This is a genomic window from Streptomyces sp. 1331.2, assembly GCF_900199205.1.
GTDB lineage: Bacteria > Actinomycetota > Actinomycetes > Streptomycetales > Streptomycetaceae > Kitasatospora.
The window spans coordinates 3663078-3893763 of record NZ_OBMJ01000001.1 but is presented as its reverse complement, the minus strand read 5'-3'; the positions used below and the strand labels follow the sequence as shown (position 1 = coordinate 3893763).

Below are 230686 nucleotides of genomic sequence, written 5' to 3'. Positions count from 1 at the left end.
GCGCTGCACGGGCTCGCCGGCATCGAGCTGCCAGGCGGCGCGTGGCTCGTGCTGTGCGTCGCGCAGCAGACCCCCTACCCGCTCGGCGTCGACACCACGGGCCGGCACGAGCACACCACGAACTACCGCCTCGACATCGAGGGACCCAACCGACCTACCTAGGAGGTGACTTGTGGCCACCACTGCCCGCCCCATCGACGCACGAGGCTGGATCTTCGAGGCGCAGGACATCACTGCTGCCACCGAGACGTGGCTGCGCATCGGCATGTTGACCTCGTTCACCCACAACCCCGGTGAGAACGAGGAGACCGAAGAGACGACCTCGTTCGACGATGAGGGCTACTACAACCAGGACGTCATGCAGCGCGGCGCGACGATCGAGCTTGAGAGCAAGTTCGCCGCCGACAAGACCGGCGTACAGGACCCCGGGCAGCACTACATCGACGCGGTGTGGGCGAACCGGCTCGGCGTCGACTCGCACAACCCCGTGCGCTGGCGCCACCGGACACAGACGACATGGGTTGTGTGGGATGCCACTGTGACCCCCGGCGAGCAGGGCGGCGGCGTCAACGAGAAGACGAGTTGGTCGGCGACCATCACCCGGTGCGGCAAGCCCACCACGGCAGCCGTGAGCGGGGGTGGCTCGTGAACCACCCCGACGAGCAGCTCGACCTCGACGAGCACGACCAGGTCGAGCGCGTCGACGTCGCGGACTTCGACGCGTTCTTCGCCGAGCAGACCCGCCAGGCCGGCGCCGTCCTGCGCCTGTACGGGCGCGAGTACCGCCTGCCCGACTCGCTGCCGATCATGTTCGCGCTGCAGATGGAACGGCTCCAGCACTCGGAGAACCCGGACGACGTCCGCACCATGCTGCGCACGCTGGTGGGCGAGGACGCCCTCGACTTCTGGGCCGAGCGCGGCATGACCGACCGGCAGCTCGGCATCGTGCTGATCTGGACCGCGGCCAACGTCCGCCGACCCGGCTCGCTGTCCATGGAACGCGCGGCCGAGCTGCACGACGAGCAGTCCGCGGCCAAGGCCGAGGGAAAAGCCCCGGCGCCGACCCCGAACCGGGCAGCTCGGCGCGGGAAGGGCAAGGGTCGGGCGGGCTCTGGTCGGCGGTCCTGACGCACTGGGCCGCGGTCGAGTCCGATCTCGCACGCACCTACCACCTGACCGCCGAGCAGATCGCGCAGCTGACCGAGCGTCGGTTCGTCGTGCTGCTCGGCGGACTCGACGAACACTCGCGGTTCCGGGAGCTATGGGCCCGCACGCCCCGAGTCGTCGACGACCCCGCGGACATCGCAGCGATAACCGGACTACCGGGCGCCGAGTAGACATCACCGGCTGCATCAGACCGAACACCACGCGGTCCCTGGTTTGAGTCATCCGGCGCAGGTTGCGCTCGGCGAGGGGGTGAGCAGCCGTGGCACTGACCGTGGGCGAGCTGCTCGCCGTGATCGACGTCGACGACTCCGGGGCCGAACAGGGCCTGCACCGCGTCGAGGCCGGCATCCGCCGTACCGCGCAGGTCGTCGAGGACGAGGCCCGGCGCGGCGGCCGGCAGGCCGGGCGCGAACTTGCCGAGGGAATCGCCGACGAGGCCGAGCACGGCGCCGACAAGGCCGGCGCCGGCATCGCCGACGCGCTCGGCAAGGTCAAGGGCGCGCTGATCGGTGGCGCGATCGGCGCCGCCGTCATGGCCGGCCTGCACGAGGCGATCGACCAGGACAAGCAGAACGACCTACTCGCCGCCAAGGTCGGCGCCTCACCCCAGCAGGCCGCCGAGCTCGGCAAGGCGGCCGGCGCCCTCTACTCCAAGGGCTACACGGACAGCGTCGAGGCCGCCAACGACGCGTTGAAGGGGCTTTGGCAGCAGGGACTCGTACCGGCCGATGCAACGTCCGAGCAGCTGACCAAGGTTGGCGGCCGGCTGCAGCAGGTCGCCGACATCATGGGCGAGGACGTCGGCCCGACCGCGAACGCTGTCGGCCAGATGCTCAAAACGGGAATGGCGAAGAATGCCGACGAGGCATTCGACATTCTCGTACGCGGCACGCAGCTCGGCGCCAACAAAGCCGAGGATCTACTCGACACGCTAAACGAATACCCGACCCAATTCCGGGATCTCGGCATCGATGGCAAGCAAGCCATGGGCCTTATCCAGCAGGGTTTGCAGGCCGGCGCGCGCGATGCGGATATCGTCGCCGACGCCTTCAAGGAACTCAACATCCGAGTTAAGGATGGGAGCGCCGCCGACGGACTCAAGTCGCTTGGACTGAATGCCGATGCGATGGCCGCAGCTTTCAACAAGGGCGGGCCGGCGGCGAACGCTGCGCTTGACCAGATCATGGATCGGCTGCGGCAGGTCAAAGACCCGACGGAACGCTCGAAGCTGTCTTTCGCACTTCTGGGAACTCAGGCCGAGGACCTATCGAAAGCTCTTTTCTCGATGGACCCGTCGGCCGCGGTCGCCGGTCTGGGCGCCGTCGACGGGGCAGCCGCGAAGGCCGGCGACACGATGCGCGACAACGCGAGCACCCGCCTTACCGAGTTCACTCGCGGACTGCAGCAGGGCCTCGTCGAGGTGCTCGGCTCCAAGGTTGTGCCCGCGCTGCTCGCCGCCGCGGATTGGGTCGGCACGCTCGGCAGCAAGATCGGCACGGCAACGGCGTTTGTGCGCGAGCACAGCACGGCGTTCTCAATCGCGGCCGGCGTCATCACGGCTGTCATGCTGCCGACCCTGGTATCGCTGGCGGTGCAGGCCGCGACCACGACCGCGACCACCGTCACGGGCTGGGCTGCTCAGTCGGCCGCCGCGGTCCGCTCTGGCGCTACCTTCCTCGCGACCAACGTCGGCATCTTGGCCGGTTGGGTGTCGCAGGGGGTCGCGGCCGGCGCCGCCGCGGTGCGAGTCGTCGCGTCGTGGGTCCTCATGGGCACACAGAGCCTGCTGCAGGCCGCCCGGATGGCTGCCGCCTGGGTGCTCGCTATGGGCCCGGTCGGCTGGATCATCGCCGCCGTGGTCGCCCTGGTCGCGCTCGTCGTGGCCAACTGGGACACGATCCGCAACGCGACGGCCGCAGCCTGGGATTGGATCTGGTCCAAGATTAAGGCCGTCGCCGGATTCCTCGTCGACATCTTCATGAATTTCACGCTCCCCGGACTCCTGATCAAACACTGGGATTCCATCAAGTCGGGAGCAGTGACCGCCTGGAATGCCGTCATCGATTTCGTAAAGGCGATCCCGCAGCAGCTCGTCAACTTCTTTCTCAACTGGACTTTGGTCGGCCTGATCATCAAGCACTGGGACTCGATCAAATCCGGAGTCGTCGATAAGGCAACGGGCCTGATCGACTATGTGCGTGGGCTTCCGGGCCGCATAGCGGACGGAATCGGAAACCTGGGCTCTCTCCTGCTCGACAAGGGGCGCGACGTCGTGCGCGGCCTGTGGGAGGGAATCAAGTCCATGGGCTCATGGCTGAAAGACACCCTGATGGGCTGGGCCAAGAATTTGATTCCCGGGCCGATCGCTAAGGCGCTCGGCATCCATTCGCCGTCGCGCGTCATGGCGCGCGATATCGGCCGCTGGATTCCCGCCGGCATCGTGAGCGGCATCGAGGGCGGGCAGCCCGCACTCGCCCGCACCATGCGCGATCTCGTCGACGTCCCCGACACCCCGGCACTGACGGCCGCGGTGCGCGTCGCCCCGGCGCCCGTGCCGGCCACCGCCGGCGCCTACGGGACCGCCGGCGCAGGGCAGTTCGGCCCGGCCGGGCCGCTGCTGCACATCGACAACTTCCACGCCGGCGGCATGTCACCGGACCAGACGGCCGCGGCACTCGGCTGGGAGCTCAAGCGAAGGGGGTGACCATGGCGGCCGGCGACCGCGTCACCCTCCCCGGGCACATCCAGTTCGGCGAGCAGCTGCTGCTCGGCCCGGGCACCGCCTACCGGTGGCGCTCGCTCACCGGGTGGGAAGACTCACCGCCGCTCGACTCCGGCACGGTCAACCGGCCGGCCGGGCACGGCGCTTACCCCGGTGAGCTCTGGGCGCAGCCTCGAACGATCACCGTCGAGGGCATCACCATCCGGGCACCCGTTTCTCAACTCGGCGAGACCGTACGGCGGTTCGGCGCGGGCACGTCGTCGATGGACGCCGAGCAGCCGCTCGTCGTCCACCTCGACGACCGCGGGCCGCTCGTGGTGTGGGCGCGGTGTCTGCGTCGAGCTGTCCCGGTCGGGAAGGGATACCGCACGGGGACGATCGCGGGTGCTGCGCTGTTGTTCGAAGCGTCCGACCCTCGCAGGTACTCGCTCGCCGAGCAGAGCGCCGAGAGTGGCCTGCCGCGGGATGAGGCCGGCCTCGACTGGCACGTGAACCCATCCGCCCCGGTGCAGGTGCTGCCACAGGCGCAGGCCACCGGACAGCCGCCGCTCACCGCATGGTGGGCACTGCAGGGGCTCACCCTGGGCACCGCGGCCGGCGCCGCCACGGCGACAGTGACCGCAGCGAGCAGCAACGACCCGGCACAGGTCGCGTGGGTCGGTCCGGCCGGCGGAAACACTGCCTTCCCCGTCCGGCCCGGCGACGCCGTGACCTTCCGGGCGCTGCAGCTACCGGCCGGCGCCACGGTCAATGTTGAGTGGGCGAACGCTGCCGGGGACTACCTGTCGACGTCGTACGGCCAGAGCAGCAGTCAGGTAGCAGCGACCGCCCCGGCCGGCTCCGCGTACGTTCGGCCGATCATGGAATGGGAGGCCATCCCGACGCCGGCGACAGTCCCGATTGGTGGCTCGACTCTGACCGTGCCGAGCCCGTACGGCGAGAGTCTGCTCGCGCTGGACTGGGGCACGGCCGGCTCGACCGGCACCCTTACCGCCGTCAACGCCGGAGACGCGCCGGCCCCCGCCGTCCTGGCCATCCGTGGGCCCGTAGTGAGCCCATCGGTTACCTGCGTGCGCACTGGTCGTACCTGGGCCTACGACATCGAGCTCGCCGTCGGCGACGAGCTGCTCGTCGACGCCGCGGCCGGCACGGTCACCCTGGCCGGCGCCTCCCGGATCTATACCGCGACGCCGCTCTCGGCGCCCGAGCAGCTGCTCGTCATCCCGCCAGGCGAGAGCTCGTTCGCGTTCCGCGGCGCTGCCGAGTCCGTACCCGATCCCGCCGCCCGCGCCGTCCTGCGCTGGCGACACGCCTACTGGTAGGAGGAGAGAACCGCATGACCGTGCGCGCCGCCTGGCTCCCGCCGGCCGGACAGACCAGGGCGGACACCCGTGCCGCTCCCATCGGCACCATGACCCCCGCCGGCCCGGCCAACACCGCCCCCGGCGTCATCCCTGGCGGCGACCCGCTCAGCCTCACCGGCGCCGCCGCCATGCAGGCGCAGCTCGGCATCGGCCGCGCTGTCGTGCAGGGCAGCACCCTGCAGGGTGCCTATCCGGTCGCGGTGACGGCCCCCGAGTCGCTCACCTTCGCACCCGGGCACACGCAGTACGACCGGATCGACCTTGTCGTGCTCCGGGTCTATGACCAGCTGTTCGACACGTCCGGCCAGACGCTGGCCGCGGTTGAGATCATCCCGGGCACCCCGGCGTCGGCACCGGTCGCGCCCGCGGCGCCGGCCTGCTCGCTGCCGCTGTGGCAGGTGCGCGTGCCGGTCGGCGCGTCTGCCGGAACGGGCGGCATCACCTGGGCGACCGCCGTTACCGACCTGCGGACCTTCACCGTGTCCGCCGGTGGCATCCGCCCGGACAAGTCCACCGATCCGGGCGCCTACATCGGGCAGTGGCGCGACAACAACGGCCGCTTGGAGCGGTGGAGCGGCTCGAAGTGGGTCGATTACCCGTCCGGCATCGGGGGCATCGCGCCGGCGCTCTCGTTCACTGGCGGGTACATCGGTCAGTGGCGCGACAGCGCGACAGGGCTCGACCGCTGGGACGGCTCGGCGTGGATTCCGCTTGGCGGCTGGAAGTCGTATACCCCCACGTGGAGCGGCCTGGATGTGCTTGGCGCGTCCACCTTTGGCGGCCGGTACTGCCGGATTGGTAAGCGGGTCGACGTCGTCGCGTGGCTGAACTGGGGCACGGGCGGCTCGCTCGGCACCGGCAGCATCACCGTGTCGCTACCGTTCACCGCGGCCAACCCGAGTAGCGCCCCCTGGGGGTGGCAGGGAACCGGCCGATACATCGACGGTGGCGGGAACGCGTGGAAGTCGCTCGTCCCCGTGGTTGAGCGCTCCGGCACCGCGGCGACAGTCTTCGCCTACCGGCAGTCTGATCTCGGATGGGTCAGCCCTGGCGGCGCCGGCTACTACTGGGGCAGCAGCAACTCGACCATGCGCGTGCAGCTCTCGTACGAGTCCATATGAGCGCGCACACCCCGTACCGGGTGCTGATCTGCGATCTGCGGTCCGACCAGCTGCTCGACGTCCTGCCGCTGTGGGGCGTGAGCCTCGACGACTACATCGGCAAAACCGGCGCCCTGCAGGGCACGGTGCGGATCGTCACGGCTGAGCTCGCCGCCCGGGCCCGCGCGTCCCTCGTACCGGGGCGCACCGCGCTGTGGGTGGAGCGCGGCGGCGACATCTGGTGGGGCGGCATCCTGTGGACAACCAGCCTGGCGAGCGATGCCCGCGGGTATCTCGCGCTCAGCCTGCAGGCCGCCACCTGGGACAGCTACCTCAACCGCCGGATGCTCTACGACAGCCAACAGGCCGCCGGCGTCGATCAGTTCGACATCGTGCGGAACCTGCTCGCCTACGTGGCCGAGCAGCCCGGCGGCGACATCGGCATCGAGGCCGGCACCGATGTCTCGGGCGTGACCCGTGACCGGTTCTACTCCCGGTTCGATCTCCCGTACGTCCGGGACATCATCGACGCCCTGTCCAGGGTCGAGAACGGGTTCGAGTGGCGCATCGGCTCGTACCGTGACTCGGACACCGGCCGGCGAATCAAGCAGTTGCAGCTCGGATACCCCCGCATCACCGCGGGCGCCCGCGACATCGTCCTCACCCGGCCCGGCCCGATCGAGTCCTACTCGTGGGCCGTCGACGCCACCGGGCAGGCGAACAGTTGGCAGTCGAGGGGCGCCTCGACCAACCGCAACCAGACCGCGAACTCGTCACCGCTCATGTCCGAGCACATCACCAACACAGCGGACATCGAGGCCGGCTGGCCGCGCCTCGACGGAAGCTCGGACTATCAGACCGTCGAGCAGCAGACCACCCTCGACGCGCACGCCCGGGCGGACGCCGCCGCCCGCCTCCGGCCGCTCACCATCCCCGAGATCACGGTGCGGCTCGACGGACAGATCAGCCCCGCCATGCTCGGCGCCGCCGTGCGTCTGCGGATCACCGATCTGTGGTGGCCCGAAGGCATGACCGCGCGATACCGCATCGTCGGCATCGCCATCTCACCGCCCGAACGCGGCCGACCCGAAACCGCAAAACTCACCCTGGAGGCCGCCTGATGGCAGCGATCCCGCAGGACCTGCTCGACCGAATCCGCACGCTCGAACGCCAGGTGCGCGAGCTATCCGGCCGCGCACAGACCCGGCCGGCACTCGACAAGATCCAGCACGGACAGGTCGTCATCGGAGAGGGCGGAACCCTCACCGTTCAGACCCCTTCGGGAAAAGACCTCGTGTACATCGGCGGTATCTCCCCCGCGCACGCCGACGGTAGCGGCCAGTACGGCGTACTGATCAGCCGCGAGGATGGGTCACTGGCCCTGTCGATGGCATCCGATGGCACCATGCCGCAAGGCATCACCATCGACGACAGCCGCGGCAACACCATCTTCACCGAGGACCGGGTCGCCGGCGGCCTGGCCGTCCCTTACCTGCACTCGCCGTTCTACCCCGCCTACAAGCTCGACCGGTACGCCACGACCGACAGCGGCAGCCCCGACAGCATGTGGACCGCCGCACACATCCGGTATCACCCGAAGCTCGTCGTATCCGGCTTCGCCGCGGCCGACCAGGGCACGACCGGCGTCGTACAGGTCTACGTCAACGGCTCGCCGTGGGGGGAAGCCCACAACATCGGCGACGGCGCGTGGTTCCACTGGAGCGACGGCGCCGCCCCCTGCCCGGGCGATTACGCCAGCGTGGCGACGGTCGAGATCAAGGCATGGCGCACCGGTGGCGGCGGCACCGTATACGCCTGCCCGGTCGGGGCCGTTGGCGTTCAGTCCTAACCCACCACCACAGCAACCACGTTCACGCCCCGCGGCCGGCCGGCCCCGGGGCTTTCGCATGCCCGGAGGAAACCCCTTGTCCTGGTACCCCGCAGCACAGCGCATGGAGCTGCAGCCCGAATCGGACGCGCAACCGGCTATCTCCCCAACGCAGTTCATCGTGCACTCGATCGCCGCCCCCTGGTCCCCGGGCCGCGTGTTCGAGTACTGGCGCGACTCGACCAACCTCGAAAGTCACTTCGCGGTCGGCTTCGACGGCTCGCTCGCGCAGTTCATCGGCACGCAGACCCGAGCCGACGCCAACGCCGCGGCCAACCGGCGCAGCGACGGCACCGGCGCCGTGTCGCTGGAGTCCGCGAGCAACACCGACCACTCCGACCCGTGGACGCCGGCGCAGGTCGAGCAGATCGTGCAGCTCGGCGTCTGGCTCCACCACGAGCACGGCATCCCGCTGCGCATCTGCCGCACCCCGGATGACCCCGGGTACGGGTATCACGGCCTGTTCCGGGCGTGGTCGACGTCCGGCACCGCCTGCCCCGGGCCGGCCCGGATCGAGCAGTGGCGGGACGTCGTGTTTCCCGCGATCGTGGCCCGGGCCACCGGCACCGAACCCGCCCCGGACCCGCAGCCGGCCCCCGCGCCGGAGCAGCCGGCGACCCCGGCCCGGCATCGCGTGACGATCGCCGGCCTTGAGTACGGCTACGGCGCGCACGGGCCGCACGTGCGGCAGGTCGGCGAGGCACTCATCGCGGCCGGCCACGGCTCGCACTACGCGGTCGGGCCGGATGAGGACTGGCGCGACCCCGACACCCTCAACTACGCCGAGTGGCAGCGGCAGCTCGGCTACACCGGCAGCGACGCCGATGGCGTGCCCGGTGAGCAGTCGCTGCGGCGCCTGCTCGGCGGCACCCTGCCGGGCGAGCAGCAGGTCGTCGACCTCGACGAGCTGATCGCCGCCGCCCGCCGCGATCCCGACCTGCCGCAGGGCGGCACCACCTACCCGGCCGCGGTGCGCCCGGTCGAGGCCGCGCTCGCCGCCGAGGGGCTGCTCGACAGCTACGCCGGCGACGGCTCGTTCGGCTCCCGCACCGTCGCGGCCTACGCCGCGTGGCAGCGCCAGCTCGGCTACTCCGGGCCCGGCGCCGACGGCATCCCCGGCCTCGCGTCCCTGGCCGAGCTCGCCCGCCGGCACGGCTTCACCGTCCGGTAAGCCACCCCGCCCCACCTTCCGCCGCCCCGTGCCGATCCGGCCGGGGCTTTCGCATGTCTGGAGACAACCACCGTGGCACGCATGCCCGGCGCCGTCTGGCGCCCCGTCCGCAACTACACCCCGCACGGCCGCACCGAGCAGCGCGGGCTCGTCCTGCACGTACAGGCCGGCAACAACTCGCCGTACGGCTGGTTCGACGACGAGGAATCCGAGGCATCGTCCGACTTCTGGGTGAGCAAGTCGGGCCGCATCGAGCAGTACGTCGACACCGGCAACGACCGCGCGTGGGCGCAGGGCGCCGGCAACCGCGCGTACGCGTCCGTCGAGACTGAGGGACACCCCGACGAGCCGCTCACCCCGGAGCAGATCGAGGGAGTCGCCCGCATCTACGCGTGGGGCGCCGGCCTGTGGGCCTGGCCCCTGCAGGTCATCGACTCCACCACCGAGCGCGGCCTCACCTTCCACGGCGCCGGCGGCGCCGCATGGGGCGGACACCCGGACTGCCCCGGCGAGATCCGCAAGGCGCAGCGCGGCGCGATCCTCGCTCGCGCCGCCGAGCTGCTCGGCGCCCCCGCCCAGCCGACCCCGCCGGCCGTGCCGAGCTACCCCTCGTGGCCCGGCCGGTACATCTCGCTGCGCTCCCCGTACATGCGCGGCGACGACGTCCGCCAGTGGCAGCAGCGAATGCGCGCCCGCGGCTGGTCGATCGACGTCGACGGGATTTTCGGCCCACAGTCCGCCGGCGTCGCCCACGCCTTCCAGTCCGAGAAGGGGCTCGACACGGACTCGATCATCGGGCCCGCCACTTGGGCCGCGGCATGGACCGCGCCCCTCACCTGATCACCACCGAGAGGACTCTCACCATGACCGACGCCACCCGGCGCACCATCCGCACCGGCCTGCAGACCCTGCTCGGCCTGCTCGCCGCTCTCCCCCTGCTCGTCGACACCGCCGGCATCCCGCACGCCCTGCCCGGCGTCGCCGTCGCGCTCACCGTCGCCGGCGCGATCACTCGACTGATGGCGCTTCCCGTCGTCGAGCGGCTGCTGCCCGCGTGGCTGCGCACCCCGACGGACGAGGGCACCATCGAGTGAGCGACCCGACGACCGGCGCCGCCAGCCTCGACGCCATCCTGCTGTGGTGCGGCGCCGTCGTCACCGTCGCCGGCGCGGCCGGCCTGCTCTGGCGCACTACCCGTTCCGCTCGCCGGCTCGCGCAACGCGTCGAGGACTTCGTCGACGACTGGCAAGGCACCGCCGACCGCCCGGGCGTCCCCGGGCGGGCCGGCGTCATGACCCGACTCGACCAGATCGAGCACAAGCTCGCCGCCGTGCAGCACGAGCTACACCCCAACTCGGGCGGAAGCCTGCGCGACGCCGTCGACCGCGTCGACCAACGAACCGCCCGCCACCTCGACCCCCCGTAGACAAAACTGCGCCCCCGTACCGGCCTGTGGCCGGTACGGGGGCGCCTTCGTCGTTAACCAGCCCGCAGGCTTACGGCAGGTTGCGAAGCATCGCAATCAGGGGCGGCGCTTCTGGTGACGGCCGTACCTCGTTGATCGCCTCGTACCCCCACGACTCGTACAGGGCCAACACCTTGCCGTCACCGGCAGCAGGGTTGACCATCAACGTCACGTGCTTCTCTGTGCGGCCGGCGACCAGGCAATCATGTATGCGGCGAGCGAGACCGGTACCGCGCCACGGGATGCGGACACCAATCTCCTTCAACGCGAGCGCAGGGGTAGCGGTGATCTCAGCGGGCAGCGGTTTGGCCATGCGAGTCCACCAGCGGTCGCCGCCTTCGATGGTGTTGCCGTAGGCGTATCCGGCTGGCTGGTCCTGGTCATAGGCGACTACGACCTCGAAACCTGGCTCGCTCGCGTGTCGGTCGAGGCGCTCGGCGAACGTGGCCACGGCGTAGTTCGGCAGGTGGAGAAGCGGCGCGCGAACATCGGCATACAAGTCGATGAGCGTCTGTCGCGCCGGCTGATCCAACTTGCGGTAACGGCGCAGCTCGATTTCGGTCATGCGGTGGTCCTCCGAGCATCGCGGGAGTAGTCCTCCCACACTTGTGTGTGCCCGCTTTCCGGGGCAAGGGCGTGGAGCTGGGTGCCGAACCGTTCGAGCATCCCTGCAACACGAGGGTGGACAGTCAGGTTGGCCGGGATGCCCACGGCGGTGGCAACCGCCGGTTCAACGTCCCCTTGGCCAAGCTGAGCCCGAGCAAGTCGTGCGCTGGTAATTGCGCGGCTGCGCTGCATGTGAGGCCGGAGCAGGGCCAAGCTTCGATGTGCGTGCGCCTCAGCATCGGCGTGTCGGCCGAGCGCCAGATGCGCGGCAAGAGCGAGCGATTCCAGCTCGGCTTGGTCGTAGTGTGCGGTTATCCAGACTGGCCGTGACGTCTGCGGGTCTGCACGGTCTAGCGCGTCCTGGGCACGGCCGACGAGACGCTGAACAGCGTTAGCGTCGCCAGTCAGGCCGAGGATGGCCGCATGCCTCGCATGTCCGAGAGAGGCGAACAGCGGATCTCGGCGGCTAATTGGCAACCCGCGGGCCACATCGTTCGCGGCGAGGGCATCGGCGGGACGGCCCATGTGGCGATACAGGCTGCCCGCATGGGACCAAATTCTGAACTGGATGGCCGAGTCACCAGACATGGCCGCCAGTGCGGCGGCTTTCTGGTGATGCAGCAGTGCGGCGTCAAAGCGACGTCCGTCGATCGCTGCCCACATCGCACTGGACATGAACGCCGCTGCGCAGGCGTAGAGGCCGGAACGGACCCGCTGGCCCACCGAACCGCTCTGTTGGAGATCCAAGGCTTCATCGGCGAGCACCGCGGCTTGAGCTTCAATGCTGGCCCGCCCGCCGTGACGGTGGTCACTGGCGACCACGTCAGCGAAGCGGGTATTGAGCCGCTCAATATCAGCGGTGCCGACCCGGTGCCGCGCGGCTGCGGGGAGGGCCGTGGTGGCAAGGGCTGTGCCGCCAAGGGCGGTGATGAAGCTGCGGCGCTTCACAGGCATCTCCGGGGGTGTGGGGCTGGCCTTGGCCGGCGGGATGAATCCGAGGTCTGGACCTGTACACCCGAATACTGCCCGGAGCGCCGCGCGGATCTTTGCTGGCGGCCAACGGGTCTTGCCTGTCAGCCAGTTATAGACCGTTCGCTCTGATACCGTGCCCGGCTTCCCCGTGAGCTCCTGGATCGCATCGTTCACCAATCGCACTAACTCGGCCTGCGTGAGGCCGAGATCGTCCATGTGACGGCGGAGTGCGGCATTGTCACCCATGAGCCGACCGTAGCCCCGCGATCACCTGCCGTGCAGGGGGTTGTGCAATGAGATGGTCAAGTTTTCTGGTGGTCGACGAGTACACGAGGGCGAACTCTTCCTGACACAACCATCCCTGACAGTCGTTCACTGGTCGAGCCGCCCGGACGAAGGGCCGTTGAACCGGTGCTGTCGGGAGCCACCGGGCGGCACGTTGGATGCCGCGCCGCCCTGTACCCCCCGTCAGGACGGCGCGGCCTACCCCGTCGATGCCGGAGGATCCATGACCGTCACTCGCGCAACGCCACAACGGCACCCGCGAACCCCCGCGGCGGCACGGTTCCCTCACCCTGTGCGAGCGACGACAGCAACCGCCGTTGCAGAGCCAACCACCCCGGCCTCGGCGACGGCATTCCTGCCTTACAAGCCCGAATCCGTGAGTGAGGCACGGCGCCTCGTCCGTGACAAGCTCACGGAATGGGGCCTGTCTAGCCTGGTCGACTCAGCCGAGCTGATTGTGTCCGAGCTTGCGACGAACGCAGTCAAGACCGGCTGTCAGCTCCGGATGGGTGTAGCGGTTCGCCTGATGACCGACGAGGTCGTTCGCATCCTGGTCCGGGATGGCTCGCGATCACTGCCGGTCCTGATCACCGCTGGCTCGGATGCTCCCTCCGGACGCGGCATACACCTGGTTCACAGCCTCACTGGCGGCCACTGGGGCGTGACGCCAGAACCGCTCGGCAAGACCGTTCACGCCGATCTGCGGATACGGCCCAGACGCGATCGCCCCACCCCTAAGACTCCGCCCGACGTCACCCTGTAGGCACAGCGACGGGCGGACCGGTGTCGACTGCGACCTCTCCGAAAGCGCACCGGCACCACCTCGCACCACCGGACCGGCCACCGGCCGGACGGCACCACTACCCCGGTCAGCGGGCGTACCTGCACGCGACCAGATCACGAACGGAGAGAACAGATGACCGCTGTTTCCGTCCCGAACTACAACCCCGAGTCGCTGCCCGGGCTCGACTGGATCAAGTCGAGCCGCTCCAACAAGCAGCAGCTGGACGACAGCATCGGGCTCGCCGTCACCCCCGAGGGGCGGATCGCGATCGGCATCACCACCGACCCGGCGCAGGTGCCGCTGATCGCCACGCGGACCAAGCTGCAGGCATTCGTCGAGGGCGCCAAGGCCGGCGAGTTCGACCACCTGATCGCCTGATAGCCCGGTAACCTCCCGGCTCCCCGCGGCGGCGCGCAGCCGCGGGGAGCCGGCCGCCCGACACGTCTGGAGAACGAATGTCCGTCCTGAGTAGGCTTGTTGAGGACCCGTCGCGTTTCCTCGCCCAATGGCCCGATGCGCCCACCACTTACGCGGTCGACCGCGACAGGCTCGCGGAGATGTTCAACCGCGACGATGCTCGGCGCATCGTCGCGGACACCACACTGCGGCCGATTGAACTCGGCATGGTGCGGCAGGGTGCGCCCACTCCCACGCAACCGGACGCCGACCACCCCACTGACACACTCGTGCTGAACGGCCTACACCTCACTTGGCCGCCACTTCGCGAAGCTTCCCGCCAGCTCGCGTCCGAGCTCGGCCACCCGATCACTGCGAACGTGTACCTGACGCCGCCCGACTCCACCGGCTACGGCCCCCACTGGGACACGCATCACGTACTGCTCGCTCAAGTCGAGGGCTCGAAGACATGGCGACTGCACCCACCCATCGTCGAGGACCCCCTCGACCGCCACCGGTGGACCGCCGTCGGATTCACCTCGGAGCAGCTCGACCAGGTCCGCAACAACGCCGACACGATCACTCTCAGCGCCGGCCACGTGCTCTACATCCCCCGAGGTTGGGTCCACTTCGGCGCCACCGGGCGCGACGAGCACTCCCTGCACATCACCTTCGGCGTGCAGCTACTCACTCGGCATTGGGTGCTGCAGCAACTCGTCGACCAGGCCGCCGAATGGTCCGAACTGCGCGCGGCGCTTCCACCTGCGCTGAGCTCACACCCGATCGAGCGGATCGTCGAGGACGCCCGGACCACACTCCGCGCATTCCTCGACTCTCTCGACACCGAGCAGGCCGGCGCACCGATCCACATGCACCAGCAGCTCGCAGTGCTGGGAGTGCGACGCTGACCGACAACCCGTCGTCCGTCGCCCGCGGCCGGCACCGTCGAGCCTGCCATCGGTGCGGCGCCGAGGGCCCGCGCTTCTACGATCGTGAGAGCCGGCAGGACTGGTGTACCGAATGTCTCGCCGCGACCCTGCTCGTTGGCAAGTGCTTCTGGTGCAAGCGAGCCAAGCCAGCAATCCGGGACCTCGACACCAGCAAGGAATGGTGCGCCGGCTGCGCCGCGGACACGGTGTACAAGGGGGACCCGATCGCCTACTACGACGAGCTCACGCCCGAAGCAGCCGAGTACACCCGGCTGCTGCTGAGCCGTTCCTACCAGCGCCGGGAACGTCCGGACGACTCCTGACGCAACTGCCCTGACCGGGAACGCCCCTACCGGGCACAGCACCGCCGGTAGGGGCTACTCCTGCTCCGTGCGTGGGGCTACGAAACTGCCCATCCCAGGCGTCGTAATGATCAGCTTCTCGTCCCGCAGTTTGGCGGTTGCCTTACGGATCGTCGTGCGGGCCACGCCGAACTCTCGTTCGAGCTTGACCTCAGAAATCAGCGCGCTCTCGGCGAGCTCACCGCTTTCGATCTGCTTCCGCAGCTCGTCGGCGATCTGCTGCCACTTGGGCCGAGTGGGGTCGTACTCAATCACGCAGGAACCGTACACAGCAGCACCGGACCACACATAGAGCCTCTTGTACACAGCTAGGTATAGACAGGGGTATACAGGGTCGCTACCGTCACAGATGAGAAGACCCCGGCGACGCGCCAACGTCCCGGGGCATGGCCCTAGCTTCTGGAGAGCTACGACGTGATCGAGCTTATCGCCCGCATCCTGACCCGACTCCGACTGTTCCTCGCCCCAGGTAACGGCCGCCGGGCAAAGCCTTCGGCTTGGTCCCCGGTCCGCCGGCGGACCCTCACACTGATCAGCCCCTCGCCAAAGCCCAAGCCCGAGCCGATCCGCCCCGTCCTGGTGGGACAGCGCCGAGCGCCGTGGGACCGGGACGAGTGCACTCCGCAGCGTCCCGCGAACACCCTGCCTCTGTGCTCCGGCATCCGGCAGCCGATCCCCCCGCACGTGGTCGCACGGACGCTCATGCCCAAGTGGGAGCCAGTCCGACCCCACGTCATCGCCTACACCCGGCAGGCCGCCGACGAGGCAGCCCGCCAGCGGAACCGTCGAGCAGCAGCGTTCGCCACGGCGCTAGACCTGCCGGACCCGCTTCACTGGCTCGACACCGTAACGAGCGGCGTACCGCATACCCTCGCGGGAGCAGTGGCCTGATGAACAACCCCGCGCCCGAAGCTGCAAGCATCCCCCCGGCCTGCTGCATGTGCCACACCACCGGCCCGGCCGTGACCGTCGTCGGCGCCATCGAGCGGGCCAGCGGGCCCGGATGGTCCGTGTTCGCCTGCCCCAACTGCGCATCTGCTGTGCAACAGCTGCTCCAGGTTCCATCCCGGCCGCGCTAAGACTTCGCCCGACCGCACCCCGCCCGGCCCGACCAAACAGAAGCCCCCACCCGATCGGGCGGGGGCTTCTCCGTCTGCCTACCGAGTATCGCCCGGCCTTGATACCGCAGGTCAGGGGACCAAGGCCGGGCGAGTGGTTTAGAGGCGTTGTTCCAGGACTGGTATCAGCTGCTTGCGCTGTACCGCTGAACCGCCCCCGACGACGTCTCCGAGATGGTGAGTGCCTGCACCAACCCGTCGTTGGCATCCCGCAGGCGCATGCATCCCTTGATGATCAGCCAGAGCGGCAACACGAGCAGCGCAATCGCTGCCGGGTCATAGCACAGACCGAGCACAAGCACGGGCGCAAGCAGCGCGATACCTGCACTGACTCGAAAGTCGGCCTCAGCGCTGGTCCGTGCAAACTCCTCATACTTCGCCAGAGTGGAGTGTCGAATCCGTAGGACAAGCTGATCACGTTCAGCAGCGATCTCGTTCATGAGACGTGTCGTGTCCGCATCCACATTTCGACCGTCTGCAGCAGCTTGAGCTTTCCCCTTCACCGCGGTGCTCACGTAGTCGCGCAGGTCTGCCGCCGCCGAGTTGCTCACCCACCCAAGGTTGATGAACGGCAGAGAATTGGCGGCCTTGATCACCGAGCCGGCCTGAACCTCCATCACGGCTCCAACGAGGTACGCCCCGAGGCTGACGGCCGCCAGCGCAGCCGGACGGCCGACTGAGTCTGCGAGTGCGTAGACATCCTTGATCAGGCCGCGTGCGCTCTCGCGCGCTGGGATGCGCTCGTGGACTGCAAGCCATACCGCTACGAGCCATATGTAGCCAGCGACAAGAGGTGTTCTGAAGTCTCGGAGACCAGGAAGGAGCTGGGTCAGCACTCCGCTAACAGTAAGGGCCACGGCACCAGCGAGCGACTGAATGATGGTCTTGCCATGAAACCGCGGGGCTGCCCACCTCGAACTAACGCCGCAGTCCCCGAGAGCTGAGCTCTCGGGGACTGCGGCATCCTGTCTGCGCGAGGCGTGGCCGGCGAGATGGCTCTCAGGCCCTGACGCGCGCCGTCCGGGCCGACGGACGCCGGGCCCGCGCCCCGTGGAGAAGCTCCCGACCGCTACTAGCTGTAACGGCCAGCCGCAGCGAGGAGCGTTCAGACTGGCCTGAGGCAATCATGATCATCTGTGCTGACGTGTCAGCACGGCGGCGCACACAGGGGCACGAACGGGCATCGACTGACATGCAGATCCTCCGGCTTTGTCCAAATCTGCCCCATCGTCGCAGGTCAAATCTCGGCAAAAGTCGAGTTCGAATCTCGTATCCTCCGCCTCCGCCCGCCAGGGCAGACGAGGGCCCCGACCGCTCAGCGGCCGGGGCCCTCGTCGTTGCGTGGTCTCAGTTGGGTGAGAAGGTCCGTGGGGCGGCCGGGCCGCCCGCGTCCACTGCCTCGTCGCCGTCAGCGTGAACGCCGAGGGCCGACGCGAGGTCCTGGGTCCACGGGTGTGCCGGTCGACAATCCCGCCGCTGCGAGACGCCCGCCCGAAGTTGCCGGGCATCGGATCGACCACCGCGACCGTGCCGGTCTCGGTCGAACCGGGAGTAGCCTGGACATCACCGAAGGCACTTCGCATGCCGGTACCGGATATTGGCGGCGTCTCCGGCGAACGGCGATGCCGGACCCGGCCCCTCGGCCGGGCCCGGGGACAGGTGCTTGATCATGACCACGGCCCTCGATCGTGCGACGACGCCCCCCACCACGGATTACACGGCACGGCTCTCCCTCACGCCCGGCGGCGTGCGGCAGGGCCGACTGGACGGATCCTGGTGGCCGCGCTCGCGCGATCTTCTTCTCGAACTCCCTGCCCTGGCCGCCGAGATCGACGAGCGATGGGGCCGGATCACCCGGATCACCGTGAACCCCGCGCAGTGGCCCGTCATCCCCCGGCGGATACCGGTCACCGGGCACACCGTCCACGCGGGCTGGTTCACCGTCGAACAGGACCCGCACGTGATGATGGTCTGTTCCTATGCCCCCCGCCGGCTGAACCTGTTGGTCGTCCCGCCCCAGACGGATGCCGTCGAGGCCGCCCGGCTGATGGCCGAGGCCGCCGATCCCGCGAACACGAGGACCGCGAGCGAACTGCTCACTGCGGAACCGAGCGCCGCGGCGACCGGCACGGGCACCCGCTCCGACTTCCTGCCGTCGACCGTCACCCCCTCCACCGGGCTCGGCGAGGCGGAGCGGCGAGCCGACCTCGCCCGGAGCCGGGCCGCCTCCTGGCCGGCATCCGTGTAGGCAGCAGGCATGACGTCCACCCGGGCCGGGTGGACGTCACTCGCGTGACCACTCGGTCTCGGCCTCCGGCTCGCCGTCGACACCGGTCCCTTCCCAGAGTGGGACCCTGACCGCCCTGGGGCCCGGTGCGGGCCGGGAGAGGGTGCGGACGAACACGTCCCTGAGGTGGTTGGCCGCCCGCTGCGGCGGACCGTCGTACTCCAGCGGATTCGGCATCGTCGTGTCGCCCTGCCGGGACCAGTGGCCGTCGTCGTCCTGGGTCTCCAGAATCCACCGGTAGCGCCGCATCGTGGCCTCCTGTGACAACGCTCCTGCCCCGACCACGACCGTACGAGACGGGCGGACGGAGGGCGACCCGGGGATGTCGGCCGGCGGCTCCGGCGCCACGACGGGTCCAGGAGTGGAGGAGGTGGCCGATCTTCGAGGTAGACGACATCCGGGAAGGGTCGTGGCGGACGGCGCGCGGGGTGGCCGGGCTGCAACGACCATTGACGATCCTGGACTCGGGTATCCCAAAACCGGAATCCGGGAGCATACTTGTGCCATGCGGGAAGACGGGCAGGGGCCTCGGACGAGGTGGACGTTCCTGACGCATCACGCGCGTGTACTCGTGGCGATCTCGCGTGACGCGGAAATCCGCCTGCGGGATCTGGCGACGACGTGCGGAGTGACCGAGAGGGCCGTACAGGCGATCGTCACCGATCTGGAGGACGCCGGCTTTCTCACCCGTACACGGCACGGACGTCGCAATCACTACCACGTCGTCGGCGGCACGTACTTCCGCCATCCCGCCGAGGCCCACCACGAGATCGCAGGCCTGCTGGCACTGTTCGGCGGCCCCGGTCTCCGCCCCGGCCCCAGCCCCGGCCCCCACCAGACGCTTCCTACCGGTGATCATCATGGTGAGCATCCGTGAGACCGCGCCCGACCGCCTCCAGCACCTCACACCGCAGCTGCGAACAACCACCACGGTGGTCGATGGAGCGGCAGTGATCGTCCGCCTCGACGGCGCGGTGGACCTGGAGGACCGCCACCCCTTGCAGCAAGCCCTCGCACGGGTGGTGCAGAGCCGCCCGCCCCGGCTGATCGTCGACCTGACCGGCCTGGCCTTCTGCCACTCGGTATGCCTCAACGCCCTCCTCACCGCCCGCCGGCGTGCGAGGGCCGTCGGCGTGGAGATGGTGCTCGCCGCCCCGCCGCCTCAGACCAGACGAGTACTGGAGATCACCGGCGCCGACGAAGTCTTCACCATTTGCTCGGACGTCCGCAGCGCCCTGGCGGACACCTGCCCACCGCACAGTCCCTGACCGGACCCGTCCTGACCCGCGGCGAACCGCTGATCACCACCGACCTGGCCACCGACGAAGGCATCCGCGCCACCGTCTTCGACCTCCAGCGCCCCGGCCCCGGGCCCGGAGGGTCCTGACCTGCGGTGCTCGGGGGCGGTGCCCGGCCGGCACAGGGGGACACCGACGGCTCAGCGCCATTCGATCGCGAACAGGGTGGCATCGTCGCTCGTGCGCCCGCCCCGCTCCTCCTTGAGGACGTGGGAGAGCATGCGAACCGTGGTCCGGAGTCCGGAGTCGGAGCGCTCGACCCGGTTGACCCAGTCGATGAGCTGACGCTCACCGAACTGACCCCCGCCGGGCGCGCGTTCCTCGACCAGGCCGTCGGTGAAGCACAGCAGCCGGTCCCCGTGCCGCAGGAGCCGGTCACTGATCACGGGCTGCTCGCCGCCGAAGCCGACCGGCAGGGTGGTAGCACTCTCCAACCGCTCGACGACGCGACGGCCGCGGATCAGCAATGGCGCCGGATGACCGGCGTTGACCCACTGCAGGTGGCCGGAGACGGTGTCCAGGCGCATCATCTGCGCGGTGACGAAGTGGTCCGGCCCGAACTGTTCGGCGATGGCCCGGTCCATGAAGGCGTAGATCTCCGCCAGTCCGATGTCGGCGCGCCGCGCGTGCCGGTACGCGCCGATGGCCACGGTCGCCATGGTGGCGGCATCCAGTCCGTGGCCCATGGCATCGATGGTCGCCACGTGCAGGAGGTCGTCGTTGAGCGCGTAGTCGAAGCTGTCCCCGGCCACGTGGTAGGCCGGTTCGAGGATGCCCGCCACGGCGACCAGGGGGGCCGTCATCGAGAGCGGTGGCAGGAGCGACCACTGGATCTCCGCGGCCAAGCTCATCGGCTGGAGGCGCCGGGCCTGGAAGATCCGGTCGGTGTAGGCGTTCTTCGTGACCAGCAGATCGGCGACCAGGGCGCAGAAGACGCGCAGCAGCCGGCGGTCCTCGTCGTCGACGGCGTCCAGAGTCAGGGCAAGCACACCCAGCTCGTCACCGCCGTCCGGCAGGGGCAGGTACACCCGCACGCCGTCCTCCTGCGGTTCCTCGACGGGAACACCGTGCAGGAACGCCTCACCCGCGGGAGAGGCGTCGATCGGCACCGGCCCTCCGACCATCAGCCCCCGCCCGTGCAGGGGTGCCAGGACCAGCTGTCCGTAGTCCTGCAGCAGGAGGACCGGGTCGCGACCGCCGAACCGGCGCACCGCGTCGGCGACCAGTGGAGCGATCATCCGGGGCGGCAGTTCCTGGGTCCGGTCCAGCAACGGGCCCCACAGCAGGTCTTCGCCGGTACCGTGCGTCCGGCCGGGATCCGGTGGGGCGGACGGCTGGTCACCGCTCATCCTCGTTCACCGCCGTCTTCCGTCGTCGGGTCGGGTGCCGCTGTTGCCGAGCCGAACGCCCCGCGTCCGTGACACCGAGGCAACTCCTTCCATTACGCCCCGCTGCCGGGCGATGCGCGCTCCAGCGGGTCGACGGTATGCCGAGGGCGTGCGGAGCACGGCGCGGTTCCACCGTGGCTCGGGCTTCGTGGCGTCCGGCCCCGGCCGTTCACCGTACGGAGCCGACGCGGCCGGGCGAATCCGCCGCAGGTCCGGAAGCCCACGGTGCCGCGAGTCCGGGCCGCTCACCCGTCTTCCTCGGCTCCTGCCGCGTGAGCCTCGCCCGACCGGGTAGCCGTCATGGTGCGACGAGACTTCGTCATCCGGGCATGGCCCGAACCGATGGGAAGCGACCACATGTCCGCAGCCGTCCACCACCATCGACACCTGACGTTCGCCGCGGGCAGCGGAGCCTCCCCGGTGCGCGAAGGGCGGGCGTTCACCCGCCAGGCCCTCGCCGATTGGCGCCTGGCTCCCTCCACCACCGGCGACGACGCCCAACTGGTCGCATCAGAGCTGCTCACCAACGCCGTCCGGTACACGGCAGGTCCCCTCGCCATGGACCTGGACGATGACGGCTCACGTCTGCGCATCACCGTCACGGATCCGCGCGCCGACATCCCCCCACCCGATCCCGGCAGTCACCAGCCTGCCCGGATCGGCGGCCACGGACTGTTCATCGTCGACCGCCTGGCCCTGCAGTGGGGCGCCTTCCCTGAAGGCTGCGGCAAGACCGTCTGGGCGGACCTCCTCCTGCCGGGTCGGCCAACCGACCCGGGCGCGGTGAGACCACGGTCGTGATGACGACGGCAGGACGGGACGGACACGACGGTTCAAGCGGAAGGAGCGGCGAGCAGGGCGGCAGCGCGGCCTGCCGTGAGGACACCGAGGAGATAGCCGTCCGCGTCCACGACGGGCCAGACGGCCAGATGCTTGATCCGCATCGCAACCGCGGCCAGGCGCAGGCTCATGCTCGGCCACGTGAACGGGCCCCGTTGATGCGCCGTAGAGCTGATCGCGGTCCGCTCGGTGGACCAGGAACGGCTCAGGAACGGATGGAGCCCGGCCCGGGTGACCAGCCCTTCGCACCGGCCGTCGTAGCCGCGCACCACCAGGTAGTCGACGTGGGCGCTCAGGAAGATGTCGTTGGCCTGGTCGACGGTGCTGTCGTCGGCTATCTGGTAGTCCCACGAATCCATGGCATCGGCAACAGTGAGGCTGCGGCCGGGGCGTGCCGAGTGCGGGGAGGAAATGGTCACGGCGCTCACCGTTACCCGATCTCCGGCTGCCTGCCGACGGCCGGGACAGTGTTCACCCAGAACGAAGCCGGAAGGGGTACCGGGATGCGGAAAGCCCTGGACACTGTGAAGCCTACTCCTGCGTTACCGTCAGACGAGGGCGCCCGCGGAGTACCGTGGGTGGCAACCGAGGACATTCCGCACACCGGCATTCGCGCTCGTGTCGCCCTGGGTCATGACGGGTCCCTCGTGGACCGGACGGGCGGCTCCTGATGATGCCGATCCCCCTTCCCACTCCTTCCTCGTCCGGGTCGTGGTCGGTGCCCGGGGCTCCGCTCCTGCCACGCCTGGTACTGGAGCAGACGATGGCGCGGGAGGGAATCTTCGACGGGGCCTGGTGGCCCCGCTCCGGGCACGTCCTGGACGAGCTGCCGGACCTGATCACCGCGCTCGGTGCCCACCTGGGCCGCATCGTCAGGGTGGGCCTCGACTCCGCGGCCTGGGACGAAGTACCTCGGTCGGTCGTGGTCAACGGCTGCACCGTCAAGATCAACTGGTTCGCCGCGAGCGACGCGACGATCAGCATCACCCGGGGCTTCCAAGATCACTTCCTCCTGCTGGTGGTACCGCCCCGCACCAGCAGGCGGACCGCGGCCTCGGCGATGACGGCGGCCTCGGCAACCGGCAACCACACCCCGGCCGCCGAACTCCTGCTCGGGTGAGCGGTCCGTGACCGCTCACCACCGTGCCGGGTCCGGGCCGGGCCGCGCCGGGTCCGGCCCGGAACCGGACCGGGAGCAGCCTGGACGTACTGGAGGCACCTCGCATGCCGGCACCGGCCACTCGCGTCGTTTCCGGCGAACGGCAATCCCGGACGTGGCACCGCTCAGGTCCGGAGACAGGTCCGTGATCATGACCGTGATCGGCGGCGCGCCCGTTACCGGTCCCGCCGGGCCCGAGCCCGTACTGCGGTTGTACCTGGCACCGTCCGGACCGCGAGCCGGACGGCTGGACGGGGCATGGTGGCCCCGGTCGCAGGACCTTCCTTTCGAACTCCCCGCCCTGGCCGCCGAACTGCACAAGCGGTGGGGCCACGTCGCCAGAATCACCGTGAACCCCGCCCAGTGGTTGCCTCTCCCCCGACGGATCCCGGTCGCGGGCCGCACCGTCCACGTGACCCACACCGTCCACGCGAACGGGTCCACCGCCGTGCAGGACCAGCACACGATCTCGGTCCGCTCACACCTTCCCCGCCGGCTGACCCTGCTGGTCGTCCCACCCCGGACGGGAGCCGTCGCCGCCGCCCGGCTCATGGCCGCGGCCGCCGATCCCGCGAACACCAGGACGGCGAGCGAACTGCTCGCCGACGAGCCGTCCGCGAAGGTGCCCGACCGGCGAGGGATCGTCTGGCCGGTACGCGACCCCTCGGTCCCGGCCTGGGGCTCCGCCCGGTGGGGCGGGCCGTCGTCCTCGCCCGGGCGCTCGGCCTTCGGGCCCGCGGCCGACCAGCGGTGACGCCGACCACCGGTGACGCCGCCGCCCGATCCTTCGCTCTTGTGCTCCCGATGGATCGCCGTCAGTACGCCGTCAGTACGCCGTCAGTACTCGGAGCCGCTTCGCAGGTAGGTGCCCGCGACCTGGAGCCACGCTCCGGGGCTGAAGCACGCCTCGACCCGGTGCGGGGTGTCCTCGAAGACCCGCAGGACACGAAGCGCCCCGCTGGGGTGCAGGTCGTACTCGAAGGTGACGCCGTCCGCGCCGTCCTCGTACTGCAGGTCCAGCGGCCCACCCGACGGCTCCGCCGGTGCCCGGGCCTCGGGCGAGAGTTTCACGTAGACGGACATCCTGCCGACCCTGCCTCTCCTGTCCTTCCGAGCGGCCCGACCTGCGATGCCGGGCCTCTCAGACCGCTTCGACCGGTGGCTCGGAGCCCGCGCCGGTCGAGACGAGGATCTGCCGTGCCGAGCCGGTTCCACCGGCCTCGACCGCACGTGCCATCGCGGCCAGGGCCGCCTCCTGAGCCGCCTGCGGGGGAACGACGAGCAGACTGAAGTGATCGCGGTCTCCCCGTGTGACGATCACCGTGTCGTCGCCGACCGGGTACCGGTCGATGTGCACCGACCGCCCGTCGATGACCAGCCTGGGCGGCACCTCGTCCCAGGCGTCCGCGTCCAGCCCCACGCTCACCACGGGGCCCAGGTGTTCGGTCAACGCCCTGACCAGACCGGGCAACTCGGCACCGACATCCCGTGAACGAGGCCACCAGGCGCCGTCCAGCGGGCCCTCCCTCGACCGCGTGGTCGCCAGGCGCAGCAGGAGCGTTCCAGGCTTCGCGGCCTGCCGCAGCCGCTCCGGAAGAAGACCGTGGTGCGGGGGACCGGATTCATCCGACATGGCACGCCACCCATCCGCGGACGCACGTCCCGTCCGCCACCGCAGAAGCGGTCCTCCGTCGCTGCCGGTCGAGCCGCTCCGACATTCCCACGGTACTCCGCACCCTCGGCCCCGGACCGGTCCGTCCACCGTGGCTCGGGTACCCGCGACGGGGAAGGTCCACGCCCACGGGTGATCCGGATGAGACGTCATCCCCACCGCGCGGGAGAGGCCTGATGCGGCCGGTTCTGGTTGCGGTTCTGGTTGCGTTCTCCTGGGTCCGCCGGCGTTCAGAGCCCAGTCGGCGGATCACTCCACCGCAGGTCGGAACCCCTACGGCCGCCCCGGACAGCCGGAAATCGTGTGGGGAGCAATCCCTCACGAGTTCGAATTTCGTATCCTCCGCCTTCGCCCGCCAGGGCAGACGAGGGCCCCGACCGTACGACGGTCGGGGCCCTCGTCGTTGCGTGGTCTCGGTTCGGGGCCGGACTCACCAGCCGTGCAAGGCGTCGACGTCGTCTCGCACCGCCCGGCACGGTCACCCGCCGTCAGTCGGACCGGGTCCAGGTCGACATCTGGTCCCGGAAGGTCGGGCAGCTGACGATGTCCGTCTTGCCGCACTGGAGGGCGTGGGTCAGGAGCTGGCGGGCGTGGTCGAGATCGACCATGCGCTGCTCGATCTCGGCGATCTTGGTGCGGATCATCGCCTGCCTGCGCGGCTGGTCCTGCTGGAACTCCCTGACCTCGGCCAGGGTCAGCCCGGCTTGCTGGAACTTGCGCAGCAGCACGATCCGGTCCGCAGCCTCCGGCGGATAGCGCCGCTGCCCGCTCTGGCGTTCGGGGGCCGGCAGCAGACCGTGGCGTTCCCAGTACCGGATGGCTGACGCGGGAACGTCGGTGATCTCGGCGAGCTGACCGATCGTCATGAGCATGCTCTGCACCTCGTCTCGTCGTGCCGGCCGGCGCTTGACTTGAACCTTAGTTCAAGTCGCAGAGTGGCCGGCACGTGCAGCGGCGGCGAACCGGCCGCCGCCGACGGAGCATCGGAGACGAAGAGATGACAGACACACCTGAAGTGAAGAGCCGGGCCCACCAACTCGTCGACGCCGCCCGGCAGCTCTTCGTGGCGGGAGTGATGTCGCACTCCGGGCACGCCAACCTGAGCGTCCGGCTCGACGCCGACCGCTTCCTGCTGACCCCGGGGTTCGTCCGCGACCTGGAGCCGCACCAGTTGGCGACCGTCGGTCTCGACGGGCAGGTCCTGGCAGGAGAACTGCGCTCCGTCAGCGCCGAGATCATCACCATGCACAGCGCCGTCTACCGCGCTCGCCCGCACGTGGGCGCGATCATCCATACCCACTCACCCGCCGCGACCGCCTTCGCGGTGGCCCACCGGCCGCTGCCGTGCCGCACCGAACCGATGCTGCGCTTCGGACAGCCCGAAGAGGTGCCGGTGGTGCCGTGGGGGCCGCGCGGGTCGGACGTGTCGGTCCGGGGCATCGCGGACGTCCTGGAGCGGCGCCCGACGACGGCCGCGGTCCTCCTGGCCAACCACGGGCTGCTGGTGTTCGGCCCGGACGCGGCGGCTGCCGGCAACCTCGTGGTGGCGATCGAGGAGAGCGCCGAGGCCGAGATCGCCGCGGCGGCGATCGGCGGGGCCGTGGACTTCCCCGAGGGCGCCCTGGAGGCCGTCCGGGCCTCGATCGCGCGGGTGGCGTCATGACCGACCGCACCTTCGCCGAGCGCGCCGTCGCTGACCACCGCGTCGCCGACCACGCCGTCACCGACCGCACCTTCGCCGAGCGCGCCGAAGCCCTTCGGGACCGCTACCGCACGACCCTCGGAGCCGTCCCGGGCCCGGTGGAGGACCGCCTACGGGTGGCCCAGGCCTACGGGCGGCTCGCCACGGAGGAGGCGTTCACGGCTCTGCGCCACCTCGTGCTGGCCGACAGCCCACTCGGCGGGCGGGTGCAACAGCTGGTCCACTTCGGGCAGTTGCTGGCCCTCGGCCGGGCGGAACCGGCCCGGATCCACGCCCGGGGAGCACGCCACGCGGGCGCCGGAATCGCCGACCTCATCGGAGTCGCCGAAACCGCGCTCATCACCTCGGGCACACCGGCCTACGCACTCGGCATCGAGATCATCGTCGAACTCCTCCAGGACGACGACAAGTCCGGCTGACCACCGATAGCGTCTGCTCCGGGCACGTGAGGCGGGGGCGGCCGGGTCGGGGGCGGCCCGGTCGGGGGCGGCCCGGTCGGGGGCGGCCGGGTCGGGCGTCGAGGGGAGCGTGGGGATGGAGCCGCTGGCGGCGGACGATCCGCGGCAGGTGGGCGAGTACCGCTTGCTGCGGCAGCTCGGGGCGGGCGGGATGGGCCGGGTCTACCTCGGCCGGACCACGGGCGGGCGGACCGTCGCCGTCAAGGTGGTCCGGCGCGACCTGGCCGGGGACCCCGAGTTCCGGGCCCGGTTCCGTCAGGAGGTGGCGGCCGCCCGGCGGGTCGGCGGCACCTGGACGCCACCGGTCCTGGACGCGGACACCGAGGGCGAGCACCCCTGGGTGGCGACCGGCTACGTCGCCGGGCCCGCGCTCACCACCGCCGTACGGGAGTTCGGACCGTTGCCCGAGCCGGCCGTCCGGACCCTCGGCGTCGGCCTCGCCGAGGCGCTCGCCCATGTGCACGGCCTCGGACTGGTGCACCGGGACGTCAAGCCGTCGAACGTGCTGCTGACCCTGGACGGGCCGCGGCTGATCGACTTCGGCATCGCCCGCGCACTGGACTCCACCACCGCGCTCACCCAGTCCGGCCAGGTGTTCGGCTCGCCGGGCTTCATGTCGCCGGAGCAGGCGAACGGGCTGCCCGCCGGGCCGGCCGGCGACGTCTTCGCGCTCGGCGCGGTGCTCGCGTACGCGGCGACGGGCACGCCGCCGTTCGGCGCCGGGGTGAGCGCGCCCGTCCTGCTCTACCGGGTGCTGCACGAGGAGCCGGACCTCTCCGGGCTGACCGGCCCGCTGAACGACCTCGTCCGTGACTGTCTGGCCAAGGACCCGTCCGCCCGCCCGACGCCCGCACGGCTGCGGGAACGGCTGGACGAGGGCAGCGCGGCCGCCGCCCGGCTGGGGCACGGGGACTGGCTGCCGGCGGCGCTGGCGGCGGCGGTCGGGCGCAGTGCCGTCCAGCTGCTGGACCTGGAGGCGGAACGGGAGGGGGAACGGGAGGCCGGGGCTCCGGCACAGTTCGGTCCGCCGGTCGCGGTCCCGGTGCCGCTCCGGACTGCGCTCCCGGTGCCGGGCCCGTTGCCGTCGGTGCCGGGCCACCGGCCGTACCCACCGCGGCCACGCCGCCGGCGGGGCTACGGCGCGCTGGCGGCCGTCCTGGTCGGCGCGCTGCTGCTGGCCGGCGGGGACCTGCTGATCGAGCGGTTCCGGGATGACGACCGGCAGGCCGCCGCGTCGGACCCCGGGCGGACGCCCCCGGCCGAGGACGGGACGACACCCACGGAGCCGGCGTCGAAGCGCCCCGAGCCGACCGGTGACGCCACCGATCCGGCCGACGACGGCCCCACGCCCGGCGCGTCCCCCACCGGCGGCGCGTCCCCCACCGCCATGGGGCCGGGCGTCATCCCGGCGAAGTTCCTCGGCACGTGGGTCGGCGAGCGCAAGGCCACCGACGGAGACGTCACCACCGTCACCCTGACCATCGTCCAGTCGGCGCCGAGCGAGGAGAAGAGCAGGATCCGCGCCGAGACGCCGAGCACCGGCATCTGGTGCGAAGGCGCGTGGACGCTCTCCGAGGCCGACGAGCGCCAGGTCTCCTACGTGTCCCGGGTGACCGGCTCCTCGGCCGGCGAGGAGTGCATCGCCGACCGGTCGATCTACCGCCTGATCGCCATGCAGCCGGACGGCACCCTCCGCTACAGCATGGACCTGCTCGAACCGGACCGGTACATGGTGCTGCGGAAGAAGGCGTGAGGCCCGGGCGGGCCGGAACCGCGCACCCCGCCCGCCCGTCATCCCCACAAGGGCAACACACTCACCCCTTGTGCTCTTCACCATCGAGGTCCGAGGAGACCCATGGCCGACACCGTCCACTCACTGGTCGCCCGCGTTCACGAACTGCTGGTGGCACAACTGACCCATGGTGGCGCCGCGGTGGTGCCGGGCATCCACGACGTCATCGCGCGCGCCACGGCGCTCGGCCCCGACGGCACCTGGCTCGCCGCCGCGGGCCACTCGACCCTCGCCGGCCTGGCTCTCGCCCACGGCCGGCCGGAGGAGGTGATCCACCACCTCGACGCCGCCGTGACGGCCGGCTACAACGACTGCGTGGCACTCCACATGCCCGCCCTGCAACCGCTGCACCACGACCCCCGCTTCCGCGCCCTCTACCAGCGGATGCGCATCACCCTGGCGGATCTCGACGAACTCCTCTGGCTGCACCAGGAGATGCAGACCATGGTGCGGGAGGCCCAGAACGCGACCGTCGACAACATCGGCCGCCTCGACACCGGGGTGTCCCTGCTCCCGCGGGCTCCCCTGCCCACCCGCGAACCGCACACCCCGGGCGTCCTCATCACCCGCATCGACCTCTCCGCGGCCCACACCGCGCTCCAACAGGCCGCCGTGAAGGCCGAGTTCCAGCGCAGCGCCGGCAACACCAGCCTCAGCCTCATCGACGACACCTGGGACCAGCCCCGCGCCATGCGCGACGCCTGGCACGCCGACGACCTGGACACCCGACGGCAACAGGCCGCCGAGGCCCGCGCCTTCGTCGAACGCCCCGGCGCCGGCAGCATGCTCGTCCCCTGCCCGCCCCTGGGCTCCATCCGCTACCCGGCCTGAGGCCCGGCCGGACGGTCCCGACCCTTGCCGCTGTGCAGGGAGCGAGGGCCGAGCCGCGGGCGCGTCAGGACTGGAGGACCTGAGCGAGTTCGGCGGTGCACATCATGTAGCCGTCGGGGGTGGCGAGTCGGGCGAGGTAGTGGGTGAGGTCGGCGCCGAGCGAGAAGACGCGGACGGGGGTGCCGGCGGCGCGGGCCGCCTCGACCACGCGGTGGACGCCGTCGAGGACGGCGGGGTGGCGGGTCTGGTAGGAGTCGGCGACGAGGTGGTTGCCGCGGTCGGCGGCCAGGTAGAACTGGACCAGGTCCTTGACCCCGACGAAGAGTTCGCTGGCGCCGGCGGCGCAGATCTGCGGGGTGGCGTGGACGGCGGCGGGGGTCTCGATGAAGGCGGAGAGCGAGACGTCGGACGGGAGTTCCAGGTGGGAGCGGAGTTGGGCGTACTCGTCGGCGTCGTTGAGGAACGGGACGGAGAGGTGGATCCGCTGCGCCTGGTCGCCGAGCCTGCTGCGCAGTTCGCCGAGCATGATGTGCAGGGCGTCCCGGTAGGCGGCGGAGCCGAGCAGCCAGCGGGCGCCGTGCAGGCCCAGCTCGGGGTTGGGTTCGACGGCGACGGGGGCCTGTTCGGTGACGCTGGCGGCGTGGTCGGAGCGCAGGTCGAGTAGGCGCAGGACGAGACGCTGGCCGGGGAGGAGCTCCTCGACGAAGGCGCAGAGGCGTTCGGCGATCGCCCGCCCGTAGCGGGCGGTCTCCTCGGGCCCGCCGTCGAGGGCGTCGAGCGGGCTGAGGCCGGCAGCGAGGCAGAGGAACTCCTCGCGGATGAAGAACGAGTCGACGCACATCGCGTTCGGCCCGCAGGAGTTGACGGTCCGGATGTCCTGGAAGTCGGCGATCACCGCGCAGGCGGCGCCGAGGTCCTGGACGGTGGGGGTGACGGGGCCGGGCGGGGGGACCGGCCCGGCGGCCGGGTCGGGGCCGAGCAGGATCGATCCGTTCTCCAGGTCGAGGGTGACCTCGCCGTCCAGGGCGGCGAGGTCGGCCTCGTCGACCAGGAGCACCGGGATGCCGCGGCCGCGGCAGAGGGACTGCATGTGGCCGGTCTGTCCGCCTTCGCCGCAGACCACGGCACTGGCGGCGACGATGGCGTCGTACAGGCCGGCCTCCAGGTTGGGGGCGATCAGGATGGATCCCGCCTGCGGGTGTCGGGTGCGGTTGCAGGTGGCGCGCAGGGTGGTCCGGTTGCCACCGGTGAGCAGGGAGCCTTGGATCCGTCGCCCGTTCAACTAGCCCTCCAGGTGCTCGTCGGCCCGGTCGGCCTATTCGACTCCGGCCTTCTCGGCGTCCTCGATGTCCTCGATGTCCTCGGTGTCGTCGGCGTCCGCGATCTCCAGATGGCGCCGTAGTTGACGAGGCGTCATGGAGACGTCGGTGAGTCTCCGGACCGCGGACCGGCTGACCGCCACCTGCAGGCGGCGACGGCCGTCGGTGCCGTCCGGGGCGGTGAGGGAGCCGATCAGGGCGTCCAGGCGGGCGTCGAGCTGCTGCCGTCCGACGCGGGTACGGGTGGCCATTCTCCTCACCTCCAGTTTCACAGCGTGCGCGAAGGAGGGATCGGCTGCTTCCTCGAACGTGCCGTCGGGGGTGCGGGATTCGGCCAAGTCGCGGGACGCCCTTGCGGCGGGGACGACCGGAGGTCGGTCGGAGGCGGACGCCGCCCCGCTTTCGGGCAGCTCCAGTTGCTCGATGACGTGGGCGGCGACCGCGATGGAGTGGTTCTTGATCGCGGCGAGGTTGAAGGCGAAGGCGCCCGTACGGCCGTTGCGGACGATCTCGTCGCCCTCGCGCAGCGGGCCGACGGCGGTGAGCGGGCCGGCGGGCGCGCCGGAGCGGGTGAGCAGGACGCCGCGGTGGTCGACGTCCAGGCCGCGGCCGGTGCGCTCGTGCGGGGTGACGAGGCCGCGGCGCAGCAGGTTGCGCCACAGTTCCCCGTCGACCCGCAGGTAGTCGCTCTCCCGGCCGAAGTTGGAGACCACCAGGTCGGCTTCGACGGCCAGCTTCCCGTCGGCGGTGGCGACGGTGACCTCCAGCCGGCCCGACACGGCGGGGGCGACCGCCTGGACCGCTCCGACCAGCAGGCTTACCGGGCCCGGGTCCATGGAACGCTCGATGACGTCGATGGTGTACTGCACGGCGCCGACCCGTAAGGCGGCGATCGCGGTGCCGAACTCGTCCAGCAGGGCGCGCAGTTCAGGCGACGGGATGCGGTCGAGGGCGGCCGGCAGGTGCGGCTCCCAGGCCTTGGCGACCCGCTCGGCGACCACCTCCGGGGCGATGTCCGGGTACTCGCGGGCCACGATCGCGCAGGCCGCCTCCCACTCGGCCCGGACCCGCCCGAGGAACTCCTCGCGGTCCCGGTACGGCTCCAGCAGCGCGCTGGGGCAGGGCAGGTGCAGGACGCCGTGCTCATGGGTGTCGGGGTAGGCGCGGAACATCGTCCCGGTGCGGGAGACCAGCCGGATGCCGCCGGTGTGGCCCTGGCGCAGCAGCAGGCCGGCCGAGTCGTAGGCGCTGAGCACCGAGCCGACGATCACCACCTCGGCCTCGGGCGGCAGCGCCGCCAACCGCCCTACGCCGTCCGCGGAGTAGGGGTGGCGGAGGAAGCGCGGGTGTTCCAGCACCTCGGTGGCGAAGGGCAGGTCCTTCAGCTCCAGGCCGGTGGCGAGGACCACGTGCGCGGCGGGCAGCACGTACTCGGCGCCGGTCGACTCCGTCCCGGTCGGCTGCGGCCCGGTCGGACGGACCGTCAGCTCGACGCCGAGGCCGTCGGCCGTCGGTACGAGGTCGACGGCCTCGCCGTCGACCTCGCGGAGCAGGACGCCCGGGTAGGCCTCGCGGGCGGCCTCGGCGAGCCGCTGCTCCAGGTAGTCCTGGAATATCCGCCGGGGTGCCGGGCCGGGTTCGGTGAACTCGTACTCGGCCCACTGCGCGGGCCAACCGCCGCGGTCCGCCTCGCGGTTGGCCCAGTGGACGAAGTCGAGGACGTCCTCGCGGAACGCCGACATCCGCCCGGCCTGGATGTTGAACACGTGGTCCCAGGGGTTGCCGTTCCGGTGGTAGGCGACCCCGGCGGAGCGGTAGTCGGTGCGCCGCTCCAGGAGGACGATCTCGACCGGTCGGCGGGCGAAGTGGAGCATCCTGATCGCGGTGGCGGTACCGGCCAGGCCGGCCCCCACCACAACGACCCTGGGACAGCTGACTGTTCGACTCATGCTGAAGCCTTCCGCTCGCGGGATCGGAACCGGGAACCCGGGGCCCGCGGATCAGGCTAGGGGCGCGCGTGTCGGCACAGGCGCCCTTCCTCCGGGTTGTGACAGAAGGGGCCACGGTGGCGGACGGTTCGGCGGCGCGAACCCGTACGGCCGTCGGCATCCGCACACCGGCGGGGCTGCGGGTGCGGACGTCCGAAGCAGGGTGGGGACGGCGTCTTCCTCAGCGGCGTCCGGCTGATCCTGGACGGGATCGAAGCCTCCTGGTCCGCGCGCACCGCCGACCTTCCGGACTGATCTCGCCTCCCCCTCCCCCCGGACTAGCGCTCGTTCAGCGCCTGCACCTCCGCGTACCCGGGCGCCGGCCCCACCGGCTCGCCCGCCGCGACGGCCGCCGCCGTGGCCACCGCCGCCGCCAGCGCCGAGCGGTACAGCAGCGAACCGAGGCTGACCCGGGCCACCCCGAGCCCGGCCAGCTCGGCCAGGCCAGGGCCGGTCGGCGTCAGGAGGATGTTGAGCGGGAGGCCGACCGCGCCGACCAGCCGGGCGATCACCGCCGGCTCGGCCAGCCAGGGAACGAACACGCCGTCCGCGCCCGCCTCCCGGTACGCGGCCAGGCGTCGAAGCGTCTCCGGCTCGGGGTCGTCCTGCCCGGACCGGTAGGTGTCGGTACGGGCGTTCACGAACAGCTCCGGCACCGCCGCCTTCACCGCCGCGACCTTCGCCGCGTGGACCGCGACCGGCGTCAGCGTGCCGTCCGCCCGAGCGTCCTCCAGGTTGATGCCGACCGCTCCGGCCTGCGCCAACTCGACGGCCAGTGCGGAGACTTCGTCCGGGTCATCACTGAAGCCGGACTCCGCGTCGACGGTGAGCAGGAAGTCCCCGCCACCGAGCCGGCGCGCCAGCCGTACGGTCTCCGCACGGGTGGCGGCGGCACCGTCGGGCAACCCGGCGGCAGCCGCCACGCCCAGGCTGGTGGTGCCGATCGCGAGGTGGCCGGCGGCGACGAGGGAGGCGGCCGAGGCGTGGTCCCAGGCGTTGGGGAGCAGCAGCGGGCGGCCGGGGCGGTGGTGCAGGGCGGCGAAGGGGGTCATGACAGGGCCTCCTGGGCGTGGACGGTCGAGGGTTGCGGGGTTCTTACGGCCTACGGGGTTCCTACGGCCTGCGGGGTTCACCTGCGGGGTCATGCGCTTCCCTCGGCCTCGGGCTCCACCGACCCCACCGGCCGCAGGTCCCCCACGGAGTCCGCGTAGTACCCGGACTCGGAGACGTGGCGGACGATCCGCCGGAAGCTCCAGCCCGTGCCCGGCGAGTCGTCCAGGTACGCGTCCGGCAGGGCGGCCACCCGGCGGGCCCAGATCCCGGCCAGCCGGGTGAGGCGGCTGCGCGCCTCGTCGAGGTCGGCGGCGGTGAACGGAGCGAGGTCGGCCGGGGTGGTGACGTTGGAGGCGTGCCAGTGGTCGGGCTCGGTCGGTTCGCCGGCCAGCCGGGCCTCCAACTCCGCCAGATGGTCGAGGAGATGGTCGGCGACACGGCGAACCGCCTTGTGCGGCGTGTAAGTTCGCCCGTCGGCGTTGACGACCGGGCGGCCGTCCCAGTTGGTCCAGGTGGCGGCCAGAGCGAGTACATGCGCGACCATCTCCGGTACCAGCAAGGCGAGTTCGGCCTTGTCGACGTCGGCGCCGCGCCCGGTCGGCGCGTCGGAGTCAGCGGGATCCCGGTCCGCCGTTTCAAGGTCCGCAGGATCGGAGGCCCCGAACAGGATGCCCTCCGCGATGGCCAGGGCATGCGAGCGGCCCGGGCAGAGCCGCGGCGGCGCGCCGAAGGTGAGCGCCACACCGTCCGGCGCTTCCGCCTGCGCGGCCGCGAGGTCCAGCACCACGTGCGTCCCGGCCGGTACGGCGACCCCGCCGACCTCGGTCGCCCGGGCCGCGAGGCGGCGCATCGCCCGCAACGGCGGGTCCTCCCGCAGCACGGCGGCCAGTCCGCCCCCGTTCCCGCGGGCCGCGTCGACCAGTGCGGCGGTGGCGTCGCAGGCCTGGACGAGCAGGCCGATCCGGTTGGCGGCCGTCTCCCCGACCGGCTCCTCGTCCGGTTCCCCGTCCGCCTCTCCGTCCGGGCCTCCCATGGCGGGCAGCAGCCGAGCCACCGCCGCGTCCGCCTCCGGGTCCTCCCGCGCGCCCGACCTGCCCACCCCCTCCGACGCGTCCGCGAAGTACGCCCGGGCGACCGTCGCGACGTCCCGTGCCACGGCCTCCGGGTCGGCCAGGCCGAGCGCCGCGGCGAGCACCCGGACCGCCCGCAGCCGTACGTCGGGGTCGAAGCCGCCCGCCGCGGCCACCCGAAGCGCGGCCGGGTCCAACCGTTCCAGGTCGGCCAGGACCAGCGCCCGGCGCCGGGCATGCGGCTCGCCCGCGGAGAACCGGGCGACGGAGGCCCGCAACCAGGCCACTCCGGCAGCCGCGCCCGCTGCCACCGGCGCCGCCGGCAGCGGGACCAGCGCCGGGTCGGCCAGGGCCGCCGTGACGTCGTCGTATCGGGAGAAAGTCAGGGTTGCGGAGCCGGAGGCAACCGTCGGTTCGCTCATGCCCGCCATCGTGGTCCCGGATCGTTTCGGCCCCCACCGAACTGTGCCGGGGCGACGATGGAGCCATGCCTCCGCAACCCGGCCCCACCCGCCGCCCCACCCCGGCTGCCCGCCACGGCGGCAGTCCGCTCGCCGCCCTCGCCGCCCTGCTCGCCGACCCCACCCGAGCCGCGTTCTGCGACGCACTGCTCGACGGCCGCGCCTGGACGGCCGGTGAGCTGGCCCGGCACGCGCGCGTGGCACCGTCCACGGCCAGCGAGCACCTGTCCCGGCTGATCGCGGGCGGGCTGCTCGCCGAGGAACGACAGGGCCGGCACCGGTACGTCCGGCTGGCCACGCCCGCGGTGGCCACACTGCTGGAAGACCTCACCGCCTTCGCCGAGTCCGGCAACAGCGGCAACGGCGGTCCCAGCGGCAACAGCAGCGGCAGCAGCGGCACCCGCCCGCCCCGCAGCCTGGGCGAGGCCGGTCGGCTGAGCGCCGAGGCCCGCGCCCGCACCTGCTACGACCACCTCGCCGGCCGCCTCGGCGTGGCCGTCGCCGACGCGCTGCTCGCCCGCGGCCTGGTCACCGACGACACCGGGCTCACCGACACCGCCCTCACCGACACCGCCCTCGCCGTCACCGAACGCGGCCACGCCTGGCTGGCCGCCCAAGCGATCGAGCTGCCACCGCGCGCGGGCCACCGCGGCGGTCGCCCCCTGGTGCGCATCTGCCTGGACTGGACGGAACGCCGCAACCACCTCGGCGGCGCACTGGGCGCGGCACTCTGCCGAGCGGCCCTGGACCGCGCCTGGGTGGAGCGGATCGGCTCCGGCCGCGCCCTACGGGTGACCGCGGACGGCGGCCGGGCGCTGCACGAACTCCTCGGCGTGGACGTCCCCTGACGCCACGGCCCGCGCTCCCCCCTCAGCCCATCGACTCAGCCCATCGACTTCGCCCCGTCCAGCGACTCCCGGATGATGTCCGCGTGCCCGGCGTGCTGCGAGGTCTCGGCGATCAGGTGCAGCACCACCCGCCGGGCCGACCAGGCCGTACCCGGCGGGAACCACGGCGCCGGCGGCAGCGGGTGGGCGAGGTCGAGGTCGGGCAGGGTCCGGATCAGTTCGTCCGTGTGGCGCGCCACCCGCTCGAACTCGGCGAGCAGTCCGGCCAGCGTCTCGCCGTCCGCCATCCGGAACTGGGCCGCCCAGGCATCGGGATCACCCGGGTTGCTGTCCCCGGCCCGCATCGCCTCCGCGCCGCCGGTCATGAACCGCGCCCAGCGCGCCTCCACCGCCGCCACGTGCTTGATCAGTCCGCCCAGGCACAGCTCACTGGCCGTGGTGCGCTCGGCCGCCTGCGCGTCGGTGAGGTCGCGCACGGTGCGCCGCAGCAGGCCGCGGTGCTTGTCCAGCGTCTCGACCAGGTCCTCGCGCTCGCCCATCAGCCGCTCCTCATCAGTCGCACCCCGTCACACCCGTCCTCCCCGGCGAACGGCCCCGGCCAAACGGACCCAGCACCCGGCCCCCGTCACACGTCCACCGTCTTCGGCTGCTCGCCGACCGTCCGCCCCAGGTCGATCAGCCCGAACGCCGCGCCCTGCGGGTCGCCGACCGCCGCGAACCGGCCGAACGGGCTGTCCATCGGCCCGAAGTACACCTTGCCGCCGCGCGCCGTCAGCCGCTCGATCGCGGCGTCGGTGTCGTCCACGGCGAAGTAGACGCTGATGTACGAGGGCGCCTCCGGCGGCAGGAAGTCGCCCTCCGCGCCCATCCGGCCCAGCACCGGCCGGTCGCCGATCTGGAACATCCGGTAGTCGAACTCCTCGGAGTCCATCTTCCTCACGCCGTACGGGAAGACCGCCGGGAAGAAGGCGTCGGCCTTGGCCGGCTCCCGGGTGACCAGTTCCGCCCAGCTGTACGCGCCGGGCTCGCCCTGCTTCTCGAAGCCGGTGTGGCGCCCGGCCTGCCAGACGCCGAACACCACGCCGCCCGGGTCCTTGGCGATCACCATCGTGCCGAAGTCCCCGACCTGCATCGGCCCCATGACCACCTCGCCGCCGTTGGCGCGGATCCGCGCGGCGGTGGCGCCGGCGTCGGGCGAGGCGAGGTACAGGCACCAGGCGGACTGCACCTCGTCGCCGGGCACCGGCGGGACGACCGCGGCGACCGCCTTGCCGTCCGAGTACGCCTGCGTGTAGTTGCCGAACTCCGACGAACTCTCGCCGAAGGTCCAGCCCAGCACGTCACCGTAGAAGGCCTTCGCGCCCTCCACGTCGGTGAACATCGCGTCGGCCCAACAGGGTGTGCCCTCAGGTAGCGCAGCCATCTCTCAGCCCTCGTCCGTGGCGAAGTGCGCGCGCCGGGAGGCGCACGCGCGGCCCCCGACTCGCCAGCCTAGCCACGACGCGGCGCACCCGCGCGGGGATGCCGCCCGGGTGCGCCGCGTACTCCTGCCGGGCGCCGGCCACTCAGTGCGTCGGCACCGCCCCACTCACCGGCGGCCGCAGCGAAGCCGTCCCCAGACCGGTCGGACCGAACGGAACCGCCGGACCCCGCGCAGCTGCCGGGCCCGTCGGACCCGCCGCAGGAACTCCCTGTGCCCCCGCCCGCCGGGCCGCCACCGCCGCCGCGAGGTCCCGCTCCACGCCGAAGTTCCGCCGCAGGTCCTCCTCGCCGTACCGGCGGCAGCCCTCGTGCCAGCTCAGGATGCCCGCGAGCCAGTTCTCCAGCTCCTTCACGTACCCGCCGAGCAGCTCCCGAGCCGCCGAATCCAGCCCGAAGTCCTCGTACATGACCGGGAGTTCGTTCGCCGCGACGTGCTGGAACTGGCCCAGCCGCGAGTGCATCAGGTCGTCGACGATCCGGACGGCCGCCGGGTAGTCGCAGCCGAAGAAGTTCTGCACCACCAGGACGACGTTGTGCAGCTCGCCCTCGTACTCGACCTCCTTCTGGTACGAGAAGAGGTCGTTCATCATGGTCGCGTAGTCCGCGGCGGAGTTCTCCAGGGCGCGCATCGAGCCGTGCCGGTACACGTCCTCGGGGACGGTCTGCCCGTGGCCGAGGCGGCAGAGACCCGCGGTGAGGTCGGAGCCGAAGGTGACGCGGCGCATTTCGAGGTAGTCCACCGGGTCCGGGATCCGGTGCTGGATCCGGTTGGCCAGCTCCCAGACCCAGCTCGCCATCATGGACTCCACCGACGTCCGGAACCGGGCCCTGGCCTCGACGGTCATCGGGCCGGCGGTGCGCTCCCAGAGGTCGGCGAGGCCGCGTTCCAGCGCGTTGGCGGGCTCCGGCGCGGGGCTGCCGTCCACCGGCATGAACAGCGACAGCCGCTCGTTTGCGTGCTTGGCGCCGGCCAGGTCGCGGGTACGGCCGAAAGCCGCCGGGTAGTAGTCGTCGGCCCAGGTGCCCCACGCCAACCAGGCGCTGTCCAGGTCGAGTTGGTCGGCGGTGGCGTCCGGGTGGAGGCCGGCGGCGCAGAGCGCGAGGTCGTAGTCGCGCATCGACTCGGCGTCCCAGATGCCGGAGCCGGGCAGGGCCGGGTCCGCCTCCAGCAGGCCCATCCGCCCGGCCCACTCGACCACCCGCTCCCGGGCGCCGTCCAGGTGCGGGCTGAGCGTGAGCTTGAACGGCAGCCGGAACTCGGGCAGTCGGGACGGTCCGACGGCCTGGAACGGCACGTGCGCGTGCGAGCGCACCCGCCGCTCGGTCGGGCCGGCCCCGCGCTTCGCCGCCTTCCCCTCCGCCGCCGCAGCCGCCGCGCCGGCCGTCGCCCCACTGCGCAGGATGTCCAGCGCCGAGGTCCCGATCCCCCCGATCGCATACTGGTCCCACCAGTTGCCGGCACCCGGCAACCCCGGCAGCCCGGTCAGACCCGCCGCCCCCACCTGCTCTCCGCCCGACCCGGGCGCCACCGCACCGCCCGAACCGGCCGCCGCCCCACCGCCGTTCATGTACCGGCTGGACCGCATGTGCCACTCGTGCCCGCCGGCCTGCCAGTCCTGCAGCCCCTTGACGTACGCCATGACCCGCGCCCGGTCCTCCGGGCCGATCCCGGTCTCCGCGAACAGCACCGGCAGCTCGGTGAACACGGTGTTCTCGAACTGCTGGAGCCGCGAGGTGAGCAGGTCGTTGACCGCGTCGGCGGCCTCCTGGGTGCTGCACTCCAGGAAGCGCTCCAGCACCAGGATGCCGTTGCTCAACTCCCCCTCGTCCTCGACCTCCCGCTGGTACGAGAAGATGTCGTTGCGCAGGTGCACGCCGTCGGAGAAGGCGTCCATCAGCACCCGCAACGCGCGCGTGCCGGACACCTCCTTCGGCACCTCGGCGCCCGCCGCGTACTCGACCAGCTGGGCGGACCACGGCGCACCGCCGACCTTGCGGCGCATCTCGATGTACTCGACCGGGTTGGCGACCCGGCCGGCGTCGATGTTGGCGAGCTCCCAGAGCGACTCGTTCAGCAGGTTGCGGGTGCTCTCGGCGAACCGGAGCCGCCAGTCCTCGCCCATCGCCGGCACGGTGCGCCGCCACAGGTCGGCCAGGCCCGCCTCGACCGGGTTCTCCGGCTCGGGCGTCGGGGTGGCCGGGTCGGCCGGCATGAACAGCGGCAGCCGGTCGAGGTGCGCCTTGCCCGCCTCGCGGTCGTTGGTGCGCTTGTACATGTCGAGGAAGTGGTCGTCGAAGAAGAAGACCCAGACGTACCAGTCGGTCACCAGCGACAGCACCTCGGCGGAGGCGTCGGGGTGGGTGTAGGCGCAGAGCAGGCCGTAGTCGTGCGCCTCCAGATCGGCCTGGTCCCAGATCCCGGAGCCTTCCAGCATGCCCATCTCCCGGGCCCAGCCGGTGCTATGGGCCCGCGCCTCCTCCAGATGCGGATTGAGGCGCGCCGGGTGCGGCACGTAGAAGGACGGCAGTTCGAACGGCTGGGTCACGGCGGGCGAGCCTTTCTGGACGCGTCGATTGGACCAAGAATGACCCGCCCCCCGCCCGCCACACCGGCACAACCGAAACAGTCATATGAGATGACCCACCAACCCCACCAAAACCACCCACCCAGCCGAGCGCACCTCGCTCCCCACCCGCCCCTCCCTCATCACGCGCGCCGCCCAGAGCACCAACGCCGCAGGGGCAGGCCGCGATCGGTCCGTCCCTGCGGGGTGGTCGGTGTGCGCCGGCGGTCAGGCTGCCGGGCCGAGGGCCGCGAGGCCGCGACCGGGCGAGGCAGACGAGCGGGAAGCGGGTGTGCCGCGGCCCGCGACGGATGCGACAGCCGCGGGCGGAATGCGGGCGGAATGCGGGCAAAAAATATTCCGCACTGCCCCCTCCGAATCCCCAACAACCGCTCCGCCAACGAACAAAGCAGGCACGGCAAGGCCCGGAACACCAAGAGTTCCCCCGGTACGGGCGTGTTGACCGCCTCCGCCCAGGTCGCGTCCTCCAGACTGGGCGCCGACCCGACGTCAACTCCGAGGAGGGCAAGCCCATGAACGTCACCGTTCGGCTCGCACAGCAGCCCGAGGCCGACGAACTGCTCGGACGGAGTGCACTCGCCGCGCTCGTCGGCATGCTGCTCGACCAACAGGTGCCGATGGAGTGGGCGTTCACCGGCCCGCTGACCATCGCGCAGCGCCTCGGCCGGGACGACCTGGACGCCCACGAGATCGCCACCTACAACCCGGAGGAGTTCGTCGCGCTCCTGTCCGCCAAACCCGCCGTCCACCGCTACCCCGCCGCGATGGCCAAACGGGTCCAGCAGCTCTGCCAGTTCCTCGTCGCGCAGTACGACGGCGACGCCGCCGCGCTGTGGAAGAACGTGCGCACCGGCAAGGAACTGCTGAGCCGTCTCAACGCCCTGCCCGGCTTCGGCAAGCAGAAGTCGCAGATCTTCCTCGCCCTGCTCGGCAAGCAGTACGGCGTACGGCCCGAGGGCTGGCGCGAGGCGGCCGGCGCGTACGGCGAGGAGGGCGCGCACCGCTCGGTCGCCGACATCACCGGCCCCGAATCCCTCATCCTGGTAAGGGAGTTCAAGCAGGAGATGAAGCGCGTTGCGAAGGAGGCCAAGGCGGCCGCCAAGCCGCGCACCGTCGGCCGGGCGACGACCACCCCCGCCGCGACCGGCGCACGCTGAAACGGTTGCCCCCACCCGCGGAGCCCGGCGCACCCGCGCCGAGGACGGCGGCGGCGGCTACCGGCCGGCCCCCGAGCGCCGGTAGGCGTACTGCCCGCGGATCCGCCGGACGAAGTACCGCCCACGGCTCGGCGCCGCCAGCAACTCCCGGTGCACCCGGGCGGGTACGTCCGCGTAGACGTACACCCCTCCGCCGGTGAACTCCAGCTCCAACCGCCGCGCCACCGGGTCGTAGCCGACCGAGCGCAGCACCGAGGAGTCCACCGCCGTACGGTCCACCGCCCCAGTGTGCGACGGCGGCCCCGGCCGCGCACGGCGACCGGGGCCCACACAGAGCGCGCGACGTCAGACCAGGGCGCTCTCCCGCGCCACCGCGGCACCCTCGACGGCGGAACCCTCCGCCACCGCACCGTCCGAGCCGCCCGCACCGACCGCCCCGCGCCGCTTGGGCAGCGCGAGCATCAGCAGGAACACCGCCACCAGCACCCCCACCACCCACCACAGCGCGTGCACGAAGGCCCCGCCGAACGCCGTCCCGACCGCCTCCGGCGCGACCACGTCGTCCATCGCCCCGAAGAAGGCCACCGACACCAGCCCGAGCCCGAGCGCGTTCCCGACCTGCTGAACGGTGTTGATCAGCCCGGACGCCGAACCCGCGTGCTCACGCGGCACCTCCGCCAGCACCGCGTCCGTGATCGGCGCGACGATCAGCCCCATGCCGAGGCCCATCACCACCAGCGGCAGCGCCATCTGCCAAGGCGTGATCGCCGTCCCGTACCGGTCCGCCTCCCAGATGTAGGTGAGCACGCCGGCCGCCATCACCAGGGCGCCCGCCTGCAGCACCTTCCGCCCGAACCGCGGCACCAGCTTCTGCACCGACAGCCCCGCCGCCATGGAGACCGCGATCGAGAACGGGATGCCGGTCGCACCGGCCTTGAGCGGGCTCCAGCCCAGGCCGATCTGCATGTAGAGGGTCCAGACCAGGAAGAAGATGCCGAGCGCGACGCCGAAGGCCAGCTGCACGCAGATCCCGGCCGCGAAGGACTTCACCCGGAACAGCGCCAGTTCCACCAGCGGCGAGCCGTCCCGCCGCGTCTTGACCTTCTCGTACACGACGAAGAGCGCGAACACCGGCAGGCTGCCGGCCATCGACAGGTACCCCCAGAGCGGCCAGCCGGCCTCGCGTCCGTGCGTCAGCGGGTAGATCAGCATCAGCAGGCCGAGGCTGGCGAGGGCCACGCCGACCAGGTCGAGCTTCAGCGCGTGGTCGGCCTTGGACTCGTCGATGAAGCGGCGTCCGAGCAGCAGGCCGGCGATGCCGACCGGCAGGTTGATCAGGAAGATCGGCCGCCAGGCCAGGCCGAACAGGTCCCACTCGGTGAGCAGCGCCCCGATCATCGGACCGGAGACGGCGCCCAGCCCGACCACCGCGCCGAACATGCCGAACACCTTGCCCCGCTCCTCCGCCGGGAAGGTCGCGTGGATGATCGACAGCACCTGCGGCACCATCAGCGCCGCCGTCCCGCCCTGCAGCAGCCGCGTCGCGACCAGCATCTCCGGGCCGGAGGCCAGCCCGCAGAGCGCGGAGGCCGCCGTGAAGCCGCCGATCCCGATCAGGAACAGCCGCTTGCGGCCGTAGATGTCGCCCAGCCGCCCGCCGGTGATCAGGCCGATCGCGAAGGCCAGGGCGTAGCCGCCGGTGACCCACTGCACGGCGCTGAAGGAGGCGCCGGTGTCCGCCTGGATGCTGGGGATGGCGATGTTGACGATGGTGACGTCCACCAGGTCCATGAAGGAGGCCACCATCACGATCGCCAGCGCGATCCACCTCCGCCGGTCGGCTGTCGCCGCGCCCATTCCGTACTCCTCGCTCGTGCCCACCTTGTCCACGAGCCCGACGGTACGGACCATCTAGGTCAGAAGCTGTCCCAGTTCGTCCGGCATGCTGGACGGCATGACCGACACCCCGGCACGGCTGCTGAACCTGCTGTCCCTGCTGCAGACCCCGCGCGAGTGGCCCGGCAGCGAACTCGCCGAACGGCTCGGCGTCAGCCCCCGCACCATCCGGCGCGACATCGACCGGCTGCGCGACCTCGGCTACCCGGTGCAGGCCACCATGGGCGTGGTCGGCGGCTACCGCCTGGTCGCGGGCACCGCGATGCCGCCGCTGCTGCTGGACGACGAGGAGGCGGTGGCCATCGCGGTCGGGCTGCGGGCCGCGGCCGGGCACGCGGTGGTCGGCATCGAGGAGGCCTCGGTACGGGCGCTCGGCAAACTGCTCCAGGTGCTGCCGAGCCGGCTGCGGCACCGGGTCGGGACGCTCAACACCGCCACCGTGCCGCTGCTCACCGGGGACGGCCCGACCGTCGACCCTGAAGAGCTCACCCTGCTCGCGGGCGCCGTCACCAACCACGAACGCCTGCGCTTCGCCTACCGCGCCCGCGACGGCGCCGAGACCCGGCGCAACGTCGAGCCCGAACGCCTGGTCTCCACCGGACGCCGCTGGTACCTGATCGGCTACGACCTGGACCGCGAGGACTGGCGGCTCTTCCGGGTCGACCGGCTGAGCGAACCCTTCGCCACCGGAGCCCGCTTCACCCCGCGCCCGCTCCCCGCCGAGGACGCCGCCGGGTTCGTCGCGAGCAGACTGCGCCGCCGGTCGCAGGTCCACACCATGGTGGCCACCGTCCACCGCTCCGCCGCCGAGGTCGACGGCCGGATGCCCTGGACCAGGGACTTCGAGATCGAGCCGATCGACGACCACCGCTGCCGCCTGCGCTCCCGGGCGGACTCCCTGAAGTGGCTGGCGGCCGGACTGCTCATGCTGGACTGCGAGTTCGAGGTGCACGAGCCCCCGGAGCTGCGCGCACACCTGCGCACCCTCGCCGAACGCGCCGCCCGGGCAGCCGAACGGTCGGGCTGAGCCCCTGCCTGCGCAGCCGAACGGGCCCCCGCCCGAGCGGCCGGGAGCCCTACGCCTCGACCCGGTACCACCCGTTGCCGGACCGGAACCAGAGCACGCCGTCCCGGCCGTACGCGCGCTCCCGGTCCAGCTCCCCGGGCACGTCCACCCGCTGCCGGCCGACCTCCCGCCAGCCCTTGCGGCTCTCCCGTTCGCACCGGATCAGCTCGCCGTCGGGCCGCAGGAACACGGCCCGGTTCCCGGCGATCGCGAAGCCCACCGGCTGCCGGGCCGGCAGCCGCATGGCCGTCGGCTTCCCGGCGGTGAGGTCGATCCCGGTGAGGTGGCTGTTGTCCCCGTACCAGGCCAGCCAGGTCCGCCGCCCCTCGGTGGCGGCGGCCAGGCCCTCCAGCGGGTCGTCGGGCAGTTCCCCGACCGACGGCCGCCAGACCGTCCGCCCGGCGGAGTCCAGCCCGACCAGGCCGAACCGGCCGATCGGGTTGTCGCCGTAGTTGCCCTCGTCCCCGAAGGCCAGCCAGATCCGGCCGTCCCGGTCGGTGATCAACGCCCGGACGTCGTCGCCGAGTTGCAGCTCCCGGCCGGGTCGACCGTCGGGCCCGAACACCAGGCCGTTGCGCTCCCAGCCGTCCGCCGGCTCCTCGGCCCGGCGGCCGGCCAGCAGCACCCGGCCGCCCGGCAGCAGCGCCAGCAGGTCCGGCGAGACGCCGACCCCTTCGAGCGGCACCCGCCGCTCGCCCTGCGGGTCGTGCACCAGCACCTCGCCGTCGAAGGGCAGCACGGCGTACGGCCACGATCCGGCCGGAGCCGCGCACCGCTCCGGTACCACCAGGACGGCCAACTCCCCCTCCGGTCCGACCGTCCAGGTCAGGGCCCGGCTCCCGGCCCGCCACTCCTCCTCGGGCAGCCGCCAGACCTCGACCGGCGAACCAGGAAGGCCGGAACGGCCGGGAAGACCGGATCGGCCGGGACGACCAGGTGCCGACACGTCAGACCCCGTACTCCGCGGTCAGCAGCGCCCGACCGAGGGTGTGGAAGGTGAGGTGGAAGCCCACCTGCGCCGGCGGGGTGTCGGCGCTGACGTCCAGCTTCTCCACGTCCAGGGCGTGCACGGCGAAGACGTAGCGGTGCGGGGCACCGGGCGGCGGGGCGGCACCGTCGTAGCGGTTGCCCGGGAAGTCGTTGCGCCCGTGGAAGGAGGCCGCGCCCGGCAGGTCCTCGTCCGAGGATCCGGCGCCGCGCGGCAGTTCGGCGGTGTCGGCGGGGAGGTTCAGGGCGAGCCAGTGCCACCAGCCGGAGCCGGTGGGCGCGTCCGGGTCGTAGCAGGTGACGGCGATTCCGCGGGTGCCCTCCGGCAGGCCCGACCAGGACAGCTGCGGCGAGAGGTTGCCGCCGGCGTGGATGAACTCCCGGGCCAGCGTGCCGCCTTCGGTGATGTCCTGACTGGTCAGCTCGAAGGACGGCACCGGCGGCAGGAACTCGTACGGCAGCGGCGGGCGAACGGTCATGGGGTGGCCACCTCTCACGTCTCACGGTCGGAATGACACGGGTCACTGTAATGGGGTGCACGCCCGATCCGGCGGCCCCTACAGTCGAGGTCATGGCCTCGAACGACCGCAGCCGGGCGACGACCCCGCTCGACCCCGCCCAGATGATCGCCGACGCCCGCCGGGCGCTGTTCACCATGGTCGGGGTGCTGGCCGTGGTCTGGCTGATCCAACTGGTGAACTGGATGGACGACTACGACCTCGGCCGGCGCTTCGGCGTCGTCGCCCAGGATCCGAGCCGGCTGCCGAACATCGTCACCGCGCCCTTCCTGCACTGGAACTGGGCCCACCTGGAGGCCAACTCCGGCCCGCTGTTCGTCTTCGGCTTCCTGGCGGCCTACCGCGGGGTGAAGAAGTTCCTCGGCCTCACCCTGCTGGTGGCGCTGACCAGCGAGCTGACCGCCTGGGTCTTCGACCCGCCGAACACGGTCGGCGCCGGGGCCAGCGGCGTGGTGTTCGGCTACTTCGGCTACGTGGTGCTGCGCGGGGTCTTCGACCGCAACCTGGTGGACACCCTGATCGGCGTCGTCCTCGGCGCCTCCTTCGCCTACATGGTCACCAGCGCCCTGCCCGGCGTCGCCCCGGGCATCAGCTGGGCCGCCCACCTCGGCGGTCTGGTCGGCGGCCTGGCCGGCGCCTGGATCTTCCGCAACCGGACCCCGCGCACTTCGCGCGCCAAGACCGCCACGGCCGCGGCGGCCCCCGGACCCACCACCACCGCCGCCACCGCCCCGGACAGCCCCAACGCCGCCCTGCTCAAGGAGCTCGACGACCTCGGCCTCTGAGCACGCCGCCCGCCCGGACCGTCAGGTATAGACCATTCCCACCCCTGCGGCTAGCGTGAACAGCGCACCTGCCCCCAGCCCCGGAGCCGCACCGTGGAGTCGTCCGTCCTCGCCTTCGCCACCGACCTGCTCGACGAGGGCGCCGACACCTTCTTCGGCAACCTCACCGACCGCGCCGGAGTCGGCGGCGTCACCCTCGCCGCGGTCTACCACGAGGCCCGCGACGTCTTCCCGCACAACCCCCGCCGGGTGATCCGCCACCTGGAGCCGGGCGCGGCGTACTTCCGCCCCGACCCGGCCGCCTGGCAGGGCCGCCGCCTGGTGCCCACGCCGTCCACCGCCCTCGGCGACCGCGACCCCTTCGCCGAGGCCACCGAGGAGGCCCGCCGCCGCGGCCTGAAGCTGCACGCCTGGACGGTCTTCTGCCACAACGACCGGCTCGGCTTCGTCCACCCGGACTGCGCCCCGGCCAACGCCTTCGGCGACCACCACCTCACCGAGCTCTGCCCGGCGAACGCGGAGGTCCGCGAGTACGCGCTGACCCTGGTCGCCGAGCTGGCCCGGTACGGCGTGGACGCGATCCGCGCCGAGTCGCTGCACTTCCACGGGCTGCGCCACGGCCACCACCACGAGCGCTACTTCGAGGAGCTCGGCCCGATCACCGAGGCCCTGCTCGGCGTCTGCTTCTGCCCGCACTGCCGCGCCGCCGCCACCCGCGCCGGCGTCCCGGCCGAGGAGGCGGCCGAGGCGGTCCGCGCCGAGCTGCGCCGCCGGCTGGCCGACGAGTCCGCCGCTGCCGAGCCCGCCGACCTGAGCGCCCTCGCCGACGGCGCCTTCGCCGCGTACGTGGACGCCTCCGCCGCCACCGTCACCTCGCTGGCCGCCGAGCTGTCCGAGCAGGCCCGCCGCCACGGCATGCGGCTGACCTTCATGGACGGCGAGGGCCCCGGCAAGGGCTGGCTCGCCGGCATCGACCTGCCAGCCCTCGCCAAGGCCACCGACCGGATCGAGACGCTCGGCTACGCCAGGACGCCGGAGGCCGTCCGGGAGAAGATCGCAGCCTTCGCTCTCCACGGCGTCCGCCCGCAGGACCTGGCGGTGATCCTGCGCCCGATGTCGGCCGACTGCGACGGCCCGCAGAACCTCGCCGCCAAGATCGCCACCCTGCGCGAACTCGGCGTCCCCGAGGTCGAGTTCTACCACTACGGCCTGATGCGCCTGTCCTCCCTGGACCGGATCGGCACCGCCCTCGCCGGCTGATCCCCGGGGCGGCGCCCGGTCACCGCCGCCGCTTGGACGTCCCGAACAGGCTGCGCGAGATCTCCTGCCCGAGCTGCCGCCCGGCCGAGCGCGCGAAGGACTTCACCGTCGGATTGCCCAGCAGCGATCCGAGCAGCCCGCCCACGCCCTCCTTCTGGCGCGGAGCCTCACGCGTCTCGGGTCCGGACTGCTCGGGCTCCGCCGACGCCGCCTCCGGCCGGGGCGCCCGCGCGGCGAGCTTCTCGTACGCCGACTCGCGGTCGATCGCGTCCCGGTAGCGCGCCGTCAGCGGCGAGGCGTCCACGGCCGCCCGCAGCTCCCCGTCCCCGACCGGCCCCATCAGCGACTGCGGCGCCCGCAGCCTGGTCGCCGCGACGGGCGTCGGCGCACCCTTCTCGGACAGGACGGTCACCACCGCCTCCCCGGTGCCGAGCGAGGTCAGCACCGCGCCGAGGTCGTACGAGGAGCGCGGGAAGGTGGAGACGGTGGCCTTGAGCGCCTTGGCGTCGTCCGGGGTGAAGGCCCGCAGCGCGTGCTGCACCCGGTTGCCCAACTGCGCCAGCACGTCGGACGGGACGTCCCGCGGGGTCTGGGTCACGAAGAAGATGCCGACACCCTTGGACCGGATCAGCCGCACGGTCTGGGTGATCGCCTCCAGGAAGGCCTTGGAGGCGCCCTTGAACAGCAGGTGCGCCTCGTCGAAGAAGAACACCAGCTTGGGCTTGTCGGGGTCGCCGACCTCGGGCAGCTCCTGGTAGAGGTCGGCGAGCAGCCACATCAGGAAGGTGGAGAACAGCCGCGGCCGGTCCTGGACGGCGGGCAGCTCCAGCACCGAGACCACGCCCCGGCCGTCCGGGGTGGTCCGCAGCAGTTCGGCGGTGTCGAACTCGGGCTCGCCGAAGAACGCCCCGGCGCCCTCGTTCTCCAGCACGGTGAGCGCCCGCAGGATGACCCCGGCGGTGGCCGCCGAGAGGCCGCCGATGGTCCGCAGCTCCTCCTTGCCCTCGGGCGAGGCGAGGAAGGCGATCACCGCGGTGAGGTCCTTGAGGTCGTAGAGCTCCAGGCCCTTGCTGTCGGCGTAGTGGAACACCAGGCTGAGCGAGGACTCCTGGGTCTCGTTCAGGTCGAGCACCTTGGCCAGCAGCAGCGGCCCGAAGCTGGTGACGGTGGCCCGGATCGGGATGCCTGCGCCCTGCCCGCCGAGCGCGTAGAACTCGGCCGGGCAGCCCTGCGGCGCCCACTGCTGCCCCACCTCGGCGGCCCGGGCGCCGGTGCGCTCGCTCGGCACGCCGGGCGCGGCGACGCCGGAGACGTCCCCCTTGATGTCGGCCAGGAACACGGGCACGCCCTGCCCGGAGAGCTGTTCGGCGATCAGCTGGAGGGTCTTGGTCTTGCCGGTGCCGGTGGCCCCGGCGACCAGGCCGTGCCGGTTCAGCACGCCCAGCGGGATGCGCACCGGGGCGTCCGGGTACGCGGTGCCGTCGAGCAGCACCGCGCCGAGGTCGAGGGCGGGCCCGGTGAAGGCGTACCCGTCGGCGATCTCCCGGACGGCCGCAGGGGTGGGGGCGGAGGACATCGGTGCACACTCCCGGACGGATCAGAGCGCTTCGGAACTCTTCAGCACGCTTCGGAACGCTTCGGAACACTTCGACATCGGAACCGGAGCCCGCTCGGCACCGGCCGATGTTCGCGACATTTCCCATCAAACAGCCGCATTCGGCCACCCGCAGTTCACACCGGCACGCGTGGCGGCGCCGCGGCTGCTGCGCCATCCGCCGCCCAAACGGTAGGCTTTCCGTGTGATCTTCAAGCGCATCGGCAATGGGCGGCCGTACCCGGATCACGGCCGGACGAGCACCCGACAGTGGGCTGACGTCGCCCCGCGTCCGGTGCGGCTCGACCAGCTGGTGACCACCAAGGGCCAACTCGACCTCGAAACCCTGCTGGCCGAGGACTCGACCTTCTACGGGGACCTCTTCGCCCACGTGGTGAAGTGGCACGGCGACCTCTACCTGGAGGACGGCCTGCACCGGGCCGTCCGGGCCGCGCTGCAGCAGCGCCAGGTGCTGCACGCCCGCGTCCTCGAAATGGAGTGACGGGCCGCCACCCCAGGGCCCGTCGGACCCGCCCCAGGTTTCCGGACCGCCCCCTCTCCCCCGGGCGGAGGGCGGTCCACTCGTACCCCGGTACCCCCGTTCGGGTACCGGGGTACTCCAGATGATGATCGTTTAGTACCTTCGCAGCCGTACGGCACTACGCTGCTGACTACGGCCGCGACCAGGGGATCCGCCTGCACCGGGGATCCCGCACCCGGCCGACCCGTCATCCCGACCCCGCCCCGGTACGAGGGGGAGACAAACCATGAGCATGTTGACTCCCCAAGGCCTCAAGGGGAAGCAGTACCGCATCACCGGCAACTCCTACCCGCGCCTGGGCCGGCCCCCGAAGCGGAGCCGCAAGGTGATCGCCGCGCTCGCCGGTCTGCTCGCCCTGGCCCTGGTCGCCCTCGGCGGCGTGCAGCTGTACGACATCTTCACGGGCCGGAACAAGAACGCCTCCGCCCAGGCCTGCGCGGCCCCGTCCGGCAAGCCGCTGGCCGCCCCGACCGGCGGCGCCACCCCGGGCGCCCCGGGCGCCCCGGCCGCCTCCGGCGCACCCGCCGCCGCCCAGGGCGACCCGCACGCCATCCCTCAGCCCGCCACGATCACCGTGAACGTCTACAACGCCACCACCAAGGCCGGCCTGGCCGGGCGGACCGCCGAGGAGCTGAAGAAGCGCGGCTTCACCATCGGCAAGGTCGGCAACGCCCCGGCCGAACTGGACAAGAAGGTGCCCGGCACCGCCCAGGTGATCGCCGGCCCGGCGGGCGCCGGGGCCGGCACCCTGGTCGGCTCGCAGATCGCCGGGGCCGCCGTCACCGCCGACGCCCGCACCGACGCCAGCGTGGACTTCGTGATCGGCGACAGCTACAACGCCCTGCTGGACGAGACCCAGGCGGCCGCCGCCCTCGCCCTGGCCACCAAGCCCTCCCCCACCCCGACCGCCCCCGGCAGCTGCTGACACCCGGTAGCGACGACGGAACCAACGACGAAGGACCCTCCGGCACCGTGCCGGAGGGTCCTTCGTCGTTGACTGCCGAGGCTCAGCCCGCGGTCCCGTACAGCCGGTCACCGGCGTCGCCGAGGCCGGGGACGATGTAGCCGTTCTCGTTGAGCCGCTCGTCCAGGGCGGCGGTGACCACGGTGACCGGCAGGCCCGCCAGCTCCCGGTGCATCACCTCGACGCCCTCGGGGGCGGCCAGCAGCACCACGGCGGTGACGTCGGTGGCACCGCGCTCGATCAGCATCCTGATCGCGGCGACCAGCGTGCCGCCGGTGGCCAGCATCGGGTCGAGCACGTAGACCTGGCGGCCGGAGAGGTCGTCCGGCATCCGGGTGGCGTACGTGGAGGCCTCCAGGGTCTCCTCGTTGCGCACCATCCCGAGGAAGCCGACCTCGGCGGTCGGCAGCAGGCGGGTCATCCCGTCCAGCATGCCGAGCCCGGCCCGCAGGATCGGCACCACCAGCGGGCGCGGGTAGCTGAGCCGGGTACCGAGCGTGACCGCCACGGGCGTGGTGATCTCCACCTCGTCGGTGCGGACGTCCCGGGTGGCCTCGTAGGCGAGGAGGGTCACCAGCTCGTCGGTCAGGCGACGGAAGGTCGGCGAGTCGGTGCGCTCGTCGCGCAGGGTGGAGAGCTTGTGGGCGACCAGGGGGTGGTCGACGACGTGGAGACGCATGTACCGAGGTTAGCCCGGGTCTGGACGGGTGTACGACACGCCGTGCCCGACCTGCGCCCCGGACCGGGTGACGCCACCGTGACACGCCGTGACACACCATGAATGTCCGGACGGAAGCGCCTCCTGTGGTATCAACCGGACGGTTCTGGGAATGTCACGTCTTATGACGAGCAACCCGAAGGCCGGGGGCGGCTCGGCGGACGAGCCCGTCGGCGGAGCGGGCCCTCCGCCCGACCACCCGGAGACCGAGGCGGAGCGCCGCAAGCGGCGGGCCGTCTTCCTGCGCGAGCTCACCGAGGCCCGCGAGCTGCGGGAGCGGGTCCAGCCCCGGCGGACCAAGGAGCGGCGGATGCGCGAGGCGATGCGGATGCGGACCTTCCGGATCTGAAACGGCATCCGGTCGGGGCCCGAAAACGGCCCCGACGGGCGTTCGGAGCAAATTTCGACCGGCTTCGGACGGCCCGGACACGGGCACGCCCCCGACCTCCCGGTCCTTCCGACACGACCTGCAAAGACGCGCTGCCGAACACCCCCCGCGAGCGCGGCCTTTCTGTCACGATTCCGATGGGACGGTCCGAACAGCGGACCGCCTCTGGCGCGGGGGCGGCCAGTTTTCCGCATTGCCCGAGCGCGCCGACAGCCGAGACCGATGATCTTGGGAGTGTCCCTGGTGGCGTACTTCGCTGCAGTGCTTGCTCGCACCGAGGACGGGTGGGATGTGAGCGAGACGGAGCTCGACGACGTCGAAACCCTGGCCGATCTGGCCGACCTGGCCCGCGACTCCACCCAGGACGACGACAGCGTCCTGATCTTCATCGAACAGGAGGACGCCTGGTTCGCCATCGTCCGCGTGGACGGTGAGGACGACCCGCGCATCTTCGTGTCGGACGGTGCCGCGGCCGCCCGCAGCTCCTACGGCTCCGTCCTCACCGACGAGCTGGTCGACCAGGCCGGCGAGAGCGAGTTCGGCGACCTCGACCACCTGCTGGAGGACAGCGAGGAGGCCGAGGAGCAGGACGAGGAGGACGCCGACGGCCACGGCGGCGTCCCGGTCGGCCCGCTCGGCGACTCCCACCTGCTCACCGAGTTCGGCCTGGCCTCCGACGCCCTGCTCGCCCTCAGCGGCGAGGGCGCGGTGCCGGGCGACGCCCTGGAGGAGATCGCCGAGGCCCTGGGCTGCGGCGAGGTCCTGGAGGCCGTCCGGTAGCGGGCGGATGCCCGACACTGGATGCCATGCAGTCCGCATCCACCACGCAGCCCGTCCTGTACGTCCCGCCGCTGCCCGCCCCCGTCCGCCCCGACCCGGTCCGCGACCGCTGGTCGGCGCCGATGCGCCTCGCCATGGCCGAGGCCGCCCTGGCGCCGGCCACCGGGGACGTCCCGGTCGGAGCGCTGGTCCTGGGCCCCGACGGCGAGGTGATCGGACGCGGCCACAACGAGCGCGAGGCGGTCGGCGACCCGACCGCGCACGCCGAGGTGGTCGCGATCCGGCAGGCCGCCGAGAATTTGAGAGGTGCCGCGCGCAGCGCGTCGGCCAAGGGTGGCGGTGGGCGACGGGAGGGCGAGTGGCGGCTCTCCGGCTGCACGCTGGTCGTCACGCTGGAGCCCTGCACGATGTGCGCCGGCGCCATCGTGCTCTCCCGGATCGACCGGGTGGTCTACGGCGCCCTCGACGAGAAGGCCGGCGCGGCCGGCTCGCTCTTCGACGTGATGCGCGACCGCCGGCTCAACCACCGTCCCGAGGTGATCTGGGGCGTCCTCGCCGAGGAGTGCGGCGAACAGCTGCGGGCCTTCTTCGACACCCACCGCTGATCTCCTCACGGACGGTCACCCCGATACGGATTTCGTTCCCGCGCCACCCGTCCGGTAGAGTTCCCCTCGGTAGCGTGTCCGAGCGGCCAAAGGAGCACGCCTCGAAAGCGTGTGTGGGGGCAACTCCACCGTGGGTTCGAATCCCACCGCTACCGCCAGCAAGCCCGAGGGCCCGTCCGATCCGGACGGGCCCTCGGCGTTTTCCCGCGCACCCTCGAACGCGGAACGGCTCCGTACCCCGGGCCGATGACCACCGACGCCCGGTCCGTACGGAGCCTGGAGGGGGGAGCGGCTCGGGGGGACTGACCGCTCCCCCGGCGGAGGTCCCACAACCGGCACCGCGTCGGGGGGAAGCCGCGGTGGCCGGTCCCACAGCGGGGAGCTCCGGATCCACGCACCGGGGATTCCTGCCAGATCCCTCGGTACGTCATCCATCCTGCCGCCCGGCCCGCGGCCGGGCACCCGGAGAAAGGCCCCACTCGCGGGGACCTTCGTCCCGGCGGCCGAACGCGTCGCACACTTGATAGCCCGTCCGGGTGGATAAGCTGCCCCCTGCAGGCCGCTCGGGGTCCGGACGACGGCGGCCCACCGCTGGGAGGAAGGTCACCCGATGGCGCAGGCGAAGAAGATCGGCGCAGTCCTCCTGCTCATCTTCGTGCTCTACTCGATCATCACCTCACCGGCCCGGTCCGCCCAGCTCGTCCAACTGGGGTTCGAGGGCATCTCGAACGCGGCCAGGGCAGTCGGCACCTTCATGACCGGGCTGATCAAGTAGTCCGGCTCAGGCCGGTCCGGCGGCCGGCTCGAACAGTCCCGCCCCGGCCCGCGGGCCCCGCCCGGGTGGTGGACGGCCGTTCGGCCGGCCCGGCGCACCGGCTACGGTGGGCAGGACCCTCTACCCCCGTCCGCGAGGAGCGGCAATCGTGATCCGGCACCTGGTCCTGTTCAAGCTCAACGATGGCGTCGGCAAGGACGACGAGCGCGCCCTCGCCGGCGCCAAGGCGTTCGCCGAGCTCGGCGCGGTGATCCCCGAACTGCGCGAGTGGGAGTGCGGCTGGAACACCACCGAGCGCGACATCGCGTACGACTATGCGATCAACAGCCTGGTCGAGGACCGCGACGCGCTCCAGGCCTACCTGACCCACCCGGCCCACCAGGCCGCCGCCGGCCAGTGGCGCGAGTTCGCGACCTGGGTGATCGCCGACATCGAGGTCTGATCCCCCTCCCGTCCCGGCTCCTTCGCCCGGACGGACCGCGGCGCCCCCTCCGACCTCCGGACGGGGCGCCTCGTTCTGCCCCGGAACGACCCTTGCGGCGCCTCGCCGGAGCACCGGGCGAAGGTTGAACGGCCCACCAACACACCTCCACCGGGTGCTTGCCCGACCTGCGCCCACCTTGTGATGCTATGACCGGTTTTGCCGGACATGGCGAGGTGATCGACCAGCCGCGACCCCCGATCCGCAGGGCCCGCCGTTGACGACTTTGGGAGGGGTGACGTGTCCGTGGACGAAGTGCTTGCGGCGATCATCAGCCCGGCCGGCGAGCTCCGCCCGGACGGGCTGCGCGGCCCCGGCGGCAGGCCCGTCGTGGACGTCCGGACGCTGACCCGGGTGCTGTTCGAGCGGCTCGCCGAGCTGCCCCCGGACGCCCCCGAGCGCGAACGGGTCCGGGCCGCCCTGATCGAGGTGAACATCCCGCTGGTCCGCTACGCGGCCACCCGCTTCCGCAGCCGCAGCGAGCCGATGGAGGACGTCGTCCAGGTCGGCACCATCGGCCTGATCAACGCGATCGACCGCTTCGACCCCACCCGCGGCGTCCAGTTCCCCACCTACGCGCTGCCGACCATCCTGGGAGAGATCAAGCGCTACTTCCGCGACAACGTCCGCACCATGCACGTCCCCCGACGGCTCCAGGAGCTCTGGGTCCAGGTGAGCGGCGCGATGGAGGAGCTGACGGTGCTGCACGGACGGGCGCCCAAGGTGCCGGAGATCGCCGCCAGCCTGCGGATCCCCGAGGAGGACGTCCGGGCCTGCCTGGACGCCGGGCGGGCCTACAACGCGGCGTCCCTGGAGGCCGCGCAGGAGCACGAGGGCGGACTCGCCCTGCTCGACCGGCTCGGCTACGAGGACTCCGCGCTGGCCGAGGTCGAGCACCGCGACATGGTCCGCCACCTGCTGGTCCAACTCCCCGAACGGGAACGGCGGATCGTGATGCTGCGGTTCTTCGCCAACCTCACCCAGTCCCAGATCAGCACCGAGCTGGGGATGTCCCAGATGCACGTCTCGCGGCTGCTCTCACGGATCCTCAGCAGGCTTCGGACCGGCAACTCCTGGGAAGAGTGAGATTGCAGCGCGTTACCCCCACGTGACATCTTGCGACGTTCGGGTTTGCCGTGGACCGTGTTCCGGTATGGAGGGGGAGGGCCCCGCCGGGAACCTCCGCGCGACGGCCCCCGTTCAACCGTCAGTCACGAGGGGGTGGGCGCATGTCCGGAGAGCTGGGCGTTGCGGAGATCCACGCTGGTCAGGCCACCGGTACGGCCGTCGCCGACGGCCTGGTCCCGCGACCGCGAGTCGAGCCGGTCGAACCGGTCGAACCGGTCGAACCGCCCGGCACCGGGGCGGCGCCCGGGACTCCACCTGCCGCCGGGCTGGACACCCGGACGCTCTCCCGCTCGCTGTTCCTGCGGCTCGCCGTGCTGGAGCCCGGCAGCGCGGAGCACACCTACGTCCGCGACACCCTGATCGAGCTCAACCTGCCGCTGGTCCGGTACGCCTCGGCGCGCTTCCGCAGCCGCAACGAGCCGATGGAGGACATCGTCCAGGTCGGCACCATCGGCCTGATCAAGGCGATCGACCGCTTCGACCCGGAGCGCGGGGTGGAGTTCCCCACCTTCGCGATGCCCACCGTGGTCGGCGAGATCAAGCGCTTCTTCCGGGACACCAGCTGGTCGGTCCGGGTGCCGCGGCGGCTCCAGGAGCTGCGGCTGGCGCTCACCAAGGCCGGCGACGAGCTGTCCCAGCGGCTGGACCGCTCCCCCACCGTCCCCGAGCTGGCCGTCTGCCTGGGGGTCAGCGAGGAGGACGTGGTCGAGGGCCTCGCGGTGGGCAACGCCTACACCGCCAGCTCGCTGGACTCCGGTTCCGGCGAGGAGGACAGCGACGGGCCGCTGGCCGACCGGCTCGGCTACGAGGACCTCGCGCTGGAGGGCGTCGAGTACCGGGAGTCGCTGAAGCCGCTGCTGGCCAAGCTGCCACCGCGCGAGCGCCGGATCATCATGCTGCGCTTCTTCGGCAACCTCACCCAGTCCCAGATCGGCGAGGAGATCGGCATCTCCCAGATGCACGTCTCCCGGCTGCTCACCCGCACGCTCACCCAGCTCCGCGAGGGGCTGATCAGCGAGGGCTGAGCCACCACCTTCGGCCGGGCTTGCGCCAACTCCCGCTTCAGTCCAGCAGGTTGGCGCGAAGCCCGGCCAGCACGTCCTCGTCCAGCCCGAGCCCGTCCCGCCAGAAGGCGCCGAAGTCGCCCCAGCCGGCCTCGACTTCCGCGAAGGCCGCGTCCAGGTAGCCGCCGTCGGCGTGGAAGACCGGCAGCAGCAGCTCGGGCTCGCTCATCAGGCCGCGGGTGCGGAAGTCGTCCAACACCCTTGCCACGACCGGGGCGGAGCGGGCGTTGGTGAGCAGGTAGTCGGCGAGGACGGTCTCCCGCTCGACCCCGAGGGCGGTCAGCAGCAGCGCGGCCGCCCAACCGGTGCGGTCCTTGCCGGCCGAGCAGTGGAAGAGCAGCGGCGGCCCGTCCGGGGCGGCCAGCAGGCGCAGCAGGGCCGCGTAACGTCCGCGCGCCACCGGATCGGTGACGAACCAGCGGTAGAGGCCGGTCATCATGGCGGCCGCCCGGCCGTCGCCGAGCAGCGCGCGCTGGCGCTGCGGACTCGGGTCCGCCAGGGCGTCCCTGACCATCAGGGCGATGTCGAAGTCCGTCGCCAGCAGCGGCATGTGGTGCAGGGCCACGCCGCCGGGGAGGCGGTCGAGGCCGATCTCGCGGACCTCGTCCATGCTGCGCAGGTCCACCACCCGGCGCAGGCCGAGGGCGCCCAGCGGGCCCAGGTCCTCGGCCGTGACATGGTTCAGGCCATCGCTGCGCAGGGCCACCCCGTGCCTCAGCGCGCGCCCGTCGACCGCCCGGTAGCCGCCCAGGTCGCGGGCGTTCACCGCGCCGCGCAGACCAAGACTGCGCCCTACCAGCGCCGTTCCGCCCGGCTCCGGGACGGCTTTCCGTGCACCACCGATTCTGTCGGACTCGGCCTGCTGATCGACCATGCGGGGCCTCCATTGCATATTCGGACTGTCACATGGCACAGCGGTGCCCGATATTGCATGAACCTGCCCAATGGACCGGCGAGATGTGCGAGAGTGTCATGCGCAACGACGCCAGTGTAGGTGTCCCGCCCGCCCTACAGAGCCACACCGTCGGTAACCGCGCGTAGCACTCAGCTTCCGGTTTTTCATTTTCAATTCATTATTTGCATCGCCGGTCCAGTTCCGGTCACAATCAGCGCCTTCATGGCATCGCCATGAACGTTGGTAACAGGTTCGCTGCACTCTCGCCCTTTTGGTCCCCCGCACTGCCGACCCTCGACCAGGATGGGCGCCGGGCAGCCTGCTGCCCGCGAACAGATACACGGGCAGGTGAGCGCCGAGCAGCGCGGCGCCTGCACCAAGGGGAGGATCACCATGGGTCGAGCGACCCGAAGAGTCGCCGCATGTGCGGCGGCAGTTCTGCTGGCCGGCGGCCTGCAGACCACCCTGGCCTACGGCGACACCACGCCGCCCAGGATCGACCTCACCATCCTGGTCATCGACGACGGAGGCCCCTCGGTCGCGGCCATCACCGCCGAACTGAAGAGCCAGGGCACGCCGTACAAGGTCATCAGCCTCAATGACCCCAACCGTCCCGTCATCAACTCGGCTTTCCTGAGCGACACGGTGAACGGCCAGCCCCGGGGGAAGTTCCAGGGCATCGTGCTACCCAACGAAAACCCCTTCCCCAACAGCGCCGCCGAGATGACGGCCATCGCGAGCTACGAAGCGGCTTTCAACGTCCGCCAGATCGACGCGTACACGTGGGCCAGTCCCGCGGTGGGGCTGAACTACGCGCAGAATCCCGGTTTCGTCGGCACTCTGGACGGATTCCAGGGGGCCACCACCGCCGCCGGAACTTCGGGTTCGTTCGGGTACCTCAAGGGCAGCGTCCCGTTCGAGGACAACGACCCGAACGTCAGCGAGAGCTACGGCTACCTGGCCACGCCGCTCGCCAACCTGCCGGCCGGCGCCTCCTTCGTGCCGCTGGTGGACGCGCCGATACCCAGCACGACCAGCCGCGGGTCGCTGGTCGGTGAGTACACCCACGACGGCCGCAAGGAGCTGGTCGTCACCTTCGTCTACAACCAGTACCAGCAGCAGTACCGGCTGCTGGCCCGCGGCATGGTCGACTGGATCACCCAGGGCGTCCATCTCGGCTACGACCGCAACTACTTCGCGGCGCACGTGGACGACGTCTTCCTGGCCGACGACCGCTGGGACACCGTGCTGAAGTGCACCCCCGGTGACGTCACCTGCCCGCCCGGCACCCCGGACACGGCCAACCCGATCCGGATGACCCAGGCCGACGCGCAGTACCTCAAGCAGTGGCAGACCGCCAACAACTTCACCCTGGACATGGTGTTCAACGGTGGCGGCAGCGAGGACTGGAAGGCCGACCACACGGCGACCGTGGACCCCACGGCGAACCAGATGATCGCCGACCAGACCAGCTACCGCTGGGTCAACCACACCTATACCCACCCGTACCTGGGCTGCGTCCAGGACGTCACGGTGGTGCCCTGGAAGTGCACCAAGGACGCCTCGGGCAACACGGTCTGGACCGACCAGAACACCATCTCCAGCCAGATCAAGAACAACTTCGACTGGGCCACCGCGCACGGCCTGAAGGTCGACCCGCAGGTCCTGGTCACCGGGGAGCACTCCGGCCTGCTGACCGCCCCGCAGGAGACCAGCGACAACCCGTACCTGGCCCCGGCGCTGGCCGCCAACGGCATCAAGTTCACCGGCAGCGACGCCTCCCGCGAGCCCGCCCAGCGCGCCGTCGGCTCCTCCACGCTGACCGTCCCGCGGTACCCGATGAACGTCTTCTACAACGCCGGCACGGCGAAGGAGGAGACCGACGAGTACAACTGGATCTACACCAGCAAGGCCAACGGCGGCAGCGGCGTCTGCGAGAACAACGCCAACTCGACCTGCCTGCCCGCGCCGCTGGACGTCAACACCGGGTACCAGTCGTACATCGTGCCGCTGGAGGCCCGGATCGACCTCGGCCACGTGCTGAGCAACGACCCGCGGCCGCACTTCATCCACCAGTCGAACCTGTCCGAGGACAAGATCCTCTACCCGGTGCTGGAGAAGATCCTCGGCACCTACCGGTCGCTGCACGCCGACAACGCCCCGATCGTGAACCTCGGCGAGCGGGAGATCGGCCAGGAGTTCCAGAAGCGCGCGGCCTGGAACGCGGCCCTCGCCGCCGGCCAGGTCACCGCCTACCGGGTCGGCAACACCGTCACGGTCAACGCGCCGTCCGGTGTTCAGGTCCAGGCCACCATGCCGACCGGAACTTCTCAGAAGCTGGTCATCGGATCGACCGCCTTCGGTTCGTCCTACGCCGGTACGCTCTCCGGCTGGGTGTCCCCGGGCTCCCTGCAGAGCAGCGTCACCCTGACCCTGCCGTCCGCGCCGGCCGCCCCGGCCGCCGTCGCACCGAGCACCGCGGCCAAGTCCGTCCCGGCCCCGGCGCCGGCGGACAAGAAGGTCGTGCCGCAGGGCGTCGCCACCCCGGTCCCGGCGGGCCCGAGCGACACCACCCGCAAGCCCGCCCCGAGCCTGGTCCCTGGCAGTGGAACCCCGGTGCCCGGCAAGGGCGTCGCCGCTGACACCATCGCCCAGGGCGGCAAGGCCACGGCGAAGAACGGCAAGGCCTCTGGGGGGACGGCCACGCCGGGCAGCACCACCGGACGCTCCGGCAACCGGTAACCCGCACCACCCGCCGGCGGGGTCGGACCGGGCTACCGGCCCGGCCCCGCCACGGCTCCCGTTTCCGGCCACCCAGTCCGGACAACCGACGCAAGAACAGGAGGGGGGACAGGAGATGCGCGTCACCCTGCTCACCGAGGGGACGTATCCGCACCAGCACGGCGGCGTGAGTGTCTGGTGCGACCAGCTCGTTCAAGGCATGCCCGATGTCGACTTCGACGTCATCGCCGTCACCGGAACCGGCCACGAAGCACTGGCCTGGGAACTGCCCGCGAACGTACGGTCCGTCACGACCGCTCCGCTGTGGGGCCCGGCCTCCGAGGCCAGGCCGCCCCGCGGCAAGGAGATGCGGCGCTTCCTCAACGCGTACGAGCGCTTCCTGCACTCCATCCTCGACCCGGTCTACACCACGCACTTCGGGACCGAGCTGTACGGCTTCGCCGACCTCGCCCGGCGCGGACTGCTGAGCCCGGCGCTGCGCAGCGAGCGCGCGCTGCGGACCCTCCAGCACGTGTGGACCCGCGACTACCTGCCCACCGCCGCCTCCCGGCCCACCCTGCACGACGCCCTGAACGCGACCGACCTGCTGGAGCACGCCCTGCGGCCGCTCTCGGTCGAACCGCCGAAGGACGGAGTCGCCCACGCGGCCAGCGGCGGCCTCGCCACCCTGCCCGGCCTGATCGCCGCCCAGCAGTACGGCGTACCGTTCCTGCTGACCGAGCACGGCATCTACCTGCGCGAGCGCTACCTCGGCTACCGCACCGGCCCGTACCGCTGGCCGGTCAAGGCACTGCTGCTCGGCTTCTACCGGATGCTCGCCGAGGAGAGCTACCGGCAGGCCGCTCTGGTCACCCCCGGCAACCGGTACAACCGGCGCTGGGAGGAGCGCGGCGGCACGCCGTCCACGCACATCCGCACCGTCTACAACGGGGTGGACCCGGCGGCCTTCCCGCCGGCCGGCCCCGAGCCCGAGACGCCGACCCTCAGCTGGGCCGGCCGGGTCGACCCGATCAAGGACCTGGAGACGCTGATCCGGGCCTTCGCCATCGTGCGAGGCGAGATCCCCGAGGCGCGGCTGCGGCTCTTCGGGGGCACCCCCAAGGGCGGCGAGGCCTACCGGGACGGCTGCATAGCCCTGGCCGCCGAGCTCGGCATAGCCGACTCGGTGGCCTTCGAGGGCCGCGTCGCCGACATCACCGACGCGTACGCGGCGGGCAACGTGGTCATGCTCTCCAGCATCAGCGAGGGCTTCCCGTTCACCCTGATCGAGGCGATGTCCTGCGGCCGCGCGACCGTCTCGACCGACGTCGGCGGCGTCCGCGAGGCCGTCGGCGACACCGGCCTGGTCGTCCCGCCGCGCGAGCCCGAGCCGATGGCGGCCGCCGCGATCGAGCTGCTGCGCGACGCCGAACGGCGCGCCCGGCTCGGCGAACAGGCCCGGCTGCGGGTCATCGAGCAGTTCACGCTCCGCCAGAACATCGACGGCTTCCGCGGCATCTACACCGAGCTCCTGGGCACCGCCCGCTGGATGCCCGGCGGCATGGTGGCCGTCACCGACCAGGTCCCCAGCCCCGACTGGAACCAGCCACTGGCCGCCCGGCCCGAGCCGAGCGAGGTGGGGGCGTGAACGAGCGAAGCGAGAGAACCATCGACAGGTGCGCGTCCCGCGAAGCGGCCGCCGAGCGCAGCGAGGTGGGGGGCGTGAACGAGCGAAGCGAGAGAACCATCGACAGGTGCGCGTCCCGCGAAGCGGCCGCCGAGCGCAGCGAGGTGGGGGCATGAGCGGTCCCCTGCGGTTGGTTCCCGACGAGGGCGGCGCCGAGCGGACGATGCAGCTGCGCACGCTGCCGCTCAAGCTCCGCCGGACCGCCCCGCCGGAGCCCGAGCCCGGCCCCGAGGAGCAGCTCGACCTCTCCGCCGACCCGCTGGACGAACTCGCCGAGCGCCTGCACGACGTCTGTGCCGACGCCGTCCACCCGTACGAGATCGCGGCCTTCCTGGAGTCCGACGGCCTCTCGGACGAGCAGGCCGCCCTGCTGTACGGCCGCCCCGACGCGTTCACCGTCGCCGAGGAGCTGTTCGAGAAGGTCGAGCGCCGCTACCCCGGCCAGAGCTCCGAGTTCGCCAACCCCTGGCGGGCCGACCCCTGGCGCTGCGTCGTGCGCGGCCTGGTGTTCGCCCTGCCCGGGCTCGGCTACCTGCTCGGCGCCAACCTGTTCGCGACCACCCGGATGCGCTTCGGCCTGCCCTCGGGCATGCTCGCGCTGTCGATCGCCACGCTGGTCAGCTGGGGCTTCAACCAGGCGCTGGCGCACCGCTCGTACCGTTGGCTGGGCCGGCTGCGCCGCCGGGAGGCCGCGGTCTGCCTGGCCGTCGGCGCACCGCTCGGCGCGCTGATCGCGGCCGCCGCCGCGTACGTGGTGGGCGGACCGCTCGGGGCGCTGTGCTTCGCCGCCGGGCAGTCCTGCTACCTGGGCGCGGCCACCGTGCTGCTGGTGCTCGGGCGGGAGAAGTTCCTGCTGGTGGCGCTGGCACCGGCCTCGGTCGGCGCGGGCGTGGTGCTGGCGGTGGACGTCCCGGAGACGGTCCGTACGGTCGTGCTGCTCGCCTCGCTGCTGCTGGCGGTCGGGCTGGCCGTCCGGGAGCTGGTGGTCTGCGTCCGCGGGGGCGAACGCGAGTCCGTGGAGCTCAGGCTGCCGTTGCGCCAGGAGGTGCCGCACCTGCTGTTCGGCCTGGCCTGCGGCGCGCTCACGCTGATAGCCGGCCTGGGCGAGACCATCCACCAGGCGGTGCAGGCCGCCTCGCACACCGTGCACGGCGCGGCCGCGGCCCTGCCGCATCACCACCACGTGCGCGAGGTGAAGACCACCCCGACCGGCCCGGCCATGATCGCGCTGACGCTCAGTCTCGGCCTCGCCGAGTGGCTGCTCTTCCGCTACCGGGCGATGGCGGTCGCCGCGCTGCGCACCAGCCACACCAGCGGCCAGTTCACCCGCCGCACCGGCGGGGTCCTGCTCGGCTGCCTGTTCATCTACCTCACGACCGTGGCCGCGCTGGACGCCGCCGCGACAGTGCTGTGGCCCGGCGCCCCCGCGCTCGGTGTGCCGCAGCTCGGCGCGATGCTGCTCCTGGGCGGCTCGCTCTGGCTGGCGCTGCTGCTGAACGCCTTCGGGTTCAGCTGGAGCACCGCCCTCATCTGTCTGGCCGCCGCGGGTGCCGAGAGCGCCGGGCTGCTGACCGGTGCGGATCCGATCGTCCTGCAGCTGATCGGCTGCGGGGCGGCGGCCGTCCTCCTCACCGCCATCGCCGGGCCCGCGCTCGGCCGCACCACCCAGCACCGCTGAGCCGGGGCCGAACCGGCTCCACCGGACACACCCACCAGGCCGCCGGCCGACCACCACAGAGCATCCGGCCGACCCGGCCGATCGAGAAAGAAAGCGAACCCGCATGAGCAGCGTCGCGGTTACCGGAGCCGAAGGCTTCATCGGCTCCCACCTCGTCGAAACCCTGGTCGCCGACGGGCACCACGTCCGCGCGATGGTCCAGTACAACTCCTTCTCCTCCTTCGGGTGGCTGGAGACCCTGTCCCAGGAGGTGCTGGACTCGGTCGAGATCGTCCTCGGCGACGTCCGGGACCCGGGCTCGGTCAACGGCCTGGTCAAGGGCACCGAGGCGGTGTACCACCTGGCCGCCCTGATCGCGATCCCGTACTCCTACCGCGCGCCCCACTCGTACGTGGACACCAACGTCACCGGCACCCTGAACGTGCTGGAGGCGGTGCGTCACTTGGAGATCCCCCGCCTGGTGCACACCTCCACCAGCGAAACCTACGGCACCGCGCAGACCGTGCCGATCACCGAGGACCACCCGATCAACACCCAGTCCCCGTACGCCGCCTCCAAGGCCGGCGGGGACCGGCTGGCCGACAGCTACCACGCCAGCTTCGAGACCCCGGTCGTCACCCTGCGCCCGTTCAACACCTTCGGCCCGCGCCAGTCGATGCGCGCCGTCATCCCGACCGTGATCGCCCAGGTCGCGGCCGGCCAGACCGAGATCACCCTCGGCGACCTGCGCCCGACCCGCGACTTCATGTTCGTCAAGGACACCGCCAACGCCTTCCGCACGGTGGGCACCGCGCCCGCCGAGTCGGTGGTCGGCCGGACCTTCAACGCCGGCACCGGCGGCGAGATCTCGGTCGGCGACCTGGTCACCCTGGTCGGCAAGCTGATGGGCGTCGACCTGGTGGTGAAGGAGGACGAGCAGCGCATCCGTCCGACCAACTCCGAGGTCATGCGCCTGGTCGCGGACGCGACCCGGCTGCGCGAGGCCACCGGCTGGGCCCCGCGGTTCAGCCTGGAGCAGGGCCTGGAGGAGACCATCGAGTTCTTCCGCGACCCGGCCAACCTGGCCCGCTACAAGACCGACATCTACAACGTCTGACCCGCCTCAGCACCATGCTCGTCCTGGTAACCAAGGTTCGTGGCCTGCACATCCTTTCCGTGGGGGAAAAACCATGCATGCAGTGATCCTGGCCGGCGGCAAGGGCGTCCGTCTCCGCCCCTACACCACCGCGCTTCCCAAGCCGCTCGTTCCGATCGGCGACCAGCACGCGATCCTGGAGATCGTGATGCGCCAGCTCGCCGCCGCGGGCTTCCAGTCCGTCACCCTGGCCATCGGCCACCTCGGGCACATCATCCGCGCCTACGTCGGCAACGGCTCCCAGTGGGGCCTGCGGGTGGGCTACGCCGTCGAGGACAGCCCGCTCGGCACCATGGGCCCCCTGCTCACGATGCAGGACCGCCTGCCCGAGCACTTCCTGGTGATGAACGGCGACATTCTCACCGACCTGGACTTCGCCGGGGTGCTCAAGCACCACGAGGCATCCGGCGCACCGCTGACCATCGCCACCTACGCCCGCCAGGTCAAGATCGACTTCGGCGTGCTGACCAGCGAGTCCGGCAGCATCACCGGCTTCCAGGAGAAGCCCAGCATCGACTACCGCGTCTCGATGGGCGTGTACGGCGTCTCGCGCTCGGCGCTCGCCAAGTACACCCCCGGCCTGCCGCTGGGCTTCGACGAGCTGGTGCTGGACCTGCTGGCGGCCAAGACCCCGCCGTCCGCGTACGAGTTCGACGGCTACTGGCTCGACATCGGCCGCCCCGACGACTACGACCGGGCCAACACCGAGTTCTCGACCATCCGCCCGATCCTGATGCCCTTCGAGTCGGCCGGCCTCACCCCGGACGTCGCGGAGCTGCCGCTCGCGGCCGCCCGCGCCGCCGCGGACGACACGACCGACGAGCCCGCCGCCGCGGGCGCCGAGAGCGACGGACGGGCCGCGTGAGAATCCTGCTCCTCGGCGGCGACGGCTTCCTGGGCCGTCACGCCACCGCCGTCCTGCGGTCGCTGCCCGGTGCCACCGTGCTGACCGCGGGCCGGCGGCCCTCCCAAGACCTGCGGCTGGACCTGGCCACCGCCCAGGCCGGCCCGCTCGGCGAGGAACTGGCCGCGCTGGCGCCCGACGTGGTGGTCAACTTCGCCGGCGCGGTGGCCGGCAGCGCGGTCAAGCTCGCCGAGGTGAACGCCCGCGGCCCGGCGGTGCTCTGCGAGGCGCTGCAGCTCGGCACCCCCAAGGCCCGCCTGGTGCACATCGGTTCGGCCGGCGAGTACGGCGTCTGCGAAGCGGGCGGCTCGCTGTCCGAGGACGCCGACGCCCGCCCGGTCGGCGTGTACGGCGCGACCAAGCTGGCCGGCTCCCTCGCGGTGGCCGGCTCGCCGCTGGACGCGGTGGTGCTGCGGGTGTTCAACCCGGTCGGCCCCGGCGCCCCGGCGGGCTCGCTGCCCGGCCGGCTGGCCGCCGAGCTGCGCCGGGTGGCGCCCGAGGGCACGGACGGCGTCGTCACGGTCGGGGACCTCTCCGCCTACCGCGACTTCGTCGACGCCCGCGACATCGCCGAGGCGGTCGGCCTGGCGGTCGCCGCCGAGCGGCCGCTCCCCCGGGTGCTCAACCTCGCCTCCGGGCAGGCCAGGCAGGTCCGGGCGATCGCCGACGGCCTGGTCGCCGCGGCCGGCTTCGCTGGTCGGATCGACGAGAGCGGGGCGGGCTCCGAACGGTCGGCCGCGGTCTCCTGGCAGCAGGCCGACGTCTCGGCCGCCGCCCGGGAGCTCGGCTGGCGCCCGCGGACGGACCTCGCCGACACCCTGCGCGACCTGTGGCTCAGCACCGCCGAGCCCACGTCGACCCCGGTGGTCGCATGACCGCCGGGCACCCCGACGGCCGCCTGCTGGTGCCGCTGTACGTCCACCCCGCGGTGGACCCGGCGGCCTGGCGGGCGGTCGCCGCCGCCGACCCCGACCGGATCGCCGCCGTGGTGCTCAACCTCGCCGACGGTCCGGGCGAGGTCCCGGACGGCGTCTTCGCCGAGGCCGCCGACGAACTCCGTGCGGCGGGGCTGCCGTTGGTCGGCTACACCGACACCGACTACGGCCGCAGGCCGCACGCGGCCGTGGTCGCCGACATCCTGACGTACCGTCAGCGGCACGGCATCACCGGTGTCTACCTCGACCAAGTCTCCACCCAGCCAGGGGCGTTGGCGCACTACCGACGGCTGGCCACGGCAGCCCGCGCGGCCGGCTGCGGCACCGTGATCTTCGGTCACGGCGAGCACCCGGACCCGGGCTACGCCGAGGTCGGCCTGGCCGACCTGCTGGTCACCTTCGAGGGCGACTGGGACACCTACCGAGCGATGACGCAACCGCTGTGGACGGGGCGGCACGCGGCCTCCCGCTTCTGCCACCTGGTCTACGACGTCCCCGCCGAGTACGCCCGGGACGCCACCGCACTGATCGCCGCCCGCCGGGCCGGCGTGGGCTGCGCCGTCCCCGGCGCCGGGGAGAACCCCTGGCGCACCCTGCCGCACGGCCTGACCGCCGCTGAACTCACCTGACCCGATCCGGAGTTCGACTACCGTGAACCGCCGCACCCGGCTGCTGCCGACCGCCCTGGCCCTCGCCACCGCCACCGCCCTGCTGGCCACCTCGTGCAGCAGCTCCGGATCGGAGGACGACGACAACTCAGCGGACGGCTCCCCGAGCACCCCGCCCGCGGCCACCGCCCCGGGCACGCCCGGCACCACGACTCCGGGCACCCCCGACGGCAGCACCCCCGCCACCCCCGGCTCGCCCAGCGCCCCCGCCACGAGCACGGGCCCCGGCACGCCGAACGGCACCACGCCCCCGGGCACGCCCGGCACCGCCGCCCCGCAGCCGTCCGGCGCCCGCTGGCAGCCCACCCCGGGCCTGGCCTGGCAGTGGCAGCTCGGCGGCGGCCCGGTGGACCAGTCGGTGGACGTGCCGGTCTACGACATCGACGGCTTCGAGAACGACGCCTCGGTGGTGGCCGCGCTGCACGCCAAGGGCCGCAAGGTGATCTGCTACATCAACGCCGGCTCCTGGGAGAACTTCCGCCCCGACTCCACAGCCTTCGCCAAGGCTCTGCAGGGCTCGGACACCGGCTGGAAGGGCGAGAAGTGGTTCGACATCCGCAAGCTCGACCAGCTGAAGCCGCTGATGGCCGCCCGCTTCGACATGTGCAGGAGCAAGGGCTTCGACGCCATCGAGCCGGACACCATCGAGGCCTACAACCAGAACAGCGGCTTCCCGCTGAGCCCCGACGACCAGCTCAGGTACAACCGCATGCTGGCCCAGCTCGCGCACGAACGCGGCCTGGCCATCGGCCTGAAGAACGACCTGGACCAGATCCCCGCGCTGCTGCCGGACTTCGACTTCGCGGTCAACGAGGAGTGCTCGCAGTTCGACGAGTGCGACCGCGTCGCGCCCTTCGTCAAGGCGGGCAAGGCGGTCTTCCACGTCGAGTACAAGCTCGACACGGACCAGTTCTGCGCCAAGGCCAAGTCCCTGGGCTTCAGTTCGATGCAGAAGAAGCTCGACCTCAACGCCTGGCGCAAGCCCTGCTGAGGCCGCTTCCGCTGCCTCCCGTCGCGCGGGTGACCCGGACGAGGGTCACCCGCGCGCGGGTCACTTGACCGCCAGCCAGACGACGGCGCCCAGCACGACCAGTGCGACGACCGCGACCAGCGCGATCACACCGGTACGGTTGCCGCCGCCGCTGCGGCCGTAGGTGGAAACGTTGCCCGGCTCCTGGCGAGCCGGAGTCTCGTCGACGAACGCCCGGAACATCTGGGTGCTGCCGGCGGGGTCGTAGTCGTTGTCAGCCATGGCACGGACTCTAACGAATCGGCCCACCTCAGGCACAGCCCGGACCCCCGTCCCGGCCGGCCCACCACCCCGTCGTGCGACGACGGTACGACGGGCTCGTGAAGACCGTGCGGCGAACGGAATGCCCTGCCGCGGAATCCGGTTGACTGCCACCATGACCGGAATCCACAGCCGGGTGAGCCTCGGCACCTCCGACCTGTCCGTCTTCCCGCTCGCCCTCGGCGGCAACGTCTTCGGCTGGACGGCCGACGAGGAGCAGTCCTTCGCCGTCCTGGACGCCTACGCCGCGGCCGGCGGCAACTTCGTCGACACCGCCGACGTCTACTCGGCCTGGGCTCCGGGCAACACCGGCGGCGAGTCCGAGACCGTCCTCGGCAACTGGCTGCGCAGCCGCGGCAACCGCGAGGACGTCGTGATCGCCACCAAGGTCGGCATGCACCCCGAGGCCAGCGGCCTGGGCGCCGCCAACATCAAGGCCTCGGCCGAGGCCTCGCTGCGCCGCCTGGGCGTCGATCGGATCGACCTCTACTACACCCACCGGGACGACGACACCCCGGTCGAGGAGTTCGTCACCGCGCTGGACGAGCTGGTCCGCGAGGGCAAGGTCCGTGCGGTCGCCGCCTCCAACATCGGCGCCGACCGGCTGTCCGAGGCGCTGGCCTTCGCCGAGCGCGAGGGCCTGGCGAAGTACGTCGCCGTCCAGCCGCACTACAACCTGGTCTCGCGCGACACCTTCGAGGGCCCGCTGGCCGACGTGGTCGCCGAGCACGGCCTGGCCACCGTCCCGTACTACGCGCTCGCCTCCGGCTTCCTGACCGGCAAGTACCGCCCGGGCGGCCCGGGTGTCGACAGCGCCCGCGCCGAGGGCGCCGCCCGCTACCTGGCCGAGCCGCGCGGTCCCAAGGTGCTGGAGGCGCTGGACGTGGTCGCCGCCGAGCACGGGGCCGAGCTCGCCGGCGTCGCCCTGGCCTGGCTCGCCGCCCGCCCGACGATCGCCGCCCCGATCGCCAGCGCCCGCACCGTCGAGCAGCTTCCGCCGCTGCTGGCCGGCGCCACGCTGAAGCTCACCCCGGAGCAGACCGCCCTCCTGGACGCCGCCTCCGCCGCCTGAGCACCTCGCCGCGCGCGACCGGGCCCCCGACAGCGGTGTGCTGTCGGGGGCCCAGTGCGTCACCTGCGGCCGACCGGCCCTACGGCCGCCCGAAGTGGGTCGGGTAGTAGCCCGAGTCGAGGGTCGAGATCCGGACGGTCCTGCCCGGCCGCGGCGCCTCCACGAAGGTGTTGCCGCCCAGGTATATCCCCACGTGGTGGATCCCCGAGGCCCGGCCGCTGTCCGACCAGAACACCAGGTCACCGCGGCGCAGCTGCCCCGCGCTGATCGGCGTGGTCGCCGCGTACTGGTCGTCGGCCACCCGCGGCAGGCTTATCCCCGCCCGCCGGTAGGCCTGCTGGACCAGCCCCGAACAGTCGTAGCCGGACGGGCCGTCGCCGCCCCAGACGTACGGCTTGCCCAACTGGGCGAGCGCGAAGTCGACGGCCTCCTCCTTGCTCCCGGCGTCCGGCACGGTGTCCGAGGACGGACGGCCCGCGGGCTGGGCGGGAGCGGGGTCCTCGGCCGAACCGCCCCCGGACTGCCCGGTGCGGTTCAGGTAGATGTCGTAGTGGCTGGTCCAGCGCCACTCGCCGCTGCCGTTCTTGAACCAGTACTTCGAGCCGTCCCACCCCTGGCGCAGCCCGGAGGAGGAGGCCGAACCGTTGGAGACGGCCGTCGAACCCGAGCCGGCGGCGCCGGATCTGCCGGAACGGCCGGTGCGGGCCGTGTAGACGTCGTAGTGGCTGGTCCAACGCCACTCGCCGGCAGCGTTCTTGAACCAGTACCTCGACCCGTCCCAGCCCTGCTTCCCGGCCGCGGCGTGCGCGGATCCGGCCCCGGCCGTCAGACCGACCACGCCGGCGCCCGCCAGCACGGTGGTGGCCAGGCAGGTGCTCCGTACGGCGCGGTGCATTCGGCTGCTGCCGGCTGCCGTCGCACCGCGGGCGGTGCGCGGCCGGGCGGCGCAGTTCGGGCAGCCGCAGCCGGTGATCGCGGGGATGCTGCCCAGGCGCTCCTCGAAGCCGATCAGACCGGGATCCTCGTCGAGTCCGATGCCCGGTTCGGCGTACGCGCCGGTGGCTATCCTCATGCGGGTCGTCCTTCCTTCCGCCCGGCACGCGCGGCCGGGGGCGGTACCGAAGCGGCCAATCCGGCCGGGGCGACGAAGGCGACCAGCAGCTGCTCCATCAGTGCGCTGCGGGCGGCCTCGTCCAGCTCGTGGGCGGTCGCCCGCTCCAGGCGGCGGACGGCGAGCGCCGCCGCCTCCACCGCGTCGTCCACCAGCACCGTCCGCAGGCCGGCGTCCAGGTCGGCCAACCGGCGGCGGCGCATCGACTCGGCGACCTCCGGCGCGTAGTCCAGCGCCAGCGGCTGCACCGAGTAGACCTCCAGGCCCGCCGGAGCGGCCTCGGCCGCCAGCGCCCTGGTCATCTCGTCGGCGAACCACTGCCCGTCGCGCAGCGCCGGCCCCGGCGCCGCGTTGCTGTCGCAGGGCAGCGTGGACGCCGTCCGGGTGAGCACCGCCTGGACCTGCTCGCGCAGGTAGCCCTCGTGGTCCTCGATCGCCAGCAGCGCCCGCGCGGTGTCCTTGACCCGCCAGACGACCAGCAGCCGGACCACGATCGGCGTACCGGTGCGGTCGACCACCTTGACCGGCTCGCTGCGCCAGTGCCGCAGCCGCACGTCCACCCGGCGGCGGCGCAGCAGCGGGTTGACCCAGACCAGGCCGGTCCGGCGGACGGTCCCCCGGTAGCGGCCCCAGCGGGAGAGCACCCGGGTCTCGCCGCCCGCGTTGGCCAGGAGCCCGGCGAGCGCGAGCACCACCAGCAGGCCGGATGCGCTGACCCCGGCGATCGCCCGGGCGTCCACCTCCGCCCGCCCGCTCGCCCGTGCGCCGGCCCCGCGCAGGTCGGGCAGCACCTCCCAGTGCGGGACGACGCCGGTGCGCAGCAGCACGAACAGCGCCCCGGCCAGGCCGAGCAGCAGCACCAGCAGGGCGAGCCAGCCCGGCAGCGTGGTGGCCGCGTGTTCGCGCAGCGCCTGGTCGGCCCGCGGGGGCCGCCGCGAGGTGGCGGCGGTGGATGCCCCGGTCCGGACGGGATCCAGCAGCTCGACGGTCTCCGGGGCGGCGGCCTCCAAGGGGTCGCGCAGGTCCACCGGGCCGACGGACGAGGGGCCGGGGAGGACGGCGAGCGAGGTGGTCGCCGGCCCGCTGTCGGCCGGGGCGGCCTTGACCGCCCTGATCGCCGAAGCCCCGGCCAGCGGGCCCGCATCAGAGGCGAAACGTTCCGGCACGGCCGGTGGGAACGCCTTGGACAGGTTCTCGGGTCGCTGCGAAGAATCGCGGGTGACGTCCATGCACGGATCCTCTGGGGTTGGTGTGTCGCGCAACGGGCGGCCCGGATCTGACGGGCAGTGCCATGGTCAGGCTAAGTTCATACGTCATCAAATGCGACATTTGAGCCGAGGTGTGTCGACATTTGCTGACGAATCGTCCAAGCCGACCCGACGCGCAGGCACATGAACGGGCGAGTGGAACAATCGGCGCAGGTCAGCGCCTGCGAGCACCGGGCCCACGGGCGAACACCCGGCGGGTGATCAGCCCGATCCCGGCGAGCACGAGCAGGACCCCGGCGAGTCCACCGCGCCAGCCGGCCTCCTCGGACCGCCCGGCCCCACTCTGCGCAGCGTCCATCGGCGGCGCGGCCAGCGGCCGGGCCTCCCCCTCCTCGGCCTCGCCGGCCTCGTCGGCTCCGACGGCTTCGGCCCCTCGGGGCCTGGTGACGGTGGGGGTCGGAGTCGACGTCGGAGTCGGCATCGGCGTCAGGGAGAACGTCGCGATGGTCGAGGCCGTCGGAGCGGCAGAGGGAACGACGGACACCGAAGCGGCCGTCGACGGAGCCTCCACCGCCGCCGCGACGGACGGGCTCGGCCTCGAACTCGGGCTCGGGCTCGGGCTCGGGCTCGGGCTCGGGCTCGGCGAGACCGACGGCGAGGGTGACGGCACGGCAGCCACGTGACTCTCGGTCGCCGATGGAGCAGTCACCGGCGGAACGACCACCGGCAGGACTCCCGGTGGGACCGGCACCGTCACCTGCGCCGAAGGCACCGCCACGACGGACGGACTCGGGCTCGGGCTCGGGCTCGGCGAAACCGAGGCGGAGGCGGAGGCGGAGGCGGAGGCCGAGGCGGAGGCCGAGGCGGAGGCGGAGGCGGAGGCGGAGGCCGAGGCGGAGGCGGAGGCGGAGGCCGAGGCGGAGGCCGAAGCCACCGCGGTCGGCGTCACCGACGGCGAAGCCGACGGGCTGGCAGCCACCGGGCCGGCCGCAGCCGATACCGATGCAGAAGCCGACGGGCTCGGCACCACCGACGGCACCACCGGCGTCGGCACCGCCGCTGCGGCGGCGACCCGTACCGGCACCGGGTCCGCCGAGGTCCCGTTCCCGGCCGGGTCCGTGGCCGTGACGGTCAGCCACTGCTCCCCGTCCGCGAGGTCCCGGTTGGCGGTGCAGGTCCAGCTGCCGTCGATCGCCGTCGTCGCGCCGCACAGCACCGTCCGCTGGTTCGGGTCCGCACCGACCCTGGCCGTGACCAGGACGTTCGAGCCCGGCTCCGCCCGCCCGGCGAGCTTCGGCCGGCTGACCCGCACGGTTTCCCCCGAGGCCGGCGCGGTGAGCACCGGCCGGTCCGGCGGGACGGTGTCGACCACGAGCGTGACCGGCTGCCCTGGCGTGCGGTTCCCCGCCGCGTCGACCGCGACCGGGGTGAGCTGGTGCTTCCCGTCCGTCAGGTTCTCGACCGGGAGGCAGGACCACCGGCCGTCCGCGTGCACCGTCGTGCTGCACAGTTCGCCCGCGGTGGAGCGGTCGGCGACCGAGACCGTGCTGTCCACGTCACCGGTGCCGGTGAGCTGCAGCCCGGGGTCGTTGGTGTAGGCGGGAAGGGAGAGGGCGGGCGCGGCCGGCGGCGCGGTCTTCACGGTGACCTTGACCACCTCGCCGCGCAGCACCACGCCGCCGCTGGTGGTCTCCACCGGGGTGAGGCCGTGCGGGCCTGCCGCGAGCGCCGTGGCGGGCCGGCAGGACCAGGTGCCGCCGCGGGCGACCTTGGCCTTGCAGAGCGCGGCGTTGTCCTCGCGGATCTCCACGGTGGCGCCGGCCACCGCGCCCTCGCCGCTGATCTCAGGGCGGCCGTCGGCGAGGACGGTGCCGTCGACGGGCTCGGCGATCTCCGGTCGGGCGGCGCCGACGGTCAGCTTGATCCGCTGGTCGGAGACCTGACCGGAGTCGGCGAAGCCGCCGGAGGGGACGAGCTGGCTGGTGTCGCGCCCGATCCGCAGCCGGGCCCAGGTCTCGCCGGAGGCCGCGCCCGGCGGGACGGTCCACTCCAGGGTGGCGGTGTCGGCGCCGGGCGGGACCTCGGTCTGCACCCGCCCGGCGGCGTCGAACCTGCCGGTGTGCCCGAAGTCGATCCAGCCCGCCAGGGTGGCGGGCTGGTCGCCGACAGCGACGGGGACGGTGACCCGGTAGTAGCGGCCGATCGCGGCGTCGACGGGGAAGCCGATGGACGGGTCGGCGCCCTGGTACTCGCTGCGGCCGGGCTGGAGCTTGGGCGGCGGCGGGTCGGCGAAGGGGCTGCGCAGGGAGGCGCCGTGGTCGAGCCGGATCATCGGCTCGTCCTCCGCCGCGGTGGCGGGGCCGTTCGGGCCGCGCCGCGAGGGGGTGGTGGCGGCGGCGCCGAGGAAGAGGTCGGAGATCACGTGCGAGGCGTTGCCGTAGGCCTGTGGCGCTGTTCCCAGGGCCTCGTCGACGCTGACGGTGTAGGCCTGGCGCAGGACGGGCGGGGCGGTGGTGCTGCCGGCCCGGGCGGTGGAGCGCTGCTCGATCCGGAAGACCGCGGTACGAAAGGTCCCGTCGAGTTCCAGGGAGCCCTCGGCGGCGGAGCCGGGCGCGGCGTCGGAGGTGCCGTCCGGGCCGGCGGGAGCGAGGGTGCTGCCGTCGACCGTCCAGCCGGGCCAGCCGGTGCGCTTGACCAGGGTGGGGGCGGCGGGCGTGCCGCCGGTGAGGGTCAGCCGGGTCGCGGTGCTGGTGGCCCCGGATTTCCCGGTGGCGGTCGCGGCGAGGCCGCTGAGGTGCAATCGGGGATTGCGGACCGGTCGGGAGAAATTCAGCCGGATTGTCCCCAGGGTGTGCCAGGAACCGTCCGCCTGAGGATGGTCCGGGGTGATTCCGAAGGTCTGGGCCGGAGCCCCGGGGCGCATTCCGTCGGTATAGAGGCCGGTGGAATGCCCCCCTCCGGGGTGGTCCGCCAATTCGCCCGGGGTGGCGGTGACGCCCACCCCGGGGGAGGCCTCGACATCGAATCGGACGGATAGCCCGGAGGGCAGCAGCGCCCGCTGGTCGCCCGACCAGGTACCGGGGGACTGCTGGGCCGCCGAGAGCGGGACGTTCCAACCGGTCAGCAGCCCGACCGTGAGGACCGCCAGGGTGGCAGCGGTGCGGTGGAACTGTCGGCTCATCCGGCTCTCCTTCGCGGTCGGCTGCCGAATGGGGCGGGCAGTCCGGGCACAAGATCCGACAAGAAGGAATCACGACGCCGGAACGGCGATCCTGCGACACCTGCGCTTTCGGCCGTGTCCCACCCGTTCGGCGGTCATCCGGGCGGCAGGGCGGGATGTACCCGAAACGGCCGCCTTTCATCCGTTGGGCGACAACGGGTCGATCCGCACGGATACCGGAACGGGAAATCCCGGCCGATCCGGGGGATTCCGGCGGACGGTATCTGACCACTCATCGGGAAGCCCTGTTCGAACGACCCGCCGCGAGCGGCCGGGATGTCCGCTCCTGGGTGATCGCTCCCGGGTGGTCGCTCCGGGGTCGTCACGGAGCCGGGAACGGGAGAAGCCCCCGGCCGACGGCCGGGGGCTTCTCGCTGGTGCGCTCAGCAGGATTCGAACCTGCAACCTCTTGATCCGTAGTCAAGTGCTCTATCCGTTGAGCTATGAGCGCAAGGAACGGGCGAACCCGATCTTGCGGAGTTTGGTGCGCTCAGCAGGATTCGAACCTGCAACCTCTTGATCCGTAGTCAAGTGCTCTATCCGTTGAGCTATGAGCGCTCGCCCCGTGAACGTTGCCCCGGGGCGTTGCGTGGACAACATTACATGACCTGCGACGTGGGGCGAAATCGATTGCCCCGGGCCCCGCCCCCGGGGACGCCCCGGGTCCGCCCAGGGCGGGCGGCCGGCCCGGCCCGACCTGCCGCCGACCGGCTCCGCCCGGCCTCCGGGAACGCGAAGAGCCCCCGCCGACGAGATCGTCGACGGGGGCTCCCGACTGGCGGAGGCTGAGGGATTTGAACCCTCGATCAGGAATAACCCCGAAACCGCATTAGCAGTGCGGCGCCATAGACCGGACTAGGCGAAGCCTCCCCACATGGACCAAGCCCGCGCGAGCGGACCCGTTCCGTGTGTCAGTGATGATGCCACAACCGTGGGGCTCGGCACCAACCACCGCCCACGTTACTAGGCGGGTCGACCCCGCCGCAAAGAAGAATGAGATACTGCCGTCTCCGGAGGAGCTGCCCCGAGCCGAGGAGACCTGTCGACGTGAGCAGCAGGCCGATCCGAGGCGCTGCTCGCCTCGCCGCCATACTCGACGCCCTGCCCGACGCGTTGTTGCTGGTGAACAGCAACGGCACCGTCGTGGACGCCAACAGCGCGGCGGTCCAGGCGCTGCAGGCGCCGGGCACCTCACTGGTCGGCATGGGCGTGCTGGGCCTGCTCCCCGAGTTCGACCCCAGCCGGATCCCGGGCTCGATGCGGCCGGCCACCCGGGACGGCGACGCCCTCGACCGTCCGGTCCGGATGACCGCCCACCGCACCGACGGCACCACCTTCCCGGTCGAGGTCTCCGGCAACGACTTCGCCGACGACGGCAGCGAGGGCCGCGGCTACGCACTCTCCCCGCTCGTCCCGTACGACCCGTACCGCGAGGGCTCGCGCTCGCCGTCCTCCTCCGACCTGCTCCTGCTGCTGGTCCGCGACCTGTCCGGCCGGCTCGGCGTCGAGGCCGAGCTGCGCCGCCAGCACAAGCAGACCGAGATGATCCTGCGCGCCGCCGCCGAGGGCGTGCTCGGGGTCGACCTCGAAGGCCGCTGCGTGCTGGTCAACCCGGCCGCCGCGCACATCCTGGAGTACCGGGCGAGCGAGCTGGGCGGGCGCGAGCTGCACCCGCTGATCCAGCACTCCCGGCCCGACGGCACCCCGCTGGCGCTGGAGGAGTCCGCGCTGCTGGACACCCTGACCTCCGGGCGCAAGCACCGGGTGCGCGGCACCGTGCTGTGGCGCAAGGACGGCCGGCCGGTCACCGTCGACCTCACCACCGCCCCGGTCCGGGACGGCGACCAGCTGGTCGGCGCGGTGATGACCTTCACCGACCGCAGCCGCGAACTCGCCCTGGTCGCCCGCAACGAGCACCTCACCGCCGTCCTGGAGAGCGAGCTGGGCGGCGCGCTGAACGCGCTGAACCAGCGGCTGGACGCGCTCGCCGCGGACCCCGCCGGGCAGCTCTGGCCGGAGGCCAACTGGACGCTGCGCCGGCTCGCCGCCGAGTGCCGCCGCTTCGGGAAGCTGATCGACGGAGTCCTGGACCACCAGCGGTGCGAGGCGGGCGAGAGCGGCGCGGCCGAGGCCAAGGACGGCAAGGACGCCAAGGACCGCAAGGACGACACCGACGGCAAGGGCGGCACCGACGGCGGGGACGGCAAGGGGCGCCGGAAGTCCGCGCCGCGGGTGCCGGTCTCGCTGGACGCGGTGGTGCGCCGGGCCGTCGAGGAGGCCGGCGAGCTGGTCGGCCCGGGCCGGGTGCGCTTCTCGGTGCACGCCGCCGCGGTCGAGGTGATCGCCGACGAGCGGCGGCTCGCCCAGGCGCTGGCCCACCTGGTCGCCGACGTCAGCGGCACCGGCTACGCACTGGACGCCCCCATCGCCCCCTCTCCCGGCCTGGCCGTGCCCGGGCTGAACGGCGGCTCGGTGCCCGTGCTGCCGCCCGCCGTGGAGCTGCCGACCGTCGTCCTGGCCGCCGCCCAGCGCGGCGAGGTCGCCCGGGTCGAGATCCGCGGCCCCGGTGTCGGCGGCAGCCCCGTCCACCTGCCGATAGCCCGCGCGGTGGTCGAGCGGCACGGCGGCGTGCTCCAGCCGCACGAGCTGCCCGGCAAGGCCGGCACCACGTACGTGGTCGAGCTGCCGCTGGACCCGGCCGCCGCGAAGGCCGCCGCCGAGCGCGCGTCCGCCGAGGGCCGCTCCGACCGGCCCAAGGAGACCGACAGCGCCGTCCTGCCCGAGCTCCCGGGCATCCCCCAGCTGCCCAGCAGCGACGGGCCCGCCGAGCCGGCCCCGGCCGCCCAGCCCGCTCAGGCCACTCCGGTCGTCCCGACGGGCGAGCAGCCGGACCGGGCTCCGGCCGAGGAGCCGCCCGCCGCCGAGCGGCGCGGTCGCCGTGGCCGGCCGGCCGCCGAGACCCCGGCGCCCGGCACCCCCGACACCCCCGCCGACCAGTGGCCGAACGCCCCCGCCCGGGTCGAACGGGCCGTCCCCGAGCAGTGGAACGGCACCGGCAACGATCCCGCGTACGGCCGTCAGGGCATGGCCGGCCCGAACGGCGTGCAGAGCGACCCGTGGGGCAAGGACGACGGCCGCTCCGGCCCCGCCTACGCCGTGCCCGTCGAGGGCGAGCGGGCCCAGCAGAACCGGACCGGCGGGCGCGAACCGCTCGCGCTCGGTCCGGCCCCGGCGTCCGCCCCCGCCGCGCCGGCCGGCGCCGAGGGCACCCCGGCGGGCGGCACCCCGACCGCCGAGGCCGCCCCGGAGGAGGCTCCCGGCGAGCCCAAGCCCCGTCGACGCCGCGCCCTGCCCTCCGCCGAGGACTCCTCCGGCGGCTTCGCCCTGCCCGGGATGCCCGAGGCCCCGGTCTACCCCGGCCTGGAGCACGCCCTGCCGGTCGGCCCCGCGCCCGCGCCGCCCGAACCGGCCGCCACACCGACCGGGCGCCGCCGCCGGCTGGCCGTCCCGCCGGGGCCCGGCCCGGACGCGCCGGTGGGCACCGCCGCTCCGTCCGGCCAGGAGCCGGGCACGCCCGGCACCGCGCCGGCGCCCGCCCGGCCCGCACTGCCCGCCGCCGAGGAACCGTCGGGCCCGCGCCCGGTCGGCACCGGCCTGGGCGAACTCGCCCCGCCGCGCCCGCTCGGCACCGCCGCGGTGCCCGCCGGCGCGCCGCAGCCGCCCGTCCCGGCCGAGGCCCGGACCGCGCCGCGCCCGATGGCGGAGCTCGCGGCTGCCGAGGAGCGGCCCGCCGGCGCCCCGCCCTTCCCCGAGCAGGCGTCGGCCACCGGTGGCGAGCTGGCCAACACCCGTCGGCTGCTGGTCTGGCCGGAGCCCGACCCGGCCACCAAGCAGGCCCTCCAGGCCCGCGGCTACCTACCGGTGATCGTCAGCTCCCGCGAGGAGGTGGACGCCCAGGTCTCCGGCTTCCCCGCCGCCCTCTTCGTCGACCCGCTGACCGGCCCGATCACCCGCACCGCGCTGCAGTCGCTGCGCACCGCGGCGCTCAACCGCCGCGTCCCGGTGCTGGTCACCGCCGGCCTCGGCCAGGCCACCCGGGACGCCGCGTACGGCGCCGACCCGGCCGTCCTGCTGCGCGCCCTCGCGCCGCGCGACGGCGAGCACCACGCCCCGCGCGTCCTGCTGGTCGAGGGCGACCCGGACATCGCCGCCGCCATGATCAGCAGCCTGGAGCGGCGCGGCATGCACGTCGAGCACGCGGTGGACGAGAACGACGCCGTGGCCCGGGCCAGCAGCGTGCAGCCCAACCTGGTGGTGATGGACCTGCTGCAGATCCGCCGCCGCCGGGTCGGCCTGCTGGACTGGCTGCGCGCCAACGACCGGCTGCACCGCACCCCGCTGGTGGTCTACACCTCGGTGGACCTCGACCCGCGCGAGCTGCCCCGGCTGCGCACCGGCGAGACGGTGCTGTTCCTGGCCGAGCGCTCGACCAGCGAGGACGTCCAGGGCCGGATCGTGGACCTGCTCGGGCGGATCGGCGCGATGGGCGAGGCGGGCGTGGCCGCCGCGGGCTGAGCCCCCGCACACGTCGAAGGGCCGGTCGCCCCCGTTTCTTTACGGGGCGACCGGCCGCTTCCGTCCCTGCGGCTACTCCTTGCCGAGCACCGTGACGTCCAGCTCGTCCGCCGCGTAGCTGGCCCGGATCACCTTCTTGTCGAACTTGCCGACCGAGGTCTTCGGCACCGACTCCACGATCGACCAGCGCTCCGGCAGCTGCCAGGAGGCGATCCGCCCGGCCAGGAAGGCCCGCAGCTCCTTCAGCCCGACGGTCGCGCCCGGGCGCAGCACCACGGTGGCCAGCGGGCGCTCTCCCCACTTCTCGTCCGGTACGGCGACCACGGCGGCTTCGGCCACCTGGGGGTGGGCCATCAGCTCGTTCTCCAGCTCGACCGAGGAGATCCACTCGCCGCCGGACTTGATGACGTCCTTGGCCCGGTCGGTGAGGGTCAGGTAGCCGTCCGCGGTGATGGTGCCGACGTCGCCGGTGCGCAGCCAGCCGTCCTCGGAGAACTTGTCGTCCGGGCGGAGCGGGTCCTGCCCGGCCCCGCCGTAGTACGCGCCGGCGATCCACGGGCCACGCACCTCCAACTCGCCCGCCGAGACGCCGTCGTGCGGCATCTTCTCGCCGCCCGGGCCGATCAGCCGGGCCTCGACGGAGGCCGGGAAGATGCCCTGGGTGACCCGGTACGGCCACTCCTCCTCCGGGGTCAGGCCGCCGGGCGGCTGGGCGAAGGAGCCGAGCGGGGAGGTCTCGGTCATGCCCCAGGCGTGGATGACCCGGATGCCGTGGCGCTCCTCGAAGCCCTGCATCAGCGACGGCGGGCAGGCGCTGCCGCCGATGACCACCATGCGCAGGCTGGAGGTGTCGTAGTCGCCCGCGTCGAGCTCGTCCAGCAGGCCGCTCCAGATGGTGGGGACGGCGGCGCTGACGGTCGGGCGGACGGCGGCGATCATCTCGGCCATCGGCTTGGGCTGGAGGAAACGATCCGGCATCAGCAGGTTGGCGCCGGACATGAAGGCGGCGTGCGGGATGCCCCAGGCGTTCACGTGGAACATCGGGACCACCGGCAGCGCGGTGTCGCGCGGGGTGAAGGCGAAGTTGTCGCCGGTGTTGACCTGCAGGCAGTGCAGGTAGACCGAGCGGTGGCTGTAGAGCACGCCCTTCGGGTCGCCGGTGGTGCCGGAGGTGTAGCAGAGCACGGCGGCCTCGCGCTCGTCGATGTCGCTGCGCCACGGGAAAGTGGTCGGCCGGCCCGCGATCAGCTCCTCGTAGTCGTGCACGCCGCCCGCGAAGCCCGCCAGCAGCGAGCGGTCGCCGGGGCCGCTCACCACGATGTGCTTGAGCGTGGGCGCCAGGTCCGCCAGGACGGCGGCGAGCAGCGGGAGGACCGTGCCGTTGACGATGATCACGCGGTCGGCGGCGTGGTTGACGATGAACGACAGCTGCTGCGCCGGCAGCCGCAGGTTGAGCGTGTGCAGCACGGCCCCCATCGCGGGGACGGCGAGGTACGCCTCCAGGTGTTCCGAGTTGTTCCACATCAGGGTCGCAACCCGGTCGTCCCCGGTCACCCCGAGCTCGTCGCGCAGCGCGCAGGCGAGCTGCGCGGCGCGGGCGCCGACCTCGGCGTAGCTGCGCACGACCGGACCGGTGCCGTCCCAGGTGGTGACGGTCGAGCGGGCGTGGATCGTGGACCCGTGCTCCAGGATTCGGGCGACGGTGAGCGGGACGTCCTGCATCGTGCTGAACACGGGTCCTCCTTGACCTGGCGGGCACTGGCGGCTGCGCCTGCGGCACCTACCGGGCGGTAATGTGCGCGGACTTGCCCGATTTTGCCGTCTCGCGCCACCCGCTGTCAGCATCCCGACACCGTTGCACGGATCACGGCCCGGCCGTGGCCGGGGCGATCCCGGCCTACCGGACCGTCAGGCCTGCTCGTGGCGGCAGAGGCGGAGGGAGTTGGCGGGGTCCGGGGTGTAGGCCGGGTCGAGGGTCCAGCCCTGTTCGGCGGCGATGCGCAGGGCCTGGTGGGCGCCGGCGCCGCGGTACGTGGCGCGGTTCAGCCGGATGCGGCGCAGCCGGGTGCCGCCGGGACCGGTGGGCGGCCCGTTGCTGCCGTCCTTGCGGGCGGTGTCGCGCGCGAGGATCCGGCGGATGTGGCGGTCCCAGGCCGCCGGGCTGTCGGTGAACTCGGCCCGGAAGGCGCGCGGGCCGACCGTCCAGCGGGCACCCCAGCGCTCCCAGTAGTCCGGCTCCGGGCGGCTCACCCAGAAGGTGAGCAGGCCGTACACCGGGACGTAGAGGATCTGGAGGAGGAAGACGAAGGGCAGCAGCAGCGCCGGGCGGGTCGGCTGCGGGCCCCACGGGGTACCGGGGGCGGCGGGCGGGTCCTGCGGGGACGGGGCGTTCAGGCCGGCCGGGGCGGGGAAGCGGCGGACCAGCCGGACCTGCTCGGCGTCCGTGCCGGACAACGACCCCTGCCAGCCGTGCCGTTCGGCGAGCCGGACCACGCCGTCCGCGCCGAGGCCCCGGTAGAGGCGCACGGCGAGCCCGACCGACACCTCCCGGCCGAGGTCGGCCTGCACCTCGCCGCCGCCGGCCGCGTGCGCGGCCTCGGCGGCCTCGATGCGGCGCCGGAGGATCGGAGTGAGGTAGCGCTCCCAGTCCTCCGGGCGGCCGGTGAGCTCGGCCCGCAGGCGGCGCGGCGGGAGGAAGGTGCGGTTGACCTTCAGCCAGCCGTCGGAGCTGGGGCCACTGCCGCTGTAGTCCGCGAGGAGCAGGACGGCGAAGAGGAGCACCAGGCCGAGGATCCAGAGCGGGGCGTAGATCCACTGGAGGAGGAACTGGAGCAGCACGGCGAGGCGGCCGCGGCGCGGGGCCGGGCCAGGGAAGGCGGCTCCGGGTGCGGGCGGCGCAGGTTGTGCGAGTGGCGCGGCCTGTGCGGACGGTGGGGCGAACTGGGCTTCCGGGTACGGGGGTTGGGCGGCGTACGGCTGCGACGCGGCGTATGGCTGCGGCGCGGCGTACGGGTGCGGCGGCGCGACCGGTTGTGCGTACGGGTTCTGCGGCACGGGCTGTGCGTACGGGTTCTGGGGCGGCGGTGCGCCGTGCCCATAGCCGTACCCGTACCCCTGGCCGTCCGACATGGCGCCCCGCCCCCCGTCTGCTCGATCGGGGGTCACCCTACCGGCGGGGCCGTCAGTCGGCGGTCGGGCCGTCCGTCTGGTTGCGGTCGACGGTGAGGGTGGCGCCGCCGTAGCTCTCCGCGACGTTGCCGTGGTGCTGGTGGACGCGCTGGTGGAGGTTCCAGAGGTCGGGGTCGAGGCCGCCGGAGCCGGCGGTGTCGGCGCGGTCGTCCCAGCGGGCGTACCAGAGCGCATCGGGCAGCGGGGAGCTGCCGGCCCGGGCGGCGGCGGCCAGGTCGGCGATGCCGGAGTCGAGGCTGGAGTAGACGCCGGAGCGGTAGCCGGCGGAGTGCAGGGCCTGGGTCCAGCCGAGGGCGAAGTCGACGACGGCCTGGCCGCAGGCCGGATCGTGCAGCGGGTAGGCCTCGATGTCCAGGTAGACCGGGCTGCCCGGGGCGAAGCCGAGCGAGCGCAGCGCGCGGGCGGCCTCGTCGGCCTCGTCCCGGCCCTGCTGCACGGCCTTCGCCGGGTCGATCCGCTTGGGCTTGCGGCTCGGATCGGCGCACGGCGCCTGCAGTCCGACGTGCACCGGCAGGAACCGCCAGCCCATCGCACGCGCGTGGTGCACCCACTCGGCGGTGAGCCGGGGCTGGCCGCAGCCGCGCTGGGAGCCGCTGGTGTAGATGCCGACCGCCCCGTACGGGGAGGTGCCGCGCCAGGCCCGCAGGGTGTCGAGCGGCGGCGCCGTGCAGACGTCGAAGGCGGGGCCGCTCCAGCTCTCGCGCACCCGGGGCGGGACGGCCCGGTCGGGGAGGGTGACGGCCCGGATGCGGGGGACGGCGACGGGGGCGGCGGCTCCGGCGCTCACGCCCGTCCCGTCGGTGGCCAGCAGGAGCACGAGGGAGGCGGCCAGGAGGGAGGCGGGACGGAGGTAGCGCATCCGGCCTTGTTACTGACGGACCATCGGATGAATCCGGCAGCCACGCCGCGAGGCCTTCCGGAGGCCACCCCTTCGGGCGCACCCGTCCGCATCCGTCCCGATATTGGTAACGAGCTTGCCCGTTCAGCACTCCTTACGGCAAACTCGCCACTATGCCCACCTCCCATACCAGCGAAACCCCCGCCGCCTCGTCGTCGGCCGCCGCCGTCGCCGAGGCCCTTGCCATGCCGCCCGCCCCCAAGGGCGAGCCTGCCGGCGAGCGGGGCAGCTGGCGACGAGGCGGGGCCTCCTCCGGCTCCGGGGCACCACCCGAGGTCCAGCCCGGCCGCTCCACCGGCCGGTTCGGCAAGGTCCTGCGGCGCCCGGAGAGGATCCCGGCGCCGCTTCTCTGTCTGACCGCGATGTTCCTGGTGCAGACCGGCATCGCGCTGTCCAAGCCGCTCTTCGGCCCGCTCGGGGTCAGCGGCACGACCTTCCTGCGGCTCGGCTTCGCCGCCGTCATCCTGCTCGCCGCCACCCGCCCGAAGCTGCGCGACAAGCGCCCGCGCGACCTCGCCGCGGCGGCGCTGCTCGGCATGGCCTCGGCCGGGATGACCTTCCTGTTCGCCGGGGCGATCGACCGGCTGCCGATGGGCACCGCCGCGACCATCGAGTTCCTGGGCCCGCTCGCGGTCGCCCTGGTCTTCGCCCGGCGCGCCAGCCACCTGCTCTGGGCGCTGCTCGCGGCCGCCGGCGTGATGCTGCTGACGCTGCTCGGCGAGGGGGACGGCGGCGGCTCGCTCGACCCGGTCGGCCTGCTCTTCGCCTTCGGGGCGGCCGCCTGCTACGCGCTGTACATCCTGTTCACCGACAAGGTCGGCGCGACCTTCCAGGGGTTCCAGGGCCTGGCGGTGTCGATGACGGTCGGCGCGCTGACGATGGCTCCGTTCGGGCTCGGCCAGGCCTGGGACGGGCTGACCGCGCCCGACGCCTCGCCGCTGGTGCTGCTCGCCTCGGTGGCCGGGGTGTCGCTGCTGCTGCCGGTGATCCCGTACGCGCTGGAGATGACCGCGCTGCGCCGGATGCCGCAGCGGGTGTTCAGCGTGCTGGTCAGCCTGGAGCCGGCGGTCAGCGCGCTGGTCGGCCTGGTGGTGCTGGGCCAGCTGCTGGGCGTGCCGCAGCTGGCCGGGATCGGGTGCGTGGTGGCGGCCAGCGTGGGTGCCACGCTGACCGGGCGCCGGTAGGCGCGGCGCCTCCGTCGGGGGGGTCAGCGCGCGCCGGGGCGTCGGGGCGTCGGGGCTTTACGGCTGAGGACGCCCCGATGCACTACGGCCAGAGCAGGGTGCGCGACCACTCCGGGGAGCTGACCGGGCCGGTGCGGGTGTAGCGCAGCCGGACGTGCCGGCGCTGGGCGTCGCCCTGCCAGAACTCCACCTCGTGCGCCCACAGGGTGTAGACCGCGTGCCCGGGCGCGACCGCGTCCGGGTGCGCCTCCAGGCGGCGACGAGCGACCGCCACCGCCTCGTCGTACTCGGCCGGCGAGGACAGCGGCTCGCTCTGCCGCCCGACCAGCGCGCCGACCCGGGCGGCGGGCGTACGGGTGGCGAACTCGGCGGCGGCGACCACGTCGGCAGCCCGCTCGACGGTGCCGCGCACCCGCACCTGGCGGCCCAGCTGCGGCCAGTAGACGCTCAGCGCCGCGGCCGGGTGGCCGGCGAGCTGACGGCCCTTGGGGCTGTCGGCGGCGGCGGAGAAGTTCCAGCCGGTGCCGGCCGCGTCGACGTCACGCAGCACCAGCACCCGGGCGTCCGGCATGCCGTCCGAGTCGACGGTGGAGAGGGTGAACGCCTGCGGGTCCAGCACCCCGGCGTCCAGCGCGGTGGCGAGCCAGTCCACGAACAGCGGGCCGGGCGCGGCGGGCGCGGCCGTGTGGTCGAAGGACGGCAGCGGGCGGGCCATCGGCGGGCGGCCGAGCAGCAGCTCGGGGACGGACCTGGGCTCGGGCCGGCGCTCACCGGCCGGCTCGACCGTCGGCTCCGGGCGCGACTGCGCCTGCGCCGCGGGATCGGGCTCCGGTGCAGGCCTGGCCTCGTCCGGACCGGTCAGGCCCTCCTCCTCCGCCGCCATCGCGCACCCTTCCTTCCGATTGCCGCGGTCGCCACCCCGGCCGGGCCGGCCCTTCCGGGCCCGGGAACGTGGTGCGCTGTCGGAGCGCAACCGTACCGCCGTGAGCCGACGGCTCCGGGCGCGGGCCCTCGGGTCGGCGGATCGCGGCCGGTCGGCGGGGACGGGGTGGACGGCGGGCGGAGCGGCGCCGGACGCACTCGTGGGCGGTGCCGATGGCGGCACCGCCCACGAAGCCGGTTTCGCGGCGACCCTTTCCGCTGGCCGGTCGATGCGCTGTTCCTCCGTGATGCGCGGATCCCTCTGGTTGTTCCGGTTGTTCCGGTTGTTTCCTGCTGCTCCGTTCGTTCCGGCCCGTTCCGGGCCCGACCGCCGATGCTCGGCCCGCCCGTGGACAGCCACCTCCGGCGCCCCCGCCTTCCGTGGTGCCCGGTGCGGTCATGCGATCACGCGGTCACTCGGCTCCGCGGCCACACAGCCGCTCGGCCGCTCGGCATGGTCAGGGGAAGATCGGGGCGAAGATGACGTTGACGTTCTTGTTGCCCTGGCCGGCCAGGATGGCGCCCGCGTTGTCCTTCGCCGCGAGGGTGTTGCTCTGGTTCGAGGCGCCGGAGCCGGTGGCCGTCTGCTGGTTCGAGACGTAGTTGCCGTCGACCCCGCCGAACACGTTGCCGGTGCCGGTGTTGGACACCACGCCGGCGTTGGAACCGCCCGCGGCGCCCGCGCCGTTGTCGGCGACGGCAGCACCGGCGCCTGCCAGCAGCAGACCGGCCGCGAGCGGCCCGGCGAGCAGGAGTCCGGCCACCCGATGGGAGTGGATGCGAGCCATGAATGCCTCCAAGAAGGTGTTGATCGCATTGATCGAGCATGGTGTGCAAGGTTCGCCGGCCAGACGAACACCTGCGGGCTGCGACGCCGGACGTCAGACTTCCGCAACAAATCGACAAAGCACTAGCCGACGGAGCCGTTTTCGCCCTTTAGCGTGATATCCACCAGGGCCGGGAATAACAGCGAAGCAAAGGGAAACTCGCCGACGCACCCTTGCTGACCTGGGATTTTCACTCGAACGGCGGCACCTCGACGGGCCTCCGGAAACGGCGCTTCGACGCCGGACGAACCACCTGTCGCACCACCCCGGCGCAGACGAACCACGAACGCGCCCCTGAAAAGTTCGGTCACCCTTCCATGTCGACTTTCCAGCCATCTCCCGACCATCAGAAAGTCACATCAATACAGCGGGCGGACGGGCGCGGAGAAACCGCCGATGTGACCTGTCGAAAATCAGACCATCTTGCCCGGGTTGAGGAGGCCCAGCGGATCGAAGACCGCCTTCAGCTGCCGCTGCAGTTCCAGCGCCACCGGGCCCAACTCGCGGGCCAGCCACTCCCGTTTGAGGAGCCCCACCCCGTGCTCCCCGGTGATCGTGCCGCCCAGCTCCAGCCCGAGCGCCATGATCTCGTCGAAGGAGCGCTGGGCACGAACGGCCTGCTCCTCGTCGCCCGCATCGAAGATCACGATCGGGTGGGTGTTGCCGTCCCCGGCATGGCTGACCACCCCGATGGTCAGCCCGTGCCGCTCGGCGATCACCGCGACGCCGTTCAGCATCTCGGCCAGCCGGGAGCGCGGCACCGCCACGTCGTCGATCATCGTGGTGCCCAGCCGGTCCATCGCCGGCAGCGCCATCCGCCGCGCGGCCAACAGCAGGTCGGACTCCGCCTGGTCCTCGGCCGGAACCACCTCGGTCGCCCCGGCCTCCCGGCACAGGCGCGCGACCCGCGCCAGCTCGGCCACCCGGTCCGGCCCATCGAAGGCCACCAGCAGCAGCGCCTGGGTCGACTCCGGCAGCCCCATCTGCCCCATCTCGTTGACGGCCCGCACCGAGACCGCGTCCATCAGCTCCATCAACGACGGGGTCAGGCCGCGCGCCATCACCTCGCAGACCGCCGCACCCGCCGCGTCCGCGCTCGGGAACTCCGCCGCCAGCGCCAACTGCGGGGCGGGCGCGGGCCGTAGCGCCAGAACCGCCCGCACCACCACGCCGAGCGTCCCCTCCGAGCCGACGAACAACCGGGTCAGGTCGTACCCGGCCACGCCCTTGGCCGTCCTGCGGCCGGTGGACAGCAGCCGCCCGTCCGCCAGCACCACGTCCAGGCCGAGCACGTACTCGCTGGTGACGCCGTACTTCACGCAGCAGAGGCCGCCCGCGCCGGTGCCGATGTTGCCGCCGATCGTGCAGGACTCCCAGCTGGACGGGTCCGGCGGGTACGCCAAACCCAACTCCTCGGCGGCGTGCGAGAGTTCGGCGTTCACCACGCCCGGCTCGACGACCGCGATCCGGTTCACCGGGTCGATCTCCAGGATCCGGTTCAGCTTCAGCAGCGACAGCACGATGCAGCCGTCCACCGCGTTCGCCGCACCCGACAGCCCCGTCCGGGCGCCCTGCGGCACCACCGGCACGCGCAGCTCGGTCGCGGTGCGCATCACGTGCTGCACCTGCTCGACCGTCTCCGGGAACACCACCACGGCGGGCACACCGGCCGCACAGAAACCCGCCATGTCGCGGCTGTACGCGGCGGTCACCTCGGGATCCGCCACCACCGCCCCGGCCGGGAGGCCCTGCGCCAGTCGGTCCGTCAGATCACTCATCGCCGCCTCCGCTCACCGCCCGACCGCCTCCACCTCCGCACTCTGCCCGGACGGCAGGTGCCGGGCAAGTGGGCCTCGGGAGGGGCGAGGGACGGATGGGAAACGGAGGACGGGAACCGGGCGGAACAGGGGACGGGTGGGACGGGAGACGGGTGGGGAAGCGGACGGCAGGTGCCACACCGCAGCCGGGTCGGGCGCGGCGGAGGGTGGGGGTGGCCAGGGCGGTGAGGCCTGCGGCAGCGGTGGCGAGGGCGCAGAGGAGGGTGGGGAGTGCGGCTCCCGCCGTGTCGGCGAGCAGGCCCAGCAGGGCGTTCGAGAGCACCAGCGCCACGCTCTGCACCAGCGTCAGCAGCGCCTGCACGCGGGAGAGGTGGGTGTGCGGCGCCCCCGTCAGCACCAGCGGTCCGAGGTGGCAGGCGAAGAGCCCCGAGCCGACGCCCGCCACCGCGCTGCCGGCCACCGCCGGCACCGGCTCCGCGGCCAGGGCCAGCAGCGCGATCCCAGCCGACGCCGTACAGAGCCCGGCCGCCGCCCCGACGCCCGCCCGGGGCAGCGTGCCCCGCCAGGCGACCAGGCCGGCCACCGCGAGCACCCCGGCCGCCTGCCCGCCGCTCACCAGTCCGGCCGGACCCGCAGCCCAGCCGTGCGCCCGGGCGAGCAGCGGGCCGAGGAGCGACACCACCGGCAGCAGCGCCCCGGCGGCCGCGCCGGTGAGCAGTAGCGCGGCCCGCAGCAGCGGGTCGGCCAGGGCCAGCCGGACCCCGGACGCCGCCTCGTGCAGCAGGCCGCGCGAGGCGGCGGGGCTCTGTCCGGCGGCGGCAGAGGATGCCGCCGGGGGCCGGACCCGCAGCAGGACCAGCAGGACGACCCCGAAGCTCACCGCGTCGGCCACCGCCGCACCGGGCAGCCCGGCCACGGCGACCAGCAGACCGCCCAGCGGCGCCCCGAGCAGGACGGCGCCCTGCCCGCCGGCCTGGCGCAGCGCGAGCGCCCGGGGCAGGCCGGCGGCGGGCACCAGGCGGCGCGGCAGCGATCCGCTCGCCGGGAGGTAGAAGGCGTCGACGGTGCCGATCACGGCGGCCGCCGCGACCAGCAGCCACAGCGGCGTCCCCACCCGGCCCGCCAGGAGCGCCAGGGCGAGCGTCGCCACCACCATCACCGCGTCCCCGGCGAGCATCACCCGGCGGGCGCCGAACCGGTCCGCGACCACACCGCCCAGCAGGACCAGGGCCGTTCGCGGCACGGTGACCGCCGTCAGGACGAGCCCGGCCGCCCCGCCGCCGTGCGCGGAAGCGGCCCAGCCGAGGGCGAAGTACAGCGCGGCGTCGCCGAGCAGCCCGGCCTGGGCGCCGGCCAGCCAGAGCAGGTACGGACCGGGGAGCGCGGCGCGCGGCGGGGGCGGGGTGCGGACGGCAGTGGTCATGCCGGGCGACGCTAGGACCCTCGACCTGGTCGAGGGCAAGCGCGCGCCCGGGGCTCGAACGAGCGGCCTACCGGCGGACCACCGGCTCCTGGAGCTCCACCACCCACCGTGCGGGGTCGTCCGGGCACTCCAGGTAGAGCTCGCGGGCGTAGCCGGCCGAACGGTAGCCGTTCTCCTCGATGAAGCGGGCCAGGGCCTGGAAGCTGCCCACCGAGTCGTCCATCGAGCCGCGGTGCACGACGGAGGCGGCCTGCTCGACCGGCGGCAGGTCGAGCAGTTCGACATCGGCCCGGCCGGGCCGCACCGAGCGGGCGATCGGGACGGCGACCAGGATCCGCACCGAGCCGTCGCCCTCCGGCGAGTCCTCGTAGCGGGCGACGGACGGACCGGTCTCCGCGATCCCCGCCGCGGCCAGCCGGCGGCACAGTTCGGTGAACAGCGGGCCGATCACCGGCCCGATCTCCTCGGGCTCGTAACTCGCTGCCACACCGGTCAGTTGGGCCACCCGGACGGACGGCACGGGCTTCACCACGACTTCGTGCTGGGACATCGTCCCCTCGCTCTCGATCGTCCGGAGCCTCGCCTCCACCCGGGCCAGCCGCTGCTCGTCCGCTGCGATCGCCTCGGCGAGTTGGGCCCGTCGCAGCCGCAGCATCCCGCGCAGGGCGGCCGCGTCGACCTCCTCGTCGAGGACGGCCCGCACCTGCTGCAGCGTGAAGCCGAGCTCCTTGAGCGCGATCACCCGGTTGAGCCGGGCGAGTTGGCCCGCCTCGTACGAGCGGTACCCGCTGACCGGGTCCACCCGGGCGGGCCGCAGCAGGCCGATCGCGTCGTAGTGGCGCAGCATCCGCACCGACACCCGGCCGTGGCTGGCGAAGTCTCCGATGTTCAACATGGTGCTTCCACTCCACGGCCTCCCACGGTGTCAGGGTCAACCCCCCTCGCCCCGGACCGCCGAACCGCCCCGGCTCCGGCCCCGGCTCCGGCCCCGCGGAAACACCGAGGGCGGGTGCCGAGGGGTCTCGGCACCCGCCCTGAGCAGGTGGTTCTCCTACCAGCGGAGAGCGTGGGATTCGAACCCACGGTGACGGGTCACGCCACGACAGTTTTCAAGACTGTTCCCTTAGGCCGCTCGGGCAGCTCTCCAGGCGGAGGTCAGCCTAACGGGTCCGGCGGGGTTCGGTGCACACGGTTTCGTGCCGGTGCGGGTCAGTGGGCGGGGGTCACTGGTCGCCGTCGCGCTGGCCGAGGACGACCTTGGTGTTGAAGGTCTGGCCGTTGCGGGTGTACTCGACGTCGACGGTCTCGCCGGGCTTGTGCGTCCAGATCCGGCTGACCAGGGCGGGGCCGTTCTCGATCGGCGCGCCGCCGAGCTTGGTGATGACGTCGCCCGGCTTGAGGCCGGCCTTGTCGGCCGCGCCACCGGGGGTGACGGCGGGCTGGCCCTGGATGTCCTTGGTCTGGATCTGCGCGCCGTCGCCCTTGTAGTCGTCGTTGCGCAGCACGTCGAGCTTGGCGTAGACCGGCTTGCCGGTCTTGATCAGGGTGTCCGCGACCCACTTGGCCTGGTTGATCGGGATGGCGAAGCCGAGGCCGATGCTGCCGGCCCGGCCGTTGGCGGAGGCGTTGGACTGGATCGCCGAGTTGATGCCGATGACGGCGCCGCCGGAGTCGAGCAGCGGGCCGCCGGAGTTGCCGGGGTTGATCGAGGCGTCGGTCTGCAGGGCGTTCATGTAGGAGGCCTGCGAGCCGGTCTCGTCGCCGGAGGCGACCGGGCGGTCCTTGGCGCTGATGATGCCGCTGGTGACGGTGGACTCCAGGCCGTACGGCGCACCGATCGCGACGGTGGCGTCGCCGACGTTGACCTTGTCGGAGTCGGCCAGCGGCAGCGGGGCCAGCTTGCTCTTCGGCGGGTTGTCGATCTTGACCACGGCGACGTCGTAGCCCTCGGCGTGGCCCAGCACCGAGGCCGGGTAGGAGGTGCCGTCGGCGAACTTGACGGTCAGTTTGCCGCCGTTGAGGGTCGGCGCGACCACGTGGTTGTTGGTGAGGATGTGGCCCTCGGTGTCGAAGACGAAGCCGGTGCCGGTGCCCGACTCGCCGTTGCCCTGCGCCTTGATGGTGACGACGCTGGGCAGCGCCTTCTGCGCGATGGCGGCGATCGAGCCGGGGGCGGGCTCGTTCTTCTGGGTGTCGCTGGCCTGGACGGTGGTGCTGCGGTGGTCGTCCGCGGAGCTGCTGCTGCCGTTGCGGTCGGCGACGGTCACGCCGAGCGCGCCGCCCGCCAGGCCGGCGACCACGGCGACGGCCGCGATCAGGGCGACCAGGCCGCCGCGCTTCTTGCGCGGGCCGCCGCCGGTCGGGCCACCGGGGTACTCGGCCGGGTAGCCGAGCGGACCGCCCGGGCCGCCGGGGAAGCCCGCGCCGCCGGAGGTGGCGTCGTGGCTCGGGCCCCAGCCGCCGAGCGGCTGGCCGGCGCCGAAGGGGTGGTGGCCGTGCGCGGCCGGGGCGGCCGGGGCGGCACCGTACGCGTCGTGGGCGCCGGCGGCGGGGACACCGTGGGTCGGGGTGGCGTACGGGTTGCCGGCCGGCGGCAGCGCCGGGGCCGCGGGCGCGGCGGCCGGGGCGGCCGGAGCCGCGGGAGGCAGGACCGGCGGCGGGGCATCGAGGTAGCCGGTGGCCGGGTCGACGGCGGGCGCCTCGGCGACCGGCGCGGCGGGCGCGGCGGCCGGGGCCTCCGGCGCGGGGACCTTGGTGAGCGCGACGGTGGGCTGGTGCCCGCCCTCGGCCTGAACGCTCCCGGCCTGAACGCCCTCGGTCGCCGGAGCCTCGGCGGGCGCCGCCTCGGGCTCGGGGATCCGGCTGAACGCCATGGTCGGCTTGTGCCCGCCGTCGGCCGGGGCCGCGTCGGCCTCCGCGGCCGGAGCGGCCTCGACGGGTGCCGCCTCGACGGTGCCGGCCTCCGGCTCGGGGACCCGCCGGAAGGCCATGGTCGGCTTGTGCCCTCCCTGAGCGGGGCCCTCGGTAGCGGTCTCGGCCGCTCCCTGGCCGGCGGGCTGCTCCCCCTGCGGCCCGGTGGGCCCAACCTCGCGCTCGGTGCTCACGGACGACCTCCATAGCTGACAGAACCAAGGACCATAGTTTTTCGCACCGTCGATTCGATTGCCGTAAGGACCCCTCTGAAGAACTCATAAGAATCCTTAGCCGGCGCCGACGACAGCCCGTCGAAAGCCGACGAGCGCCGACGAGCGCCGGCGGCCGAGGGCTCCCCTCCCCCGCCGGGCGTCCCGCGATGCGGACCGCACTCCGGCCTGGCCTTGGAGTTCGCCCCCGTGCCGGTTAGCCTGTCGCTCCAAACTGACACGCGGGAGCTTGGACCGACCAGGCTGAGAGTGCGCATGTCGAAGGTACGCCACGCGAGCGGGGCGGTCCTTCGAGGGGGCGCTGACCGCCGGAACCTGTCCGGGTAATGCCGGCGTAGGGAGTATCGGCCATGCCGCCTGCTTCGCCATCCTCTTCTTCGGGCGCGTCCGCGTCCAAGGATTTCCCCGAGTCCTCCGCGGCCGCCGCGACGGCCGTCCTGGACCGGCACGAGCGCGTCGAGGCGCCGCTGGTGCTGGACACCGAGCCGCCGCGCACCCTGCGCTTCCGGGACCACTTCGCGCTCTGGATGAACCTGGGCGTCAGCCTGATCGGCTTCTCCACCGCCGCGACCGTGCTCGGCGCGCCCGGCAGCGAGCTGTCGCTGGCCGCCGCGGTGACCGCGATCGCGGTCGGTACGGCGGTCGGCACCGCGATGCTCGGCGTGGCCGCGCTGATCGGCGCCCGGACCGGCGCCCCCGCGATGGCCAACCTGCGCGGGCTGTTCGGCACCCGGCTGTCGTACCTGCCGACGGTGCTGAACATCGTGCAGTGCATCGGCTGGGGCGTGTTCGAGCTGCTGACGATCTCGGCGGGCGCGCAGACCGTCGCCCACACCACCGGCTACCGCTGGCTGTTCGTGCTGCTCGCGGGCGCCCTGACCACCGCGCTGACGATCTGGCCGCTGGGCTCGATCGCGGTGCTGCGCCGCTTCGTGGCCGGGGCGGTCGCCGTCGCGATGGTGTACTTCACCGTCCAGCTGGGCCGCCAGGGCGTGCCGGACCCGGGCGCCGGAAACTGGCACGGCTTCCTCGGCGCGACCGACGCGATGATCGCGGTGTCGGTCTCCTTCGTCCCGCTGGCCGCCGACTACACCCGGCACTCGCGCACCGGGCGCTCGGCGTTCTGGGGCAGCTTCTCCGGCTACACGATCGCCCAGGTCTGGTGCTACGCGCTCGGTCTGATGGCGCTGCTGCAGTCCGACGGCGACCCGAACAAGATCTTCGACTCCTTCCTCGGCGTCTGGGCCGGCTGGCTGTTCCTGCTGGTCCTGGTGCTGCGCGAGACGGACCAGTCCTTCGCCAACGTGTACTCGACCGCGATGTCGGTGCAGAACCTGCTGCCGAAGGTGGACCGCCGGCTGCTGAGCGGCGGCATCGGCGCGCTGATCACCGTGCTGGCGCTGCAGATCGACCAGTTCACCGACACCTACTACAACTTCCTCGGCCTGATCGGCTCGGTGTTCGTGCCGCTGCTGGCGGTGCTGGCGGTGGACTTCTTCCTCGGTGCCGGGCGGCACGGCTGGAACCTCTCCGCCGACGCGCCGTCGCGCTGGACGATGCTGCTGCCGTGGGCGCTGGGCTTCGCGGTCTACCAGTTCATCGCCCCGACCAAGGTGGCCGGCTGGTGGACGGACTTCTGGACCTCCGCCCAGGAGGCGCTGCACTTCACCCCGCAGGAGTGGACCTCCGCCTCGCTGTTCGCCTTCCTGGTGCCCGCCCTGGCCACCTGGGCGCTCACCCCGCTGGCCCGCCGCACCGCCCGCTGAGGCGGGCCGGACGCCCGACAGTGCGCAGACGGCCCCGCAGGTTGGGGCCGTCTTCTCCTCCGCGTCACCTCCGCCGCCTATCGTTGGCGCTGTGACCAGCCCAGACCTGTCCTCGACGGCGGCGCGCACCGCGCCGCCCGTCCAGGTGATCGCCCACCGCGGTTCCTCCCACGCCCTGCCCGAACACACCCTCGCGGCCTACCGCCGCGCGCTCGACGAGGGCGCGGACGCCGTGGAGTGCGACGTCCGGGTGACGGCCGACGGCCACCTGGTGTGCGTGCACGACCGGCGGATCGGCCGGGTCTCCAACGGCCGGGGCACCGTCTCGGCGATGACGCTCGCCGAGCTGGAGGCGTACGACTTCGGTGGCTGGAAGACCGGCCGCCCCAGCACCGACCCGGAGCTGCGCGGCGTCCTGCGGCTGGACCGGCTGCTGGAGCTGGTGGTGGACTGCGGCCGCCCGGTGGACCTCGCGATCGAGACCAAGCACCCGGTGCGCTTCCGCGGCCGGGTGGAGGCCGAGCTGCTGCGGATGCTGGAGCGGTACAAGATCGGCGCGGCCCGGGAGGGCGACCGCCCGTCCGCCCGGATCATGAGCTTCTCCTCGGTCGCGCTGAACCGGGTGGCCGCCGCCGCGCGGGACTACCGGCGGGTGTTCCTGTTCGAGCGGACGCTGCCGCTGCTCGGCCGGCTGCGCGAGGGCTCGCCGCTGCCGGGCGGGGCGCGGATCGCCGGGCCGGGCATCGAGCTGGTGCGGGCCCGCCCGCAGCTGGTGACCAGGCTGCGCGAGCTGGGGCACCAGGTGCACGTGTGGACGGTGGACGAACCGGCCGACGTCGAACTCTGCCTGGAACTCGGGGTGTCCGCGATCATCACCAACCGGCCCGCCGAGGTGCTGGCGCAGCTCGGCCGGTGATCCGCCGACGCACCGACAGCGGTCCCCGTCCGCGGCTGATCACGACCGATCACGACTGATCACTCTGGTCGGCAGCCAAACCTTCGCCGCACGATATTGCCGGAATTCCGGCCCCCGGGCGACAGAGGGTGAGCACGGAATGACCTCCGGTCGACCCTCGGTCGCGACCGTCGAAATGGGCCCGCGGGATCGTCCGGTGCTCGTTTCCGACGCATTACCAAGGGGCATCTCTCCCTCGGCATACGCTGAAGGAGGTCCGGGGGTGGCGTTGATGGTGGCGCGCGAAGTGCCGGCTTCATCGACCATGGCAGTGCCGCACGGCCCAGCGAGTGTCGGGGTCGCACGGCGCCGACTGCGTCGAGATCTGGGTGACCGACAGATACCGGAACCGGTCATCGATGATGCCGTACTGATCCTTTCCGAGCTGTTGAGCAACGCGTGCCGGTACGCCCGCCCGCTCGGCCCGCTGCCGGCGCTCGGCCGCAGCGCCCGGGCCGAGGTGCTCGGCCAGGTGCTGGTCGGGGTCCCGTCCGGGGCGCACCCCGTGCGGGAGGGTCGGGAGCACGGTGACTGCGACGGCCCGGCGCAGCCGGACGGCGGTGTACTGGTCCGCTGGCAGATGCACGCCGACGGCGTGCTCACCCTGGAGGTCACCGACGGCGGCGCGGCCACCCGGCCGCTGCCCGCCGGTCCCTCGCTGACCTCCCGCGGCGGCCGCGGACTGAACATCGTCGACGAACTGGCCAGCGACTGGGGCGTGCGCGACGCGCCCGGCGAGGTCACAGTGTGGGCGGCACTGCCCGCCCGCGCCCGGCACGCCCGGCGCGGCGGCGACGCCCGCAGCGCGTAGCGGGCTCAGGAACGTCAGTAGGCTTCCCGGGACAGAGGACCACCGTTCCCGGGAGAGCCGCACCATGGGCAAGAAGGCCGCCAAGAAGGCGCCGCAGCGTCAGTCCACCACCGCCGTCACGGGCGAGATCCCCGTGGTCGGGGCACGCGAGGACTGCCCCTGCGGCTCGGGCCGCCGGTACAAGGCCTGCCACGGCCGGGAGGCCTCGCACGCGGTGCAGGAGCTGGTGCACCGCCCGTTCGAGGGCCTGCCGGGCGAGGCCGACTGGGTCGCGCTGCGCGAGCTGGTGCCCGCCGCCACGGTGCCGCTGACGCTGGCCGCCGGCGTGGCCGAGGGCGCCACCGGCGACGTCCCGTCGGTGACCCTGGCCACCGTGCTGCCGCTGGCCTGGCCGGCCCTGCGCCGCCAGGACGGCTCGATCCTGCTCGGCCTGCAGACCCAGTCCGCCTCCGGCGACCTCAGCCGCGACCTCGCGGACGCCCTGGAGCTGGCCCTGGCCACCGAGCCGGGCAACCCGGTGCCGGCCCGCCGGACCGTCCCGGGCGGGCGCCGCCTGCAGGACCTGCTGGACACCACGGCCGAGTTCACGCCCGCCGTGCACACCGGCTTCGAGTTCTGGCTGGAGGACGCCGAGACCGCCACCGGCGAGGTCGCCGCCTCCCTGGAGCGCGCCAACGCCTCGGCCATCCCGACCGAGAAGCTGGCCGGCCTGGACGCCGCCTACTGGTGCGGCACCCCGGACAAGAACCACCTGCGCTGGGTCATGACCGTGCCCGAGGAGCAGCTGCTGGACGCGCTGGCCCGGCTGAACGCCGCCGGCGAGGCCTCGCTCGGCCCGGACACCCGCCTGGTCGGCTCGTTCCGCGCGCACGGCCTGACCGTGCCGGTCTGGGACCTGCCGCTCGCGATGACCGCCGCTGACTGCGAGAAGCCGGCCGCCGAGTTCCACCAGCGGCTGGTCGCCACGCTCGCCGACGCGACCCCGCTCACCGCCGAGGAGCGGCGCGCCCGCGCCAACCTGGTGAACCGTCAGGTCACTTTGAACTAAAGGGCGCAGGATCGGCGTGATACGCGTCACATTGTCGCGCTGAACGCGCAATTTCCGGGCGTGGAGGGCGTCTTGGAAATTGGCGCGGGCGCAGATCCTTGTTACTGTCTAAAGAGTCCGGCCGCTGGTGCATCCCCCGTCGCCAGCGGCCGGATCTTTTGTTTTTCCGGCGGGCCGCGCGGATCACCGCGGATCAGGCGCCCGGATCACCGCGGATCGAGCCGCGGTTCGAGCCGCTACCGACCGCCCGGATCACTGCGGATCAGTACGCCGAGCGCCCGCTGTCCAGCCGGACCGTCGCCTCCACCAACTCGCCCAGCAGCGGCCCGACCTGCGGCAGCCAGACCCCACCGCCCTCGCCCGGCCGCGGCGCCAGCACCCAGCGCACCCGCCCGGCCGGCCCGCCGGGCGGCAGCGCCAGGAAGCCGCCCGGCCCGTGGTAGCGCAACGAGCCAGGCACCCAAGGCAGTTGGGCGAGCATCTCGCCGAGCACGTCCAGCGAGTACGGGGCCACCAGCAGCGCGTAGCGGCCCGGCATCGCCAGCACCGGGCCGAGCGGCATCCGCAGCGCGCTCAGGTAGGCCAGCGCCCGGGCCCCGGCCGCCGCGGGCAGGCTGACCGCCGAGACGGTGGTGCCGGTGGCGGCCAGCACCGGTGCGTCCGGGCTCTGCCGCTCCCACCACCAGCGCACCATCCGGGCGTCCGTGGTGGCGGCGAGCAGCGAGGGGTCGTGCGGGTGCGCGGCGGGGACGGTGCAGTCCAGGTCGCCGCAGGAGCAGCGCCCGCCGTCCAGCACCGCGCCCGGCACCACGGGCCAGCGGTGGTCGACGGCGGCCGCCAGGGCCGCTTCGAGCCGGGCGGCACGCTCCTCCGACCGGTCCTTCGGGTTCTCACGCATGGCGCTCGTTCCTTTCCCTGACCGCTCGGTTCGCTCCGCCTCGGTTCGCTCCGCCCGCAGGCATCCGTCGGGACGTCCCGTACGGGCCCGCCGCGGCACGGCCCCGGGCGGCGCGGAGCGGGGCGGGCGAAATGGCGGACGGCGCGGCTACGACGTGGATCACGACATGAGAGGGGCCGCGCACTGGAACAGCCCTTGGAACGAGAATCCCGTATGCGACCGGATGGACGCCGCCCGGGCGCGCTTGGTTCCACCGTACGAGTGAGAGAGTTCCGGCTGACCCGGCTCACGGGCGGCACGGGCATAGCATCCGGACGGCCGCCCGGTCCGTTCCCTCGGTTCTGCCCGCTCGCGGCTCCCTCCATGCCTCCCGGCCCGAGCGGCGCGCACACGAAGCACGCACGCCCCCCGACCGGGTCGCGATGGCTGTGGAACCGGCCCCCGCGTCCTCCCGGATCTGGACATGCCCCGAATGGCCTGTGTAGAAGTGGTGGCATTGCTGTCGATCAATGACGAGTAGTAGCGAATCGAGGCGAAACACGCCCTTTGGCCGTGCTCGCTCCACATTTGGCCGCATCTGGGGGTTTCGCATGGCACGTAGCACCGCGTCAGGAGTGGCGGCATGACCGAGTCCCACCCGTCGACGGCCCTCCCGACGACGACCACCGCCGAGCCTGGCGAACCGGGCTGCGCAGGCGGGCTCACCGTCCTCGACCCGCCGCCGGGCCTCCCCGGCCCCACCGACGCGCCGCAGGGCCCGGCGGCGGACCGCACGGCCCCGTCCGCCGCGGTGCAGGACCGTTTGGCCGGACGCCTGTCCGATATCACCAGCCTGCACGAGCACACCGAGCAGCTCGCCCGGGTCCGCGGCCTCGCCGCCACCCTGGACACCGTGCTCGCCTCCGGCGCCGCCCTGCTCGGCGCCCGCCGCGGCGTCCTGGTCACCAGGCTGCCCGGCGGCGGCCCCGGCCAGCCGATCGGCCTCCACCTCGACCGCTCCAGCCTCGGCGCCCTGGAGACCGTCCCGACCGAACAGAGCCTGCTCGCCCGGCTGCTGCGCGAACAGGACCGGCCCGAGCAGCTGCACTCCCCCGACCTCGCCACCGACCCCGCCACCGGCGCCCGGCTGCGCGAACTCGCCGTCCACCTCGGCCTCGGCGGCGCCTACGGCCTGCCGCTCGCCACCGCCGAGGACGGCCCGCTCGCCGCCGTCCTCTGGTTCTGGGACGAGCCCGCCGAACCGACCCAGGCGCAGCGCGAACTCGCCCGCCACTACTGCGAGATCGCCGCCCCGCTGCTCGCCAAGCAGCTGGAGGCCGACCGCATCCTGCGCACCACCGAGGCGCTGCGCCGCGGTCTGCTTCCCGACCGGCTCCCCCGCACCGACGGCCTGCGGCTGGCCGCCCGGCTCGTCCCGGCCGGGCTCGATCGCTCCTGCGGCAGCGACTGGTACGACGCGATCCCGCTGCCGGACGGCACCGTCGGCCTGACCGTCGGCTCGGTCTCCGGCGACGGGCCCGGCGCCGGCCCCGGCTCCGCCCCCGGCGCGGCCGCCGCGATGGGCCGGGTACGGGCCGCGCTGCGGGCGTACGCGGTGCTGGAGGGCGAGGACCCGGTCTCCGTCCTGGGGGACCTGGAGCTGCTGCTCAAGACCACCGAGCCGACCCGCAGCGCCACCGCCGTCTACGCCTGGGTCGAGCCCGAGGACCGCCGGATCACCCTGGCCGGCGCCGGGCACTGCCCGCCGATCCTGGTCGGCCGGCACGGCGCCGAGTTCGTCGAGACCTCGCTCTCCGCCCCGCTCGGCATGCTGGCCTGCTGGGAGGCGCCCGGCGTGGAGCTCACCGTCGAACGCGGCGACACCCTGCTGCTCTACACCGAGGGACTGGCCCGCCGCTGCGGCCCGACCCTGCACGCCGGGCAGGCCAACCTGCGCCGGGCCGCCGCCGACGCCCCGCGCGACGTGCGGATCGACCCGGACCGGCTCTGCGCCCACCTGCTGGCCGTCTGCCCCACCCCAGAGGCCGCGGCGACGGCCACCGACGACCTGATGCTGCTCGGCGCCCGCTTCGAGTGACGGCGCCGGGCCCATGGGGGTCCCCCGGCCGGAGGCCGGGGGAGGGTGCACCGGGCCCGAACAGGCGAGCGGCCGGGCGTCCGTACCATGGACGCACGGCCGCCCGCGCGTGTCGCGATCCGACACTCCCCCCAGGGGCGGCGGTACCACCCCCAAGGAGGCGTTGCAGTGACCGAGGACCGCACCCCCGCGCTGGCCGAGAACCCCGAGGCCGAGGGCGGCGAGGAGCCGCAGGAGTTCAAGGGCCGCAAGAACGGGCTCTACGGCGAGATCTCCGACGAGCTGGCCGCCTCGATGAAGTCCGGCTGGGCCGACACCGAGCTGCACGGCCTCGCGCCCGTCGCCCAGGCCCCGTACGCCGCCGAGCGCCGCGCCAAGCTGTCCGCCGCCTACCCGGGTGAGCGCCTGGTGGTCCCGGCCGGCAACCTGCGGGTGCGGTCCAACGACACCGACTACGCCTTCCGCGCCGCCAGCGAGTACGTGCACCTCACCGGCGACCAGACCGAGGACGCCGTGCTGGTCGGCGAGCCGACCGGCGGGGCGGGCCACGAGTTCGTCCTCTACCTGCTGCCCCGCTCCGACCGCGAGAACGGCGAGTTCTGGCTGGACGGCCACGGTGAGCTCTGGGTCGGCCGCCGGTACAGCCTGGCCGAGCAGGAGCAGCTGCTGGGCCTGCCCGCGCGCGACGTCCGCAAGGCCGCCGAGGAGCTGGCCGCGAAGGCCGCCGACTCCGCCGTGCCGACCCGGATCGTCCGCGGCTACGACGCCGGCCTGGAGGCCGCGCTCGCCGACGCCCTGGACGCCGACCGGGACGCCGAGCTCAAGGAGTTCCTGAGCGGCCTGCGGCTGGTCAAGGACGACTGGGAGATCGGCGAGCTGCGCGCCGCCTGCGACGCCACCGTCAAGGGCTTCACCGACGTGGTCCGCGAGCTGGGCCAGGCCGTCGCCACCTCGGAGCGCTGGATCGAGGGCACCTTCTGGCGCCGCGCCCGGGTCGAGGGCAACGACGTCGGCTACGGCACCATCGCCGCCGCCGGCCCGCACGCCACCACCCTGCACTGGGTCCGCAACGACGGCGACGTGCGCCCCGGCGAGCTGCTGCTGCTGGACGCGGGCGTGGAGACCCACACCCTCTACACCGCCGACGTCACCCGCAGCCTGCCGATCAACGGCCGCTTCACCGACCTGCAGCGCAAGATCTACGACGCGGTCTACGACGCCCAGGAGGCCGGCATCGCCGCGGTGAAGCCGGGCGCCCGCTTCCGCGACTTCCACGACGCCTCGCAGCGGGTGCTCGCCGAGCGGCTGCTCGCCTGGGGCCTGCTGGACGCCACGGTGTACGACGTCGAGAAGGTCCTGGAGCTGGGCCTGCAGCGCCGCTGGACCCTGCACGGCACCGGCCACATGCTCGGCCTGGACGTCCACGACTGCGCCCACTCGCGCCGCGAGGAGCACGTCGACGCGCTGCTGGTGCCCGGCATGGTCCTCACCGTCGAGCCCGGCCTGTACTTCCAGCAGGACGACCTGACCGTGCCGGAGGAGTACCGCGGCATCGGCGTCCGGATCGAGGACGACATCCTGGTCACCGCCGACGGCAACGAGAACCTGTCGGCCGGGCTTCCCCGCCGCTCGGCGGACGTCGAGGCCTGGATGGCCTCGCTCGCCTGAGCCTGAGCGCTCGCGCGGCTGAGCGCTTGCGCGACCGAGCCCGAGCGCCTGGGCAGCCAAGAGGGCCCGGCCTCCCGAGCAGTGGGAGGCCGGGCCCTCGGTCATGGGGGCGCAGTCATGGGGCCGCCGAACGGCTACCGCCCGCCCAGGGGGGCGAAGGGGTTCCAGCGGGCGGCCTGGTGGCCGTTGGACCGGGCGCCCACCAGGACCTCCACGTCGCCGTGGACCGGGGCCTTCTTCAGCGCGATCCGGAAGGCGTACTCGACCGAGTCGCCCCACCGGTTGACCTCCAGCCCGGTCGGGGCGACCGCGGTCAGGCCCTCGCAGTCCTGCTTCAGCTCGACCGGCTTCCAGGCGCCGCCGACCATGGCCTCCACGGTGACGTCGTCCGCGGCCAGCTCGTCGGCGGCCGAGACGGACACCACGGGGTGCAGGTCCGCGGTGCCCTCCGGGGCGGAGACGACGAAGCCGAACGCGGTGGGGCTCGTCCCGACCTTGACGCTGCCCGCGGACACGCCGGTCACCTCCGGGCCGTGGTGGTCGACGACCGTGGCGTTCACCACGGCCTTCGCCATGCCGCGGTAGTCCGTGGAGCCCGGCACGGGGGCGTCCGCCTCGATCCCGATCCGGCCCGGACGGTTGGCCGGGGACAGCCGCATCCGGTACTCGATGGTCCGGCTCTCGCCGGCGGCGAGCGTGAAGGCCCCGTCGTTGCGGTTGGTCACGTAGTCCATCCCGGTGCCCTGGCTGAGGCTGTCCAGCTTCTTCCAGCCCGAGGCGTCCTTGCGCTCCAGGGTGCCGTCCGCCATCGCGACCACCCGGCTGCAGGGTGCGCCCTCGTACTGCTGGGTCGCCACCACCGGGGCCACGCTGCGGGTGCCGGTGGCGTCGTTGTTCTTCCAGGTGACGGAGAAGGACACCAGGTCGTTCAGCTCGATCTGCCGACCGTCGTCCAGACCGGTGAAGGTGATCCCGATGCCGCTGCCGCTGCCCTTCCCGTTGCCGGTGGACGGGGCGGGCGCGGTGGAGGCCTTCGGCGCGGCGCCGGCCTTCGGGGCGGTGGCGGCCTTGGCGGCAGTGGGCTTGGCGGCCGGCTTGGTCCCAGCCGTCACGGCGGCCGCGGCCTCGGGGGTCTCGGCGGGCGCCGGCGCGGCGGTGGGGGCGGCGGGGTCGGTGGTCGGCGCAGCCGGGAGGGCGGGGACGGCACCGGCGCCGGGCGTCACCGAGACGGCGGCCGGGGTGGAGACGGGGGCCGAGGCGGCGGCCGGGGCGCCGTTGTCCGCCGGACCGCAGGCCGTGACACCGACGGCGGCGATGACGGCCAGCGGAACGATCTTCGCAATACGGGCAATAACGGACGCGCTCATGGGACAGTCCCCCCAAGGACATGGTGATGGTGATGATCGGATGAACGGGCGCCTCGTCGCGCGCCCCGAGGAGCCGGCCCGAGCCCCGGCTCCGCCGGCTCGCTCTCCCCGCCTCTCACCCTGATAGACGTCCATCCCGCCCGGGGGTTGCAGCCGGGTTCGACACTATTTTTCGCGCGTTCCCGCCGGAACGCCGAAAGGCGCCGTGACCAGGGGAAACCCCTCGTCACGGCGCCTCAAGGACGGCCCGCTGCGGGCTACTTCGCGGTCACCCGGACCGGCACGGTGTGCTGGCCGACGGTGACGGCCGGCCCGTCGGCCGGGATCGACAGCGCCTCCGCCGTCACGGGCATCACTCCGGCACCGTCCTCCTTGGTCAGCTTCATCCGGTACTTCAGCGTCACGCTCTGCCCGGGGGCCAGTGCGAAGCTCCCGGCGATGCCGGGCTTGCCCGCGCCCGGCCGGTTGAGGTCCACCGGAGTCCAGACCGCGCCGTCCTGGCGCTCCAGCGTCCCGTGCACGGTCGGCTGGCTGCCCCCGTACGATTCGGCGACCACGTGCGGGGTCACCTGGGCGTAGGCGGTCTTGCCGGTGTTCTTGAAGGTGACCGAGAACGTCGTCGGGCTGCCGTCGTCGGGAATCTGCTGGCCCGTGACCAGGCCGTCCACGGTGATACCGATGTCCGTCCCGCTCGCCGTCGCCGAGGCCGGCGGCTGGTGGCCGCTGACGTCCAGGGTGTCGAGGATCGAGACCAGCGCGGGCTGGTAGTCGCTCTTCAACCCGTTCGCCACCACGAACACCTGGTCCGAACTCAGCCCCCACAGCTGGGCCGTGAAGGTGTCACCGGGCTGGCAGGTCACCTGCCACTGCGTCTTGTCGATCGTCTTCCCGGCCACGATGTCCCTGGTCCGCACGGGGGTGCCGATCGAGGAGTAGCCGTTGGCGGGGACGTAGGGGCGGCCCCAGACCGGGCAGTTCGGCTGGTGGCCCCAGCCGCTCTCCGAGCCCAGGTCGGCCATCGTGGGCCAGGCGCCGCCGTCCAGTTCGTCCGGGCTGTTGTACGCCACGACCAGGACGCCGTACGGCTCGCACTGCGCCGACGTCCAGCCCGGCTGCGGGTCCGTCGGCGCGCCGGGGCTCAGGACGCAGACCCGGCTCGCCGAGAGCTGCACGGCCTTCCAGCCCGCGGGGACCTTGAACTTGACGCCCCGCAGGTTGTACGAGCTCGCCGGGCCGACGGGCAGGGTGTTGGTGGCCGACGGGCCGGAGGACGGGGTGCCGTTGGCCGGCCGGACGTCGGTCTCGGGCTCGCCCGTCGGCGTGCCGGTGTCGGTGGCGGTGGCCGTCGGGCTGGGGGAGGTGGTCGGCTCCGCGGTCGGGCTGGGGGAGGTCGTCACGGTGGCGGCCGGCGGCGGCACCTGGTCGTGGGCGACCGGCTCGCCGTGGAAGGTGAGCACGCCGAGCGCCATCGCGGCGGCCAGGCCGAGCGGCACGGTGACGGCGTACACCGGGCGCAGCCGGCGGATCCGGCTCTTCGGGGGCGCGGCCGGGCGCAGGCTGTCCGCCGTCACCAGGGAGGCGCGGGCACCCATCGCCTCGCGGAGCAGCCGTTCGGTCGGAGTCTCGGCCGGCCCGTCGCCGTCGCCGCCGATCCGGCGGGGGAGCTTGTCGGTCATCGAACCTTCTCCAGGTGCTTTTCCAAGGCGTCCAGGGCGCGACTGGCCGTGGACTTCACGGCACCCCGGGACAGCCCCAGGGTCTCGGCTATCTGCGCCTCCGACATGTCGGACCAGTAGCGCAGCACCAGCACCTCACGCTGGCGGGGGGTCAACTCCTGCAGGGCGACGAGCACCCGTCGGTGTTCGTCGTTGAGCACCGCGTGGTCCTCGGCGGACGGGGCGTCGGCCTCGTGCGGCGGCACGTACTCGCGGGCGGTCTTGCGGCGGCGCAGCATCGACCGGGCGCCGTTGACCACGGAGGTCCGCAGGTAGCCGAGGGCGTTGTCGAGGTCGTCCAGGTCCTCGCCGTACCGCTGGTAGAGCTGGGTGAACGCGTCCTGGACGACGTCCTCGGCCAGGTCCTGGTGGTCGACCAGCAGGACCGCCATCCGGACCAGGCCCAGCCGGTGGGCGTGGTACAGGTCGGTCAGGGTGGGCCGGTCCTCCGCCGGCTTGCGGCCGCCGCGCAGCAGCCGGAATCCGGAACGGCGCTGCTTCGCCTCCTGCTCGGTGACGGGGCCGGCGAGCGGCTCGCCGACCTCCTGCACGCCGAACAGCAGGGCGATCGCGCCGCGGACGGAGAATCCCCGCCTCCCGGCCGGTGCGACGGTCGGCCCGATGGCCATGGACATGTGCGCTTCCGCTTTCCCCCGGGACGGTGACGGCGTTCGCCGGACCGTCAGGACACCTGATCAAGATCGTGATCGGGGGGATCCTCCCAGCTGCACCCGGCCCGGCTCCCTCCGCCCCCGTACCCATGGACGTGTGACGGGAGTGGAGGTTGCAGGTGGGGTCGAAGAAATTTCCGAGCAGGCCGGGGCGGCTACACTCACCGGCATTCCGCCACCCGTGAGCAGGGGGTTCGCATGACCGAGCAGACCGGCACCCGGCCTCGGCCGGTGGACGTCGCCATCGGCCGGCGGCCCGAGCCCGTGCACGACGTCGCGGTGTACGCCTTCGACGGCATGGCCTCGTTCGAACTCGGCGTGGTGGTCGAGGTGTTCGGGCTGGCACGGCCCGAGCTGACCGGGCTGCTGGCGGCCCCCTGGTACGGCCTCAAGGTGTGCGCCGACCGCCCCGGGACGGCGCTGGACACCGTCGGCGGCTTCGCGCTGACCGCCCGGCACGGGCTGGACGAGCTGGCGGCGGCCGACACCGTGGTGGTGCCCGGCGTGCCGAACGCGTTCGGCGGCGACGTCTCCCCCGGGCTGGTCGCGGCACTGCGTACGGCGCACGAGCGCGGCGCCCGGATCGTGTCGATCTGCTCGGGCGCCTTCGCGCTGGCCGCCGCCGGGCTGCTGGACGGCCGGGAGGCGACCACCCACTGGCGGTACGCCGACCTGCTCCAGCAGCGCCACCCGGCGGTGCGGGTCAACCCGGACGTGCTGTACGTGGACAACGGGTCCGTGCTGACCAGCGCGGGCAGCGCCGCCGGGATCGACCTGTGCCTGCACCTCGTGCGGCGCGACCACGGCGCCAGGGTGGCCAACAACGTGGCCCGCCGCTTCGTGGTGGCGCCGCACCGGGACGGCGGGCAGGCCCAGTTCATCGAGGCGGCGGTCCGCCCGGTCGAGGAGGAGGACGACGGGATCGGGCGCAGCATGCAGTGGGCGCTGGACCACCTGTCGTCCCCGCTGACCGTCCCCGTGCTGGCCCGCGCCGCCCGGATGTCCGACCGCTCCTACCTGCGGCACTTCACCGCCCGCAACGGGACCAGCCCGATGCGCTGGGTCGTCACCCAGCGCATCGCGGCCAGCCTGCCGTTGCTGGAGTCCCCGGACGGGACGGTGGAGGAGATCGCCGCGGCGGTCGGCTTCGAGAGCTCGGCGACCTTCCGCCACCACTTCGGCCGGGTGATGCGCACCTCGCCGACCGCGTACCGGCGCTCCTTCGGGCGCGGGGTGGCGTGAGCGTTCCTCAGGCCTCAAGCCTCGGGTTTCAAGCCTCGGGTCTCAGGCCTCGGGTTTCAGGCCTCGGGTCTCAGGCCTGCTCGCGCCGGTCCGCGTTGGCGACGATGGCGTCGTGCAGCCACTGCGCCAGGCCCGGGGCGATGGCCTCGTACGTGTCCGTCCAGCGCTGGTCCGAGACGTACAGGCAGGCCAGGCCGCGGTGGATGGTGAAGGTGCAGTCGTAGAAGTTCCGGCAGATGTGCTGCCGGTGCTCCTCGGCGAGGTCCGTGGCCACCGGGCCGTCGGCGGGCTCGCCGGCGGTGACCGCCTCGGCCAGGCGGGCGTTGAGCTCGGTCATCTCGACCTGGATCCGCTGCCAGTCGGCCTTGGTGTAGCCGCCGGTGCGGCGCTGGGACTCGGCCCAGGCGGTGGTGTCGCCCCAGCGCTGCTCGGCCTCCTGCTCCCACTCCTCGCGGTAGCCCTCGCCGAAGATCTCGAACTTCTCCTCCGGCGTCAGCTGAATGCCCATTCTCCGTGCCTCCATGGCGTGTTCGACGGCTGCGGCGAGCTCCTGGAGGTGGCTGATCCGGTCGGTCAGCAGCCGGTGCTGCCGCCGGAGGTGTTCGGTCGGGCTGACCGAGTCGTCGTCCAGGATCGCCGCGATCTCCTCCAGGGGGAATCCGAGTTCTCGGTAGAAGAGGATCTGCTGCAGCCGGTCGAGGTCGGCGTCCACGTACCGGCGGTAGCCGGACCGGGTACGGCCGGCGGGGGACAACAGGCCGATCTCGTCGTAGTGGTGCAGGGTGCGGACGGTCACCTTGGCGGTCTTGGCCACGGCGCCGACCGAGTAGCCCTCACTGGTCATCGGGGTTCCTCCCTGGTGCTGACCACCAGCCTCGGCTCTCACGTCGCGTGAGGGTCAAGTCGTCAGGAGCGGTCGGGGCGCCGTCCGGGCGACGCGCTCGGCTCCCGGTTGCCGTCAGGACCCGGCGCCGACCAGCACCCGCTCGCGCCGCCGGGCCGACCGGCGCCCGCCGTCGCCCTGCCCGGTGGCCCGCGGACGGCGGGGCTGCTGGGTGGGCCAGAACAGCACGTACGCGGCGGAGACCACCACGAAGGCGAGCCGGGCGAAGCCGCGGGCCGCGTCCGACGGCAGCAACAGCGTGCCGCCGTACAGCGCGGCCAGCGCGATCCAGCTCCACCACGGCACGAGCCGCTTCTGCCCGACCGCGTCCCAGAGCAGGGTGCCGAGCAGGATCGAGGCCGTGTAGTAGGTGTAGACGCTCGGGTCGAGCAGGATCCGGGCGTCCGCGCCGAGCAGCACCACGGCCGGCCAGCGGCCGCGCCACACCGCGATGCTGCCGAGGCCGATGCCGAGCGCGAACTGGGTCGGCCGGTCCCACCAGGGGGTGGCGGGGTCGGTCACTCCGAACCAGCGCAGCGCGGAGGCGGGCTGGTTGGGGATGGTGAACTTGGCGGCCGCCATGGTGTCCAGGTTGCCCAGGTAGAACGGCAGCCAGGCGACCGCCACCAGGAGGGCGAACCAGAGCGCGGTGCGCAGCCAGGCGGGCCGGGGCAGCGCCAGGATCAGCGGGGCGAAGGCGACCGCCCAGGGCTTGGAGTCCACCGCCAGCGCCAGGAAGACCGCGACCTGGACCGGCTTGCCGCGGGCCAGGGCGTGCGCGGCCAGGGTGGTGAAGAACAGCGCGAGGACGTCGTCCAGGTGCGCGAAGCGGACCGACACCTCGACCCACATCGGGATGAAGGCCAGTCCGGCGATCAGCAGGCGCTGCTGGAGCCGGCGGTGGTTGGTGCCGGTGCCCAGGTAGTAGAGGGCCGCGGTGCGGCCGACCACGACCAGCATCACCAGGCCCAGCGCGGCGCTCGCCGCCTCGGCGACCAGCTGGCCGGTGTGCGGCGAGAACGGGGCGGTGAGCCGGGCCGCAGCCAGGCTGACCGGGCCGATCTGCAGCTCGGGGTGGCGGGCGTAGAGCGAGAGGCCGCCGTCGGGCTGACCGCTGAAGAGCAGCTGCTCGCCCTGGCGCAGGTAGTGCCAGGAGAAGCCGCCGCTCGGTTCGACCAGGAAGAACCAGAGCACCGTCCAGGCGACCAGCAGGACGTGGTGTCGGCGGAACGGCAGTCCCGCGATGCGCCCGGTTGCCGCCTCGTAGTCGGTGGTGGCCCGTGCCGTGCGTGCTACCCGCACCTGTCCTCTCCCCGCCGTTCCGCCCCCTCCGGCCGGACATCCTATGTGACGGAGGAGTACCGTCCGTGCCGCCCGCCGGTCCGTCCGGTGGACGGGTGCGGGCGGCACGGGGTACTCGACGAGTCGCCCCCTGGGGCCCTGGGGGCCCCTCTGGGGGTCAGCCCTGCTGGCCGGCCTTGCGGCGGCGCAGCACCACGAGGGTGCCGACACCGGCGACCAGGACGGCACCGCCGGTGGCCGCGATCGCGGTGGTGTGATCGCCGCCACCGGTGGTCGCGAGCGACTTGTCCGCGGCGGCCGCGGAGGTCTTGGCCTTGCTGACGCCGCCCGGGGTGATCGCCGGCGGGGTGACGGTCGGGTTCTGCACCGGGAAGTCGATCGGCTGCGGGGCATCGCTGCTGCTGTCGCCGGACGGGACCGGGGCGGTCGGCGAACCGGAGTCGGACGGCGAGGCGGACGGCGACGCGGTGCCGGTGGCCGGGGTGGTCGGCGCGGTGGTGGGCGTGGTCGGCGCGGTGGTGGGCGTCGACGTGGCCGTCGCGGTCGCCGTCGGGGAGGCGGTCGGCGATGCGCTGGAGGTCGCCGTGTGGGTCGGCGTCGGGGTCGGCTTGCCGGTCTTGGTCGGGGTGGGGGTCGGGCTGGGGTTGCCGCCGCCTGCCTTGATGGTGAAGCCGGCGCCCTTGATCCCGTCGCAGCTGAAGTGGCCGTTGTCGTGGTCGTCGTTGGCGTCGGCCGAGAAGACCACCGGCACCACACCGGCCTTGCCCAGCGGGGCGTCCTTGGTGAAGGAGGCGCGGACCTTGATGTCCAGGGTCTTGCCCTGGGCGACGTAGAGCAGCGCGTCATCGGCGGCGTTGCCGCCGTCGGTGACACCGCCGAGGAACATCAGCACGGCGCTGTCGTCACCGTCGCCGCCGCCGGGGGCGACGACGGCGGTCTTCCAGGTGCCGCCACCGGGGAGCCCGGCCGGCAGCTGGTACTCCAGCTTGAGGTCCTTCGCGGCGAGCGAGCCCGCCTTGTTCTTGAACTTCAGCATCGGGTAGGCGACGAAGTCGGTCTTCGTCGAGTTGTCGATCCGGTAGGTGAACTCGCGGGCGTCGCCACCGGCGAAGAAGGTGCCGGGCACACCGCGCACCGAGAGGTCGAGGGCCTGGTGGCCCGCCTTCTCGGCCGGGGCGGCGGCGGTCGGGGAGCCGGTGGTGCCGACGGCCATGGCGCCCTGGGCGCCGGCCAGCACGAGCGAGGACGCGAGCGCGGCGGCACCGGCGAGGGCAAGACTGCGACGTATGGACAAGGGAGACCTCACGGACGTTTCCGGGCGAGGCCCGGGCGCGAGGGGTGGCCGTGGACGCCGCGTCCCCCCGCGAAGCTGAAAGTGCGACGGAGAGTACCGAACGACGCGGTCGCTCCGGAAGGCGGGTGCCGCACTGTGACAGAGGCTTGGAGGAGGGGCGCCCGGTTCGTCCAACTCCGTCCTTTCGCAAGGCTTTTGTGCTTTGCCAAATGATGACCGGAGGGTGACGGGTACACGCCGGGAGGACCGTACCGCACGCACGGCCGCGCCGACACCTGTCGGGCTGCGGGCGCGGCCGTGGCGGCGGGTGTCAGGCCGCGCGCGGGCGCGGCCGGGCCGGCGGGTGTCAGCCCGCGAAGAAGGACTTGGCCGCGACCAGCGCCCGCTCGTCGCGCAGCACGTCCCCCGGGCGGGTGCCGTTGCCGAGCAGCGCGCCGCCCCAGCGCATGTCCATGTACTCGGCGGTCAGCCGGAGCGTGCCGATCAGCGGGTCGGCCTTCTCGCCGCCGCCGGCGAGGACGGTGACGCCCCAGATGGTGCCGCCGCGCATCCCGGCCCGGAAGTCCACCCCGGGCACCCGGAACCAGGCGGACCAGTAGTCCAGGTAGAGCTTGGCGGTGGTCGGCAGCGAGTACCAGTAGAGCGGTGCCACGAAGACCAGGTCGGTGGCCGCCAGCGTGGCGTCCAAGAGGGTCCGCTCGTGGCCGACCGGCTCGGGGTAGCGGCCGTCACCGGTGTGCCGCAGGTCCTGGAACGGCGGCAGCGGGTGCTCGCTCAGCCGCAGCCAGCGCTGCTCCGCCCCGACGGGCAGGCTGGACTCGGCGGCCAGCCGGGCCAGGCGAGCGGAGTTGCCGTCGACGCGGGCGCTGGCGTCGAGGAACAGGAAGCGCCGCGGCGCCTCGCTCCGGGACTGCGAGTCGGGCTGCGAGTCGGGCTGCAGGTCGACGCGCTGGTCGGACGGCTGCTCGGCGGGCTGCGCGGACGGCTGCTCAGGCATCGGGACTCCCCCGGTCAGGTGCTGCGGACGGAGGTGCGAGCAGCCGCCGCGCGCCGGTTATTCCACGCGCGCGCCCCGGGTGACCGTCAGACGGCCGTCATTCGGGCAGCCCGGCCCGGCGGCGGGCGACGCCCGCGACCGCCGCCCAGTCCTTGTCCCCGTCGCCGTGGGCCAGCGCGTCCAGGAAGGCGTCCCGCAGGATGCTGCCGAACGGCAGCGGGACGTGCCGCGCGGCCCCCGCGTCCAGCGCGAGGCCGACGTCCTTGAGTCCGAGCGGCAGCCGGAACCCGGCCGGCTCGTAGCGCCGTTCGGCCACCATCGCGCCGTAGCCGGAGTAGACCGGCCCGGGGAAGAGCGTGCCGGTGAGCATCTCGATCAGGTCGGTCGGCCGGACACCGTTGGCGTCGGCCAGGCTGCACGCCTCCGCCATCGACTCGATCGCGCAGGCCAGCAGGAAGTTGGTGCTGATCTTGGCGGTGTTGGCCTGCCGCGGGCTCTCTCCGAAGTGCCAGGTGCGCTGGCCCATCGCGGCGAACAGCGGCTCGGCCCGGGCCAGCAGGTCCGCCTGCCCCGCGGCCAGGATGTTCAGCCGGCCCTCCGCGGCGACCGGCGGACGGCCGAGGACGGGCGCGGCGACGTAGCCGATGCCGTGCTCGGCGTGCAGCGCCTCGGCCCGTTCGGCGAGGGCGAGCGAGACGGTGGCCATGTTGACGTGCAGGGTCGCCGTGGCGTCGGCCAGCAGGGCGGGGTCGAGCAGCAGCCGTTCGACGGCGTCGTCGTTCGCGAGCATGGAGACCACCGTGTCGGCGGCGAAGACCTCGTCGAGCGAGCCGGCCGCCTCCGCCCCCTCGGCCACCATCTCGGCCACCGGCTCGGGCGAGCGGTTCCAGACCCGTACGGTGTGACCGGCCCGCAGCAGGCTCCCGGCCATGCCCCGGCCCATCGCGCCCAGCCCCACGAAACCGACCGTCGTTCCGGCCATCGGTGCACTCCCGTCGTCGCCGTCGATCACTGCGGCCGACTGTACGTCAGAACGCGAACGGCCCGGCCCTGCAGGTGCGCGGGGAGCCGGGGGTGCGCGGGCCGGGCCGGATGATCGGGCTGCTCAGACTGCTCAGGCGCAGGCGTGGGCCGGCAACCGGGTGCGGTGCACGGCCGCTCCGCGCTCCAGCTCGGCGACCACCCGGCTGCGCAGCAGCTCGTACTGGGCCTGCAGCCGGCCCGGGCGGGCCGGGCGGGCGACCGGGCGGCCGGGGCCGACCAGCTCGTCGGGCCCGAACTGCTCGCGGGTGAGGTCGATCTCGAAGCCCGTCGCGAAGCGGTTCCACCAGTGGAGGTCCGTCCGGACGCCGTCGACGTGCACCTCGCCCATCATCAGCTCGCCGCCGAGGAGGTCGTGCACCACCATCGCCGTGACCCCGCACTGGCCGCGGGCGGGATTGTCGGGATGCCAGTGGGCCAGGTCCTCGGGCGCACAGGTGTCGACGCCCCAGGAGGAGCGGATCGCACGTTCGATGTCGTTGAGGGTCCACGCCGTCATACCGGGAAGCCTGCCACGCGGCACTGACAGCGGCACCGGCTTTTCGAAGGGTCACCCCGTGTTCTGCGGCGACCCTCCCTGCGTTCACCCGAACGAGTCAACGGCCCGGCCGGCCGGCCGTCCCGGGGCACGGGACGGACCGACCGGTCGGGTACGGCTCACTCGGCCGGGTCCGGCTGACCCGGCCCGGCTACGGCTCACTTGGCCAGGGCGGCGACACCGGCCTGCGCGAACTGCTCGTCCAGGTCCCCACTGGGCGCGCCCGCGACACCGACGGCCGCGACCGGAGCGCCCTTGGACTGCACCGGGGCGCCGCCGGCCAGGAACAGCGTGCCCGGGATGTCCTTGAGGTTCGGGGCCTGGGCCAGGCGCTTGGCCAGCTCCGAGGTCGGCGCGTTCCAGGAGACCGCGGTGAAGGCCTTGCGCTCGGCCGACACCGGGGCCTGCGGGCCGGAACCGTCGCCCTTGAGCAGCACCCGGGTGACACCGTCCCGGTCGACGACCGCGACCGAGACGTGCTGGCCGGCCTTGTTCGCCGCGTCCAGGGCGGCCTGGGCGGCGCGGGTGGCGGCGTCGATGGTCAGGCCGGTGCTTTCGGCGAGGTTCTTGTTCTGGGTGTCGACCTTCACGGCGGCCGGGGCGGCCGGAGTCTCGGAGGTCTCGGCGCTCGCCGAGACCGCTCCCACGGTGGCGGCGGCGAGCGCCGCGGCGGCGACGGTGCCGGTCAGCACCCGGGTGCGCACGGAGGTCTTCTTCATGGTCCAGCTCCTCGACGGTCTACGGGGTCGGTGCGGGGTGGTGCGGGGGATCGGGGCCGCCGGGTCAAAAGGGGGTCGCCCGGCGGCATGCTTCGATCCTCCGGCCGGGGGCGGCGCTGCCACATCGACGGTCCGGCGCGAGCGTCCGGGCACGACGGGGGACGGCGGCGTCAACCGATCGGCTGATGCGACACCGGGCCGGACGGGTCACGATCGAGGGATCGGCGCAGGTCAGTGCGGACGCCCGCCCGCGCACCGCCCGTGCACCGCCCGTCCGAGCAGGAGCCACCCGTGCCACAGCCCCGCCCCGCCGGCCCTGCCGTCGGCCCCGGACCCGGCCGCGACGCCGGGGATCCGGACGCGGGCCGGCTGGCGCTGCTGCTGGACTCCGCCTTCGTGGTGCTGCTCGCGGCCGCGCTCAACCGCTACCTCACCCATCACTCCGGCAGCTCCCAGGCCCCCTGGGTGATCGGGCTGAGCGCCGCCCTGGCCGTCGCCCAGCCCGCCGGCTCCTGGCTCGACCACCACCGGCCGACCCCGACGGGCCGACGCCGACGGTGGCCGCTGGCGCTGGTGGTCGTGCTCTGGGTGGTGCTGGTGCTGCTCGCGCCGAGCTTCGCCTGGTGCGCCGTCCCACTGGTCTATACCGCGCTGCGGGCGCTGCCCGCGAAGGCGGCGATCCCGCTGGTGGGCGCCCTGACCCTGCTGGTGGTGATCGCCGAGGTCCGGCTGCCCGGTGGGGTGGACGCCACTCTCGTGCTGCTGCCCCCGCGGTGGCCGCGCTCGCCACCGGCGTCTTCCTCTTCATGGCCCGGCAGGCCGCCCGGCAGCGCGCGCTGATCACCGACCTGGTCCGCACCCGGCGCGAACTCGCCGCCACCGAGCGGCGGGAGGGCACCCTGGCCGAGCGCGAACGGCTGGCGATGGAGATCCACGACACCCTGGCGCAGGGCCTGTCCAGTCAGCAGATGCTGCTGCAGGCCGCCGAGCGCACCTGGGACGCCGACCCGACGACCGCCCGCAGCCACGTCCGTACGGCCGCCGAGGTGGCCGCCCGGAACCTGGCCGAGGCCCGCCGCTTCGTCCACGACCTCGCGCCGGCCGAGCTGGCCGACGGCCGGGCACTCGACCGGGCGCTGGCGTCGCTGGCCGGGCGGGAGTCCGCCGAGAGCGGGCTGCCGGTCCGCTTCCACCTGGACGGCACGCCCGTACCGCTGCCGGCCGCGGCGCAGTCCGCGCTGCTGCGGATCGCCCAGGGCGCGCTGGCCAACGTCCGCGAGCACGCCGGGGCCTCGGCCGCGGCGATCACGCTGTCCTTCCTGGGCGACCAGGTCGTCCTGGACATCGCCGACGACGGGCGGGGCTTCGACCCGGACGCAGCCGGCCCCGGGGGCGTCCGCGGCCACGGACTGCCCGCGATGCGCGCCCGGCTGCGGCAGCTGGGTGGCACGCTGACCGTGGAGAGCACCCCCGGCGAGGGCACCGTCGTCTCCGCCGCGATCCCCCTGGAGCACCGATGAACACCGCCGCCTCCCCCGTCCGGCTGCTGGTCTGCGATGACCACGCGGTGGTCCGGGCCGGACTGCTGGCCCTGCTCGCCAGCGCGGGCGACATCGAGGTGGTCGGCGAGGCCAGCACCGGGGAGGAGGCCGTCGCCCTGGCCGCCCGGCTGGCGCCGCAGGTCGTGCTGATGGACCTCCAGCTCGGCGACGGCATCGACGGCGTGGAGGCCACTCGGCGGATCACCGCCGCCCCGGGCGGGCCCTACGTCCTGGTGCTCACCACGTACGACACGGACGCCGACATCACCCGGGCGATCGCCGCGGGCGCCACCGGCTACCTGCTGAAGGCCGAACGGCCGGAGGAGCTGTTCGCCGCCGTCCACGCGGCCGCGCAGGGCCGGACGGTGCTCTCACCGCCGGTCGCCTCCCGGGTGATGGCGCAGATGCGGACGCCCGCGCCGCAGCTCACCGAGCGCGAGCTGGACATCCTCGAACAGCTGGGGCAGGGGCTGGGCAACCGGGAGATCGCGCGGGCGCTGTTCATCAGCGAGGCGACGGTGAAGACGCATCTCGGGCGGATCTACGACAAGTTGGGCGTGGACACCCGGGCGGGAGCGGTGGCGGTGGCCAAGGAGCGCCGGCTGCTGCGCTGAGCCGGGGTGGTCCCGCCCGGCACAGGCCGTTCCTCGGCTGCACTGGGCGCTCGCGCGGTGTCACTGTGTGCTGCCATGATGCTGGGAATGTCGGATTCCGGGCCGGTCCGCTACCGGGCGCCCGCCCCGGCCCGGCGTGCGCGGCCCGGCTGCCGGACGCCCTGACGGGCCCACAACTGCCTGGTCCGACGCCTTTCACGGCCGTACCGGACGGTCGTCACAATGTGGATTTTTCGTGGATTTCACTATTGACAAACCAACCACGCGGTTTGTTAGCGTGAGATCAACGACGTCCCCGCGGGTGGGGGCTCGCCGGGGCCTGGTGCGGACCGCTCTCGCCGGAGGGTGTTTGCCAGGGGGGAACGGCTGAGCTTGGCGGGGTGTCGGGGGGAGCGGCAGCGCCGAAGCCGCTCGTGGAGGTGGCGTGGAGCGTGTCCGGGGGGGCTCGCTCCACGCCTCCCCCGGTCCCCTTCCCTCTTCACTGGTGTGCCGTTACGCCAGCGCGCTCCAGTACGGGCAGCACACGTACGGCAGCGGCGCCGAGCCGCGACCACCGTCCCCCGACAGCACCGGAACTTGCTCCGAGCGGGCCACTCCGGGCGAACTCACGGTCAGCCCCGCCTCGCCCAACTCGCCGAACCTGAGCGCCAGTCGGTAGCCGTCCGGAGTGGTCGCGGCGACTCCGTGGCGGTCCCAGTCGGTGTCCAGCGAGGTGATCGTCCAGCCGCGCCGCCGCCAGTGCCGCTCCACCACGCCCACCAGCAGCGCCCGTCGGGGCAGCGAGACGACGGTGAGGATGTCCCGCCCCCGAGTGACGTACCAGAGCACGTCCGACCCGCACCGCGCCGACCCGAGCCCCGGCCGGGGCAGCCGCGCACCCGCCCGGGGAGCGGCCTCCTGCCAGGCCGGCGTCGGGTCGACGGCGTCCAGGGTGTCCTGGAGCAGGGTCTCGCAGCGCTCGGCGGCGTCGAGTTGATCGACCGTCACCCTCGGACCCGCACCCGAAGCCGACCCCGAACACGGCCCGGACTCTGCCCTCGTCTCCGCGCCCGGCTCCGCGTTCGCGCCCGCCTCCGCCTTCGCGCCCGCCTCCGCCTTCGCGCCCGGCTCCGCGTTCGCGACCGGCTCCGACCACCGGGCCGCCGCGGCCGGCGCACGGCCGGGGCGACCACCCGGGCATCCGGCGTTCAGTTCGGCACCACCTGACTGCACAGGGCCCTCCGTACTCCTCCCGGCATTCAACCCGGGCGGGGATTCCGTCACTCCTGGGACGGCGAACGGGTACGGACAGTTCCACCCCCACCACTCCCGCGCCACTCCTTCACCACCAAATTGCACTGCACGGTGCAGTTGAATCACTGACCTGCACGGTGTAGTTTACTTCTCGTGCCCCGGAGCACCACCGCACCCGGGCCTGCCACCACCACGAGAGGACCCCGCCATGCCCACCATCACCGTCGGCACCGCCCGCATCCCCTACCGCGTCGTCGGCAACGGCCCCGACACCCTCGTCCTGGTCCACGGCACCGGCCCCGGCTCCGGCATGTGGGACGGACTGCTGGACGCCTTCACCGATCGCTACACCGTGCTGCTGCCCGACCTCTCCGGCAGCGAGGCCGCCGAGGACGACGGCGCCCCGCTCACCCTGGAAACCCTCGCCGCCCAGGTCAACGCCGTGATCGAGGACGCCGGCCGCGGCCCCGCCGACATCCTCGGCTTCTCGCTCGGCGCCGTCGTCGCCACCGCAGCCGCCGCCCTGCGCCCCGACCAGGTCCGCCGACTGATCGCCGCCGCCGGCTGGATCAGCGCCGAGCAGGACGAGTACCTGCGCCTCTCCATGGCAACCTGGCTCTCGCTCGCCGACCGCCCCGACGCCTTCGGCGGCTACGCCACCCTCACCGCCTTCAGCCGCGGTTTCCTCAACCGGATCGGCCGCGCGGCCGTCGAGGCCAACACCGCCTACATGCAGCCAACTCCCGGCACCCTGCGGCACATCGCCCTCGACCTCAGCCTGGACCTGACCCCGCTGCTCCCCCGTGTCCAGGCCCCGACCCTGGTGATCGGCTGCGCCCAGGACGCCACCGTCCCGGTGGAGAACACCCGCCGCCTGCACGCCGCACTCCCGGGCAGCGCCTACGCCGAGTTCGACACCGGCCACATCGTGCTCGCCGAGGAGACCGAGGCGTTCACCAAGACCGTCCGGGACTTCCTCGCCGCCGCCTGACGCCCGACTGCCGAGCCCGGGACGGCCGCGAGCGGATCACCGACGGCTCGCGGACGGCTCGCAGACGGCTCGCGAGTGGAGCGAGCGTGGAGCACACCAATGGCCCGGTAACAAGTCCCTGCTCAAAAAGGCCGATTACCGCGCCTGGCGACCCCAATCAAATTGACTGAACGTCAACTACGGAGGTGAGACTGCCATGTCAGTGAACTTGGCAAGGAGCAGACATGCGCATACTCTTCGCCGGCCCCGCCGCGGCCGGCCACCTCTTCCCGATGGTCCCGACCGCCCAGGCGCTGCGCGCCGTCGGGCACGAGGTCCTGTTCGCCAGCGGGCAGCCGCTCGACCAGCTCCGGAGCGCCGGCTTCCCCGTCGTCGAGATCGGCGACGGCCGGAGCCTGCGGGAGATCTTCGCGGAGCACCTCGGCGGCGAGATCGCGTACGTCAACCGGGACAAGACGCAGGAAGAGATCTTCGACATGGCGGCCGGGCTCTTCGCCCACGCCTCCCGCCCCGACGTCGACGGCCTGCTGGCGGCCGCCACCGGCTGGGGCGCCGACCTGATCGTCCACGACTCCTTCCACGCCGCTCCCCCGGTGGTGGCGGCCCTGCTCAAGATCCCGTCGGTGGTCCACAACTTCGGGGTCACGCCCGGCCTGGACATGGCCAAGCTGATCGCCTCCCACTTCACCGACGTCTACGAGCAGCACGGCCTGACCGGCCCGGCCGGCGCCACCGCGCTCAACCTCGGCCCGCTCGGCGGCGACCCGGACGGCCTGCCGATGCGCTACATCCCGTACAACGGCGGCGGCATCGTCCCGACCGAGTTCCTCCACCCGGCCGACCGCCCGCGGATCGTCGTCACCCTGGGCACCGTCCTCGCCGAGATCGACGGTGTCCGCGCGGTCGTCCGGCTGGTCGAGTCGGCGGCCGAGGTCGACGCCGACTTCCTGCTCGCCGTCGGCGGCGCCGACCTGGCCCCGCTCGGCACGTTGCCCGCCAACGTCCGCGGCCTGCCGTGGGTCCCGCTCAACGAACTGCTCAGCCGCGCCGACGCGTTGGTCCACCACGGCGGCTCCGGCACCATGCTGACCGCCCTCCAGGCCGGACTGCCCCAGCTGCTCCTCCCGCAGGGCGCGGACCACTTCATCAACGCCGACGCCCTCACCGCCACCGGCGCCGCCCTGCGCTCCGCCTCCGAGGACGTCGACACCGCCCTGCTCGACCGCCTCATCACCGACGCCGACCTGCGCGCCGCCGCCCACCGCCTGCGGACCGACAACGCCGCCCTCCCCACCCCCACCGCCGTCGTCCCCACCCTCGAAGCCCTCACCACCGCTTCCTGACCCCGCTCCCGGGCCAGGGTCGCTCCGACCCCGGCCCGGGGCGCCGCAGGCGTTCGAAGCCCCGGAACGCCCCGGGAAACACGAAAGCCGCAGGTCGCTGACCTGCGGCTTTCGGTATGGAGCGGGCGACGAGAATCGAACTCGCGCTCTAAGCTTGGGAAGCTCATGTTCTACCATTAAACTACGCCCGCCTGATGAGCCGTCAGAGACCGCTCGATCCAGTGCCACTGTACCCCATTCGGGACTGTGGTTGCACAAGGGGTCCGAGGGTGCGGCGGAGCGGGGTGGAGGCGGGTCCGGGGCGTACTGTGTGGGCCGCGTGCGAGTGCTCCGGCGGGTGGGGCCGGGCGGCGAGCCATGGTGAGGAATGTCCGGAGCATCCCCTAATGTGACGCTGTCCCGGGGCCAGGCCGCCGGGGCGTCTGAGTACGGGTGAGTACTGGGTTAGGGATGGGAAGGGGATCGATGGAGCAGCGCGCCGTCGTTCGTTGTGCCGAGGGGCACCTGTTCAGCACCACCACGTTCCCGATGCAGAACCTCGGTCCCGGCCGCCTCGGGCCCGGACGGTTGATCCGCTGTCCGCAGTGCGGACGGCTCCGGAGCTCGGTGCTGGCCGACGTGCGGGAGCTGTCGGAGCCGCAACTGGCGCAGGCGATGCGGCTGGAGGCCGCGGAGTTCCTGGCCTGACGGTCGGCGGACGGTCGACCGGCGGTCGGCGGACGGGCAGGTGGGCCCCGGGCGGATTCGTCCGGGGCCCTTTCTTGCACGTAACCTCGAAGCGTGCTGCTCTCTGACAAGGACATCCGGACCGAAATCGACCTGGGCCGGGTCTCCATCGACCCGTTCGACCCGGCGATGATCCAGCCGTCGAGTATCGACGTGCGCCTCGACCGCTTCTTCCGCGTGTTCGAGAACCACAAGTACCCGCACATCGACCCCTCCGAGGAGCAGCCGGACCTGACCCGGCTGGTCGAGCCGGACGGGGACGAGGCGTTCATCCTGCACCCCGGCGAGTTCGTGCTGGCCTCGACGTACGAGGTCATCACGCTGCCCGAGGACGTGGCCTCCCGGCTGGAGGGCAAGTCGAGCCTGGGCCGGCTGGGCCTGCTCACCCACTCCACCGCGGGCTTCATCGACCCCGGGTTCAGCGGCCACGTGACGCTGGAGCTGTCGAACGTGGCGACGCTGCCGATCAAGCTCTACCCGGGCATGAAGATCGGGCAGCTCTGCCTGTTCCGGCTCTCCTCGCCGTCGGAGCACCCGTACGGCTCGGAGCGCTACGGTTCGCGCTACCAGGGCCAGCGCGGCCCGACGCCGTCACGCTCGTACCTGAACTTCCACCGCACCGAGATCTGAGACCCTCTGGGCACCGAGGTCCGAGAACCGAGGTCCGGGACGGAAAGCCGACGGCCGGACGGGCCGGCGGCACGCGGAGCGCACGCAGACGGGCGGCCACCCCTCACCGCGAGGGGTGGCCGCCCGCGGCGTTTCTCAGGCCCGCTTGGGGCTGGTGACGGCGACCAGCTCGGTGCCGTCCTCGGACAGCCGCAGCTCGGTGCGGAGTTCGGCCAGCTCGCCGAGGTGGTGCAGGTGGGTGCCGCCGCAGAAGATCTGCGCGCCGCCCTCGGGCAGCTCGCAGTGCCACTGCCGGCGGGCGGTGAGCTCGGGGCCGGGCACCTCGATGCGGACCGGGGCGTCGGCGGCGACCCAGGCGGCGAGCCGGGCGTTGACGGCCTCGGTGAGGGCCGGCAGCGCGTCGGCCAGGGCCGGGAACTCCTCGGTGGCGTCCACCGTGAAGCCCTTCTTCTTCAGCGACTTGCCGAGCCGGTAGGTGTCGGTGCTGGCGTCGGTGTCCATCACCGAACTGGCCATGGCGAGGCTGTCGAAGTCCGGGTTGCCGAAGGCGTCCGAGCGGCCCGGGTCCTTGCGCCAGCGCGGGGCGAGCGCGGCGTTGAGGGCGAGGGCGAGCAGGTGGCAGCCGCTGTGCGAGGCGCTGAGGGCGCCCCGGCGGTCGGCGTCGACGGCGAGCGCGGCGGTGCGGCCGACGATGTCGCCGGGGTCGGTGCCCAGGACGTGCAGGACCAGCCAGGACCACTCCTCGTCGCCGCGCCGCACCGGGATGTCGGCGCCGACCAGCAGGGCGTCGCCCTCCGGGCCGACGGCGCCGGTCAGGCAGTCGACCACGGCCAGCTCGGTGCCGTCCACGGTGAGGGTGCCGTGGTCGGCCGGCTGGTCGGGCCAGGTGTGGTCGAGCGGGTGGAACGGGGTCGCCTCGGTGACGACGGCGTAGCGGCCGTCGGCCAGCTGGTGCACCGCGAGCACCGGGGACTCGCCGGTCACCGCCCCGGCCGGGAAGCTGACGTGGGTGGTGGGGAGGGTCATGCCTGGCTCCGGTGCACTCGGGTCGAAGAGGGTCGGCGGGCCGCGGCGCTCGGCTGCGGCCCGCCCCCATTCTGCCCTTCGCCCGTCAGCCCAGGGTCGGCAGCTTGATCAGCACCAGCAGCGCGAGCAGTTGCAGCGCCGAGGCGGCGGCGGCCTTGCCCCAGGGCAGGTCGTGCAGCCGCCGGACCATGGCGGTCAGCAGGAAGGCGCAGAGCATCCAGGTCGCCCAGCCGACGACCTGGACGACCGCGCTGCCGGAGGGCAGCACCAGGTCGAGCAGCAGCCGGGGCGCGTCGGTCAGCCAGCCGATCAGCGCGGCCAGGCCGACGGTGGACTTCCACGGGCCGTCGCCGCCCAGCTGGCGGGCCAGCGCGTAGGTGACCCCGCCGAAGATCGCGCCGGCCACGGTGAAGCCGACGGCGGCGGCGAGGATGCCGGTCAGCGCCACGGTGAAGGTCGAGTTGACGATGTCGTCGTGGGTCAGCCCGATGCCGAGCACCGCGAGCGCGCCGTACAGCAGCGAGACGGTGAGGGCGGGCAGCCAGACCTGGTGGTCGCGGGTGCGGTCGAACATCGCGGTCGGGGTGCGGAAGAGGCCGACGAACAGCTCGCGCCAGTGCGGGCGGGGGCCGGCCACGTGCGGGGCGGACCGGCCGCCGGCGCGGTAGACGGCGACGTTGTCCTGGCCGTACGGCTGCTCCTGGCCGTAAGCCTGGTCGTGACCGTACGGGGGCTCCTGGCCGTAGGCCTGGTCGTAGCCGTAGGCCTGGTCCTGGCCGTACGGCCGCTGCTGCTGCCCGTAGCCGCCGTCGTAGGGGCCGTAGGAGCCGTAGGCGCCGCCCGGGTACGGGTCGCCGACCGGGAAGGCCCTGGTGTTGCCGGGGTGGTCCGCCCCGTACGGGTCGTACTCGGGTCCGGTCCCGGGTCCTGACCCGGGACCTGCCGGGTGCGGGGCCGTGAAGTACTCCGGCCCGTCCGCCTGTCCGTGCCCCCCGGGCGCCCCCGCCGGTGGCGGAGGGGCCGACCACCCGCCGTGCGGGCGGTCGGCGCCCTGACCGCTGTCGTATCGATTACCAGCCACGGTCCGAAGGTACCCGTCCGGCCCAGTCCCCGTCGGCCCCGGACCAAGCCGGGGCCGGTTTGCAGCGAGGCTGAGACGAACGGGGCCGAAAGCCGCCCGGTGGCCGGGCGGGAGCCGCGGTCAGCGCTGGGCGCTGACCGACCGCCCGTGCACCGCTGCCGCCGCGCTGGTGCCGGCCGGGCAGCCGCCAGGGCCGGCCGAGGTGCGGACGGCGCCGACCGGCAGCAGGGTGCCGCAGGCGATCCGGATGCCGTTCGGCAGCTCGTTGTCCGACTCGACGATCGCGCCGTCGCCGATCACGGCGCCGTCCAGCGCCGAGCGGTCGCCGATGGTCGCGTAGGCGCCCACGATCGAGTCCTTGACCAGGGTGTCCGGGCCGATCACCGCGCCCGGCAGGATCACGCTGCCCTCGACGATCGCGCCGGCCTCGACCACCGCATCCTCGGCGACCACGGTGCCGCCGCTGAGCACCGCGCCCGGGTGGACGGTGGCGCCGGGCAGCAGCAGGGCGTCGCCGGTCGGCCCGGGGACGGCCGGGGAGTCGACCTTGCCGAGCACCAGGTCGGCCGAGCCGCGGACGAAGGCGGCCGGGGTGCCGAGGTCCAGCCAGTACGAGGTGTCGACGACGCCGCGCAGCAGCGCACCGGTGGCCAGCAGCTCGGGGAAGGTCTCGCGCTCGACGGAGACCTCCCGGCCGGCCGGGATGCGGTCGATCACGGACCGGGTGAAGACGTAGCAGCCGGCGTTGATCTGGTCGGTGACGATCTGCTCCGGGGTCTCCGGCTTCTCCAGGAACTCCAGCACCCGCCCGTTCCCGTCGGTCGGGACGAGGCCGAAGGCGCGCGGGTCCTCGACCCGGGTGAGGTGCAGGGTGACGTCGGCCCCGGCGGCCACGTGGCCGTCGCGCAGGGCGGCGATGTCGACGCCGGAGAGGATGTCGCCGTTGAAGACCAGGACCGGCTCGTCCGGGCCGCAGGTCAGACCGGAGGCGGCGTTGCGGATGGCCCCGCCGGTGCCCAGCGGCTCGCGCTCGGTCAGGTAGACCAGTTCGATGCCGTACGGGGTGCCGTCCTGGAAGTGGTCCTCGAACACCTCGGCCAGGTACGAGGTGGCCAGCACGACGCGGGTGACGCCGGCGGCGGCCGCGCGGGCCAGCTGGTGCGCGATGAACGGGACGCCTGCCACCGGCAGCATGGGCTTGGGGGTGTGGGTGGTCAGCGGACGCAGTCGCGTGCCCTTACCACCGACCAGCATGATCGCCTCGGTCATGGTCTGCGCTGTTCCCCTTGTGGTCTCTGCGGCCCGGCCCGGCGGGCCGATACCTCCGTCGGTGGTCTGGACCCGGCCGGCCGGTCGGGTCGGTTCCCGGCCGGCCCTGCGACCGGTACGGGTGGACCATGGCACGAGGCCGGTCCGGCGCCTACTGTATTTCCTTCTGACCGAATACCCGTCCGGCACCTGTGCGATTGGCGTCACCCGCCGCCCGCCGGCCGTCCCGCCGGAGATCGGCTCCGACGCCGAAAGCCCGGCCCGGCAGGCGCGTTGACGGCGTCCACCGGGCCGGGCGGTTGTAGCAGAACTGTCGAACAGCAGGATCTCGAACAGTGGGCCTCCGGGCGGCGGCGGACCGCTACGCGTCCACCGTCTCCGTCCGCTCCTCGGCCTCGGCCGGCGGGGTCGCCTTCACCGAGTCGAGCAGCAGCTGGGCGACGTCGACCACCTTCAGGTGCTCCTTGGCCGCGCCCTCGTTCTTCTTCCCGTTGACCGAGTCGGAGAGCATCACCAGGCAGAACGGGCAGGCGGTGGAGACGATGTCGGGGTTGAGCGACAGCGCCTCGTCCACGCGCTCGGTGTTGATCCGCTTGCCGATGCGCTCCTCCATCCACATCCGGGCACCACCGGCGCCGCAGCAGAAGCCGCGCTCCTTGTGGCGGTGCATCTCCTGCTGGCGCAGGCCGGGGACCTTGTCCATGATCTCGCGCGGCGGCGTGTAGACCTTGTTGTGGCGGCCCAGGTAGCAGGGGTCGTGGTAGGTGATCAGGCCCTCGACCGGGTTGACCGGCAGCAGCTTGCCCTCGTCGATCAGGTGCTGCAGCAGCTGGGTGTGGTGGATGACCTCGAAGTGGCCGCCCAGCTGCGGGTACTCGTTGGCGATGGTGTTGAAGCAGTGCGGGCAGGTGGCCACGATCCGCTTGGTCGGGGCGTCCTCCAGCGCGGCGTTCAGGGTCTCGACGTTCTGCGCGCCGAGCATCTGGAACAGGAACTCGTTGCCCAGGCGGCGCGGGGAGTCACCGGTGCAGGTCTCCTCCTTGCCGAGGATCGCGAACTTCACGCCCGCGGTGTGCAGCAGCTCGGCGAAGGCCTTGGTGGTCTTCTTGGCGCGGTCCTCCAGGGCGCCGGCGCAGCCGACCCAGTAGAGGTACTCGACCTCGGCGGGGTCGATGTCCTCGCCGATCACCGGCACCTCGATGCCGGTCTCCTTCTTGAGCTCCTTGACCCAGTCCAGGCGGGCCTTGGTGGCCATGCCCCACGGGTTGCCCTTGTTCTCCAGGTTCTTGAGCATCGTCCCGGCCTCGGTCGGGAAGTTGCTCTCGATCATCACCTGGTAGCGGCGCATGTCGACGATGTGGTCGATGTGCTCGATGTCCACCGGGCACTGCTCGACGCAGGCGCCGCAGGTGGTGCAGGACCACAGCACGTCCGGGTCGATGACGCCGTTCTCCTCGGCGGTGCCGACCAGCGGGCGCTCGGCCTCGGCCAGGGCGGCCGCCGGGACGTCCTTGAGCTGCTCGGAGGTGGCCTGCTCGGTGCCCTCCATGTCCTTGCCGCCACCGGCCAGCAGGTACGGCGCCTTGCCGTAGGCGTGCTCGCGCAGGCTCATGATCAGCAGCTTCGGCGAGAGCGGCTTGCCGGTGTTCCAGGCGGGGCACTGCGACTGGCAGCGGCCGCACTCGGTGCAGGTGGAGAAGTCGAGGATGCCCTTCCAGGAGAAGTGCTCGACCTGGGAGACGCCGAAGACGGCGTCCTCGGCCGGGTCCTCGAAGTCGATCGGCTGGCCCTTGCTGGTCATCGGACGGAGCGCACCGAGCGCGGTGCCGCCGTCCTCCTCGCGCTTGAAGTAGATGTTGAAGAAGCCGAGGAAGCGGTGCCAGGCCACGCCCATCGAGGGGTTGAGGCCGATGGTGGTCGCCCACGCGAACGAGATGCAGATCTTCAGCATCGCGAACAGGTAGACCAGGTTCTCCAGGGTGCCGTGCGACAGGCCGCTGAGCGCGGAGACGATCGGGTACGAGACCAGGTGCTCCGGGCCGTACGAGTCGACGCCGGCCAGGGCGCCCTCCAGCGCGCGGAGCATCAGGATGCAGAGACCGATGCCGAGGATCGTGTACTCGACGTAGAAGGCCTGCCAGGCGATCGAGCCGGCGAACCGGGACTTGCGGCCCGACCTGGACGGCAGGCTCATCAGCCGGATCACCATCAGGGTCGCGATGCCCAGCGTGGTCAGGGTGCCGACGAGCTCGACGAAGAGCTGCCAGACCATCCAGTGGCCGATGATCGGCAGTTCCCACTCGGCGTCGAAGAGCTGGCCCATCGCGTTGACGATGGTCAGCACCAGGCTGAAGAAGCCGACGGCGACGAACCAGTGGGCGATGCCGACGATCCCCCAGCGGTTCATCCTGGTGTGGCCGACGAATTCGACGGCGAGGGTCTTCACCCGCTGGGCGGGCTTGCCGAATCGGGTGGAGTCCGGCGCGCCGGTCAGCACCACCTTGAAGATGTGCCACGCCGCACGAAGGGCGAGCGCGGTGCCGATCACGAAGGTGACCAGCGAGATGACGATCGCTGCTAGCTGCATCGGCTCTCCGTCTCCTGCGGCTTCCTGTTGGGCTGTGTTCTGGAATCTGAAGGAAGTGTACTCGTCGGTAACTTGCCGGGCCGACGGCCCGGACATTACCGGTCGTCCACACGTCACCAGAAGATTCCCAGGCTATGGCGGCAGTCACGTAACGCCACCCTCACCGCACGGCGCCACAAGGCCCGGAACGTCGCACGGCTCAGCAAAGTTGAGCGGTACCCGCTCATGGCTGTTGACGCTGTCCGCCGAGTCATGCATCCTTGAGCCTGTAAAGCTCAACTCTTCCGTGGAGGTATCTACGATGGCACGCGCGGTCGGCATCGACCTCGGTACGACGAACTCGGTCGTCAGCGTTCTGGAGGGTGGCGAGCCCACCGTCATCACGAACGCCGAGGGCGCGCGGACCACGCCGTCCGTCGTCGCTTTCGCGAAGAACGGCGAGGTCCTGGTCGGCGAGGTGGCCAAGCGCCAGGCGGTCACCAACGTCGACCGCACCATCCGCTCGGTCAAGCGCCACATGGGCACCGGGTGGAAGATCAACCTGGACGGCAAGGACTTCAACCCGCAGCAGATCAGCGCCTTCATCCTGCAGAAGCTGAAGCGGGACGCCGAGGCCTACCTGGGCGAGACCGTCACCGACGCCGTCATCACCGTCCCGGCGTACTTCTCCGACTCCGAGCGCCAGGCCACCAAGGAGGCCGGTGAGATCGCGGGCCTCAACGTCCTGCGCATCGTCAACGAGCCGACCGCGGCCGCCCTCGCGTACGGCCTCGACAAGGACGACCAGACCATCCTGGTCTTCGACCTCGGCGGCGGCACCTTCGACGTCTCCCTGCTGGAGATCGGCGACGGGGTCGTCGAGGTGAAGGCCACCAACGGTGACAACCACCTCGGCGGCGACGACTGGGACCAGAAGATCGTCGACCACCTGGTCAAGACCTTCCAGGGCGGCCACGGCGTCGACCTGTCCAAGGACAAGATGGCCCTGCAGCGTCTGCGCGAGGCCGCCGAGAAGGCCAAGATCGAGCTGTCCTCGTCCTCCGAGACCTCGATCAACCTGCCCTACATCACGGCCTCCGCCGAGGGTCCGCTGCACCTGGACGAGAAGCTCACCCGCGCCCAGTTCCAGCAGCTCACCTCCGACCTGCTGGAGCGCTGCAAGATCCCGTTCCACAACGTGATCAAGGACGCCGGCATCTCGCTCTCCGAGATCGACCACGTCGTCCTCGTCGGCGGCTCGACCCGCATGCCGGCCGTCGCCGAGCTGGTCCGCGAGCTGACCGGCGGCAAGGACGCCAACAAGGGCGTCAACCCGGACGAGGTCGTCGCCATCGGCGCCTCGCTCCAGGCCGGTGTCCTCAAGGGCGAGGTCAAGGACGTCCTGCTGCTCGACGTCACCCCGCTGTCCCTCGGCATCGAGACCAAGGGCGGCATCATGACCAAGCTGATCGAGCGCAACACCACGATCCCCACCAAGCGCTCCGAGATCTTCACCACGGCCGAGGACAACCAGCCGTCCGTGCAGATCCAGGTCTACCAGGGCGAGCGCGAGATCGCGGCGTACAACAAGAAGCTCGGCATGTTCGAGCTGACCGGCCTGCCGCCGGCGCCGCGCGGCCTGCCGCAGATCGAGGTCACCTTCGACATCGACGCCAACGGCATCATGCACGTGGCCGCGAAGGACCTCGGCACCGGCAAGGAGCAGAAGATGACCGTCACCGGCGGCTCCTCGCTGCCGAAGGACGAGGTCGACCGCATGCGCCGCGAGGCCGAGCAGTACGCCGAGGACGACCACAAGCGCCGCGAGGCCGTCGAGACCCGCAACTCCGCCGAGCAGCTCGTCTACTCGACCGAGAAGTTCATCGCCGACAACTCCGACAAGCTCCCGGCCGACGTCAAGACCGAGGTCGAGACCGCCATCGGCGAGCTCAAGGAGGCCCTGAAGGGCGAGGACATCGCGAAGATCCGCGAGGCCTCGGAGAAGGTCTCCACCACCGCGCAGAAGCTCGGCCAGGCGCTCTACGCCAACGCCGACGCCCCCGCCGGTGCCGCCGCCGGCGACTCCGCCCAGGCCAAGGCCGAGGACGACGTCGTCGACGCCGAGATCGTGGACGACGAGAAGCCCAAGGGCGGTGCGGCATGACGGACAAGCCGCAGGGCGGCAAGCCCGGCGACGACTCCGCCGCCGAAGAGGCCGTGATCAAGGCTGCCGAGGAGGCCGCGGCGGCCGGTGCCGCCGAGGGCTCCACGGACGAACTCGCCACCGCTAAGCGCGAGCTGGCCGAGCGCACGGCCGACCTCCAGCGCCTGCAGGCCGAGTACCAGAACTACCGCAAGCGGGTCGAGCGCGACCGGCTGACCGTCCGCGAGATCGCGGTCTCCAACATCCTGGAGTCCCTGATCCCCGTCCTGGACGACATCGGCCGCGCCCGCGAGCACGGCGAGGTGACGGGCGGCTTCAAGTCCGTCGCCGAGTCCCTGGAGACGGTCGTCGCCAAGCTGGGCCTGCAGCAGTTCGGCAAGGAGGGCGAGCCCTTCGACCCGACCATGCACGAGGCGCTGATGCACAGCTACTCCTCGGACGTCACCGAGGACACCTGCGTGCAGATCCTCCAGCCCGGCTACCGGATCGGTGAGCGGATCATCCGCCCGGCGATGGTCGCCGTCGCGGAGCCCCAGCCGGGCACCCAGACGACCGCCGCCCCGGACGCCGACACCAAGTCCGGCGACGCGGACAAGTCCGACGGTGGCTCGGACAACTGACAGCCAGTGACAGCTGACAACCAGTGCGCTGCGGAGTCGTACGCCGGCCAACACGGCGGCCGGCTCCGCAGCGCGCTGTCAACGGCCTTGCTTTCCCCTGCTGTTGACAGCACAGTGACGATGGAACTCGGGAGGTGGCGGGAGCCATGAGCGGCAAGGACTTTGTCGAGAAGGACTACTACAAGGTCCTCGGCGTGCCCAAGGACGCCACCGCCACCGAGATCAAGAAGACCTACCGCAAGCTGGCCCGCGAGTTCCACCCCGACGCCAACACGGGTGACGCCAAGGCCGAGGAGCGGTTCAAGGACATCTCCGAGGCGTACGACGTCCTCTCCGACGAGAAGCGCCGCAAGGAGTACGACGAGGCCCGCAGCCTCTTCGCCAACGGCGGCTTCCGGGCCGGCGGCGGCCCCGGCGGCCCCGGCAGCTACAGCTTCGACTTCGGCGACCTCTTCAGCGGCAGCCAGGGCGGCGGCAGCGGCGGGATCGGCGACGTCTTCGGCGGCCTCTTCAACCGCGGCGGCAGCCGGCAGGCCCAGCCCCGGCGCGGCGCCGACGTCGAGACCGAGGTGACGCTCTCCTTCGAGGAGGCCGTCGACGGCGCGACCGTCCCGCTGCGGATGACCAGCCAGGCCCCCTGCCGCACCTGCAACGGCACCGGCGCCAAGTCCGGTACCACCCCGCGAGTCTGCCCGACCTGCGTCGGCGCCGGCACCGTCAGCCGCGGCCAGGGCGCCTTCGCCCTCTCCGAGCCCTGCAAGGACTGCCGCGGCCGGGGCATGATCGTCGACGACCCGTGCACCGACTGCCACGGCAGCGGCCGCGCCAGCTCCGCCCGCACCATGCAGGTCCGCATCCCGGCCGGCGTCCAGGCCGACCAGCGCATCCGCCTCAAGGGCAAGGGCGCCCAGGGCGAACGCGGCGGCCAGCCCGGCGACCTCTACGTCACCGTGCACGTGGACCCGCACCCCGTCTTCGGCCGCAAGGGCGACAACCTCACCGTCACCGTCCCGGTCACCTTCCCCGAGGCTGCGCTCGGCGCCACCATCGAGGTGCCCACGCTCAACGGCCCCGCCGTGAAGCTCAAGCTGCCCCCGGGCAGCGCCAACGGCCTCACCATGCGCGCCCGCGGCAAGGGCGCCACCCGCAAGGACGGCACCCGCGGCGACCTCCTCGTCACCGTCGAGGTCGTGGTCCCCCAGCACGTCAGCGGCGACGCGCTGGACGCCCTGGAGCAGTACCGCGAGGCCACCGCCTCCGACGATCCGCGAGCAGCCCTCTTCCGGGCGGCGAAGGGAGCGTGACGACCAGATGTCCCCGATGAATCCGACCAACCCCGACGGCTCGATCGGCCCCGGCCTCGGCGAAGGCCTGCCCGGTGCCGGCGCCCGCCGGCCCCGCCGGGCCGCCGCCCCGCCGACGTACGTCCTCACCGAGGACACCCCGGTGTACGTCATCTCCGTGGCCGCCGAACTGTCCGGCCTGCACCCGCAGACCCTCCGCCAGTACGACCGCCTCGGCCTCGTCTGCCCCGACCGCACCGCCGGCCGCGGACGCCGCTACTCCGCCCGCGACATCCAGCAGCTGCGCGAGGTCCAGCGGCTCTCCCAGGACGAGGGCATCAACCTGGCGGGCATCAAGCGGATCATCGAGCTGGAGAACCAGGTCACCGCCCTCCAGTCCCGCGTCGCCGAACTGGTCGACTCCCTCGAAGGCGCCGCCGCCGCCCTCCAGCAGCGCGAGGCTGCCGTCCACGCCTCCTACCGCCGCGACCTGGTCCCGTACCAGCCCCCCACCCCCCAGTCCAGCGCCCTCGTCGTCTGGCGTCCCAAGCGCTGACCACCCCGCACGGCCACCTGCCGCCGGCCCCCTCCTGTCCGGGGGGTGCCGGCGGCTTGTGGATATGTGAGAGGGTGCTTGCCCGAAGCTCGACGCTGTCGGCGACGGACGGGTGAGCAACGAGCAATCCGGGGTGCCGGGACAGCTGACAATGGTGGTCACTAGTTGCTCAGTGGATGACAGGGAGCCGAAATGAGCGGGCGAGAACAGCCAGTTCTCATGACTGGCGGATCACGAATACTGTCGCCGGAAGCCCGGGAGCTCTATCTCAAAATCATCCACAGCGGCAGCACGAAAGATGATTACGAATCAAACAAGAATAATTCCCTGCGCGAACTCATCGATCTCGGCCTCCTGATCCGGGACAGCGACGATCCGGATTTGCTCATCGCCGCGGACCCGGCTCAGCTGTCCTTCACCCTGAGCTCATCCTGGCAGCGACAGGCCCTGGATCTGCTGTCACGTTCCGTGGCACTCCCCGCCGACCTGAGCGAACTGGCCGAGGCGTTCCACAGCTCGGACCAGGAAGGCGGCCCCATCGAATACGTCCGAGGCAAGGCGCACATCAATCAGCGCGTTCAGCAGTTCTCGGCCGCCGGAATCACCGAGGGCCTGGCCATGCAACCCGGAGGGCCTCGACCTCCCGAGCTGCTGGCCTCCGGAATCGAACGCGATCTGAAGATCCTGCAGCAGGGCGCCTCGATGCGAAGCATCTACAACGCGAGCACGCGCTACCACCAGCCCACCCGTGAATACGTTTCCAGACTGACCAGGGAGGGCTACCAGTTCCGTACCCTGGACGAGCCCTACGCCCGCCTCATCATCCTCAACAGGCGGCTGGCAGTGATTCCGGTGGGCGGCGACGAGATGGCCGCCTTCATCCACGATCCCGGCGTCATCAACTTCCTCATCGAGGAGGTCTTCGAGCGGAACTGGACCCGGGCGCTGGAATTCGACGGCAATGCCGCCATCCCGCAGGAAGTCATTCCGAGGCTGCGGCAAACCATCATCGACCTACTGCTCGCCGGCACCAATCACCGCGTCATCGCCCGCCGGCTGGGGATCAGCGAGCGGACTCTGGCACGCCACATCGCCGAGATGAGGGAGGAGTACAACGTCGACTCCCTGTTCCAGCTTGGCTACATGCTGGGCCGCGCATCACAGCAGAGACCAGAATAGGGCATTCCGGCAAATACCAGCCAACCGGAGGTCAACCAGAAGTATAGGGTCCGCCCGGTCGAACTCGACTACCGTCAGCCCCAGTTGATGTCGTCGACAACCGCTTGGACCGCCGAAATGGCGCGACCGTCTCCCGCTTCCCCGTCCAGCTGCAGTCGAGCACCACCCGCTATGACACAGGCGCCGACCAAGGCCGCGGCCGCGATGGCTACCGAAAATGCAACCTTACGCACAAGCCTGGACATACGGGACAACTGTCCTCTCCTTTCCGAAAGCTCAGCGAGCGACGCTAATAGCACTGGCGTCCACATGATGCCCCACGGAGAGTTGCGGTGTCACCTGCCCGGTACCACGAGGTCCGTCATCTCCCTGCCAGGCATCCAGATGACAGGGGCAAAACCTGGACGCGGCCGAGCCCACTGATAGACGATCAGTTCGCCCCCGATAGTCCAGCACCAGCGGGCAATTCTGTTGCTGTACTGTCAAAGTTTGTTCCACATCAGGGCACCGGACCACTTGAAGCAGCAGCCACTCTCAACGCCAACCGGCGCCACTTCCCAACCCGGTCGGCCTTTCCCCGGAGTCGACATGACCGAGCCCTACCTGCGTCACCACGACAGCCAGGCCCCTGAGGGTCGGCGTGCACGCGTGTTCCTGGCCGCGCCGCTGATGCGGCTGACCGGGCCGGCCGACAGCGTGGTGACGCTCGCCAGCCGGACGCGGCTGACGACGCTCCGCACCACCCTGCTCCGCAGCGGTGCCGCCGTGTACAGCGCGCACCACAGCGATGCCTGGACCATCTCCGGCCGGGCGCCGGAGCCCCGCGTCCCCTCCGACTTCCGCGCCCTGCAGTCCGCGGACCTGGTCTTCGCCTACGTGGGAGCGCCGCTCTCGGCCGGTGTGAGCCTGGAGCTGGGTTGGGCGTCCGCGCTGCGGAAGCCGATCGTCCTCCTCGTCGACGAGGCCATCACCCACAACCCGCTGATCGCCACCATCGAGCAGGTCGCCCCCGTCCTGCCGCTGGTCTTCGACGACACCTGGTCGCAGGAGGCCCTCAACCACACGGTGGAGACCGCCCTCGACTGGGCCGGCATGGCGCTCTCCCTGCGCGAGGGCTTCTGGACCGCCCCCGGCGAGCAGTTCAACGTCCCCCGGCAGCAGCCCCCGGTCCCCGGCTACTGGCCGACCGGCGCCGCCACCGGCTGAGCAGCGCTCACCCACCGGACTCCCCCGTCCGGGCCCCCGTATCTGCCGGCCCTGTCGGAACAGCGTCTCCGCGTCGTACAGCTCACGCAGCCGGGCGATGTGACCGGCGACCGTCCGCTCGCTCAGCCCCGTCCGGCCGGCGATCGCCCGCTGCGTGAGCCCCCGGGCGGCGGTGAGCAGGGTGGACGGGGCGGAGGGCTCATCGGTCATCGCGGGCTCATCGGTCATCGCGGGCTCATCGGTCATCGCGGGCTCATCGGTCATCGCGGGCTCATCGGTCATCGCGGGCGCCTCTCATCAGCCAGCCGAGCTGGAAGAGGGTCTGAGCGCCGTAGCGGTCGCGGAGGCGGGAGATGTGGGCGGCGACGGTGCGTTCGCTGAGGCCCAGGCGGGTGGCGACGGCGCGTTGGGTGAGGCCGCGGGCGAGGAGGCGGCCGACCCGGTCGGGGATGGTGCGGGTGGTGCCCTGGCCGAGGGCGGTGGCGGCTGCGGCGGTGTCGGCGCGGGCCCAGTCGCGTTCGAAGGTGCCGACCAGGAAAGCGATGGTGGCCGGGTCGCTGATGAAGGCGGCGGTGCTGTTGTCCTCGCTGGCGGAGATCACGGCGACGGTGCGGTCGAAGACGATCAGCCGTTGGAAGGGCTCGTCGAGGACGCGGATGAGGGAGCCGTGCCGGGTGACCTCCTCGGCGTAGGCGAGGGCGGGCGGGTCGGCGAGGGCGACCGGCTGGTAGATGGTGCGCAGGGAGCAGCCGCGCTGGAGGAGTTGGACGTCCTGGAGGAGGGCGACCTGCAGGGTGTCGGCGGGGCGGTGGCCGGGTTGGGCGGTGAGGACCTCGGAGCGGCAGTCGGAGACCAGTTGGGAGATCCGCTGGCGGATGTGGACGTGTCCTTCGACGTGGACGGCGCCGCCGGCCCGGCCCGAGGGGCGGGGCATCGCGTCGTAGGCGCGGGTGAGGCCGTCGAGGGTGCCGGGCAGGCTCTCGGCGCGGACCAGCAGCCGGGTGGCCTCACTGCGGAGTTCGGCGCCGAGGCGGTCGCTGACCGAGCGGGGGCTGACGGCGGTGTAGCAGTGGTCCACCGCATTGACCATCAGCAGGCCGATGTCGATGAGCTGTCGGAGCGCGGCCTGGTCGGTGTCGGTGACTCCGCCGCAGGGGATGCGGCCGCCCTCGGCGATGATCGCCAGGTACAGCTGCCGGGCGGCTTCGTCGGGCTGCTCGCCCACGGGCCCGGTGTGGTGCGGTTCGACCGCCGGTTCCGCCGTCACGTCGCTCGCACTCCCCCTGCCGGATTGCGGATCGGCGGTCACGGTACCTGGTGGGACGGCGGGCCCCGGGCCCGGGTGCCGTCGCACACCGGGACGTCCGCGGGCCCGCCGTCCTTACGCCAATGCCACGGCGCTTCCGTCGAGGCGGAGCAGCAACGCCTCGACGGATCCGGTTCCGGGTGCCATCACCACACATGGTCCCGGCCGGCGCTCTTCCCCCCCGTTCCACAGCTGCACGTCGGTGCTCCTGCAGTCACGTTCGAAGAGCAAGTCGCCTCCATCGGGCCGCGGTTGCCCGGACGACTTGGCGTGACTCCACCCTCACAGCGTGACGGCCGGTGAACAAGTGCCGCCCGAGTGCATGTTCGCGCAAATGCAGATACCTGCAGGGCGGCGCGGGGGCACGGGTCGGGGCGGTGGGCCGCATTCCGGTAAAGGCCGAGGCCAGCGGGGGGTGCGGGGGCGGACCGGCGGTTCCGCCGATCGGCCGGGGGCGGTGATCGTGCCGGTGCGCGTTCCTGCAACGGGGGCGGCGCCTGAGCTGCATGTCTACGCGCGGTGACAATCGGGCCGCCTCAGCGCGCCAGCAGCCGCCCGCGTGCCAGCCCGGCCGCGGTCCCGCCCGCCGCGAGCACCCAGGCGAGCGCCAGCAGCAGGAACAGCCCCGCGGCCAGCCCGGTGAAGCCCCCGAAGCCGGTGTGCCGGGCAAGCGCGGAGGCGCCGGTGACGCAGGTGCCGATCGGGAAGGTGTACGCCCACCAGGTCATCGCGAACGGCATCCCGGCCCGCCGGGCGCGCAGGTTGGCGGCGAGGGCGACGGCCAGCCAGAGCATCGCGACGCCGATCACCGCGACGCCGTACAGCTCGGCGAGGTCGCGCATGGCCGGGGCGAGCGCGGGCAGCACCGGGCGGGCGGCGTCGGCGAGCTGGTGGACGGCGGTCACGGACTGGCCGAGCGGGCCGAGCACCAGGAACAGCGAGGGGGTGAGCACCAGGGTGGGCAGCTTGCTGTGCAGCAGCCCGGTGAACACCACCGGCAGCAGCACCAGGGTGGCCAGCAGCCCGACCCCGAACAGCCCGCAGCAGGCGTACAGCATGGCCTGCTGCGGTGCCCCGGCCGGCAGGTGCGGGACCAGCGCCGGACCGCAGGCGGAGGCGACCAGCGGGGCGACCACCGGCAGCAGCCAGGTCGGGTTGGCCTCCAGGGCGGAGACCGGGTGCCGGGTGATCATCAGGTAGGGGATGCCGCCGGCGACGGCCAGCGCGTACAGGGTGCCCACGCCCCACAGCACCGCGTCCAGGGCGACCGCCGGGCCGGTGCCGATGACCCGGGAGCCGAGCAGCAGGGTGCCGAGGCCGACCGCGAGCAGCGCCATCGGCGGGCAGCCGTAGAAGACGGCGGTGGCCGGGTTGTCCAGCAGCTGGGCGCGGGCCGCTTCGCGGTGCCGGGTGAGGTGGACCAGCCGGGCCGGGACCAGCACCAGCAGAGCGGCCATGCCGAGCGCCCACAGCACCTCGCCGAAGCCGATCAGCCCGGGCAGCCGTACCGGCAGGACGGCGGCGCCGTTGCCCAGGATCGCGGTGCCCATCACGGCGGCGTACCAGTTGGGGCCGAGCTGGGAGAGGTCGTACCGCGAGCGGCGAATGGCGGGGCGGGCGAGGGGGCGGATATCGGCCAAGGTGGACATGCTCCCCACCATCGGTCCGAAGGCCGGGCGCCGGTAGCGCCGAAGATCCTATGGCGGCATAGCCTGGAGCTATGACCCTCTCCCCACACGTCCCCGAGCTCGGCGCCCTGGAACTGCTGCTCGCGGTGGCCCGACTGGGCAGCGTCGGACGGGCGGCCGCCGAGCTGGGCGTCAGCCAGCCGACCGCCAGCGCCCGGATCAAGGGCATGGAGCGGCAGATCGGCGTCCCGCTGCTGGACCGCTCGCCCCGGGGCAGCAAGCCGACCGAGGCGGGGCGGCTGGTGGTCGAGTGGGCCCGGCAGGTGGTGGAGGCGGCGCAGGCACTGGACGCCGGGATCGACGCGCTGCGCGAGCGCCGGGACGCCAAGCTGCGGGTGGTGGCCAGCCTGACCGTCGCCGAGTACCTGATGCCGGGCTGGCTGCTGGGGCTGGCCGAGGCCAGTCCGGGCACGGCGGTGACGCTGCGGACGGCGAACTCGGCGGAGGTCGCCGGGCACGTCCTGGCCGGGCACGCCGACCTCGGCTTCGTCGAGGGCCCGGCCACCCCGCCCGGACTGGCCGGCGCGGTGGTGGCGGCGGACCGGCTGGTCGTCGTGGTGGCGCCCGGCCACCCGTGGGCGCGCCGCCGCACTCCACTGACCGGCGCCGAGCTGGCGGCCACCCCGCTCGTGCTGCGCGAGCCCGGCTCGGGCACCCGGGAGGTGCTGGAGGCGGCGCTGCGGCCGTACGGCGGCGCGACGCAGCCCCGGCTGGAACTGGCCTCGTCCACGGCGCTGAAGGCGGCCGCGATGACCGGCGCGGGGCCGGTCTGCCTGAGCGAGCTGGCGGTGGTGGAGGAGCTGGCGACCCGGCGGCTGGTCGAGGTGCCGCTGGCGGAGGGGCTGGACCTGCGGCGGCCGCTGCGGGCGGTGTGGCCGACCGGGCAGCGGCCGGGCGGCCCGGCCCGGGAGCTGCTGGGGCTGACCCGGCGGAGCTCCCCCAGGCGCTCGACCGGGAATTGACCCTCCCGGAAAAGCTTGAGGTGGAAAGTTGAGCGCAATAGACTCAACTTAGTGCATGCTGTAGGTAGCAGCAGAACGACGACCAGGGAGGACTCCCCAGCAGTGGACGCCAGCAAGTTCACCACCAAGACGCAGGACGCCCTGTCCGCCGCGATCCGGCAGGCGGGCGCGGCCGGCAACCCGGACGTCAAGCCGGTGCACATCCTGATCGCCCTGCTGGAGCAGCCCGAGGGCATCGCCCGGCCCCTGCTGGAGGCGGTCGGGGCCGACGTCGCCCGGCTCGACACCGAGGCGCGCCGCCAGGCGGCCGCCCTGCCCAGTGCGATGGGCTCGACGGTCGCCGCGCCGCAGCTCGCCCGGGACACCCTGGCGGTGCTCACCGAGGCCGGCCGGCGCGCCGACGACCTGGACGACCAGTACGTCTCCACCGAGCACCTGATGGTCGGCCTGGCCGCCGAGGGCGGGCCGGTCGCCGAGCTGCTGGTGCAGCAGGGCGCGACGCCGAAGGCCCTGCTCGCCGCGTTCAAGGACGTCCGCGGCACCGGGCGGGTCACCTCGCCGGATCCGGAGGGCACCTACAAGGCGCTGGAGAAGTACGGCACCGACCTCACCCAGGCCGCCCGCGACGGCAAGCTCGACCCGGTGATCGGCCGCGACCAGGAGATCCGCCGGGTGGTCCAGGTGCTCTCCCGCCGGACCAAGAACAACCCGGTGCTGATCGGCGAGCCGGGCGTCGGCAAGACCGCCGTGGTCGAGGGCCTGGCCCAGCGGATCGTGGCCGGCGACGTGCCGGAGTCACTGCGCGGCAAGCGGCTGGTCTCGCTGGACCTCGGTGCGATGGTCGCGGGCGCCAAGTTCCGCGGCGAGTTCGAGGAGCGGCTGAAGGCCGTCCTCAACGACATCAAGGCCTCCGACGGCCGGGTCGTCACCTTCATCGACGAGCTGCACACCGTGGTCGGCGCGGGCGCCGGCGGCGACTCCGCGATGGACGCGGGCAACATGCTCAAGCCGATGCTGGCCCGTGGCGAGTTGCGGATGGTCGGCGCCACCACGCTGGACGAGTACCGCGAGCGGATCGAGAAGGACCCGGCCCTGGAGCGGCGCTTCCAGCAGGTGCTGGTCGGCGAGCCCAGCGTGGAGGACTCGATCGCCATCCTGCGCGGCCTCAAGGGCCGGTACGAGGCGCACCACAAGGTGCAGATCTCGGACGCCGCCCTGGTCGCCGCCGCCACCCTGTCCAACCGCTACATCACCTCCCGCTTCCTGCCCGACAAGGCGATCGACCTGGTCGACGAGGCGGCCTCCCGGCTGCGGATGGAGATCGACTCCTCCCCGGTCGAGATCGACGAACTCCAGCGCTCCGTCGACCGGTTGCGGATGGAGGAGCTGGCCCTGGAGAAGGAGTCCGACCCGGCCTCGGTCGACCGGCTGGCCCGGCTGCGGCGCGATCTCGCCGACAAGAACGAGCAGTTGAGCGTGCTCACGGCGCGCTGGGAGCAGGAGAAGAAGAGCCTCAACCGGGTCGGCGAGCTGAAGGAGCGGCTGGACGACCTGCACGGTGTGCTCGAACGCGCCCAGCGCGACGGGGACTTCGAGCGGGCGTCCAAGCTGATGTACGCCGAGATCCCGGCCGCCGAGGCGGAGCTCGCCGAGGCCCAGGAGCGCGCCGCGACTGCGGACACCGAGGCCGGGTCCGCCTCCGCCTCGATGGTCAAGGAGGAGGTCGGCCCGGACGACGTGGCCGACGTGGTCGCCTCCTGGACGGGCATCCCGGCCGGCCGGCTGCTGGAGGGCGAGAGCGCGAAACTCCTGCGCATGGAGGAGGAGTTGGGCCGACGCCTGATCGGCCAGCAGGAGGCCGTGCAGGCCGTCTCGGACGCGGTGCGCCGCACCCGCTCCGGCATCGCCGACCCGGACCGCCCGACCGGCTCCTTCCTCTTCCTCGGCCCGACGGGCGTCGGCAAGACCGAACTCGCCAAGGCCCTGGCCGACTTCCTCTTCGACGACGAGCGGGCGATGGTCCGGATCGACATGAGCGAGTACGGCGAGAAGCACTCCGTCTCCCGCCTGGTCGGCGCCCCGCCCGGGTACGTCGGCTACGAGGAGGGCGGCCAGCTCACCGAGGCGGTCCGCCGCCGCCCGTACAGCGTGGTCCTGCTGGACGAGGTGGAGAAGGCGCATCCGGAGGTCTTCGACGTCCTGCTCCAGGTGCTGGACGACGGCCGGCTCACCGACGGCCAGGGCCGCACGGTGGACTTCCGCAACGCGATCCTGATCCTCACCTCCAACCTGGGCAGTCAGTTCCTGGTCGACCCGACCACCCCGGAGGCGGAGAAGCGCGAGCTGGTGCTGGCCGCCGTCCGGGCCGCGTTCAAGCCGGAGTTCCTGAACCGGCTGGACGACATCGTGGTCTTCGAGCCGCTGGGCACCGCCGAGCTGAGCCGGATCGTCGACCTGCAGGTGGCCCGCCTGGGCGAGCGGCTGAACGAGCGGCGGCTCACCCTGGACGTCTCCGAGGCGGCCCGCGACTGGCTGGCGCTCGCCGGCTACGACCCGGCGTACGGCGCCCGTCCGCTGCGCCGGCTGGTGCAGTCCGCGATCGGCGACCAGCTGGCCCGGGCGATCCTGTCCGGCGCGGTGCACGACGGGGACACCGTCCTGGTCGAGCGGGACGAGGAGGGCGACGGGCTCACCGTGCGCGGCCGGGGGCCGCTGGAGAAGTAGCCCGCCGCGGGCCGGGAGCGCGGCAGACACCCGCGTTCCCGGCCCGCACCGCGTCACTCGCCCACGGTCACGTCACTCGGCGGTGCCCCGCCGCAGCCGGTGCCGCGTGCGGTCCCGCCGGCTGCGCGCCAGCCGGTGCAGCTCGGCGCTCTGGGGCTCCGGCAGGTTCCAGGTCTGGGTCAGCAGGCGCAGTGTGGAGACCCTCGGGCAGGACACGCCCCGCTCCAGGTCCCGGATCGAGCGCACGCTCAGCCCCGTCGCGTCACCCAGCTGCTCCTGCGTCATCCCCCGTTCGAGCCGGATGCTCCGCAGCAGCGCCCCGAGCGTCGCGCCCTCCCCCGTCACCGTTCCGTCCACTCCCGTTCCCCCCTCGACTCGGCACAGCTCAACTTGCCCGCTTAGTACGGGCTTTGTGCGAAATGAGTTCCGTCGCACGCTAACCGCATCCGGCCCGTACGGCAGGCGAACCCGCGCGCCGGGCGCGTGACGTGGCTCACGCGCGCCCCTCCGGAGCGCCCGCGTCGCTCCTCGGACACCCTCCGTGACCACCGCCCGCCCGACCACCCGCCACGGTCGCCCGCCGGACCGTCCCCGACCCGCCCCCGGCACCCCGCTGACCACGCCCGGACAGCGCCCGGACGACGCCCTGGCGAAGATCGATGCACTCCCGGGTGCCCCTGTGAGCGAGGCCCCGGATGAGGCAGGATGGGAGGTGGAAAGGGCGGCCTCTCATTGCCGGCCACCACGTGCACTGAGGAATGAGGACCCCCATGAGCATCGACCCGTCGTCCATCCCCTCCTTCGGCGTACCCCAGGGCGGCCAGCCCGGCGGCCAGGGTGGCCGACCGGCCGGCCCGCCGCCGATCATCGTCCCGGACCAGGGCCTGGTCACCCAGCTGCTCGACCAGATGCAGCTCAAGCACGTCGTGGACGAGGAGGGCGACCTCACCGCCCCCTGGGAGGGCTTCCGCGTCTACTACATGTTCCGCGGCGAGCAGAAGGAGCTCTTCGCGGTGCGCGCCTTCTACGACCGCGCGTACCCGCTGGAGAAGAAGGGCGAGATCCTCGACCTGATCGACGAGTGGAACCGCGAGACCCTTTGGCCCAAGGTCTACACCCACACCCACGAGGACGGCGTGGTCCGCCTGATCGGCGAGGCCCAGATGATCGTCGGCGCCGGCGTCAACCTGGACTACTTCGTGACCACCACCGCCAACTGGACCCAGGCCGCGGTCGGCTTCGAGCAGTGGATGGTCGAGCGCCTGGGCCTGCAGGACGAGATCGAGGGCGAGGACGGCGAGAGCACCGAGGGCACCGACGAGGCCTGATCCGGCCCCGGAACCCCCCGGAGCCTCCCGGCACCGTCCGGCACCTCCCGGAACGGCCCGCCACCCCGCACCCGCGGGTGGCGGGCCGTTCTTGTCCCCGGCCACCGGCTGTCCCAGGATGGGCGCGACGACGACGCGTGAGGAGCCGCAATGGGTACGAGGCCGCTGTTGAACCGCCGACTGGCCGGGATGGGCACGACGATCTTCGCCGAGATGTCCGCCCTGGCCACGGCCACCGGATCGATCAACCTCGGCCAGGGCTTTCCGGACACCGACGGACCCGAGGAAGTCCGCGAGGCCGCCGTACGGGCGCTGCGCGAGGGCCGCGGCAACCAGTACCCGCCCGGCCCCGGCATCCCGGAGCTGCGCACCGCGATCGCCGAGCACCAGCAGCGCTTCCACGGCCTGAGCTACGACCCGGACGCCGAGGTCCTGGTCACCGCCGGCGCCACCGAGGCGATCGCCGCCACCCTGTTGGCCCTGCTGGAACCCGGGGACGAGGTCATCGCCCTGGAGCCCTTCTACGACTCCTACGCCGCCTGCATCGCGATGGCCGGCGCCACCCGCGTCCCGCTCACCCTCCGGGCCCCGGCCTTCCGCCCCGACCTCGACGAGCTGCGTGCGCTGATCACCCCGCGCACCCGCCTCCTGCTGCTCAACACCCCGCACAACCCGACCGGCACCGTCCTCACCGCCGAGGAGCTGGCCGCCGTCGCCGCCCTCGCCGTCGAGCACGACCTGCTGGTGGTCACCGACGAGGTCTACGAGCACCTGGTCTTCGGCACCACCCACCACCCGATCGCCGCCCTGCCCGGCATGCGCGAGCGGACCGTCACCATCTCCTCGGCCGGCAAGACCTTCTCCTTCACCGGCTGGAAGGTCGGCTGGGTCACCGCGACCCCGGCCCTGGTCTCGGCCGTCCGCACCGCGAAGCAGTACCTCACCTACGTCAGCGCCGGCCCCTTCCAGTACGCCGTCGCCGAGGCGCTGCGGCTGCCCGACGCCTACTTCGACGGTTTCCGCGCGGACCTCCACCGCAAGCGCGACCTGCTGGTCGACGGCCTCACCGCAGCCGGATTCCGGGCGTTCACCCCCCAGGGCACCTACTTCGTCACCACCGACATCACCCCGCTCGGCGAGAAGGACGGCATCGAGTTCTGCCGCGCCCTGCCGGAGCGCTGCGGCGTCGTCGCCATCCCGAACGCGGTGTTCTACGACGACCCGGACGCCGGCCGTAGCCTGGTCCGCTTCACTTTCTGCAAAAGGGACGACGTCCTCCAGGAGGCCGTGGACCGGTTGCAGCGCCTTTGAGGGGCCGCGCGCCCCCCTTCACGCCCTTCGAACAGCAGCATGAACCGCCCGACACATGTTCTGACGGATCATCAACTCACCTGACCCGCTTGCCGGTTTGCTGCTCCCGAGGCAGGACGGACGGCCCGTCCGGCACTCCCCGACCGCCCTCCGCACCCCGTGTGCGGAGGGCGGCGGCGCGTGATGCGCACAGAGGGCGCACGACCGGCGCGCACGGCGCGCGACCCGGTGGTAGGGGCGCGCGCTGTGCAGAGTCGCACACCGGGTCGATCAGACCCGGGAAGCAGGTGTGCTCGAAACGGTGAATGCTTGACAAAGATGGGTAAATCACCGGCGGACCCGGCGCATTCGTGCTTCTCTGCTGCTGAATCTCCAGCCGGAATCCTTCCTTCCACGGTCGGCCGCGCCCAGGGCCGCACAGCCACGAACAGCCTCGCCATCGCCTAGGCCTACTCGATGCTGCTCGGCGGGCGCGCACGGAGCTGAAACGCGGAGCCGAGCATGCTCACCACACTGCAGACCTCCTACACGGACACCCGCGCCGGTGACCTCGCCTGGTGCCTCGGCGGCGACCCCCTGCCCGCTCTCGCGGTCCGCGACCTGAGACTCGACGGAGGCGGCCGTCCGGACACGCCCGGCACCCTCCAGCTGCGGCTGCTGGGCGCCTCGCACCAGGTGGTGATCGACGCCGGCCCCGGCCGGTGCCTGGAGACCGTCGCCTGCCTGCCCGGCCGCCGCACCCCGCTGCCGGCCCGGGTGGCCAAACAGGTCGGCGGCTGGGAGTACGAGTTCGCCGCCCGGATCGAGGCGCTGCCGCCGCACGACTTCGCGGCCCGCGCCCAGGAACTGCTGGCCCTGGTCGAAGGGCACCCGCGGGGCCTCGCCGGAGTCTTCCCGGGCGACCCGAGCGCCTTCACCGCGCTGGTCACCCAGGGCGGGCAGGACCGGCTGCTCTGGCGGACCTGGCACGCCTACCCCCAGGAGGGGCAGCTGGTGTGCACCCGCTCCTCGCTCGTGGCGTCGGGGGCATGACCCCCGACGGCCCGGGCGGAACCACCGATCCGTCCATACGCTGCCAAGCATCGGCCGGAGAATCGCACGCAGGAACGGTTCGTCAACCCGACGTCGCACGCTGTCCGTCGGATGGGCGCAGCCATCCCTCCCGCACGTCCCCTAGCGTTTGTTCGTGATCAACCATCCGGCCGGTCCGCCCGCACGCCCGCGAGTGGACCTCGACGACGGCACCCCACCCAGGCCCGGGCACGGCCTCACCCCACTGCCCGCCCGCCGTCGCTCCCGGCTGCGCTCCCGCCCCCGGCTCGCCCGCCTGACCGTCCTGCTGGCCGCGTTCGTCTGCGCGGCCTGCGGACTGGTCTACGAGCTCGAACTCGTCGCGCTCGGCGACTACCTGCTCGGGGACGCCGTCACCCAGACCTCCGTCGTGCTCTCCGTCATGGTGTTCGCGATGGGCCTCGGCTCACTGCTCGCCAAGCGCCTCACCCGCCGACCCGCCACCGCCTTCGCCCTGGTCGAATGCGCACTCGCGCTCACCGGTGGACTCTCCGTCCTCGCCCTCTACTCCTGCTGGGCCTGGCTCGGCCGCTGCCAGCCCGCGATGGTCGGCCTCACCTGCCTGATCGGCATCCTCATCGGCGCCGAGATCCCCCTGCTGATGACCCTCATCCAGCGGATCCGGCGCGAGGACGCCGGACGCGCCGCGGCCGACCTCTTCGCCGCCGACTACGTGGGCGCACTGATCGGCGGCCTCGCCTTCCCGTTCCTGCTCCTGCCCGCGCTCGGCCCCGGCGACGGCGCGCTCCTCACCGGCGCCGTCAACGCCGTCGCCGGCGCCGCCGTGGTGCTCTGGCTCTTCCGGGAGGAGCCCGCCCCGCGGATACGACGGCTGCTCTGGGGCGGCTGCCTGCTCGTCCTCGCCGTGCTCGCCGCGGCCGCGGCCGGCTCCGACGCGGTCGAACGCGCCGCCCGGCACGCCCTCTACGGCGACCAGGTCCGCTACGCCACCCGCAGCCGGCACCAGGAGATCGTGCTCACCGGCCCCGCCGAGGGCCCGCTCCGGCTCTACCTGGACGGACGGCTCGCGGTCTGCGGGCCCGACGAGTACCGGGGCAGCGAGGGACTGGTCCACCCGGCCATGGCCGACGGCCCCGACGCCCGCGTCCTGCTCCTCGGCGGCGGCGACGGCCTCGCCCTGCGGGAGGTGCTGCGGCACCGGGGCGTGCGTTCCGTCCGGCTGGTCGACGCCGACGCCGCCCTCCCGCGCCTCGCCCGCACCGACCCCGGCCTCGCCGCCCTCGGCGGCCACTCCCTCGACGACCCCCGGGTACGCACCACCGCCGCCGATCCGCTGGCCTGGCTGCGCGACGCGAACGCGGGCGGCAGCACGGGTGTCTCCGACGGCGGCGACGGGCCGTACGACGTGGTGCTCGCCGACCTCCCGGCACCGGCCGACGGCGGGCCGGTCACGTTCCACTCCCAGGAGTTCTACGGGCTCGCCGCCCGGGTGCTCTCCCCCGGCGGGCGGATCGCCGTCCGGGCCGGGAGCGACCCGGACGAGACGGGTGGGCCGGGTGACCTGGACGGCCTCTGGCAGATCGAGTCCGGCCTGCGGACGGCGGGGCTGCAGACCACCCCGTACGCCGTCCCCGGCAGCGCCACCGGCTCCTGCCGCCCCGGCCCGCCGGACACCGCCCAGAACTTCCTCCTCGCCGCCGCCACCAGCCCGCCGCTCACCCTCGCCCCCGACGCCCCGGCCCCCCGCGCCCTCACCCCCGACACCCTCCGCGCCTCCGCCGCCCGCCTGACCGCCCTTCGCCCCACCCGGCCCCCGGCCGCCCTCACCCTCCTCGGGCCGCGCTGAGCGCCGGAGGAACGCGGAAGCTGGTGGAGGCCGTCACCGGGTGCGAGTGGGTGCCCGCCCGGGGGCCGGGTGGGGTGGGGCCCCCGGAAAGAGGCGACGGGGTCCGAAGAGAGGCCCTTGAGCAGCCGGGCTCGGCTCACGGCGGTGGCGGGGTGGCCGGGGCGGGAAAGTCGGGTGGTGGTGGGTAGGGACCGGGCGGGATCGGATCGGTAGGCTCCGTGCCATGGAGCATGAGGTTGTCGTCCCGATGTCCGCCGAGCTGGTGCGGCAGGCCTTGCAGGATCCGGCGCTGCTGGCGCGGAGTGTGCCGGGGCTGAGCACCGAGCCGGCCGCGGTCGGGGCCGGGCCCGCCGAGGAGATCGGCGGCCGACTGAAGCTGCGGATCGGCGGCTCCACGATCACGTACAAGGGCGTGCTGTCGCTGATCGAGGGCCGGGAGGGCGTGCTGACCGTGCTGGCCGAGGGCGAGGAGGCCCGGGGCAGCGGCGAGGCGACCGCCACCGTCCGGGTCAGCGTCGCGGACGGCACCGAGGACGGCACCGCCGTCATCCGCTTCACCGGCGACCTGAGTGCGACCGGCCGGCTGACCGAGTTCGACGGAGAGACCCTCGCCGCTACCGGCCGCCGTCTGCTGGACCGGTTCGCCGCCGCCCTGGCCGCCCCCGAGGGCGAGCCGGAGCAGGACGAGGACACCGAGACCGAGACCGACACCGAGACCGAGTCGGACGCCGCCGCGGAGAGCGGCACGGACGCCGGGGTGATCTTCATCGAGGACCGCCAGGACCAGCCCGGCGACGACCTGGACGACGACCTCTCCGACCTGATCGCCTTCTCCGACGCGGACGCCGAACGCTTCGGCCTGCCCACCGGCTCCGCCGCCGACGACGAGGACGAGGACGAGGACGGGGACGTAGACGGGGACGCGGCCGAGAACGACGCAGCCGCGAAGGCCGACGACCCGGAGGGCGTCGCCGAGGAGCTCCCCACCGAGTCCTTCTTCACCTACGAGGAGGAGCCGGTGCTCACCGGCCCGGTGCGCCGCAGCATCGTCGGCCGGTCCGCCGAGGAGGTGGACCACGCCCCGCCGCGCGGCCCGTACGCCCCGGCGCTGCCGGCCCGTAGCGCGCGGGCCCGGGCGGCGTCCCGCTGGGGCGGCGAGGCGGGCGGGATCGTGGTGCCGGGCACCGGCGGCCGCAGCGCGGTGCCGTGGGTGATCGGTGGCTCGGTGGCCCTGCTGGGCGGGGCCGTCGTCCTGGTCAGGGCCCTGCGCCGCCGTTAGGGTCCGGGCGCCGTGAGCGGGCGCAGGCCCTAGACTGAACGCTCATGAGCAACGACCGCGACGCCCTGCTGGCACAGATCAAGGACAAGGCCGTCGTGCACGGCAAGGTCACCCTCTCCTCCGGCAAGGAGGCCGACTACTACGTCGACCTGCGCCGGATCACCCTGGACGGCGAGGCCGCCCCGCTGGTGGGCCGGGTGATGCTGGACGCCACCTCGCACCTGGAGTACGACGCCGTCGGCGGTCTGACCCTGGGTGCCGACCCGGTGGCCGCCTCGATGCTGCACGCCGCCGCCGCGCGTGGACAGAAGCTGGACGCCTTCGTGGTCCGCAAGGCCGGCAAGGCGCACGGCCTGCAGCGCCGGATCGAGGGTCCGGAGGTGAAGGGCCGCCGGGTGCTGGCCGTCGAGGACACCTCCACCACCGGCGGTTCGGTGCTGACCGCCGTCGAGGCGCTGCGCGAGGCGGGCGCCGACGTGGTCGGCGTCGCGGTGATCGTGGAGCGCGGCGGCGCGGCCGCCGTGCAGGAGCAGGGCCTGGAGTACGTGACCGCGTACACCCTGGACGACCTGGGCCTCTGACCGCACGGACGACGGCGCCGAGAGAACGAACGCCGAGAACGAACGCCGAAGGGCCGGGTCCGTTTCACGTGAAACACGTGGCACGGACCCGGCCCTTCGGCGTCGGCAGGGCTCAGCCCCGCCGGTGCCGGCCGCTTCCGGTCTGCGCCGGCGCCTCCTCGACGCTCCCGGCGCCGCCCGCCTTCTTCTTCTTGCGCTCGCGCATGACCTCGATCAGGATCGGCGAGATCGACAGCAGCACGATCAGCAGCGCCGCCGGGATCAGGTACTTGTCGATCACCGGGGCGAGCGCCTCGCCGAAGAAGTAGCCGATCAGCAGCATGGACTCGGTCCAGAGCACGCCGCCGACGACGTTCCACACGAAGAAGGTCCGGGCGGGCATCTCCAGGGTGCCGGCCACCGGGTTCAGGAAGGTGCGGACGACCGGCATGAAGCGGGCCAGCACCACGGCCTTGCCGGAGCCGAACTTGTTGAAGTACTCCTCCGCCTTCACCACGAAGTCGCGACGGAAGATCTTCGAGTCGGGCTTGTCGAACATCTTCGGTCCGACCTTGGCACCGATCAGGTGCCCCAACTGGGCACCGGCGATCGCCGCGACCGGGCAGCCGACGAGCAGGACCGCGATCGGCAGCCTGGCACCGTCGCCGAGCACCGACGAGGCGGCGTTCGAGGCGGCGACGCCCGCGATGATCAGCAGCGAGTCGCCCGGGAAGAAGAAGCCGACCAGCAGGCCGGTCTCCGCGAAGATGATCGCGATCAGCCCGATGGCGCCGAGGGACGAGATCAGGGATTTGGCGTCGAGCAGGTTGACGGCCAGCTGGTTGTAGTCCACGGGCGCAGGATAGCGGGCGTACCTTGCGGACGGGCGTGCGTGCCTGGCCGGCGGACGTGCTCGCCTCGCGGGCGTGCCGGTGCGGGCGGGCGGGCGCACCGGGTCGACGGGCCCTGGCCGGAACCCGTCGGCGGCGGCCGACGGGCCGCAGCGTACGGCGTTCCGACAGGCGGGCTCCTGCTGACCCGCGGGCACGAGTCTGGGAAGATGACACCGGCGTCCGGTCCGCGGCGGCCCACCACCCTCATGGCCGTCCGCGCAGGTCGCCTCGAACCTTGGTGCCGGAGAGCCACACCGCAACGCCGCGCGTCGGCGGGCCGGCCCGGAGTCGTCACGAAGGCGTACACAGCGTCGGACAGCACCGTCCGTACGCCGCAACCCGACAGGAGCGGATCGCATGCCCATCGCAACTCCCGAGGTCTACAACGAGATGCTGGACCGGGCCAAGGCGGGCAAGTTCGCCTACCCGGCCATCAACGTCACCTCGTCGCAGACCCTGCACGCCGCGCTGCGTGGTTTCGCCGAGGCCGAGAGCGACGGCATCATCCAGATCTCGACCGGTGGCGCGGAGTTCCTGGGCGGCCAGCACAACAAGGACATGGTGACCGGCGCGGTCGCGCTCGCCGAGTTCGCCCACATCGTCGCCGCCAAGTACGACGTGACCGTCGCGCTGCACACCGACCACTGCCCGAAGGACAAGCTGGACGGCTACGTCCGCCCGCTGTTGGCGGTCTCCGCCGAGCGCGTGGCCAAGGGCCAGAACCCGCTCTTCCAGTCGCACATGTGGGACGGCTCCGCCGAGACCCTGTCGGACAACCTGGCCATCGCCCAGGAGCTGCTGGCCCAGGCAGCCGCCGCCCGGATCATCCTTGAGGTCGAGATCACCCCGACCGGCGGCGAGGAGGACGGCGTCACCCACGAGATCAACGACGAGCTGTACACCACCGTCAACGACGCCGTGCGCACCGCCGAGGCGCTGGGCCTGGGCGAGAAGGGCCGCTACCTGCTGGCCGCCTCGTTCGGCAACGTGCACGGCGTGTACAAGCCGGGCAACGTCGTGCTGAAGCCGGAGCTGCTGCGCGAGCTGCAGGACGCGATCGGCAAGCAGTACGGCAAGACCGACCCGTTCGACTTCGTCTTCCACGGCGGCTCGGGCTCGACCGCCGAGGAGATCGCCACCGCGCTGGAGAACGGCGTCGTGAAGATGAACCTGGACACCGACACCCAGTACGCCTTCACCCGCCCGGTCGCCGGCCACATGTTCGCCAACTACGACGGCGTGCTGAAGGTCGACGGCGAGGTCGGCAAGAAGAACACCTACGACCCGCGCACCTGGGGCAAGCTCGCCGAGGCCGGCATGGCCGCCCGCGTGGTCGAGGCCGCCGAGCAGCTGCGTTCCGCGGGCAAGCGCCTGAAGTGAGGCCGGTGAGGCCGGTGACCGCCTGACCCGAGCGCGGTCGGCACGGAACACGGGTGCCCCCGGCGGACTTCCGCCGGGGGCACCCGTGCTTCGGGGTTGCTACTGCTTGAGCTCCGCGTACGCCTCCGCGCTGCTGTCCTTCAGGAACTGCCAGCAGCGCTCCTCCTCCGCGGTCTCCTTGATCGCGCCGGCCGCCCGGGCGAGCGCCGCCAGGCAGCGCAGGAAGCCGCGGTTGCCGCGGTGCTCCCACGGCACCGGGCCGTGGCCCTTCCACCCGTTGCGGCGCAGCGCGTCCAGGCCGCGGTGGTAGCCGGTGCGGGCGTAGGCGTACGACTCGACGTAGCGGCCGGCCGCGTAGGCGTCGTCGGCGAGCATGGCCCAGGCCAGGCAGAAGGTCGGGAACTCGGCCGCCACCTGGGTCGGTGAGGCCGACTCCTCCGCCAGCATCCGGTAGGGCCGCTCCTCCTCGGGCAGGAGCGTCGGGTCGGGACCGTCGAGAAGGTTCCTGTGAATCGCCATGCCTTGCAGTCTGCCACCCGAGACGCAGGGGTCAACCGTCGCACCGGCCCACCGGGCGCGTGGACATTCACCCGTTCGCCATGCCAGGGTGACGATCGTGCCAGCAGTCCGACCCGCCGGTAGGCGAGCCGCCCCGCACCGCAACGGGGGCCGCAGACGCCGCAAGCCGCGCCGGAGAGGCGGAGTTGGCATGCTCACGGCACTTGTAGTGGCCGTCCTGGTGCTGGGCGTCACGGCGGTCGTGCTCAACCGCCCCGAGGACGCCCCGGCCGCCGCCCCGACCACCCAGGCGCGGGTCCTCCCGCCCGCCGAGGGCAGCCCGACCACGGCACCTCCGCCGGCCCCGGTCGCCCCTCCGCCGCCCACGCCGCCCCCGGCCCCGGCCGGCCCGGACCCCGGCCCCGGCAAGGGCGCGGGCACCTTCACCATCGCCCCGGCCAGCGCCAAGGCCGTCGGCCGCGGCACCGTGCGCCGCTACCGGGTCGAGGTCGAGGACGGCATCGGCATCGACGCCCCCACCGCCGCCGCGCAGATCCACGGCATCCTCGGCGACCCGCGCGGCTGGACCAACGACCGCAAGAACGGCTTCCAGCTGGTCGCGACCGGCTCGTACGACTTCACCGTGAAGATCGCCTCGCCCGCCACCGTGGACCGGATCTGCGGCGCCTCCGGCCTGGACACCCACGGCGAGGTCAACTGCAACGTCGGCAACCAGGTGCTCGTCAACTCCAAGCGCTGGAACACCGGTTCACCACAGTTCAGCGGCCCGATCGAGGAGTACCGGGCGCTGATCGTCAACCACGAGGTCGGCCACCGGATCGGCCACGGGCACGAGACCTGCCCGGGCGAGGGCAAGCCCGCGCCCGCGATGATGCAGCAGATCTACGGCCTCAAGGGCTGCACGCCCAACGCCTGGCCGTACACGGCGGAGGGCACCTACCTCAGCGGGCCATCCGTCCCGTAGCCCTCCTGGCAGGCCCTAGCGGAGCACCGGCAGGTACGCCCGCAGGTCGCTGCGCTCCCCCGAGGCGGAGACCGCGGCCGTCTCCACCGCCGCCGCCCACTCGGCCCGGCCGGTGGCCAGCCGGATCCAGGTCAGCGCGTCGGTCTCCACCACGTTGGGCGGGGTGCCCCGGGTGTGCTTCGGGCCCGGCACCGCCTGGACGACCGCGTACGGCGGGATCCGCAGCTCGACCGCGCCGCCGGGCACCTGCCCCGCGAGGGCGTCGGCCAGCATCCGGGAGACCGCGGCGAGGGCCTGGCGGTCGTGCGGGAAGGCGTCCAGGCCCAGCGCCTCGGCCAGGTCCTCGGCGTGCACCACGGTCTCGACCAGCCGGGTCACCAGGTAGTCGGCCAGGAGCATCGGATGGCCGCTCAGGAAGGTCACCCGCCGCTCCGGCTCCACCGAGGCCAGCTTGTCGAGCACGATCTGCACGGCGTCGAGCGACCGGTCGAACTCGGCGGCCACCTCCTCGGCCGGGCCGGCGAACCCGCTCGCCACGTGCTCCGTGGTCGCGGTGTCGACGAACTCGGCCATCGTCCCGGCCAGCGCCGCGTACTCGGCCAGCGGAAGCACGGGCCCGGCCACCTCCGGTGCGTCCAGCACGGCGAGCAACTGGCTCAGCGCCAGGCTCAGGTGGGTCACCAGCTCCCGCACCCGCCAGGAGCCGAGCCGGGTCGGCCGGTCCAGATCGGAATCCGTGAGCCGGTGCACGACATCGCGCACCGCCTCGCTCTGCGCCGTCAACGCGGCGCTCACCTTGTGCGGCTGATACGTACGGGACTTGGCAGGCATGGGCGTCAACATACGCCCAGGGGCGGGCAGTTCACCAGAGAACCGCCCGCCCCACTGTTGGTCGCGCGCTCGCCTCCGAGAATGCTCGGCGCGGGGAGCCGCCCGTCAGTCGCCCGTCAGGCCAGCAGGGCCTCGATGACGCCGGTGTGGGCGTCCTTCAGCTCGGCCAGCGAGACGCTGAACTGGCCCTGGACGTTCAGGGATTCGCCGTCCACGACACCGATCCGGGCGGCCGGCAGGCCGCGCGCGGTGCACATGTCGTTGAACCGGAGCTCCTCGCTGCGCGGCACCGCCACGACGGCGCGGCCGGCCGACTCCGAGAACAGCAGGACGAACGGGTCCATGCCCTCGGGCACGATGATCCGCGCGCCGTGACCGCCCTTGAGGCAGCTCTCCACGAGCGCCTGGCCGAGGCCACCGTCGGAGAGGTCGTGCGCGGCGTCGATCATGCCGTCGCGCGAGGCGGCGATCAGGATCTCGCCGAGCAGCCGCTCGCGCTCCAGGTCGACCTTGGGCGGCAGACCGCCGAGGTGGTCGTGGACCGCCTGCGACCAGGCCGAGCCGCCGAGCTCGTCCGCCGTGTCGCCGAGCAGGTAGAGCAGCTGCCCCTCCTCGGCGAAGGCGACCGGGGTGCGCCGGGTGACGTCGTCGATGACGCCGAGCACCGCGACCACCGGGGTCGGGTGGATGGCGACCTCGCCGGTCTGGTTGTAGAGCGAGACGTTGCCGCCGGTGACCGGGGTGCCGAGCACCAGACAGGCGTCGGCCAGGCCGCGGGTGGCCTCGGCGAACTGCCACATCACGTCCGGGTCCTCGGGGGAGCCGAAGTTGAGGCAGTCGGAGACGGCGAGCGGCTTGGCGCCGCCGGCCGCGACGTTGCGGTACGCCTCGGCCAGGGCCAGCTGGGCGCCGGTGTACGGGTCCAGCTTGGCGAAGCGGCCGTTGCCGTCGGTGGCGACCGAGACGCCGAGGTTGGTCTCGTCGTCGATCCGGATCATGCCCGAGTCCTCGCCGGAGGCGAGCACGGTGTTGCCCAGCACGTAGCGGTCGTACTGGTCGGTGATCCAGGACTTGGAGGCCTGGTTCGGGTGGCTCGCGACCTTCAGCAGGTCGGCCTTGAGGCCCTCGCCGGTGGTCGGGCGGGCCAGCCGCTCGGCGGTGGGGGCGTCGGCCTGCAGCGCGTCCTGCCAGCTCGGGCGGGCGTACGGGCGCTGGTAGGTCGGGCCCTCGTGGGCGACGGTGCGCGGCGGGACGTCCACCACGAGCTCGCCGTGCCAGAAGATCTCCAGGCGCTCGCCGTCGGTCACCTCACCGATGACGTTGGCGATGACGTCCCACTTCTCGCAGATCTCCAGGAAGCGGTCGACCTTGTCGGGCTCCACGATGGCGCACATGCGCTCCTGCGACTCGCTCATGAGGATCTCCTCCGGCGAGAGCGTGTGGTCGCGCAGGTGCACGGTGTCGAGCTCGATCCGCATGCCGCCGGAGCCGGCCGAGGCCAGCTCGCTGGTGGCGCAGGACAGGCCGGCGCCGCCGAGGTCCTGGATGCCCTTGACGAGCTTCTCGCGGAAGATCTCCAGGGTGCACTCGATCAGGAGCTTCTCCTGGAACGGGTCGCCGACCTGGACCGCCGGGCGCTTGGCCGGCTTGGTGTCGTCGAAGGTCTCGGAGGCGAGCACCGAGACGCCGCCGATGCCGTCGCCGCCGGTGCGGGCGCCGTACAGGATGACCTTGTTGCCGGCGCCGGAGGCCTGCGCGAGGTGGATGTCCTCGTGCTTCATGACGCCCACGCACAGCGCGTTGACCAGCGGGTTGCCCTGGTAGCAGGAGTCGAAGACGACCTCGCCGCCGATGTTCGGCAGGCCCAGGCAGTTGCCGTAGCCGCCGATGCCCGCGACGATCCCGGGCAGCACGCGCCGGGTGTCCGGGTGGTCGGCCGCACCGAAGCGCAGCGGGTCCATCACGGCGACCGGGCGGGCGCCCATCGCCAGGATGTCGCGCACGATGCCGCCGATGCCGGTGGCCGCGCCCTGGTAGGGCTCGATGTACGACGGGTGGTTGTGCGACTCGACCTTGAAGGTGACGGCGTAGCCCTGGCCGACGTCGACCACACCGGCGTTCTCGCCGATGCCGACGAGCATCGCGTCCGAGTCGGGCTTCTTCTCGCCGAACTGCTTCAGGTGGACCTTGCTGCTCTTGTACGAACAGTGCTCCGACCACATGACCGAGTACATCGCGAGTTCGGCGCCGGTGGGGCGGCGGCCGAGGATCTCGCGGATGCGCGCGTACTCGTCCTCCTTGAGGCCGAGTTCGGCCCAGGGCTGGGCGGCGTCCGGGGTCTGCTCGGCGTTCTTGACGGTGTCGAGGCTCATCAGGCGTTCACCAGCTGCTTCAGGACGGAAGTGAAGAAGCCCAGGCCCTCGGTGGTCGGGCCGGTGAGCGACTCCACGGCGTGCTCCGGGTGCGGCATCAGGCCGACGACATTGCCGGCGGCGTTGGTGATGCCGGCGATGTCGCGGTACGAACCGTTCGGGTTGACGTCGAGGTAACGGGCGACCACCCGGCCCTCCGCCTCCAGCTCGTCCAGGACGTGCTCGTCCGCGACGAAGCGGCCCTCGCCGTTCTTCAGCGGCACGACGATTTCCTGGCCCGCCGAGTAATCGCGGGTCCAGGCGGTGCCGGCGTTCTCGATCCGCAGCTTCTGGTCGCGGCAGATGAAGTGCAGCGAGTCGTTGCGGGTGAGCGCACCGGGCAGCAGGTGGGATTCGCAGAGCACCTGGAAGCCGTTGCAGATACCGAGGACGGGCATTCCGAGCTTCGCCTGCTCGATGACGGTCTCCATCACCGGCGAGAAGCGCGAGATCGCACCGCAGCGCAGATAGTCGCCGTAACTGAATCCGCCCGGCAGGACGACGGCGTCGACCTGGTGGAGATCCTTGTCACGGTGCCAGAGGGCAACCGGCTCGGCGCCGGCGAGACGGACCGCCCGCTGGGCGTCGCGGTCGTCGAGGGAGCCGGGGAAAGTGACGACGCCGACGCGGGTGGTCACTTGCCCTCCTCCTCGACCCGGACGGTGAAGTCCTCGATCACGGTGTTGGCGAGAAAGGTCTCGGCGGCTTCGCGGATACGGGCGAGCGCCGCGTCGTCGACCGGGCCCTCCACATCCAGCTCGAAACGCTTGCCCTGGCGGACGTCGGCGATCCCGGTGAATCCGAGACGGGGCAGTGCACGCTGCACCGCCTGTCCCTGGGGGTCGAGGATCTCCGGCTTGAGCATGACGTCGACTACGACGCGTGCCACTGGCACTCCCGGTGGTGTCTTCGGTGAGGCGGGGGAACTCCAGACTACCGGTGGTTTCGGGCTGCATTGCTGGCCGGGGATAGCGACGCGCGTAGACTCAGGACCCTTACGCCGCAAGGGATCCGGCCCCCTCGCCCCCGCCGCGGCCGTCCGGTTTCCACGGATTCGGCGTCCGGAACGGCCGCCCCCGAAGAACACCCGAATACGGCACTTGGGGACAGATCCGCCCGTCCCGCACACCGGTATCCGGCGGCCCCACGAAGAGACGTGAATATACGGAAAAGAATGCGGGACTCTTCGATTTCGACCCCCTTCGGGTGCAGAATAGGGCCACCTGTCGCGGCAAGTGCTGCGTATCAGGCGGGCCATCGGGCCTGCCCGTATGCGCTTGCGCGAGTTGGTGCACAGCAGGCCCCGGACGTACCCCGCGGACCGGCGGCCGAATTGCCCGAGAGGATTGACACCCATGGCTCAGCGTGTAGTTGTCACGCTCTCCGACGACCTGGACGGCGGCGCCGCCGCGGAAACCGTCCACTTCGGCGTCGACGGGAAGTCGTACGAGATCGACCTGTCCGTGGACAACGCGGAAAAGCTGCGGGAGGCCCTCGCCCCGTTCGTCGCGGCCGGCCGTCGCCAGAGCCGCACCGGAAAGTCCTTCCGCCGCACCGCCCTCACCCCGGACCCGGCCGCCGTCCGCGCCTGGGCCCTGTCCCGCGGCATGGAACTGCCGGCCCGCGGCCGCATCCCCAAGCACGTGTACGAGGCGTTCGCCGAGGCGAACTGACCCTCGACCCCCGGGAGCACCCGCTCCCCGGTCGCCCTGCCCGCCCGAACGAAAGGGTGGGGCGACCACCCCGAACGATGCTGTAGAGTATTCCTCGTCGCCGCAACGGAGAGATCCGAAGAGGCGGCCGGTGCCCCACCAGGCACCGTGCGGACGTGGCTCAGTTGGTAGAGCATCACCTTGCCAAGGTGAGGGTCGCGAGTTCGAATCTCGTCGTCCGCTCGCAGTGCGCGAGCACAGCACAACTCAATAGTTTGACCTGCGGACGTGGCTCAGTTGGTAGAGCATCACCTTGCCAAGGTGAGGGTCGCGAGTTCGAATCTCGTCGTCCGCTCCGAAACGAAGGGCCCCCTCGATCGAGGGGGCCCTTCGGCATTCCCGCCCGGGGCCTCCGAATTGGGCCGGAGCCCGGCAGCCATGACATTTGTCATCGCCGACCCGTGGATCCCCACCGCGAGGTCATGACGGCGCGCACTGCCCGCGCGGCCGGGGCGGCGAAAGGCTTGGGGCATGGAAACGAGCCGGCCCTCCCGCCCCAGCGACACCGTGATCGAGGTCACCGACCTGCACCGCCACTACGGCAGCGGTGCTACCGGCTACCACGCCGTGCGCGGCGTCGACCTGACCGTCGGCCGCGGTGAGCTGTTCGCCCTGCTCGGCACCAACGGGGCCGGCAAGACCTCCACCATGGAACTCATCGAGGGCCTGGCCGCCCCCGACGGCGGCACCGTCCGGGTGTTCGGCCACGACCCCCACCGGGAGCGCGACGCCGTCCGCCCGCGGATCGGCATCATGCTCCAGGAGGGCGGGTTCCCCGGTGAGCTCACCGCCGCCGAGACCGGCCGCGCCTGGGCCGGGCTGACCAGCGGCGCCCGCCCGGTCGAGGAGGCCCTGGAGCTGGTCGGCCTCACCCACCGCCGCAACGTACGGGTCAAGCAGCTCTCCGGCGGCGAACGGCGCCGGCTCGACCTCGCGGTGGCCCTGCTCGGCCGTCCCGAGGTGCTGTTCCTGGACGAGCCCAGCACCGGCCTCGACCCCGAGGCCCGCGCAGCCGTCTGGCGGCTGGTCCGCGAACTGCGCGCCCAGGGCACCACCGTCCTCCTCACCACGCACTACCTGGAGGAGGCCGAGGAACTGGCCGACCGGCTGGCCGTCATGCACGGCGGCCAGGTCGTCACCAGCGGCACCGTCGCCGAGGTGATCGCCGGACGGCCGTCCCGGATCAGCTTCGAGCTGCCCGCCTTCGCCGGGACCCCGCTCCCGCTGCTGCCCCGGGCCGAGGTCACCGCCGACGGCCGCAAGGTCACCGTGCAGACCACCGCGCTCCAGCAGACCCTCCACGAACTGCTCGACTGGGCCCACCGGCACGAGGTCGCGCTCGGCGCCCTGGACGCCCGCAGCGCCTCGCTGGAGGAGGCCTTCCTCGCCATCGCCTCCGAGGCCGCCCACCAGGCGCCGCCGGCGGAAACCCCGCCCTCGCCCACCACCCGCCCCGCCCGCCGCCGCCTGATCGGATCCGCCCGATGACCACCGCCGCCCCCGGCACCGCCGCCACCGCCCCCGGCCCGCAGAGCAGCACCGGCCCGCAGAGCACGACCGGCCGCCGGCTGCTCGCCCTCGGCCGCGCCGAGACCACCCTGCTGCTGCGCAACCGCACGGCGCTGTTCACCGCCCTGCTGCTGCCGCTGTTCCTGGTCGCCAGCCTGCACGGCACGCTCGCCAAGCAGGCCGAGAACAACCCCGGGCTGGACGTCGACTCGCTGCTGGTCTACGGCTCGGTCGGGATGATGCTGGCCTTCGTCGTCTACTACAACCTGACCGCCGCCTACGTCGCCCGGCGCGGCGAGCTGGTCCTCAAGCGGCTGCGCACCGGCGAGGCCCGGGACATCGAGATCCTGCTGGGCACGGCCGTCCCCTCGCTCACGCTCGGCCTGCTGATGGCCGCCCTGATCGGGATCGGCGGCAGCGTCGGACTTCACCTGTCCGTGCCGGTCAACCCGGTGCTGATGCTCCTCGGCCTGGTGCTGATCCTGGCCACCATGATCGCCCTGGCCGCGCTGTCCAGCGCCTTCACCAAGACCGTGGAGAGCGCCGGCATCACCACCCTGCCGGTCATGCTGGTCCTCCAGCTCGGCTCCGGCCTGTTCATCCCGCTGGAGGTCATGCCCGACCGGCTGGCCGACGTCTGCCGCCTGCTGCCGACCACCCCGGCCTTCCAGCTGATCCGCATCGGCTGGTTCGGCACCGACGGCTCGGCCGCCGCGACCGGCTTCGCCGGCAGCTGGGGCACCGCCGCCCCGCACGTCGTCACCGCTGCGATCTGGCTGGGCCTGGCGGTGTGGGGCGCGGTGCGCTACTTCCGCTGGGAGCCCCGTCGTTGAGCAGCTGTCCGTAATCCGAAGGAACGCCCCCCGTTCGACCTCTGATATGAAGGCAGCAGCGGATCATGGTCGAAAGCATGATCGTGGTCGAACTGGGGGCGGAACAGATGGAAATGCGGTCACCGCTGCGGAGCTGGAAGCGCCTCAGCAAACCCCGGCGCACCGAGTTCTACCTGCGCTGGTCGCTCTACCTGATGGCACTGTTCCAGCTGCCGGGCGTACTGGTCGCGGCCGGGAGCGCCGCCAAGGACGCCGACGAGCACACCATCTCCGCGATCCGGGTCTCCCTGCTCGTCGGACTCGCCTCGACCCTGGTGCTGCTGCGGGCCTACCGCACCGCCCTCGACCGGTACCTGAAGCGGCCCGTCGGCCGCACCCGGTGGATCGCGACCGCCGCCGGCCTCACGGTGGCGGGCTCCTGGGCGGTCCTGCTGCTCGGGCCGTCCGCCGGCGGGGCGGAGAACCCGGCCGGGCCGCCCTTCACCCTGGTGGTCGTCGGTTACCTGCTGGTCTTCTCCTTCGGCCCGGCCTGCGTGGGCCTGACCCCCGGCCGGGCCGCCCTCACCGGGCTGGGCATGCTGCTGGCGGTCGGCGCCGCCGCCCTGGCAGCCGGGCTCGACCTCGCCATGGCCTGCGGCTTCCTGATCGCCGTGGCGGTCAGCATGGCCTTCGTCGGGGGGAGCTGCCGCAGCTTCGCCTGGCTGGTCTCGGTGATCTGGGAGCTCGACGGCGCCCGCGAGGCGCAGTCCCGGCTGGCCGTCGCCGAGGAACGGCTGCGCTTCTCCCGCGACCTGCACGACGTGATGGGCCGCAACCTCACCACCATCGCGCTGAAGAGCGAACTCGCCGTGCAGCTCGCCCGCCGCGGGCGCCCGGAGGCCGCCGAGCAGATGGCCGAGGTGCAGCGGATCGCCCAGGAGTCGCAGCGCGAGGTCCGGGACGTCATCCGCGGCTACCGCACCGCCGACCTGCACGCCGAGGCGATCGGTGCCCGGGCGGTGCTGCGCTCCGCCGACGTCGTCTGCGAGATCGACCTCGGCGAGCGCGTCGACGAACTGCCGCCGCCGGTGCAGTCGGTGTTCGGCTGGGTGATCCGCGAGGCCACCACCAACGTGCTGCGGCACAGCGAGGCCGGCCGCTGCCTGATCCGGCTGCGGCAGGAGGGCGGACGGGCGGTGCTGGAGCTGGAGAATGACGGGGTGCCCGCCGTACCGCTCCCCTCCCAGGGCAGCGGCACCGGGCTGCGCGGCCTGCGCGAACGGCTCGCCGCCCACGACGGGGAGCTGACCGTCCCGGCCGCCGAGGCGGGCACCTTCCGGATGCTCGCCACCGTCCCGCTGCACCCCGGAGAGGCCCCGCGATGACCGAGACCGAGACCGCGCCCGTCCGCGTCCTGCTCGCCGACGACGAGCACCTGATCCGGGGCGCGCTGGCCGCGCTGCTCTCGCTGGAGGACGACATCGAGGTGGTCGCCCAGGCCGGTTCCGGGCCGGAGGCGCTGGCGATGGCGCAGTCGCACCGGCCGGACGTCGCGGTGCTGGACCTGCAGATGCCCGGAAAGGACGGCATCGAGGTGGCCGCCGGGCTGCGGCTGCTGCTGCCGGACTGCCGCTGCATGATCGTCACCGGCCACGGCCGCCCCGGCTACCTGAAGCGGGCGCTGGAGGTCGGGGTGCGCGGCTTCCTGCCCAAGACCGTCTCGGCGGCGGACCTGGCCGGCATCATCCGCACCGTACGGTCCGGCGGCCGGTACGTGGACCCGGAGCTGGCGGCGGACGCGATCAGCGCCGGGGAGACCCCGCTGACCCCGCGCGAGACGGACGTCCTGGAGCTGGCCGCCGACGGCACCTCGATCGCCGAGATCGCCGAGCGGGCCTCGCTCTCCCAGGGCACCGTCCGCAACTACCTGTCCTCGGCGGCCACCAAGCTGGGCGCGGAGAACCGGCACGCGGCGGTGCGGATCGCCCGCGAGCACGGCTGGATCTGAGCCCTGCCCGCGGGCGACGCGGGATCACTGCCAGGTGGTGCCGGTCAGCAGCTCGTAGACCTCGATGTACTTGGCCCGGGTCTGCTCGACCAGCTCGGCGGGCAGCTCCGGCGGCGGCTGCTCGCTGTAGCGGTCCCAGCCGGAGGCCGGGGAGACCAGCCAGTCGCGGATCAGCTGCTTGTCGAAGGACGGCTGCGAGCGGCCCGGCTGCCACTGGTCGGCCGGCCAGTAGCGGGAGGAGTCCGGGGTGAGCACCTCGTCGCCGATCACCAGCTCGCCGTCCAGCAGGCCGAACTCGAACTTGGTGTCGGCCAGGATGATGCCGCGCTCGCGGGCGATGTCCCGGGCGCGGGCGTACACGTCCAGCGTGGTGCGGCGCAGCCGGGCGGCCGGCTCGGCACCGATCCGGCGTGCGGTCTCCTCGTACGAGACGTTCTCGTCGTGCTCGCCGACCTCGGCCTTGAGGGCCGGGGTGTAGATCGGGGCGGGCAGCTCGGAGCTGTTCTCCAGGCCCTCGGGCAGGGCGATGCCGCAGACCGTGCGGCTCTCCTGGTACTCGGCCAGGCCGGAGCCGGCCAGGTAGCCGCGGGCGACCGCCTCGACCGGGATCATGTCCAGGCTCTTGCAGATCAGCGTGCGGCCCTTCCAGTCGGCGGGGGCGCCGGCCGGGACCTCGGTGGAGATCACGTGGTTGGGGACGATGTCGGCGATCCGCTCGAACCACCACAGCGACAGCTGGGTGAGGACCCGGCCCTTGTCGGGGATCTCGTTCGGCAGCACCCAGTCGTGGGCGGACATCCGGTCGCTGGCCACCATGACCAGCTCGCCCGACTCGTTGCGGTAGAGGTCGCGCACCTTGCCGGTGTGCAGGTGGACCAGGCCGGGTACCTGGACCGGCTCGGGCTTGGTGACAAATCCGCTCAAGGTGTTCAGTCCTCAGGGGTCGTTCGCGGGCGTGGGGCACGGCGAAAGGGGAGGTCACTGCCCCCGCAGTCTTTCACGACCCGCGAACCCTAGTTCTTGCAGAGCCGGTCGAGGAGGTTGGCGGTGGCCCGCTGGATCCGTTCGTCGGTCAGGCCGGGGCGGCCCAGTGCGGGCGACCAGGCGAAGGTGCCGGCCGCGAAGACGTACGCGCCGCTGGGCGCCCGGTACAGCGAGGTCTCCTGGTAGCGGGTGCGCCCGGCCAGGTCCCGGTACGGCGAGTGCGCCAGCAGCACCCGCTCGGTGTGCTCGGGCAGCGCGACCTTGGGGTAGTAGCGGTCGGCCTCGCCGGCGACCAGGCCGGGCAGCTCGTCGCCCTCCTGCAGGCCGGTGCCGTCCCAGAGCCAGTGCGCGGTGTGCCGCGCGACCAGCGGGACGGGCGCGGCGACCCGGCCCGAGTACTGCACGCCGAGCAGGTGCTGCTCGGGCTCGCCGGCGTCCCGCCACAGCGCGCTGGCCGCGCCGGCCGCGCCCGCGGCCGGGCTGCCGGGGCCCACCTTCTGCCGCTTGCGGCAGTTGAGCAGCCGGTTGGGCTCGCCGGAGGCGGCGGCGGTCAGCTCGACCCGCCAGTACATGGTGTTGGCGGAGAGGAACACCAGCGAGGTGCCGCCGTCCCTGGCCCGCTCGGCGGCCCGGCGCATCGGCTCGGACCAGTACTCGTCGTGGCCGGGGAAGACCAGCGCCCGGTGCCGGGACGGATCGACCAGGCCGGCGTGCAGGTCGGTGGCGGTGGCGTAGGAGAGGTCGTAGCCGTAGCGCTCGGCCCAGCGGATGAAGTCGTACGCGTGGCCGACGTGCAGCGGCAGCCCGGCGGTGGCGTGCGGGCGGTCGAAGGAGACGGTGACGGCCGCCTCCGGTTCGCCGACCAGGCCGCCCCGGCCGTCCCAGGCGTGGTAGAGGCTGGCGCCGGTGCGGCCGTCCTCGGGGAACAGGTTGTACGCCTGCCAGGTCACGTCCGGGAGCACCAGGAGCAGCTCGGCGGTGTGCCCCTGGTCGTCGAAGTCCCGGACGGTGAACGGGATGTGGCTGCGGTGCAGCATGTCCACGGTGGTCAGCACGGCGACGTACGCGCCGGGCTTCCAGTGCACCGGGACCTGCAGCCGCCAGGAGTGCCACCAGTGGTGGCAGGAGACCGTCCGGTCGACCACCAGCGGGGCGGGCTGGGCGAGGCCGGCGATGCTCGGGCTGGACGTCATCTTGTGGGCGCCGTCGCCGCCGTAGTGGCCGATCCGGTAGACGTCCACGGTGAACTCGCGGGGCGGGTTGACGGTGACCCGGAAGTCCACCGAGCCGCCGGGGCGGACCACTCCGGCCGAGGCGAAGCCCTTGATCTGCTGGTCCACGTCGTTGGAGCTCTGCGGGGTGCCGACCGGCGGCTTGGGGCGGGCACCGGCGGTCAGCGGCTGCTGGCCGGGCGCGTCCACCGAGACGTACCAGGGGACGGCGCCCTCCGCGCCGGCCAGGTACTGGTCCGGGCTGCGCAGCCAGGGCAGCGGGCCCTGGCCGAAGGGGTCGGAGACGCTGTAGGCGTGCGTTCCGGACTCCCAGCGGCGGTTGAGTTCGGTGCCCACGCGCCCCTCCAGGTGCACTTCCGTGACTCCTCGCCCGCCTCCCGAGGCCCGGTTGGCACGTGCCCCCCGGATGTGCGTGCGGTCCAATACACCACAGAGTGCTGGTGCTCCGTCACCCTCCGGTGGCAATTGGTGCGGGGAATCTGGCGTGCCTCCCGGGGACGGCCTCCGGCCTGCGACGACGACCGGCGGGCGAATCGTCCGGGGGCGCGTACGCCGGTGTCGAGCGCCGTCCCGCCGGTCACAGGCGGACGGGTTTCTCCAGACGGACGTCGGCGGCGTCCAGCCAGGCGCGCAGCGGGCCGTCCTGGCCCTGCTCGACGGCCTGGGCCACCGGGCCGGCCAGGTCGGTGCGGCGGACCCCGCCGAGCAGCAGCACCGGGCCGTCCAGCCAGTCCAGGCCGGGGGCGCCGCCGGCGCTGTCCACGGCCGCGCAGCAGACCATCGCGGTGACGTGGTCGACCAGCAGGTCGCGGCCGGTGCGGTCGGGTTCGAGCAGCGGGGCCGGGGCGGTGGTGCGGGCCAGCTGGGCGGCGAGGGTGGCGGCCAGCTGCTCGCCGTCGCCCTCGGCGAGCCGGACCAGCAGCCGGGTGAGGGTCGGGGAGCCGGGGCGGGACTGCGGGGCGAGCCGGTCCAGGGCGGACTGCAGGGTGGCGGCGCCCGCCCGCCAGCCGGCGTCCACCACCTCGGCCGGGTAGTCGGCCCACTCCAGCTCGTGCCAGGAGCCGGCCGCCGGGCGGCCGAAGAACAGCTCGGCGGCGAGCCGGGAGACCGCCCGGTCGACGGTGCCGGGCTCCTCCAGCAGGTCACAGGCGGGGCGGTCGCCGAGCCGGGTGCCGTAGCCGTCGGCCAGCCGGTCACGGCGGGACAGCTCGGTGAGCGCGGCGACCACGCCGGCGTTGAGGTGGACGGGGTGGCGGCCGAGCCGCCAGGCGGGCAGCGCGACCCGGGTGAGCAGCCGGTCCCAGCCCGCGTAGGCGAGGCCGACCTGCTCCTGGGCGGCGATCCGCAGACCGTAGTCGACCGTCCTGGCCTGCTCGGAGGCCCAGCCCGCGACGGAGCGCTCCAGCTCGGCGGAGTGGCCGCGGCAGGCGCCGAGCAGCCGGCGGGTGATCCGGCGGCTGACCCGGTCGGCGAGGCCGGCCGGACCGCGCCGGGGCGGCCGGGGCGGGGCGGCCAGGGTGCCGCCGCCGAGGCCGGGGGCCGCGCCCGCGCCGGAGTCCAGACAGGCGTCCAGGCTGCGCAGGAAGCGGCGGGCGGCGGCGATCTCCGGGTCGGCGGAGGCCGCGGTGCCGGCCACCACGGGGGCGAGCAGGGCCCGCAGCTCGCCGGACCGCATCCACCAGAGGAAGGGCGAGCCGATCACCAGTACCGGGGCCGGCGGCTCGGAGTGCGGCTGCAGCCGGCCCGGCCGGCGCGTCGGCGGGACGTCCTCCAGCCAGCTGTCGCAGTCCGGGGTGAGGGCGACGGCGGAGGGTGCGGGGACGTCCAGGCGGTCGGCCAGTTCGTCGATCAGCCGGTACAGCTCGGGGGCCTCGGCGCGGTCCAGCGGGACGGCCGGGGTCCTGGGCGGCTCGGCCCGCCGCAGGGCGCGGGCGGTCACTCCGGCGATCAGCACGGTCAGCGCGGCGACCGCGCAGACCGCCCAGCGGGCGGCGTCCCAGCCGGCGGCGTCGGCGGCGCCGGGCGCGCCGATCCGGCCGGTGAACCGGCCTGCGAGCAGGACCACCGCCACGGCGGCGGGCAGGACGGCGGCGGCCAGCGCGCGGCCCCGGACCCGCAGGACCGCCTGGGCATGAGCGCGTGCGGTGTCGACAGCGGCCATACGGTGCGGCACCCCCTTCGGAGCCCTCGGGCGCCCGGAAACGGGCCCTGAGCCGACTCGAAACGATCAGTTCCGACCGGGAAGCGGAGGCGTCCGAACCCGGTAGTGCATGCTGCGTGGCGCTACTGACATTTTCGACGCCCCGGTCCGGGTGGTCGTTCCGGATCGCCCCGGTTTCCACTCGTCCCGGTGACGCCGCCCGGATTCCGGACGCCCGCGACCGGTCCGGTGCGAAGCACCCGGGCGACCACCCGGCCGGACGCCGTCCAGCATCCCCCCGCGGAGGCGCCGCTACCCGGCGGCGACCCCGGCGCGCGGGCCCCGCGCGCTGCGATCCAGCGCACCATAAGGCCGGGCGGCCGGTTGCGTCAGCCGGATGCGGGTGCTGTCACCCGATGGGCTGGAATACGACGGCCGAACGGTTCGCCCGTCCCCGGAGCTACTCCAGCCCCGAAACGCCGCGGGCGCTGCGTCCATGGGGGTTGGTTCCCACGGTCCGCAGCGCCCTCCGAGCGGCCTCGGTACGGCCTAACTTCCCTACGCGGTGGCCGCCTTCAGCGCGATGTCGGTGCGGTGCTGACCGCCCTTGAGGCTGATCCGGTCCACGGCGGCGTACGCACGCTCGCGCGCCTCGGCCAGGTCGGCGCCGGTCGCGGTGACCGACAGCACGCGGCCGCCGGCGCTCAGCACCTCGCCGTCCGCGCCGGCCTTCGTCCCGGCGTGCAGCACGAACGCGGTGCCGTCCGCCTCGGCCTCGGCCAGTCCCTCGATCGGGTCACCGGTGCGCGGCGCGGCCGGGTAGCCCTCGGAGGCGACGACCACGGTGACGGCCGCGCCCTCATCCCAGCGCAGCGGCTCCAGCTGGCCCAGAGTGCCGGTGGCGGCGGCCAGCAGCACGCCGGCCAGCGGGGTGCGCAGCCGGGCCAGCACGACCTGGGTCTCCGGGTCGCCGAAGCGGGCGTTGAACTCGATCACCCGGGTGCCGCGCGAGGTGAGCGCGAGGCCCGCGTAGAGCAGGCCGGAGAACTCGGTGCCGCGGCGGCGCAGCTCGTCCACGGTCGGCTGCAGAACGGTCTCCTGGACCTCCTCGACCAGCCCGGCGGGCGCCCAGGGCAGCGGCGAGTAGGCACCCATGCCGCCGGTGTTGGGGCCCTCGTCACCGTCCAGCGCGCGCTTGAAGTCCTGCGCGGGCTGCAGCGGGACGACCGTGGTGCCGTCGGTGATCGCGAACAGCGAGACCTCGGGGCCGTCCAGGTACTCCTCGATGACCACGCGCTCGCAGGAGGCGGCGTGGGCCAGCGCGGCCTCGCGGTCGGAGGTGACCACGACGCCCTTGCCGGCGGCCAGCCCGTCGTCCTTGACCACGTACGGGGCGCCGAAGGCGTCCAGCGCCTCGGCGGCCTCGGCGGCGGTGGTGCAGACGTAGGAGCGGGCGGTGGGGACGCCGGCCCCGGCCATCACGTCCTTGGCGAAGGCCTTGGAGCCCTCCAGCCGTGCGGCGGCCGCGGAGGGGCCGAACACCGGGATGCCGGCCGCGCGCACGGCGTCGGCGACGCCGGCCACCAGCGGGGCCTCCGGGCCGACCACCACCAGGGCGGCGTCGAGGCGCCGGGCCAGCGCGGTGACCTGCGCACCGTCCAGCTGGTCGACCGGGTGGACCGTCGCCACCTGTGCGATCCCGGCATTGCCCGGGGCACAGTGCAGCTCGGTCACGGCGGGATCTTGGGACAGAGAGCGGCACAGGGCGTGTTCGCGGGCGCCGCCGCCGATGACGAGGACCTTCACGCCTGGCAGCGTAGTCGGTGGCCGGTTCGGGCCGCCCTCCGGTCCCGTCTGATCCTCCAGGAGAACAGCTCCGTACGCCGACGATGCCGGAGGATCCTCCAAGCCCGGAGGGGTCCGGTGGACGCTGGGTGCCCGAGTCACGACCACGGGTCACCGGGCCCTCGCTCGGACGAGTGAAATCCCGCCGACCCCCGCAACCCGCTCACCTCGGGTTCCAGGGGCCCGAACCCGTAACGATCAACCGGGAAGCTCCCCCATGGTCAGCCATTTGGCGGTAAGAAGTGCTGTTGGACAACCACCGGCAGACGTCACGTCAGTCGATGCGCCGCCAGAACCAGCCGCCCGCCCGCCACAGGGAGCCCCACAGGTGAGCCAGCCGGAAATGCAGCCCGAGGAGAGTGCCTGGGGCAAGGAGATCGGCGAGGAGGACCCGCCGGCCACCGCCGTCGTCCGGCGGGCCGCCACCCACCGCCGGAACGATCTGAGCACCCGCCAGTTCCCGCTCGGGGACTGGGGCGAGCCCGCCGAGCGACTGGAGGAGCTCTACCGCTGGTCCGAGGAGCGGGCGGTCGAAGCCATCGAGTGGTACCGCCGGGACCGGGTCTGGAAGCGCCGCTGGGCGCGCCTGCTGCGGTTCGGCACGGCCGGCTTCGCGGTCGCCGGGGTGACCGCCCCGCTGGTCGACCTGGCCGGCAGCTTCGCGCACGGCACCGGCTGGGGCTACGTCGGCCTGGCCCTCGCCGCCGCCTGCCACGGCGCCGACCGGGCCTTCGGCCTGACCTCCGGCTGGATGCGGGACGTCTCCACCGGCCAGGCGCTGCAACGCCGGCTGGAGGCCTTCCAGTTCGACTGGGCGTCGGAGTGCGTGCGCGAGGTGCTCGGCCCGACCGAGGGCACCGCGGGCGAGGCCGCCGAGCGCTGCCTGGGCGTGCTGCGCCGGTTCTGCGAGGACATCTCGGACATGGTCCGCACCGAGACCGCGGAGTGGATGCTGGAGTTCCGCGCCTCGATGACCCAGCTGCCCACCCAGGCCCCCGGCAGCTGGGGCGGGCGCTCCGAACCGGGGGTGGGCGCCCAGGTGCGGGTGCTGCCGCCGCCGGGCACCCGGCCCACGATGCCGCGCCAGCGGCCGCCGGAGGGGCCGCTGCGGTAGGGCGCCGCGGTGGGGACCGTCCTGGCTCAGGCGAAGACGATCATCGACCCCTGGGTGACGCTCCTGGCGGCCGCCGCGTACAGGCCCGACCAGGCGTGCCGCTCGCGGGCGAAGGGGTGCACGTCGTCGATCGGCGGCCCGAACGGCTGCTCCAGCCCGGTCGGGCCGAGCGGCCGGGTCGGGTCCGGGGGGTTGAGCGGGTCGATGCCCAGGGCCGGTGCCACCGCCTGGAGTTCGCGCAGCAGCCCGTGGCTGGAGCCGAGCGGGCCGCCGGAGGCGAGCAGCGCGTCGTCCACCAGCGGCACCTGGAACTCGACCGGCACGTACGCCCCGGCGTGGTCGAAGTGCCAGACCAGGTGCGACTGTTCGGCGCTGCTCTCGAACATCTCCAGCAACTGCTCGTAGTCGCCGCCGAGCGCGTCGACCGGGGTGATGTCCAGGCCGGTGAGGCCCAACAGGTAGGCGCGGCGCAGGAAGTGCAGCGAGTCGTAGTCGAAGGCGGCTATCGGCTCGACCGCCCCGCTGATGCCCGGGACGTACTCGTAGACCGGCACCTGGGGCAGCCCGTGTGAGGTCAACACCGCGTTGTAGAGCGCGAGGTCGTCCCGGAAGGGGTTGTCGGGACTGTGGCTCAGCACGTCCACCAGCGGGACGAGCCAGAGGTCGCAGGCCATGGCCGGCAGTTCCTCTCCGGGCGGCGGGGATCGCCCGCCGGGGGGCGGGGCGACGACAGGGGGCGGGGGGTCGGTACCCGGACGGCCCTTTCGCGGGCGCCCGGTTCGACGCCCGCCACCCTACCGGCCCGGGGCGGCGTGCGGGTCGGGCCGTCCCCGCGGAGCCTCGGGGGCGGGTTCGGGCAGCCGGCGGCCGAACCGGCCGTACGACAGCGAGCGGGGCTGCGGCACCAGGCCGAGGCCCAGCCCCAGCTCACGACCCAGCTCACGGCCGACCTCGTCGCCCCGCCGGGCCCGCCCGGCACCGGTCGCACCGGGCACGGGCTCCGGCCCGGACGAGGTCTCGGGCTCCGACGTGGCTGACGTCGCGGGCCCGGGCGAAGGCTCCGGGGCGGGTTCGGCGGCCGGCGGCTGTTGCGCCCCGGTCGCCTCCGCCGTCCCGGTCGCCTCGGCCGTCCCGGCCATTCCGGGCGTCCCGGTCGTCTCGGTGAGCAGGCCCAGGACCGTCACCGACTCCAGCGGCTGCCCGGCCAGCCCCGCCAACAGCCGGGCCGTGTACAGGTTGTACTCGCAGATGATCCGGTGCGCGCCGGCCAGGTCGTGCGCCTCGATCGCCCCGACCAGGTCCAGGTGGCGGTCCCAGCAGACCCCGGCCAGGGTGGACACCTCCCGCAGGTAGGGGGCGGCGAACATCCAGGACTGCACCCGCAGCCAGTCCAGGTAGTCGGCGATCCGGCGGTTGCCGAGCAGCCCGGCGACCTCCTGCCAGAAGCGGCGGTCGCAGCCCACCATCACGTCCAGGTTCCCGGCCCGGGCGGCCCGGACCGCCGCGTCGGCCCGGCGGTGCAGCGAGGGCAGCCGGCTGAGGTCGGGCAGCGCCCGGCGGGTGGTGAACTGGCGGTGGAAGCTGTCCGTGAGCAGCACCCGGGACTCGAAGATCTCCAGGAAGTCGTCCCAGCACAGCTCGGGCACGGTGAAGCCGCGGTGGTGCTCGGTCCGCAGCAGGCCCTGGGCGCCGAGGTCGACCAGCGCCTCCCGGGCCGGGGTCGCGGAGACGCCGTACAGCTCGGCGATCTCCTTGACGGTGAAGTTGCGGCCGGCTTCGAGTCGGCCGGCCATCATCTCCTCGCGCAGCGCGCCGGCGATCTGCTCGCGCAGGCTGTTGCGGTGGATGACGGGGCGCGGGGTGGGGCCTGCACCGTCGCCAGGCATGGGCGCGACCTCCTCGGGCGGGCCGACCGGGCCGGTCCTCACGGACCGGCGGGAACACGACGAGTGCTCATCTTCTCAAACCCGTGCGCGCCAGGTACGAACCAACCCTCCGTGGTCGATGCACCCAGGGCTTGTCCCTAGCGCTGGACCGGTGCCGGAATCCCCAGCAGGCGGTCCCGCAGCACCGGGAATTCCTCGCGTGCCCTGGCCACCTCGGCCGGGTCGAACTCGACCGTCAGCACCTCCTCCGTCATCCCCGCCTCGGCCAGCACCCTGCCCCACGGGTCCACCACGACGCTGTGCCCGGCCTGCTCCACCCCGGCGTGCGTCCCGGCGGTGTTGCAGGCCAGCACGAACGCCTGCTCCTCCACCGCCCGCGCCCGGGCCAGCAGCGTCCAGTGCTCCCGCCGCCTGGCCGGCCAGGCCGCCGGGACCACCAGCAGCTGCGCGCCGGCGTCCAGCAGCGCCCGGAACAGCTCCGGGAAGCGCAGGTCGTAGCAGGTGGCCAGGCCCAGCGTGGCGAAGTCGGTCGGCGCGGTGACGATCTCCTGGCCGGCGCCCATCACCACCGCCTCACCGCTGTCGAAGCCGAAGCGGTGGATCTTGCGGTAGGTGTGCACCAGCTCGCCGTCCGGGGCGAACAGCATCGACGTGTTGTAGATCGGCCCGTCCGGATCCCGCTCGACGATCGACCCCGCGTGCAGCCAGACCCCGGCGGCCCGGGCGGCGGCCGCCATCGCGTCCGAGGTGGGCCCGTCCAGCGTCTCCGCGCCGTCCGACCAGAGGTCGTACGCGAAACCGCCGAGCGGCCACAGCTCCGGCAGCACCACCAGGTCGGCGCCCTGCTGCGCCCGTACCAACGCCGCCGCCCTGGCCCGCCGTTCGGCGGGCGGCTCGGCGTCGGAAACCGCGAGTTGGATCAATGAAGCGCGCACAGTACCACCGTCCACGGCAAGAGTCCTACGATCGTCACCCGAAAGCGCTGCCCAGCTGTCTCCCGGCAGCGTAACGTGCGGTTAGCGTGCGCGCCCGGAAGCCGGACCATCCCGGCCGGCCGTGACGGCAGGGCGCGAACGGGCAAGGAAGCTGACGGAGGGCCGGAGAATTCCCGTGACGGACAACCAGACCGTGCAGGCTTACACCGAGGCGTGGACCCAGAGCATCGAGTCCATATCGGAGCTGGTCGCCCCCCTCCCCGAGGACTCCTGGAACCGGGCCACCGAGTGCCCCGGCTGGTCCGTCCGGGACGTCGTCTCGCACGTCATCGCCGTCGAGTCCGAACTGCTCGGCGACCCCCGCCCGATCCACTCGCTGCCGCGTGACCTGCGCCACGTGGCCAGCGAGTTCGCCCGCTACGTCGAACTGCCCGTCGACAAGCGCCGCTGCCACACCGCGCTGGAGATGACCAGCGAGCTGGAGTACACGATCATCCGCCGCTCCCGCGCGCTGCGGAACGCCAAGCAGACGCCCGAGGAGCCGGTGCGCTGGCCGGGCGGTCCGCTCGCCAGGGACGTCCCGTACCACCAGCTGCTGCGGATGCGGGCCTTCGACGTCTGGGCGCACGAGCAGGACCTGCGTCGCGCCCTGGGCATCCCCGGCAACCTCGACGCCCCGGCCGCCCTGATCGCCCGGGACCTGCTGCTGGAGCTGCTGCCCAAGGCCGTCGCCAACAAGGCCGGCGCCCCGGCCGGGACGACCCTGGTGCTGGACGTCACCGGGCCGGTCGAGTTCCTGCGCACCGTCCGGGTCGACGCCACCGGCCACGGCACCGTGGACGAGTCGATCAGCCTGGCCCCCGACGTCCAGCTCACCATGGACTGGGAGACGTACCTCCGGCTCGCCTGCGGCCGCGGCCGTCCCGGCCCGGTGACCGCCGAGGGCGACCAGGAACTGGCCGAACGGGTGCTCGCCAACTTCGCCGTCACCATCTGACGTCCCCGGGCGCGCACCACCCGGCGTGCACGAACGAGTGCGCGCCGGGTCGGCACCACTCGTGCACCCATGCGTCAACCCAGCACCAGTCACCTCACCTGTTCGGCCTCGTTGTTCCGGGCAGTCCTGCCATCACCCGGAAGAGGAGGAGGACGTCCCTATGGACGACGAAGAGAAATCGATGGTGCTGGTCCGGTCGAGCTTCCCGGTCACGGGTCAGCCGATCAGGGTCGTGATGATCGACGGGGTGCCGTGGTTCGTCACGGCGGACGTGTGCCGGATCCTCGGACGAGGCAACCCGAGCGAAGCCCTCAAGATCGTGAATCCCGTGGACGTGCGGACGGTCAACCTGCGCTCGATTAGCCTCAGAAATTCTGAGGGTAATGACGTTTCCGCAGGTCAGAAACCCTACGTGCGGGGGAACCCGATCCTTGGCGTCCTGAGCGAGAGCGGTCTCTACACCTTGATCATGAGGTCGACGAAACCCAACGCCCAACCCTTTCAGGAATGGGTCACCCGCGACCTCCTCCCCTCCATCCGCCGCGGCGACACCGACGTCCCGACCCAGCAGCGGCGGATGGCGGAGACCCTGGCCGAGGCGATCGGGCAGCAGGTGCAGATCGTCGCGGAGATCGACCACGAGGACTGGCCCGGCCTGACCGTCCACTCGGATGGGACGGTCCACTGCCGGCACGGGGAAATGATCCTCTACCTGCCGAGCCGGGAGGAGGACAGCGGACCACCGTTCGGCCCGTACTTCGCCTGCCCGAGCGACGAGCGGGTCGGCATCCGGGGCAGCCGGGTCGTCCCCGGCTGCCCGAAGCTGAAGCTGGTGGACCTGATGCGCCTGCGCCGCGAAGCGCAGCACGCCCCCAGTACCGAGCCCATTCCGGAGCACGGACCGATGTACGCGGAACTGCACGGCGCCCGGCTCTTCGGGACACCGCTGCAGATGGCCGCCTTCATGCGGGAGTACGGCCGCTGATGCCACCGCCAACCCTCACTTGACGTGAGGGTTGCGGCATTTCCACAGGCCGGAAACCCTACGGCGCCGCCGCCGCAACCTTCCGCCGCAGCCGCAGGATCATCGCCGTCCCCACTGCCAGCGGGACGTACTGCCAGCAGAACGCCCAGCGGAAGGCGCCGGCCGAGTAGGCTCCCGCGCCGGCCGGGGAGAGGGCGTCGAGCAGGACGCCGATGCCGAAGAGCGTGATCATCGTGCCGATGAAGCCGCCCATGTTGACGATGCCGGAGGCGGTGCCGAGGCGTTCCGCCGGGTTCCGGGAGCGGGCGTAGTCCAGGCCGACCAGGGAGGCCGGGCCGTTGCTGCCCATGACCAGGATGATCCCGACGAGCAGCCACATCGGCGGGTGCCCGCCGGGCCAGGCCAGCACCAGGGCCCAGCCGAGCGCGGTGGTCCCGATGGTGGTGAGCACGATCGGCATCCGGGCGCGGGCCGAGGCGGAGAGCAGTCGCCCGAAGAGGAAGCCGAAGGTCATGTTGCTGAGCACCAGCAGGGTCAGCAGCCCGCCGGCTCCGGCGCGGGACATGCCCTGCGCCTCGACGAGGTAGGGCAGTCCCCAGAGCAGGCCGAAGGCGTTGCCGGGGAACTGGGTGGTGAAGTGCACCCAGAGACCGAGCCGGGTACCCGGTTCCCGCCAGCAGGCGAGCACCTGCCGCCCGACCTTCGGCCGGGCCACGGCCGCAGCCGCCACCTGATCCACCGGCCGTACGGCAGTCGCCGGCGCCTCCTTCAGGAAGAGGGCGACCAGCGCGAACACCGCGACGCCCAGCACCGCGATCGCGGTGAAGGTGGGCGTCCAGCCCTCGCTGTGCAACGCCTCGGCGAGCACCACGGTGGTGATCAGGTTGCCGCCCATGCCGGCCAGGCCGGTCAGCTGCGCCACGAACGGGTTCTTCGCGGCCGGGAACCAGCGGGCGGCGATCCGCAGCACGCTGATGAAGGTCATCGCGTCGCCGCAGCCGAGCACCGCCCGGGAGCCCAGTGCGGGGGCGAAGGAGGAGCTGAACGCGAAGGCCAGCTGGCCGGTGCTGAGCAGCACGATGCCGATCAGCAGCACCCGGCGCGGCCCGAAGCGGTCCACCAGCAGGCCGACCGGGATCTGCATGGCCGCGTAGACCAGCACCTGGAGGATGGAGAAGGTGGAGAGCGCCGAGGCGCCGATGCCGAAGCGGTCCGCGGCGTCCAGGCCGGCCACCCCGAGGCTGGTGCGGTGGATGACGGCCAGGATGTAGACGCTGGCGCCGATGGCCCAGGCCAGCCAGGCCGCGCGGCCACCGGGCGGCGACGGGAGGGCCGGAACGGGCTCGGCAGTGGTGCGGGGAGCGGGGACGGACAGGGGCAGGACTGAACGGGCGGGCTCCACGGGCATAGTGCGACCCAGACTAGTCATCCCATGATCGGATGGTCTGGGCGGGGCTCGGTCGCCCGGAGCCCGTGACGGTCTCCCCGGGCCGCAGCCGGTCAGCGTCCAGCCGCAACCGACCTCCCCCGGCCTCAGCCGGTCAGCGTCCAGGACACCGACCGGGTCATGTAGCGGTCCCGGAAGCCCTCGTCCCGTACCCAGTCGGTGGTGTCCCGGACGGTCGCCGTCACGGTGGCCGTCCGGCCGGCGGGGAGGTCCAGCTGCGCGGTGTCCAGCCAGGAGCCGTCGGCGGACTGCGGCGTGACCGGGACGCCGTTCACCTTCCACTCCACCTTCAGCTGCCGCGGACCGGTCAGCGGCAGCGGGCGGACATCGAGCCGGGGCCGCCCGGTGACCTCACCGGGCGACGGCAGCGGGGGGTCGGTCGGGCGGACCTTTCGGTACAGCTCCTCGACGATCGCCTCGCGCGAGGGGAGGTTGTACGCGCTGCCCAGGGTGCGCATCACGGAGTCGGGCGTGGGCCGGTAGAGGCCGTTGGCGCTGCGGTACGCCCCGACCTTGCCGGCGCCGTCCGGGGACTCGGCGCCCAGCCAACGCCACCACTTGGTCTGCTTCTTGCGCATGTCGTCGGCGTTGAGGGTGGAGAGGTTCGGGTAGTCGGCGTCGTCCGGGGCGCTGTCGTACTCGTCGCCGAGGTCCCCGACGGTGTGCCCGATCTCGTGCTGGATGATCCGCCCGGCGTCGGGGCTGCCGCCGGCCAGGGTGGTCACCCCGGTGCCGCCGGCGCCGCCGTACTCCGTGGAGTTGGCCAGCGCGATCAGGTACTGCGGCCCGGCGCCGTCCCCCGCGTAGCGGGCGGTGGCGGCCTCGTCGGCGCAGAGCAGCCGGGCGGTGCCCTCGCACCAGAAGTGCATGCCGAGCGGGGTGGCCGGGTTGCGGCCGCGGCTCTCGGTCTCGGCTATCCCGGAGGACGGGGAGACGACCTCGACCCGCCTTATGTTGAAGAAGCCCTGGTAGGTGCGGAAGGGCTCGATGTCCATCAGTGCGTGCCAGGCCTTGTCGGCCTGCTGCCGGAACAGGTCCTGTTCGCCGGCCGTGTAGCCGTCGCCGAGCAGGACCAGGGTGATCCGGTTGGCCGGGTCGCCGGTGCGGCGTATGTCGACGGTGGGGGCGGCGACGGGTATCCGCTGGTCGGCGCGGAGGGCGGTGTGCGGCGGCACCGCCCGGTCGGCCGGGGCCCCGGGGCCGATCACACCGAACGGCGAGGGGCCGACCAGCTCCAGGGCGGCGGGGAGTACGGCGGTGGACACCAGCACGAGCGCGGCCAGACTCCGAACGAGACGGCCAGGGTTGCCAGGTGGCATTCGGGTGCGTCCTCGGGGCTCCGGTCACCCGGCGTCGCCCGGGTGGTGGAGCGGAGACGTACCCGGACCGGCGTGTCGCCCCCACCGGCGTCCGCAAATGTCACCGACCTGGCCGAACGATCCGCATCCTCCCAGCCATACGAGCCACCCGGACCATGCGGATCATCCATGCCATACCAATGACTACTCCAATGGCTACTCCTCCTCAGCTCCTCCGGAAGTCCAGCAGCAGATGGGTGCCCAGCCCGAAGAGCAGCCCCCAGAAGGCCGAGCCGATCCCGAACAGGCTCATCCCCGAGGCGCTGGCCAGGAAGGTCACCACTGCCGCGTCCCGCCCGCGCTCCGCCGCGACCGCCGCCGCCAGGCTGCCCTGCAACGAGGCGAGCAGCGCGACCCCGGCGATCACCGCGATCAGTTCCTTCGGCAGCCCGGTGAACAGGCTCACCAGCACCCCGCCGAAGCTGCCCACCAGCACGTAGAGCACCCCGGAGGACATCCCCGCGACGTACCGGCGGCGCGGGTCCGGATGGGCCTCCGGGCCCGAGCAGATCGCCGCCGTGATCGCCGCCAGGTTCACCCCGGGCGAGCCGAACGGTGCCAGCAGCATCGACACCGCGCCGGTCGAGCCGATCAGCAGCCGGTCGTCCGCCCGGTAGCCGAAGGCCCGCATCACCCCGAGGCCCGGCGCGTTCTGCGAGGCCAGCGTGACGATCGTGAGCGGCAGCGCCAGCCCCACCAGGGCGGCCCAGGAGAATGACGGCACCGTCAGCACCGGGACGGTCGGCCCGCCCGAGCCGAGGTGCAACGGCAGTCCGACGGTGAGCGCCGCCAGCACCCCGCCGACCGCCAGCGCGACCGGCACGGCGTACCGCGGGGCGAACCGCTTGGCCAGCAGGAAGGCCGCGAAGCTGCCGACCACCAGCACCGGCGCGCTGTGCACGGCGCCGAAGATCCCGGCGCCGAAGGAGAACAGGATGCCCGCCAGCATCGCGTTCACGATCCCCACCGGCACCGCCGCGATCAGCCGGCCGAACCAGCCGGTCACCCCGAACAGGGCCACCACCGCCGCGCTCACCAGGAACGCACCGATGGCGTCCCGGTACGGGTAGTCACCCAGGCTGGTCACCAGCAGCGCGGCTCCCGGGGTGGACCAGGCGGTGATCACCGGTGTCCGGGTCCACCAGCTCAGCGCGAAGCCGCTCACCCCGCTGCCGATCGCCACCGCCCAGATCCAGGACGCCGTGTGCGCCGCGTCCAGCCGTCCGGCGGCCGCCGCCGCGAGCACCACCACCAGCGGCCCCGAGAAGGACACCGCGACGCACACCAGCCCCGCCAGCAGCGCCGGCCCCGACACGTCCCGCCGCAACGACCGGCGTTCCCCGCTCCCGACCGGCGCCGTCTCCGGTCGGACTGTCAGCTCATCCGTCATTCCGGCAGTATCCCGAAGCCCGCCGGAAGGCTCCCGAAAAAACTTTTGAACTCACCTGCAACCCCCGCGGGGGATGCGCGTCCATACAGATGAAGGCACGGAGAGCGAGACCGGCAGAGCCGGGGGGCGCTTCCGCTCACGAGGAGCGGAGCCGGTCGTCTTCACCAACACACCGTCAGTCACATGACCTTGGGGAGTCACGTCATGCGTACGTCCGTTATCACCCGTTTTGCGAAGAACGACCGCGCCTTCTCCGCCCGCCGCCGCATCGCCACCCTCGCCGCCGCCACCGTCCTCGCCGGCGGCCTCCAGCTCCTCGCCACCGACACCGCCTGGGCCTGCGGCGCCCCGGACGACGCCCCCGTCACCGCTCCGGCGAAGCCCTCCGCCGCCGCCGAGCAGGACCAGTCCGTCGAACTGCACGGCCAGGGCGCCACCAGCACGTTCCTCGCCGCCCCCGGCGCGATCACCGCCGGCGGCCCCAAGGTGGAGTTCGACGTCCAGTTCTTCAACGGGACCGGCGCCGACTACCACCGGATCTTCCCGGGCATCTCGTTCTTCAACACGAAGGGGGCCACCCCGAAGCCCTCGCAGGTCACCGCCGAGGTGATGGCGAACGGCACGTGGACGCGCGTGACGCTGCACAACGGCTGCGACCCGGCGATCGGCGGCGCCGTCCCGTCCGCCGGCGGGCCCCTCGCCGACGGTCACGCCGTCCGCTACCGCTTCCGGGTCGGGCTCTCCGCCGACGTGGCCAAGGGCATCGACGGGCTCCAGGTCACCGTCACGCCGAGCGAGGGCCGGGGCGTGAGCACCGACGTCAAGGTCGTGCACCCGGCGTCGCCCGCCAAGCCGACCACCACGGCCAAGCCTGCACCCTCCAAGGACACCGAGCCGGCCGCCGACCGGACCAAGGACGCCGCCCCGGCCGCCGAGGCTCCCAAGCCGTCGACCCCGACCGCCGCACCGACCACCGCCGCACCGACCACCGCCGCGCCGGCCACCACCGCGCCCGCCGGCACCCCCGAGCTGGCCCACACCGGCGCCTCCTCCCGCAACACCTTCCTCGCCGTCTCCTCCGCCGCCCTGCTCGCCCTCGGGGCCGGCGTCCTGATCGCCGTCCGTCGCCTCCGCCCCCGGCGGTAGGGCCGGCACACGAAGGAGGGGCCCTCCCCCGCACGGCGAGTGCGGTGGAGGGCCCCTTCTTCCGTCTCAGGCCGGACGAGCCGGACGACGGGACGTCAGCCCCAGGTGATCAGGCGCTTCGGCTGCTCCAGCAGGGCGGCCACGTCGGCCAGCACCTTGGAGCCCAACTCCCCGTCCACCAGGCGGTGGTCGAAGGAGAGCGCCAGCGTGGTGACCTGGCGCGGGACGACCTTGCCCTTGTGCACCCACGGCAGTTCCCGGACCGCGCCGAAGGCCAGGATGGCGGCCTCACCCGGGTTGAGGATCGGGGTGCCGGTGTCGACGCCGAAGACGCCGACATTGGTGATGGTGACCGTCCCGCCCTGCATGTCGGCCGGGGAGGTCTTGCCCTGACGGGCGGTCTCGACCAGCTCGCCGAGCGAAGTGGCCAGCCCCGCCAGGGTCTTGGACCCGGCGTCCTTGATGTTCGGGACGATCAGGCCGCGCGGGGTGGCCGCGGCGATGCCGAGGTTCACCTGGCCCTTGATGACGATCTCCTGGGCCGCCTCGTCCCACTGCGCGTTGATCTCGGGGTGCCGCTTGATCGCGGTGAGCAGCGCCTTGGCGACGATCAGCAGCGGGCTGACCCGGACGTCCCGGCCCAGCTCGCCGCTCTCCTTGAGCCGGCGGACGAACTTCATCGTGCGGGTCACGTCGACCTGGACGAACTCGGTGACGTGCGGGGCGGTGAAGGCCGAGGCCACCATCGCCTGCGCGGTCGCCTTGCGGACGCCCTTGACCGGCACCCGGACGTCGCCCGCGGTGGGCACGGGCACCGGCGCCACGACCGCCTCGCCCGCGACCGCCTCGACCGCGACGGCCTGGGCCGCCGGGGCTGCCGCAGCCGGGGCCACCGGAGCGGCCTGGGCGGCGGCGTACGCGTGCACGTCCTCGCGGGTGATCACGCCGTCGCGGCCGGTCGGCGTCACCGCGCGCAGGTCGACGCCGAGGTCCTTGGCCAGCTTGCGCACCGGAGGCTTCGCCAACGGCCTTTCCCCGGAGGGAACTTCAGCGACCGGAGCGACCGGCGCAGCAGGAACAGCCGGGGCGACCGGAGCAGGTGCAGCCGGAGCCGGCGCCGTCGCGGCGACCTTGGTGGTGGTCGTCCGTCGCGCCCGGCGCTGGGTGCCGCCGGTGCGCGGGCCGTACCCGACCAGCACCTCGCGGCGCTCCGGCACGACCTCCTCCTCCGCGACGGCGACCGCAGCCGCAGCAACCGGCGCCGGAGCAGCGGCCGAAGCGGCCGGAGCCGCAGCCCCCGCCTCCCCGGCGACCGCAACGGAGATGATCACGGTGCCGACGTCGACCGTCGCGCCCTCGGGGAAGAACAGCTGCTCGACCACCCCGTTGAACGGGATGGGCAGCTCCACGGCGGCCTTGGCGGTCTCCACCTCGCAGACGACCTGCCCGTCGGTGACGGTGTCACCGGGCTTGACGTACCAGCTGAGGATCTCGGCCTCGGTGAGGCCCTCGCCCACATCGGGCATCTTGAACTCGCGGAGCGAGCGAACTTCGGTGGTCATCTTCGCTCCCCGGAATCAGTACGCGAGCGCGCGGTCGACGGCGTCGAGCACGCGGTCCAGGTCGGGGAGGAAGGCCTCCTCGACGCGGGACGGCGGGTACGGCGCGTAGTAGCCGCCGACCCGGAGGACGGGTGCCTCCAAGTGGTAGAAGCACTTCTCCGTGAGCCGGGCGGCCAGTTCGGCGCCCATGCCCAGGAAGACCGGTGCCTCGTGCACCACGACGGCGCGGCCGGTGCGCTTGACCGACTCCTCCAGGGTGGTGAAGTCCACCGGGGAGAGCGAGCGCAGGTCGACGACCTCCAGCCGGCGGCCGTCCTCCTCGGCGGCCGCGGCGGCCTCAAGGCAGACCTTGACCATCGGGCCGTACGCGATCAGCGTCGCGTCGGTGCCGGGCCGGACGATCCGGGCGTCGTGCAGGCCCAGGTCGGCGGCGTCGCCGACCTCGCCCTTGTCCCAGTAACGGCGCTTGGGCTCCAGGAAGATGACCGGGTCGTCCGACTCGATCGCCTGCCGCAGCATCCAGTGCGCGTCGTGCGCGCTGGACGGGGTGACCACGCGCAGACCGGCGGTGTGCGCGAAGTACGCCTCGTGCGACTCGCTGTGGTGCTCGACGGCGCCGATGCCGCCCGCGTACGGGATGCGGATGGTGACGGGCATCTTGACGTGGCCGAGGGCGCGGGCGTGCATCTTCGCCAGCTGGGAGACGATCTGGTCGAAGGCCGGGTAGACGAAGCCGTCGAACTGGATCTCCACCACCGGGCGGTAGCCGCGCAGCGCCAGGCCGATCGCGGTGCCGACGATGCCGGACTCGGCCAGTGGGGAGTCGATCACCCGGCCCTCGCCGAAGTCCTTCTGCAGGCCGTCGGTGATCCGGAAGACGCCACCGAGCTTGCCGATGTCCTCGCCCATGAGGAGGGTCTTCGGGTCGTTCTCCAGCGACTTGCGCAGCGCCCCGTTCAGCGCCTTGGCGATGCTCAGCTGACCGGCCATCAGTGGTTCTCCCCCGCCTCGAAGGAGGCCGCGTACTCGACGTACTCGGCCCGTTCCTCATCGACCAACGCGTGCGGCTCGCTGTACACGTGGTCGAAGATCAGCGTCGGGTCCGGGTCCGGCATGCTGCGCACGCCCTCGCGCACCCGCAGCCCCAGCTTCTCGCTCTCGGCGTCGACGGCGGCGAAGAACTCCTCGTCGGCCAGGCCCTCCTTCTCCAGGTGGGCGCGGAGCCGGGAGATCGGGTCCTTGGCCTTCCAGGCCTCGGTCTCCTCGTTGTGCCGGTAGCGGGTGGGGTCGTCGGAGGTGGTGTGGGCGCCCATCCGGTAGGTGAACGCCTCGATCAGCACCGGGCCGTTGCCGCTGCGGGCGTGGTCGAGCGCCCAGCGGGTGACCGCCAGGCAGGCCAGCACGTCGTTGCCGTCGACCCGCACGCCGGGGAAGCCGAAGCCGGAGGCGCGGCGGTACAGCGGGATCTTGGTCTGGGTGGTGGTGGGCTCGGAGATCGCCCACTGGTTGTTCTGGCAGAAGAACACGACCGGCGCGTTGTAGACCGAGGCGAAGGTGAAGGCCTCGTTGACGTCGCCCTGGCTGGAGGCGCCGTCGCCGAAGTACGCGATGACCGCGTCGTCGGCGCCGTCCTTGCTGATGCCCATCGCGTATCCGGTGGCGTGCAGGGTCTGCGCGCCGATCACGATGGTGTACAGGTGGAAGTTCTTCTCGTTCGGGTCCCAGCCGCCGTGGTTCACGCCGCGGAACATGCCGAGCAGGTTCAGCGGGTCGACGTCGCGGCACCAGGCCACGCCGTGCTCGCGGTAGGTCGGGAAGGCGTAGTCGCCGGTGCGCATGGCGCGGCCGGAGCCGACCTGGGCGGCCTCCTGGCCGAGCAGCGAGGCCCACAGGCCCAGCTCGCCCTGGCGCTGCAGCGCGGTGGCCTCGCCGTCGAACCGGCGCACCAGCACCAGGTCGCGGTAGAGGGAGCGCAGCTCCTCCGGAGTGGTGGTGAGGGGGTAGTCCGGGTGCTCGACCCGCTCGCCTTCCGGCGTGAGCAGTTGGACGAGCTCCGGCTGGGCGTCCGTACCCGCGGCGCGGAGGGTGTCAGGGACAGCGGGGGCCGCCTTCTTGCGAGCCCTCGCCGTGCTTTTGACGGTCACGTTCACTCCTCGGTCTGTCCGGCCGCCCGGGGTCGCCGGTGACCGGTCCGGTCACCGCCTCGCGGGGCGCGCGTGGGTGTGCGCACCTACTGCGGGGCAGGTGGTGATCCTGTTCCGACGGCGTCCCTCACGAGAACGTTACCCAGCGTCCGCCCTCGGCGCGCTTGCGCTAGGACGTCCTACTTGTTCAGGGCCTACAACCCCGAGGGTGCCGCGTTCGGGTCGTCGTCGGAAGGGTGGGGGTGACGGACGGCGTGACGCAGCTCTCAATTCGAGCGCCTTCAGGACACCAGCGCACGTTATCCGGGCGGACGCCCGTACGTAAGGGGGTTCCCGGTATCGGTTTGGGCTGGGCCTGGCCGGATCACGTCTTTACGGCGATGCGAGCGATAGGTCTTTCCTACGGTGTTATGGGAGGCTTTGGTCGTGACTGATAACGGACGAATCAGGGTATTCCTGCTCGATGATCACGAGGTCGTCCGGAGGGGCGTGCACGACCTGCTGTCGGTCGAGGACGACATCGACGTGGTCGGCGAGGCCGGTACCGCCGCCGAGGCGCTCACCCGGATCCCGGCGGTCCACCCCGACGTCGCGGTCCTCGACGTCCGGCTGCCGGACGGCAACGGGGTCGAGGTCTGCCGCGAGATCCGCTCCCGGCTGCCGGAGATCAAGTGCCTGATGCTGACCTCGTTCTCGGACGACGAGGCGCTGTTCGACTCGATCATGGCGGGCGCCTCCGGCTACGCCCTGAAGGCGATCCGCGGCACCGACCTGATCACCGCCGTCCGCGACGTCGCGGCCGGTCGCTCGCTGCTCGACCCGGTCGCCACCAGCCGGGTGCTCGCCAGGCTGCGCGACGGCGGCGAGAAGGAGGACGAACGGCTGGCCCAACTCACCAAGCAGGAGCGGCGGATCCTCGATCTGATCGGCGAGGGGATGACCAATCGTCAGATCGGCAACGAGTTGCACCTGGCCGAGAAGACGGTGAAGAACTACGTCTCCAGTCTGCTCGCCAAGATGGGCATGGAGCGACGCACCCAAGCGGCCGCCTACGTGGCGCGGCACCAGGCCGACCACCAGTACTGATCCGAAGACTGCACAGACCTGACGGTTTGTCAAGGGACCCCGCCAGTTGGCCATAACCTCTGGCTGTGACTTTCAGCCAGACCCTCGCCTGCGCCCCGGCCCGCCCCGATCTCTCCGCACCGCCGATGGGGACCCTCAGCCCGCCCGTCCCGCACCACGCGCTCGCCGAGGTCCTGGCCCGCTACCCGGTGGGGCGCCTGCTGACCGCCGAACCGGTCGCCGAAGGCCTGCTGAACCGGGGGTACCGGGTCACCACCGAGGCCGGCCCGTACTTCCTGAAGTGCTACGTCGACACCGCCACCGCCAGCCGTCCGAAGATCCTCGCCCACCACCGCGCGATGGCCGCGCTGAACACCCTCGGACTGCCCGTCGTACCACCGCTGACCTGCGCCGAAAGGTCGAACACGGTGGCCGCCGCGAGCGGCCGGATGTTCGCCCTCTTCCCCTGGGTCGACGGCCGGCACCGGCACGGCACCGAGCTCGACCTCTCGCAGTGCGACGCCCTCGGCGCGCTGCTCGGCCGGCTGCACGGCGCACTCGACGACATCTGCGCCCCCTTCGAACAGCCCGCCGGCTACCGCAGCGCCGACCCCGCCGACAGCGCCGGCCTCGCCCGCGACCTGCGGCGCAGCGCCCGCGAGCACCGCCCGTACGGCGAACTCGACGCGCTCGTCGAGCGACGGCTCACGGAACGGCTGGAACTGCTCGCCGACCACGCCCACCGCCGCCCCGCCCCGCAGGCCGCCCCGCCCACCGGCTGGACCCACGGCGACTTCCACGGCCTCAACCTGCTGTACGGCGAGGGCCCGCAGGACGGCCGGCTCACCGCCGTCCTGGACTGGGACAAGCTCGGCCCGCAGCCGCGCGCCGAGGAGGCCGTCCGCGCCGCCACGCTGCTCTTCAACGACCGGGACTCCGGCGCCCTCGACCTGGTCCGGGTGCGCCACTACTCGCAGGCCTACCGGGCCTCCGGCGCCGCCACCGCCGAGCACCTGGCCGCCGCCGCCCACCGGGTCTGGTGGGAGCGGCTGAACGACTTCTGGATGCTGCAGTGGCGCTACCAGCGGGGCGACCACCGGGCCGACCCGCTCTACCCCGCCTCGGCGGGCCAGTTGGCGTGGTGGTGCCAGGAGTACGAGCAGGTCCTGGACGCCTTCGCCAACTGACCACCGCATCGACGCACCGCGCCGCCGGCCGGTCGCGGGCCCGGCCGGCCGCGGCAGGCCGCCCGCGTCAGGGGACCTGCGGCGTCCCCGTCGGCTTCGGGTCCGGCTTCGGCGGCGGGTTGGTGGGCGTGCCGCCGCCGCTGCCCGAGGTCGGCGACGTCCCGGAGGTCGGCCCGCCGGTCGAGGTCGCCGAGGACGAGGCCGTCGCCGAGTGGCTGGCGCTCGCAGTCGGCGTCGGGGTCGGCGTGTGCTTGCCCGAACTCGCCGACGGCGACATGTTGTTGCCGCTGTTCCCGCTGTTGTTCCCGCTGTTGCCGGTGTCGGTCGGCTGCTGCGGCTTCCGGCTGCCGGAGACGGACGCCGGCGGGGTGGGCAGGCCGCTCTGCGAGGGTGTCGTCGTCTCCGTCGTGCTGACCACCGGGGCGGGCGTCGGGGGTACCACGTGGTCGTTGTTCCCGCCGCCGCCGCTCAACGCGAACCCGATCCCGGCACCGGCCGCGACCAGCACCGCTATCCCGCCGGCCACCCAGGCCCACGGCCCGCGCCGCCGGCCGTGGTCCTCCCCGTCGCCGCCGTCGTCCTCGCCGCCGCCGTACGGTCCGCCGGGCGGCGGGTAGGGCGTGTAGGGGGTGCTCGGGCCGCCCGTCGAGTAGGGCAGCACGGAGGTCTGGTCGCTCGCGCCGACGGCCCCGAAGGCGGCCGTGGCGGCCGCCTGGTCCGGCCGGAGCACCTGGGTGGCCCCGGTGTCGCCCGGGGCGCCGGCCGCGCCGACCCAGCCGGCCCCGCCCGCGCCGTGCATCTCGCGCAGCGCGTGCTGCACGTGGGCGCGGAACTCGTCGGCGTCCTGGAAGCGGTCGTCCGGGTTCTTGGCGAGCGAGCGCAGCACCAGCGGGTCGAGGCCGGCCGGCACCCGGCTGTTGGTCTGCGAGGGCGGCACCGGCATGTCCTGGACGTGCTGGTAGACCACCGAGAGCGGGGTGTCGCCGGTGAACGGCGGGCGCAGCGTGAGCAGTTCGTAGAGCATGCAGCCGGCCGCGTACAGGTCCGAGCGGTGGTCGACCGGCTTGCCGAGCGCCTGCTCGGGCGAGAGGTACTGCGGGGTGCCCATGACCATGCCGGTCTGGGTCATCGTGGTGGCTCCGCCGGTCAGCGCGCGGGCGATGCCGAAGTCCATCACCTTGACCGCGCCGGCGTTCGTGATGATCACGTTGGCGGGCTTGATGTCGCGGTGGACGATGCCGTTGCGGTGGCTGTAGGCGAGCGCCTCCAGCACCCCGGCGATGATGATCAGCGCCTGGTCGACCGGCGGCGCCTCCTCGTCCGCCAGCAGCTCGCGGACGGTCCGGCCCTCGACCAGCTCCATCACGATGTACGGCGTGGACTCGTCCCCGACGTACTCCTCGCCGGTGTCGTACACCGAGACGATCGAGTGGTGGTTGAGGGCCGCGACGGCGTGTGCCTCGCGGGTGAACCGCAGCCGGGCGATGTCGTCCTGGGCCAGCTCGCCGCGCAGCAGCTTGACCGCGACGGTGCGGCCCAGCCGCACGTCCTCGGCCGCGAACACCTCGGCCATGCCGCCGCGGCCGAGCCGGTGGGTCAGCCGGTAGCGGCCGTCCCCGACGGTGCCCAGCGGCGCGGCGGTGCCGCGGCCGGGGGTGTGCGGGCCACCGGCCCCGGTGAACGGCGGCGCACCCGCGTCATCGTCCGGCTGCTGCGTCTGTGCCATCGCTCCTCGCCCCGGGCGTTCGCTCGGATCGCGGTGCCCTGTCGCTTACGTATCCCCGAACGCTACCGCTTCCCGGCGCGACCGTGGCACCCGCGAACCGGCCGGAGGACGTCAGACCAGGCCGTTCCGGTCGGCCGGGAGGTCGAGTACGCGCACGTCGGCGGGGCGCTCGCCGCCGGCGTGACTGAACTTGCCGTTGGTCTTCTTGTCCGCGTTGTTGACCACGATCGCGATGATGATGCCGGCCAGCACGAGCACGCCGATGATGATCCCGACCACGACCACCGCGGTCGAGCAGCCGCCGCCGCTGGGCGCCTTCGGCTGCTGGTACGGCGGCATCGGCTGCGGCATCGGCTGCTGCTGCGGGAAGGGGTGCGGGGTGTGCGGGGCCGGCGGCGGCGTCCGGTAGGCCGGCGGCGGGGTCTGGTACTGCGGCTGCGGCTGCCCGCCCTGCTGGAGGTACTGCGGCTGCGGGGTCGGCGGCGGCGTACGGTACGCGGGCGGCGGGGTCTGGTACTGCGGCTGCGGCTGCCCGCCCTGCTGGGGGTACTGCGGCTGCGGCGTCTGCGGGGCCTGCGGGGCGGCGTGCACCGAGCGCGGGCCCTCGTTGATCACCAGCGGGGTGCTGGCCTGGAGCTTGTGCCCGCTGCCGCCGCCCTTGGCGGCCTCGATCAGCCGCTCCGCCTCGTCCCGCATCGCCGCCGCGCTCTGGAAGCGGTGCGCCGGGTCCTTGCGCAGCGCCTGGGCGACGAAGGCGTCCACCTCGGGGGTGATCGAGCGGTTGACGGTGGAGGGCGCCGGCGGCTCCTCCTGGACGTGCTTGTAGGCGATCGAGAACGCCGAGTCGCCGTCGAAGACGAGCTGCCCGGTGAGCATCTCGAAGAGCATCACGCCGACCGAGTAGAGGTCGGAGCGGGCGTCGACCGGCTTGCCGAGCGCCTGCTCGGGCGAGAGGTACTGCGGGGTGCCGACCACCATGCCGGTCTGCGTCATCGAGGTGACGCCGGATTCCAGCGCCCGGGCGATGCCGAAGTCCATGACCTTGACATTGCCCTTGCGGTCGAACATGACGTTGCCGGGCTTGATGTCGCGGTGCACCAGGCCCATGTCGTGCGAGGCCTCCAGCGCGTTCAGCACGCCGACGGTGACCCGCAGGGCCGCCTCGGTCGGCATCGCGCCGTACTGGCCGATCGCCTCGTTGATCGCCTCGCGCAGGCCCTGGCCGTCGATCAGCTGCATGACGATGTACGGCGTGCTGGAGCCGTCCGGGGCGATGTCCTCGCCGCTGTCGTACACCGTGACGATGTTCGGGTGCTCCAGCCGGGCCACCGCCTGGGCCTCGCGGCGGAACCGCTCCTTGAACGAGTCGTCCCGGCCCAGCTCGCTGTGCATGCTCTTCAGCGCGACCTGCCGGTCCAGCACGCTGTCGTAGGCGAGGTGCACGGAGGCCATGCCGCCCTCGCCCAGCAGCCGCTGCAGCACATAGCGGCCGTTGCCCAGGGAGAAGCCCTCGACCGCCGCGTTGCCGTGCTCGCTCATGGTCCTCTGCTCCCCCTCGGCGCGGCCGTGCTGCCGCCGCCGTGACGTTCGGTCTCGTCCGTGCGTGGTGGGCCCGGCCCGCGGGCCTGGCGGACCCCTGTCGCGGCGGCTCGACCGGCCTGCGACAGGGGTCAGGGTATCGGCTCGCGCCGACGGTGATCGGCCCAGGGCCGATCCTGGCCCCGGGCCGCCGGCACCGGATCGCGGCGGCGCGGCCCGGGGCGGATCGTCGTGGTACGTCCGGTCGGGCGGCCGCCCGTCCCCGCCGCCCGGTGTGGCTACAGGTACGGGCCGGAGCGGATTCCGCGGCCCTGGCCGGGCTCGTCCTCGTCCTGGTCGCCGCCGTGCAGACCGGGCGGCAGCGCCCGCCGCATCTGCTCCAGCTGGGCCCGCGCCGCCATCTGCTGGGCGAACAGCGCGGTCTGGATGCCGTGGAACAGGCCCTCCAGCCAGCCCACCAGCTGGGCCTGGGCGATCCGCAGCTCGGCCTCGGTCGGAATGGTGTCCTCGGTGAACGGCAGCGAGAGCCGCTCCAGTTCGGCGACCAGTTCCGGCGCCAGGCCGAGTTCGAGTTCCTTGATCGAGCTCGCGTGGATGTCCTTCAGCCGCACCCGGCTCGCCTCGTCGAGGGGCGCCGCCCGGACCTCCTCCAGCAGCTGCTTGATCATGCTGCCGATGCGCATGACCTTGGCGGGCTGCTCGACCATCTCGGTCACCGGGAGCTCACGCGGCGCATCGGCCTCGTCGTCCTCTTCACCCATCGGACCGGCGAAGCCCTGGCCCACGGGCAGCCCGTCCGGTCCGACGATCAGCACCTTCTGGCCGTCGTGCGACTGCCCGCCGGCGGCCTGGTACGGCTCCTGCGACGAGCGCTCGTTCATCGGATTCGTCATGAACAACATTCTCTCTCACTGGGGTTGGTCGGGCGGAACCCCCGTTCGTCCCGCCGGCCTGCGCCACCCGTGACGAAGGTACGCCTCCAGGCGCGGCGCGGGAATCCGTACGGGTACTCAGATCCCGCGCCCCGCCGAGCGACCGCCGCCACCGGAACCCGCACGGTCCCTCGCCGGTACGGCCCCACGACCCGCACCGGGCCTCCACTTCTCTGCCGTGCCCGGCCCTGCCGTCCCGGCTCAGCCCTTCCGCAGCCGCAGGCCCACCAGGCCCAGGCCGCAGCCGATCAGCCCCAGGCCGACGCCCAGCGGCAGCTGGGTCGTGGAGGCGTCCTGCCAGCGGGCCGGGAAGACCAGGGGCGCGGTGCCCGCCGCGACGCTGGCCGGTGCACCGGCGACGGCGTCTCCGGGGGCCGCCGGGTCCGGGGCGGACGGGTCGGCATGCGGCCGGTCGGCCTCGACGCTCTGGTCGGCGGCCTGCTCGGGCGCCTGGTCGACGGTCCGGTCGGGAACCTGGTCCGGGGCCTGTTCCACGGCGGCGTCGGGGCGCTCCGGCAGCGAGGCCGGGCGGTGCCGGTGCGCCGGCGGGAAGCCGCCGTCCACGTACGGGCGGGGCACCGGGCGCTGCGGCGGCGCGGCCGCGGGCGGGTGCGCCGCCGTGGAGGCCGCGGCCGTCGGCTCCGCACCCGCCTCGGCACTCGGAGCGACGGACGCTTCCGTCTCCGTCCCGACCGAGGAGGAGGGCGACGGCGACGGGAACCAGGACGACGCGGCCGGGGACGGGACCGCCCACGGGGAGGGCTGGGGCGACACCCCGGCCGAGGGCCCCGGCAGTGCCACCGCCGCCGTGGCGGCGGCCAGCGGGAGCGTGAGTCCCAGCACGGCCGCCGCGATCAGCCGGCGGGCACGGCCCCCGGACGGGAGGCATCGGGTACGACGGCGGTGCGGCGCCGCGGGCAGCGGTCCGAGGAGTGCGTGCGGTGATGCAGCCACGGTCGGAGTCCTTCCGACGGCCGGCCGCGCCCGGGGGCGGGGTCGGCGGCGGGACAGCTCCGGACCAGCCTCGCACGATCCGGCAATCCAGGCATTTCGGACACTCGCCTCACCGGCCGCGACCACGGCCTGTCCGGCCTCAGGCCCGCAGCACGACCTTCCCGACCTGCTCCCCGGCCTCCAGCACCCGGTGTCCCTCGCCCGCGTCCGTCAGCGGCAGCACCCGGTCCACCACCGGCTTCACCACCCCCGACTCGACCAGCGGCCACACGTGCTCCCGCACCGCCGCCACGATCGCCGCCTTCTCGGCGAGCGGCCGCCCGCGCAGATTGGTGGCGATCACCGCGGCGCGCTTGCGCAGCAGCGCGTTGAGGTCGAGCTCGCCCTTCACCCCGCCCTGCAGCCCGATGATCACCAGCCGCCCGTTGACCGCCAGCGCGTCCACGTTCCGCTGCAGGTACTTGGCCCCCATGATGTCCAGGATCACGTCCGCCCCGGCCCCGCCGGTGGCCTCCCCGATCGCCTCGACGAAGTCCTGCTTCCGGTAGTCGATCGCGATGTCCGCGCCCAGCTCGGTGCACCGGGCGAGCTTCTCGGCGCTGCCCGCGGTGACCGCGACCCGCGCCCCGACCGCCTTGGCCAGCTGGATCGCCATGGTCCCGATGCCGCTCGCGCCGCCGTGCAGCAGGACGGTCTCGCCGGGCCGCAGGTGCGCGGTGAGGAAGACGTTGGACCACACCGTGCAGGCGACCTCCGGCAGCGCCGCGGCCTGCTCGACGGACAGCCCCGCGGGCACCGGCAGCAGCTGCCCGGTCGGTACCGCGACCCGCTGCGCGTAGCCGCCGCCGGCCAGCAGGGCGCACACCTCGTCGCCGACCGCCCAGCCGGACACGCCCGGCCCGAGGGCGACGATCCGCCCGGCGCACTCCAGCCCCGGGTACGGCGAGGAGCCGAGCGGCGGGTTGTAGAAGCCCTGCCGCTGGAGCAGGTCGGCACGGTTGACGGCGGTGGCCGCCACCTCGACCAGGACCTCGCCCTCGCCGGGCACCGGATCGGGAACCTCGGCCCAGACCAGGGCCTCGGGGCCGCCGGGTACGGGAATCGTCATCGCATACATGGCTCCGAACCTACTGCCCGTCAGGGCCGTGCGAGGGGCAGGGCCCGCATCAGCCGGTCGACTTGATGACGATCACCCGGTCGGTGAGCTGCAGCACGGCGGCCTCCGGCTCGGCGTAGTTGATCACCCGTCGGCCCCGGACCACCGCGACCACCAGGTCCTCGCACTCGCGCGGACCGTGCCCGGCCTCGGAGCGGGTGACCGGGCGCTCCACCACGTCCAGCCCGGTGCCGTACGTCAGCAGGTTCTCCATCACCGCCCCGGCGTGCGGGCTGAGCATCGACAGCCCGAGCAGCCGCCCGGCCGAACTGGAGCTGGTGACCACGACGTCGGCGCCGCTCTGCCGCAGCAGCGGCGCGTTCTCGTCCTCCCGCACGGCGGCGACCACGGTGGCGCCCTTGTTCAACTGGCGTGCCGTCAGCGTGATCAGGACGGCGGTGTCGTCGCGTTCCGGCGCGACCACCACCCGGGCCGCCGTGGGCAGGGCGGCCCGCATCAGCGTGTCGGTGCGGGTGGCGTCGCCGACCACCCCGACCAGGCCGTGCTGCGCGGCCTGGTCGACCACCTTGCGCTGTGGGTCGACGACGACGATCTCCTCCTTCTTCACCCCCTGGCCGAGCAGGGTGTCGATGGCACTGCGGCCCTTCGTCCCGTACCCGATGACGACGGTGTGCTCGCGCACGGTGGACCTCCAGCGGTTCAACCGCCATTGCAGGCGAGTCCGTTCGGTGAGCACCTCCAGGGTGGTACCGACCAGGATGATCAGGAACACCACGCGCAGCGGGGTGATCAGGAAGATGTTGCCGAGCCGGGCACTGTCGCTGAACGGGGTGATGTCCCCGTACCCGGTGGTGGAGAGCGTCACGGTGGCGTAGTACGCCGCGTCCAGGAAGCTGAGCCCGCCCCCGGCGTTGTCGTTGTAGCCGTCCCGGTCGACGTAGACGATCAGCGTGGTGGCGACCAGGACGGCGAGCGCCAGCAGCAGCCGCGAGCCGACCTGCCGCACCGCGGGCTCGGCCCGGCGGGCCGGCAGCACGATCCCGGCGTCCGCCCACGGCTCGGTCCCCGGCGCCGAGGCACGCCGCAGCCGGCCGCGCTCGCTCACGGCACCTCCAGCAGCTCGACCGTCTCCCCCGGCGCCGCCCCGCCGGGCGGGACCACGGCCAGCGCCTCGGCCCGGGCGAGTCCGCGCAGCATCGCCGGCCCGTCGAAGGCGAGCGGCACGACGCCCGCGGCCGTCCGCCGGACCGGCTGCAGCCGGGTGTCCGACGGGTGCCCGGGCAGCGCCGCCGCGGCGGGCGCGAGAGCGGGGGCGCCGACGGCCCGTCCGCTGCGGGCGTGCAGCAGCGGAAGGGCGAGCGTGACCGTCCCGGCGACGGCGGCGAGCGGGTTGCCCGGCAGGCCGACCAGGTGGCGCCCGCCGGGGAGTTCGGCCAGCAGCATCGGGTGCCCGGGCCGGACCGCGACACCGTCCACCACCAGCCGGGCACCGGCCTCGGCGAGCGCCCGGTGCAGGAAGTCGACCGGCCCGGCGGCCGTTCCGCCGGTGGTGACCACGACGTCCGCGGTGGAGTGCCGCAGCGCGTCCCGGAGCAGCCCGAAGTCGTCGCGGACGTACCGCACTTCGGCCACCTCGGCGCCGGCCGCCTGCAGCCAGGGCGGCAGCAGCGGCCCCAGCGCGTCCCGCACCAGGCCCGGCCCGGGGATCCCGGAGGCCAGCAACTCATCCCCCAGGACGAGCAGTTGGACGACCGGGCGGCGGTGTACCAGCAGCCAGTCGTGGCCGCAGGCGGCGGCCAGGCCGAGCACGGCCGGCCCGACCGGCACGCCGGCCGGCAGCAACTCCTCGCCCCGGCGGCACTCCTGGCCGCGCGGACGGACGTCCTGGCCGGTGGTCAACGGGCACGGTCCGCGGTCGTGCAGCAGCGTGCCGTCCGCCCGCCCGTGCTCGCGGCGCAGCACGGCGGTGGCACCGGGCGGCAGTTGGGCACCGGTGGCGATCTCCACCGCGGTGCCGTCGGCCAGCGGCGCCGGCTCGGCCGGCCCGGCCAGCAGCCGCCCGGTGACCCGCCACGGGCCGGGCCCGGCGACCGCCCAGCCGTCCATCGCGGAGGTGTCGAAGGCGGGCAGGTCGATCAGCGCACCCAGCGGCTCGGCGAGGGTGTGGCCCAGGGCCTCGACCGGCGCCAGCGCGACCGCGGGCAGCGGGCGCAGCCCGGCCCGGCGGGCGGCCTCCCGGGCCCGGGGCCAGCTCAGCACGCCGGGGCCGGTGGTCGGGGCGGCCACGGTGGTCTGCCCGACCGCGCTCACCGCTCGCCCGGCCGCTGCTGCGCGTCCGCAGCGGCCGGACCGCCGGCGCCCCACCTCTCGGCCAGCGCCTCGGTCCGGCGGGCGGCCTCGGCGACGGCCTGGGCGCCGCCGCCCTGCTGGGCGGCCGCGTAGCCGATCAGGAAGGCGGTCAGCGGCGCGGCCGGCCGGGCCACCCCGTGCGCGACCACCCGGGCCGTGTCGAGCAGACCTCGAACGTCCACGTCCAGGTCGATGCCCAGGTCGGCCTTGACCTCGGCGATCCAGTCATCCAGCGTGCGCTCCATGCGCCCATGCTGCCTGATCGGCGGTTACCCGGAGGTGCTCACCCCGTGTGCGGGGCGCGTCGTTTCGCTCACAGACCCGCGGGGGATGCGGTGAGGGTCAGCTCCGGTCGCGCTCCCTGGCCTGCTCCAGGTCCTCCCAGGTGTCGCAGTCGTACGCGACGTTGTCGGTGTCGGCGACCAGCAGCCGGGGCAGCCCGCCGACCAGCCGGCGCAGCGGCTGCCCCGCCGGGTCGCCGAGGGCGGCCAGGGCGGCGCGCAGCGGCGCGGTGCGGTAGGCGGCGGCGAGCGGCTGGTCGCGCCCGCCGGCGTCGACCAGCACGGCGGCGTCCACGGCCGGCCCGGCCTCGTCCAGGGCGGCGGCCAACCGTTCCACCGTCCGCCGGTCCAGGAACGGCAGGTCGGCCGCGAGCAGCAGCACGGTGTCCGCGGTGACCAGGTCGAGCCCGGCGGCGACGGCGGCCACCGGCCCGCCGCCGGGCGGCTGCTCCCTGGTCCAGTGGACGCCGGTGCGCCCGGTCGGCCGGGCCGGTCCGACCACGACGGTGGTGCGGGCGCCCGCGCAGGCGGCGAGCACCCGGTCGAGCAGGGTGGTCTCGCCGACGGTCAGCCCGGGCTTGTCGGCCCCGCCGAGGCGCCGCGCGGCCCCGCCCGCCGGGACGATCACGTCGTACGGCGTCATGCGGCCAGTATCGGCCCTGCCGGGGCGGACCCGGGCCGGTCCCCGACGTCCCTCAGTCGGCCGGGTCGTCCTCGACGATCTCCGCGTCCACGATCTCCGCGTCGTCGGTCTCGTGCTGCACCGCCGCGCGGGCGGTGTTGGCCTCCGCGCCGAGTTCGAGGATGGCCGGCAGGGTCAGCTCCCCGTACCGCTCGTTCATCGCGGTGGCCAGGGCTTCCGGGTCGTCCGGGTGCACGGCCAGCAGCCGGTCGAAGTCCCGGAGGTACTCCTCGGTGAAAGCCAGCACCCGGGCGGCGTCGTCGCCCTGGCCGGGGGCCCGGTGCCCGGCGATCACCCGGTCCACGCCGAGATCGGCGATCCGGCCGAGGTTGTGCCCCCAGGTGGTGCGCTGGGCCGGGGTGGTGTCGGCGGTCCAGACGTGGGTGCCGTTGTAGGCGAAGTCCCCGGCGATCACGGTCCGGATGCTCGGCACGTGGACGACGGTGGAGTTCCCGCAGTCGCCCTGGCCGAGCAGCAGGACGGGGATCACCTGGCGGTCCAGCATGAGCGGCTGCGGCAGCAGCGGGGCGGGGACCAGCGGGTGGTCGGGGATGTCGTCGCCGTACACCGGCTTCCACTGGGCGACCTTGGCGGCGGCGGTGCGCAGGATGCCCTCGACCACCGCCGGGGCGGCCAGCAGCTGCGCGTCGGGGAAGAGCTTCAGCACCTCCTCGGCGCCGAAGTAGTGGTCCGGGTGCTGATGGGTGACCACGATGGCGAGCAGCCGGCGGCCCTTGCCCGCGACCCACTCGGCGAGTTCCCGCCCGGCGCTGCGGGTCAGCTGGGCATCCACCAGGATCGCGGTCCGCTCGCCGAGGATCAGCGTGGAGGTGGCGAAGAAGGCCGACTCGGGCCCGGTGAAGACGGCGACCTCCAGCGGCCGGGCCTGGTGCTCGGCGTCCGGGGGCGCGGCGGGTGAGGCGTCCGCACGCTCCGCACCGGCGCTGTCCTCGGGCGGGGACGACGTCACGGGCTTGCTCCCTCTGCTCGGCGGTCGGATTTCCTGCGCCCTACAGCATGGGAGTACCGGTGCCCGATTCGACGGAAGGCGCGCCCGGCGGGCACGCCTTCCGGCTCACGTCACACCGCGGCCCGACGGCCGGCGGTCAGCGCTTCGCGCCGCGCAGCCGGGCCAGCCGGTCGGCCAGACCCCAGGAGGTCACCCGCCACAGCGCCTCGACCACGATGTTGCGGCTCATCTTGGAGGCGCCCAGCTCGCGCTCGACGAAGGTGATCGGCACCTCGGCGACCTTGAACCCGGCCTTCACGGTGCGCCAGGCGAGGTCGACCTGGAAGCAGTACCCGGCGGAGGCGACCTCGTCCATGCCCAGGCCCAGCAGGGTCTCCTTGCGGAACGCGCGGTAGCCGCCGGTGACGTCCCTGATCGGCACGCCCAGCATCAGCCGGGAGTAGGTCGAGCCGCCGCGGGAGAGCAGCAGCCGCGACTTCGGCCAGTTCACGACCCGGCCGCCGGGTACCCAGCGCGAGCCCAGGACCAGGTCGGCGCCGCGCAGCGCGCCGAGCAGCCGGTCCAGCTCCTCGGGCTGGTGCGAGCCGTCCGCGTCCATCTCGACCAGGACGTCGTAGCCGTTGTCGATGCCCCAGCGGAAGCCCGCGAGGTAGGCCGCGCCCAGGCCTTCCTTGCCCTTGCGGTGCATGACGTGCACGTTCGGGTCCTCGGCGGCCAGCTTGTCGGCCAGCTCGCCGGTGCCGTCGGGGCTGTTGTCGTCGGCGACCAGCACGTGGGCCTCGGGCACCGCGGCGCGGACCCGGCCGATGATCCGCTCGACGTTCTCCGCCTCGTTGTAGGTCGGGATGATCACGAGGACCCTGCCGAGATCAGCAAAACTCTGCTGGTTCACGGTCACGTACAAACCTCTCGGCCGATGGCGGGGAATCTCAGAACACCGTCGCCCGCACTCCGGAACGCGGCTCCACCGGCAGCCCTCCGACGGGGTGACCACGGTGGAGAACTGCGCACAGGGCGGACACTTCTGCGTCCTGGCATTCTACTACCGCGCCCGGGACCCGCCGGTCCGCCCATGGCACTCCCACCGGATGCCCACCGTTTCCCCGTAGGTGACGCCGTTCGGCTAGGGTCGATGCCCTTGCCTGTGCCCGGACCGCCAGCACCGCCGGGCCCGCCCCCGGCGATCCGGCACACCCGCCCCGTCAGCGAAGGAGTAGGACCGCGCGCATGGACAGGCTCCTCAACACCGTCCGCCCGTACGCCTGGGGGTCGCTCACGGCCCTGCCCGAGCTGCTCGGGCAGCAGCCGACCGGTGAACCGCAGGCCGAGCTGTGGATGGGCGCCCACCCGGGCGACCCGTCCCGCGCCGACCGCGGGGACGGCCCGCGCCGACTGGACGACCTGATCGCGGCCGACCCGGAGGGCGAACTGGGCGCGGCCTCGGTGGCCAGGTTCGGCCCGACCCTGCCGTTCCTCTTCAAGGTCCTCGCCGCGGGCATCCCGCTGTCGATCCAGGCCCACCCCACGCTCGACCAGGCCCGCGCCGGCTTCGCCGCCGAGAACGCCCTCGGCATCCCCGTGGACGCCCCCGAGCGCAGCTACCGGGACGCCAACCACAAGCCCGAAATGGTCTGCGCGCTGGGCGAGTTCGAGGGCCTGTGCGGCTTCCGCCGGCCCGCGGAGGCGGCCGCCCTGCTGGCCGGGCTCGCGGTGCCCGGGCTCGACCCGCTGATCGCCCTGCTGGCCGTCGAGGACGAGTCGGAGGCGCTGCGCGGCGCCCTGGCCGCGGCCCTCGCCCTGGACGGGGACACCGTCCGGCACACCGTCGAGGCGCTGGCCGGCGCCCTCCCGGAGAGTGACTACGCCCCGTACGCCCGGATCGCCAAGGACTTCCCGGACGACCGCGGCGTGATCGCCGGCATGCTGCTCAACCACGTCCGGCTGCGGGCCGGCGAGGCGCTCTACCTGGGCGCCGGGGTGCCGCACGCCTACCTGTCCGGCGTCTGCGTCGAGCTGCAGGCCAACTCCGACAACGTGCTGCGGGCCGGCCTCACCCCGAAGCACATAGACCTGCCGGAGCTGCTGAAGGTCGTGGTCTTCGAGGCCGGTGCCCCCGAGCCTATGGCCCCCGTCGGGGTCGAGGACACTCCGGGCGAGGAGCTCTACCCCGTCCCGATCGACGAGTTCCGGCTGTCCCGCTTCGCGCTGGACGGCGTGGAGCGCGAGATCGACGGCCGTACCCCGCAGATCCTGCTCTGCACGGAGGGCGCCGCCCGGCTGACCGCCGCCGACGGCACCGTCCTGGACCTCGCCCGCGGCCAGTCCGCCTTCCTCCCCGCCACCGGCGCCCCGACCCGCCTCTCGGGCAGCGGCACCACGCTCTTCCGCGCCACCGTCACCGTCTGACCGGCGGTCAACCTCCCCTGGTCCGGCCGTAATTCGGTTGACCCCTCCCCCGGTTCGCCGCTGCACTGTGGCGGGCGCCGCGGGTCCGTGGTGCCGTGATCCAGGGGAGGCTGCGGCAGCAATGGAAATCCGTCCCACGACCGACCAGGACCTCGGCGTCTTCGTCGACACCCTGCACACCGCGTTCGGGTTCGTCCCGGAGACCCCGAACGAGGACGGCGGCGGGGTCTGGTGGGCGGCGACCGAGATGGACCGCAGCCTGCTCGCCGTCACTGCGGACGGACGGCCCGTCGGCACCGCCACCTCGCACGCCTTCGAGCTCACCCTGCCCGGCGAGGCCGTCGTCCCGGTCGCCGGGGTGAGCAACGTCGGCGTGCTGCCCTCGCACCGGCGCCAGGGCGCGCTCACCGCGATGAAGCGGCACCAGCTCACCGACCTGCGGGCCCGCGGCGAGTTCCTCTCCGTCCTGCTGGCCTCCGAGGCCACGATCTACGGCAGGTTCGGCTACGGACCGGCGACCTACACCCAGCGGCTGACGGTCCAGCGCCACCGGGCGGCCTTCGACCGGCCCCGGGCGCACGGAGCGGACGACGCCGGGGCGGCCGGCTCGGTCGAGGTACTGAAGCGGGCCGACTGCGGCGAGGTCCTGGAGCAGGTCTACGACCGCTACCGCCGTGCCCAGCCCGGTGCGCTCTCCCGGCCGCACCGCTGGTGGGCCCTGGGCGCGGGCCAGCCGCCGGTCGCCCGGGCCCCGCGCTACATCGCGGTCCACCGGGACCCGGACGGCGCCGCGGACGGCTACGCCTGCTACTCGCGCGACGGCGACACCCTGACGGTGGACGAGATCATCGCCGTCGACGACACGGTCCACACCGCCCTGGCCCGGTTCGCGCTCGGCCACGACCTGGTCACCCAGGTCGTCTTCAAGCACGTCCCGCCCGAGCACCCGCTGCGCTGGCAGCTCGCGGACTTCGGCGCCGGATCCCTGAGCGACCACCGTGACTGGCTCTGGGTGCGGCTGCTGGACGTCCCGCGCGCACTGACCGCGCGCGGCTGGCTCACCGACGGCGAGCTGGTCCTGGACGTCGACGACCCGTTCCTCGCCGAGCACGGCCGCCACCTGCTGACCGTCCGGGACGGCAAGGCCGACTTCGTCCCGACGGACCGGGAGCCCGACCTCTCCCTGGACGTGCGCGACCTGGGCACGATCTACCTCGGCGGCACCGCCCCGAGCACCCTCGTGCGGGCCGGCCACATCCGGGCCCACCGCCCCGACGCGGCCGCCCGCGCCGACGCCCTCTTCCGCGCCGAGCGCCCCCCGCACTGCCTGCACTGGTTCTGACGGCGGCCCGCCCGACCTGCGGAAACGCTGGTCCGGGTCAGTCCCGGGTCATGTCGACGAAGCGCGAGTAGTGGCCCTGGAAGGCCACCGTGATGGTCGCGGTGGGACCGTTACGGTGCTTGGCGACGATCAGGTCGGCCTCGCCCGCCCGCGGGGACTCCTTCTCGTAGGCGTCCTCGCGGTGCAGCAGGATGACCATGTCGGCGTCCTGCTCGATCGAGCCGGACTCGCGCAGGTCGGAGACCATCGGCCGCTTGTCGGTGCGCTGCTCGGGGCCACGGTTCAGCTGGGAGAGCGCGATGACGGGGACTTCCAGCTCCTTGGCCAGCAGCTTGAGGTTTCGGGACATGTCCGAGACCTCCTGCTGGCGGTTCTCGGCCCGGCGGGAGCCGCCGGACTGCATCAGCTGGAGGTAGTCGATGACGATCAGCTTGATGTCGTTGCGCTGCTTGAGCCGGCGGCACTTGGCGCGGATCTCCATCATCGACAGGTTGGGCGAGTCGTCGATGAACAGCGGTGCCTCGCTGACGTCCGGCATCCGGCGGGCGACCCTGGTCCAGTCGTCGTCCGTCATGCTGCCGGAGCGCATGTGGTGCAGCGCCACCCGGGCCTCGGCGGACAGCAGGCGCATGGCGATCTCGTTGCGCCCCATTTCGAGCGAGAAGATCACGCTCGGTAGCTTGTGGTGGATCGAGCAGGCCCGGGCGAAGTCCAGCGCGAGCGTGGACTTGCCCATCGCGGGACGGGCCGCGATGACGATCATCTGGCCGGGGTGCAGCCCGTTGGTGAGCTGGTCGAAGTCGGCGAAGCCGGTCGGCACGCCGGACATCTGGCCGTTGCGGGAGCCGATCGACTCGATCTCGTCGAGGGCGCCCTCCATGATGTCGGCGAGCGGGGCGTAGTCCTCGTTGGTGCGCTGCTCGGTGACCGCGTAGATCTCGGCCTGGGCGGCGTTGACGATCTCGTCCACGTCGCCCTCGGCCGCGTAGCCCATCCCGGCGATCCGGGTGCCGGCCTCGACGAGGCGGCGCAGCACCGCGCGCTCGTGGACGATCTGGGCGTAGTACTCGGCGTTGGCCGCGGTCGGGACGGAGTTGACCAGGGTGTGCAGGTACGGGGCGCCGCCGACCCGCTGCAGTTCGCCGCGCTTGGTCAGCTCGCCGGCCACGGTGATCGGGTCGGCCGGCTCGCCGCGGGCGTAGAGGTCGAGGATCGCGCCGTGGATCAGCTCGTGCGCGGGCCGGTAGTAGTCGGCGGGCTTGAGCACCTCGACCACGTCGGCGATGGCGTCCTTGGAGAGCAGCATGCCGCCGAGGACGGACTGCTCGGCGGCGAGGTCCTGCGGGGGGACGCGCTCGAAGCCGTCCGCGCCGCCCTCGCCGTCGCCCTCGCCACGGCGCTGCCAGCCGCCGTCCCGCTGGCCGCCCTCACGACCGGAGCCGTTGCGGCCGCCCTTGCCGCCCTGGAAGCCGCCCTTCTGGAAGCCGTCGCGGTTGCCGTCGCGGTTGCCGCCCTGGCCGCCCCCCTGACCGCCCTGGCCGCCGCGGCCGCGGGGGACCGGGAGCCGGTCGCCGGGGCCGTCCGGGAAGGGTGCGTCGTCGAAGGCGCCGGCCGGGAAGGGATCCTCGGCGGTCTGCCAGTCCTCCTCCGGCGGCGGGGCGTCGTGGTCGTCGTACTGGGGGCCGGTCACGCGTGTTCCCCGATCAGCGAGTGGTGCGAGTTGGAGCGGGCCTTGCCGGTGGCTGGGTGGAGCGGATCCGCTCCTCTTTGTACGCCACGGCTCCGACAAATCGGACGCCGGGGGCGGTGGGAGTGTCGGGCGGAGAGCCCACGCTAAAGCGCCGGACACCCTTGCGCCAAGGCGGTTATCCACAGGGGGTGTGGATGACCGCCCGCGTCCTGTGGAGAACTGCCGCAAAGCTGTGGACACCCCTGTGGACGTCCCTGTGGATAACCCGACGATCGCCCCACCGTCAACCTGCTGACCTGGGATTACCTCTTCCGAGGCCTGTGCATGAGAAATTCTTCACACGCCTCCGAACGGCTGTGGGCGCAGAGCGGACGAACGACACCGCTCAGGATTTCGAGTAATGGGCTCAGCCCTCTTACATCCATTACCTGTGGATGAGTAGCCTGGACCCCATGACCGCCCCGTCCCCGACCCCCGTCCCCGCCGGACGCCGCCACGACCGGGAGATCCTCGCCCTGGCCGTCCCGGCCTTCGGCGCCCTGGTCGCCGAGCCGCTCTTCCTGATGGCCGACTCGGCGATCGTCGGCCACCTCGGCACCCCGCAGCTGGCCGGGGTCGGCGTCGCCTCCGCCGCGCTCACCACCGCGACCGGGGTGTTCGTCTTCCTCGCCTACGCCACCACCGCGGCGGTCGCCCGCCGGATCGGCGCCGGGGACCGCCGGGGCGCCGTGCAGCAGGGCATCGACGGCATCTGGCTCGCGTTCGGCCTGGCCGTCCCGGTGGTGCTGCTGACCGTGCTGGCCGCCCCCGGGGTGGCCGAGGTGCTGGGCGCCTCCCCGACTGCGGCGCCCTACGCCGTGACGTACCTGCGGATCAGCTCGCTGGGGATCCCGGCGATGCTCATGGTGCTGGCTGCCACCGGTGTGCTGCGCGGGCTCCAGGACACCCGGACGCCCCTGCTGGTGGCCGTCGCGGGCTTCGCCGCCAACATCGGCCTGAACGCCGGACTGGTGTACGGCGCCGGGCTCGGGGTGGCCGGCTCCGCCTGGGGCACCGTGATCGCGCAGACCGGGATGGCCGCCGTCTACCTGGTCGTGGTGGTCCGCGGCGCCCGCCGGGAGCGCGCCTCGCTGCGGCCGGACGCGACCGGCATTCGGGCCAGTGCCCGGGCCGGCGGCCCGCTGCTGGTCCGGACGATCAGCCTGCGCGCGGTGCTGATGATCGCCACCGCGGTGGCCGCCCGGCTGGGCGACGACCAGGTGGCTGCGCACCAGATCACCATGACGCTGTTCAGCTTCCTGGCCTTCGCGCTGGACGCCATCGCGATCGCCGGCCAGGCCATCATCGGCCGCTACCTGGGCGCCTCGGACGTCCCGGGGGCCAGGGCCGCCACCCGGCGGATGGTCGAGTGGGGCATCGGCTCCGGAGTGGTGCTCGGCGTGCTGGTGGTGGTCGCCCGCCCGCTGTACGTCCCGCTGTTCACGCCCGATCCGGCCGTGCGCTCGCAGTTGTCCACCGCGCTGCTGCTGCTCGCGCTCAGCCAGCCGGTCGCCGGCCTGGTCTTCGTGCTGGACGGGGTGCTGATGGGCGCCGGGGACGGCCCGTACCTGGCCTGGGCGGCGCTGGCGACCCTGGCGGTGTTCGCCCCGGCGGCCCTCGCGGTGCCGGCCACCGGCGCCGGGCTGGCCGGGCTCTGGTGGGCGATGAACCTGTTCATGCTGGTCCGCGCCGCCTTCCTGGTACGGCGGGCCCGCGGCGGCCGGTGGCTGGTCACCGGAGCCGTGCGCGCGTAGACACTCGTGCCTGCCCCCGGGAACGACCGAGGGCCGGACTCCCGGAGGAGTCCGGCCCTCAGGCCACTGCTACGGAACTCAGGCAGCGACGACCGCGATGTCCAGGTTGGCCTGGACGTCGGAGTGCAGCTTGACCGAGACCTTGTGGGTGCCCACGGTCTTGATCGGCGAGGCGATCGCGACGGCGCGCTTGTCGACCGCCGGGCCGCCGGCGGCCTTGATGGCCTCGACGACGTCGGCCTGGGTCACCGAGCCGAACAGACGGCCGGCCTCACCCGAGCGAACGGCCAGCTTGACCTGGACGCCCTCCAGCTTGCCCTTGACGTCGTTGGCGGCGTCGAGGGTCTGGATCTCGTGGATCTTGCGGGCGCGACGGATGGCGTCGACGTCCTTCTGACCACCCTTGGTCCAGCGGATGGCGTAGCCACGCGGAACCAGGTAGTTGCGGGCGTAGCCGTCCTTGACCTCGACGACCTCGCCGGCGGAGCCGAGACCCGGCACCTCGTGCGTGAGGATGATCTTCATTACTTGGTCACCCTCTCTTAGCGCGCGGTGCTGGTGTAGGGCAGCAGCGCCATCTCACGGCTGTTCTTCACGGCCGTGGCGACGTCACGCTGGTGCTGGGTGCAGTTGCCGGTGACCCGGCGGGCACGGATCTTGCCGCGGTCGGAGATGTACTTCCGCAGCAGGTTCGTGTCCTTGTAGTCAACGTAGTTGACCTTGTCCTTGCAGAAGACGCAAACCTTCTTCTTCGGCTTGCGAGCAGGCGGCTTCGCCATTGTGTGCTCCATTTGGGGTTCACGGCCCGGCGGGCGTCCGGGGACGCCCACGGCCGGGCCGCACGAAATCTGTCAGCTCTTTAGAACGGGGGCTCTTCCGAGTAGCCGCCACCCGACGGCGCGGCACCCCAGCCGCCACCGCCCTGGTTGCCGCCGGACGGGGCGCTGGACGCCCACGGGTCGTCGGAGGGGCCGGACTGGCCGCCGGAGTTTCCACCCCAGCCGCCGCCCTGCTGGCCGCCACCGCCGCTCCAACCGCCCTGGCCGCCACCCTGCTGGCCGCCGAAGCCGCCGCCGGGGCCGCCCTGGCCGCCGGACCGGTTGGCCCGGGTGACCTTGGCGGTCGCCGAGCGCAGGCTCGGGCCGACCTCGTCGACCTCGACCTCGAAGACCGTCCGCTTCTCGCCTTCCTTGGTCTCGTAAGACCGCTGGCGCAGTCGGCCCTGCACGATGACGCGCATGCCGCGCTGCAGCGACTCGGCCACGTTCTCCGCCGGCTGCCGCCAGACGTTGCACGTGAGGAAGAGGCTCTCGCCGTCCTTCCACTCGTTCGTCTGACGGTCGAAGGTGCGGGGGGTGGACGCGATACGGAACTTCGCGACCGCCGCACCCGACGGGGTGAAGCGCAGCTCGGGGTCGTCGACGAGATTGCCGACGAGGGTGATGACGGTCTCGCCTGCCATGGTGGTGATGACCTCTCGGGAAGATGTCCGTTCACCGCTGTTTCACGTGAAACAGCGGACGCGAGCTACCCGAGACCCGAAGGCCTCAGAGGTGGCTCAGTGGGTGTCCGGGCGCAGGACCTTGGTCCGCAGAACCGACTCGCTCAGGCCCATCTGGCGGTCGAGCTCCTTGACGACCTCAGGCGTGGCCTTCAGGTCGATGACCGAGTAGATGCCCTCGGACTGCTTGTTGATCTCGTAAGCCAGACGGCGACGACCCCAGGTGTCGACCTTCTCCACCTTGCCGCCGCCGTTGCGGACGACAGTGAGGAAGTTCTCGATCAGGGGGGAGACAGCGCGCTCCTCGACCGACGGGTCGAGGATCACCATGACCTCGTAGTGACGCATGGGTAACCCACCTCCTTTGGACTCAACGGCCACGGTCTCTCCGTGGCAGGAGGGTTGTGCGTAGCGTCGGCACCGGTGCGGTGACGACTCCGGCCCACCGTAGCGGCCGGGTCGGACAGTCGGGCCCCGCACCACCCGGAAGGGGGTGTCACCCGGAAGAGGGCGCAGGGGGGCACAACTACACCAGTGCAGACGGCACAGCCTACCCGCACCCGGACGGCCGAACAAAACGCATAGGGGTTGTGAGACCGACCCAACCGCCGCAATCTGGACGGAACGGGATTCCTGCCCGTTCGTCTCCACGCCAGGAGGTGGGACTCATGGCCCAGTCCGTCCACCGCATGCCCGCGCTCACGCTGAACACCGACGGCCACCCGCACCCCCGCGAGAACACCCTGGTGGCACTCACCGCCGTCCTGGGCGTGATCGCCTTCACCACCTCGTTCTTCTACAACCTCCACCTGCTGACCTCGTGGACCGGTTTGGCCGGCATCGTCACGGGCCTGTGGGGCATGTTCGTCTCGGTCACCACCGCCGAGCGCTTCGTCCTGATGATCACGCTCGGCGCCTCCGCGATCGGCTTCTACCTCGGAATCGCCCGCGGCGGCCTCTGGGGCTGAGCCCCGGGAGCGGCCACCCAGGAACCCTCGGCGCCCCCGTCGCGTATCTGCAGAGGAGACAGGTACGCGACGGGGGCGTCGTCGTGCCCGCCACGGCGGGTGCCCGGGCCCCGGACGATAGGGTCGAGCCCGAAAACCTGGGGCCACCGCAGCCCGACCGACGAGGAGCACCGAGCAATGAGCCTGCGCCTGAGGACGATCACCCGCGAGGAGCACCTCGCCTTCATCAGGAGCCGTGCCTCGGCCAGCCACATGCAGGTGCCGTCGTGGGGCGACGTCAAGGCCGAGTGGCGGTCCGAGTCGATCGGCTGGTTCGACGACGCCGACCAGCTCGTCGGCGCCGGCCTGGTGCTCTACCGCCAGCTGCCCAAGGTCAAGCGCTACCTCGCCTACCTGCCCGAGGGCCCGGTCATCGACTGGTTCGACCGCGACCTCGACCGCTGGCTCTCCCCGATGCTCGCCCACCTCAAGTCGCAGGGCGCGTTCTCGGTGAAGATGGGCCCGCCGGTGGTCATCCGCCGCTGGAACGCCCCCACCATCAAGGAGGCCATCGCCGCGAAGCAGGCCAAGCGCCTGCGCGACGTCGAGGCCGACTGGTACGAGGCGCGCGCCTTCGAGGTGGCCGACCGGCTGCGCAAGGCGGGCTGGCTGCAGGGCGAGGACGGCGGCGCCGGCTTCGGCGACGTCCAGCCCCGCTACGTCTTCCAGGTGCCGCTGGCCAACCGCTCGCTGGACGACATCCACAAGAACTTCAACCAGCTGTGGCGCCGCAACATCAAGAAGGCCGAGAAGAGCGGCGTCGAGGTGTTCCAGGGCGGCTACGACGAGCTGCCGATCTTCCACCAGCTCTACCTGGTCACCGCCGAGCGCGACAAGTTCACCCCGCGCCCGCTGTCCTACTTCCAGCGGATGTGGAAGGCCCTCACCGCCGAGGACCCGAACCGGATGCGGCTCTACATCGCCTACCACGAGGGCGAGCCGCTGGCCGCGACCACGATGCTGGTGGTCGGCGAGCACGTCTGGTACTCCTACGGCGCCTCGGCCAACCACAAGCGCGAGGTCAAGCCGTCCAACGCCATCCAGTGGCGGATGATGCGCGACTCCTACGCCCTCGGCGGCGGGGTGTACGACCTGCGCGGCATCAGTGACACCCTGGACGAGAACGACCACCTGTTCGGCCTGATCCAGTTCAAGGTCGGCACCGGCGGCCAGGCGGCCGAGTACCTCGGCGAGTGGGACTTCCCGCTCAACAAGCTGCTGCACAAGGCCCTCGACCTCTACATGTCCCGCCGCTGAGGAGGCTGACCCGATGACGCTGTCGCTCTACCTCGACACCGAACGCTGGCGCACCCACCAGCGCTCCGTCCTCGCCGAGTTCCCCGGCCTGGTGCCGGTCGCCAAGGGGAACGGCTACGGCCTGGGCAACCACCGGCTGGCCGAGGAGGCGACGCTGCTGGGCACCGGGGTGCTCGCCGTCGGCACCGCCTACGAGGCGGCCGACGCCGCCGAGTGGTACGGCGGCGAGCTGCTGGTGCTCACCCCGTACCGGGTCGGCGAGGAGGTGCTGCCGCTGCCGCACGCCCGGGTGATCCGCACGGTGGCGAGCGTGGACGCGCTGCGGGCGCTGCGCGGCGCCCGGGTGGTGCTGGAGTGCATGACCACCATGCGCCGGCACGGCGTGAGCGCCGATGACCTGCGGACCGTCGCCGCCGAGCTGGACGGCGTCGGCTTCGAGGGCCTGGCGCTGCACCTGCCGATGGACCGGCCGGACGGCTCCAGCCCGGTCGAGGAGGTCGCGTACTGGGTGGACACCGCCCGGGCCGCCGGCATCCCGGTGCACACCGTGTTCGTCAGCCACCTCGGCGCGGCCGGCATGGAGCAGCTGGCCCAGCGCTACCCGGAGACCGTCTTCCGGGCCCGGATCGGCACCCGGCTCTGGCTGGGCGACCACGCCGCGCTGGAGGTCCGGGCCACCGTCCTGGACGTCACCCCGGTGAAGAAGGGCGACCGCTACGGCTACCGCCAGCACCCGGCGCCGACCGACGGCCACATCCTGGTGGTCGCCGGCGGCACCGCGCACGGCATCGGCCTGGAGGCGCCCAAGTACGTGCAGAGCATGGCCTCGCGGGCCAAGGGCATCGCCCGGGCCGGTCTGGCGACCGTCAACAAGACCAAGTCGCCGTTCCACTGGTCCGGCAAGCAGCTCTGGTTCGCCGAGCCCCCGCACATGCAGGTGTCGCTGCTGTTCCTGGACGGCGAGACCACGCCCCCCGCGATCGGCGAGGAGCTCGGCCTCCAGGTCCGGCACACCACCACGCACTTCGACCGCGTGGTGGACCGCTGAGGAAGGCCCGACCGTGACCCGTCCCTCACGAGGGACGGGCTACGGCCGCTCGGCCGGCTCCGGCAGTTCGGGCTCGTCCAGCCACTGCTCGGGTCCGGCCGGCGCGTACGCGGCGTAGGTCTCCTCCTCGCGCAGCCGTCGGGCGGTGCCCAGCACGAACACGTCCGGGGCGCGGTCCAGCACCCCGCCGGAGGGGTCGTCGCTGCCGTCCCAGCGGACCGGGTCGCGGTCCGGGTACAGGACGTCGCGGACGACGAGGGTGACCAGGTAGAGCGTGCCGATCAGGTGCAGCCCGATCGCGAAGTGGTACCAGGCCTCGCCGATCCCGTGCTGCTTGGGCCCGGTGACGAAGCCCAGGTGGGACCAGATGCCGAGGGTGTACAGCACCTCGCAGCCCTGCCAGATGAGGACGTCCCGCCAGCGCGGCCGGGCCAGCGCCGCCAGCGGCAGCAGCCAGAGCGCGTACTGCGGCGAGTACACCTTGTTGACCAGTACGAACAGGGCGACCACCAGGAACGCCAGCTGCGCGAAGCGCGGGCGGCGGGGCGCCGAGAGGCCGAGCCACGCTATGGCCGCGCAGCCCAGCACCATCAGCACGCCGATGTAGACGTCGAGGTCGGCCAGGCCGACGCCGCGGGTCTGCATCAGGATCAGCCAGACCGAGCCGTAGTCCTCGCCGCGGTGCTTGCTGAACACGTAGAACGTCGACCAGCCCTGCCAGTTGGCCAGCATGACCGGCAGGTCGACCAGCAGCCAGGAGCCCACCGCGCCGCCCAGCATCAGCCGGAACTCGCGCCACTTGCCGGCCCGCCAGCAGAGCACCAGCAGCGGGCCGATCAGCAGCACCGGGTAGAGCTTGGCGGCGGTGGCCAGGCCGATGAAGACGCCGGCCCAGCCCGGCCTGGAACGGGCCCACCAGGCCATCGCCACGGCGGCCAGGGCGACCGCGAGCAGGTCCCAGTTGACCGTGCCGTTGAGCAGCAGGACGGGCGAGAGCGCGAACAGCACCGCGTCCCAGGGCCGGCGGCGGTGGGTGCGCGAGAGCGCCACGGCGGCGACCACCGCGCAGGCCATCAGCAGCCCGGCGTTGACCGCCCAGAACCACTGCTCCTGGCTCTGCTGGTTCCCTCCGGGCGTCAGCCAGGCCGCGACCTGCATGAACAGGCCGGTCAGCACCGGGTACTCCAGGTACTGCAGGTCCCCCGAGGAGCCCGGGATCCGGTCCACGTAGGGGTGCAGCCCGGCGGCGAAACCGCGTCCGGAGTACAGGTGCGGGATGTCGCTGTAGCAGGCGTGGATGTACTGCGGCGAGCCCGGCTGGAACCAGGCCTGCTCGTAGCAGGGCAGCTTCTGCACCATGCCGAGCACCGAGACCACGATCACCGCGAGCGCCAGGAAGCGCGCCGGGATCCACCAGGAGACGCCGAGCAGCGCCCGGCGTCCGGGCGGCCCGCCGATCACCTCGCTGCCGGCCGCCGCGACCGGGTCCTCGTCGGCCGGGACGACCACGGTGTCGGCCGCGGGCGCGGCCGTGGCGACGGCTGCCGGGGAGGGCCCTGCGGCGGCGCCGGACCCGACCGGGCCGGCGGTTTCGTCACGATCGCTCGACGTCATGCCGGACATCCTGCCGCACCATCCGCGCCGGAACGAGGAGGCCCCCGCGACGGCCTGCGGAGCTGTGCGGCGGCCGGGTCCGCGAATCGTGACGAAAACGGCGGTGGCGGTCCTCCGGGGAGGACCGCCACCGCCGTCACGGGTCTGCCGGGGCCGTGCCCGGCGCTACTGCCCCGCCGCGGCGCCCTGCGCGCCGCCGGTGGAGCTCGGTGTCGGCTTGCCGCCGCCGGTCGGCTTGCCCCCGCCGCCCGGTGTGGTGGTGTCGGTGGGCGTCGGCTGCGTCGGGCAGTTGATCAGCGGGATGCAGCTGCTGGTCGGTTTCGGGTTCTTCGTCGGCGAGTGGGTCGGCTGGTCGCCGGGGCAGTCCACGCCGGGCACGCAGTTCTGGGTGGGCTGCGGCGGCTGCGGCTGGTTGGGCTGCGGCGCCTGGGTCTGCGCGGGGGCCGACGGGGTGTCGGTCGTGGTCGGCGTCGGCGCCGCCGTGGCCGTGGACGGCGCACCGGAGGAGTCGACCTCGCTGCCGACCGGCTGCGGGCTCGGGAAGTCCATCTTCTTCTCGTTGGCCAGCGCGGCCTTCATGTACCGGGTGAAGACGTCGGTCGGGAGGGCACCACCGTGGATGGACTCCTGGCCGGCGGTGCCGTTGAGCGACAGCCGCTCGTGCTTGGTCGGGTCCTCGCGCCACATCGCGACGCTGGTCACCAGCTGCGGGGTGTAACCGACCCACCAGGCCGACTTGTTCTGGTCGGTGGTACCGGTCTTGCCGGCCACCGGGCGGCCCAGGTCCTTGGCCTTGGTACCGGTACCGTTCTTCACCACGTTCACCAGGACGTCGGTGACGTTGTCGGCGACGGCCGGCTCCAGCGCGACCTTGGGGTCCTTCTTGCCGAAGCCCGGGCGCTCCACGCCGTTCAGCTCGACCTTGGTGACCGAGTACGGCTCGGCCTCCTTGCCGCTGGCCGCCAGGGTGCCGTAGGCGGTGGCCATCCGGATCGGGCTGATGGTGGAGGTGCCGAGCGGGAAGGTCGCGGTCTTCGGGTCGGCCAGGCTCTCCTTCTTGACGCCCATCTGGACCGCCATGTCGGCCACGTTCTGGCCGCCGACGTCCTGGTTGAGCTGGACGAAGGGCACGTTGTAGGAGTACTGCATGGCCTGCCGCAGCGAGACGTAGCCGTGCTTGCTGGAGTCCTCGTTCTTCTGCCGGTAGGGCTTGCCGTCGTCGCCGATCACCAGCGAGCCGTCCGGCTTGCGGATCTCGGACAGGTCGTCGGCCAGGTAGCGGCTGTCGGCGTTGATCCGCTTCGGCTTGCCGTCGTCGCCCTTGGCGGTCTGCACGCCGGTCTGCATGGCGGTGGCCAGCACGAAGGGCTTGAAGGTCGAGCCGACCTGGACGCCGGAGGCGTCGGCGTTGTTGTCGAAGTGTCCGTTCTCCACGCCGTCACCGCCGTAGAGGGCGATGATCGCGCCGTCGCCGGGGCGGATGCTGGCGGAGCCGAACTGGATGTTGGTGTCGTTGTCCGGACGCTTCTGCGGGTTGAGGTTCTCCGCCTTGACGTCGTCCACGGCCTTCTTCAGGGCGTCGACCTTGTCCTTCTCGAAGGTCGTGTAGATCTTCAGGCCGCCCTTGTCGATCACCTGCTGGGTGATCGCCTTGTCGTTGTTCAGGACGTACTTGTTGGCGGTGTCGACCAGGTAGCTGATCTCACCGTTCATGTTGGAGCTGGGCTTCAGCGGGATCGGGTCCGGGAACGCGGTGCACTTGGCGCGCTCCTCCGGCGAGATGGCCTTGATCTTCACCATGTTGTCGAGGATCCACGACCAACGCCCCTGGGCCCGCTCCTTGTTGGCCGGGTTGGTGGGGTCGTAGTACGCCGCACCCTTCAGGAGTCCGGCCAGCATGGCGCTCTGACAGACGTTGAGGTCCTTGGCGTCCACCCCGTAGTACGCCTGCGCGGCGGCCTGGGCGCCGTTGGCACCGCGGCCGAACCAGCTGGTGTTGAGGTAGCCCTTGAGGATCTCGTCCTTGCCCTGCGACTGGTCGATCTTCAGCGTGATGAAGAACTCCTTCACCTTGCGGCTGATCGTCTGCTCCTGGCTCAGGTAGGCGTTCTTCACGTACTGCTGGGTGATCGTCGAGGCGCCCTGGGTCTCACCGCCCTTCGCCATGTTGTAGACGGCGCGGAGCATGCCCTTGGGGTCGATGCCGTGGTCGGTGCGGAAGTCCTGGTTCTCCGCGGCGATGACGGCGTTCTGCAGGTTGGGGCTGATGTCCTGGAGCTCGACGATCTGACGGTTGGTCGTGCCCTTGCGGGTCATCTCGGAGCCGTCGGCCCAGTAGTAGATCGTGTTCTGGTCCTTGACCAGCGAGTTCAGCGAGGGGACCTGGGTGGTCTGGTACAGGTAGAACACCAGGCCGACGAAGCAGCCGAAGACCAGCAGGAAGCCGCTCAGCCACTGCTTCCAGGACGGCAGCCAGCGCCGGATCCCGGTCTTGCCGAACCGCGGGTAGTCGATGAAGCGCTTCTTGCCCGGTCCGGCCGTCGCCGCGGCGGCCGCGGCATCACCCCGGCCACCCTTGCCCTTCTTCTGGGCGGCCTTGCGCATCTCCGCCCGGCCCATCCGCGGTTGCTGGGCGGTCTCCCGCATGCCCGGCGGGCGCCGGCGGCCGACCCCGTCGGAGCGCAGCTCGTCGGGCCCCGGCCCTCCTGGACGGCCGCCGCCTCCCGGGGGCTGCTGCCCGTCGCCGCCCGGGTTGGGCGTCCTTCGCCGTCGCTCGCTCATCTTCCAGCACTCCTCGTCAGGCGTTTCCGGCCTGAAGGCAGGGTTCACGTCCGATGCCCGCAAACCGCCCTAACCCCGGAGGTGGTCCTCGTGCACACGCGACAGCGTACGCAGCACTGAAATACAACTAATCGGGCATCAGTCGCCAATAACCGCAAAACGGCGACAGATCATTACACGCCCGTTGCCAAGCCCACCCGCGAGTCGGCTTGTGATCACATTCACGCGTGCCCCCCTTGCCGGTTCCCGGGGTCGGGTTTACTGTTCTCGATATATCGAGCCGATACATCGAAGCGGAATACCGCCGGATGCAGCGGCCGGACGAAGGCCGACAGGGAGGAGGACGACGACAGTGGGCAGGCGCTCAGGGGTGCTGGAGTTCGCCGTTCTCGGCCTGCTCCACGACGCCCCGATGCATGGCTACGAGCTGCGCAAACGGCTCAACATCCTGCTCGGCACGTTCCGGGCACTGTCCTACGGAACGCTCTACCCCTGCCTGAAGAGCCTGGTCGCCCAGGGCTTCCTGGTCGAGGACAACCCGGACGTCGAGTACGTCCCGGCCACCGCGCTCAACGGCAAGCGGTCCAAGATCGTCTACCGGCTCTCCGCCGAGGGGAAGCAGCGCTTCGAGGAGCTGCTCGCCGACTCCGGCCCCGACGCCTGGGAGGACGAACACTTCGGCGTCCACTTCGCGTTCTTCGGTCAGACCGACCGGGCCGTCCGGATGCGCGTCCTGGAGGGCCGCCGCAGCCGGCTGGAGGAGCGCCTGGAGCGGATGCGCAACTCGCTGGCCCGCGCCCGCGAACGGTTCGACGACTACACCGTCGAACTCCAGCGGCACGGACTGGAGTCGGTCGAGCGCGAGGTCCGCTGGCTCAACGAGCTGATCGAGACCGAGCGGTCCAACCGCACCGGCCGGACCGGGGCCGCCGCCGCCGCCGCCGGCGGCCCCGGCAGCACCGCCGTACCCCACAAGACTTCGGACGGCCGTGGCCAGGAGACCGGGTCCTCGGACCCGTCCGGGCCACCGTACGACCGCCCGGGGCGCTCCGCCGAGGAGCGCTGACACCGCGCCAGCCCTGTGCCGCGCGGAAGGAGTGGGCGCCTCGCGCCCCGCAAACAGTCATCGAAGAAGCAGGACGAGTGCCGCCGCCCCCGGCGGCCCTCATGAGATCACAGGGAGCAACCGGAAATGGGTTCGGTTCGCGTAGCCATCGTGGGCGTGGGCAACTGCGCCGCGTCGCTGGTGCAGGGTGTCGAGTACTACAAGGACGCCGACCCGGCCGGCAAGGTCCCCGGGCTGATGCACGTCCAGTTCGGTGACTACCACGTCCGTGACGTGGAGTTCGTCGCCGCCTTCGACGTCGACGCCAAGAAGGTCGGTTTCGACCTGGCCGACGCCATCGGCAACAGCGAGAACAACACCATCAAGATCTGCGACGTGCCGCCGACCGGCGTCACCGTGCAGCGCGGCCACACCCTCGACGGCCTGGGCAAGTACTACCTGGAGACCATCGAGGAGTCGGACGAGGCCCCGGTCGACGTCGTCCAGGTCCTCAAGGACCAGCAGGTCGACGTCCTGGTCTGCTACCTGCCGGTGGGCTCCGAGAACGCCGCCAAGTTCTACGCCCAGTGCGCCATCGACGCCAAGGTCGCCTTCGTGAACGCCCTGCCGGTGTTCATCGCGGGCACCAAGGAGTGGGCGGACAAGTTCACCGAGGCCGGCGTGCCGATCGTCGGTGACGACATCAAGTCCCAGGTCGGCGCCACCATCACGCACCGCGTGATGGCCAAGCTGTTCGAGGACCGCGGTGTCATCCTTGAGCGCACCATGCAGCTGAACGTCGGCGGCAACATGGACTTCAAGAACATGCTGGAGCGCGAGCGCCTGGAGTCCAAGAAGATCTCCAAGACCCAGGCCGTCACCTCGCAGATCCGCGACCGCGAGCTGGGCGCCAAGAACGTCCACATCGGCCCCTCGGACTACGTGGCCTGGCTGGACGACCGCAAGTGGGCCTACGTCCGCCTGGAGGGTCGCGCGTTCGGCGACGTCCCGCTGAACCTGGAGTACAAGCTGGAGGTCTGGGACTCCCCGAACTCCGCCGGTGTCATCATCGACGCCGTCCGCGCCGCGAAGATCGCCAAGGACCGCGGCATCGGCGGCCCGATCCTGTCGGCCTCCTCGTACTTCATGAAGTCCCCGCCGGTGCAGTACTTCGACGACGAGGCCAAGGAGAACGTCGAGAAGTTCATCCGCGGTGAGGTCGAGCGCTGAGCGCTGAGCGCCCGGGCGACTGACCGCCCGTAGCTCTCCGGAAGTGCCCACGATCCCCGGATCGTGGGCACTTCACCGTTTCGCGGCCAATGTTTCACGTGAAACATCGACCGGTTCCATGGCACCCTGGGCGGGTGGCGATCACCGAGAACGGCAGCACCCACCAGTCCGCGCACCGCGCCACGCTCCTCGATCTGCTCCGGGGCCGCGACTTCCGGCGGCTGCTGACCGCCCGGGTGCTCTCCCAACTCTCGGACGGCGTCTTCCAGGTCTCGCTCGCCGCGTACGTGGTCTTCTCCCCCGAGAAGCAGTCCTCCCCCGCCGACATCGCCTCGGTGCTGGCCGTGATGCTGCTGCCGTTCTCGGTGATCGGCCCGTTCGCCGGGGTGCTGCTGGACCGCTGGCGCCGCCGGCAGGTGCTCTACGTCGGCAACCTGGCCCGCTTCGGGCTGGGCCTGGGCACCGGCGCGCTGCTCCTGGCCGAGGCGCCGACCTGGCTGTTCTTCGCCTCCGCCCTGCTGGTCACCGCGCTCAACCGGTTCATCCTGGCCGGCCTGTCCGCCGCGCTGCCCCGGGTGGTGGAGCAGGATCAGCTGGTCACCGCCAACGCGCTCTCCCCCACCCTCGGGACGGTCGCCGCCGCCTCGGGCGGCGGCATCGGCTTCCTGCTGCACCAGGTGATGGCCCCCGGGCCGAAGGCGGACGCCGCGCTGGTCACGGTCGCCTCGCTGCTCTACCTGTCGGCCGCGCTGGCCGCCCGGCGGATGGACCGCGACCTGCTCGGCCCGGACCAGCACGCCGACCGCCCGGCGCTCGGCCAGGCACTGGTCCGGGCCGCAGTCGAACTGGGCGCTGCGGTGCGCCACCTGGTGCGGGACTGCCGGCCCGCCGTGCACGCGCTGGCCGCCGTCACCGCGGCCCGGTTCTGCTACGGCGTGCTGATCGTGGTCGTGGTGATGCTCGCCCGGTACACCTTCAACGACCCGGCCGACAGCGCGGCCGGTCTCGTCACCCTCGGCCAGGCGGTCGGCCTCTCCGCCGCCGGGTTCTTCGTCGCCGCGGTGGTCAGCCCCTGGTGCACCCGCCGGCTCGGCCTGACCGGCTGGATGACGGTCTGCCTGGTCGCCCCGGTGGTCTTCGTCCCGGCGCTCGGCCTGAGCTTCACCCTGGTGCCCTGCCTGATCGCCGCCCTGCTGCTCGGGGTGGTCACCCAGGGCACCAAGATCTGCGCCGACACCGTGGTGCAGGAGACGGTCGAGGACGAGTTCCGCGGCCGGGTCTTCGCCATCTACGACGTGCTGTTCAACGTCGCCTTCGTCGCCGCCGCCCTGGTCACCGCGCTGGTGCTGCCGCTGTCCGGACGCTCGGTCACGGTGGTCGTCGGGGTCGCCGCCGTGTACGCCCTCACCGCGGCCCTCTACCTGCGCGCCGCCCGCCGCCGCCCGCTGCCCTGACCAGCGATCCCGGAAATCCCCCGGGACTCGGGACGAATGGCGTCGGACCGAGTCGCTAAGGTGTCAGACCTGTCGGAGCGACAGCACTCTGTCTCGGGGGACGAACTGATGAGCACACCACCCAACCCGTACGGGCCGCCGCCCGGCGCATCGCCGTACGGTGCGCCCGTCCCCCCGCCGGCCGCGCCCTACGGACCTCCCCCGTCCTACGGGCAGCCCCCGCAGCCGGCCCCGCCCGGCTACGGGCCACCGCCGGCGTACGGGCAGCAGCCGTACGGCCAACCGCCGCACGGGCAGTCGCCGTACGGGCAGGCACCGTACGGCCAGCAGCCGCCCGCCGGGCCCTACGGCCACCCGCAGCCCGCCGCTCCGGCACCGGCCGCACCCGCGAAGAAGCTCGGCACCAAGTCCAAGCTGAAGGCCGTCGGCCTGGTCGGCGGCGGCATAGCCCTGGCGGTCGGGTACTTCGTCGCCGGGCCGAGCGTCAGCAGCGCCAAGCCCGGCGACTGTGTGCGGGTGAGCGGCTCCCGTGATGTCGAGATCGTCAAGTGCACTGATTCCAAGGCGAATTACCGCGTGCTGTCGAAGTTCGAAGGCACCACCGACGTGAACCGCTGCAAGCAGACCCCGCAGACCACGAGTGCCGTCTCCGGCAAGAGCGGCCGCCGCTGGAACAAGAAGCGGTACGTGCTCTGCCTCGGTCCGATGACGCCCACCACCACCGGCGTCCCGCCGGTGAAGAAGTCCTGAACTCTTCCGCCACTCCTTCCCGGGGGACCACCTTGTCCGTTCCGCCACCGCCCCAGATGCCGTACGGTCCGCCACCCGGCGACGGCAACCCGTACTCCTCCGGCGGCGCCTACGGCGCACCGCCCCCGCCGCCCGGCCAGCCCGGCCCGCCGCCGCCCGGCTACGGCTACCCGAGCCCCCCGCCGCCGCCCGAGCAGGCCTACGGCTACCAGCAGGCCGCGCCCGGCTACGGGTACGGGTACCCGCCGCCGGGCCCGACGGACGGCGTGACCTGCCGGTTCTGCGGCGGCTACCCGGCGGTGCAGACCACCGTCCGCGGCCACCAGGGCCTGCTGGTGGCCTACCGGATGCTGCGGATGTCCGGCCCGTTCTGCCGCACCTGCGGCACGGCCACCGTCCGCGACATGTCCGCCCGGACCCTGGTCCAGGGCTGGTGGAGCCTGGTGTCGTGGCTGCTGACCCCGATCACCCTGCTGCTGAACCTGATACCGCACAACAAGTTCAAGCAGCTGCCGCCGCCCGTCCCGGGCACCCACGGCCCGCAGCTCGACCCGGGCGTGCCGCTGACCCGCCGCCCGCACATCGCCATGCTGGTGGTCCCGGCCTCGCTGGCGGTCACCGTGGTGCTGGCCGCCACCGGGGTGCTCGGCCCGACGAAGACCGACAACCCCTCCGACCCGATCATCGCCGCACCCTCGCCGGCGGCCTCCACCTTCACCTTCACGCCCCCGCCGGCCTTCCCCTCGCCGACCTTCACGCTGCCGGTGGTGCCGAGCATCACCCTGCCGCCGGTCACCACCCCGAGCGACCCGGCCGACGGCGTCGACTCGGCCAAGGCCGGCGATTGCCTGCGCAACGAGAACGGCACCACCGGCGCGACCACGGACACCCACCCCAAGGTCTCGGTGCTGGCCTGCACCGACCCCAAGGCGCAGTACAAGGTGGTCTACAAGTACCCGGCCACCTCCGACGAGAAGGTCTGCGAGCAGCAGCCGAAGGCGGACAGCTGGTACACCCGCACCTACACCAACCTCCCGGCCCTGAACTACGTGCTCTGCCTGAAGAAGCTCAAGTAGCCCGGCCCACGCGCGAGGGGTGGCCCCGGCCGAGTGCCGGGACCACCCCTCGCGTCGTCGTGACCGGGGCCGGGATCAGCCCTGCTGCTGCTCCGCCCACCAGGCCCGCAGCGCCGCGACCGCCTCGTCGTGCTCCATCGGGCCGTGCTCCAGCCGCAGTTCGAGCATGTGCTTGTACGCCTTGCCGACCTGCGGACCCGGCTTGAGGTCGAGCAGCTCCATGATCTGGTTGCCGTCCAGCGCCGGGCGGACGGCGTCCAGCTCCTCCTGCTCCTTCAGCTCGGCGATCCGCGTCTCCAGGGAGTCGTAGGTGCGCGAGAGCGTGGCCGCCTTCTTGCGGTTGCGGGTGGTGCAGTCGGAGCGGGTCAGCTTGTGCAGGCGCTCCAGCAGCGGCCCGGCGTCGGTGACGTAGCGGCGCACCGCGGAGTCGGTCCACTCGCCTCCGCCGTAGCCGTGGAAGCGCAGGTGCAGCTCGACCAGGCGCGAGACGTCCTCGATGAGCTCCTTGGAGTACTTGAGGTCGCGCATCCGCTTGCGGGTCATCTTGGCGCCGACCACCTCGTGGTGGTGGAAGGAGACCCGGCCGTCCGACTCGAAGCGGCGGGTGCGCGGCTTGCCGATGTCGTGCAGCAGCGCGGCCAGCCGCAGGGTGAGGTCCGGGCCGTCCTGCTCCAGCGCGATGGCCTGCTCCAGGACGGTCAGCGAGTGCTCGTAGACGTCCTTGTGCCGGTGGTGCTCGTCGCGCTCCAGCCGCAGCGCGGGCAGCTCGGGCAGCACGTGGTCGGCCAGGCCCGTGTCGACCAGCAGCCGCAGGCCCTTCACCGGGTGCTTGGCCAGCAGCAGCTTGTTCAGCTCGGCCTGGACCCGCTCGGCGGAGACGATGGTGATCCGCTCGGCCATCGCGGTCATCGCGGCGACCACCTCGGGCGCCGGGTCGAAGTCGAGCTGGGCGGCGAAGCGGGCGGCCCGCATCATCCGCAGCGGGTCGTCGGAGAAGGACTCCTCGGGGGTGGCGGGGGTGCGCAGCACCCGGGCCTCCAGGTCGTCCAGGCCGTGGTGCGGGTCGACGAAGCCGCGGCCGGGCAGGTCGACGGCCATCGCGTTGACCGTGAAGTCCCGGCGGACGAGGTCCTGCTCGATGGTGTCGCCGTAGGTGACCTCCGGCTTGCGGGACGTGCGGTCGTACGCCTCGGAGCGGTAGGTGGTGATCTCGATCAGGAAGGAGCCCTCGGCGGTGTCCTTGCGGGCGCCGACCGTGCCGAAGGCGATGCCGACGTCCCAGACCGCGTCCGCCCAGCCCTTGACCAGCTTGAGCACCTGCTGCGGGCGGGCGTCGGTGGTGAAGTCCAGGTCGTTGCCGAGCCGGCCGAGCAGCGCGTCCCGCACCGAGCCGCCGACCAGCGCCAGCCGGTGGCCGGCCGCCTGGAAACGGCGGGCGATCTCGTCGGCGACCGGCGACACCCGCAGCAACTCTTGCAGCCCCAGGGCCTGGGCCTCGCTCAGGCCTGGGACGACCTGGACGGCGGTGCTGGAACGGTCGGTGCGCGCGGTGGGCTCATTGGCAGTGGACACGGCTCACAAGGGTACGTGCCCCGGAAGGTCAACCGCCCGCGCGTTTCGGGCGTCCTATCCCACAGCCCGCAACACTGCATCCCGGGCTGCATCGTTACCATGCCGGTGGACGAGTCTCGGGCACCGGACAGGGGATGCGGTGTCGCGCGCCGCCACGGCCTGCGGGACCCCGCGGCAGCGGTGCGGCGGCGACGGCGTCGGGCGAAGAGTTCCAGCAGAGTTCCAGGCATTTCAGATTTTCCAAGGGTTCCAAGCGAAGAACGCCGGGCGCACCGCGCCGGGCGACCAGCATCAGCGGCACGCGATCGAGAACGGCGAGGGCGAAGCGAGTGAGTGAGCCGACACGGCACTCGGGCCTGGGGGCGCACCGACAGCCTGGACGGGCCGACGGCCCCGCCGGACGACGTCATCCCGTCCGTCGTGCGGGCCTGCGCCTCGCCGCCGCCTGCGCGGCCGCCCTGACCGTCCTCGCGGCCGCCCCGGCCGGTGCGCTGCCCGCCGGCGGCGACGTCCGGTCGGCGGCCGACTCCACCGCCTCGGCCGAGTTCCCGGTGGTCCTGACCATCGAGACGCTGGCCCCGCAGGTCGCCGCCCCGAACGGCACCGTGACGATCAGCGGGCACGTCACCAACGGCGGCAAGTCGGCGCTCAAGGGCGCCCACGCGGCCGTCCGCAAGCCCGGCCGTCCGCTGGACCGGCGCAGCGACCTGACCAGCGTGGCCGGGCGCTCCACGCCGAGCTCCGCGGACGGCGTGGAGCTGGAGAGCCCGCAGTACGCCCTGCCCGAGCTCAACCCGGGCCAGACCCTGCCGTACACCCTGAGCGTCGCGGTGAACGACCTGGGGATGTCCGCGAGCGGCGTGTACGAGCTCGCGGTGGACGCCTGGGGCTCGACCGCCGACAACGCGCACGACCGGCCGCTGGGCATCGCCCGGACCTTCCTCCCGTACAACCCCGGCGGCGCCGAGGCGCAGCCGACCAAGGTCGCCACGATCTGGCCGCTGGTGCACGCGCCGGTGCTGGCCGCGCAGACCGTCGCCGACAACGACCAGTCCGTCCCGGTGCTGCACGACGACAGCCTCGCCACCGAGTTCGCCCCCGGCGGGCGGCTGTACGAGCTGGTCGACACCGGCGCCAAACTGAACGGCCTGACCTGGGTGATCGACCCGGACCTGCTGGACGCCGCACTCGCGATGACCAGGCCGTACCGGGTGCAGAACCCGGGCACCGAGTCCGCGGGCAAGCCGGCCCGGGAGGACAACACCGTCCTGGTCAACGGCTCGGCCGCCGCCACCGCCTGGCTGGACAAGCTGCGGGCCGCCGTCGCCAAGCCGGGCAGCCAGGTGGTCTCGCTGCCGTACGCCGACCCCGACCTCGCCTCGATCGCGCACAACGGCGCCGACCTGACCGCGGTGACCACCGGCCTGGGCAAGGCGGCCACGGCCGGGCGGCTGACCGTCGAGGGCCGGCTCTCGGTGGACACCCGCTCCGACGTCGCCTGGCCGTACCAGGGCTACGTCGACCAGCAGATCGCCGGCCTCGCCCAGCAGGCGGGCAGCGGGCTGCTGCTGGTCAACGGGGCGAGCATGCCGGAGCCGGACTCGCTCAACTACACGCCCTCCGCGGTCCGCCCGATCGGCAACGGGCAGAGCGCCGTGGTCGCCGACGAGACGGTCTCCGCGCTGTTCCGCGGGGACCTCGGCGCCCCGAAGGACCAGACCGAGGCGACCCAGCGCTTCCTCGCCGAGACCTACGCGATCACCCACGAGCAGCCGCAGAACCAGCGCAGCCTGCTGGTCATGCCGCCGCGGGACCTGACCGTCAACACCGCCAAGGTGCTGGCCAACGCCCTGCAGACGGCCTCCGACAAGTGGATCAGCCCGGTCAAGCTGGACGCCGTGGCGCAGTCCGCGCCCGACCCGAAGGCCAACACCGGCGTCCCGGCGGCCGCCGACTACCCGAACCAGGTCCGGGCCTCCGAGCTGTCGGCCTCCGACCTCACCGGCACCGCCGACATCCAGTTCGGCCTGGACACGCTGATGCGGGTGCTCACCCTGCCCCAGCGGGTGCGCGGCCCGTTCAGCGCCGCCATGGTCCGCTCGCTCTCCACCGAGTGGCGCACCCAGGCCCCGGCCGGCGCCGCCTACCGCACCGGTGTCACCAAGTACCTGACCGAGCTGACCAACGCCGTCCAGGTGCCGCCGAAGAAGGTGGTCACCCTGGCCGGCAACACCGGCCTGCTCCAGGTCAGCGTCCGCAACGACCTCACCCAGACGGTGACCAACCTGAAGCTGGTGCTCACCTCGACCCAGCCGAACAGACTGCGGGTGGGCAAGGAGGAGGAGCTGGTCCTCCCGGCCTCGCAGAGCGCCACCCTCCGCTTCCAGGCCGAGGCGCACAACAACGGGCCGGTCAACATGACCGCCCAGCTGTGGACCACCGGCCCCAACCCGCGGCCGTACAGCGCCCCCCAGCCGTTCACCGTGGAGGTCACCTCGGTGACCAACGGCGTGCTGTACGTCTTCGCGGGCGCCGGCCTCCTGCTGCTGCTGGCCGCGCTGCGCTTCATGCGCCAGCGCAAGCGGCGCGGCGGTCAGCCGCACGAGGACGGCGACCAGCCGGTCGGGGACGCTCCGGCGACGGGCGGGGCCGCGGCCCGGGTGCCGACCGCGGACGGCACGGACGAGGGCGGGGACGGCACGGACCAGGCCGCCGGCACGGCCGACGGGGACGGACCGGCGGGCGGCGAGACCGGTGACGGTCCTGCGCAGACACCGCGCGGGAGCAGCCCTGATGGCCGGGATCGGGCCTCCAGTGATGAGAAGGTTGGTCCTTGATACCGCCGACCCCCCGCAACGCCGGGCCGGCCTCCCCCCACGACAGCGAAGAGGTGACATGACCGGGCGCAGCGAGGAGCGGCCGCCGGGCCGCGGTGAGAGCCGGCCGGGCGCCGAGTCGCCGTCCGGCGACTGGTACGTGGCCGACACCTACGCCCAGGACCCGTACGCGGCCGACGCCTACGGGAACCAGCGGGACGGCCAGGACCCGTACGGTCTGCAGGCCGGTCGCCCGGCCGCCCCGCAGCCGCCGGCCGCCGCGTACGACGTGCCGCCGCAGCTGCCGCCGCAGGCCGGCGGCTACCCGACGCCGGTGCCTCCGGTCCCGTACCCGGCGGCGGAGCGGTTCTCGCCCCCGGTGCCGCCGGTGCAGTCCGGCTGGGACGCCCCGGCGCAGGGCGGCTGGCAGCCGGAGCCGGCCCCGGCTCCGGCCGGCGACCACTGGGGCGGCGCCGAGCAGCCCCGGCAGCAGTGGCAGCCCGGCCCGGCGCACTCCGCCTGGGACAGCGAGACCACCGAGTACGTCGGCGTGGACGCGCTGTTCGGCGACCGTCCGGCGGAGGCCGCGGCCCCGCAGCCGGTGCCGCAGCCCGCCCCGGCCCCGCACACCACCCAGCACCCGGCCCCGCCGATGGCCGCCCAGGGCGGCGCCCCCGGCACCGTGCCGCCCGGCGCGCCCGCGCCGTACCCGCCGGTGGGCGGTTACCCGGGGCAGCCGCAGCACCTCGCCGCGGACGCCCCGCGCCCCTTCGTGCCGCCGATCGAGTTCGACCCGCCGCTCTCCGAAGAGGAGGCCACCATGCAGGTGGCCGCCGTCGCGGTGCCGCCGGCGGTCGAGCCGCGGGCCGACGTCCTCGCCGAGGAGGAGGCGGCCCGGCAGCAGCCCGCGGCCGCGCCCGCCCCGGCAGCCGGTGGCGGCGGCGGCGGTGGTGGCGGCAAGGTCGCCAACCTGCTGAACTCCAGCGCGCTCATGGCCGCCGGCACGCTGGTCTCCCGCGGCACCGGCTTCGTCCGGACCATGGTGATCACCGCAGCCATCGGCGTCGGCGTGATGGGTGACTCGTACAACGCGGCGAACACCCTGCCGACCCTGCTCTACATCCTGATCGGCGGCGGCGCGCTGAACGCCGTCTTCGTGCCGCAGCTGGTGCGCAGCATGAAGAACGACGAGGACGGCGGGACCGCCTACGCCAACCGGCTGCTCACCCTGGTGATGGTCGGGCTCGGCGGCGTGGTGTTCCTGGCGGTGCTCGGTGCACCCGTGCTGGTCCAGCTGATCGCCCACTCGATGATGACGGACCCGGAGCGCGCCGACACCACGGTCGCGCTGGCCCGCTACTGCCTGCCCACCATCTTCTTCATGGGCATCCACGTGGTGATGGGCCAGATCCTCAACGCCCGCGGCCGCTTCGGCGCGATGATGTGGACCCCGGTCCTCAACAACATCGTGGTGATCTTCACCTTCTCCGCCTACATCTGGGTCTACGGCGGCTTCGGCACCACCCACGTCTCCCCGGAGTCCATCTCGCCCGAGGGTGTCCGGCTGCTCGGCCTGGGCACCCTGGTCGGCCTGGTCGTCCAGTCCCTGGCGATGGTCCCGTACCTGCGGGCGGCCGAGTTCCGCTTCCGGCCCCGCTTCGACTGGCGCGGCCACGGCCTGGGCAAGGCCGCCCGGCTGGCCAAGTGGACGTTCTTCTTCGTGCTCGCCAACCAGGCCGGCTACCTGGTGATCACCCAGCTGTCCACCAAGGCCGGTGAGGCCGCCGCGGCGGCCGGCCACAACGGTGTCGGCCTGGCCGCGTTCTCCAACGCCCTGCTGATCTGGCAGCTCCCGCAGGCCGTGATCACCGTCTCGATCATGAGCGCGGTGCTCCCCCGGCTCTCCCGGGCGGCCGCCGACGAGGACGCCGGAGCCGTCCGCGACGACATCTCCTACGGCCTGCGCACCACGGCGGTGGCGGTCGTCCCGGGCGCGTTCCTGTTCCTCTCGCTCGGCCCGGTGATCGGCCGCTCGATCTACGCGGTCGGCGGCAACCAGACCGTCCTGAACGACGCCACCAACGTCGGCCTGATGCTCTCCGCCTTCGCCCTGGGCCTGATCCCGTACTCGGCCCAGTACGTGATGCTGCGCGGCTTCTACGCCTACGAGGACACCCGGACGCCGTTCTCGAACACCGTCTGGGTCGCGGTCTGCCAGGCCGGCTTCTCGCTGCTGTGCTGGCTGCTGCTGCCCGCCCAGTGGACGGTGGTCGGCATGGCCTTCGGCTACGGCCTCGCGTACGCCGTCGGAGTGACGGTGGCCGTGCCGAAGCTGAAGAAGAAGATCGGCGGCCTGGACACCAAGCGGATCGGCAGGACCTACAGCCGGCTGGCCGCCGCCTGCGTCCCGGCCGCACTGGTCGGCTTCGGTGCCGCCCTCGGCGTCCAGCAGGTGCTCGGCGGCTGGCCGGGCAGCGTGGCCGCGCTGGTGGTGGCCGGCGGCCTGCAACTGGCCGTCTTCGTGCTGATCGCGAAGCGCCTGCGGATCGAGGAACTGAACGCCATGCTGGGCATGGTCCGCGGCCGACTGGGCCGCTGACCGTCCGACGACCGGCCGGACGAGCGGGCGCCCTGACCGGGCGTCAACCGGAGCGCACGGCTCCTCCGCTCGTCCGGCCGAGTGCTGGGCCACCGGCCCGTCCGGGTACGCCCGGCCGCGAGATGGCGACCCGGTGTCGGTTCTGCACCACATCTCTCCACCCGGATGCAACCGAGCGGACCCTTCAGCGGTCGTACCCGGTGGAGAAGAGTGGGCACAATTGTCCTGGAGCACAGGGCCACCAACCCGAGGGCTCCAGCGACTCTCTCAGGCCGGGGCGACACAAGGGGAGGCAGGACCACGGTGGCTGATGGCACCAAGGCGGTCGTCGACACGTCAACAGCTGACGCGGCGGCGGACGAGGCCGCGCTGGCCGCGGCGATCGACCGGCTCGCGGTCGCGAAGGACGCCCCCGGGCGCGCCCGCGCGGACGCCGAGGCCGGGGCCACCGGCTCCGAGGACCCCGCCTCCGAAGACCCCGTCTCCGGGGACACTCCCGAGGACAGCGAGGACAGCGAGGACGGCGAGGACGGCGAGCCCTCCGCCGCACCGGAGCCCTCCGCCGCACCGGAGGACTCCGTCGCCGAGGAGACCTCGGAGATCACCGCTCCGCTCTCGGTCCAGGAGATCCGCGCCGAGCTGACCGCCGACGCCCCCCGGAAGAAGCCGGCCCCCGCCGCCGCGCCCGCGCCCGCCAAGCGCCTCCCCACCGACCCGCAGCCCACCTTCGACCCGCGCGACACCGCCACGCTCCCGCGCACCCTCCCCGCCCCGCAGCGCCGCAGCGGCGACAAGATCGGCCACCGGTACCGGCTGGAGGAGTGCATCTCCGAGTCCGAGACCTTCAGCAGCTGGCGCGCCGTCGACGAGAAGCTGCGCCGGGCCGTCGGCGTCCACCTGATGGCCTCCGGCCACCAGCGGGCCCGCAAGGTGCTGGCCGCGGCCAAGTCCGCCGCCCTGCTCGGCGACCCGCGCTTCGTCCAGGTCCTGGACGCCGTCCAGGAGGGCGAGCTGGTCTACGTCGTGCGGGAGTGGCTGCCGCACTCCTCCGACCTGGCCAGGCTGCTCGCCAACGGCCCGATGGAGCCGCACGAGGCGTACCAGATGGTCCGCCAGGTCGCCGACGCCGTCGCGGCCGCCCACCGCCGCGGCCAGGCCCACCTGCGGCTCACCCCGCGCTGCGTGCTGCGCACCGACAGCGGCCAGTACCGGATCAACGGCATCGCGGTGGACGCCGCCCTGCGCGGGCTGCCCGCCGAGGACAGCGCCGAGGACCCCCAGCGCTCCGACACCCGCGCGATCGGCGCCCTGCTGTTCGCCGCACTCACCCACCGCTGGCCGTACCCGGAGGACCGCTACGACCTCCAGGGCCTGCCGAGGGGCCTCCAGAACGCCTCCCCGGACCAGGTCCGCGCCGGGGTCCACAAGGGCCTGTCCGAGCTCGCCGCGCGGGCCCTGTTCGACCACCCGCCGCACCACGCCGAGCCGATCACCACCCCGGAGGAGCTGGTCCGGGCGATCGCGCAGCTGCCCCGGATCCGCCAGCCCGAGCCGGAACTGCCCGCCTTCCCCACCCCGCCCCGGCACAACACCCACGCCCTGCCCACCGCGCCCACCCCGACCCGGGTGGCCGACGCCACGGTCGCCCCGCTGCCGGCCTCCTCCCGCCCGGCCGCCGCCCGGCGCACCCGGCGGCGGCTGCGCCGGGTCGTCAAGGCCACCGCCTGGACGGTCGCCCTGGGCGCGATCGGCGTCGCCTCCTGGCAGTTCGTCGACAACCTGCGCCACACCGGGGGCGCCGTCGCCTCCCCGCTGCCCTCGGTCAGCAGCGCCGCGCCCTCGGCCACCCACCCGACGCCGCACGCGCCGGTGCCGATCGCCGTCAAGGACGTGCAGTCGTACACCGCGCCGGGCACCCCCTCCGAGGGGTCGGACAGCCCCGCCAAGGCCGTCGACGGCGATTCGAACACCGTCTGGCAGACCCAGTGGTACGTCGACCAGTTCGGCCCCAAGCCGCCCGCACGCCGGGCGGGCACCGGTCTGATGATCGACCTCGGCTCGCAGCAGACGGTCTCCTCGGTGACCGTCCAGTTCGCCGGCGAGCACACCGCGGAGCTGCGGGTGCCCGGCACGGGCGCCGCCGCCAGGCCGATGCAGTCCAAGCCGGAGGACTTCACCGTCATCGGCAAGAAGAGCGGCACCACGGTCGAGTACGCCCTGGACAACCCGGTCACCACCCGCTACCTCTTGATCTGGCTGACCGCCCTGCCCAAGAATTCCGAGGGCAACTTCCAGGGCGGCGTCGCCGAGGTCAAGGTCTCCGGCTGACCGGACGGCCGCTGCGATCCGTCGAGCGACGCGCGAACGGACGAGGACCAAGGAGCGGCGGTGACGGACGGCGTGGACCAGACGGACGACGCGACGCTGCTCGCCCGGCACGTCGCCGGTGACCGGGAGGCCTTCGGCCTGCTGGTGAACCGCCACCGCGACCGGCTCTGGGCGGTCGCCCTGCGCACCCTGGGCGACCGTGAGGAGGCCGCCGACGCCCTCCAGGACGCCCTGGTCTCCGCCTTCCGCGCCGCCGCCGGGTTCCAGGGCCGCTCGGCGGTCACCACCTGGCTGCACCGGATCGTGGTCAACGCCTGCCTGGACCGCGCCCGGCGCACCGCCACCCGCCGCACCACCCCGCTCGACGAGGACCCGCAGCGGCTCGACACCCTGGTCGGCGCCGCCGAGCCGGCCGACTCCCCGGTGGTCCGGGCCGAGCTGCACCGCGAGGTGACCGCCGCGCTCGCCGCCCTGCCCGCCGAACAGCGGGCCGCGCTGGTCCTGGTCGACATGCAGGGCTACCCGGTCGCCGAGGCCGCCGAACTGCTCGGCGTCGCGGTGGGCACCGTGAAGAGCCGCTGCGCGCGCGGCCGCGCCCGACTGCTCCCGCTGGTCCGGCACCTGCGGGAGAGCGACGGCGGGACGGGTGTTTCACGTGAAACAACGGGCGCCCCCGGCTCGGCCCCGCCGCCGCGACCGGACGCCCCGGGGAACCCGAAGGCGCCCCGCACCGTCACAGGAACAGGCCCGAGCACCGGTCGGACGATTCTGGAAGGAGACGCGAGCACACGATGAGCGCCCACCTCTCCTCCCCCGACCACGCCGGGGACCACCCGTCGATCGACCGGCTGGCCGACCTCGCCGAGGACCTGGTCGACTCCCCCGACGCCGTGGCGGCGCTGCGGCGGCACCTGGCCGGCTGCGTCGAGTGCCGGGAGACCGTCGAGGCGCTCGCCGGGGTCCGGGAGCTGCTGGGCGCCGTCGAGGCCCCGCCGATGCCCGCCGATGTCGCCGCCCGGCTGGACGCCGCCCTGGCCGCGGCCGCCGCCGGGCGCGACGCCGAACAGTCCGACCACGAGGCCGCGCCCAAGCCCGCCGACCGCCCCCAGGAGGCCCCCGCCGCCCCCCGCCGGGCCACCACCCCGGCCCCGACCGTCCGCACCGCCACGGGGCCCTCCGCGCCGCCCTCCCGGCCCGGCGCCGCCACCGGCCCCGGCCGGCCCCGCCCCAAGCGGCGCCGGATCGCCCTGCTGCTCGGCACCGCCGCCGCCCTGGCCGCCATCGGCCTCGGTGGGGCGCTGCTGCTGCACCCCGACGACCGCTCCGGTGGCGCCGCGGTCACCGCAGCCGCCCCGGCCGGCACCACGGCCGCCGCCGACCAGAGCGCCCGTACCCCGCACGCGGCGAGTCCCGGCACGGTCTACGAGGCCGATCGGCTCGCCACCCAGGTGCAACAGCTGCTGGCCCGCTCGGAGACCGCTCCGGGGCTGCGGGCCACCGGGCCCGCCAAGTCCGAGGCCGCCCTCCCGGCCGAGGGTGCCCGGCCGGAGCTCACCTCCCCCGGTTCCCCCTCCGCCTCGCCCTCCGCCGCCCCGTCCCCGTCCGCCTCCACGAGCTGCCCGGCACCCGCCTCCGGCGTCCCGCTGGCCACCGACCGGGGCACCTACCGGGGCTCGCCGGTCGACGTCCTGGTCTACCCGGCGCCCGGCACACCCGGCTTCGTCGAGGTCTACCTGCGCTCCCCCGACTGCGGCCCGATCGTCCTGCAGCAGACCGTTCCGAGCCGTTGACCGACGGTTCCCATGCGATCCACGACCAGCACGGCACGCCGCTTCCGGAGTCCGGGCACCTGGTACGGATCCGCCTGGGAATGCGAGACACTGGGCAGTCGTTGTCCCGGGCGGCGGAGCAGGACCGCCCTCCCCGCAGCTAACGCGGGTCGCGATGCGAACCAGGAGATGCAGTGAGCGACGTCCGTAACGTGATCATCATCGGTTCCGGCCCGGCCGGGTACACGGCCGCTCTCTACACGGCCCGGGCCTCCCTGAAGCCGCTGGTCTTCGAGGGTGCCGTCACCGCCGGTGGCGCGCTCATGAACACCACCGAGGTCGAGAACTTCCCCGGCTTCCGGGACGGCATCATGGGCCCCGAGCTGATGGACAACATGCGCGCCCAGGCCGAGCGCTTCGGCGCCGAGCTGATCCCGGACGACATCGTCGCGGTCGACCTCACCGGCGACATCAAGACCGTCACCGACTCCGAGGGCAACGTCCACCGCGCCCGCGCCGTGATCGTCACCACCGGCTCCCAGCACCGCAAGCTCGGCCTGCCCAACGAGGACAAGCTCTCCGGCCGCGGTGTCTCCTGGTGCGCCACCTGCGACGGCTTCTTCTTCCGCGACCAGGACATCGCGGTGGTCGGCGGCGGCGACACCGCCCTGGAGGAGGCGACCTTCCTCTCCCGCTTCGCCAAGAGCGTCACGATCATCCACCGCCGCGACACCCTGCGCGCCTCCAAGGCCATGCAGGAGCGCGCCTTCGCCGACCCGAAGATCCGCTTCGAGTGGGACAGCGCCGTCGAGGCCATCCACGGCGACCCGAAGCTGACCGGCGTCACCCTGCGCGACACCACCACCGGCGAGACCCGCGAGCTGGCCGTCACCGGCCTGTTCATCGCGATCGGCCACGACCCGCGCACCGAGCTGTTCAAGGGCCAGCTGGACCTCGACGCCGAGGGCTACCTCAAGGTCGAGGCCCCCTCCACCCGTACCAACATCCCCGGCGTGTTCGGCGCCGGCGACGTCGTGGACCACACCTACCGTCAGGCCATCACCGCCGCCGGCACCGGCTGCTCCTCCGCCCTGGACGCCGAGCGCTACCTCGCCGCGCTGGACGACCTGGAGGCCAAGGCCGCCGCCGTCGCGGTCTGACCCCAGGGCCACCCGACCCACCCCCACGGGGGTGTTTCACGTGAAACACCCCCTTCCCGGCCAGGCCGAAACAGAACGGGCCCGCCCGTTGTTCACCTGGCAGCAGCCCCCTCCGTCCTAACCCGAGGAGTTCCCGTGGCCGGCGCCACCACCACCGTCACCGACGCGTCCTTCCAGACCGACGTCCTGCAGAGCGACAAGCCCGTGCTGGTCGACTTCTGGGCCACCTGGTGCGGCCCGTGCCGCCAGGTCGCCCCGATCCTCGACGAGATCGCGGCCGAGCACGGCGACAAGCTGACCATCGCCAAGCTCGACGTGGACGCCAACCAGGCGACTGCCGCCCAGTACGGCGTCATCTCGATCCCGACCCTGATCCTCTACAAGGGCGGCGAGCCGGTGAAGTCCATCACCGGTGCCCGTCCGAAGGCCGCGCTGCTGCGCGAGCTGGACGGCTTCATCTAGGTCGTCAGGACGCCGACCGCACGGAGGCGGGGCTCCCCTCGTGGGCAGCCCCGCCTCCGTCGTTTCCCGGGCCGATTCCCGGCTCCTCCTAGAACGGCCGCAGCGCCGGCTCCTTGCGCCCGCCGCCGAGCAGCCGCTCCAGCGCCCCCTCCACGTCCCCCCGCCAGGAGAGCGTGCTCCGCGCCTCCAGCC

General features: G+C 72.8%; 199 protein-coding genes, 8 tRNA genes and 4 pseudogenes (2 of these 211 only partly in view). 111 read left to right on the top strand and 100 right to left on the bottom strand.

From position 1 onward, the window contains the following. From CRP52_RS16525 to CRP52_RS16470, 12 genes are all read left to right on the top strand, one after another. A protein-coding gene (locus CRP52_RS16525) for a minor capsid protein (RefSeq protein ID WP_097237094.1) crosses the window boundary here: on the top strand, positions 1-162 show its final stretch. It extends 255 nt beyond the left edge of the window; only the last 162 of its 417 coding nucleotides appear in the window; the start codon falls outside the window, past its left edge; it ends in the stop codon at positions 160-162. Positions 163-172: 10 nt separating this feature from the next. After that, on the top strand, positions 173-649 hold the full coding sequence (locus tag CRP52_RS16520) for a phage tail tube protein (protein WP_097237093.1): 477 nt from the start codon (positions 173-175) through the stop codon (positions 647-649). Continuing rightward, the gene (locus CRP52_RS16515; RefSeq protein WP_097237092.1) at positions 646-1128 is read left to right on the top strand and encodes a hypothetical protein; all 483 of its coding nucleotides are present in this window, start codon (positions 646-648) and stop codon (positions 1126-1128) included. The genes CRP52_RS16520 and CRP52_RS16515 overlap by 4 nt, the downstream gene beginning before the upstream one ends. 298 nt (positions 1129-1426) lie before the next feature. Beyond that, entirely contained in the window at positions 1427-3871 is a 2445-nt protein-coding gene (locus tag CRP52_RS38280; RefSeq protein WP_097237091.1) for a phage tail tape measure protein, read from the top strand. 2 nt (positions 3872-3873) lie between these two features. Further along, positions 3874-5211, top strand: a complete 1338-nt coding sequence (locus tag CRP52_RS16505; protein WP_097237090.1) for a hypothetical protein — start codon at positions 3874-3876, stop codon at positions 5209-5211. Between the two features lie 14 nt (positions 5212-5225). Further along, a complete protein-coding gene (locus CRP52_RS38275) occupies positions 5226-6374 on the top strand; it encodes a hypothetical protein (protein ID WP_097237089.1) in 1149 nt (382 codons plus the stop codon). Then, on the top strand, positions 6371-7474 hold the full coding sequence (locus tag CRP52_RS16495; protein WP_097237088.1) for a hypothetical protein: 1104 nt from the start codon (positions 6371-6373) through the stop codon (positions 7472-7474). The genes CRP52_RS38275 and CRP52_RS16495 overlap by 4 nt, the downstream gene beginning before the upstream one ends. Further along, positions 7474-8202, top strand: a complete 729-nt coding sequence (locus CRP52_RS16490; RefSeq protein WP_097237087.1) for a hypothetical protein — start codon at positions 7474-7476, stop codon at positions 8200-8202. Before CRP52_RS16495 ends, CRP52_RS16490 begins: the two co-directional genes overlap by 1 nt. Before the next feature lie 76 nt (positions 8203-8278). Next, positions 8279-9412 carry an N-acetylmuramoyl-L-alanine amidase gene (locus tag CRP52_RS39585; protein WP_097237086.1) on the top strand — a complete coding sequence of 378 codons (1134 nt, stop codon included), beginning with the start codon at positions 8279-8281 and terminating at the stop codon, positions 9410-9412. A gap of 81 nt (positions 9413-9493) precedes the next feature. Beyond that, positions 9494-10252, top strand: a complete 759-nt coding sequence (locus CRP52_RS16480; protein WP_097237085.1) for a peptidoglycan recognition protein family protein — start codon at positions 9494-9496, stop codon at positions 10250-10252. Between the two features lie 23 nt (positions 10253-10275). Then, on the top strand, positions 10276-10506 hold the full coding sequence (locus tag CRP52_RS16475; protein WP_097240128.1) for a hypothetical protein: 231 nt from the start codon (positions 10276-10278) through the stop codon (positions 10504-10506). Then, a complete protein-coding gene (locus tag CRP52_RS16470) occupies positions 10503-10838 on the top strand; it encodes a hypothetical protein (protein WP_097237084.1) in 336 nt (111 codons plus the stop codon). The genes CRP52_RS16475 and CRP52_RS16470 overlap by 4 nt, the downstream gene beginning before the upstream one ends. 70 nt (positions 10839-10908) lie before the next feature. On the opposite strand, the gene CRP52_RS16465 is transcribed toward CRP52_RS16470, so the two are convergent. Together CRP52_RS16465 and CRP52_RS16460 are read right to left on the bottom strand one after the other, a co-directional pair. Then, positions 10909-11442: a GNAT family N-acetyltransferase gene (locus CRP52_RS16465; protein ID WP_097237083.1), complete on the bottom strand. Its 534-nt coding sequence runs from the start codon at positions 11440-11442 to the stop codon at positions 10909-10911. Next, positions 11439-12701 carry a helix-turn-helix domain-containing protein gene (locus CRP52_RS16460; protein WP_257032528.1) on the bottom strand — a complete coding sequence of 421 codons (1263 nt, stop codon included), beginning with the start codon at positions 12699-12701 and terminating at the stop codon, positions 11439-11441. The genes CRP52_RS16465 and CRP52_RS16460 overlap by 4 nt, the downstream gene beginning before the upstream one ends. 52 nt (positions 12702-12753) lie before the next feature. On the opposite strand from CRP52_RS16460, the gene CRP52_RS38270 reads away from it, so the two are divergent. From CRP52_RS38270 to CRP52_RS16450, 3 genes are all read left to right on the top strand, one after another. Then, entirely contained in the window at positions 12754-13503 is a 750-nt protein-coding gene (locus CRP52_RS38270) for an ATP-binding protein (protein ID WP_107474898.1), read from the top strand. Between the two features lie 153 nt (positions 13504-13656). Next, positions 13657-13902 carry a DUF397 domain-containing protein gene (locus CRP52_RS16455; RefSeq protein WP_097237081.1) on the top strand — a complete coding sequence of 82 codons (246 nt, stop codon included), beginning with the start codon at positions 13657-13659 and terminating at the stop codon, positions 13900-13902. A 77-nt stretch (positions 13903-13979) separates the two neighbouring features. Then, positions 13980-14828, top strand: coding sequence for a JmjC domain-containing protein (locus tag CRP52_RS16450; protein WP_097237080.1), 849 nt, complete (start codon positions 13980-13982; stop codon positions 14826-14828). A gap of 398 nt (positions 14829-15226) precedes the next feature. Here the strand turns inward: CRP52_RS16450 and CRP52_RS16445 are convergent, their stop codons facing one another. Together CRP52_RS16445 and CRP52_RS16440 are read right to left on the bottom strand one after the other, a co-directional pair. After that, complete coding sequence (locus tag CRP52_RS16445) at positions 15227-15466, bottom strand: GntR family transcriptional regulator (RefSeq protein ID WP_097240127.1); 240 nt, start codon at positions 15464-15466, stop codon at positions 15227-15229. Between the two features lie 988 nt (positions 15467-16454). Next, positions 16455-17165: a hypothetical protein gene (locus CRP52_RS16440; protein ID WP_143685760.1), complete on the bottom strand. Its 711-nt coding sequence runs from the start codon at positions 17163-17165 to the stop codon at positions 16455-16457. 833 nt (positions 17166-17998) lie between these two features. On the opposite strand from CRP52_RS16440, the gene CRP52_RS16435 reads away from it, so the two are divergent. Next, the gene (locus tag CRP52_RS16435; RefSeq protein ID WP_143685759.1) at positions 17999-18577 is read left to right on the top strand and encodes a DUF5994 family protein; all 579 of its coding nucleotides are present in this window, start codon (positions 17999-18001) and stop codon (positions 18575-18577) included. A gap of 36 nt (positions 18578-18613) precedes the next feature. Here the strand turns inward: CRP52_RS16435 and CRP52_RS16430 are convergent, their stop codons facing one another. Next, positions 18614-18865: a hypothetical protein gene (locus CRP52_RS16430; RefSeq protein ID WP_097237077.1), complete on the bottom strand. Its 252-nt coding sequence runs from the start codon at positions 18863-18865 to the stop codon at positions 18614-18616. 256 nt (positions 18866-19121) lie between these two features. On the opposite strand from CRP52_RS16430, the gene CRP52_RS16425 reads away from it, so the two are divergent. Together CRP52_RS16425 and CRP52_RS16420 are read left to right on the top strand one after the other, a co-directional pair. Continuing rightward, complete coding sequence (locus CRP52_RS16425; protein WP_097237076.1) at positions 19122-19493, top strand: helix-turn-helix transcriptional regulator; 372 nt, start codon at positions 19122-19124, stop codon at positions 19491-19493. Next, positions 19477-19884, top strand: coding sequence for an STAS domain-containing protein (locus CRP52_RS16420; protein ID WP_097237075.1), 408 nt, complete (start codon positions 19477-19479; stop codon positions 19882-19884). The genes CRP52_RS16425 and CRP52_RS16420 overlap by 17 nt, the downstream gene beginning before the upstream one ends. Positions 19885-20054: 170 nt before the next feature. Here CRP52_RS16420 and CRP52_RS16415 read toward each other — a convergent pair whose 3' ends face one another. Further along, positions 20055-21263, bottom strand: coding sequence for a PP2C family protein-serine/threonine phosphatase (locus CRP52_RS16415; protein WP_097237074.1), 1209 nt, complete (start codon positions 21261-21263; stop codon positions 20055-20057). Positions 21264-21659: 396 nt separating this feature from the next. On the opposite strand from CRP52_RS16415, the gene CRP52_RS16410 reads away from it, so the two are divergent. Further along, the gene (locus CRP52_RS16410) at positions 21660-22103 is read left to right on the top strand and encodes an ATP-binding protein (RefSeq protein ID WP_179852816.1); all 444 of its coding nucleotides are present in this window, start codon (positions 21660-21662) and stop codon (positions 22101-22103) included. A 32-nt stretch (positions 22104-22135) separates the two neighbouring features. On the opposite strand, the gene CRP52_RS16405 is transcribed toward CRP52_RS16410, so the two are convergent. Beyond that, the gene (locus CRP52_RS16405) at positions 22136-22561 is read right to left on the bottom strand and encodes a CBS domain-containing protein (protein ID WP_143685758.1); all 426 of its coding nucleotides are present in this window, start codon (positions 22559-22561) and stop codon (positions 22136-22138) included. Positions 22562-22812: 251 nt separating this feature from the next. Here CRP52_RS16405 and CRP52_RS16400 point away from each other — a divergent pair, with 251 nt between their 5' ends. Together CRP52_RS16400 and CRP52_RS16395 are read left to right on the top strand one after the other, a co-directional pair. Beyond that, the gene (locus CRP52_RS16400; protein ID WP_306458866.1) at positions 22813-23262 is read left to right on the top strand and encodes a DUF5994 family protein; all 450 of its coding nucleotides are present in this window, start codon (positions 22813-22815) and stop codon (positions 23260-23262) included. A 190-nt stretch (positions 23263-23452) separates the two neighbouring features. After that, positions 23453-24055 (top strand): DUF5994 family protein, encoded by a 603-nt coding sequence (locus CRP52_RS16395; protein ID WP_143685757.1) that lies wholly within the window; start codon positions 23453-23455, stop codon positions 24053-24055. Between the two features lie 83 nt (positions 24056-24138). On the opposite strand, the gene CRP52_RS16390 is transcribed toward CRP52_RS16395, so the two are convergent. The 3 genes from CRP52_RS16390 to CRP52_RS16380 form a co-directional block, all read right to left on the bottom strand. Further along, a complete protein-coding gene (locus CRP52_RS16390) occupies positions 24139-24384 on the bottom strand; it encodes a hypothetical protein (protein ID WP_097237069.1) in 246 nt (81 codons plus the stop codon). Positions 24385-24442: 58 nt separating this feature from the next. Further along, on the bottom strand, positions 24443-24934 hold the full coding sequence (locus tag CRP52_RS16385; protein WP_097237068.1) for a DUF5994 family protein: 492 nt from the start codon (positions 24932-24934) through the stop codon (positions 24443-24445). 527 nt (positions 24935-25461) lie between these two features. Continuing rightward, a complete protein-coding gene (locus CRP52_RS16380; protein ID WP_257032525.1) occupies positions 25462-25845 on the bottom strand; it encodes a MerR family transcriptional regulator in 384 nt (127 codons plus the stop codon). A 125-nt stretch (positions 25846-25970) separates the two neighbouring features. Between CRP52_RS16380 and CRP52_RS16375 the strand changes: the two genes are divergently transcribed. From CRP52_RS16375 to CRP52_RS16360, 4 genes are all read left to right on the top strand, one after another. Then, positions 25971-26636: a class II aldolase/adducin family protein gene (locus tag CRP52_RS16375; protein WP_097237066.1), complete on the top strand. Its 666-nt coding sequence runs from the start codon at positions 25971-25973 to the stop codon at positions 26634-26636. Further along, positions 26633-27094 carry a carboxymuconolactone decarboxylase family protein gene (locus CRP52_RS16370; protein ID WP_097237065.1) on the top strand — a complete coding sequence of 154 codons (462 nt, stop codon included), beginning with the start codon at positions 26633-26635 and terminating at the stop codon, positions 27092-27094. The genes CRP52_RS16375 and CRP52_RS16370 overlap by 4 nt, the downstream gene beginning before the upstream one ends. A 115-nt stretch (positions 27095-27209) precedes the next feature. Next, the gene (locus tag CRP52_RS16365) at positions 27210-28886 is read left to right on the top strand and encodes a serine/threonine-protein kinase (RefSeq protein ID WP_097237064.1); all 1677 of its coding nucleotides are present in this window, start codon (positions 27210-27212) and stop codon (positions 28884-28886) included. Positions 28887-28988: 102 nt separating this feature from the next. Beyond that, entirely contained in the window at positions 28989-29756 is a 768-nt protein-coding gene (locus tag CRP52_RS16360) for a hypothetical protein (protein WP_097237063.1), read from the top strand. Positions 29757-29820: 64 nt separating this feature from the next. On the opposite strand, the gene CRP52_RS16355 is transcribed toward CRP52_RS16360, so the two are convergent. From CRP52_RS16355 to CRP52_RS40505, 4 genes are all read right to left on the bottom strand, one after another. Further along, positions 29821-31038 (bottom strand): putative PEP-binding protein, encoded by a 1218-nt coding sequence (locus CRP52_RS16355; protein WP_097237062.1) that lies wholly within the window; start codon positions 31036-31038, stop codon positions 29821-29823. 33 nt (positions 31039-31071) lie between these two features. Further along, a complete protein-coding gene (locus tag CRP52_RS16350) occupies positions 31072-33024 on the bottom strand; it encodes an FAD/NAD(P)-binding protein (protein ID WP_097237061.1) in 1953 nt (650 codons plus the stop codon). Between the two features lie 317 nt (positions 33025-33341). Further along, positions 33342-34115, bottom strand: coding sequence for an isocitrate lyase/PEP mutase family protein (locus tag CRP52_RS16345; protein WP_097237060.1), 774 nt, complete (start codon positions 34113-34115; stop codon positions 33342-33344). A gap of 89 nt (positions 34116-34204) precedes the next feature. Continuing rightward, entirely contained in the window at positions 34205-35608 is a 1404-nt protein-coding gene (locus CRP52_RS40505) for a hypothetical protein (RefSeq protein ID WP_306458865.1), read from the bottom strand. A gap of 65 nt (positions 35609-35673) precedes the next feature. On the opposite strand from CRP52_RS40505, the gene CRP52_RS16330 reads away from it, so the two are divergent. Then, positions 35674-36495: an ArsR/SmtB family transcription factor gene (locus CRP52_RS16330; protein WP_097237059.1), complete on the top strand. Its 822-nt coding sequence runs from the start codon at positions 35674-35676 to the stop codon at positions 36493-36495. Positions 36496-36530: 35 nt separating this feature from the next. Here CRP52_RS16330 and CRP52_RS16325 read toward each other — a convergent pair whose 3' ends face one another. The 3 genes from CRP52_RS16325 to CRP52_RS39580 form a co-directional block, all read right to left on the bottom strand. Then, complete coding sequence (locus CRP52_RS16325) at positions 36531-37034, bottom strand: DinB family protein (protein WP_097237058.1); 504 nt, start codon at positions 37032-37034, stop codon at positions 36531-36533. An 86-nt stretch (positions 37035-37120) separates the two neighbouring features. Continuing rightward, positions 37121-37918: a VOC family protein gene (locus CRP52_RS16320; protein WP_097237057.1), complete on the bottom strand. Its 798-nt coding sequence runs from the start codon at positions 37916-37918 to the stop codon at positions 37121-37123. A 142-nt stretch (positions 37919-38060) separates the two neighbouring features. Continuing rightward, positions 38061-40523, bottom strand: coding sequence for a terpene synthase family protein (locus CRP52_RS39580; RefSeq protein ID WP_097237056.1), 2463 nt, complete (start codon positions 40521-40523; stop codon positions 38061-38063). A gap of 551 nt (positions 40524-41074) precedes the next feature. Between CRP52_RS39580 and CRP52_RS16310 the strand changes: the two genes are divergently transcribed. Next, positions 41075-41719, top strand: coding sequence for an HhH-GPD-type base excision DNA repair protein (locus tag CRP52_RS16310; RefSeq protein WP_097237055.1), 645 nt, complete (start codon positions 41075-41077; stop codon positions 41717-41719). A gap of 57 nt (positions 41720-41776) precedes the next feature. Here CRP52_RS16310 and CRP52_RS16305 read toward each other — a convergent pair whose 3' ends face one another. Both CRP52_RS16305 and CRP52_RS16300 read right to left on the bottom strand, forming a co-directional pair. Beyond that, a complete protein-coding gene (locus tag CRP52_RS16305) occupies positions 41777-41998 on the bottom strand; it encodes a KTSC domain-containing protein (RefSeq protein WP_097237054.1) in 222 nt (73 codons plus the stop codon). Positions 41999-42064: 66 nt separating this feature from the next. Continuing rightward, on the bottom strand, positions 42065-43576 hold the full coding sequence (locus tag CRP52_RS16300; RefSeq protein ID WP_097240125.1) for an MFS transporter: 1512 nt from the start codon (positions 43574-43576) through the stop codon (positions 42065-42067). A gap of 97 nt (positions 43577-43673) precedes the next feature. Between CRP52_RS16300 and CRP52_RS16295 the strand changes: the two genes are divergently transcribed. Further along, on the top strand, positions 43674-44642 hold the full coding sequence (locus CRP52_RS16295; RefSeq protein ID WP_179852815.1) for a helix-turn-helix transcriptional regulator: 969 nt from the start codon (positions 43674-43676) through the stop codon (positions 44640-44642). A 49-nt stretch (positions 44643-44691) separates the two neighbouring features. Here the strand turns inward: CRP52_RS16295 and CRP52_RS16290 are convergent, their stop codons facing one another. Further along, positions 44692-45627 carry a hypothetical protein gene (locus CRP52_RS16290; RefSeq protein WP_143685756.1) on the bottom strand — a complete coding sequence of 312 codons (936 nt, stop codon included), beginning with the start codon at positions 45625-45627 and terminating at the stop codon, positions 44692-44694. A 1-nt stretch (position 45628) separates the two neighbouring features. Continuing rightward, positions 45629-46147 carry a YbhB/YbcL family Raf kinase inhibitor-like protein gene (locus CRP52_RS16285; protein ID WP_097237051.1) on the bottom strand — a complete coding sequence of 173 codons (519 nt, stop codon included), beginning with the start codon at positions 46145-46147 and terminating at the stop codon, positions 45629-45631. 92 nt (positions 46148-46239) lie between these two features. Between CRP52_RS16285 and CRP52_RS16280 the strand changes: the two genes are divergently transcribed. Beyond that, positions 46240-46971 carry a rhomboid family intramembrane serine protease gene (locus CRP52_RS16280; protein ID WP_097237050.1) on the top strand — a complete coding sequence of 244 codons (732 nt, stop codon included), beginning with the start codon at positions 46240-46242 and terminating at the stop codon, positions 46969-46971. A 93-nt stretch (positions 46972-47064) separates the two neighbouring features. Beyond that, entirely contained in the window at positions 47065-48231 is a 1167-nt protein-coding gene (locus CRP52_RS16275) for a hypothetical protein (RefSeq protein ID WP_097237049.1), read from the top strand. A gap of 19 nt (positions 48232-48250) precedes the next feature. Here the strand turns inward: CRP52_RS16275 and CRP52_RS16270 are convergent, their stop codons facing one another. Continuing rightward, entirely contained in the window at positions 48251-49807 is a 1557-nt protein-coding gene (locus CRP52_RS16270; RefSeq protein ID WP_097237048.1) for a helicase HerA-like domain-containing protein, read from the bottom strand. Between the two features lie 223 nt (positions 49808-50030). Here CRP52_RS16270 and CRP52_RS16265 point away from each other — a divergent pair, with 223 nt between their 5' ends. Then, positions 50031-50327 (top strand): type II toxin-antitoxin system VapB family antitoxin, encoded by a 297-nt coding sequence (locus CRP52_RS16265; RefSeq protein WP_030061387.1) that lies wholly within the window; start codon positions 50031-50033, stop codon positions 50325-50327. Positions 50328-50592: 265 nt separating this feature from the next. After that, positions 50593-51291, top strand: coding sequence for a LytR C-terminal domain-containing protein (locus CRP52_RS16260; RefSeq protein WP_097237047.1), 699 nt, complete (start codon positions 50593-50595; stop codon positions 51289-51291). 82 nt (positions 51292-51373) lie between these two features. On the opposite strand, the gene upp is transcribed toward CRP52_RS16260, so the two are convergent. Next, a complete protein-coding gene (gene upp, locus CRP52_RS16255) occupies positions 51374-52009 on the bottom strand; it encodes a uracil phosphoribosyltransferase (RefSeq protein WP_097237046.1) in 636 nt (211 codons plus the stop codon). A gap of 163 nt (positions 52010-52172) precedes the next feature. Between upp and CRP52_RS16250 the strand changes: the two genes are divergently transcribed. From CRP52_RS16250 to CRP52_RS16220, 8 genes are all read left to right on the top strand, one after another. Beyond that, positions 52173-52397, top strand: coding sequence for a hypothetical protein (locus tag CRP52_RS16250; protein ID WP_051830369.1), 225 nt, complete (start codon positions 52173-52175; stop codon positions 52395-52397). A gap of 261 nt (positions 52398-52658) precedes the next feature. After that, entirely contained in the window at positions 52659-53216 is a 558-nt protein-coding gene (locus tag CRP52_RS16245) for a tRNA adenosine deaminase-associated protein (protein WP_097237045.1), read from the top strand. 26 nt (positions 53217-53242) lie between these two features. Further along, on the top strand, positions 53243-53821 hold the full coding sequence (locus CRP52_RS16240) for a nucleoside deaminase (protein ID WP_257032523.1): 579 nt from the start codon (positions 53243-53245) through the stop codon (positions 53819-53821). 68 nt (positions 53822-53889) lie between these two features. After that, positions 53890-53979: transfer RNA gene (locus CRP52_RS16235), tRNA-Ser, on the top strand. Between the two features lie 452 nt (positions 53980-54431). After that, positions 54432-54596, top strand: a complete 165-nt coding sequence (locus CRP52_RS38265; protein ID WP_179852814.1) for a hypothetical protein — start codon at positions 54432-54434, stop codon at positions 54594-54596. Between the two features lie 148 nt (positions 54597-54744). Next, positions 54745-55038, top strand: a complete 294-nt coding sequence (locus tag CRP52_RS16230) for a Dabb family protein (protein ID WP_097237044.1) — start codon at positions 54745-54747, stop codon at positions 55036-55038. A 342-nt stretch (positions 55039-55380) separates the two neighbouring features. Beyond that, on the top strand, positions 55381-56163 hold the full coding sequence (locus tag CRP52_RS16225) for an RNA polymerase sigma factor SigF (protein ID WP_257033077.1): 783 nt from the start codon (positions 55381-55383) through the stop codon (positions 56161-56163). Between the two features lie 143 nt (positions 56164-56306). After that, on the top strand, positions 56307-57230 hold the full coding sequence (locus tag CRP52_RS16220) for an RNA polymerase sigma factor SigF (protein ID WP_097237043.1): 924 nt from the start codon (positions 56307-56309) through the stop codon (positions 57228-57230). A gap of 37 nt (positions 57231-57267) precedes the next feature. Here the strand turns inward: CRP52_RS16220 and CRP52_RS16215 are convergent, their stop codons facing one another. After that, positions 57268-58143, bottom strand: coding sequence for a tyrosine-protein phosphatase (locus tag CRP52_RS16215; RefSeq protein ID WP_179852813.1), 876 nt, complete (start codon positions 58141-58143; stop codon positions 57268-57270). Positions 58144-58557: 414 nt separating this feature from the next. On the opposite strand from CRP52_RS16215, the gene CRP52_RS16210 reads away from it, so the two are divergent. The 8 genes and pseudogenes from CRP52_RS16210 (at position 58558) to CRP52_RS16175 (ending at position 68883) form a co-directional block, all read left to right on the top strand. Then, positions 58558-60906, top strand: a complete 2349-nt coding sequence (locus CRP52_RS16210) for a hypothetical protein (protein ID WP_257033076.1) — start codon at positions 58558-58560, stop codon at positions 60904-60906. A 115-nt stretch (positions 60907-61021) separates the two neighbouring features. After that, entirely contained in the window at positions 61022-62533 is a 1512-nt protein-coding gene (gene pelF, locus CRP52_RS16205; protein ID WP_097237041.1) for a GT4 family glycosyltransferase PelF, read from the top strand. A 151-nt stretch (positions 62534-62684) separates the two neighbouring features. Further along, positions 62685-64250 carry a hypothetical protein gene (locus tag CRP52_RS16200; protein ID WP_097237040.1) on the top strand — a complete coding sequence of 522 codons (1566 nt, stop codon included), beginning with the start codon at positions 62685-62687 and terminating at the stop codon, positions 64248-64250. A gap of 103 nt (positions 64251-64353) precedes the next feature. Further along, positions 64354-65346: an SDR family NAD(P)-dependent oxidoreductase gene (locus CRP52_RS16195; protein ID WP_097237039.1), complete on the top strand. Its 993-nt coding sequence runs from the start codon at positions 64354-64356 to the stop codon at positions 65344-65346. A 73-nt stretch (positions 65347-65419) separates the two neighbouring features. Continuing rightward, positions 65420-66121 (top strand): annotated as a pseudogene (locus CRP52_RS16190) (nucleotidyltransferase family protein); the annotation flags it as partial. A 125-nt stretch (positions 66122-66246) separates the two neighbouring features. Then, on the top strand, positions 66247-67164 hold the full coding sequence (locus CRP52_RS16185) for an NAD-dependent epimerase/dehydratase family protein (protein ID WP_097237037.1): 918 nt from the start codon (positions 66247-66249) through the stop codon (positions 67162-67164). Next, entirely contained in the window at positions 67161-67853 is a 693-nt protein-coding gene (locus tag CRP52_RS16180; protein ID WP_097237036.1) for a spherulation-specific family 4 protein, read from the top strand. The genes CRP52_RS16185 and CRP52_RS16180 overlap by 4 nt, the downstream gene beginning before the upstream one ends. A gap of 22 nt (positions 67854-67875) precedes the next feature. After that, positions 67876-68883, top strand: a complete 1008-nt coding sequence (locus CRP52_RS16175; RefSeq protein WP_257032522.1) for an endo alpha-1,4 polygalactosaminidase — start codon at positions 67876-67878, stop codon at positions 68881-68883. Between the two features lie 60 nt (positions 68884-68943). On the opposite strand, the gene CRP52_RS16170 is transcribed toward CRP52_RS16175, so the two are convergent. Further along, complete coding sequence (locus tag CRP52_RS16170) at positions 68944-69144, bottom strand: hypothetical protein (RefSeq protein WP_097237035.1); 201 nt, start codon at positions 69142-69144, stop codon at positions 68944-68946. A gap of 163 nt (positions 69145-69307) precedes the next feature. Between CRP52_RS16170 and CRP52_RS16165 the strand changes: the two genes are divergently transcribed. Further along, positions 69308-70255, top strand: coding sequence for an aldo/keto reductase (locus CRP52_RS16165; protein WP_373560559.1), 948 nt, complete (start codon positions 69308-69310; stop codon positions 70253-70255). A gap of 79 nt (positions 70256-70334) precedes the next feature. Here the strand turns inward: CRP52_RS16165 and CRP52_RS16160 are convergent, their stop codons facing one another. From CRP52_RS16160 to CRP52_RS16135, 6 genes are all read right to left on the bottom strand, one after another. Further along, a complete protein-coding gene (locus tag CRP52_RS16160) occupies positions 70335-71327 on the bottom strand; it encodes a C40 family peptidase (RefSeq protein ID WP_097237033.1) in 993 nt (330 codons plus the stop codon). Beyond that, positions 71324-72595, bottom strand: coding sequence for an SPFH domain-containing protein (locus tag CRP52_RS16155; protein ID WP_097237032.1), 1272 nt, complete (start codon positions 72593-72595; stop codon positions 71324-71326). The genes CRP52_RS16160 and CRP52_RS16155 overlap by 4 nt, the downstream gene beginning before the upstream one ends. Before the next feature lie 193 nt (positions 72596-72788). After that, positions 72789-75755 carry an Ig-like domain-containing protein gene (locus tag CRP52_RS38915; RefSeq protein ID WP_107474897.1) on the bottom strand — a complete coding sequence of 989 codons (2967 nt, stop codon included), beginning with the start codon at positions 75753-75755 and terminating at the stop codon, positions 72789-72791. Positions 75756-76169: 414 nt separating this feature from the next. After that, positions 76170-76245 (bottom strand) — tRNA-Arg (locus tag CRP52_RS16145). Positions 76246-76276: 31 nt separating this feature from the next. Then, a tRNA-Arg gene (locus tag CRP52_RS16140) sits at positions 76277-76352 on the bottom strand. Between the two features lie 218 nt (positions 76353-76570). Further along, a tRNA-Ser gene (locus CRP52_RS16135) sits at positions 76571-76664 on the bottom strand. 177 nt (positions 76665-76841) lie between these two features. On the opposite strand from CRP52_RS16135, the gene CRP52_RS16130 reads away from it, so the two are divergent. Continuing rightward, complete coding sequence (locus CRP52_RS16130; protein WP_097237031.1) at positions 76842-80369, top strand: hybrid sensor histidine kinase/response regulator; 3528 nt, start codon at positions 76842-76844, stop codon at positions 80367-80369. A gap of 72 nt (positions 80370-80441) precedes the next feature. Here CRP52_RS16130 and CRP52_RS16125 read toward each other — a convergent pair whose 3' ends face one another. From CRP52_RS16125 to CRP52_RS16115, 3 genes are all read right to left on the bottom strand, one after another. Next, positions 80442-82103, bottom strand: a complete 1662-nt coding sequence (locus tag CRP52_RS16125) for a long-chain fatty acid--CoA ligase (RefSeq protein WP_097237030.1) — start codon at positions 82101-82103, stop codon at positions 80442-80444. A gap of 174 nt (positions 82104-82277) precedes the next feature. Beyond that, positions 82278-83498 (bottom strand): hypothetical protein, encoded by a 1221-nt coding sequence (locus tag CRP52_RS16120; protein WP_097237029.1) that lies wholly within the window; start codon positions 83496-83498, stop codon positions 82278-82280. Positions 83499-83550: 52 nt separating this feature from the next. Then, positions 83551-84417 carry a DUF1906 domain-containing protein gene (locus CRP52_RS16115; RefSeq protein WP_097237028.1) on the bottom strand — a complete coding sequence of 289 codons (867 nt, stop codon included), beginning with the start codon at positions 84415-84417 and terminating at the stop codon, positions 83551-83553. A gap of 152 nt (positions 84418-84569) precedes the next feature. On the opposite strand from CRP52_RS16115, the gene CRP52_RS16110 reads away from it, so the two are divergent. Further along, positions 84570-85640, top strand: coding sequence for an EamA family transporter (locus tag CRP52_RS16110; RefSeq protein ID WP_218893093.1), 1071 nt, complete (start codon positions 84570-84572; stop codon positions 85638-85640). A gap of 82 nt (positions 85641-85722) precedes the next feature. Here CRP52_RS16110 and CRP52_RS16105 read toward each other — a convergent pair whose 3' ends face one another. The 8 genes from CRP52_RS16105 to CRP52_RS16075 form a co-directional block, all read right to left on the bottom strand. Then, positions 85723-86523 (bottom strand): pyridoxine/pyridoxamine 5'-phosphate oxidase, encoded by an 801-nt coding sequence (locus CRP52_RS16105; RefSeq protein WP_257032521.1) that lies wholly within the window; start codon positions 86521-86523, stop codon positions 85723-85725. 496 nt (positions 86524-87019) lie between these two features. Then, complete coding sequence (locus CRP52_RS16100) at positions 87020-87349, bottom strand: hypothetical protein (RefSeq protein ID WP_097237026.1); 330 nt, start codon at positions 87347-87349, stop codon at positions 87020-87022. Between the two features lie 122 nt (positions 87350-87471). Then, complete coding sequence (locus tag CRP52_RS37635) at positions 87472-87699, bottom strand: hypothetical protein (RefSeq protein WP_143685755.1); 228 nt, start codon at positions 87697-87699, stop codon at positions 87472-87474. Positions 87700-87801: 102 nt separating this feature from the next. Further along, positions 87802-89166 carry an FAD-binding oxidoreductase gene (locus CRP52_RS16095; RefSeq protein WP_097237025.1) on the bottom strand — a complete coding sequence of 455 codons (1365 nt, stop codon included), beginning with the start codon at positions 89164-89166 and terminating at the stop codon, positions 87802-87804. Beyond that, a complete protein-coding gene (locus tag CRP52_RS16090) occupies positions 89159-90589 on the bottom strand; it encodes an MFS transporter (RefSeq protein WP_097237024.1) in 1431 nt (476 codons plus the stop codon). Before CRP52_RS16090 ends, CRP52_RS16095 begins: the two co-directional genes overlap by 8 nt. A 67-nt stretch (positions 90590-90656) precedes the next feature. Beyond that, complete coding sequence (locus CRP52_RS16085; protein WP_097237023.1) at positions 90657-91484, bottom strand: MerR family transcriptional regulator; 828 nt, start codon at positions 91482-91484, stop codon at positions 90657-90659. A 163-nt stretch (positions 91485-91647) separates the two neighbouring features. Continuing rightward, positions 91648-91735 (bottom strand) — tRNA-Ser (locus CRP52_RS16080). A 77-nt stretch (positions 91736-91812) separates the two neighbouring features. After that, entirely contained in the window at positions 91813-93693 is a 1881-nt protein-coding gene (locus CRP52_RS16075) for a S1C family serine protease (protein ID WP_257032519.1), read from the bottom strand. A 389-nt stretch (positions 93694-94082) separates the two neighbouring features. Between CRP52_RS16075 and CRP52_RS16070 the strand changes: the two genes are divergently transcribed. The 4 genes from CRP52_RS16070 to CRP52_RS16055 all read left to right on the top strand — a co-directional run bounded on the left by CRP52_RS16070 (position 94083) and on the right by CRP52_RS16055 (position 98312). After that, positions 94083-95498: a purine-cytosine permease family protein gene (locus tag CRP52_RS16070; RefSeq protein WP_097237022.1), complete on the top strand. Its 1416-nt coding sequence runs from the start codon at positions 94083-94085 to the stop codon at positions 95496-95498. Between the two features lie 91 nt (positions 95499-95589). Continuing rightward, entirely contained in the window at positions 95590-96414 is an 825-nt protein-coding gene (locus tag CRP52_RS16065) for a glycerophosphodiester phosphodiesterase (RefSeq protein WP_097237021.1), read from the top strand. 271 nt (positions 96415-96685) lie between these two features. Beyond that, positions 96686-97264: an ATP-binding protein gene (locus CRP52_RS16060; RefSeq protein ID WP_097237020.1), complete on the top strand. Its 579-nt coding sequence runs from the start codon at positions 96686-96688 to the stop codon at positions 97262-97264. Positions 97265-97328: 64 nt separating this feature from the next. Continuing rightward, complete coding sequence (locus tag CRP52_RS16055) at positions 97329-98312, top strand: DUF5926 family protein (protein ID WP_097237019.1); 984 nt, start codon at positions 97329-97331, stop codon at positions 98310-98312. Between the two features lie 262 nt (positions 98313-98574). Here CRP52_RS16055 and CRP52_RS16050 read toward each other — a convergent pair whose 3' ends face one another. Then, on the bottom strand, positions 98575-99210 hold the full coding sequence (locus tag CRP52_RS16050) for a bifunctional DNA primase/polymerase (RefSeq protein ID WP_097237018.1): 636 nt from the start codon (positions 99208-99210) through the stop codon (positions 98575-98577). A gap of 622 nt (positions 99211-99832) precedes the next feature. Here CRP52_RS16050 and CRP52_RS16045 point away from each other — a divergent pair. Both CRP52_RS16045 and CRP52_RS16040 read left to right on the top strand, forming a co-directional pair. Then, on the top strand, positions 99833-101287 hold the full coding sequence (locus CRP52_RS16045; protein ID WP_097237017.1) for a PP2C family protein-serine/threonine phosphatase: 1455 nt from the start codon (positions 99833-99835) through the stop codon (positions 101285-101287). Positions 101288-101455: 168 nt separating this feature from the next. Continuing rightward, positions 101456-102955: an aminopeptidase P family protein gene (locus CRP52_RS16040; protein WP_373560500.1), complete on the top strand. Its 1500-nt coding sequence runs from the start codon at positions 101456-101458 to the stop codon at positions 102953-102955. Positions 102956-103089: 134 nt separating this feature from the next. Here the strand turns inward: CRP52_RS16040 and CRP52_RS38245 are convergent, their stop codons facing one another. The 3 genes from CRP52_RS38245 to CRP52_RS16025 form a co-directional block, all read right to left on the bottom strand. Continuing rightward, positions 103090-104322, bottom strand: a complete 1233-nt coding sequence (locus CRP52_RS38245) for a hypothetical protein (protein ID WP_179852809.1) — start codon at positions 104320-104322, stop codon at positions 103090-103092. A 257-nt stretch (positions 104323-104579) separates the two neighbouring features. After that, positions 104580-105998 carry a hypothetical protein gene (locus tag CRP52_RS16030; RefSeq protein WP_097237015.1) on the bottom strand — a complete coding sequence of 473 codons (1419 nt, stop codon included), beginning with the start codon at positions 105996-105998 and terminating at the stop codon, positions 104580-104582. Beyond that, a complete protein-coding gene (locus CRP52_RS16025) occupies positions 105995-106672 on the bottom strand; it encodes an RNA polymerase sigma factor (RefSeq protein WP_257032517.1) in 678 nt (225 codons plus the stop codon). The genes CRP52_RS16030 and CRP52_RS16025 overlap by 4 nt, the downstream gene beginning before the upstream one ends. 300 nt (positions 106673-106972) lie before the next feature. On the opposite strand from CRP52_RS16025, the gene CRP52_RS16020 reads away from it, so the two are divergent. Then, positions 106973-107950, top strand: a complete 978-nt coding sequence (locus tag CRP52_RS16020) for a helix-turn-helix domain-containing protein (protein WP_441349062.1) — start codon at positions 106973-106975, stop codon at positions 107948-107950. A gap of 70 nt (positions 107951-108020) precedes the next feature. Here the strand turns inward: CRP52_RS16020 and CRP52_RS16015 are convergent, their stop codons facing one another. The 7 genes from CRP52_RS16015 to CRP52_RS15985 all read right to left on the bottom strand — a co-directional run bounded on the left by CRP52_RS16015 (position 108021) and on the right by CRP52_RS15985 (position 114724). After that, positions 108021-108794, bottom strand: coding sequence for a MerR family transcriptional regulator (locus CRP52_RS16015; RefSeq protein WP_097237013.1), 774 nt, complete (start codon positions 108792-108794; stop codon positions 108021-108023). Positions 108795-108908: 114 nt separating this feature from the next. Further along, positions 108909-110135 carry a hypothetical protein gene (locus CRP52_RS16010; RefSeq protein ID WP_373560499.1) on the bottom strand — a complete coding sequence of 409 codons (1227 nt, stop codon included), beginning with the start codon at positions 110133-110135 and terminating at the stop codon, positions 108909-108911. 157 nt (positions 110136-110292) lie between these two features. Further along, positions 110293-111429 carry an LPXTG cell wall anchor domain-containing protein gene (locus CRP52_RS16005; RefSeq protein ID WP_143685754.1) on the bottom strand — a complete coding sequence of 379 codons (1137 nt, stop codon included), beginning with the start codon at positions 111427-111429 and terminating at the stop codon, positions 110293-110295. 346 nt (positions 111430-111775) lie between these two features. Beyond that, positions 111776-112426 carry a flavodoxin family protein gene (locus CRP52_RS16000; RefSeq protein ID WP_097237011.1) on the bottom strand — a complete coding sequence of 217 codons (651 nt, stop codon included), beginning with the start codon at positions 112424-112426 and terminating at the stop codon, positions 111776-111778. Between the two features lie 97 nt (positions 112427-112523). Continuing rightward, on the bottom strand, positions 112524-113408 hold the full coding sequence (locus CRP52_RS15995; protein WP_097237010.1) for an NAD(P)-dependent oxidoreductase: 885 nt from the start codon (positions 113406-113408) through the stop codon (positions 112524-112526). Positions 113409-113540: 132 nt separating this feature from the next. Further along, positions 113541-113966, bottom strand: a complete 426-nt coding sequence (locus tag CRP52_RS15990; RefSeq protein WP_051830258.1) for a YunG family protein — start codon at positions 113964-113966, stop codon at positions 113541-113543. A 197-nt stretch (positions 113967-114163) separates the two neighbouring features. Beyond that, positions 114164-114724: a GlcG/HbpS family heme-binding protein gene (locus tag CRP52_RS15985; RefSeq protein ID WP_097237009.1), complete on the bottom strand. Its 561-nt coding sequence runs from the start codon at positions 114722-114724 to the stop codon at positions 114164-114166. A 291-nt stretch (positions 114725-115015) separates the two neighbouring features. Here CRP52_RS15985 and CRP52_RS15980 point away from each other — a divergent pair. Both CRP52_RS15980 and CRP52_RS15975 read left to right on the top strand, forming a co-directional pair. Further along, a pseudogene (locus CRP52_RS15980) lies at positions 115016-116244 on the top strand (sensor histidine kinase). Beyond that, positions 116241-116879, top strand: a complete 639-nt coding sequence (locus tag CRP52_RS15975) for a response regulator (RefSeq protein WP_097237008.1) — start codon at positions 116241-116243, stop codon at positions 116877-116879. The pseudogene CRP52_RS15980 and the gene CRP52_RS15975 overlap by 4 nt, the downstream one beginning before the upstream one ends. 492 nt (positions 116880-117371) lie before the next feature. Here the strand turns inward: CRP52_RS15975 and CRP52_RS15970 are convergent, their stop codons facing one another. Then, positions 117372-117866 (bottom strand): hypothetical protein, encoded by a 495-nt coding sequence (locus tag CRP52_RS15970; protein ID WP_097237007.1) that lies wholly within the window; start codon positions 117864-117866, stop codon positions 117372-117374. A 454-nt stretch (positions 117867-118320) separates the two neighbouring features. Between CRP52_RS15970 and CRP52_RS15965 the strand changes: the two genes are divergently transcribed. After that, a complete protein-coding gene (locus tag CRP52_RS15965; protein WP_097237006.1) occupies positions 118321-119103 on the top strand; it encodes an alpha/beta fold hydrolase in 783 nt (260 codons plus the stop codon). Between the two features lie 224 nt (positions 119104-119327). Next, a complete protein-coding gene (locus CRP52_RS15960; protein ID WP_097237005.1) occupies positions 119328-120446 on the top strand; it encodes a nucleotide disphospho-sugar-binding domain-containing protein in 1119 nt (372 codons plus the stop codon). 117 nt (positions 120447-120563) lie between these two features. Here CRP52_RS15960 and CRP52_RS15955 read toward each other — a convergent pair. Beyond that, positions 120564-120637 (bottom strand) — tRNA-Gly (locus CRP52_RS15955). A 274-nt stretch (positions 120638-120911) separates the two neighbouring features. On the opposite strand from CRP52_RS15955, the gene CRP52_RS15950 reads away from it, so the two are divergent. Both CRP52_RS15950 and dcd read left to right on the top strand, forming a co-directional pair. Continuing rightward, positions 120912-121133, top strand: a complete 222-nt coding sequence (locus tag CRP52_RS15950) for a hypothetical protein (RefSeq protein ID WP_030056617.1) — start codon at positions 120912-120914, stop codon at positions 121131-121133. A 93-nt stretch (positions 121134-121226) separates the two neighbouring features. Then, positions 121227-121802, top strand: coding sequence for a dCTP deaminase (gene dcd / locus CRP52_RS15945; RefSeq protein ID WP_030056616.1), 576 nt, complete (start codon positions 121227-121229; stop codon positions 121800-121802). A 135-nt stretch (positions 121803-121937) separates the two neighbouring features. On the opposite strand, the gene CRP52_RS15940 is transcribed toward dcd, so the two are convergent. The 4 genes and pseudogenes from CRP52_RS15940 to CRP52_RS15925 form a co-directional block, all read right to left on the bottom strand. After that, entirely contained in the window at positions 121938-122828 is an 891-nt protein-coding gene (locus tag CRP52_RS15940; protein ID WP_097237004.1) for a metal-dependent hydrolase, read from the bottom strand. An 85-nt stretch (positions 122829-122913) separates the two neighbouring features. Beyond that, positions 122914-123909 (bottom strand): Yip1 family protein, encoded by a 996-nt coding sequence (locus tag CRP52_RS15935; RefSeq protein WP_097237003.1) that lies wholly within the window; start codon positions 123907-123909, stop codon positions 122914-122916. Positions 123910-124104: 195 nt separating this feature from the next. Continuing rightward, positions 124105-125178 (bottom strand): annotated as a pseudogene (locus tag CRP52_RS15930) (sugar phosphate nucleotidyltransferase); the annotation flags it as partial. A 361-nt stretch (positions 125179-125539) separates the two neighbouring features. Beyond that, positions 125540-127765, bottom strand: coding sequence for a (Fe-S)-binding protein (locus tag CRP52_RS15925; protein WP_097237001.1), 2226 nt, complete (start codon positions 127763-127765; stop codon positions 125540-125542). Between the two features lie 301 nt (positions 127766-128066). Between CRP52_RS15925 and dnaK the strand changes: the two genes are divergently transcribed. The 6 genes from dnaK (at position 128067) to CRP52_RS15895 (ending at position 134752) form a co-directional block, all read left to right on the top strand. Then, entirely contained in the window at positions 128067-129908 is a 1842-nt protein-coding gene (gene dnaK, locus CRP52_RS15920; RefSeq protein ID WP_030056611.1) for a molecular chaperone DnaK, read from the top strand. Beyond that, positions 129905-130528: a nucleotide exchange factor GrpE gene (gene grpE / locus CRP52_RS15915; protein ID WP_097237000.1), complete on the top strand. Its 624-nt coding sequence runs from the start codon at positions 129905-129907 to the stop codon at positions 130526-130528. The genes dnaK and grpE overlap by 4 nt, the downstream gene beginning before the upstream one ends. A gap of 146 nt (positions 130529-130674) precedes the next feature. Beyond that, the gene (gene dnaJ, locus CRP52_RS15910; protein ID WP_097236999.1) at positions 130675-131832 is read left to right on the top strand and encodes a molecular chaperone DnaJ; all 1158 of its coding nucleotides are present in this window, start codon (positions 130675-130677) and stop codon (positions 131830-131832) included. Between the two features lie 7 nt (positions 131833-131839). Continuing rightward, the gene (locus CRP52_RS15905) at positions 131840-132367 is read left to right on the top strand and encodes a heat shock protein transcriptional repressor HspR (protein WP_097236998.1); all 528 of its coding nucleotides are present in this window, start codon (positions 131840-131842) and stop codon (positions 132365-132367) included. 192 nt (positions 132368-132559) lie between these two features. Continuing rightward, complete coding sequence (locus tag CRP52_RS15900; protein WP_107474896.1) at positions 132560-133546, top strand: helix-turn-helix transcriptional regulator; 987 nt, start codon at positions 132560-132562, stop codon at positions 133544-133546. Between the two features lie 588 nt (positions 133547-134134). Further along, a complete protein-coding gene (locus CRP52_RS15895; protein WP_051709310.1) occupies positions 134135-134752 on the top strand; it encodes a hypothetical protein in 618 nt (205 codons plus the stop codon). A gap of 271 nt (positions 134753-135023) precedes the next feature. Here CRP52_RS15895 and CRP52_RS15890 read toward each other — a convergent pair whose 3' ends face one another. Together CRP52_RS15890 and CRP52_RS15885 are read right to left on the bottom strand one after the other, a co-directional pair. After that, positions 135024-136019: a LuxR C-terminal-related transcriptional regulator gene (locus CRP52_RS15890; RefSeq protein WP_257032515.1), complete on the bottom strand. Its 996-nt coding sequence runs from the start codon at positions 136017-136019 to the stop codon at positions 135024-135026. A 575-nt stretch (positions 136020-136594) separates the two neighbouring features. Continuing rightward, positions 136595-137707 (bottom strand): TDT family transporter, encoded by a 1113-nt coding sequence (locus CRP52_RS15885; protein ID WP_097240117.1) that lies wholly within the window; start codon positions 137705-137707, stop codon positions 136595-136597. 71 nt (positions 137708-137778) lie between these two features. Between CRP52_RS15885 and CRP52_RS15880 the strand changes: the two genes are divergently transcribed. Both CRP52_RS15880 and clpB read left to right on the top strand, forming a co-directional pair. Then, the gene (locus CRP52_RS15880) at positions 137779-138708 is read left to right on the top strand and encodes a LysR family transcriptional regulator (protein ID WP_097236996.1); all 930 of its coding nucleotides are present in this window, start codon (positions 137779-137781) and stop codon (positions 138706-138708) included. A 102-nt stretch (positions 138709-138810) separates the two neighbouring features. After that, positions 138811-141432: an ATP-dependent chaperone ClpB gene (gene clpB, locus CRP52_RS15875; protein ID WP_097236995.1), complete on the top strand. Its 2622-nt coding sequence runs from the start codon at positions 138811-138813 to the stop codon at positions 141430-141432. Positions 141433-141504: 72 nt separating this feature from the next. On the opposite strand, the gene CRP52_RS15870 is transcribed toward clpB, so the two are convergent. Continuing rightward, positions 141505-141789 (bottom strand): helix-turn-helix domain-containing protein, encoded by a 285-nt coding sequence (locus CRP52_RS15870; RefSeq protein WP_097236994.1) that lies wholly within the window; start codon positions 141787-141789, stop codon positions 141505-141507. Positions 141790-142202: 413 nt separating this feature from the next. Here CRP52_RS15870 and CRP52_RS15865 point away from each other — a divergent pair, with 413 nt between their 5' ends. The 6 genes from CRP52_RS15865 to pyrE all read left to right on the top strand — a co-directional run bounded on the left by CRP52_RS15865 (position 142203) and on the right by pyrE (position 148809). Next, positions 142203-142760, top strand: a complete 558-nt coding sequence (locus tag CRP52_RS15865; protein WP_097236993.1) for a YbjN domain-containing protein — start codon at positions 142203-142205, stop codon at positions 142758-142760. 150 nt (positions 142761-142910) lie between these two features. Then, on the top strand, positions 142911-144071 hold the full coding sequence (locus CRP52_RS15860; protein ID WP_097236992.1) for a pyridoxal phosphate-dependent aminotransferase: 1161 nt from the start codon (positions 142911-142913) through the stop codon (positions 144069-144071). A 501-nt stretch (positions 144072-144572) separates the two neighbouring features. Next, on the top strand, positions 144573-145103 hold the full coding sequence (locus CRP52_RS15855) for a DUF2617 family protein (protein WP_097236991.1): 531 nt from the start codon (positions 144573-144575) through the stop codon (positions 145101-145103). 244 nt (positions 145104-145347) lie between these two features. Continuing rightward, positions 145348-146949, top strand: coding sequence for a polyamine aminopropyltransferase (locus tag CRP52_RS15850; protein ID WP_179853054.1), 1602 nt, complete (start codon positions 145348-145350; stop codon positions 146947-146949). Positions 146950-147172: 223 nt separating this feature from the next. Then, a complete protein-coding gene (locus CRP52_RS15845; protein WP_143685753.1) occupies positions 147173-148228 on the top strand; it encodes a hypothetical protein in 1056 nt (351 codons plus the stop codon). A 44-nt stretch (positions 148229-148272) separates the two neighbouring features. Continuing rightward, positions 148273-148809 (top strand): orotate phosphoribosyltransferase, encoded by a 537-nt coding sequence (pyrE, locus tag CRP52_RS15840; protein WP_097236989.1) that lies wholly within the window; start codon positions 148273-148275, stop codon positions 148807-148809. 112 nt (positions 148810-148921) lie between these two features. On the opposite strand, the gene CRP52_RS38910 is transcribed toward pyrE, so the two are convergent. After that, on the bottom strand, positions 148922-149641 hold the full coding sequence (locus CRP52_RS38910; RefSeq protein ID WP_097236988.1) for a DedA family protein: 720 nt from the start codon (positions 149639-149641) through the stop codon (positions 148922-148924). A 397-nt stretch (positions 149642-150038) separates the two neighbouring features. Between CRP52_RS38910 and fbaA the strand changes: the two genes are divergently transcribed. Beyond that, complete coding sequence (gene fbaA / locus CRP52_RS15830; RefSeq protein WP_097236987.1) at positions 150039-151061, top strand: class II fructose-bisphosphate aldolase; 1023 nt, start codon at positions 150039-150041, stop codon at positions 151059-151061. Between the two features lie 99 nt (positions 151062-151160). Here fbaA and CRP52_RS15825 read toward each other — a convergent pair whose 3' ends face one another. Continuing rightward, positions 151161-151580, bottom strand: a complete 420-nt coding sequence (locus CRP52_RS15825) for a DUF3151 domain-containing protein (RefSeq protein WP_097236986.1) — start codon at positions 151578-151580, stop codon at positions 151161-151163. Between the two features lie 190 nt (positions 151581-151770). Between CRP52_RS15825 and CRP52_RS15820 the strand changes: the two genes are divergently transcribed. Further along, positions 151771-152544, top strand: a complete 774-nt coding sequence (locus CRP52_RS15820; RefSeq protein WP_097236985.1) for a DUF3152 domain-containing protein — start codon at positions 151771-151773, stop codon at positions 152542-152544. Between the two features lie 15 nt (positions 152545-152559). Here CRP52_RS15820 and CRP52_RS15815 read toward each other — a convergent pair whose 3' ends face one another. From CRP52_RS15815 to purS, 4 genes are all read right to left on the bottom strand, one after another. Next, on the bottom strand, positions 152560-153375 hold the full coding sequence (locus tag CRP52_RS15815) for a maleylpyruvate isomerase family mycothiol-dependent enzyme (protein ID WP_097236984.1): 816 nt from the start codon (positions 153373-153375) through the stop codon (positions 152560-152562). Between the two features lie 116 nt (positions 153376-153491). Beyond that, the gene (gene purL, locus CRP52_RS15810) at positions 153492-155747 is read right to left on the bottom strand and encodes a phosphoribosylformylglycinamidine synthase subunit PurL (protein WP_097236983.1); all 2256 of its coding nucleotides are present in this window, start codon (positions 155745-155747) and stop codon (positions 153492-153494) included. After that, positions 155747-156424 carry a phosphoribosylformylglycinamidine synthase subunit PurQ gene (gene purQ / locus CRP52_RS15805; protein ID WP_097236982.1) on the bottom strand — a complete coding sequence of 226 codons (678 nt, stop codon included), beginning with the start codon at positions 156422-156424 and terminating at the stop codon, positions 155747-155749. Before purQ ends, purL begins: the two co-directional genes overlap by 1 nt. Then, complete coding sequence (gene purS / locus CRP52_RS15800; protein WP_049654013.1) at positions 156421-156675, bottom strand: phosphoribosylformylglycinamidine synthase subunit PurS; 255 nt, start codon at positions 156673-156675, stop codon at positions 156421-156423. The genes purQ and purS overlap by 4 nt, the downstream gene beginning before the upstream one ends. Positions 156676-157141: 466 nt before the next feature. Between purS and CRP52_RS15795 the strand changes: the two genes are divergently transcribed. The 7 genes from CRP52_RS15795 to CRP52_RS15765 all read left to right on the top strand — a co-directional run bounded on the left by CRP52_RS15795 (position 157142) and on the right by CRP52_RS15765 (position 161827). Further along, positions 157142-157459 (top strand): histone-like nucleoid-structuring protein Lsr2, encoded by a 318-nt coding sequence (locus CRP52_RS15795; RefSeq protein WP_030056585.1) that lies wholly within the window; start codon positions 157142-157144, stop codon positions 157457-157459. Positions 157460-157608: 149 nt separating this feature from the next. Then, positions 157609-157681: transfer RNA gene (locus CRP52_RS15790), tRNA-Gly, on the top strand. A 39-nt stretch (positions 157682-157720) separates the two neighbouring features. After that, positions 157721-157793: transfer RNA gene (locus CRP52_RS15785), tRNA-Gly, on the top strand. Between the two features lie 176 nt (positions 157794-157969). Further along, positions 157970-158986 (top strand): ABC transporter ATP-binding protein, encoded by a 1017-nt coding sequence (locus CRP52_RS15780; RefSeq protein WP_097236981.1) that lies wholly within the window; start codon positions 157970-157972, stop codon positions 158984-158986. Next, a complete protein-coding gene (locus CRP52_RS15775) occupies positions 158983-159840 on the top strand; it encodes an ABC transporter permease (RefSeq protein ID WP_097236980.1) in 858 nt (285 codons plus the stop codon). Before CRP52_RS15780 ends, CRP52_RS15775 begins: the two co-directional genes overlap by 4 nt. A gap of 77 nt (positions 159841-159917) precedes the next feature. Continuing rightward, positions 159918-161204 carry a sensor histidine kinase gene (locus CRP52_RS15770; protein WP_257032512.1) on the top strand — a complete coding sequence of 429 codons (1287 nt, stop codon included), beginning with the start codon at positions 159918-159920 and terminating at the stop codon, positions 161202-161204. Continuing rightward, a complete protein-coding gene (locus tag CRP52_RS15765; protein WP_097236979.1) occupies positions 161201-161827 on the top strand; it encodes a response regulator transcription factor in 627 nt (208 codons plus the stop codon). Before CRP52_RS15770 ends, CRP52_RS15765 begins: the two co-directional genes overlap by 4 nt. 24 nt (positions 161828-161851) lie before the next feature. Here the strand turns inward: CRP52_RS15765 and CRP52_RS15760 are convergent, their stop codons facing one another. From CRP52_RS15760 to purD, 4 genes are all read right to left on the bottom strand, one after another. Continuing rightward, positions 161852-162751 carry a phosphoribosylaminoimidazolesuccinocarboxamide synthase gene (locus CRP52_RS15760; RefSeq protein WP_097236978.1) on the bottom strand — a complete coding sequence of 300 codons (900 nt, stop codon included), beginning with the start codon at positions 162749-162751 and terminating at the stop codon, positions 161852-161854. 89 nt (positions 162752-162840) lie between these two features. Continuing rightward, positions 162841-164379, bottom strand: coding sequence for a N,N-dimethylformamidase beta subunit family domain-containing protein (locus tag CRP52_RS15755; RefSeq protein ID WP_097240114.1), 1539 nt, complete (start codon positions 164377-164379; stop codon positions 162841-162843). Between the two features lie 241 nt (positions 164380-164620). Further along, positions 164621-166204 carry a hypothetical protein gene (locus CRP52_RS15750; protein WP_097236977.1) on the bottom strand — a complete coding sequence of 528 codons (1584 nt, stop codon included), beginning with the start codon at positions 166202-166204 and terminating at the stop codon, positions 164621-164623. A 537-nt stretch (positions 166205-166741) separates the two neighbouring features. Continuing rightward, positions 166742-167989 (bottom strand): phosphoribosylamine--glycine ligase, encoded by a 1248-nt coding sequence (gene purD, locus CRP52_RS15745; RefSeq protein WP_097236976.1) that lies wholly within the window; start codon positions 167987-167989, stop codon positions 166742-166744. A 367-nt stretch (positions 167990-168356) separates the two neighbouring features. Here purD and CRP52_RS15740 point away from each other — a divergent pair, with 367 nt between their 5' ends. After that, positions 168357-169142, top strand: a complete 786-nt coding sequence (locus CRP52_RS15740; RefSeq protein ID WP_257032511.1) for an SLATT domain-containing protein — start codon at positions 168357-168359, stop codon at positions 169140-169142. Between the two features lie 26 nt (positions 169143-169168). Here CRP52_RS15740 and CRP52_RS15735 read toward each other — a convergent pair whose 3' ends face one another. The 3 genes from CRP52_RS15735 to CRP52_RS15725 form a co-directional block, all read right to left on the bottom strand. Continuing rightward, positions 169169-169816 (bottom strand): hypothetical protein, encoded by a 648-nt coding sequence (locus tag CRP52_RS15735; RefSeq protein ID WP_097236974.1) that lies wholly within the window; start codon positions 169814-169816, stop codon positions 169169-169171. Between the two features lie 120 nt (positions 169817-169936). Next, entirely contained in the window at positions 169937-171028 is a 1092-nt protein-coding gene (locus CRP52_RS40500) for a GntR family transcriptional regulator (protein ID WP_179852808.1), read from the bottom strand. Between the two features lie 137 nt (positions 171029-171165). Next, positions 171166-171963: a carbon-nitrogen family hydrolase gene (locus CRP52_RS15725; RefSeq protein WP_097236973.1), complete on the bottom strand. Its 798-nt coding sequence runs from the start codon at positions 171961-171963 to the stop codon at positions 171166-171168. Between the two features lie 175 nt (positions 171964-172138). Between CRP52_RS15725 and CRP52_RS15720 the strand changes: the two genes are divergently transcribed. Further along, on the top strand, positions 172139-172960 hold the full coding sequence (locus CRP52_RS15720; RefSeq protein ID WP_097236972.1) for a maleylpyruvate isomerase family mycothiol-dependent enzyme: 822 nt from the start codon (positions 172139-172141) through the stop codon (positions 172958-172960). Between the two features lie 160 nt (positions 172961-173120). Next, positions 173121-173945 (top strand): BRO-N domain-containing protein, encoded by an 825-nt coding sequence (locus CRP52_RS15715; protein ID WP_097236971.1) that lies wholly within the window; start codon positions 173121-173123, stop codon positions 173943-173945. Between the two features lie 58 nt (positions 173946-174003). Here the strand turns inward: CRP52_RS15715 and CRP52_RS15710 are convergent, their stop codons facing one another. The 3 genes from CRP52_RS15710 to CRP52_RS15700 form a co-directional block, all read right to left on the bottom strand. Beyond that, a complete protein-coding gene (locus CRP52_RS15710) occupies positions 174004-175353 on the bottom strand; it encodes an MFS transporter (RefSeq protein ID WP_097236970.1) in 1350 nt (449 codons plus the stop codon). 125 nt (positions 175354-175478) lie between these two features. Further along, positions 175479-176657, bottom strand: a complete 1179-nt coding sequence (locus tag CRP52_RS15705; protein ID WP_179852807.1) for a M64 family metallopeptidase — start codon at positions 176655-176657, stop codon at positions 175479-175481. A gap of 259 nt (positions 176658-176916) precedes the next feature. After that, on the bottom strand, positions 176917-178140 hold the full coding sequence (locus tag CRP52_RS15700; protein ID WP_097236968.1) for a benzoate/H(+) symporter BenE family transporter: 1224 nt from the start codon (positions 178138-178140) through the stop codon (positions 176917-176919). 204 nt (positions 178141-178344) lie between these two features. On the opposite strand from CRP52_RS15700, the gene CRP52_RS15695 reads away from it, so the two are divergent. Next, a complete protein-coding gene (locus CRP52_RS15695) occupies positions 178345-179286 on the top strand; it encodes a hypothetical protein (protein ID WP_097236967.1) in 942 nt (313 codons plus the stop codon). A 95-nt stretch (positions 179287-179381) separates the two neighbouring features. On the opposite strand, the gene CRP52_RS15690 is transcribed toward CRP52_RS15695, so the two are convergent. From CRP52_RS15690 to pdhA, 3 genes are read right to left on the bottom strand one after another with little or no spacing between them, the layout of a single operon-like run. Further along, positions 179382-180848 carry a dihydrolipoamide acetyltransferase family protein gene (locus CRP52_RS15690; RefSeq protein WP_097236966.1) on the bottom strand — a complete coding sequence of 489 codons (1467 nt, stop codon included), beginning with the start codon at positions 180846-180848 and terminating at the stop codon, positions 179382-179384. A gap of 15 nt (positions 180849-180863) precedes the next feature. Beyond that, positions 180864-181838, bottom strand: coding sequence for an alpha-ketoacid dehydrogenase subunit beta (locus CRP52_RS15685; RefSeq protein WP_373560498.1), 975 nt, complete (start codon positions 181836-181838; stop codon positions 180864-180866). Next, positions 181838-182992 carry a pyruvate dehydrogenase (acetyl-transferring) E1 component subunit alpha gene (gene pdhA / locus CRP52_RS15680; protein ID WP_373560497.1) on the bottom strand — a complete coding sequence of 385 codons (1155 nt, stop codon included), beginning with the start codon at positions 182990-182992 and terminating at the stop codon, positions 181838-181840. Before pdhA ends, CRP52_RS15685 begins: the two co-directional genes overlap by 1 nt. A 426-nt stretch (positions 182993-183418) precedes the next feature. Here pdhA and CRP52_RS15675 point away from each other — a divergent pair, with 426 nt between their 5' ends. Both CRP52_RS15675 and CRP52_RS15670 read left to right on the top strand, forming a co-directional pair. Beyond that, on the top strand, positions 183419-184078 hold the full coding sequence (locus CRP52_RS15675) for a response regulator (protein WP_097236963.1): 660 nt from the start codon (positions 183419-183421) through the stop codon (positions 184076-184078). Between the two features lie 65 nt (positions 184079-184143). After that, positions 184144-185244, top strand: coding sequence for a phosphotransferase enzyme family protein (locus CRP52_RS15670; protein ID WP_257032510.1), 1101 nt, complete (start codon positions 184144-184146; stop codon positions 185242-185244). A 67-nt stretch (positions 185245-185311) separates the two neighbouring features. Here the strand turns inward: CRP52_RS15670 and CRP52_RS15665 are convergent, their stop codons facing one another. From CRP52_RS15665 to CRP52_RS15620, 10 genes and pseudogenes are all read right to left on the bottom strand, one after another. Then, on the bottom strand, positions 185312-186970 hold the full coding sequence (locus CRP52_RS15665; protein ID WP_097236961.1) for a protein kinase domain-containing protein: 1659 nt from the start codon (positions 186968-186970) through the stop codon (positions 185312-185314). 111 nt (positions 186971-187081) lie between these two features. Continuing rightward, positions 187082-188509, bottom strand: a complete 1428-nt coding sequence (locus CRP52_RS15660; RefSeq protein WP_097236960.1) for a protein kinase domain-containing protein — start codon at positions 188507-188509, stop codon at positions 187082-187084. Positions 188510-188787: 278 nt separating this feature from the next. Further along, the gene (locus tag CRP52_RS15655; protein WP_097240113.1) at positions 188788-189402 is read right to left on the bottom strand and encodes a bacterial proteasome activator family protein; all 615 of its coding nucleotides are present in this window, start codon (positions 189400-189402) and stop codon (positions 188788-188790) included. A gap of 240 nt (positions 189403-189642) precedes the next feature. After that, a complete protein-coding gene (locus CRP52_RS15650) occupies positions 189643-190395 on the bottom strand; it encodes a hypothetical protein (RefSeq protein ID WP_143685752.1) in 753 nt (250 codons plus the stop codon). Between the two features lie 139 nt (positions 190396-190534). Further along, positions 190535-191512, bottom strand: coding sequence for an NAD(P)H-quinone oxidoreductase (locus CRP52_RS15645; protein ID WP_097236958.1), 978 nt, complete (start codon positions 191510-191512; stop codon positions 190535-190537). A gap of 49 nt (positions 191513-191561) precedes the next feature. Further along, entirely contained in the window at positions 191562-192599 is a 1038-nt protein-coding gene (locus CRP52_RS15640; protein WP_097240112.1) for a potassium channel family protein, read from the bottom strand. A 14-nt stretch (positions 192600-192613) separates the two neighbouring features. Then, a complete protein-coding gene (locus tag CRP52_RS15635; RefSeq protein ID WP_257032509.1) occupies positions 192614-193822 on the bottom strand; it encodes a molybdopterin molybdotransferase MoeA in 1209 nt (402 codons plus the stop codon). Further along, a pseudogene (locus CRP52_RS15630) lies at positions 193819-194785 on the bottom strand (NTP transferase domain-containing protein). Before CRP52_RS15630 ends, CRP52_RS15635 begins: the two are co-directional and overlap by 4 nt. 52 nt (positions 194786-194837) lie before the next feature. Then, on the bottom strand, positions 194838-195794 hold the full coding sequence (locus CRP52_RS15625) for an MBL fold metallo-hydrolase (protein ID WP_179852806.1): 957 nt from the start codon (positions 195792-195794) through the stop codon (positions 194838-194840). A gap of 136 nt (positions 195795-195930) precedes the next feature. Next, the gene (locus tag CRP52_RS15620; RefSeq protein WP_097240110.1) at positions 195931-196692 is read right to left on the bottom strand and encodes a polyprenol monophosphomannose synthase; all 762 of its coding nucleotides are present in this window, start codon (positions 196690-196692) and stop codon (positions 195931-195933) included. A 329-nt stretch (positions 196693-197021) separates the two neighbouring features. On the opposite strand from CRP52_RS15620, the gene manA reads away from it, so the two are divergent. Together manA and CRP52_RS15610 are read left to right on the top strand one after the other, a co-directional pair. After that, the gene (manA, locus tag CRP52_RS15615) at positions 197022-198200 is read left to right on the top strand and encodes a mannose-6-phosphate isomerase, class I (protein WP_097236956.1); all 1179 of its coding nucleotides are present in this window, start codon (positions 197022-197024) and stop codon (positions 198198-198200) included. A gap of 121 nt (positions 198201-198321) precedes the next feature. After that, positions 198322-199542 carry a GNAT family N-acetyltransferase gene (locus CRP52_RS15610; RefSeq protein WP_097236955.1) on the top strand — a complete coding sequence of 407 codons (1221 nt, stop codon included), beginning with the start codon at positions 198322-198324 and terminating at the stop codon, positions 199540-199542. Positions 199543-199579: 37 nt separating this feature from the next. Here CRP52_RS15610 and dnaB read toward each other — a convergent pair whose 3' ends face one another. Continuing rightward, a complete protein-coding gene (gene dnaB / locus CRP52_RS15605; protein ID WP_218893092.1) occupies positions 199580-201232 on the bottom strand; it encodes a replicative DNA helicase in 1653 nt (550 codons plus the stop codon). Positions 201233-201684: 452 nt separating this feature from the next. Between dnaB and CRP52_RS15600 the strand changes: the two genes are divergently transcribed. After that, the gene (locus tag CRP52_RS15600) at positions 201685-203025 is read left to right on the top strand and encodes an MATE family efflux transporter (RefSeq protein ID WP_097236954.1); all 1341 of its coding nucleotides are present in this window, start codon (positions 201685-201687) and stop codon (positions 203023-203025) included. A 78-nt stretch (positions 203026-203103) separates the two neighbouring features. Here the strand turns inward: CRP52_RS15600 and rplI are convergent, their stop codons facing one another. The 4 genes from rplI to rpsF all read right to left on the bottom strand — a co-directional run bounded on the left by rplI (position 203104) and on the right by rpsF (position 204874). After that, positions 203104-203550, bottom strand: coding sequence for a 50S ribosomal protein L9 (rplI, locus tag CRP52_RS15595; protein ID WP_097236953.1), 447 nt, complete (start codon positions 203548-203550; stop codon positions 203104-203106). Between the two features lie 17 nt (positions 203551-203567). Next, positions 203568-203804, bottom strand: a complete 237-nt coding sequence (gene rpsR / locus CRP52_RS15590) for a 30S ribosomal protein S18 (RefSeq protein WP_030059640.1) — start codon at positions 203802-203804, stop codon at positions 203568-203570. A gap of 80 nt (positions 203805-203884) precedes the next feature. Continuing rightward, complete coding sequence (locus tag CRP52_RS15585) at positions 203885-204487, bottom strand: single-stranded DNA-binding protein (RefSeq protein WP_097236952.1); 603 nt, start codon at positions 204485-204487, stop codon at positions 203885-203887. Between the two features lie 96 nt (positions 204488-204583). Next, positions 204584-204874, bottom strand: coding sequence for a 30S ribosomal protein S6 (gene rpsF, locus CRP52_RS15580; RefSeq protein WP_030233085.1), 291 nt, complete (start codon positions 204872-204874; stop codon positions 204584-204586). Between the two features lie 320 nt (positions 204875-205194). Here rpsF and CRP52_RS15575 point away from each other — a divergent pair, with 320 nt between their 5' ends. The 3 genes from CRP52_RS15575 (at position 205195) to CRP52_RS15565 (ending at position 207838) form a co-directional block, all read left to right on the top strand. Further along, the gene (locus CRP52_RS15575) at positions 205195-205494 is read left to right on the top strand and encodes a hypothetical protein (protein WP_030059643.1); all 300 of its coding nucleotides are present in this window, start codon (positions 205195-205197) and stop codon (positions 205492-205494) included. A 177-nt stretch (positions 205495-205671) separates the two neighbouring features. Next, positions 205672-206790 (top strand): lipid II:glycine glycyltransferase FemX, encoded by a 1119-nt coding sequence (locus CRP52_RS15570; protein WP_097236951.1) that lies wholly within the window; start codon positions 205672-205674, stop codon positions 206788-206790. Between the two features lie 13 nt (positions 206791-206803). Continuing rightward, positions 206804-207838, top strand: a complete 1035-nt coding sequence (locus CRP52_RS15565) for an alanine racemase (protein ID WP_097236950.1) — start codon at positions 206804-206806, stop codon at positions 207836-207838. Positions 207839-207877: 39 nt separating this feature from the next. Here CRP52_RS15565 and CRP52_RS15560 read toward each other — a convergent pair whose 3' ends face one another. Then, the gene (locus CRP52_RS15560; protein ID WP_097236949.1) at positions 207878-209452 is read right to left on the bottom strand and encodes a glycosyltransferase family 87 protein; all 1575 of its coding nucleotides are present in this window, start codon (positions 209450-209452) and stop codon (positions 207878-207880) included. A 165-nt stretch (positions 209453-209617) separates the two neighbouring features. After that, positions 209618-212233, bottom strand: coding sequence for a transglycosylase domain-containing protein (locus CRP52_RS15555; RefSeq protein WP_097236948.1), 2616 nt, complete (start codon positions 212231-212233; stop codon positions 209618-209620). Between the two features lie 352 nt (positions 212234-212585). On the opposite strand from CRP52_RS15555, the gene CRP52_RS15550 reads away from it, so the two are divergent. The 5 genes from CRP52_RS15550 (at position 212586) to CRP52_RS38225 (ending at position 217788) form a co-directional block, all read left to right on the top strand. Then, positions 212586-213299 carry a PadR family transcriptional regulator gene (locus tag CRP52_RS15550; protein ID WP_097236947.1) on the top strand — a complete coding sequence of 238 codons (714 nt, stop codon included), beginning with the start codon at positions 212586-212588 and terminating at the stop codon, positions 213297-213299. 126 nt (positions 213300-213425) lie between these two features. Next, positions 213426-214508 (top strand): inositol-3-phosphate synthase, encoded by a 1083-nt coding sequence (locus CRP52_RS15545; protein ID WP_097236946.1) that lies wholly within the window; start codon positions 213426-213428, stop codon positions 214506-214508. Positions 214509-214642: 134 nt separating this feature from the next. Beyond that, positions 214643-215962 carry an MFS transporter gene (locus tag CRP52_RS15540; protein ID WP_257032508.1) on the top strand — a complete coding sequence of 440 codons (1320 nt, stop codon included), beginning with the start codon at positions 214643-214645 and terminating at the stop codon, positions 215960-215962. Positions 215963-216070: 108 nt separating this feature from the next. Next, positions 216071-216712, top strand: coding sequence for an LppU/SCO3897 family protein (locus tag CRP52_RS40495; RefSeq protein WP_179852624.1), 642 nt, complete (start codon positions 216071-216073; stop codon positions 216710-216712). Between the two features lie 56 nt (positions 216713-216768). Further along, positions 216769-217788 carry an LppU/SCO3897 family protein gene (locus CRP52_RS38225; RefSeq protein WP_097236944.1) on the top strand — a complete coding sequence of 340 codons (1020 nt, stop codon included), beginning with the start codon at positions 216769-216771 and terminating at the stop codon, positions 217786-217788. 75 nt (positions 217789-217863) lie between these two features. On the opposite strand, the gene CRP52_RS15525 is transcribed toward CRP52_RS38225, so the two are convergent. Next, a complete protein-coding gene (locus tag CRP52_RS15525; protein ID WP_097240109.1) occupies positions 217864-219291 on the bottom strand; it encodes a CCA tRNA nucleotidyltransferase in 1428 nt (475 codons plus the stop codon). Between the two features lie 398 nt (positions 219292-219689). On the opposite strand from CRP52_RS15525, the gene CRP52_RS15520 reads away from it, so the two are divergent. The 7 genes from CRP52_RS15520 to trxA all read left to right on the top strand — a co-directional run bounded on the left by CRP52_RS15520 (position 219690) and on the right by trxA (position 230494). Further along, the gene (locus CRP52_RS15520; protein ID WP_097236943.1) at positions 219690-222197 is read left to right on the top strand and encodes a DUF6049 family protein; all 2508 of its coding nucleotides are present in this window, start codon (positions 219690-219692) and stop codon (positions 222195-222197) included. 58 nt (positions 222198-222255) lie between these two features. Beyond that, a complete protein-coding gene (gene murJ / locus CRP52_RS15515) occupies positions 222256-224775 on the top strand; it encodes a murein biosynthesis integral membrane protein MurJ (protein WP_097236942.1) in 2520 nt (839 codons plus the stop codon). Positions 224776-225078: 303 nt separating this feature from the next. Then, positions 225079-227103 (top strand): protein kinase family protein, encoded by a 2025-nt coding sequence (locus tag CRP52_RS38220; protein WP_097236941.1) that lies wholly within the window; start codon positions 225079-225081, stop codon positions 227101-227103. Positions 227104-227163: 60 nt separating this feature from the next. Further along, positions 227164-227898 carry an RNA polymerase sigma factor SigM gene (gene sigM, locus CRP52_RS15505; protein WP_097236940.1) on the top strand — a complete coding sequence of 245 codons (735 nt, stop codon included), beginning with the start codon at positions 227164-227166 and terminating at the stop codon, positions 227896-227898. After that, positions 227895-228893: a hypothetical protein gene (locus CRP52_RS15500; RefSeq protein ID WP_097236939.1), complete on the top strand. Its 999-nt coding sequence runs from the start codon at positions 227895-227897 to the stop codon at positions 228891-228893. Before sigM ends, CRP52_RS15500 begins: the two co-directional genes overlap by 4 nt. Before the next feature lie 173 nt (positions 228894-229066). Then, positions 229067-230032, top strand: coding sequence for a thioredoxin-disulfide reductase (trxB, locus tag CRP52_RS15495; protein WP_097236938.1), 966 nt, complete (start codon positions 229067-229069; stop codon positions 230030-230032). 135 nt (positions 230033-230167) lie between these two features. Continuing rightward, positions 230168-230494, top strand: a complete 327-nt coding sequence (trxA, locus tag CRP52_RS15490) for a thioredoxin (protein WP_097236937.1) — start codon at positions 230168-230170, stop codon at positions 230492-230494. An 88-nt stretch (positions 230495-230582) separates the two neighbouring features. Here the strand turns inward: trxA and CRP52_RS15485 are convergent, their stop codons facing one another. Further along, positions 230583-230686, bottom strand: partial view of a GNAT family N-acetyltransferase gene (locus tag CRP52_RS15485; RefSeq protein ID WP_097236936.1) — the final stretch only. The gene runs 514 nt beyond the window's last position; 104 of the gene's 618 nt are visible here — the last part of the coding sequence; its start codon lies beyond the right edge, outside the window; the stop codon is at positions 230583-230585.

Excerpts from the sequence above, each read along its gene's own strand:
- rpsF (WP_030233085.1), bottom strand. The coding sequence starts at position 204,874 with ATGCGTCACTACGAGGTCATGGTGATCCTCGACCCGTCGGTCGAGGAG.
- CRP52_RS16245 (WP_097237045.1), top strand. The coding sequence starts at position 52,659 with ATGATCTTGGGAGTGTCCCTGGTGGCGTACTTCGCTGCAGTGCTTGCT.
- CRP52_RS15500 (WP_097236939.1), top strand. The coding sequence starts at position 227,895 with ATGAGCGCCCACCTCTCCTCCCCCGACCACGCCGGGGACCACCCGTCG.
- CRP52_RS16420 (WP_097237075.1), top strand. The coding sequence starts at position 19,477 with ATGGTGAGCATCCGTGAGACCGCGCCCGACCGCCTCCAGCACCTCACA.
- CRP52_RS16215 (WP_179852813.1), bottom strand. The coding sequence starts at position 58,143 with ATGGTCGATCAGCAGGCCGAGTCCGACAGAATCGGTGGTGCACGGAAA.
- CRP52_RS16015 (WP_097237013.1), bottom strand. The coding sequence starts at position 108,794 with ATGACCAGTGAGGGCTACTCGGTCGGCGCCGTGGCCAAGACCGCCAAG.
- CRP52_RS16310 (WP_097237055.1), top strand. The coding sequence starts at position 41,075 with ATGAACGTCACCGTTCGGCTCGCACAGCAGCCCGAGGCCGACGAACTG.
- CRP52_RS16240 (WP_257032523.1), top strand. The coding sequence starts at position 53,243 with ATGCAGTCCGCATCCACCACGCAGCCCGTCCTGTACGTCCCGCCGCTG.
- CRP52_RS15585 (WP_097236952.1), bottom strand. The coding sequence starts at position 204,487 with ATGGCAGGCGAGACCGTCATCACCCTCGTCGGCAATCTCGTCGACGAC.
- CRP52_RS38245 (WP_179852809.1), bottom strand. The coding sequence starts at position 104,322 with ATGAGCGCGTCCGTTATTGCCCGTATTGCGAAGATCGTTCCGCTGGCC.
- CRP52_RS15560 (WP_097236949.1), bottom strand. The coding sequence starts at position 209,452 with ATGACGTCGAGCGATCGTGACGAAACCGCCGGCCCGGTCGGGTCCGGC.
- CRP52_RS16120 (WP_097237029.1), bottom strand. The coding sequence starts at position 83,498 with ATGTCGGACGGCCAGGGGTACGGGTACGGCTATGGGCACGGCGCACCG.
- CRP52_RS16430 (WP_097237077.1), bottom strand. The coding sequence starts at position 18,865 with ATGCGGCGCTACCGGTGGATTCTGGAGACCCAGGACGACGACGGCCAC.
- CRP52_RS15900 (WP_107474896.1), top strand. The coding sequence starts at position 132,560 with ATGAGCGGGCGAGAACAGCCAGTTCTCATGACTGGCGGATCACGAATA.
- CRP52_RS16055 (WP_097237019.1), top strand. The coding sequence starts at position 97,329 with ATGGGCAAGAAGGCCGCCAAGAAGGCGCCGCAGCGTCAGTCCACCACC.
- manA (WP_097236956.1), top strand. The coding sequence starts at position 197,022 with ATGGACAGGCTCCTCAACACCGTCCGCCCGTACGCCTGGGGGTCGCTC.
- CRP52_RS16460 (WP_257032528.1), bottom strand. The coding sequence starts at position 12,701 with ATGGGTGACAATGCCGCACTCCGCCGTCACATGGACGATCTCGGCCTC.
- CRP52_RS15885 (WP_097240117.1), bottom strand. The coding sequence starts at position 137,707 with ATGTCCACCTTGGCCGATATCCGCCCCCTCGCCCGCCCCGCCATTCGC.
- CRP52_RS16260 (WP_097237047.1), top strand. The coding sequence starts at position 50,593 with ATGAGCATGTTGACTCCCCAAGGCCTCAAGGGGAAGCAGTACCGCATC.
- CRP52_RS15700 (WP_097236968.1), bottom strand. The coding sequence starts at position 178,140 with ATGACGGATGAGCTGACAGTCCGACCGGAGACGGCGCCGGTCGGGAGC.
- CRP52_RS16435 (WP_143685759.1), top strand. The coding sequence starts at position 17,999 with ATGACCACGGCCCTCGATCGTGCGACGACGCCCCCCACCACGGATTAC.
- CRP52_RS15775 (WP_097236980.1), top strand. The coding sequence starts at position 158,983 with ATGACCACCGCCGCCCCCGGCACCGCCGCCACCGCCCCCGGCCCGCAG.
- CRP52_RS15950 (WP_030056617.1), top strand. The coding sequence starts at position 120,912 with ATGGAGCAGCGCGCCGTCGTTCGTTGTGCCGAGGGGCACCTGTTCAGC.
- CRP52_RS16415 (WP_097237074.1), bottom strand. The coding sequence starts at position 21,263 with ATGAGCGGTGACCAGCCGTCCGCCCCACCGGATCCCGGCCGGACGCAC.
- CRP52_RS15815 (WP_097236984.1), bottom strand. The coding sequence starts at position 153,375 with ATGCCTGCCAAGTCCCGTACGTATCAGCCGCACAAGGTGAGCGCCGCG.
- purL (WP_097236983.1), bottom strand. The coding sequence starts at position 155,747 with ATGAGCCTCGACACCGTCAAGAACGCCGAGCAGACCCCGGACGCCGCC.
- CRP52_RS15600 (WP_097236954.1), top strand. The coding sequence starts at position 201,685 with ATGACCGCCCCGTCCCCGACCCCCGTCCCCGCCGGACGCCGCCACGAC.
- CRP52_RS15655 (WP_097240113.1), bottom strand. The coding sequence starts at position 189,402 with ATGACGAATCCGATGAACGAGCGCTCGTCGCAGGAGCCGTACCAGGCC.
- CRP52_RS16195 (WP_097237039.1), top strand. The coding sequence starts at position 64,354 with ATGAGCAGCGTCGCGGTTACCGGAGCCGAAGGCTTCATCGGCTCCCAC.
- CRP52_RS15985 (WP_097237009.1), bottom strand. The coding sequence starts at position 114,724 with ATGAAGAAGACCTCCGTGCGCACCCGGGTGCTGACCGGCACCGTCGCC.
- CRP52_RS15880 (WP_097236996.1), top strand. The coding sequence starts at position 137,779 with ATGACCCTCTCCCCACACGTCCCCGAGCTCGGCGCCCTGGAACTGCTG.
- pyrE (WP_097236989.1), top strand. The coding sequence starts at position 148,273 with ATGAGCAACGACCGCGACGCCCTGCTGGCACAGATCAAGGACAAGGCC.
- CRP52_RS16450 (WP_097237080.1), top strand. The coding sequence starts at position 13,980 with ATGTCCGTCCTGAGTAGGCTTGTTGAGGACCCGTCGCGTTTCCTCGCC.
- CRP52_RS15975 (WP_097237008.1), top strand. The coding sequence starts at position 116,241 with ATGAACACCGCCGCCTCCCCCGTCCGGCTGCTGGTCTGCGATGACCAC.
- CRP52_RS15610 (WP_097236955.1), top strand. The coding sequence starts at position 198,322 with ATGGAAATCCGTCCCACGACCGACCAGGACCTCGGCGTCTTCGTCGAC.
- fbaA (WP_097236987.1), top strand. The coding sequence starts at position 150,039 with ATGCCCATCGCAACTCCCGAGGTCTACAACGAGATGCTGGACCGGGCC.
- CRP52_RS16425 (WP_097237076.1), top strand. The coding sequence starts at position 19,122 with ATGCGGGAAGACGGGCAGGGGCCTCGGACGAGGTGGACGTTCCTGACG.
- CRP52_RS16085 (WP_097237023.1), bottom strand. The coding sequence starts at position 91,484 with ATGTTGAACATCGGAGACTTCGCCAGCCACGGCCGGGTGTCGGTGCGG.
- CRP52_RS16045 (WP_097237017.1), top strand. The coding sequence starts at position 99,833 with ATGACCGAGTCCCACCCGTCGACGGCCCTCCCGACGACGACCACCGCC.
- CRP52_RS16280 (WP_097237050.1), top strand. The coding sequence starts at position 46,240 with ATGGCCTCGAACGACCGCAGCCGGGCGACGACCCCGCTCGACCCCGCC.
- CRP52_RS16285 (WP_097237051.1), bottom strand. The coding sequence starts at position 46,147 with ATGACCGTTCGCCCGCCGCTGCCGTACGAGTTCCTGCCGCCGGTGCCG.
- upp (WP_097237046.1), bottom strand. The coding sequence starts at position 52,009 with ATGCGTCTCCACGTCGTCGACCACCCCCTGGTCGCCCACAAGCTCTCC.
- CRP52_RS16200 (WP_097237040.1), top strand. The coding sequence starts at position 62,685 with ATGAGCGGTCCCCTGCGGTTGGTTCCCGACGAGGGCGGCGCCGAGCGG.
- CRP52_RS15710 (WP_097236970.1), bottom strand. The coding sequence starts at position 175,353 with ATGCCCGTGGAGCCCGCCCGTTCAGTCCTGCCCCTGTCCGTCCCCGCT.
- rpsR (WP_030059640.1), bottom strand. The coding sequence starts at position 203,804 with ATGGCGAAGCCGCCTGCTCGCAAGCCGAAGAAGAAGGTTTGCGTCTTC.
- CRP52_RS16000 (WP_097237011.1), bottom strand. The coding sequence starts at position 112,426 with ATGCCTGAGCAGCCGTCCGCGCAGCCCGCCGAGCAGCCGTCCGACCAG.
- CRP52_RS16345 (WP_097237060.1), bottom strand. The coding sequence starts at position 34,115 with ATGACCCCCTTCGCCGCCCTGCACCACCGCCCCGGCCGCCCGCTGCTG.
- CRP52_RS38275 (WP_097237089.1), top strand. The coding sequence starts at position 5,226 with ATGACCGTGCGCGCCGCCTGGCTCCCGCCGGCCGGACAGACCAGGGCG.
- CRP52_RS16360 (WP_097237063.1), top strand. The coding sequence starts at position 28,989 with ATGGCCGACACCGTCCACTCACTGGTCGCCCGCGTTCACGAACTGCTG.
- CRP52_RS15750 (WP_097236977.1), bottom strand. The coding sequence starts at position 166,204 with ATGGCCGCTGTCGACACCGCACGCGCTCATGCCCAGGCGGTCCTGCGG.
- CRP52_RS16050 (WP_097237018.1), bottom strand. The coding sequence starts at position 99,210 with ATGCGTGAGAACCCGAAGGACCGGTCGGAGGAGCGTGCCGCCCGGCTC.
- CRP52_RS38225 (WP_097236944.1), top strand. The coding sequence starts at position 216,769 with ATGCCGTACGGTCCGCCACCCGGCGACGGCAACCCGTACTCCTCCGGC.
- CRP52_RS38915 (WP_107474897.1), bottom strand. The coding sequence starts at position 75,755 with ATGAGCCGACAGTTCCACCGCACCGCTGCCACCCTGGCGGTCCTCACG.
- CRP52_RS16170 (WP_097237035.1), bottom strand. The coding sequence starts at position 69,144 with ATGGCTGACAACGACTACGACCCCGCCGGCAGCACCCAGATGTTCCGG.
- CRP52_RS16160 (WP_097237033.1), bottom strand. The coding sequence starts at position 71,327 with ATGAGGATAGCCACCGGCGCGTACGCCGAACCGGGCATCGGACTCGAC.
- CRP52_RS15905 (WP_097236998.1), top strand. The coding sequence starts at position 131,840 with ATGTCCCCGATGAATCCGACCAACCCCGACGGCTCGATCGGCCCCGGC.
- CRP52_RS15855 (WP_097236991.1), top strand. The coding sequence starts at position 144,573 with ATGCTCACCACACTGCAGACCTCCTACACGGACACCCGCGCCGGTGAC.
- CRP52_RS16060 (WP_097237020.1), top strand. The coding sequence starts at position 96,686 with ATGGTGGCGCGCGAAGTGCCGGCTTCATCGACCATGGCAGTGCCGCAC.
- CRP52_RS15555 (WP_097236948.1), bottom strand. The coding sequence starts at position 212,233 with ATGAGCGAGCGACGGCGAAGGACGCCCAACCCGGGCGGCGACGGGCAG.
- CRP52_RS16375 (WP_097237066.1), top strand. The coding sequence starts at position 25,971 with ATGACAGACACACCTGAAGTGAAGAGCCGGGCCCACCAACTCGTCGAC.
- CRP52_RS40495 (WP_179852624.1), top strand. The coding sequence starts at position 216,071 with ATGAGCACACCACCCAACCCGTACGGGCCGCCGCCCGGCGCATCGCCG.
- dnaJ (WP_097236999.1), top strand. The coding sequence starts at position 130,675 with ATGAGCGGCAAGGACTTTGTCGAGAAGGACTACTACAAGGTCCTCGGC.
- CRP52_RS15825 (WP_097236986.1), bottom strand. The coding sequence starts at position 151,580 with ATGGCGATTCACAGGAACCTTCTCGACGGTCCCGACCCGACGCTCCTG.
- CRP52_RS16100 (WP_097237026.1), bottom strand. The coding sequence starts at position 87,349 with ATGGCTCGCATCCACTCCCATCGGGTGGCCGGACTCCTGCTCGCCGGG.
- CRP52_RS15685 (WP_373560498.1), bottom strand. The coding sequence starts at position 181,838 with ATGGCCGGTCAGCTGAGCATCGCCAAGGCGCTGAACGGGGCGCTGCGC.
- CRP52_RS16410 (WP_179852816.1), top strand. The coding sequence starts at position 21,660 with ATGTCCGCAGCCGTCCACCACCATCGACACCTGACGTTCGCCGCGGGC.
- CRP52_RS16385 (WP_097237068.1), bottom strand. The coding sequence starts at position 24,934 with ATGTCGGATGAATCCGGTCCCCCGCACCACGGTCTTCTTCCGGAGCGG.
- CRP52_RS16395 (WP_143685757.1), top strand. The coding sequence starts at position 23,453 with ATGACCGTGATCGGCGGCGCGCCCGTTACCGGTCCCGCCGGGCCCGAG.
- CRP52_RS16250 (WP_051830369.1), top strand. The coding sequence starts at position 52,173 with ATGACGAGCAACCCGAAGGCCGGGGGCGGCTCGGCGGACGAGCCCGTC.
- CRP52_RS16330 (WP_097237059.1), top strand. The coding sequence starts at position 35,674 with ATGCCTCCGCAACCCGGCCCCACCCGCCGCCCCACCCCGGCTGCCCGC.
- CRP52_RS16070 (WP_097237022.1), top strand. The coding sequence starts at position 94,083 with ATGCCGCCTGCTTCGCCATCCTCTTCTTCGGGCGCGTCCGCGTCCAAG.
- CRP52_RS16095 (WP_097237025.1), bottom strand. The coding sequence starts at position 89,166 with ATGAGTGATCTGACGGACCGACTGGCGCAGGGCCTCCCGGCCGGGGCG.
- CRP52_RS16115 (WP_097237028.1), bottom strand. The coding sequence starts at position 84,417 with ATGCGCTACCTCCGTCCCGCCTCCCTCCTGGCCGCCTCCCTCGTGCTC.
- grpE (WP_097237000.1), top strand. The coding sequence starts at position 129,905 with ATGACGGACAAGCCGCAGGGCGGCAAGCCCGGCGACGACTCCGCCGCC.
- CRP52_RS16295 (WP_179852815.1), top strand. The coding sequence starts at position 43,674 with ATGACCGACACCCCGGCACGGCTGCTGAACCTGCTGTCCCTGCTGCAG.
- CRP52_RS16495 (WP_097237088.1), top strand. The coding sequence starts at position 6,371 with ATGAGCGCGCACACCCCGTACCGGGTGCTGATCTGCGATCTGCGGTCC.
- CRP52_RS16270 (WP_097237048.1), bottom strand. The coding sequence starts at position 49,807 with ATGTCCTCCGCCCCCACCCCTGCGGCCGTCCGGGAGATCGCCGACGGG.
- CRP52_RS15695 (WP_097236967.1), top strand. The coding sequence starts at position 178,345 with ATGCGTACGTCCGTTATCACCCGTTTTGCGAAGAACGACCGCGCCTTC.
- CRP52_RS15860 (WP_097236992.1), top strand. The coding sequence starts at position 142,911 with ATGGGTACGAGGCCGCTGTTGAACCGCCGACTGGCCGGGATGGGCACG.
- CRP52_RS15660 (WP_097236960.1), bottom strand. The coding sequence starts at position 188,509 with ATGAGCGAGCACGGCAACGCGGCGGTCGAGGGCTTCTCCCTGGGCAAC.
- CRP52_RS16390 (WP_097237069.1), bottom strand. The coding sequence starts at position 24,384 with ATGTCCGTCTACGTGAAACTCTCGCCCGAGGCCCGGGCACCGGCGGAG.
- CRP52_RS15770 (WP_257032512.1), top strand. The coding sequence starts at position 159,918 with ATGATCGTGGTCGAACTGGGGGCGGAACAGATGGAAATGCGGTCACCG.
- CRP52_RS40500 (WP_179852808.1), bottom strand. The coding sequence starts at position 171,028 with ATGCCTGGCGACGGTGCAGGCCCCACCCCGCGCCCCGTCATCCACCGC.
- dnaK (WP_030056611.1), top strand. The coding sequence starts at position 128,067 with ATGGCACGCGCGGTCGGCATCGACCTCGGTACGACGAACTCGGTCGTC.
- CRP52_RS16465 (WP_097237083.1), bottom strand. The coding sequence starts at position 11,442 with ATGACCGAAATCGAGCTGCGCCGTTACCGCAAGTTGGATCAGCCGGCG.
- CRP52_RS16505 (WP_097237090.1), top strand. The coding sequence starts at position 3,874 with ATGGCGGCCGGCGACCGCGTCACCCTCCCCGGGCACATCCAGTTCGGC.
- CRP52_RS15735 (WP_097236974.1), bottom strand. The coding sequence starts at position 169,816 with ATGGCCTGCGACCTCTGGCTCGTCCCGCTGGTGGACGTGCTGAGCCAC.
- CRP52_RS15780 (WP_097236981.1), top strand. The coding sequence starts at position 157,970 with ATGGAAACGAGCCGGCCCTCCCGCCCCAGCGACACCGTGATCGAGGTC.
- CRP52_RS15865 (WP_097236993.1), top strand. The coding sequence starts at position 142,203 with ATGAGCATCGACCCGTCGTCCATCCCCTCCTTCGGCGTACCCCAGGGC.
- CRP52_RS15795 (WP_030056585.1), top strand. The coding sequence starts at position 157,142 with ATGGCTCAGCGTGTAGTTGTCACGCTCTCCGACGACCTGGACGGCGGC.
- CRP52_RS16110 (WP_218893093.1), top strand. The coding sequence starts at position 84,570 with ATGCCCACCTCCCATACCAGCGAAACCCCCGCCGCCTCGTCGTCGGCC.
- murJ (WP_097236942.1), top strand. The coding sequence starts at position 222,256 with ATGACCGGGCGCAGCGAGGAGCGGCCGCCGGGCCGCGGTGAGAGCCGG.
- CRP52_RS15960 (WP_097237005.1), top strand. The coding sequence starts at position 119,328 with ATGCGCATACTCTTCGCCGGCCCCGCCGCGGCCGGCCACCTCTTCCCG.
- CRP52_RS15665 (WP_097236961.1), bottom strand. The coding sequence starts at position 186,970 with ATGGCACAGACGCAGCAGCCGGACGATGACGCGGGTGCGCCGCCGTTC.
- CRP52_RS15715 (WP_097236971.1), top strand. The coding sequence starts at position 173,121 with ATGGACGACGAAGAGAAATCGATGGTGCTGGTCCGGTCGAGCTTCCCG.
- CRP52_RS16455 (WP_097237081.1), top strand. The coding sequence starts at position 13,657 with ATGACCGCTGTTTCCGTCCCGAACTACAACCCCGAGTCGCTGCCCGGG.
- CRP52_RS16400 (WP_306458866.1), top strand. The coding sequence starts at position 22,813 with ATGATGCCGATCCCCCTTCCCACTCCTTCCTCGTCCGGGTCGTGGTCG.
- CRP52_RS38265 (WP_179852814.1), top strand. The coding sequence starts at position 54,432 with ATGGCGCAGGCGAAGAAGATCGGCGCAGTCCTCCTGCTCATCTTCGTG.
- CRP52_RS16025 (WP_257032517.1), bottom strand. The coding sequence starts at position 106,672 with ATGTCCATGGCCATCGGGCCGACCGTCGCACCGGCCGGGAGGCGGGGA.
- CRP52_RS15895 (WP_051709310.1), top strand. The coding sequence starts at position 134,135 with ATGACCGAGCCCTACCTGCGTCACCACGACAGCCAGGCCCCTGAGGGT.
- CRP52_RS15995 (WP_097237010.1), bottom strand. The coding sequence starts at position 113,408 with ATGGCCGGAACGACGGTCGGTTTCGTGGGGCTGGGCGCGATGGGCCGG.
- CRP52_RS16350 (WP_097237061.1), bottom strand. The coding sequence starts at position 33,024 with ATGAGTCGAACAGTCAGCTGTCCCAGGGTCGTTGTGGTGGGGGCCGGC.
- CRP52_RS16380 (WP_257032525.1), bottom strand. The coding sequence starts at position 25,845 with ATGCTCATGACGATCGGTCAGCTCGCCGAGATCACCGACGTTCCCGCG.
- CRP52_RS16105 (WP_257032521.1), bottom strand. The coding sequence starts at position 86,523 with ATGGCGGCGGAGGAGGAGGGCCTGACCGGTCCGGACGAGGCCAGGCCT.
- pelF (WP_097237041.1), top strand. The coding sequence starts at position 61,022 with ATGCGCGTCACCCTGCTCACCGAGGGGACGTATCCGCACCAGCACGGC.
- CRP52_RS15575 (WP_030059643.1), top strand. The coding sequence starts at position 205,195 with ATGGCCCAGTCCGTCCACCGCATGCCCGCGCTCACGCTGAACACCGAC.
- CRP52_RS15690 (WP_097236966.1), bottom strand. The coding sequence starts at position 180,848 with ATGACCACCGAAGTTCGCTCGCTCCGCGAGTTCAAGATGCCCGATGTG.
- CRP52_RS16180 (WP_097237036.1), top strand. The coding sequence starts at position 67,161 with ATGACCGCCGGGCACCCCGACGGCCGCCTGCTGGTGCCGCTGTACGTC.
- CRP52_RS16090 (WP_097237024.1), bottom strand. The coding sequence starts at position 90,589 with ATGACCACTGCCGTCCGCACCCCGCCCCCGCCGCGCGCCGCGCTCCCC.
- CRP52_RS15570 (WP_097236951.1), top strand. The coding sequence starts at position 205,672 with ATGAGCCTGCGCCTGAGGACGATCACCCGCGAGGAGCACCTCGCCTTC.
- CRP52_RS15925 (WP_097237001.1), bottom strand. The coding sequence starts at position 127,765 with ATGCAGCTAGCAGCGATCGTCATCTCGCTGGTCACCTTCGTGATCGGC.
- CRP52_RS15820 (WP_097236985.1), top strand. The coding sequence starts at position 151,771 with ATGCTCACGGCACTTGTAGTGGCCGTCCTGGTGCTGGGCGTCACGGCG.
- CRP52_RS16490 (WP_097237087.1), top strand. The coding sequence starts at position 7,474 with ATGGCAGCGATCCCGCAGGACCTGCTCGACCGAATCCGCACGCTCGAA.
- CRP52_RS40505 (WP_306458865.1), bottom strand. The coding sequence starts at position 35,608 with ATGAGCGAACCGACGGTTGCCTCCGGCTCCGCAACCCTGACTTTCTCC.
- CRP52_RS16365 (WP_097237064.1), top strand. The coding sequence starts at position 27,210 with ATGGAGCCGCTGGCGGCGGACGATCCGCGGCAGGTGGGCGAGTACCGC.
- CRP52_RS16475 (WP_097240128.1), top strand. The coding sequence starts at position 10,276 with ATGACCGACGCCACCCGGCGCACCATCCGCACCGGCCTGCAGACCCTG.
- CRP52_RS16480 (WP_097237085.1), top strand. The coding sequence starts at position 9,494 with ATGCCCGGCGCCGTCTGGCGCCCCGTCCGCAACTACACCCCGCACGGC.
- rplI (WP_097236953.1), bottom strand. The coding sequence starts at position 203,550 with ATGAAGATCATCCTCACGCACGAGGTGCCGGGTCTCGGCTCCGCCGGC.
- CRP52_RS16370 (WP_097237065.1), top strand. The coding sequence starts at position 26,633 with ATGACCGACCGCACCTTCGCCGAGCGCGCCGTCGCTGACCACCGCGTC.
- CRP52_RS15545 (WP_097236946.1), top strand. The coding sequence starts at position 213,426 with ATGGGTTCGGTTCGCGTAGCCATCGTGGGCGTGGGCAACTGCGCCGCG.
- CRP52_RS16220 (WP_097237043.1), top strand. The coding sequence starts at position 56,307 with ATGTCCGGAGAGCTGGGCGTTGCGGAGATCCACGCTGGTCAGGCCACC.
- CRP52_RS16325 (WP_097237058.1), bottom strand. The coding sequence starts at position 37,034 with ATGGGCGAGCGCGAGGACCTGGTCGAGACGCTGGACAAGCACCGCGGC.
- CRP52_RS15645 (WP_097236958.1), bottom strand. The coding sequence starts at position 191,512 with ATGTATGCGATGACGATTCCCGTACCCGGCGGCCCCGAGGCCCTGGTC.
- CRP52_RS15845 (WP_143685753.1), top strand. The coding sequence starts at position 147,173 with ATGGAGCATGAGGTTGTCGTCCCGATGTCCGCCGAGCTGGTGCGGCAG.
- CRP52_RS38270 (WP_107474898.1), top strand. The coding sequence starts at position 12,754 with ATGGTCAAGTTTTCTGGTGGTCGACGAGTACACGAGGGCGAACTCTTC.
- CRP52_RS15565 (WP_097236950.1), top strand. The coding sequence starts at position 206,804 with ATGACGCTGTCGCTCTACCTCGACACCGAACGCTGGCGCACCCACCAG.
- CRP52_RS15940 (WP_097237004.1), bottom strand. The coding sequence starts at position 122,828 with ATGACCCTCCCCACCACCCACGTCAGCTTCCCGGCCGGGGCGGTGACC.
- CRP52_RS15765 (WP_097236979.1), top strand. The coding sequence starts at position 161,201 with ATGACCGAGACCGAGACCGCGCCCGTCCGCGTCCTGCTCGCCGACGAC.
- CRP52_RS16155 (WP_097237032.1), bottom strand. The coding sequence starts at position 72,595 with ATGGACGTCACCCGCGATTCTTCGCAGCGACCCGAGAACCTGTCCAAG.
- CRP52_RS16210 (WP_257033076.1), top strand. The coding sequence starts at position 58,558 with ATGGGTCGAGCGACCCGAAGAGTCGCCGCATGTGCGGCGGCAGTTCTG.
- CRP52_RS16320 (WP_097237057.1), bottom strand. The coding sequence starts at position 37,918 with ATGGCTGCGCTACCTGAGGGCACACCCTGTTGGGCCGACGCGATGTTC.
- CRP52_RS15990 (WP_051830258.1), bottom strand. The coding sequence starts at position 113,966 with ATGACGGCGTGGACCCTCAACGACATCGAACGTGCGATCCGCTCCTCC.
- CRP52_RS15965 (WP_097237006.1), top strand. The coding sequence starts at position 118,321 with ATGCCCACCATCACCGTCGGCACCGCCCGCATCCCCTACCGCGTCGTC.
- CRP52_RS16300 (WP_097240125.1), bottom strand. The coding sequence starts at position 43,576 with ATGGGCGCGGCGACAGCCGACCGGCGGAGGTGGATCGCGCTGGCGATC.
- CRP52_RS16030 (WP_097237015.1), bottom strand. The coding sequence starts at position 105,998 with ATGACCGACAAGCTCCCCCGCCGGATCGGCGGCGACGGCGACGGGCCG.